Raw genomic sequence first — 225838 nt, 5'->3', positions numbered from 1 at the left:
GGCGGATCGAAGGCGGCGTGCTGCGCGCCCGCGCCGGCGGCTCGCTGGCCTATGTCGGCGAGCTTTCGCAGCGCGATCTCGGCGTGTGGGGCAACATGGCATTCCAGGCCTTGAAGGCGCTCGAGTATAAGAGCCTGACGATCGACATGAACGGGCCGCTGGCGGGCGACATGGTCACCGAGATCCGCTTCGCCGGCGTGAGCCAGGGCAAGGGCACCAAGTCCAATTTCCTGCTGCGCCGGCTGGCGAAATTGCCCTTCGTGTTCAACGTCCGGATCGCGGCGCCGTTCAAGCAACTGCTCGATTCGGTCCAGTCCTGGTACGATCCCAACCGGCTGATCGAGCGCAACCTGCCGGCCTTGCTGCAGGAACAGGAAGCCCAGGGGGCTGCCGCACCGGTTCAGCCCCCCGAAAGCCAGAAGCTGCGATGAAAGGAGCCGCAATGAGGTTGAATCGAAACTTGGGGCTTTGGCCCATGCTGCCGGCGATGCTGGCCGGCGGCTGCGTCAACGTCACCGCGCCCGACAAGCCGATCGTCATCAACCTCAACATATCGATCACGCAGGAAGTGGTGTATCGTCTCGACAACAAGGCGAAGACACTGATCCAGGAAAACCCGGGAATATTCTGATGCGCTCCAAGACCCTTTTCGTTGCCGCGGCGCTGGCCGCCCTCGTCACCACGCCCGCGCTCGCCCAGCGCGACCCAGCCTATTCGGCGGCGCGCGCTGCCGGCCAGGTCGGCGAGCAGCCCGATGGCTATCTCGGCGTGGTCGGTGCCGGCACGCCCGCGCTCCAGGCGCTGGTCAACAACATCAACATCCAGCGCAAGAAGCAATATACCGCGCAGGCTGCGAGCGGCTCGACCGTCGAGCAGATGGCGTTCGTCACCGGCTGCAACCTGGTCCTGCGCACCCAGCCAGGCGAGAAATACCAGGCGCCCGACGGCCGCTGGCTGACCCGCGGCGCCGACGCCCCGGTGCGCGACCCGCGCTGCTTGTGAGATCGTCATCCCGGCGAAAGCCGGGATGACGGAGTGTCAGTGCGCCGCCCCCATCGCCACTGCGCGTGTCGGCCGCGGGGTCAGCCAGATGATCATCGCGGCGAAGAAGAACACCACCGCCGAGATCAGGAAGATATGCGTGGTCGCCACCGCCATCGCTTCCTTGTCGACCAGTTGTGCGATCACCCCGCGGATCTGATCGAGCGAGAAGCCCTGCGCGCTCAGCGCGTCGCTGGTCGCCTGGGTGTTCATGCTCGACACGATCTCGCTGCGCGCCACCCGGCTGCTATTGTCCCACAGGGTCGCCGAGATCGACGTGCCGATCGCCCCGGCCATCGTGCGCAGGAAGCTCATCACCCCTGCCGCGGCGGCAGTCTCATCGGGCTCGACCGCACCGAGCGCCAGCGTGGTCAGCGGGATGAAGAAGAAAGGCATGCCGAAGCCCTGGAGCAATTGCGGGAAAGCGAGCGTCCAGAAATCGGCGCCGCTGTTCCAGTGCACGCGCAGCAGCGAGGTCATGCCGAGCCACAGGATGCCGAAGCACACCAGCGCGCGGGGATCGAATTTGGTCGATAGCTTGGCGACGATCGGCGACATGATCACCGCCGCCACCCCGGTGAACGCCGTCGCATAGCCGGCATAGGTCGCGGTGTAGCCCATGCTGGTCTGCAGCCATTGCGGGATGATCACTGCCGAGGCGAAGAAGGTCGCAAACGCAAACGAGAGGCTCGCCACCGCCACGCTGAACCCGCGATGCCGGAACACCCGCAGATCGACGATCGGCTGGTCCTCGGTCAGCTCCCAGGCGAGGAAGACGAGCAGCCCCACCGCGGCGATCACCGCCAGCGCGATGATCGTCGGGTCGGCGAACCAGTCATGCTCGCGGCCCAGATCGAGCATGATCTGGAGCGCGCCGATCCACAGCAGCATCAGCGCGAGGCCGATCCCGTCGATCCGCATCTTCTCGGTCCTGGTCTCCGAAGAGCCAAGCAGGCGGAATGCGCCGAACGCGCACAAGGCGGCGACGGGAATGTTGATGAAGAAGATCCAGTGCCACGACCACGAATCGCTGATCGTGCCGCCCAGGATCGGGCCGAGGATCGGCGCCGTGACCGTGGTCATTGCCCATACGCCCATCGCCTGGGCACGCTGCTCGGGCTTGAAGATGCGCATCAGCAGGGTCTGGCTGAGCGGCATCAGTGGTCCGCCGCACAGGCCCTGGCCGATCCGGCATGCGACGAGCATGCCGAGCGAGGTCGATAGACCGCACAACACCGAGAAGATGCCGAACCCGATCATCCCGAAGGTGAAGGTGCGCACCGTTCCGAACCGCCCGGCGAGCCAGCCGGTCAGCGGGACGCACACCGCCTCGGCGACGGCATAGGAGGTGATGATCCACGTCCCCTGGCTGCCCGAGATGCCCAGGCTGCCGGCGATGTGCGGCACCGAGACGTTGGCGATCGTGGTGTCGAGCACCACCATGAAGTTGGTGAGCGCGAGCACTGCGCCCGCCAGGATCAGCCGGAACCCGGTGAGGGGCGCCGCCTCTTCTTTGGCGTTCATGACGAACGGTCCTTACTTGGCGGAGACGTCGATCTCGGCGTCCATGGAGAGACCGACCCGCAAGGGGTGCGCTTTCAACTCACGCGGATCGAGCGCGACGCGGACGGGGAGGCGCTGGACCACCTTGATCCAGTTACCGGTGGCGTTCTGCGCCGGGATCAGTGCGAACGCGCCGCCCGTGCCGCCCGAAAGCCCGACGACCTTGCCGTGATATTCGACGCCGCCGCCATACAGGTCCGACGTCAGCGTCACCGGCTGGCCGATCTGGACGCGATCGAGCTGGCCTTCCTTGAAATTGGCATCGACATAGAGCGCATCGACCGGGACGATCAGCATCAGCGCGGTCCCCGGCGCGACGCGCTGGCCGACCTGGACGTTGCGCCGGGTGATCACGCCGTCGATCGGCGCCCGGATCAGCGTGCGGTCGAGCTCGAGCTTCGCCTGCGCGACCTTGGCCTGCGCCGCGAGCACTTCAGGGGCGTTGGCGGCGGTGGTGCCGCTGATCAGCGCGTTGTTCGCCGCCAGCTCGCCGCTTGCCGCACCCTTGGTCGAGCTCGCCTGCGCCACCCCCGCGCGCGCGAGTTCGAGCGCGGCCCTGGCCGACGCGAAGGCGGTACCTGCCGAGGAAAGTTCCTCGCCCGACACCGCGCCATTGGGGGCGAGGCGCTGGCGCCGGGCGAGATCGACGCGTGCCTTTTCGTAATCCGCCTGGGCGGAGACGAGCTGGGCACGGGCACGCGCGATATCTGCGTTGCGGGCATCGACCTGCGCGGCGAGCGCCGCGCTGGTCGCCGAAGTCTGGCCGTACTGGCGGCGCGCCTTGGCAAGGTCGGCCTCGGCCTGGGCGAGCGCGATCCGCGCGTCGCTGTCGTCCAATTGGACGAGTACATCGCCCTTCTTGACCGCTTGCGTGTCCGAGACCGCGACGCGCAGCACCTGCGCGGCAATCATCGGGGTGACGCTCGCGGTGTCCGCGCCGACATAGGCATTGTCGGTGCCAACATAGTGGCTGCCGACCAGCGCGTACCAGCCGCCATAGCCGGCACCGGCCAGCAGCACTGCGCCGGCGATCCCGGTGAGCAGCTTTTTGCGCAGCGTGGGCTTCTTGGCGGTGGCTTCCTCAGTGTGGAAGTCGCGGCCTACGGGATCGGCATCAGCCATTATGAGCGTCCTTGCGTGCGGCACCGGCCGCCTGAGTGTTGGAAAAGCCTCCGCCGAGCGCGCGGACCAATTGGACGTCGAGCGTGAACGCCCGCGCCTCGAGATCGACGACGATCTGGCGGTTCTGCAGCACCCTCTCCTCGGCGGTCAGAACATCCAGGAAGGTCGACAGGCCGCCTTGGTAGCGTTGCCTGGCGATTCCATAGGCGGCTTCCGAATCGGCCAGCGCCTGGCGGCTTTCCGAAAGCCGGGTTCCCAGCGCGCGCTGGCTGGTCACCGCATCGGCGACTTCGCGGAACGCCGTGGCGACGGTGCCGTCATAATTGGCGACCGCCTCGTCATAGCCGGCGCGCGCGCCCTTATACTGGCCGGCGAGCGCGCCGCCGCGGAAGATCGGCAGGCTGATCGCCGGGCCGGCCTGGCCGAAGGTCGATCCGCTGTCGAACAGGTTCGAAAGCCCGAGCGACTGGAAGCCGATCAGCGCGCTGAGGTTGATCGAGGGGTAGAAGTCGGCGCGCGCCACCTTGATCCGGCTCGCGGCGGCTTCGACGCGGGCGCGGGCGGCGGCGATGTCGGGGCGGCGGCCGATCAGGTCGGTGGTCACCCCGGCGGGAAGCGATCGCGCTTCGGTCGGGTTGGCGGGAAGGGTTATCCTCAGCCCGCGGTCCGGCCCCTTGCCGAGCAGGGCGGCGATGCGGTTGCGGGTCAGCCCGATCGCCTCGTCGGTCGCGGCGAGGTTGGCGCGGGCAAGTGGCACCGCAGCATCGGCCTGCTTCGATTCGGCGCGGGTATCGAGCCCGGCATCGACGCGGTCGGCGACGAGCTTCTGCGTCTGGGTACGCAGGCTGAGCGCATTCTCCTGCACCCGGCGCTCCGCTGCAAGACGCGCGAGATCGGCATAGGCGCCCGCAATATTGGTCGAGAGGACGAGCCGCGACTGTTCGAGCTCGATCCGCGCGGCCTCGGCGTCCGAGGTTGCGGCGGCAAGCGCGGCGCGGTTCTTGCCCCAGAGGTCGAGGTCGAAGCTCAGGCTCGCGGCGACGCGGCCGCTGTCGTTCCAGCCTTGCGGCACGAACGCGGCGGGGATGCCGTTGTTATAGCTCTGCTTGGCCTCGGTCGCGCTCGCTTCGATCCCGACCGAGGGGAGGCGGGCGGCGCCGGCCTGCTGGGCATAGCCCTGCGCCGCGCGCAGCCGTGCGGCGGCGGCGGCAAGGTCGGGCGAATCGGTCAGGCCTTCCTCGATCAGCGCGGTGAGCTGGGCATCGCCATACTCGGCCCACCAATTGGCGGCGGGCCAGTTCGCGGCCGTGGTCGCGGAAGCGAGCGTCTGGCTGGCGGCATAGCTATCGCCGGCGCGGATTTCGGGGCGCGCACCGAGTTGCGGCACGGGCGCGCAGGCGGCGAGAAAGGCGGGAAGGGCGATGCTTGCGACGAGCAGCGACCGAGTGAAGGAGCGAGTCATGATTTAAATACCGTACTGGAGGGTACGGCAGCGCAGATGGTCCCGCCATGCCGGCTTGTCAATAGAAAATCGTACCCTATAGTACGGTTATGGAAACTCTAACGGAAAAGGCTCCGGGCAAGCGCGAGGCGCGCAAGGAAGAGCGCCGCCTGGCGATTCTCGAAGTCGCCAAGCGCTCCTTCCTCGACAACGGCTATTCGGCGACGTCGATGTCGGCGATCTCGGCCGAACTGGGTGGGTCGAAGGGTACGCTGTGGAGTTACTTCCCGTCGAAGGAAGAGCTGTTCGCCGCGGTGCTTGATCACGCCACCGCCGATTATCGCCGGCAGATGGCGAGCGTGCTCCAGCCGACCGACGATCCCTACACGACGCTGCTCACTTTCTGCCGCAGCTTCCTCACCAAGATCACGTCACCGGATGGCCTCCGGCTGCACCGGCTGATCGCCGCCGAATCGGGGCGCTTTCCCGAGATCGCCGAGATCTTTTTCCGCCGCGCGCCGCAGCCGACCCAGCAGCTGCTCGCCGATTTCTTCGCCGCCGAGATGGCGTCGGGGCATATGCGCAAGGATGAGCCGCTCGCCGCGGCGCGCGCGCTCGCCGGGCTGTGCCTGGGGGGGCTTCACCAGCGCGTATTGTGGGGCAAGGAAGCGGCGACGCCCGAGCGGATCGACGCCGAGGCGCGCTATGCCGCCGACATCTTCGCGCGCGCCTTCGAGATCAACCGCGGTGGCGCGGCTGCTGCGGACCGAAATTGAGCCGTCGCGTCACGTTATAGTCGAGCACCGCCATCACGAAGTAGGCGGCGAACTGCTTGACCCGTGTCCACAGCCCCGTGCGGGCCTTGTAGATCGCCGGGGTCACCAACTCCGAATCGGCGATCTCGTGCTCGACAAAGCTGCGGACATGCGCCGCGAACGCACGATCCTCGATCCGCAACATCAGCTCAAGGTTGAGATACAGGCTGCGGATGTCGAAATTGGCCGATCCGATATGGACGACATCGTCGATGACGAAGAGCTTCATGTGAAGCTTGGTCGGCTGATACTCGTAGATCTGCACTTGCTTCCGCAGCAGCCCCGCATAGGTGAAATGCGCCGCCCATAAGGATGCGGTGTGGTCGACCTTCGAGGGCAGCACCAGCCGCACCCGCCCGCGCTTTCCCGCTTTGTCTAGCCGCCGCAGCATCGCCGGGTTGGGCGCGAAATAGGACGTGATCAGGTCGATCGATTGGGCAAGCTGCATCTCGCGCTTGACGACGCGGGCCCAGGGCGAGAGCTGGCGCATCGGCCCGCCGAGCAGCCAGCGCGTCTTGCCCTCGGGCTCGCTCCATTCGCGCAGCAGCCGCGCCAGCGCGCGCAGCGAGGCACGCGGCCGTTTCGCCCAGCGCGACAGCGCGTCGAAATAGCCGACCAGCCGTGCCGCCGCCGGCCCCTCGACGAGCAATCCCAGGTCGCGCCACGCATCCTGCTCGGGCGTTCCGAAATAGCTGTCCTCGATGTTGAACCCGCCGATGATCACCCGCTCCTCATCAGCGAGCGCAAGCTTCTGGTGGTTGCGCAGCAGATAGCGGCGCCCCCAGCGCGGTACGAAGCGGCACACATCGACGCCAGCCTCGCGCAGCGGGTCGAAAAAGCGATGCGCGGCGGCATGCTCGCTGCCCAGGCCATCGACGATCAGGTAGACCTTCACGCCGCGCCGTGCCGCGTCGATCAGCGCCGCGCGCACCGCGGCACCCGCGGCGTCGTCGACATAGATATAATACAGCACACGCAGCGAACGCTTCGCCCCGCGTATGAGTCCGAGCAGCGCGTCCATCCGCTCAGGGCCATCGGGCAGCATCGTCAGCCGGCTGCCGTCGACGGTGAAGGGCTGCGACCAGCGATCCATGCCGGGGTCATGGGCCGCCCCGGCGCCTGCGGCAAGGGCGGTGGTCTCCAATGCTCGCATGCGTCGCGCGATCCTGACAAGCCGTTCGTCCCTTGAACTCGCGGGTTGCGCGCAGGTTGCCTGGCACGGCGCGGGCGGCGTTTTTCTTGACAATCCTTGGGGTGCTGCCTATCTGCCGCCCCTCTCCCGAATTCCCATTTTCAAGGAAGCGTAGATGGCGCGCGTCACAGTCGAGGATTGCGTCGACAAGATCCCGAACCGGTTCGACCTGGTCCTGTTCGCAGCGCAGCGCGCACGGCAGATCTCGGGCGGTGCCGAGCTGATGCTCGACCGCGACCGTGACAAGAATCCGGTCGTCGCGCTGCGCGAGATCGCCGAGGAGATGGTTCGCCCGAATCACCTCGAAGAAGCGGTGGTCTCGAGCCTGCAGCGCGTCCAGATCGACGACGAGGAAGCCCCGGACGAGGTCGGCTCGCTGGCCCAGTCGGCCGAGGCGCTGCGCCTCACCGCGGCGGCCCCGCCCCGCAACCAGAATCTGGGCGCCGACTACGAAGGCTGAGCCTTCGCAGCGACCCGAGCGTAAGGCGGCCCCGGAGCGATCCGGGGCCGTTTTTCATTCGGGGGTAGGTTCGCGCCGGCCCTTGAACCCTTGCGCCACCACGAACCACTCGACCGAGCCCTTGCGGCTGGACGGCGGCTTGGCGTGCTTCACCGTCGCGAAGTTGCGCTTCATCTCGGCGACGAGCGCCGAATCGGCACCGCCGGCGAACACCTTCGAAACGAACGTCCCGCCAGGCTGTATCACCTGGACCGCGAAATCGAGCGCCGCCTCGACCAGGCCCATCGTGCGCAGCGCATCGGTCTGCGGGTGGCCGACGGTATTGGCCGCCATGTCGGAGACGATTAGGTCGGGCGCGCCGCCCAGCGCCTCGATCAGCCGGTCGGGCGCGGCATCGTCCATGAAGTCCATCTGCAGGATCGTCGCGCCGTCGATCGGATCGACCGGCAGCAGATCGATCCCGACCACCACGGCCTTGGGCAGCCGCTTGCGCACCACCTGCGTCCAGCCGCCCGGGGCCAGCCCCAGGTCGATGACGCGCTTCGAACCCTTGAGAAAATCGAACTTCTCGTCGAGCTCGATCAGCTTGTATGCGGCGCGGCTGCGATAGCCCTCGGCCTTGGCGCGCTTGACATAGGGGTCGTTGAGCTGGCGTTCGAGCCAGCGCGTCGATTGCGCGGTGCGGCTGCGCGCCGTCTTGACGCGGGTATGCCCGCGTGCGCCGCCTCGGCTCACAATCTTTCTCCATTCATCAATCGTCTGAGGATGCCCTCGCGAATGCCGCGATCGGCGATGCCGAGCCGTTCGGCCGGCCAAAGGTCCAGGATCGTCTCGAGGATCGCGCAGCCCGCGACGACCAGGTCGGCGCGCTCGGCGCCGATGCATGGCACCTGCGAGCGCTCGGCCATGCTCATGGTCGAGATTCGCTGGCTGACGTCGCGCATCGCCGCCGACGGGACGATCAGCCCGTCGACCACCGAGCGGTCATAGGTCGGCAGCCCGAGATGCACGCTGGCGAGCGTGGTGACGGTGCCCGAAGTGCCGAGCAGCCGCGGCGTGCCCTTGGGGGTGCGCAGCCGCGATACGAACGGTGCGAAGCTCTCCGATACGCGTGCGCGCATATCGGCATAGACCGCCGCGCCCTGCGCCGATCCGTCGGCGAGCCCCGCCGCCTCGGTGAGCGAGACGACGCCCCAGGGCGCGCTGTGCCAGTCGAGGATGCGCGGCACTGCGGCACGCGAATCGACCAGGACGAGCTCGGTCGATCCTCCGCCGATGTCGAACACCAACGCAGGTCCGTCGCCGGGCTCGAGCAGTGCGTGGCAGCCGAGCACGGCGAGCCGCGCCTCTTCCTCGGCAGTGATGATGTCGAGCGCGATGCCGGTCTCGTGATAGACGCGCTCGATGAACGCGGCGCCGTTCGAGGCTTGGCGGCACGCCTCGGTCGCAACCGAGCGGGCGAGCGCGACGTTACGGCGCTTGAGCTTGTCGGCGCAGATGCGCAGCGCCGCGATCGTCCGCTCGATCGCGGCATCCGAAAGCTGGCCCGTCGTCGCGAGACCCTCGCCCAGCCGGACGATCCGCGAAAAGGCGTCGATGACGGTGAAGCTGCTGCCCTGCGGCCGCGCGATCAGCAGCCGGCAATTGTTGGTGCCGAGGTCTAGCGCGGCGAAATGGCGCGATTCGGGCCAGCGGGCACGCATCGCCCGCTCGGGCGGCGCCTTGGGGATCGGTTGGGCGGAACCACTGTTCCGGCCACGGGGCACTCTGGCTGGGCCATCCCCCATCGCTTGTACTCGCTTATGTTCTGTTCCGTCTCGGCCACCTGCAGCCGTCCGGTGCTTGGGCGCGAGGCTAGCGCAGGCGGAGGGGCGGGGCAAGGCGCGGGCGAAAAGCCGCGTTGACAGCACTGGAATGTCGTCCTATCTCGCCGCCCCTGTTGCCCCGTCGTCTAAAGGTAAGACTACGGACTCTGACTCCGTCAATTGAGGTTCGAATCCTCACGGGGCATCCAGGTTTCCTTCGATTTCGAAGATCGGTCGCCGCGTGCGATCGCGCCGTCGATCGCGCGAATGCGAGCTCTCATCCATCGCAGCACGCAAAGCGACCGGCGACGAATCGCATGATTCGCCGCCGGTCGCTCGGGGGTATTCGAGAGGGGTGCCGGAGGGACGGGGTACGGAACGCCCCTCCGGCGTCAGACGTCGTTTAGAACGACGCCCAATCGTCGCCGCCGGCGCTGGCCATCGCCGCGACGGGCAATGCCTTGACCGGCGAGACATAGCCGTTCGACTTGGCCGGCGCTGCGGCGGTCCGGGCCGGGGCGCTGGTGCGCGCGACCGGACGGGCGTTGCCGCCGACATCGAACTTCGACGCCTGCTCGCTGAGAGCGACGACTTCGCTCGACAGGTTGCGCGCGGCAGCCGAGGTCTGCTCGACCATCGCGGCGTTCTGCTGGGTCGACTGGTCCATCGTGCCGATCGCGACGCTGATCTCGGTGATCGCGGTCGACTGCGCCTGGTTGTCGCTCGCCATCTGACCGAGCAGCGTATGGACCTCGCCCACGTCGCCCGAGATGTCGGCAAGCGCGACATCGACCTTCTGGACCATCTCCACCGCCGAGACGATGTCGGTCTGCGTCGCGGTGAGCTGGTCGCGAGCCCGTGCGGCTTCTTCTTCCGAGCGCATCGCGAGCGCCGAGACGAGGTCGGCGACGACGGCGAAGCCGCGGCCCGCTTCACCCGCCCGCCCGGCTTCGACCGCCGCGTTCATCGCAAGAACGCGCGTCTGGAACGCGATCTTGTCGAGACCTTCGATCACGCTGTCGATGCCCTTGGCGCCGTCGGCGACCCGGCTCATCGCCTGGACTGCCTCGTCGGCGATCTTGCGACCGCCCGAGACCGTGGCGATGGCGCCATCGGCGCGCTCGACGGTGCGGCCGGCCGAGGCGGCAGTGGCCTTGAGGCGGCCGTCCATCTGGGTGACGGCTGCCGAGGTCTCTTCGAGGCTCGCGGCATTGGCTTCGGTGCGGCGCGCCAGATCCTCGGAGGCCTGGGCGATTTCGCCCGAGCCGGTGCGGATCGCGATCGTGCTTTCCATCACCGTGCCGATCAGCGTGCGCAGTTCGGCGACGGCGGCATTGAAGTTGGTCTTGACCGATTCATAGGCTGGCGAGAATGCCTCGTCGATCGAGATGGTCAGGTCGCCCTGCGCCAGCTTGCTGAGGTTCGACTCGAGCGTCGTGACCACGCGCTGCTGCTCGGCATCCGAGATTTTCTTGGCTGCGTCGGCCTTTTCCTTCTCGACCGCTGCTTCGCGGAACACCAGCACGGTCTTGGCCATGCTGCCCACTTCGTCGCGGCGCTCGGTGCCCTCGACCTCGACGCGGTTGTTGCCCGCGGCGAGCTTGGCCATCGTCTCCTGCAGGTTCTTGATCGGGCCGGTGATGCCGATCCGCGAGACGACCAGCGCCGTGGCGATCGCCCCGATCAGGCCGAGGACGCTGACCGCAAGCAGCGTCCACGCCGTCGCGGCAGACTGTTCGGAAAGCGTCTTGGCGAGTGCCGAGGCTTTATCGGTACGCCCCTTGTTGAGCTTCTGAAGCTTGGTGGCGAGTGCATCGATCTCACCATCGACCTTTTCCAGGATCACCCGTGCCGCATCGTTATCATTCACAAAGCCCTTTTTCGCGGCGTCGGCGGTCTGGGCATGGATGCTCGCAACGGCGACGCGAAGTTCGGCGGTCTCTTCGGCAGCGCTGCTATCGAGCGCGTTCACTTCGTCGAGCAGCGTCTCGGCCGACTTGAACGCCGTCTCCACGCCCTCCATCGAGGTGCGGCCGACCGACGAACCGCCCGGATATACCAGGACGCGATAGCCGTTGAGCCCCATCTCGACGGCCAGGCGATTGAGGCGGGCATAGCGCGTGGTCACCGGCAGCTTGCTGTCGACGACCTCCGAATAGCTCGCCGACGTGTTGCGCAGCGCGACCGAACTGGCGATGGCGATGCCGAGCGTGACCAGCCCGAGCAGCCCTAGCAGCCCGAGGAATTTGCTGGAGATGGAGATCCGACCGAGAATCCGTTGCATTGTTTCGACCCTATGTTTCCGAAGAAAGCCCGGCTCTTCCCTGAAAGGTCGGGGCTTTCCGGATTCATAGGCCAATGGGGTCATTAACGGCGCTTTGACTCGAAAATTGTTTCCGTGAACGTCAATGTCAACAACGTTACCAGTCGGTTCAGTATATTCGAATGACGTTACGGAATCTGCGCCTCAGCGATCAACTTGGCGGCCTCGTCGCTGGCCCAATTTGTGTCTCCGAGTTTCCGCCATATTTCTGCGCCGACCGCGTCATAGAGGATCGTCGTCGGCAGGTTGACGCCCATCCGCGTGCTGAACGTGACATCGCTATCGATATTGGGTTGGAGCTTCTGGAACTTCGCTGCTGCGAAGAACGGTGCCACCTTTGCCGGATCGAAATCCTGGCTGATCGTCACAACCTGGAGCTTTTCGCCCTCGCGCACGGCCAGCGCATCGAGCGTCGGCATTTCCTTGACGCACGGCGCACACCAGGTCGCCCACAGGTTGAGCAGCACCGGCTTGCCGCGGAAATCGGCGAGCGTGCGTTTCTTGCCCGCGCCATCGGCGAACGGGAAGGCCGGCGCGGCCTCGCCCTTATGGCTGCGATCGAGCTTGTCGATCGGCTTGGCTGGCGCCTCGAGCGCGACATTCGCGCCCTCGGCTTGCCGCTGGGGTTGGGATTGCCTATCGCAGCCGCCGGTCAGGCTCGCTGCAAGAAGGAGAAGCGCAATCGCTGGGCGCAAGGATAGCTCCAATGCCATGTGGGGTGGGCGCTTCGCTGAAGGGCCCTCTGCAGTCATGCGGGAGATAAACGCCTCGATTCCCTTCGACAAGCGGATGTGGCGGCAGGATCTGCTCGGATCGAAGGCGCATGTCGAAATGCTCGGGCGCCAGGGGATCGTTTCCGAAGAGGATGCCGCGCGGATCGGCGAGGGGCTCGATGCCGTTGCCGTCGAGTTCGAGGAACAGGGCGTCCCCGACGATCTTGCGCTCGAGGATATCCACATGCTCGCAGAGGCGCGGCTGGCCGATCGGATCGGGCCGTCCGCAGGCCGGCTCCACACCGCGCGCTCGCGCAACGACCAGGTCGCGACCGACTTCCGCCTCTGGGTGCGCGACGCGATCGACCAGGCCGAGGCGGCGCTGGCCGGGCTCCAGGACGCGCTGCTCGCGCGTGCCGAAGAACATGCCGAGAGCGTCATGCCCGGCTTCACCCATCTCCAGAGCGCCCAGCCGGTGACGCTCGGCCATCACCTGATGGCCTATTTCGAGATGTTCGCGCGCGATCGCTCACGCTTCACCGACGCCCGCGCCCGGATGAACCTCTGCCCGCTCGGCTCGGCGGCGCTCGCCGGCACCGGTTTCCCGCTCGACCGCGACGCCACCGCGCAAGCGCTCGGCTTCGACGGCCCGACGCGCAACTCGCTCGATTCGGTCTCCGATCGCGACTTTGCGATCGAATATCTCACCGCCGCGGCGCAGTGCAGCCTGCATCTGAGCCGGCTGGCCGAGGAGTTCGTGATCTGGGCAAGCCAGCCCTTCGGCTTCGTCAGCCTTTCCGACCAATGGTCGACCGGCAGCTCGATCATGCCGCAGAAGCGCAACCCCGACGCCGCCGAGCTGGTCCGCGGCCATGCCGGGCGGATCACCGGTGCTTTGGTGAGCCTGATGATCACGATGAAGGGCCTGCCGCTCGCTTATTCGAAGGACATGCAGGACGACAAGCCGCCGGTGTTCGAGGCGCATGACCTGCTCGGCCTGTGCATCGCAGCGATGACCGGGATGGTCGAAAGCGCGACCTTCCGCACCGATCGCATGCGCGGCCTCGCCGAATCTGGGTTCGCCACTGCGACCGACCTTGCCGACTGGCTGGTGCGCGAGGCGGGCATCCCGTTTCGCGAGGCGCACCATATAACCGGGCGTGCCGTCGCGGCGGCCGAGGCGCAGGGTGGCCGGCTCGATCAGCTATCGCTCGATGCACTGAAGGAAATCGACGCGCGGATCGATGATCGCGTATATGGCGTGCTCAGCGTCGATGCGTCGGTCAACAGCCGCACCAGCTTCGGCGGCACTGCGCCGGTGCGGGTTCGCGCGGCGATCGCTGCGGCCCGTCAGGGTCGCGAGGAGGAAGGACGATGAAGCGCGAGCTGTTGCTGCTCACCGCGTTGCTGGCGCTGGCCGGCTGCGGCGCGCGCGAAGGTCTCAAACCGGCGGAAGGCGCGTCGCTGCCCCCCGCGCCCTATGGCGCGACTACGACGCCGACGCCCGAGGATCTGCTCAAACCGCCGGTGGCCACGCGCCCCGCGCGCAGCGACGACCTCATCGAGAGCTCGGACAAACGGCGGACCGACCCGTTCGATCTGCCGCCTCCCAACTGACGGAATATCATGGATCATTTCACTCTGATCGACGGCGAACTGCATGTCGAGAACGTCCCGCTCGCCCGCATCGCCGAGGCGGTGGGCACCCCCGTTTACGCATACTCCGCCGCGACCTTCCAGCGCCATGCCCGCGCCTTCCGCGACGGGCTCGCCGGGATCGAGCGCAAGCATTTGGCCTTCGCGGTCAAGGCCAATCCCAACCTCGCGGTGCTACGGCTGCTCGCCAATGAAGGCTATGGCGCCGATGTCGTTTCGGGCGGCGAGCTCGCCCGCGCGCTCGCCGCGGGGATGGCGGCGAAGGACATCGTCTTCTCGGGTGTCGGCAAGACCCGCGCCGAGCTCGAACAGGCACTCGACGCCGGGATCGGCCAGTTCAACCTCGAGCTCGAGGAAGAAGGCGTCGTCCTGTCGCAGCTCGCCGCCGCCCGCGGCCAGCGCGCCCCCGCGACCTTGCGCGTCAACCCGGACGTCGATGCCGGTACCCACGAGAAGATCTCGACTGGCCGCGCCGAGAACAAGTTCGGCCTGCCGATCGACGAGGCGCCGGCGATCTTCGATCGGCTCGCGCCGCTGCCCGGGCTAGATTTGCGCGGCGTCGCCGTCCATATCGGCAGCCAGCTCCAGAGCCTTGCCCCGCTCGAGCGCGCGTTCGAGCGTGTCGGCAAGCTCGTCGTCGATCTCCGCGCCGCGGGCCACACCATCACCCATGTCGATCTCGGCGGCGGTCTCGGCGTGCGCTACCGCGACGGCGATAACCCGCCGTCGCCCGCCGAATTCGGCGCGATGGTCGAGCGCGTCACGCGCGGCTGGGACGTCGAGCTGATGTTCGAGCCAGGCCGGGTGATCTCGGCCAATTCGGGGGTGCTGCTCACCGAAGTGCTGTGGGTCAAGCCTGGCCCGCTCAATCCCTGGGTGATCGTCGATGCCGCGATGAACGATCTCGCGCGCGTCGCGATGTACGACGCGTGGCACGATGTCGAAGCGGTGCGGCCCAATGGCGAGAAGTTCACGGCCAATGTCGCCGGGCCGGTCTGCGAGAGCAGCGACGTCTTCGCCAAGGGGCGCGAGATCGACATGGTCAAGTCCGGCGACCTCGCGATCCTGCGCAGTGCCGGCGCGTACGGTGCGACGATGGCGAGCACCTATAACAGCCGTCCGCTGGTCCCCGAAGTGCTCGTCTCGGATGACAAGTTCGAAGTCGTCGCCGGCCGCATCTCGGCCGAGGCGATCATGGCCGAAGAACATGTCCCGGACTGGCTGAAGTGACTCTCGCCGCCCTGCCGATCTTCGTGAAGCTGGCAGGGCGGCCGGTTATCCTGGTCGGCATCGGCGAAGCGGCGGAGGCCAAGCGCCGCCTGCTCGAACGCGCCGGGGCGCTGGTGGTGGACGAGGCAGGCGACGCCAGCCTCGCGATCGTCGCCAGCGCGGACCCCGAGCCGATCGTCGCGCGGCTGCGGGACCGCGGCGTGCTGGTCAACACCGTCGATCGCGCGGATCTTTGCGACTTCACGCTGCCGGCAATCGTCGATCGCGATCCGGTGCTGGTCGCGATCGGCACCGGCGGCGTCTCGGCGGGGCTCGCCGCCGCGCTCCGCCAGCGGCTCGAGGCCGTGCTGCCCGCGTCGCTCGGAGGACTGGCGCGCGCACTCCAGGCCGCGAAGCCGGCGATGCGCGTCCGCTGGCCGGAACTGGGCGACCGCCGCCGCGCGATCGGCGCCGCGCTGGCCGGACCGCTCGATCCGCTGTCCGACCAGCCCGACGATGCGGTCGAGCGCTGGCTCGCCGATGCTGCGGCGCCGACGGCCTCCCTGCTGCATTTTGCCTTGGCCTCGCCGGACCCCGACGATCTCACCCTGCGGCAGGCGCGCGCGCTTGCGCAGGCCGACTGCGTCTATCATCACCCGAGCGTGCCCGAAGCCATCCTCGATCGCGCCCGCGCCGATGCCGTCCGCATCGCCTGCAGCCAGGCGCCTGCCGATCGCAGCGGCGGCTTGGCGGTCTGGCTGGAGATGGACGGATGAGCGGCTTCGCCTATGTCGTTCGTGACGGAAAAGTTGAATCGCCGCCGCTCAAGCAGGCGCTCGGGCTGCGTGCCGACCTCGTCTGGATCCATCTCACCACCAATGACGAGCGCGCCAAGGCGTGGCTGGACGGCGAGGCGGGGCTGTCGCCTTATGTCATCGAGGCGCTGACTGCCGCCGAGACGCGCCCGCGCTGCGATTCGGTGGGCGAGGGCGCGGTGATCAACCTGCGCGGGCTCTCGTCCGAGGCGCTTGCCGCGTCCGATCCGCTCGCCTCGATCCGCATGTATGCGCTGGGCGGGTGCGTCTTCTCGGTGACGCGCAAGGCGCTGAACGCGCTCCATCCGGTGCGCGCGCAGGTGGAGGCCGGCGCGATTCTCGATCCCGGCGACCTGATCGCCGCGCTCGCCCAGGCGATCACCGAGGAACTCGATCCGATGGTCGCCGAGCTCGGCGACTCGCTCGACGATTGCGAAGAGCATATCGCCAGCCGCTCGGCGTTCGAGCTGCGCCACAGCGTCAACCGCACGCGCAGCCAGGCGATTGGCTGTCGACGCTTCCTCAACCCCCAGCGCGCCGCGCTCGAGAAGCTCGCGGCGATGCCGGGGGAGTGGCTCCGCGAGGATGACCGGCTCCATCTTTCCGCCGCTGCCGATCGCGCGGCGCGCATGGCCGAGGAGCTGGAGAGCATCCGCGAGCGCGCCGCGCTCACCCATGAGACGCTCACCGATCTGCGCGCCGAGCAGATCGACCAGCGCTCGCTGATCATCGCAGTCGTCGCGATGGTGTTCCTCCCGCTGACCTTCGTCACCGGGTTGCTCGGCATGAACGTCGCCGGCATCCCCTTCGCGCACGAGCCCTGGGCGTTCTGGGGCGTAGTCTGGTTCTGCGTGGTGATCGCGGTGGTGATCGCCGCCTATTTCATCCGGCGGCACTGGTTCCAGCGCTAGCTATTCGTTCGTTTCGGGCGAAGTCGAGAAACGGTGATATCGGGAACGGCTTCTCGATTGCGCTGGAAGCGAACGGACAATTCTCAGGCAGCGTTGCGCTGGATCGCCAGTTCGTCGTGCAGCTGGCGGATCGAGCTCAGCAAGCGGGTGCGGTCGATATGCGCGGCGGCAAGCTCGGCCTTGGCCTCGCCCAGTTCGATCGCGCGCGCGGCGATCCGGGCGTCGAGCGCGAAGTTCGAGCGCTTGAGCTCCTCGATCCGGCCGGCACGCGCCAATATCCGATCGAGCCGGGCGGCGAGGACGTCGAAGGAGGTGGACTTGTCGATCCAGTCATCGACGCCCGCGGCAAAGGCTTCTACGGCGTCGGCGTCGGCACTGATCATCACCATCGGCAGGTCGGCGGTGTCGCGTGAACCACGGATCTCGGCGACCAAGTGCATCGCGGAGGACTGCGGCGCCAGCGCGTCGAGCAGCACCAGGTCGAACCCGCGCGCGGACACCAGCTCGAGCGCCTGGCACGCCCCATCGGCGAGCACCACCAGATAGTGGAGATTGCCGAGCCGCTGCGCGATCGCGTTCAGGCTCTCGCGGTTGCTGCCCGCCGCCAGGACGGTGCGTACCGCCTTGCGCCGTGCGCCGACAATCGATTGGGCCGAAGCCTGTATCATTCGTGTTCAAAACCCCCCGGCCTGAAGGGGCATCACTACCGCAAAAGCCCTCACGAAAGCGTTAAGCGCACCAAATCACCTGTGGAGGAAATCGAAGATCTGGCCGACCATGACGTCCATCTGCGGGCGGCATTTGTCGATTGCGTCGCCGGGTTCGGCGGTGTTGATCGCAAGGCCCATCGGCGTCGGCCAGCCGCGCAACGAATGGGTGATCGTGCGCAGCGCCTGCAAGGTCGATACCGCCGCCTGCCAGCCCGCCGCAGTCGCTATCAGCCCCACCGGCAGCCCGTCGAGATAGACGCGCTCGTCGCCGCGCAGCTGCTCGACATAGTCGAGCGCGGTCTTGACCAGCCCCGATAGCGTGCCGTGATAGCCTGGCGATCCGACGATCACGGCATCGGCGCTGCGCAGCGCCTCGAGATAGCGGCCGATCGTCGGATTGCCCTCGGCATTGCCCGGCTCGTAATGCGGAAAGGCGATCGCGTCGCCGGTCAGCAACGTGGTGCGCGCGCCACGCGCCGCGGCGATCTCCAGCGCGCGGGCAAGAAGCCGTCCGGTCGCCGATTCCGCTCGCAGGGTGCCGCCCAGGGCGACGATATGGGGTGCGCTCATGTCGGCCCAGCTAGCGCAATGCCGCGATCCGCGCCAGCATCGGCGGATAGCTATCGGCGCTCGATAGTTGGACGTGCAAGGAGATGCCGATGCTCGAACATGTTCCCCATTGGCTCGGCAGCGCGCTCAAGGGCGCGCGAGCCGGCACGGACAAGCTGGCGATCGCCCAGCCGGGGCTGGGCGCGTTCGCCGCGTTGCGGCTGGCAAGCCCGGCCTTCGCCAACGGCGCGCGGCTGCCCGAGCGCTTCACTGCCGATGGCGAGGGTGTCTCGCCACCCTTGTTCTGGACCGAAATTCCAGAAGGCACCGAGCGGCTCGCGCTGATCGTGGAGGATCCCGACGCGCCGGCGCCGCAGCCTCTGGTCCATGCGGTGGTCTGGGATCTCCCGCCGGACGACGGCGACCTCAAGGAAGGTGCGATCCGCGCCGACGGCGCGGGCCAAAGCGACGGCCGCGATGTTGGTCGCAACAGCTTCTTCGGCGAAGGCTGGCTGCCGCCCGATCCTCCCACCGGCCACGGCCCGCACCATTATGCCTTCCAGCTATTCGCATTGGGGCCGGGCCCCGATGTGGGCGACACGCCGGGTCGCGGCGCGATCCTCAAGGCGATGCGCGGACGCGTCCTGGCGGCGGGGCTGCTTACCGGCACCTATTCGCGCGGCGAGGAGGCGCCGGTGGGGCCGGTCGGTGTGGGTGCGCCGGCTTAGCTTATTCCCCTCCCTGCAAGGGAGGGGTCAGGGGTGGGTTTAGCGTCGGGCGGGGCTCGATGCCCTGCTCGGCGCTTCGCTGCTTGGCGATGAGTCTTTATTAGGCGCGCAGACGCGCGCACCCACCCCCAGCCCCTCCCTTGGAGGGAGGGGAGAGGCTGACGCTCAGCCGTTGACGATCGTCCCGCCATTCGGGTGGAGCACCTGGCCCGACATGTAGCTCGAATCCTCGCAGGCGAGGAACAGGAAGCACGGCGCCACTTCGTTGGGCTGGCCGGGCCGGCCCATCGGAGTGGTCTCGCCGAAGTTCTCGAGCTTCTCGGGGCTCGCGCCGCCCATCGGGTTGAGGGGAGTCCAGATCGGCCCGGGCGCGACGGCGTTGACGCGGATGCCCTCGCCGATCAGGTTCTCGGAGAGGCTGCGCGTGAAGGCGGTGATCGCGCCCTTGGTGCTCGAATAGTCGAGCAGTTCCTTCGAGCCCTGGTACATCGTCACCGAGGTGCAGTTCACGATCGCCGCGCCCTTCTTCAGGTGCGGGCGCGCCGCCTGGGTCAGGAAGAACATCCCGAAGATGTTGGTCTGGAAGGTGCGCTTGAGCTGCTGCTCGGTGATGTCGGTGATGTCCTTGTCGGGATGCTGCTCGCCGGCATTGTTGACGAGTATGTCGATCCGCCCGAACTTTGCGATCACCTGGGCGATCGCGTCGTCGCAGAACGCCTTGTCGCCGATGTCGCCGGCGATGGTCAGTGCGTCGCGGCCCTCCTGGCGGACGATGTCGGCAGTCATCGCGGCATCGTCATGCTCGCACAGATACAGGATCGCGACATGCGCGCCCTCGCGGGCATAGAGTGCAGCGATGGCGCGACCGATGCCGCTGTCGGCGCCGGTGATCACCGCCACCTTGTCTTGCAATCGGCCGGAGCCGGGGTGGCGCGGCTCCCAATCGGGCTTGGGTTCGAGGGCGCTCTCGTGTCCGGGCAGCGCGTCCTCATGGATCATGTCGATCGTGTCGGTATCGCTCATCGGCTTGGCTCCAGAAGGGGAGGGTTTGCCGAGAGAACCGGTGCGGAACGCCGGAAGTTCCGTGGGTTAGCCGCCTCGTGGGGCGGCCCGGGCAGGGTTCAGGCGAAGAGCGCCGAACCCTGCGTTGCGGTGCCGAGGATCATCGTTGCGGTGAGGCCGAACGAGACCAGGCCGAGCATCAGATTGCGTACCATCGTGATCGTGTCCTTCTGCTGGTGCGAGATCATGCGATCGGCAGGATCGGCGTCGAATAGACGACGAAGGCAGCGGTGCAGAGGACGGCACCGACGAGAGCGACAGCGTGGTGGAGCGAAGCGAGGCGAGCGGTCATTGGTCTATTCCCTGGTTGCTTCGGCTGCCGGACCACCCGGCTGCCGATGCCAACATTATAGCAGGGACTGTGCCAAGTTCGGTAAGTGCTTGATAACCTTACACGTGACCATTCGGCCTCGATACAAGTTGGGAAATTGCACGCCGCTCGTTGGCGTAAATCACCAACTGAAAGCGGACATCATCCGTCCGTTTCCGGACATTCGACATGCAGCCGGTTCCGGCCCGCGGTCTTGGCCGAATAGAGCAGGCGGTCGGCGCGGTGGAACACGGTCGACAGGCCATCCCCGGGGTTGGCGCCGGCGAGCCCGGCCGAGAACGTGATCTCGCCCAAGGGCGCGTCGCTTTCGCGGAGCTTGTAGCGCTTGGTCGCGACCCGGATGCGCGCCGTGTCGAGCGTCGCGCGCGCGCTCTCGATATCGACGCCGGTGAACAGCACGGCGAATTCCTCGCCGCCATAGCGGGTGACAAGATGGCCGGCGCAGGTCTGGCTAAGCGCCTCGGCGATCGCCTTGAGCACGCGGTCGCCCACGGCGTGGCCGAAACGGTCGTTGACCGACTTGAAGTGATCGACGTCGCACACCGCAAGGCAGACGGTCTCGCCCACTTCCGCCTGCGCGGCATAGGCTTCTTCAAGCGCGCGGCGGTTGGGCAGGTCGGTGAGCGGGTCGCGGCGGGCATTGTCGCGCGCTTCCTCGAGCTCGCGGCGCAGGTCGCTTGCCTCGCGCGTCGCCGATTCGAGTCGTGACTCGGCGCTGCGCACGCGATCGAGCATCGCGGTGGTAAGCCGCGCGACTTCGTCGATCGCGGGCGCGCCCGAGTCGTTCGAGCGCGAGATCGCCTCGGCGCTGGCGGCGAGGTCGCGGCCGAAGCCCTCGGTCTCGGCGCGCATCGCGGTCACCATGTCCTGGAAGCCCTCGACCTGCATCTGGGTGCGGGCGGCGAGGCCCTCGTTCCGCTCCTTCGCGGCCTGGTTCGCCGGGCTCGGCTGGATTTCGCAGCCCAACGTCTCGATGTCGCGCTGGGTCAGCCGCACGCCGCCATCGGTGAGCGCATAGACTGCGCGCGCCAGTGGCCCGTCCGGATTGGCGAGCAGATGATAGGCGAAGGCATAGTTGCCCGGATCGGCGTCGAGACGCTGATCGACCAGGAAGTCGCCAATTCGCTCGTAAAGGCGGCGCGACGAATCGCTCGTCTCTGCCGCCCGGACGGCCTTTGCGCCGGCCATAGGCTCAAACCCCTGCATCACAAGTTGCGGACAATTCTTGCGGTCCCGCCCGCATATTTTCCTGACCGGGGTCTAACGGCGAACTGCTAAAATAGGGTGAGCGAAATCTTTCCCAAGAATGAAGCCCCGCCTCCGGATCAGCCCCGCTTGCCCTTGAGCTTGCGCACGGCATCCAGCGTCATGCGAATATGGTCGCCGGGGTTCATGTCGGTATGCGCGAAGACGATCTTGCCGCCAGGCGCGATGACATAGCTGGTGCGGCTGGTGATCGTCGTCGCGGTGCCGTCGGGCTTCCTGAGCAGCACGTCATAGCCCTTGACCACTGCCGGGCTCGCCGCGGCGACGGCGAACTTGCCGGCGCAATGCTCGCTCGAAAAGGCGACGAGCTTGTCGACATTGCCGGCGGTCATCCCGATCACCGTGGCGCCGGCCTTGGTGAAATCGGGCAGGGCCGCGGCGAAGGCGGCGGCTTCGGCATTGCACCCGCCGGTGAACGCGGCGGGGAAGAAATAGAGGACGACGGGCCCTTTTCTGAGCGCCGCCTTGAGGCTGACCTTGATCGGCTTGCCGGCCATCGCGCCATCAGCATCGATGGCGGGCGCCACCGCGCCGGGGGCGAGCTCTGCGCCGGCGGGTACCGACAGCGGCAGGAGCAGGGCGGCGAGGAGAAGCTTGGTCCGCATGGCATCACACTCCTAAAGGGCCGGTCTATCGCGTCAGCGCGATGCCGATCCGTGCATGGGTATCGTTCATCCGGTAATCGTCAAGCGCTTCGCCATAGCCGGTAAAGGCCTGGCCGAAGAGATAGAAACCGATGCCGCCGCCGATTCTTGCCAGCGGGTAGGAAGCGAACAACTCGGCGCCGCCCTTGCGCGTCTCGAAATTGCCGCGGCCGGTGAGCGAGAGCTTGAGGCCGTCCTTCTGCTGGATCGCGGCAGTGAGCGACGCGTAGCCGAGATATTCCTTCACATCTGGGGCAGTGCCGAACTTGCCGACGTAGAACCAGGCCTGAGGCGCGACATCGAGTCGCCAGTCGCCGCCCAGGTCGAAGCTCTTCTCGACGCGGCCGAAGATGCGATTGACGTCGATCGAACCAGTCATGCCGCGACCGTTCGAATCATGCCGCCAGCCAAGCGCGACCTTGCTGGTCTCGTCGAGCGGCACATCGGCATAGACTTCGGGGCTGTAGATGGTCGAGCGGAACGGCCCCGAGGGCTCGGCCAGCGCCCAGAACATCGTCTGGGTGTAGGCGAAGCGGAGATTGCCGAGCTTGAGCGGCGCGTCCTCGGCAAAGGGGCGGAAGGCGAAGCTCATCTGGAGCTTGCCGCCGGCATCGCCGGTGCCGAACACGCCGTAGATCGGCTCGTGCGGCTCGAAGCGATCGACGAACGCCGAGGAGGAGCCGGTCGAGCTCTGCACCACGGTTTCCTCGGCGGGGATCACCGCCGGCGGATGCCGCTCGGACGGTGGAACCGCCGCATGCGCGACGCTGACCGGCACGTAGCGCGCCTTGGCGAAGCCGCCCGGTGCGATCACCGGGGTAGGGCCGGGAACCCGCTCGAGCACGAGGCGGGTGCCGTCGATCGCGGTGACTTCGATCTGGCGCGGGCCGGCGTCCTCGAGCGGGGCGGCCCCCTCGTTGACCAGGAAGACCTCGACGCCGCGCAGCGCCTCGACTTCCGAAGCGGGCTGGGCCGGAACCGCGCGCAGCTGCGCCGCGGCCGGCGTCGCGATCGATAGGCCCAGGAGAAACGGGATGAGGCGCATGGGCGGAACGGTTGCCAGCGCTTTGTGACCTTGGCGAGTCAAAATCGGGCGGGTAGGGCCGGGGGCATGCCCGTTTCCCAAACCGATATCGCGCTCGCCGAGCGCCTTGCCGATGCCGCCGGCGCGGCGATCCGTCCCTATTTCCGTGGCCGTCACGGCGTCGAGACCAAGGACGACCAGTCGCCGGTGACGCTCGCCGATCGCGCCGCCGAAGAGGCGATGCGCAAGCTGATCGTCGCGGAGCGGTCGATGGACGGCATTATCGGCGAGGAATTCGGCGTCCGCGAGGGGACGAGCGGCCGGCAATGGGTGCTCGATCCGATCGACGGTACCCGTGCGTTCATCGCCGGCCGGCCGATCTTCGGGACGCTGATCGCGCTGCTGGAGGACGGCTGGCCGGTGCTCGGCATCCTCGACCAGCCGATCACCGGCGAGCGCTGGCTGGGCGTGGCGGGGCGCACTACGGTGTTCAACGGAAAGCCGGCCGAGGCGCGGCGCTGCCGCGAGCTGAAGGACGCGATCCTCGGGACGACATCGCCCGCGTTGTTCACCGACGACCAGCTTCATGCCTTCGAGCATCTCGACGCCGCAGTGATGAGCACGGTTCTGGGCGGCGACTGCTATAATTACGGCTGCGTCGCCAGCGGCTGGATGGACGTGGTCGTCGAGGCGGGATTGAAGCTCCACGACTTCGCCGCTCTGGTGCCGATCGTCGAAGGCGCGGGCGGGCGGATGTGCGACTGGCAGGGCGACCCGCTCCACGCCGGAAGCAACGGCGAAGTCATCGCCGCGGGGGATCCGGCGCGAATCGAGGAGATATTGGAGCATCTCGCCTGCCGCGGGCACTGAGGGCGAGTCGCGCCGGTTGCGGCATAACTTCGCACTTTGCGCACTTTTTCATTCCGAAAATTGCGCGCTCGTGAAACAATATTGCGATCGGGATCTGGGAGAGATTCACGGTGGAAAGAGCAGCGCGATCAGCCTCGCACGGCAAATCCTACATTGAAAGCGCTTGATCGATCGACGCTGGCCGGCATGGCCTGAGCGAGGCGCGCGCAGCCTCAGAAGATCCCCAGGAACTTCTTGCGCTGGTCCTTGCGCTCGTCCTTCGAGCGCTTGCCGTCCTCGGACTTGGCGGTGGTGCCCTTGCCGACATCGTCGCGGGGCTTGCCCTTGTCGGTGCGCTGGGCGCGGGCCGAGGCGCCGGCAAGGACCGGGCCGCAATCGGCCGCCTTGGCATCGCCGACATCGACGAACGCGATGATCGCGGCGAGCGGGCTCGCGACGAGGCCGAGGCCGAGGCCGGCGCCCGCGCGGCTGAGCAGCTCGGGGGTGACGACGTTGATGCTCGGCTTGGCGAAATAACCGCCGATGCCGACCGGCGACTGGCCGGCGAACAGGCTGAACTTCTTGCTGTCGGCGCGGAAGGCGAGGTCGATGCTCTCATTCTTGAAGCTGAACCCGCCGCGGCCGAGCATCACGTTCTTCTGGGTGTCGATCAGGATCGGATCGGCGGCGGCGATGCCATTGCGCACGCTGAATCCGATCAGCCCGCAATTGATCTGCACCGGCTCCTTCAATTTCTTCTCGAACATCTTCTGGACGAACGTGCCGAGATCGAGCTCGGAAAGCTGGATGTTGCGCGTCCAGAAGCTGCCCTTGGGCAGGATCACGGCGATGCGGCCATTCGAGGTGGCGAGCGAATCGTGCACGCTGTTGCCGGTCCCGGTCATCTGGACGCGGGCCTTCAAGGTGCCGGTGGTGCCCGATTGCTCGACGCCGAAGCCGGCGAGCAGCACGCCCATCGGCGTCGGCGACAGGCGGATGTCATATTCGGTGAAGACCGGATCCCGGCGTGCGTTGATGCTGATCGCCGAATGGACCGTGCCGCGCGCGAGGCTGAAGTTGAGCGGGTCCAGCTTGAGCAGCCGATCCTCGAGATCGAGCCCGAGCTTGATGTTCGAGACCGGCAGCTTCTCGGCGCGGACGGTGCGCACGGTCCAGTCAACCTTGGCGTCGAAATTCTTGAGCGCATCGATCCGCAGCTTGGCATCGGGGAGGATGCGCGGGCGCCCCGCGGCCTGGCTCACCACGGCGCCGGCCGCTGCAGCCTGGGGGCTGTAGCCGATGAACGGACCGGCATCGACGATGTCGAGCGTCCGCGTTGCGAGATTGGCGGTGAGCAGCAGCCGCGGCTCCTTCAATGCCACGGTAAAGCGGCCCGAAAGGTCGCTGGCGCCAAAGCGGCCGCGCAGGTTGGTGAAGCGCCACTCGTCGCCATGCTTGGTCACGTTCGAACGCAGGCGATAGGTGCGCGTATCGGGCACCGCGATCCCGGCGACTGCGAAGACGTCGGCGAGGTTCTGGCCGCGCGCATCCATGTTGAGATCCGCGCCTTCGATCTCGGTCGCGCCGGGCAAGGTGCCCGCGACGTCGATCTTAGTGCGGACCCCCTCGACATGGAGCTTCAGCTGGTTCTGCCCACCCGCGACGGTGGCGTTGGGGCTGAGCAGCTCGCCGGCCATCGCGAATCGCGTGCCACGCGCGGTACCGTTGCCGTCGAAGCGGATGCTCGAGGCGAACCGGGTGTCGCGCGCCTCGACGGTATGGATGCGGATGCCGGCCTCAATCTGCATCCGCGGATCGACATAGCGTACGAGCGTACCCTGAACGAGCGCACGGCGGATGACCGGCAGTTCGAGGGGATCGCCCTTTTCCTGCGACTCGTTGAACGTCCAGGTGTTGCGCTTGCCGGCCTTGTCCCATTGCAGATCGACATGGCCGTCCTCGAGCCCGAGCCAGTTGATCCGGCGGTTGCCGGTGATCAGGCTCCAGGTCGAGATTCGCGTATCGATCTTCCTGGCCGAGAAAAAATTGCCGCGGCCGGCCCATTCGGGATTGGAAATCGTCAGCCCTTCGGCGAGGAACTTGACGTTGAACGGCGCGAAATAGAGCTGGAAGTCCCCCGCGACCCTGACCTCGCGGTTGGTCTGCGCGGCGACGATCCTCTCGAACGTCGGCTTGAGGAACCGGCCCTTGGTGACGAACAGTACCGTCCAGGCGAGGATGAGGAGCCCGAGGATCGTGGTTACGACAGCGATGGCGCTGGCAAGGGGAGTGCCGAGCGCGCGGGCGGGCTTCGCGGGCGCCTTGTCGGGTGGGGATGCCGCTTCGGCAGCTTCTAGCGGTGCTTCCCGATCTGCCATGGCAACACAAACCCTGTGGACCCTGAGGGTTCCGACTCAGGTTGCATTGTGCCGCGCCTGGAGCTATGCGCCCCGCTTTCCTCGAACGTCAGGAACACGCCCGGCCATCAAGGGCTGCCGCGGCTGTTCGCACGTTCGAGTTTGTAAGGAGACCGAAATGCCCAAGCTCAAGACCAAGAGCGGCGTCAAAAAGCGCTTCAAGCTCACCGCCACCGGCAAGGTGAAGCACGGAGTCGCCGGCAAGCGCCACCGCCTGATTTCGCACAACGCGAAGTACATCCGCCAGAACCGCGGCACCTCCGTGCTCGCCGACGCCGATACCGCCCGCGTTATCGCGTGGGCGCCGTACGGCCTGAAGTAAGGGAGGCCCTGGAAAATGGCACGAGTTAAGCGTGGTGTAACCACCAAGGCCAAGCACAAGAACATTCTTGAGCAGGCGAAGGGCTATCGCGGCCGTCGCAAGAACACGATCCGCATCGCGCGCCAGGCCGTCGAGAAGGCCGGCCAGTACGCGTATCGCGACCGCAAGGTTAAGAAGCGCACGTTCCGCGGCCTGTGGATCCAGCGCATCAACGCCGGCGTCCGCGCCGAAGGCCTGACCTATTCGCAGTTCATGCACGGGCTCAAGCTCGCCGGCATCGAGCTCGACCGCAAGGTCCTGGCCGACATCGCGATGCACGAAGGCGAGGCGTTTAGCGCCATCGTCGCGCAGGCGAAGGCGGCACTGCCCCAGGCCGCCTGAAGCGACCTGTAGCGTGAGAAATCGGGGCGTCGGTGGCAACACCGGCGCCCTTTTTCTTTTCTTCCTTCATCCCGGCGAAAGCCGGGATCTCGTGCGGCAATCGAGGCCTATGCGGCCTGAGATCCCGGCTTTCGCCGGGATGACGAAATGGGAGTAGCGGAATGGCACTGCACACCTGGTGGCTCTACGTCACCGCCGTGTTCCTGATCGCGGGGACGCCGGGCCCGAACATGCTGCATGTGATGGTGCAGAGCATCCACCACGGCCCGCGCCGGGCGATCTTCTCGATGGCCGGGCTGATGAGCGCGGTGCTGCTGTGCCTGCTCGCTTCCGCCGCCGGGCTCGGCGCGCTGCTCAAGGCGTCACCTTCGCTGTACGATGTGTTGCGCTACGCCGGCGCTGCGTATCTGATCTGGCTGGGGATCAAGGCGTGGCGCGCGCCCGTGGGCAAGGCGGCGGCCGATCCGCATACGCGGCGTTCGGCCGGCGCGCTGTTCGGCACCGGGCTCGCCACCGGCCTCTCCAATCCCAAGCTGATCATCTTCGCCGCCGCGCTGTTCCCGCAATTCCTCGACACCAGCCGGCCGTTCTGGGCCCAGCTGGGCATCCTGGTGGCGAGCTTCGTGGTGATCGAGGGTTTCTGGTACGGCGTCTATGCGCTGGGCGGGCGCTCGCTCGCCGCATGGCTGGCGCCTGCCAACCGCCGGAAGCTGTTCAACCGCGGCACCGGCGTGATGTTCATCGGCTTCGGCGGCGCGCTGCTGGGAAGCCGCGTGTAGCTGGTTGCTGCGCCTGGCGAAGCAGGCGCACGGGGCTTGACCTGAGGCCACGACTGCGGTTCGAGCCTCCTCGCACTTTGAACGGAATTCCATGACCACCGATCTCGAACAATTGCGCAGCGACCTGCTCGCCTCGATCGACGCCGCGGCGGGGCTCGACGCGCTCGAGGCGCTGCGCGTCCATGCGCTCGGCAAGCAGGGCGCGATCACCGGGCTGCTCAAGACGCTGGGCGGGATGAGTCCCGAGGAACGCCAGGAACAGGGCCCGCGCATCCACGGGCTGCGCGAGGCGGTGACCGCGGCGCTGGCTGAGCGCAAGGCGTCGCTCGAGCGGCTGGCGCTCGACGCGCGGCTGGCGAGCGAGACGCTCGACATGACCCTGCCGGTCGATGGCGTCGCGCCGGGCAGCGTGCATCCGGTTGCCCAGGTGATGGACGAACTGGCGGAGATCTTCGCCGATCTCGGCTTCGCGGTCGCCACCGGTCCCGAGATCGAGGACGACTGGCACAATTTCACCGCGCTCAACATTCCGGAGACGCATCCGGCGCGCGCGATGCACGACACCTTCTATCTGGCTGGCGAGCATGAGAAGCCGATGGTGCTGCGCACGCACACCTCGCCGGTGCAGATCCGCGCGATGAAGGCGGCCGGCGGTAACCAGCCGATTCGAATCATCGCGCCCGGGCGCACCTATCGTTCGGACTCGGATGCGACGCACACCCCGATGTTCCACCAGGTCGAAGGGCTGGTGATCGACAAGGGCATCACCCTCGGCCACCTCAAATGGACGCTCGAGACCTTCCTCAAGGCGTTCTTCGAGCGCGACGACATCGTGCTGCGGCTGCGGCCGAGCTATTTCCCGTTCACCGAGCCGAGCGCCGAAGTCGATGTCGGCTTCTCGGTGGTGGGCGGCAAGCGCGTCATCGGCGGCTCCGAAGGCTGGATGGAAGTGCTGGGCAGCGGCATGGTCCACCGCAAGGTGATCGAGGCCGGCGGCTACGATCCCGATCAGTGGCAGGGCTTCGCCTTCGGTTGCGGGATCGATCGGCTGGCGATGCTCAAATACGGAATGGATGACTTGCGTGCGTTCTTCGACGGCGATGCCCGCTGGCTCAAGCATTACGGCTTCTCGGCATTCGAAATGCCCACGCTGAGCGGGGGAGTGGGCGCATGAAGTTCACGCTCAACTGGCTCAAGGCGCATCTCGATACCGACGCTTCGGTTGCAGCGATCGAGGCTGGACTCACGCGCATCGGACTCGAAGTCGAGGGCGTCGAGAATCCGGGCGAGAAGCTTGCCGGGTTCCGCGTCGCCAAGGTGCTCACCGCCGAGCGGCATCCGCAGGCGGACAAGCTCCAGGTGCTCACCGTCGATACCGGCGAGAGCGATCCGCTCACCGTCGTGTGCGGCGCACCCAATGCGCGCGCTGGCCTGGTCGGCGTGCTCGGGCTCCCCGGCGCGGTGGTCCCGGTCAACGGTATGCAGCTCAAGGTCGCCGCGGTGCGCGGAGTCGAATCGAACGGCATGATGTGCTCGACGCGCGAATTGGAGCTCGGCGAGGATCATGACGGCATCATCGAGCTGCCCGGCGACGCGCCGGTCGGCACCGCCTTCGCCGACTATGCCGATCTCAACGACCCGGTGTTCGACGTCTCGATCACCCCCAACCGCCAGGACTGCATGGGCGTGCGCGGCATCGCGCGCGATCTCGCCGCGGCTGGCCTCGGCGCGCTCAAGCCGCTGGCGATCGACCCGGTGCCCACCAGCGGCGCCGGGCCCGACGTGCGGATCGAGGCACCCGAGGGCTGCCCGGCCTATTTCGGCCAGACCGTCAGCGGCGTGACCAACGGCGCGTCGCCCGAGTGGATGCAGCGCCGCCTCAAGGCGATCGGCCAGCGCCCGATCTCGGCGCTCGTCGACATCACCAACTATGTGATGATCGATCTCGGCCGCCCGCTGCACGTCTATGACAAGGCCAAGCTGTCGGGCGCACTGGTCGTGCGCAAGGCAAAGCCCGGCGAGCAGATGCTCGCGCTCAACGAGAAAACCTACACGCTCGACGAGACCGTCACCGTGATCGCCGACGATACCGGCGTCCACGATATCGGCGGGATCATGGGCGGCGAGGATACCGGCGTGTCCGAGACGACGACCGACGTCGTGATCGAATGCGCGTTCTTCGATCCCGAGGCTATCGCCCGCACCGGCCAGAAGCTCAATCTGACCAGCGACGCGCGCGCGCGCTTCGAGCGCGGGGTCGATCCGGCGTTCCTGGAGGACGGCATCGCGATCGCGGCGCGCTACGTCGTCGACCTTTGCGGCGGCAGCGCCAGCGAAGTCACCCGTGCCGGGACGGTCCCGCAGGTTGGCATCACCACGGCCTATGATCCTGCGCTCGCCGAAACGCTGGGCGGGCTCGCGATCCCGGTCGAGCGGCAGAAGCAAATCCTCGAAAGCCTTGGCTTCACCGTAGAGGCGCTCGATGCCAATGGCGATCCGACCGATCTTTCGCGCTTCGAAGACCTGCGGGTCACTGCGCCGAGCTGGCGTCGCGACGTGGACGGTCCGGCCGATCTGGTCGAGGAAGTCATCCGCATCGAAGGCATCGACAACGTCCCCTCGACTCCGCTCGATCGCGCACCCGGCGTCGCCGTGCCGACCGCGACACCGGAGCAGAAGCTGGAACGCCGCCTGCGCCGCACCGCCGCGGCGCGCGGCCTGCACGAAGCGGTGACCTGGAGCTTCATTTCCGAGGCCGAGGCTGCGCCGTTCGGTGGCGGGGCCTGGATCCTCGCCAACCCGATCAGCGAGGACATGAAGGTCATGCGGCCTTCGCTGCTCCCTGGGCTGCTTGCCGCGGCCGAGCGCAACCTCAAGCGCGGCGCCAGCGGCGTCCGCCTGTTCGAGATCGGCCGGCGCTATTTGGCCGACAAGGAACGGCTGACGCTCGGCGTGGTGCTCGCGGGCGACCGCGCGCCGCGCGGCTGGCAAAGCGGCAAGGGCCAGCGCTTCGGCGCGTTCGACGCCAAGGCCGAGGCGCTGGCGCTGCTCGAAGCCGCCGGCGCGCCGGTTGCCAACTTGCAGGTCATGGGGGAAGCGGGCGAGGTCTATCATCCCGGCCAGTCGGCGACGCTGCGCCTCGGGCCCAAGACCGTGCTGGCGGCGTTCGGTATGGTCCATCCCGGCGTGCTCAAGGCGTTCGACCTCGACGGCGAGGTCGCCGCGGTGGAAATCTATCTCGACGCGCTTCCCGCCAAGCGCGGGGCGGGCTTCATGCGCCCGGTATACACGCCCCCGGCGCTCCAGGCAGTGACGCGCGACTTCGCCTTCCTCGTGCCGGCGGACCTTGCAGCGGGGGACCTTGTCCGCGCGGTGAAGGGGGCCGACAAGGGCGTGATCGTCGATGCGCGGCTGTTCGACGTCTTCACCGGCACCGGCGTGCCCGAGGGGCAGAAGTCGCTGGCAGTGGAAGTCACGCTCCAGCCCGGCGAGAAGAGCTTTACCGATGCGGAGTTGAAGGCGGTCGCCGACAAGGTCGTCGCGGCTGCGGGCAAGCTCGGCGCGAACCTGCGGGGCTAGCCCTCCGTCACCCCGGCCCCTTCGACTGCCTGCAGGACAGGCTTGTGCCGGGGTCCACCAAGCGGCAAGGGCTGAACTCGAGGCTCCTGCTTCTCGCGTGAGGCTCGGTGGCCCCGGAACGAGTCCGGGGTGACGTTGGAGGATTGGCATGCCCACCGCACTCATCACCGGCGTGACCGCAGGCATCGGCGAGGCGGCGGCGCGCGCATTCGTCGGTGCGGGCTGGAAGGTGATCGGCACCGGGCGGCGCGCCGATCGGCTGGCGGCGCTGAAGGACGAACTCGGCGAGGCGCTTCACACGCTGGAATTCGACATCCGCGACGAAGCGGCGCGCGACGCCGCGCTCGATGGTCTGCCCGAGGCGTTTCGCGACATCGACTTGCTGATCAACAATGCCGGGCTCGCGCTGGGGCTCGAGCCGGCGCAGGCGGCAAAGCTGTCCAACTGGACCACGATGATCGACACCAACATCGCCTCGCTGGTTTCGATTACCCACAAGCTCCTGCCCGCGCTGGTCGCGCGCAAGGGTGCGATCATCAACCTGTCGTCGGTGGCGGCGAACTATCCCTATCCCGGCGGCAATGTGTACGGCGCGACCAAGGCGTTCGTCCGCCAGTTCAGCCTCAATCTCCGGTCGGATCTGATCGGCTCCGGGGTGCGCGTCTGCTCGATCGAGCCTGGGATGGTCGAGACCGAGTTCACGCTGGTGCGCACCGGCAGCCGGGAAACCTCGGACCAGCTCTATGGAGGGGTGAACCCGATGACCGCCGAGGACATCGCCGCGACGATGCTGTGGGTCGCGCAGCAGCCGCCGCACCTCAACATCAATGCGCTCGAGCTGATGCCGGTCAACCAGGCCTGGTCGCCCTTCCTCGTCCATCGCGAGGGTTGATCTCAGCGGGTCGCAGGGATCCAGTCGCCGACCAGCGCGACGAGCGCGTCCGCCTTGGCTTCGAGATCGGCAAGGTCCCGTATGGCCACGACCCCGCGATCGGGCGAAGGCCAGCACGCCGTACCACCGGCATCTGCGAAGGCGAAGCCGGCGAGATCGTGCGGTTTCGCGCCTCGATGGAGGATCACGCGCATCCCGCCTTTCGGTGCATAGTTGAGTGTCACTCGGTCGCCGAAGCTCGGAGCGTTCCACTTGATGCGCTCCTCCAGTCCCGGCGCCGCGGCATGGAGTAGCGCGCGCAGCCGATCGGTGAGCGCCCGCTTTTCAGGCGGCAGTGCGGCGAGGAATGTCTCGACTTCGACGTGCATTGATCGGTTGTCCAGGTGGCGGCGGCGCCATATCGCATGCTGACGCAACGCAGGAAACGCTATGATCGAAATTGCATCGGACCGGCTGACGGCGGCGATCAACCCGTTTGGCGCCGAGCTGTCGAGCCTTCGCGACGGCAAGGGGTGCGAGCTGATGACCGATGCCGATCCCGCCTTCTGGGCCGGACGGGCACCGTTGCTGTTTCCGATCGTCGGGCGGCTGGTCGACGACAAATATCGAGTCGACGGCAACGAATATCCGCTGCCGCAGCACGGCTTAGCGCGGCGCCAGACGTTCGATCTGGTCGAGCAGGCGCCCGACCGCGCGGTATTCCGGCTCACCGACAACGAGGCGACGCGCGCCGTCTATCCCTTCGCCTTCGCGCTCGATGCGGCGTTCACGGTGGCCGGCGCGACGCTGGCGATGGACATCACCGTCACCAACACCGGCGACCGCGACATGCCGGCGAGCTTTGGCTTCCACCCAGCCTTCGCCTGGCCGCTGCCCTATGGCCGGGCGCGCGCCGACCACCGCATCGTCTTCGAAAGGCCTGAGCCCGCCGAACTGTCGGCGATCGTAAGGGGCGGCTGGATCGCGCCCGAGGGTTGGCCGAGCCCGCTCGATGGTCGCGAGCTCAAGCTTACCGATGCCCTGTTTGAACGCGACGCGCTGGTCTGGGATAGCCTGGAAAGCCAATCGCTACGCTATGACGGCGGCGAGGGGCCGGGGCTCGAGATCGGCTTTGTCGGCATGCCCAGGCTCGGCATCTGGACCAAGCCTGGCGCACGCTATGTCTGCATCGAGCCGTGGCACGGCATCGCCGACCCGATCGGCTTTACCGGCGAGATCTGGGACAAGCCCGGCATCCTCCGCTTCGCACCGGGCGAGACGCGGACCTTCGGCATGCAGGTGACGCTGGCGGGTTGAACGTGGCGGCGATCGGCGCGATATTGCGTATATGGCGACGGTGATCCAACTCGACCCCGCGCTCGACGAAGCCGTGCAGGAATTGATCCGCGGCGGTGATTTCGATTCGCCGATCCAAGTCTTGCGCGAAGCGATGCGGGTGTTCCAACAAAAGCGTCTCGACGCCGCGCTCGACGCCGGCATTGCACAAATCGATGCCGGCCTGGGAATCCCGCTCGAAGAGGCTCGCGCAGAGCTAAGCGACCGTTACAGGAACTGGCCGCCGAGGGAGGCGTGAAGGTGATCCTGGCGCCGCTGTCGATCAGCGATCTCCGGGCAATAGGCGATCATATCGCGCTTTCGGATCCGGTTCGGGCCGCCACCTTCATCGAAGAGCTTTTCGACGCGGCGCTGGACCTCGCGCAAATGCCAAACCGCTTTCCGCTCGTGGAGGGACGGCGCGACATGCGGCACCGAACCGTCGGCAAGTATCTGATTTTCTATCGCGTAGATGCTGCAAGCGTGGATGTTGCGCGGATCCTCCACGGTGCGCGCGATTACCACTCGCTGCTGGATATCGCGCCCGGCGCCGACTAGAGCGCCGCGATGCCTTCCGATCACACCAACGACCGCCGGACCTTCGCGATCATCTCGCACCCCGACGCCGGCAAGACGACGCTGACCGAGAAGCTGCTGCTGTTCGGCGGCGCGATCCACTTGGCCGGCGAGGTCAAGGCGCGCGGCGCCGCGCGGCGTGCGCGATCGGACTGGATGAAGATCGAGCAGCAGCGCGGCATCTCGGTCACGTCGAGCGTGATGACCTTCGAGCGCGAGGGGATCACGTTCAACCTGCTCGACACGCCGGGCCACGAAGACTTCAGCGAGGATACGTACCGTACGCTGACCGCGGTCGACTCCGCCGTGATGGTGATCGACGTCGCCAAGGGCATCGAGAGCCAGACGCGAAAGCTGTTCGAGGTCTGCCGCCTGCGCAACGTGCCGATCATCACCTTCGTCAACAAGGTCGATCGCGAAGGCCGCGAGGTGTTCGACATCCTCGACGAAGTCGCCAACCTGCTCGCGCTCGACGTAACGCCGATGACCTGGCCGGTTGGCATGGGCGGACGGTTCGAAGGCATTTACGACCTCGCCACCAAGCGCCTGCTGCTTCCCGAGGGCAATAGCCGCGAATTCCAGGGCAAGGTGATCCAGACGTCCGGGCTCGACGATCCGCAGCTCGACGAAATCCTGAGCGCCGACACTCTCGCCAAGCTGCGCGAAGACGTCGAGCTTGCCGGAGTCGGCTATCCCGAATTCGATCCCGTCGCCTATCGCAACGGCGACCTGACCCCCGTCTATTTCGGCTCGGCGCTCAAGGAATTCGGCGTCGATTCGCTGATCGAGGCGCTCGCCAGCTTCGCCCCGCCGCCGCGCGCGCAGCCTGCCGAGCCCGCGCCGGTCGAGCCTACGCACGACGAAGTCACCGGCTTCGTGTTCAAGGTCCAGGCCAACATGGACCCCAACCACCGCGATCGCATCGCGTTCATGCGGCTGTGCTCGGGCACCTTCAAGCGCGGCATGAAGCTCACGCCGTCGGGTCATGGCAAGCCGATCGCGATCCACTCGCCGATCCTGTTCTTCGCGCGCGAACGCGAGCTGGCGGACGAAGCCTATCCCGGCGACATCATCGGCATCCCCAACCACGGCACGCTGCGCGTCGGCGACACGCTGAGCGAGCGCGCCGATGTGCGCTTCACCGGGCTGCCCAATTTCGCCCCCGAAATCCTGCGCCGCGTCCAGCTCAAGGACCCGACCAAGACCAAGCAGCTGCGGAAAGCGCTCGACGACATGGCCGAGGAGGGGGTGACTCAGGTCTTCTATCCCGAGATCGGATCGAACTGGATCATCGGCGTGGTCGGCCAGCTCCAGCTCGAAGTGCTGCTCAGCCGGCTCGACGCCGAATACAAGGTCGCCGCCGGGCTCGAGCCCGCGCCGTTCGAGACTGCGCGTTGGGTCTCGGCGGAGAATCCCAAGGACCTCGAGGAGTTCATAGCGCTCAACCGCGGCGCGATGGCCAAGGACCGCGACGGCAACCCGGTGTTCCTCGCCAAGTCGGCCTGGGAAGTCGGGTATATCGCCGATCGCTATTCGAAGGTGAAGTTCGCCGCGACGCGCGAGCGGTGATCGCGTAGGCAGGCGACGTTCCTTTGTGGAGGTGCCGATGCTGCTGTTCCTAGTCCTCCAAGCCTCGCCGATCCCGAAAATGCCGGAATTGCCGACGTGTAGCTTCGAGCAGTCTGCGAAGTTGGTTGAGCGCAAGACCGATCTTCCAGGCGATGTCAGCGCGGAGGTCGAGCGGCAGTTCGGCTTCACCAAGGGTATCGCGGAGGCAGGAGACTATTTCGAATCGACCGACAATATCCGTTTCTCGGATGCGCCCCGCGCCCGGTTCCTGCGCGCCTACAGCGTTGGCAAGACGTGGCTGATCTGGTTCGAGAAAGGTGGCAGCATGGCATCTGGCCCGCGTCTCATCGCGCTCGCGCCGCCTTCGGCCGGCGGCAGCGGCCCGGGCGAGATCTCCGCAGTCCCCAACAGTTATTTCGCAGGCAATCTGTGCGCCGCCTCCCGAGCCTTTCTGGCGGGCGTGCGCGGCGTATCCCAAGGAGGCTAGTCCACCCAGCCGCGCTTCAAAAACCGGCTCGCCAGCGCCATCAGCGCACCTGCGACGACATACAGGCACAGCCCCGCAGCGATCGCATAGCGCAGCGCCTCGTCGCCATAGGCCGGGGTCAGCGCCTTGGAGAGCGAGCCGATTGCCCAGCTGCCCAGCCCCAGCCCGATCAGATTGTTGATCAGCAGGAAGCTCGCCGAGGCGGTCGCGCGCATATGCGCGGGGACGAGGTGCTGGACCGCGGTGAGCACCGGGCCGAGCCAGACATAGACCAGCGCCTGGGGCAGCAGGAACAAAGCGAATGCCATCGGCCAGCTGCTCGACAGCACCCCGGCGATGAACAGCGGCGTCCCCGCGACATAGCAGATCGCCGGCGCCAGCGCGTACCAGCGGCGGTCACGCGCGCCCAGCCGGTCGCCGAGCCAGCCGCCGAGCAATATGCCAGCGACGCCGCCGCTGAGCAGCAGCGCGCCGAAGAACTGGCCGGTCTCGATCAGGCTCAGCCCGAAGCTGCGCTGCATCAGGCTCGGCAGCCAGAAGGCCACCCCGTATCCGCACATCGATCCCGCCGCGGCGCCGAACGCCATCAGCCAGAAGGCCGGCTTGGCGGCGAGGATGCCGAACACCCGCGCCACTGGCACCTGGTCCACCGCTGCGGCGGGGCGCGGGCGATCCTTGACGACCAGCTTGAAGATCGGCGCGATCACCACGCCGGCAAGGCCGACGACGATGAACGCCGTCCGCCACTCGACATTCTGCGCGATATAGCCGCCGAGCAGCACGCCGCCCGCGGCGCCGAGCGGGATGCCGAGCGAATAGATCGAGAGCGCCTGGGCGCGCCGCTCGGGCGGGAAATAGTCCGAGATCAGCGCATAGCTCGGCGCGACCCCGCCAGCCTCGCCGACCCCGACGCCCAGCCGGAACAGGAACATCTGCGTGAAATTCTGCGCCAGCCCGCACAAGGCAGTGAACCCGCTCCACACGCCCAGCGAGACAGTGATTACCCACGTCCGGCTGGTCCGGTCGGCGAGCAGCGCCAGCGGAATCGCCAGCGTCGAATAGAGCGCGGCAAAGGCGAGCCCGCCGAGCATGCCGAGCTGCGCGTCGTCGAGGCCGAGGTCCTTCTTCACCGGCTGGGCGAGGATGCTCAGGATCTGCCGGTCGAGGAAGTTGAAGGTATAGACCAGCAGCAGCATCGCGAGGACGATGCCGCGATAGCGGCGGCTGGGGAGGACGGCGTCGGGCATCGGTTTCCCCTAGAAGCAAACGAGCCGGACGTCATGCGACGCCCGGCTCGGGAATACGGATCGCCGGATCAGAACCGGACTTCGACCGTGCCGGTCACGGTGCGCGGCGGGCCGTAATAGCCGATGATCGAATTGCCGGTGAGCGCCCCGGGGAAATTGTACCCGCCGACGCGGTAGCGCTCGTCGGTCAAATTGCGCGCGGCGACGCCGACGCGGTAGCGCCCGTCGCCCGAGGTCCAGTTGAGCGCGGCATCGACGAGGAAATAGCCGTCCTGGTCGAGCGCCGGGGTCGGGATCTCGAACATGTTGTAGTCGCTGCGCAGCGACACCGCGGGGGTGAGCGCGATACTGCCGCCGGCGAGATCGGCCGACCAGGTCGCCGAGGCGTTGACGGTGAACTTGGGCGTGTTCTGGAACACGCGCTGGTCCGCCACGTCGACCGGGGTGGTCCCGCCGCCGATGAAGGTCAGGAACTCCTTATAGTCGGCATGGGTGTAGCCGAACGAGGCGGTCGCCGAGAAATGGCGCGAAGGCACCGCGCGCAGCTCGAGCTCCATGCCGTAGATGTCGGCCTTGCCGGCATTATCGACGAAGCTGGCGATGCCGCTGGGTAGCGCCGGCACCTGGATCGTGACCTGCTGATCCTTGTAGTTCGAATAGAAGCCGGCGAGGTTGACGAAGAGCGTCCGGTCGAGGAACGCGCCCTTCATCCCCAGCTCCCAGCTGTCGATCGTCTCGGGTTCGTAGCCATCGACCGTCGTCGGGGTGAACACCGCGTCGCCGCGCATGTCGAACCCGCCCGATTTGAAGCCCTTGCCATAGCTCGCATAGAAATTGAGGTCGGCGTTCGGCTGGTAGCTCAGGCTCACTCGCGGGGTGAATTTCTCGAAGCTGCGGCTGTTGGTATAGTCGGTGCGGATCAGCCCGGGCACAGCCGCGGCATTGCCGAACACCGGGCTGCGGATGCCGGTATAGTTGCGGCGGAAGACGGTGCCGGTCTTGTCGTCCTTGGTATAGCGCGCGCCGACCGAGATCTTGAACTGCTCGGTCAGGTCGAAGCTGACGTCGCCGAACGCGGCATAGCTCTTGGTGAAGACCGTGCCCGAAGTCAGCGTAGTGAGGTTGGCGAGCCCGACGACGGTATCGAACGCCCCGCTTGCCCGGCCATTGAGGTAGAAGAGGCCCGCGACGCCCTGAACGCGGTCTCCTTCGTACAGCAGCTGGAGCTCCTGGGTGAACTGGCGGTCGTCATACACCGCAGGTACGTCGAGCGTCGGCAGCGCGGTATTGTCGAAGTCGATCAGCGTGTCGGTATGGCCCTCGCGCCAAGCGCTGATCGTCTTGAAGGTGAGCGAATCGGTCAGCCCGATCTCGCCGGTCGCGGAGATGCCCTTGGTCTCGACGCGGTTGTCGTCGCCGATGCCTGCCCGCGTGTCGTAGACGCTGTCGGTCGGTGCATAGCGCGGGTCGGCGCCGTTGGAGAGCAGCCGGGTGCCGTGGCGCGGACGCGACTTGTCGAGAATGCGGTCGCCGGAGACGCGGAAGAAGATGTTGTCGCTCGGCGTCAACTCGGCCGAGAGCCGTGCGGCGATGACGTCCTTGTCGTAATGCTCGGCGCCGGTGGTCAGGTTCTCGCCGAAGCCGTCGCGCTTGTAACGCGCGACTGCGCCGCCGACCGCGAAGATGTCGCCGATCGGCACGGTGAGCTGGCCGACCAGGTCGAGCTGGTTGTAGGAGCCATAGGACGCGCGCGCGACCCCGCGGAATTCGTTGCCGAGCCGCTTGGTCACGTACTTGACCGCGCCGCCGATCGTGTTGCGGCCATAGAGCGTGCCCTGCGGCCCACGCAGCACTTCGACGCGCTCGACGTCGAAGATGTCGAGCACCGCGCCCTGCGGTCGGGCGACATAGACGTCGTCGAGATACAGCGCGACGCCGGGCTCGAAGCCCCACAGCGGATCCTGCTGGCCGACGCCGCGGCTGAACGCGATCAGGGTGGAATTGGAGCCGCGCGCGATCTGGAGCGTGAGGTTGGGGGTCTTGTCCTGCAGCGCAGTGATGTCCGCCGCGCCGCTGCGCGCGAGTGCGTCGCCCGAGATCACCGACATCGAGATCGGCACGTCGATCAGGCTTTCCTCGCGGCGGCGCGCGGTGACGACGATCTCGCCATTGTCCTGCGCCGTCTCCTCGGTCGGCACGGCATCGACGACGCTTTGGTCCTGGGCGAAGGCAGGCAGCGCGGAGAGCGCGAAAAACGCGGCTCCGGCCTGGAGAATCGTGCGGGCAGACGGAATCAGGCGTGACATGGTCATTTTCCTCCCCAGAATCGACCCGTCTCGTGGCGCGGGTTGTAAGCGGTTGCCGGACGCTATACTGAAACCTGAACCGGGTTTCAACTTGGAAGAATGGGGGGCGGGGGCATGAGCGAGGCAGCGAGTGCGGGAAAGGAGCCGCGCACCGCGCGCGGCCGCAAGACGCTGCGCGCGATCCTCGACGCGGCGGCCGAGGAATTCGGCGAGAAGGGCTTCCATGAGGGCTCGATCAGCGGGATCACCCGGCGGGCGGGCGTCGCGCTGGGCAGCTTCTACACCTATTTCGATTCGAAGGACGCGGTGTTCCGCGCGCTGGTCCGCGACATGTCCGATCAGGTGCGCGAGCATGTCGCGCCCGCGCTCAAGGACGCGCCGGGCCAGATCGCCGCGGAGCAGGCGGCGTTGCTCGCGTTCATTCGCTTCGCGCGCACCCACAAGGAAATCTACCGGATCATCGACGAGGCCGAATTCGTCGACCCCGAGAGCTTCCGCGCGCATTACGCCACCACTGCCGATCGCATCGCCAGGCGCCTGCGCGCCGCCGCCGATCGCGGCGAAGTGCGCAGCGACGTAAGCGAGGTCCATGCCTGGGCGATCATGGGCATGAACGTGTTCCTCGGGCTGCGCTACAGCGTGTGGGACGAGGATGCCGCTCCCGAGGCGATCGCCGAGACGGTAGCGGCGATGCTGGCGCGGGGGATCGGGGCGGTGGATTGATACTGTCGGGCCAAGCCACAGCTAAGGCCTCCGGGCCGCCAAAGTAAAACAGCTTCCAGCGCCGGCCTGGCGCATGCAATCGATTGAAGTTCATCGGCGCTGCTGTAGCTCATTCGCGTGCGGAGGGAGATGTCGCGCGATTGGACGAGAGGATTGACGTTTTTCTGTGGCGTAGTCTTCGTTCTGGGCGTGGCCGTAAGTGCCATCTTCTTCCCCGAACCGACCTCGTACCAATATACCGTCTTCCGGATCATTCTCGCGCTCGCCGCGGCGGGCTTCGCATCCTTTCTTCCGGGGTTCCTGCATGTTCGGCTGAATACCGGCATTCGGGCGGGCGGTGCGCTGGCGGCATTCGTGATCGTCTATTTCTTCGCTCCCGCGGCTTTAACTGCGCCGGACCACCGGTCGGACGCGGCGCGACAGGCCGACTTTGCCTATTCCGCCATATTCGGCCCCGAGCCCGGATCGACGGCTCCGCCCGTGAGGGGAGCAAAGATACAGATCGGCAGCCTCACCGACGCAATAACCGGGCACGACAGCGCGCAGCTCGTTCAGAGTGAATCGCTCAAGCTGCTCGTGCCGTTCTACATCGGCACCCGGTGCCCTCGCCCGCTATTCGCTTCCGCGGTCATCGTGGACACGCTGTCTCCCTATTTGAGCCAGCCAGTGGAGATATTCATATTCAACGTTGGCGTGCCAGCTCCATCGCGATTCGGTAGTGGTGATCTGGCGAACGGCGAAAACGCCGATGTCTCGGAAATGCGGCGGCAGATCATGCGCGTGCTGAACGCGACTAAGGGAGCTACTTCTTGCCGAGCTTGCCCTGTAGCGCGGCGGCAAGCGGGCTCAGCGGCCCGGCATCTTCCTCGCTGATCACCCCGGCCGCCTTGAGCAACTCGGCCGCCCTGGGGCTGCGCGGAAACGGATCGAGGGCGAGCGCCAGGGTCTCCGCCGCGGCCTCGCCGAGATCGAGCGCGCTGCCGGTGTAGAAGACGGTGTCCATGTCCTCCTCGGCGAGCTCGACTTCGTCATGGCTTTCGGTTTCGTTGGGTTCGGGGAGGAATCGGATCGCGAAGTCATCGTCGATCGTCGCGGGCAGCAAATCGCCGGTGACCCCGCACGACTGGGTCACCGCCGCCGAAAGCCGGCCCTTCGCGAATACGCTGATCGCGTCGCGGCGCAGCGTGAAGCGCGCGGTCAGGCGGTCGATGCCGACGAGTTCGAAGCGGCGGGCAAGCGCAGCGCGCTCCTCGCTTGAGGCTTCAACTTCGACTTCGGTGTCGCCCGTGCCGATCTGGTCGAGCCGGTGCGGGCGGGGGAATTCGGGGGTCATTGCGGCAGCTCCCCGGCAAGGATCGTAGGCGTCGGCGTCGCGGCGAGCCGGTCGCGCAGCGCGCGCAGCTCGGTCTCGACATGCGCCAGCCCCGCGTCCGATGGCGCGTTGCCGCGATAGAGGTTGCGGACCAGCGCGTCGCGCAGCCCGTCGCCCGCCAGCCCTTCGCGATAGGCGCCGAGCCGTCCGCCGATCATTCCCATCATCTTGCCCATATGCTTGCCTACGACGATGTCGCCCACGCCGAGCTCGCGCAGCTGGCCGTCCATGTCGTCGATGAAGCACTCGGCAAGCGCGGTGCTCGGCGCGTTGGCCTCGGGCTCACCCTCGAGTCGCAGCAGCATGAACGCGAGCACCGCCGCGATCATGTCGAACCGGCCGTCGATCGTGTCGGGGACGTCGCCCTGCGCATACCAATGCGGGGCGCGGCCGGTGGCGACGATCGCGGCATAGAGCTGCGGCGCGGTGCCGCGATCGGGGGCGCCGAACAGGCGCTTGAGCAGTCCCATTGGTGATCTTCGTCCGTGTGAAAGCAGGGCGCGACCTTGTTTGGCCGCATTTTGCCGCATATTGAGGCGAATGGCGCGCGATGCAATGTGCGCCGGTGCTGGTTGCCCTGGAGATCTCGATGCCCTTCCCCGTTCGCCTGGCCGGTTGCGCCGCGCTCCTCGTTGCCCTGGGCAGCACCGCATGCTCGCCGATCAAGACGCACCAGGGCTATGTGATCGATCAGGAGCTGGTCAATTCGGTCCAGCCCGGCGTGGATACGCGCGATTCGGTGATGCAGACGCTCGGCCGTCCGACGCTGACCAGCCAGTTCAACCAGGGCGAATGGTATTATGTGTCGCGCGACAGCCGCAACTACGGCTTCAGCGATCCCAAGGTGCGTGAGCAGACCACGATTCGCGTACGCTTCGACGCGGCGGGCAACGTCGCGGCCGTCGACAAGATGGACAAGGAACTGATCGCCTCGGTCGACACCTATGGCAAGACCACGCCGACGCTCGGTCGCAAGCGCAGCTTCTTCAGCGACCTGTTCGGCAATATCGGCACGGTGGGCGCGCCGGGCGCGGGCGCTCCAGGCGGCGGCGCCGGCCAGTAAGCTTTCTGCTGGCTGACGAGCGCATTCCCGCGCGGTTCAGCGAATTCCGTCCAGAAGAACAGGGTGCCGGCGTTGGCCGGCCCTGTGAGTCTGGAGGAATCCAATGAAGAAGATCATCACCGCAGCCCTGCTCGCCGCCGTCGCGATGCCCGCGGTCGCGCTGCCGACCGCAGCGAGCGCGCAGTCGAACCGCGAGCTGCGCCGCGACCGCCAGGATATCCGCGAGGAACGCCGCGAGCTCAATCGCGCCTATCGCAGCGGCGACCCCCGCCGCATTCGCGAGGAGCGACGCGACGTGCGCGAGGCGCATCGCGAGTATCGCGAGGACCTGCGGGACCGCGACCGCCGCTGGGGCGATAATGACTGGCGCGACTATCGCGGCCGCAACCGCGCGATCTACTCCCGTGGCAACTGGCGTGCACCGTTCGGCTATACCCGCTTTCGCAGCGGCGTGCGGATCGCCCCCAGCTATTGGGGCTCGCGCTACGTGATCGCCGATCCTTGGCGCTATCGCCTGCCGCCGGCCGGCCGCTACCAGCGCTGGGTGCGTCACTATGACGACATGCTGTTGGTCGATACGCGCCGCGGCTTCGTGGTCCGCGTGATCCCCGGCTTCTACTGGTAAAGTCCCGGCCCCGGGGGCGGCAATGCCGCCCCCGGGGTTCGGCCGCGCCGATGCGGCGACGCGGCCGGTGCCCAAGGACACCAGTCCCGAAAGGGTAGGACCGCGCGAATGAACGCGCGGAAAAGCATTTCGCTCCCGTAGCGAAATCCGATTTTCAGCGGACGGTGAACAGGATCTGATCGACCACCTCGCCGCCCAGATCGACGAGCTTGAGCCGATGCTGGCCGCGCCGTGGCTCGAGCAACGGGCGCGAATCGGCGGTGCCGAGATCCTCGCGGTCGAGCAGCAGACGGTGCCCCGCCACTTGCCCGGCGACCGACACGGCGAGCCGCTGGCGATCGAGCGGAATATCGGGGTCGAGCGCATAGACGCTGCCCGCCACCGGATTGACGATGCGCGGGCGCCGCGCGGCTGCGGGCGCGGCGGCGACCTGGGTCAACGCGGTGCCCTTCATGAAATACTCGCGCCTCGGCTGCTCGATCCCTTCGGCGAAGCGGATTTGCCGGGCTTCGATCCCAGCGGGTGCCGGCAGCGCGCGCGACGGCGCACCGGCGTGCAACGCCATCATGACGTCGCGCCATACCGGCGCCGCGCCGCTGGTCCCCGATACCGCGCGCATCGGATCGCCTTCGAGATTGCCGACCCAGACACCGACGGTGAAGCGATCGGTGAAGCCGATGCACCAATTGTCGCGCATCGCCTTCGAGGTGCCGGTCTTGGCCGCGGCCCAGAAGGGCAGGCGCAGCGCCGAATCGACGCCGAAGGTGCCGGCGCGGGCATTGGGATCGGCGAGCATGTCGGCAGTGATCCAGGCGGCCTCGGGCGCAGTGATCTGGCGAGGCTTTTCGCGTGGGCTCTGGTCGGTCAGTCGCAGCGGCGACCAGCGGCCGCTTTGGGCCAGGCTACGGAACGCTGCGACCTGTTCGAGCAAGGTGACTTCGGCAGAGCCGAGCGCGAGCGAATAGCCGTAATATTGACCGTCCTCGACCAGCCCGCGATACCCCGTGTCCCATAGCCGATCCCGGAACGCATCGACTCCGGTGAGCAGCAGGGTGCGCACGGCGGGGACATTGAGCGACCCGGCGAGCGCGATGCGCGCGGAAACCGGGCCCTTGAACGCGCGGTCGTAATTCTGCGGGACGTAGAGGCCCGAGGCGGTGTCGAGCTGGACCGGCGAATCGTCGAGGATCGACGCGGCGGTGAGATAGCCCTTCTCGATCGCCTGGGCGTAGAGGAACGGCTTGAGCGTCGATCCGGCCTGGCGATAGGACGATGCGCCATCGACTGCAGGCGCGGTGCTCTCGCCGCCGATCCCGCCGACATAAGCGAGCACGTCGCCGCTGGCATTATCGACCACCACCACCGCGCCGTCGCGTGCGCGCGTGCCGCCGAGGCCCTGGAGCTGGCGGCGTAGCGCTGTGATCGCCACCGATTGGATGCGCAGGTCGAGCGTCGAGGTGATCTTCGCGCCGGGTTCGGTGAGGAGCTTCGCGGAGAGATGCGGCGCGAGCCCTGGATCGAGCGCGAGGCTGCGCGCCGGGCCGAGCATCGACGCGGCAGCGCCGGCGAAGCGGCTGCAATCCGTGTCGCGGCCGAGCGCGCAGGCGCGGCGGGCGACTTCGGTCGATCCTGCGCCGGGATTGGGAAGCAAGGCGGCGAGCAGTAGCGCATCGTCGCGGGTGAGCGTCGCCGGGGTCTTGCCGAACAATCCGAGCGCGGCGGCGGCGATTCCCTGCGCCTCGCCGCGGAAGCCGGCGAGGTTGAGATAGGCCTCGAGGATCTGGTCCTTGCTCCATTCGGCCTCGAGCGCGCGGGCGGCGCGCATCTGGCGGAATTTGTCCCAGGTGCCGCGACGGCCCGGCGTGGCGAGATCGGGGGCGAGATAGGCGGCGACCTGCATCGACAGCGTCGAGGCGCCGCGGGCGCGCTTGCCCTCGATCCGGTCGCGCAGCGCGCCGGCGAGCGACCACCAGTCCACGCCGTTGTGCTTGGGGAAACGCTTGTCCTCGGCGGCGACCAGGGTGTCGCGCGTGATTTGCGAGACATCGGCGAGCTTCACCCAGCCGAGGCGGCGGGCGTGGTAATCGATGCGGCTGCTGTCGATCAGCCGGCCGTTGCGATCATAGAGCCACGCCTCGGAGGGTTTCCAGTTGGCGACCACCGACGCGTAGCCGGGCAGCGGTGGTGGGCGGGTTATCCAAGCGAGGGTGACATAGCTGGTGATGAGCAGCGTCGCGGCGGCGAGCACGACGCGCATCGGCGTGAAGATGCCGCGCCAGCCGTGTTCGCGATACGATTCGGCCTGGCGTCGTGCCCAGGCGGCGAACGCTTCGGGGAAGCGATCGATTCGAGCGATCAGGGCGCCGAGCTGCTGCCTCATACCCGGTCATCCCGGCGGAAGCCGGGATCTCGTGCGGCTCTCGTCCCGCAATCGCCTGAGATCCCGGCTTTCGCCGGGATGGCGGGAAGGGTCACCGCTCTGCCACCGTCATCACCTGGTTCGGCAGCTGCGCGCGGATTTCGGGCGAGTACATCGCCTCCACCCGCGTCGCCGGCAGGCTGAACTTGCCCGCCGCGTTGAGCCGCATCACGTAGGAGATGGTGAAGCTGCCGCGCGGCACCCAGCCATAATATGCCCGCCACGAGCCCTGGCCGCGCTCGATCCAGTTGGGCGAAACCCCTTCCGCGGTGCCCGCCTGAGCGTTGAGCATCTCGGACTGGCCGCCGAGGCTGCCGATCACGGTTGCGCCGGTGGGCACCGGATCGTTGATCACCACCCAGTTGCGCTCGGCCGAGGCCTCGACACTGATCGTCACCTTGATCACGTCGCCGCGGGTGTAGCGCCCCGGAGTCATGCCCTGCACCACGCTGACCTGCTTGGTCATCTTGTACCCCGCCATCAGCGGCTGGGTGAGCGGCACCGCCGCCTTGACCCGGACGAACGCCCAGGGCCCGGCGCCGCCGGCCTGGCGCAGCACCAACGGCGTGGTCGCCGCGGGCAACGGCAGGCTGAAGCTGCGCTGCGGCTCCATCAGCGGCCAGGGCCGGCTGACGCTCGCGGTGCCGAGGCTCGCGGTGGTCACGCCGGCAATCGCCTCGGCGGGATAAGCGGCCATGAATTTCCGGGCCGCGATCGTCCCCCAGGCGTTGCCGGTGGTGGTGCCCCAATGGCCGCGCTGCTGGCGCATCGCCACGCCGACCATCATCTTGGCGCTATCGTCCTGCCAGCCCGGGCGGCCGAGCGTGACCAGCACCGCCTTGATCGCGGCCTCGTCGTCCGACGACATCAGCCACCACGGCATGTTGCCCTTGTCGCTCAAGTCGATCCGCGTGCCTTCGTATACCAGGCGGGTGCGCAGCACCTTCTCGCCATCGGCGCGGAGCTGCGCGCCATTGGCAAGGCCAGGGACCTTGGCAAGCGCGGCGAGATAGTCGGTAAGCGACGAGGTCGGCATCTCGGCGGGCGTGATGCCGAGCTGGCCGAGCATCGCGCCCGTTGCCGCGCCCTGACGCGCGAGTGCCGCGAAGGCGGCGATCCGCTGGAGCCGGACGTCGCCATAATCCTCGCGGCGCAGACGACCGTCCAGGATCGCCTTCATCGCGTCGATCGCCTTGGCGCGCGGGCCATCGGGAAGCGGCAGCCCAGCCTCGGCGGTGACCGACAGCAGATAGGCGGTCAGCGCCTCCGAGCCCGCCCATTCGCCGGGGAAGTAGCGGAACAAGCCGTCGCTATCCTGATAGGCAGGCAGCTCGCCGGCGATGCCGTTCCACATGCCCATGTCGCCGAGCGCAATCGCGCGCGAGCTGCGCTGCTCGAGACAGCCATAAGGATAGGCCGCCATATAATCGCGCACGCCCTGGAGCGGCGGCGCGAGCGTGTCGGCGAGGCTGATATCGACCATCCCGAAGCCGGGCAGCGCGCCCGCGGGCGGCGCGATCGAGAAGCTGGTGCCTTCGCCGACGCGGGCGAGGCTCGCCGCCCAGACTTCGACCGGCACCGCAGGGATCACGTCCTGCGCCACGGTGACGCGATCGACTGCCTTGCCGTCGGCCGACTTGGCCGAGACCGTCCAGCTCAGCTTGCCGGCCTGGGGCGGGGCAGTGAGGTTCCAGGTGACCGGCGCGGCGCCGCCCGCCGGGATCTCGACGGTCAGCGGCTTGCCCTGCGCGACCGCGGGGTTGAGCGCGACGGTGGCGGTGACCTTCATCGGCTTGTCCGAACCGTTGCGCAGCGTGAACATCGCCCCGACCGTGTCGCCGGTGCGCACCACCTGCGGGACGCCGGGATAGATGCTGAGATCCTGCTGGGTGCGGACGCTCGCCTCGCCGGTGCCGAACAGTTGCGCGCCGTTGGTGGCGATCGCGACCAGCTTGAACGAGGTGAGCGCGTCCGAGAGCGGCACCTGCACCTTGGCGCGGCCGTTGCGATCGAGCGGGACCTTGCCCTTCCACAGCAAGACCGGCTGGAAATTCTCACGGTTGAGCCCCGAGAGATCGCCGCCGCCGCCGCCACCGGCCTCGACGGCTTTCTTGCCGTAATGGCGCTTGCCGACGACCTGGGTCTGCGCGGTCGAGGTCAGCACCGAGATCGGGCGGTCGCCCATCATCGCAGTGAGCACGTCCCAGCTCTCGTTGGGAGCGAGCTGGAGCAACGCTTCGTCGACTGCGGCGAAGGCGACATCGGCTTCGCGAGCCGGCGAGCCGTCGGGATTCTTGACCTGCACCTCGACATTGGCGGTGTCGCGCGCGGCATAGGTCGCCTTCTCGGCCTTGACCGCGACGCCGAGGCGGTGGCCTTCCCAGCCGACCTTCACCTTGGCGATGCCCATGCGATAGGCGGGCTTGGCGAGATCGACCGTCGCGGTCGGCTTGCCGCCGTCCTGCGAGAAGGGCAGGCCCCAATCGCGCGCGAGATTCGATCGCCAGTTGGCGAAGCCCGAGACGCGGCCACGCACCGCCATCACCGAGACATAGACGTCGGGCGCATAGGCGGCCGGCATCGGCACTTCGATCACCGGATCCTTGCCCGACAGGCCGACGACGAAGCTGGAGAGCACGCCTTCGCGCTCGACGGTGACCAATGCGGTCGCCTCGCGGAACGGCATGCGGACTTGGAACTTGGCGGTCTCGCCGGCCTTGTATTCCATCTGCTCGGGGATGACGTCCATGCGGTCGCCATTGTCGCCGCCGAACCACCAATCGTCGTCGCCGACCAGCCAGGTCGATCGCGTCGCGCGCGCGACATTGCCGTTGGCGTCCTTGGTCGTCGCGACGGCATAGACTTCGCCCGACACGCCCGGATCGAGCTGGCACGTCGCGAGCCCCTGCGCGTCGGTCGTCGCCGAGCAGGTCGCGCCCAGCTTGGTGGTCTTCATCTGGTTGTCGTACGCGTAGAAGCCGCCGATCAGCCGCCGCCGCGCGGTGAGGATCTCGCGGCTGTAGAGCTCGACGGATATGGCCTGGTTGGCGAGCGGCTTGCCCGAGGTGTCGAGTGCGACGAAGCGCAGGCGCAGACCGTCCTGCTTCATCAGCCAGCCATCGGTCTTGATGCCGAGCTGGACGGCCGACGTGTAGATCGGGATGCGGCGCGAGGCGGTCAGGATCTCGCCATTGGCGTCCTGATAATCCATCTCGATCTGCATGTTGGTCGATTGGTCGAGGCTCGCGGGCACTTCGATCGACGTTCGCGCGGTGCCGTCGCCGCCCAGCGTGACGGGCAGCGTCTGGGTCGGCGGGAGCGGAGTCGATTCCTCGTCGGTCTCGCTGTCGCCGTTAAGCGGCTTGACGCCTTCGCTGAGCGCACGGCCGCCGAAGCTGTAGCTCTCATAGCCGCTCGGCGTGGTGACGCCTTCGAACCAGCCGACGCGCAACTCGACCGGCAGATTGCCCGCGCCGCCGCCCGAGAGATAGCCGACGAACAAGTCGAGTGGCAGCGTGCTCGGGCGCACCGCGGCTTCCTTGGGTCCGGCGACCGACGCCTTCATCGTCGGGAGCTTGTACTCGTCGATCTTGAACGACTGGCTGGTATAGGTGACCTGCTCGCGCTCGTTCTCGGTCGTTACGACGCGGATGTCGTAATCGCCCATCTTGGCGCCCTGCGGCGCGATCCATTCGGTCTCGCCGATGCCGTTGGCGTCGATCGTCAGCGGCAGATCGTATTTGGTGTCCGATCCGCGATGCGACAGCCGCAGCGTGCCGGTGAAGGCAGGCGAATGGCCGAAGCCGGTGGCGATCGGCTGACGGACGATGTGCTTCATGTGGATCGTCTCGCCCTGGCGGACGAGCGCGCGATCGAACACGGTGTGGAAGACCTGCTCCTGCTTCTGCCAGCCATAAGGCAGGTCGAAGTCGTATGGGCGGATGCCCTGGCCCCATTGGGTGAGCGTGAAGCTGAAATCGTCGGCTTTCCGGGCCGAGACCATTAGCGGCGAGGCATTGCCGTTCTCGCAGCTCGAATAGGTTTCGGGTTCGGGCAAGCCGGCGGGGACACCGAGCCGGCCCGAGGCATCGGTGGTGCCCTTGGCGAGCAATTGGCCGGTGCAGCTGTCGGTGATGCGGACTTCGGCGCTGCCGACGCCCTTGCCGCTGTCGAGCGCGGTGACCCAGACCAGCGACTGGTCGCGGCCCCATTTGAAATGGACGCTCATATTGGTGACGAGTGCGCCGGTGGCGACATAGCGCGGCGCGTTGCGGCCGAGCAGCGCGTTGCCGAGCCGCGGGCTGGCGAGCTCGACGACGTAGAATCCGGGCTTGGTCAGCGGGATGCCGACGACTTCGAATTCCTTGCCTTTGCCGGGCAGGCCGACGCTGAACGGCTTGCCGGTAGCTTGGGTGAGCAAGGGCTTGGCGCCGGTCTGGTTGATCCGGACGGTCTCCTCGCCGCGCTTGATCTCGTCGCTCTTGGTCTCCGCCGCATCGTCGATCGCGCGGAGCCATTTGGCGACTTCGCCGTCGCCGCCCTCGACCTTGAGGCTCTGCCCACCGACCGCCATCTGCTTGCCGCCGAGCTGCTCCTCGACGTTGCGGACGGTGACCGGGAGCACGCCGCCCTCGGCGAGTTCGAGAATGCCGAAGTCCGCCGCGAACTTCACCAGCGGGGGCGCTTCGTCGAAGCGCACGTCGAGCGGGAAGCGCTCGCCATTGGAGAGCTTCCGCCCGCTCTCGTCGGCAAGGTTGGCGGGGAGGCTGAGCTTGGCGGTGACCGCGGCGGGCAGTGGCGCCTTGAACTTGATGTCGGCGATCGTCGCCTTGCGCTTCTCCTCATCGGAAAAGACCGGGGTCAATGCCTTGCCATCGGGCAAGGTGATGCGGATCGCCTCGGCCTGCGCGCGCGGGATCGGCGCGGAGAAGCGGACATAGGCGTCCTGCACCGGGCTGCAGCCGGCCTGGGCATTGACCCGCGAGCATTCGAAGCGTGCCGTGAAGGGCTTCCGCACGGTGAAGTCGAAGCGCTGGTCGGTGCCGGCGACGCGGCCCGAGGCGCTGGCGATGTTCGCACCCCAGACCAGCGAGACGTCGCGGCCGGGCGGCAGGGGGCGGCGGCACTTGAGCGCCACGACGCTCGCGGTCGCCTTGGCGCGATTGGCCTCGGCGGCGGGGAGCGCCTGGGGCAGGCCGGCTTCCTCGAGGAAGCTCTGCACCGACCATTGATCGGTGCCCAGGCCGGCGAGCAGTTTGCCCGGCACGTCGGCCGGCAGCACGTCGACCGGGATCTTCTCGCCGATGCCGTCGACCGCGCAATAGGCATTGGCGCCGACCGAGGCGCGATCCGGCGCGAGGTTGGCGGCGACGAGAAAGGTCTGGTCCTCCTCGATCTCGCGGCCATAGCGGCTGGGCAGCACGGCGCGCGCGATCGGGCCGCCGCTGTCGACGGTGAACTTAGTCTGGCCGGTCAGCGCATAACCGGCGAGCGACTTCAGCTTGTCCTTGAGGGTGAAGGTGCAGGTGACGCCGCCGGGGAGCGGGCTGGCGAATTCGTGGACGAAGGTCTGCTGGTCGACCCAGCGGCCCTCGCCGCCGACCGGGCATTCGACATTGAACGGGGCGGCTGCGCGCGGATCGCCCAGGGGGACCATCGGCTGGTTGAAGCGCGCGGTGAAGCGCTCGATCGCGCCGCCGCCCATGCCGGGGGTGGCCATCTCGACCTGGGGGCTGTTGTCGCTCATCGCAAGCGTGGCGCCGAGCGGCGCGGCGACGAGCGCCAGAATACCGAGCCGGACAGCGAGCTTCATGGCACCAAATTCCCCCAAAAGGCGCGGACACCCTAGCGGCGGCGGGGACTCAGGCCAACGCCGAATTAGCTAGCTCCGAAACGGACTGAATCGAATGAATCCGTTTTTGTTCATCTTGAATGTTCATTGAACAAACTTGAGGATGATGCATCCGAATCGGGGGTTTCGTGGTGATGCGACAGTCATGCTGATCACCGCGATAGATGTGGTTGCCCGTGAATCGACGTTGTTCGCGGCATTATGGTTCCTGATAGGCGGTATCGACGATCTTCTAGTCGACATCATCTACATCGCGCGCCGGATTAGCATTGGGTTGCGCGGATCGTCGCCCCTGCCGTCTGCGGTGTCGTCCGTTCCGCCGGGCCGCATCGTGGTGTTCGTCGCTGCCTGGCAGGAGGCGGGCGTGATAGGACGCATGCTACGTGCCGCGCTCACCCGGTTCGAGCATGACGATTACCATATCTATGTCGGCACCTATCCCAACGATCCCGCGACGATCTCCGCAGTGGCAGAGGTGGCGGAAAAGGATGCGCGCATCCGGCTGGTGATCGGCGGCGTGCCGGGGCCGACGACCAAGGCCGATTGCCTCAACGCGCTGTGGCGTGCGCTGCTGCGCGACGAGGCGGCAGAGGGCTTCGCGACGCTCGGGGTGGCGCTCCATGACGCCGAGGACATCGTCCATCCGCTCGAGCTGCAGGTCTATGCGCGCTGGCTGCAGGCGTGCGCTACGGTCCAGCTGCCGGTTATCCCGTTGCCGCATCCCCAATCGCGCTTCGTCGCGGGCCACTATTGCGACGAGTTTGCCGAGGCGCATGCCAAGACTTTGGTCGTTCGCCAGGCGCTCGGCGCGGGGCTGCCGCTCGCCGGGGTGGGCTGTGCGATCCGCCGCGACATGCTGGGCCGGATTGCCGACGCGCGTGGCGGATCGCCGTTCGATGCGACGAGCCTGACCGAGGATTATGAGCTTGGGCTGACGATCGGCGCGATGGGCGGCCGCGTCTGCCTAGCCCGCATTCCCGAAGCGCCGGGCGGGCCGCCGATCGCGGTGCGCGCCTATTTCCCCGACACGCTGCCGGCGGCGGTGCGACAGAAGGGGCGCTGGCTGACCGGCATCGCGCTCGCCGGCTGGGACCGTACCGGCTGGCGCGCGGCGCTCCATCCCGCTGACCATTGGATGCGGATGCGTGATCGCCGCGTGACGCTTGCGCTGCCGGTGCTGGCGATCGCTTATGCCACGCTGCTGCTGTGGAGCATGTCGCTGCTGGTCCATGGCGTTATCGGATCGCCGCCGCCGGTGCTCGACTCGCTGATGCGCGGATTGCTCTGGGCGAATTTCGCGCTGGTTGGCTGGCGGCTGCTGGTGCGCGCCGCGTTCGTCTACCGTGCCTATGGCGTGGAAGAGGCGTGCTGGTCGGCCCCGCGCGTGCTGGTCGGCAATTACATCGCCTTGTTCGCCGCACGGCGGGCGATCGGGCTGTATGTCCGGATGCTGCTGGGCGCGGCGCCACGCTGGGACAAGACCGACCACCAGTTTCCCGACCTGCCGGAGCAGGCTGCGCAGTGACGGGGCGGGGGCGGCCGATCCGCTTCCTCGCCTTTGTGGCGGTCGGCTGGATCGGCGTCCGGGTTATGCTGCTCTGGCCACAGGCGGGATCGTTGACCGAGGCGATCCGGCAAGGGGTGCCGCTGGCAACGCGCGCCTTTCCCAGCGCGGTCGCGGCTCCCGTACAGGTCCATCCCGTGCCGGCGGTACAGGCGGTTCGCGCGATGCCGATCCTGCCGCTGGCGACGGTGCGGCCGGTGCGGCCAGGCCTGCCGCGGGTCGATCCCGAGCGCGTCCAGATGGCGCTGCTCGCGCTTGTCCAATACGGCACCCCCGCGATCCTCGGCGCTGTCCCGGGCGCGCCGCTGCCGGTCGCCGCACAGCCTGATCGCCTCCTGCCCTCGCCGTCGCGCTGGTCGGCGAGCGCATGGCTGGTGGCGCGCGCGGGCACCGGGCTCGGCGCCGCGCCGGGGGGTAGCCAGCTCGGCGGCGGGCAGGCGGGCGTGCGCGTCGCCTATATGCTATTTCCCGAGCAGCGCATTGCCGCAATCGGCCGGGTGACGGCGCCGTTGCGGGGCAGAGGCGCCGAAGCCTCGCTCGGGATCGAATGGCAGCCGGGCCGTGCGCCGCTACGCCTAGTCGCCGAGCACCGCTTCGGGCTCGACGGGACCAAAGGCGGCCCCGGCATCGGTGCGATCACCGGGTTTGACGGCGCGGTCGCGCGCGGCTTTCGTCTCGAATCCTATGGCCAGGCCGGCCTGCTGCGGCGCGCGCGTACGGAACCCTATGCCGATGGCGCGGTTCGCATCACCCGCGCGGTCGCGGGACGCCTCGCGCTCGGCGCCGGCGCCTGGGGGGCGGTCCAGCGCGACGCCGCGCGGCTCGATATCGGCCCCTCCGCCACGCTCGCGCTGCCGGTCGGCGGGCAGAATGTGCGGCTGGCGCTCGACTGGCGCCAGCGCGTCGCGGGCGATGCGCGGCCCGGATCCGGCCTCGCGCTGACCTTGGGGAGCGATTTCTAGCGCCCGGGCTTTTGCACCGCGGCGCAAACGCGGTATCGCGTTCTCCCAATGGATCTCTACCTCCCCATCGCCAATCTCTCGGTCAACGCGCTGGTGATCGTGGCATTGGGGTTCGGCGTGGGGCTGCTCTCCGGGATGTTCGGGGTGGGCGGCGGCTTCCTGACCACGCCCTTGCTCATCTTCTACGGCATCCCGCCCACCGTCGCCGCCGCTTCCGCCGCGAGCCAGGTGACCGGCGCCAGCGTCTCGGGGGTGTTCGCGCATTTCCGCCGCGGCGGGGTGGATGTGCATATGGGGCTGGTGATGGTCGCCGGCGGGGTGATCGGCAGCATTGCGGGGGCGGGGCTGTTCACCCTGCTCCAGGCGAGCGGCATCATCGATACGGTGATTGCGATCCTCTATGTCGTGATGCTCGGATCGATCGGCGGGCTGATGCTCCACGAATCGGTGACTGCGGTGCGGATCGGCCGCGGCGCGGTGCCGCCGCGCGCGCGGAAGCGCCGCCACCATCCGCTGGTCGCGATGCTTCCGCTGCGCTGGCGCTTCTACCGTTCGGGGCTCTACATCTCGCCGCTCGCGCCGTTGATCCTCGGCTTCTTCACCGGCATATTGACCGTGCTGCTCGGCGTCGGCGGCGGGTTCATCCTGATCCCGGCGATGCTCTATCTGCTCGGCATGGGAACGTCGGTGGTGGTCGGCACCTCGCTGTTCCAGATCCTGTTCGTCACCGCGACCGCGACGATGGTCCACGCCACCACAACCAAGGCCGTCGACATCGTTCTCGCCGCGCTGCTGCTGCTCGGCTCGGTGATGGGTGCGCAGATCGGCGCGCGGTTCGCGCAGAAGGTGAAGCCCGAATATCTGCGGCTGGTGCTCGCGCTGATGGTGCTCGGCGTCGCCGCGCGGATGCTGCTCGGGCTCGCCTGGCGGCCCGACGAAATCTACTCGGTCGAGTTGCTGTGAAGAGGGCGGCGGCTGCGCTGCTGGTGCTGATGGCGCCGCTGGTGATGGGCCAGGCCAAGCCGGTGCTCGTCCCCGACGTCTCGCAGCGCAATATCGAGATCGCCTATTCGTTCACCGGCGCCGAGCTGTTGCTGTTCGGCGCGATCCTCTACCCGCGCGGTCGCGCGCCCGATCCCGAGGATGGCCCGGTCGACATCGTCGTGGTGGTCAAGGGGCCTACGCAAGCCGTGCTGGTCCGCGAGAAGGAGAAGCTCGCCGGGATCTGGGTCAACGCCGAATCGATGCGCTACCGCTCGGCGCCGAGCTTCTACGCGGTCGCCTCGTCGCGGCCGATCCGCCGTATCGTCGACGAGCGCACCCGCGCGATCTACGAGCTCGGGGTCGACAGCCTCCAGCTCTCGCCGGCCTCGGGCGCGGTGCCCGAGGTTCAGGGGCGCTTCGATCGCGGGCTGGTCGCGCTGCGCACCCGCACGGGGCTGTTCTACGAGGATTCCAACGCCGTCGAGATCACCGGCGGCGTGCTCTACCGGGCCCGCGTCAATATCCCGGCGCGCGTGCCGGTGGGGCGCTTCACGGCCGAGACCTTCCTGATTCAGAACGGCCGCGTGCTCGCCGCCGCGGTGCGCCCGATCGATATCCGCAAATCGGGCTTCGAGCGTTTCGTCGCGACCAGTGCCGAGCGTTACTCGATCACTTACGGGCTGGTCGCGGTGGCACTGTCGGTGCTGCTCGGCTGGGGCGCGGGCGCGATCTGGCGGCGTTTCTAGGGCGCGTCCCGGGGTCGCAACGTCACGTAATATTTACCGTCTTGCAGATACACCGGCCGCATAGACGGGGAGCATCCGATGGAAGGTCAGTTCGGCGCGCGTGGATTCGACAACGCGGCGCCCATTTCGTCGGGCGAAGGCATCGCGCCGCGCAGCCCGGTCCGTGCGATCGGCGCGGTGCTCGAGATCGCCGGCTCGTCGAGCCAGGTCGTGTTCGATCCCGGCGAACTCGAGATGCTCTCCACGAGCAGCGATGTCGCGATCGCCAATGCCGGCACCGTCGGAAGCCAGGTCAAGATGCGCGTCGGCGGCACCTGGCTGATCGCCAATGTCCGTTCGCTGCGGCTCGACGCCGGCGGAAACCGCATCCTCGCCCAGGTCGATTTCCTCGGCGAGGGCGATGAGGAAAAGCTCACCGGCAAGCTCTGGAAATTCCGCCGCGGCGTCACGCGCTACCCAACCCCGGGTATCGAGGTGTTCCCGGTCTCGACGTCGGACTTGAAGCAGATCTACGCCGCCGACGATCGCGCGCATATCGAGATCGGCAACGTCTATCCGACCAAGGACATTCGCGCCGCGCTCTATATCGATTCGATGCTCGGCAAGCATTTCGCGCTGCTTGGCTCGACCGGCACCGGCAAGTCGACCGCCGCGGCGCTGATCCTCCATCGGATCTGCGAGCTCGCGCCGCAGGGACATATCGTGATGATCGATCCGCACGGCGAATATGCCAGTGCGTTCAAGAATATCGGCGCGCTCTACGACGTCTCGAACCTGCAGATGCCGTACTGGCTGATGAACTTCGAGGAGCATTGCGAGGTCTTCCTCACCACCCAGGGCTCGGCACGGCAGGTGGACGCGGACATCCTCGCCAAGTGCCTGCTGCTCGCCAAGGGCAAGAACCGGCTGGCGCAAGAGATCGGCAAGCTCACCGTCGATGCACCGGTCCCCTATCTGCTCTCGGACCTGACCCAGATCCTCCAGCTCGAAATGGGCAAGATGGACAAGGCGACCGACACGGCGCCCTATCTCCGCCTGCGCAGCAAGATCGACGAGATCAAGGGCGATCCGCGCTACGCGTTCATGTTCTCAGGCATGCTCGTCGCCGATTCGATGGCGGCGTTCCTCGCCCGCGTCTTCCGCCTGCCGGGCGGCGGCAAGCCCATTTCGATCATCGATGTCTCGGGTGTGCCGAGCGAAATCACGTCGGTCGTCGTCGCGGTGCTCAGCCGCATGGTGTTCGATTTCGCGATCTGGTCGCGGGGCGAGGCCAAGCGCCCGGTGTTGCTCGTCTGCGAAGAGGCGCACCGCTACGTCCCCAACGAGCGCAACGCCGATGGCTCTTCGGTCGGCCGCATCCTCAGCCGGATCGCCAAGGAAGGCCGCAAATATGGCGTGTCGCTCGGGCTGATCACCCAGCGCCCGTCGGACCTGGCCGAAGGCGTGCTGTCGCAATGCGGCACGATCCTGTCGATGCGCCTCAACAACGAGCGCGACCAGGCCTTCGTCAAGGCGGCGATGCCCGAAGGCGCGCGTGGCTTCCTCGATTCGATCCCGGCGCTTCGTAATCGCGAGTGCATCGCGGTCGGCGAAGGTGTCGCGACGCCCGTCCGCCTGCTGTTCGACGGGCTGGAGGACAGCAAGCGCCCGGCCTCCGACGACCCGCTCTTCTCCGAACTGTGGCGCGAGACCGGCGGCGAGGAGCTGATGCTCGAGCGCACGATCAAGCGCTGGCGCTCGCAGGGGAAGTAGGCGAGGCCTAGCCAGCGGCGGCGAGGCGATCGAGCCAGGCCTGTGCCTGCTTGGGTTCGCCTGGGGCTTGCGGGCTCGGCTTGCCGCGTGACGCCAGGAATTGCTGCTGGAGTTCGAACGGCGGAAGACCGAGTTGCGCGCGTGCCGCGTCGATTTCGTCACCGATCTCGCCAAGCTTTTCGAGGATCGGCGCGATGGCCGCTCGCGTCGTCCGATCGCCGCGATGGTCGAACAGGCCCCATTTCCCAGCGGCGGCTACGCGCAATGCGCCGGTCAGTTCGGCGAGATATGCCGCTTCGAGTTCGAGGCGGCGCGCGTCCAGGCGCTCGAGACGGTCTGCTTTTGCCATGCTGCGACGCTAGCCACGTCGCTTCGCGCGTCAATCGTCGCGTGGTTCGGCGAGATCCGGGAAAAGCGCTTCGATGGCCTTCTGCAGATCTTCGGTGCCGGGAAGCAGGCCGTATTGGTCGAGCAGGCGCTTCACCAGCGCGGCGCGGTGCGGGCCGATGCCCGGCATCGCCTCGATCCTGGGTAGGTCAGGGTCGCCGAGCCTGTCCGCCAGATCGCCGAGCGTGCGATAACCCGCCGAGGTCAGCTGCTTGCGCAGCCCCGCGGGCAGGGCCGAATGGCCGATCGGGCGGTCGCGATCGGTGGCGTCGGGCATGGTGCGCAATAGCCGCGTATTGCCGGCCTTCTCGCGCGACAGCGTCTTGCGGATAAGCCCCAGCTGGGACGGGCTGAGCCCGAGCCGGCGCTTGATCTGGCGATAGGTCTGGCCCGACGCGCGCAGCGTGCGCGCCTCTTCGAGATTGAAGGTGGCCAGTTGCGACCGGCTCAGCACAAGCGGGTCAGTCCTCGTCCTTCTCCGCGCCGCGACCGACGGGGACCGAGAGGAGCTGGCTCAGCTTCGAGCGGAACGCGCCGAGGTCGCTGCCGGTCAATTGGCGCATCGACGTGAACGACACCGAGCGAGGGTTCACCGCAGTGCCGTTCTTGTAGAGCTCGTAATGCAAGTGCGGGCCGGTCGACATGCCGGTGCTGCCCACCGCGCCGATCACCTGGCCTTTTCGAACGCTCTGGCCGCCGCGCACGACGATGCGACTGAGATGGCCATAGCCGGTGCCGAAGCCGCTGCCGTGGCTGAGCTTGATGAAATTGCCGTAGCCCGAGCTGCGCCCGGCGAACTGGACGACGCCGTCGGTCGCGGCATAGACCGGCGCGCCCCAGGGTGCGGCGATGTCGACGCCCTTGTGCATGCGGGTATAGCCGAGGATCGGGTGGCGGCGCATGCCGAAGCTCGACGAGAAGCGGCCCGCGGCGGGCATCGCCATCATCCCGGTCTTGCTGCCCTTGCCGAGCCCGTCGAACCACTCGACCTTGCCGTTGGATTCCCACGGCATCATCTGGAGTTTCTCGTCGCAGCCGCTGACGCCGGCATAGAGCAGATTGCCGAGCTGGACTTCGCCGGTGGCGGCGCGAGCCTGCTTGACGATGATGTCGAATTTGCAGTCCGAATCGAGCCGCGACACCGACATGCGGGTCGCCAGGGTGCGGATATAGCTTTCGACCGCCTTGGCCGGAGCGCCGGCGGCGCGTGCCGAGCGATAGAGGCTCGATCCGATCGCACCCTGAACGCGCAGCGGCGTGTGGTCGATCGCGATCGGGATCTGCTTGAGCGAGAGCTGGTCGCCGCTGCGCGCGACTTCGAGCTTGAGGTCGAAACGCGCGCGGAACGCCATGTTCTGGAGCGGCCGCGGCTGGGCCTTGTCGGTGCGGCGGCCGAGCGTGATGTCGAGCATCGTGCCCGGCTGGATGTCATCGAATGCCACGGCCTTGGTGACCAGCGCGCCGACCTGTTCGGCATCGACCGCGCCGACGCCCGAGCGGCGCAGCACCGCAAGCAGTGCGTCGCCCGAGGCGAGCTTGGCATCGAGGCTGATGATCGGGCGTTCGGGCGTGTCGGTAAGCGGCGCCACCAGGCGGGTCGCGGCGACGCGGTATCCGGTGGCGCCGCCCTTGGCGAGCGGGGCGATCGCCTGGGCGTGCGCGGCGTCCCACTCGGCGCCGGTGAGTGCGGGCGCGACGGTGCCGTAGATCGGGGTTTCGAAGCCCGGGGTCATCAGGAAGGTGACGGCGCACAGGCCAAGACAGGTGGCGACGCCGCGATACCAGGTCAGCGAGCCGATCCTCGCACCGAGATCGGGCGCAAGATCGAGGTCGGCAAAGACGCGGCGTTTGAGCTTGGTGCTGAGCGCGGTCCCGGGCGTCGACACGAAGGCGGGCGACACGCTGGCGCCACCGCCGAAATCCAGCCCATGATCATTACGCAGGAACAAGGCGCGATGCCCCCCGAAAGCCTCGTCGTCAAATGTGCCGAAACCCCCGGCCACACCCGAATCATTGTGGAGGCGAGCAGTTAAAGTCAAATTAAGCAGCCCCGTCCGTTCCCTCTCGTGCGGCGACCCGTGCCGGTGCCAAGATAAAGGGAGTTTATGGTTGGAATTCGCTTATAATCCAACATGGTTAAGGGAGTTCTGCAATCAGGGGGTGTTGCTTAAGGGCTGACTCGGAACGATGTTGTCCAGTGACATGAGCCAGTTTGCGCGTTCGCCGGTCACCGCAGTGCTCGGCCCTACCAATACCGGCAAGACCCATCTCGCGGTCGAGCGGATGTGCGGCCATGCCAGCGGCATGATCGGCTTCCCGCTGCGGCTGCTGGCGCGCGAGGTCTATGACCGCGTGGTTCGGATCAAGGGCGTCGAGAATGTCGGCCTGATCACCGGCGAGGAGAAAATCCTCCCGCCCAAGGCCAAGTGGCTGCTGTGTACTGCCGAGAGCATGCCGTTGGAGCGCGAGGTCGCTTTTGTCGCGCTCGACGAGGCGCAATTGGGCGCCGATCCCGAGCGCGGGCACGTGTTCACCGATCGGCTGCTGCGCGCGCGCGGCTTTGCCGAGACGATGATCCTGGGGTCGGATTCATTGAAGCCGATGCTCAAGGCGCTGGTCCCCGATGCCGAGATCATCGGGCGGCCGCGCTTCTCGACGCTGAGCTATGCCGGCGCGAAGAAGCTCTCGCGGCTGCCGCGGCGCTCGGCGATCGTCGCGTTCAGCGCCGAGGAAGTCTATGCCGTGGCCGAGGCGCTGCGGCGGTTGCGCGGGGGCGCGGCGGTGGTGATGGGGGCGCTCTCCCCGCGCACCCGCAACGCGCAGGTGGCGATGTTCCAGGCCGGCGAAGTCGACTATCTCGTCGCGACCGATGCGATCGGCATGGGATTGAACATGGACGTCAACCATGTCGCCTTCGCCTCGCTCTCCAAGTTCGACGGGCGGCGCCAGCGCCGGCTGACCATTGCCGAGATGGCGCAGATCGCCGGCCGCGCCGGGCGGCACCAGAAGGACGGGACGTTCGGCACGCTGCACGAGGAGGGCCCCGGAGCCTTCACCCTGGAAGAAGTCCTTGCGCTCGAGACGCACCAGGTGCCGCGGCTGGAGCGGCTCTATTGGCGCGAGGGCGGGCCCGATTTCGCCAGCCTGGATGCGCTGATTGCCAGTCTCGAGGCCAAGCCGCACCATGAGGTGCTTCGCGCCGCGCCCCAGGCGACCGACCTTGCCGTGCTCAAGCGGCTGGCCGACGAGGATTGGGTGCGTTCGCGGGTGCGGTCGCCGCGGATGGTCGCGCGGCTGTGGGCGGCGTGCGGGCTGCCCGATTTCCGCAAGCTCGGCGTCGATCCGCATGCGCGTTTCGTCGGGCGATTGTTCGGGCATTTGTCCGAGGGTAACGGCCATGTTCCCCACCAATGGTTCGCCGATGAGATCGCGCGGCTCGACAATATGGGCGGCGATGTCGAAACCTTGGCAGGCCGGATCGCGGCGGCGCGGAGCTGGGCCTATATCGCCCACCGCGCCGATTGGCTGCAGGATCCGATCCACTGGGCCGAGCGCACGCGCGCCATCGAGGAGAAGCTGTCCGACGCGCTCCACGCCAGCCTGACCCAGCGCTTCGTCGACAAGCGGACGACGGTGCTGCTGCGCCAGATCGGCGCCGACGCCTCGAACCTGCCGGTGACGATCGGGCCCGAGGGCGAAGTCAGCGTCGAGGAGCACCCGCTCGGGCGGCTCGAAGGCTTCCGCTTCACCGTACAGGCGGAGGCACGCGCCGACGACAAGAGGATGTTGCTGGCGGCGGCGGAGAAGCGGCTGGCGGGGGAATTCCGCGCTCGCGGCGAAGCGTTGATCAACGCGGCTGATAACGAACTGACTATTGTTCCCCGGCGGAGGCCGGGGTCCAGCCTTGAAAGTAGCAACGCTGAGTCCGGGCCCCGGCCTTCGCCGGGGAACAATAGGATAGAATGGCGTGGCGCCCAGATCGCTACGCTTCAGGCCGGGGTAAATCTGGTTCGACCCAAGATCATACTGGATCGGGCGCTCGATGTGCTCGATCCGTTAGCGCGCAGCGCCGTGCTTGCGCGGCTCGAGGCGTGGTTTTCGGCGCAGGTCGCGCGCCATCTCCCCGCGCTTGGCAAGCTCGATGCCGCAACCCGCGACCTCGACGCCGGTGGCCCGCTGCGGGCGCTCGCCAATGCGCTGCTCGACGCCGGCGGATTGCTGCCGCGCCGCGCCGCCGCCGCACTGGTCGAGGGACTCGATCCCGACGCGCGGAAGCGGCTGCGCGCGATTGGAGTCACGATCGGCACGCTCGACCTGTTCGCACCTTCGCTGCTCAAGCCGGTCGCGGCGCGCTGGCGGCGCGAGTTGATGGGGCTGGCCGAGGCGCCGCTAGAGGGCGCGACGGTTTTGCCGCGCAGCGCGCCGGGCGCCGATCTCGTCCACGGCTTCCGTCCGCTCGGGAGCCAGGCGGTGCGCGTCGACCTGGTCGAGCGGATCGCGCGTGCGGCGCACGATGCGCGGCAGGGACGGAAGCCCTTCGCTCCCGATCCGGCGCTGGCGACGTCGATCGGCCTGACGCCCGAGACACTGGCGCGGCTGATGGCGCAACTCGGCTTCAAGACTGCCAAGACGCGCGAGGGCGAGGCCGCGCGTTGGATCTGGCAGGGGCTCACCCCGGCCGCCAAGCCCAAGGCGGCACCGACCGACAACGCCTTTGCCGTGCTCGCGGGGCTGCGCAGTGGCTGACGCGAGCGTCCGGCTCGACCGCTTCCTGTGGTTCGCGCGACTGGCCAAGACGCGCAGCGCCGCGCAGGCGATCGCCGAGAAGGGCACGCTCCGGCTCGACGGCCGGCGGATCGAGCGCTCGGCAGCACCGGTGCGCGTCGGATCGATCATCGTCTTCCCGCTCTACGGCAAGGTCGTCGCGCTCCGTGTCGAGGCGCTGCCCAAACGCCGCGGGCCCCCCGCCGAGGCAGCGGAGCTTTATACGCGGCTAGAAACCCAAGCCCCCAGAAACGTTGACGTTGCAGAATCCGGGGCATAGCAGGGGCGCAACTTCGTTACCTGCCGCTCGAGGGAGCCGACCTGCCATGACCTATGTCGTCACCGACGCCTGCATCCGGTGCAAGTACATGGATTGCGTCGAGGTGTGTCCGGTCGACTGTTTCTATGAGGGCGAGAACATGCTCGTCATCAATCCCAGCGAATGCATCGATTGCGGCGTGTGCGAGCCCGAATGCCCGGCCGAGGCGATCCTGCCCGATACCGAGAATGGGCTCGAAAAGTGGCTCGAACTCAATCGCACCTATTCGGAGCAATGGCCCAACATTACCCAGAAGGGCGATGCGCCGGCCGACGCCGATGCGATGAAGGGCGAGGAAGGCAAGTTCGAGAAGTATTTCTCGCCCGAGCCCGGCACCGGCAACTGATCCGCGCCGCGCCGCGGAGACCGGCTTGGCAGAATCTTTGCCGCAGTGCACATAAATGCGCTGCACCGATGACGTGCGGCTGGTAATTTTATTGCAACCGTGTTAAACGGATCGCGACGGGGGCGATGAATCGCCCTTCCGCCCGGAGAAGCATAGGTTGTTGTCCCGAACCGCCAGCCCGGCGCAGAATGCGCCCGGGTCGACGCCGCAATCGTTCGGGGCCGGTTATTCACGGAAAGGTCTCTAGCACATGGCTGCCAAGGCGCTGTCCTTCGATGTCGGCGATTATGTCGTTTACCCCAAGCACGGCGTGGGCCGTGTGATCGAGCTGCAGAAACAGGAAATTGCGGGCATGCAGCTCGAGCTCTACGTGCTGCGCTTCGAAAAGGAGAAGATGACTCTCCGCGTGCCCACCAACAAGGCCGAGAGCGTCGGCATGCGCAAGCTGTCGAGCGACAAGACGCTCAAGGAAGCGCTCGAGACGCTCAAGGGCAAGCCCAAGGTAAAGCGCACCATGTGGTCGCGCCGCGCGCAGGAATATGAGGCGAAGATCAATTCGGGCGACCTCGTGTCGATCGCCGAAGTGGTCCGCGACCTGTTCCGCGCCGACGACCAGCCCGAGCAGAGCTATTCCGAGCGCCAGATCTTCGAAGCGGCTGCATCGCGCCTCGCGCGCGAACTCGCCGCGATGGAAGAGGTCGACGAGCCGACCGCGCTCGAGAAGATCCTCGACATCCTGCGCAAGGCTGCGGCGATCTGGAACAAGGACAAGGTTCCCGCCTGATCGGGCGAACGAACCGCTGGACGGCGAAGGGGCGTGTGGGCAACCGCCGCCCCTTTTCCTTGTCCGGCTTCTAGTGTATTGTGTATGCAATACACAGTTTGGGAGAAGGGAATGCGTATGCTGCTAATGATCGCGTTGCTGCCGCTGGCGGCATGCCAGTCGAACTGGGAGAAGCAGGGCGAGGCCGCGCAGGCGAGCGGGACCGGCTCGACGCGCAGCTTTGCGGCGAGCGGATTCACCGGCGTCGAGCTGCGCGGATCGGACGATGTCGACGTCACGACGGGCAAGAGCTTCGCAGTGACCGCCGAGGGCGATTCGAAGGTGCTGGACCTGCTAGACATCCGCGTGATCGACGGCACGCTGCGCGTCGGGCGCAAGGATTCGAAAGATGGCTGGTTCGGCAAGGATCGCGGCGCGCGCGTCCATGTCGTGATGCCACGGCTGACTGCCGCGGCAGTGGGCGGGTCGGGCAACATGACCGTTGACCGGGCAGAAGGCGATTTCGATGGCGCGGTCTCGGGCTCGGGCAATCTCCGCGTCGCCGAGCTGCGCGGCAACGCGACCGAATTGTCGGTCGCCGGCTCGGGCGACCTCGATATCGCCGGCAGCGCATCGAAATTGTCGGCGTCTGTCGCCGGTTCGGGCAATATCAACGCCCGCAAGCTCACGGCGTCTAGCGCCGACGTTTCGATTGCGGGATCCGGCAATGTCCTGGGTACGGTGAAGGGTCCGGCATCGGTGTCGATCGTCGGTTCGGGCGATGCCGATTTGGGCGGCGGCGCCAATTGCACGGTAAACAAGGTCGGCTCGGGCGAGGCGCACTGCGGCTAAGCGGCGACCGGAAAGCGTAGCAGCCGGTCTTCGAGGGCAACCAGTGCTTCCGCGCCGCGGCCGACGGCGCGTACGATCTCCGAGTGATGTGCGTCGAGCCCGCCGGTCAGTGCGCCGAAGGCGGGGAGGATCAGCTTGGTCGCGGTGGCGACAAAGCAGCGCCGCGCCACCTGGCGTCCGCGCAGGTTGATCCGCAGCTTGGGATGGAAATGGCCCGAGAGTTCGGGACGGGTTTCTTCGGGCTCGGCTTCGTGGCGAAGCACGAGCCCGTCGACCTCGGCTTCCTCGACGATTGTGCCGCCGCAATGGTCGACCAGCAGCGAATCGTGGTTGCCGGTGATCCAGTGCCAGTCGAGCCGCGTGGTGAGGCCGGTCAGCATCGCGCGCGCGTCGGCGGGCAGGCGTTCACAGCCCGCCGAATCGTGGAAGCTGTCGCCCAGGCACCAGAGCTCGGCTGCTGTTGTGCGATCGACCAGCGCCGACAGTGCGGCGAGCGTCGCCAGCGAATCATAGGGCGGCAGCATCTGGCCCTTGCTCGCGAACCAGCTGCCCTTCTCGAAATGCAGGTCGGCGACAAGCAGCGCGCGCCGGGCGGGCCAGTAAAGCGCGCCCTCGGCGAGCGCCTGGAAGTCGTGACCGCCGAACGAAAGGGGAACCATGCTCCTGCCTATCCGGCTTGGAGCAGGCCCCTGTCAACTCCGCAAACGCTTCAGGCGGCTGCGGTTTCGGCGCTCTGGGCTGGCGCCATCTCGCCCAACTTGCCCAAAATGCGTACCCAGGAACGGATGCCCTTGTGGAAGCTGTTGAGATCGTATTTCTCGTTGGGCGAGTGGATGTTGTCGTCGTTGAGCGCGAAGCCGACCATCACGCTGTCCATGCCGAGGATCGAGCGGATCGAATTGACTACCGGGATCGATCCGCCGCTGGCGAGTAGCGCCGACTTGCCCCATTCGGCGTCGAGCGCGGCACGCGTCGCGGCGAGCGGCGGGCTGTCGCTCGCCAGGCTGATCGCCTTCGATCCCCCGCGGACGTTGAACTCGGCCGAACAGTCCGCGGGCAGGCGTGAGCGGACATGGTCCTCGAACGCCGCCCAGACCTGGTCGGGATCCTGGCCTCCGACGAGGCGGAAGCTGATCTTAGCATGCGCCTCGGCGGGAATCACGGTCTTGAAGCCTTCGCCGATATAGCCACCCCAGATGCCGTTGATCTCCGCAGTTGGCCGCGCCCAGCTCTGCTCGAGCACGCCGACGCCCTTCTCGCCTGCGGGAACGCTGAGCCCAATATCGCCGAGGAACTGCTTCGAATCGAAATTGAGCGCGTTCCAGCTTGCCTGGACGTCGTCGCTCAAGGGATGCACGTTGTCATAGAAGCCGGCCAGCGTGACATGGCCATCGGCATCCTTGAGGTCGGCGAGGATGTTCGTCAGCACCTGGATCGGATTGCGCGCCGGGCCGCCATAGATCCCCGAATGGAGATCGCGCGATGGGCCACGCACGGTGACCTGGCCGCCGGCCATGCCGCGCAGGCCGATGGTCAGACCCGGCGTCGCGGTATCCCACATCGAGGTGTCGCAGATCAGCGCGAATTCGGCGCGGAGTTCGTCGGCATTGGCGTGGAGAAAAGGCTCGAGGCTCTCCGACCCCGATTCCTCTTCGCCTTCGAACAAGATGGTGACGCGGACGGGAAGCCGGCCCTCGACGTCCTTCCACGCGCGGCATGCCTCGATGAAGGTGCGCAGCTGGCCCTTGTCATCCGACGCGCCGCGGCCGACGATCGCCTTGCTTCCGTCGGCGCGGGTCTCGAGCACCGGGTCGAAAGGGTCGCGCTTCCACAATTCGAGCGGATCGACCGGCTGGACGTCGTAATGGCCATAGAAGAGGACATGTGGTCCTTCGCCATCGTGATGCGCGACGACCATCGGGTGCCCCGGCGTCGGCGCGACACGGGCCTCGAAGCCGAGCGCGACGAGCTCGTCGGTGAGCACCTGCGCGGCGGCAAGGCACTGCTCGGCATATGCCGGATCGGTCGAGATCGAGGGCACGCGCATCAGCGCGAACAGGCGGTCAAGGCTGTCGTCGAGATGGGCATCGACATAGGCGAGCGCATTTGCGGAGTCGGTCATGGCGGTGGAGCTACGCCCGGACGCCCGGCGGGGCAAGGGAGCGGCCGGCGTCGATCCACACGGGAGCACAACAGATTTGCTAACAAAGTCTTATTAGAAATTAACCGATTATTAAATATTTAACTATAGGTTTATGGAAAATGATATTTGTTTCACTCTTGATTATATCTCTATAATAGAAGAGTGTGTCTTATAAGAAACGAATGTTGACCAACATTCAAATCTGCGGATGGGTAACGGCTTACAGTGACTCAAATGGCCCCAGTTCTGCCTATCGCGGCATCCAGTAGCTTCGGCGTCGCTGAGGCGATGGCTGAAAGAACCACGAGGCAGTCCGCAAACATCTTAAGGTCCGATCTTCGTGCCGGCCGGTAAGGACTCACTCGTCGGGCTGCTACGCGATTGCGAGGCACGGCTCGTTGAGAGCCGGCGCACGGTGGACGACGCCCTGAATCTGGTGCGGCGCGCCTCCGAGGCCGCGCTGGGGGAGGCGCCGACAAGCGGCCAATCCCCGGCATTGCAGGCAGTGCTCGACTCGCATCGCGACGAACTGGTCGGCCTTGTCCTTTCCGCGCTTGAGCAGGGCGGCGGCCGGACGCGCGAGGCGCGCGCCGACTATTTCAACTCGCTCGTCTATCGCGAGGAGGAGAACCAGTATCGCGTCGGCCGGCGTCAGGTCGGACTTACCGAATCGGAGAAGCGCGTGCTCGACCTGCTTTGGCAGGCGATGCCGCAGCCGGTGTCGCGCCGCCAGCTCCACCAGGCGCTCTATGCCGATGGCGAGCAGGCGACTATCGGGATTATCGACGTGTTCGTTTCCAATTTGCGGCAGAAGCTCAAGCTTGCAAGCGGCGGGCGTGATTTCATCCAGTCGGTGCGCGGGCAGGGCTGGGCGCTCAAACCCGAATATTGTCGCAACCGCGCGGCGCCGGGCGAAGAGGCCGGGGAGGCCGGGCGCCAGCGCGCCTGAGGTTCAGGCCTGGCTGCCGCCTACGACGCGAAGCTGCGCCCGCGCCTTGTCGCTGCGGTCCGCCCGGGCGAGGCCATCGGCATAGCTGCGGATGCGGTCGCCCAGCGCGGCGGCGACGTCCGGGTGGCGTTGGAGCGGGCTGGCGGCGATGTCGCCCAAGGCGTGGAGCCGGCGCGCGGCGGCGTCGGCATCGATCAGCCCGAGATTGACGAGGTCGATATAGATCGACGAAGCGAGCAGCGCCTGCGCCTCGATCAGCGTATCGACGACCTCCGTGAGATCCTTCGGTTGGACGGGCGTTTCCATGCGCCCAAAATAGAGGCCGTTCCGGAATCCGCGCAACGGCTTCCGGAACGGCGACAGGTTCAATCCGGGACAGTCGGGCCCGGCCCGGCCTATGGCTAGATGGTTTCGAGGTTGAATTCGAGACGGTCGGTGTCGAAGCCGGCGGCGCCGGGCTCGGCAAAGACTTCACGGTCGCGGATGCGCGGCCCCTGGGCCTGGCTGATCACCGCGCGGCCCGAGCCGTCGAGTACGACGCGCTCTTCGCCCACCGCGACGACGGCGCCCTTCATCGAGCCCGGCGCATAGTTGACCACCAGCGCATAGCCGCGCGGTGAATTGCAGAACTCGCGCAGCGCTCCCAGGCGATAGCCCGCGCCCGCCTGGCTGATCGCGCTTTGATGGCTGACATTGCACACCACCGGCACGGTCAGGCGAATGTTCAAGGTGCCCGTGGCGACGTTTTCGGCGCCCGCGGCGGATCCGCACAACAGCAGAAGCACGGCAGAGAACTTGGGGAGAGATCTGATCGGCATCGTAACACCCGTTGCTGCTGGATCAGGCCTGATCTCACGTCCCATTGAAAATATGATTGATACGCAGAGTTAATGATCTAAGAATGTATCAACGCCGGGCGAAAAGAGGCCGTTCCAAAATGGCCCGCTGCCTGCGGTGAAGCGTTGATGCGACTCGACGAGCTGCCGAGTCGCTCCAGGCGATTCGGCCGGAAGCGGTCGACTCCGCCTGTTACCGGGTATTTCCTTACAAAAAATTTAAGAGATAACCGGTTGTTTACGTTCCGTAAATTTGCGGATGTGCGCTTCCGGGACGGATTAACTCTTTAAATCCATCGACTCGTCGCAGGTTAAGACCCTATTAAAGGTTTAATCGGTGAGGGGAGTTGAGGGTATGTGCTCCGGGGGGAGCCGCCCGCACCGTCCGCAAAACGAATCGTTGCGCACCTATGGTGCGCGCCGAATCGGTATGTCGGACGCTGCGGCGGAGTATAGAGCGGGGGGCGCGCCGCAGGGCGCACATTTCCAGGCATCTCAGGACAGCGCCGCCGCCCGGGCCTCGGTCTCGGCGCGCGTTCGCCTCGCTGTGGCCGGTGCCGCGCTGCTGCTCGGCGGTGCGCTTGCCGCGCCTGCCGCCGCGCAGGAAATCTCCAATGTGAAGTCGGTCGACATCGCCGTGCAGGGTAGCATTGCCCAGCGCTGCCAGATGGGTTCGATGCCCACGGCTGACTTCGGCGATCTGACTCGTCCGGGCAAGGCTGCAGCGGTGAAAGTGGCGCTCGACTGCAACGTGCCGTTCAAGATGCAGATCAAGGCGCAGAACGGCGCGCTTGCCCATTCCGAAATGCCGAACGGCTCGGGCCCCTATGCGGGTTCGATTCCTTACGTCCTCGACGTCGAGCTGCCGGTCCGCCGCCCGACCACCGAGATGATATCCAAGATTTTCGAGGGGCGTTCGCTCACCGGCGGGCAAACCATCTCGAGTGCGGATGGCATTGCGATGGACGGGCTGCTGCTGCGGCTCAGTCTTGGCAGTGTCACCAAAGAGGCTGGCCTGCTTGCCGGTCAGTACGGGGAAGTAATCGAGATAACTATCGCTCCCAACTGAAATAAATAATAACGACTACCCAAGTAAAGGGTCGCAATCCGGTTGATACTGGACCCGTTCAGTATTGATCGAAACTTGCCATTGCTGTTCCGACGTTGGAATAATGGTGGTTAATGCAAACAGATAATTGTTGAATGTTTGCCAATACTTGTTAAACGTCAACTATCGGCGATCGACTCGGCAACAACGTCGGGAGGCGCCGAAACCAAGTGGGGAATTGCACATGAAGAAGCTTCTCTCGGCAGCCGCTGTTGCGCTGCTCTCGACCGCTGGCGTCGCTCAGGCTGACGACATCGCCTTCTCGGGTCAGACGCCGGGCATCATCGGCGGCACAACGAGCCACTCGACGACCCTCGGCTACGCCGTTGGCCTCGTCCTCAGCGGCGGCGTCGGTTACAGCCAGTGGGGCCTGAACGACGGCAACTCGCAGGCCGCGTCGCCGACCGTCACCAACACCTGGCTGATCAAGGGTTCGGTGAGCAAGGACTGCTCCTACTATGGCGGCAGCAGCACCGCGCACACGCTCGACTTCGGCACGATTGGCGTGAACACGAACTCGAACACCAACGTCAACAGCGCGTTCGACATGATGTCGTCGGCCAGCGCCGTCGTGAACTCGACCACCGCGGGCTGCAACTTCAACAACACCGTCACGCTGAAGAAGAACCAGCTCGGCCTCGTCAATGCGGCTGCTGGCGGCTATGACTCGGACGAGTTCCAGGCGAACATCCCGTACTCGGCCACCGCGACCTTCGAAGCGACCACCAACACCTCGGCCGGTGCTTCGGGCTCGACCCAGAACGTCGTTGCCGCTGCAGGCGACGCGCAGAAGGTCTGGACCGGCGGTGCATGGCGCTCGGACATGACGCTGACCATCCTGGCGCCCGCGCCCAGCAAGGCGCTGGTCGCCGGCAACTACTCGGACACGCTGACCGTCGAGCTCAAGGCTCTCTGATCCAGCGGTCCGGCAGTATGCCTGACTAAAGGAAGGGGGAGGAGACAATCCTCCCCCTTTCGAGTATTGCGTATCGATTCGCCCGTATTTCGGGCGAAGCATTAGGGGTGGGGGCCTCGCCAGTGTTCAGCAAGTTCCAGCGGACCGCTATCGGTTCGGCCATCGTCGCGACCGCGCTCGTCGTGGGCGGCGTCTCGGTTTATGCGATGCGCGTCTCGCCGATGATCGTCGAGATGACCACCACGGGGAGCGACGCTGTCGCGCGCGTGGAAGTGCAGAACCTCAATGCCGGCCGCCTGCCGTTCGAGACGCGGATCACGCGCCTCAACTTCGACGAGAGCGGTGTCCCGACCGAAACCCCGGCTGATGCCGATTTCATCGTCTTCCCGCCGCAGGGCATGCTCCCCCAGGGCGCGCGCCAGGTCGTGCGCCTGCAATGGGTGGGCGCCGCCGATATTCCGACCTCGCAGGCTTATTATCTCTCGGTCAACCAGCTCCCCGTGCCCGTCGATCCGGGCGCCGGCGCGCAATCGGCGCAGGTGCAGGTGGTTTATCACATGAAGGCGCTGGTCGTTGTCGCCCCGCCCGGCGCCAAGCCCAATGTCGAGACGACCTCGGTCAAGACGATCGACTATCAGCCGCCCGCGGCGAAACAGGGCGATCCGTTGCCGCCCAAGGTGCCCGGCGTCGAAGTCACGATGAAGAATAGCGGTCGGCGCCACGCGATGATGTCGGCGCTGAAATGGGGCTTCGAGGGCAAGGGCACCGACGGCAAGCCGCTGCGGATCCTGGTCAGCCAGGAAGAGCTCAGCCGCGTCGTCGGCAGCGGGTACATCCAGGGCGGGGGGGGCGTGCGCACCTTCCAGCTGCCGCTCGCCCGCGCGTTCGGGCCCGGCCCGATCACCGTCAAGTTCCTGCAGTGAGCCGCAGCCGGCTGCTCGGCGCCACGGCGTGGTTCTGCCTGACCAGCGGAACCGCCGCGGCGCAGGTTTCCGTGCCGCTGCCGCGCACGCAGCCAGCGCCCGCGCCGCAGACGACCGTCCCGCTGCCCAGCCCGTCGCCGACCCCGCCGCAGCAATCGGGCTCGGTGCCGCTGCCCGGCGGCGCCAAGCCCGACATCGACGCACTGCCCATGGTCGGCCAGACCGGCACGGCGGGGCTGCCGATCGGCAAGCATGGCCGGCCCGACATCAACCCCTATGACCGCGACATGGACCTCACCGTGCCGCTGCTGTTCAAGCAGCGCTCGCTGGGCGACATGCCGATCCGGCTGACCTTCGACGATCGGCTGCTCGTCGAGCGCAAGCCGTTCGAGACGCTGATCGCGGGGCTGCTCAACGAGGAGGCGCGCGCGCAGTTGCTCGCCGCGTCGCCGGGCAAGGACCGGATCGAATCGGACGATCTGAAGCCGCTGGGCATCTCGTTCGAATATGATCCGTCGAGCCTGGCGGTGGTGGTGCTGACGATCGATCCGTCGCGGCGCTCGCTCCAGCAGCTGTTCGCACCGCCCACGCCCGGCGACGAGACAATCGACCTGCAACCTGCGGACTTCTCCGCCTTCCTCAACATCAACGCCTTCTATGCGCATGCCTGGCGCGGCGGTAACAACGGCCCGCCCTCGGTCGCGCTCAACACGGCGCTGCGCTATGGGGGTGTCGTGCTCGAAGCCGATGGCCAGTTCGGCACGCAGGGCTTCGCCGGCGATAGCTATCGCTTCGACCGCAACTATGCGCGCTTCGTCTATGACGAGCCGACCGCGTATCGGCGCTGGTATCTCGGCGACCTCACGCCCGAGGTTCGCGGCCAGCAGGGTTTCGTCCAGATGGGCGGCGTCGGCGTCAGCCGTCAGCGCCAGCGCTTCGATCCGTATCGCTCGTCGGTGCTACAGGGCAACCGCCAGCTGGTGCTCCAGCGCGACGCGAGCGTGCGCATCCTGCGCAACGGCGTGCTGTATCGCGAGCTGCGGCTCGATGCGGGATCGTACGACTTCAGCTCGCTGCCGCTGCTTGCGGGCAGCAACGACGTCCAGATCGAAGTTCGCGACAATTCGGGCGCGATCCAGTCGATCAACTACAGCCAGTATCTCGATCCGATCGACCTGGTACCCGGCGACTTCGAATATGCCGCCTATATCGGCCCGACGAGCAACAATTTCGGCCGCTCGCCGGTGTATAACGGCCCGGTCGCCTTCTCGGGTTTCTTCCGCAAGGCGTTTGTCGATGCGCCGGCGATCGGCATCGGCGTGCAGGCGAGCGCGCGCGTCCAGACGCTAACCGGCCAGACCCAGTTCGTGCTCGGCGGCGGTTCGCGGCTGCTGCTGGACGGCGGCGTCAGCAATTCGCGCGACGTCGGCAAGGGTTTTTCGGGGGGCGTCGGGTTCGACCAGCTGATCGATCGCGGCGGACTCGTCGATTCGGCAAGCATCCGCGCGGACTATCTGTCGCGGCATTATGCTTATCTGTCCTCGCCACTTGCGGACAATAGCAGCTCGTTCTCGGTCAACGGCCAATATACGCGACAGATCAGCCAGCGCTTCTCGGCGCTGATCAGCGCGAGCTACCTCAAGAGCCGCAACCGCAACGACAGCTACCGCATCGGCGCGTCGGGCAATTATTATTTCGACCGCCGCTTCAGCGTCCGCGCCGGGGTCGAATATTCGAAGTTCGACAGCGCGATAGGCCGCGGCCGCGGCCTCGGCTTCAACATCGCCCTGGTCTACCAGCCCAATTTCCGCGACCGCTTCGAAGCACGGCACGAGAGCAGCACCGACAACAGCTCGCTCTCCTATCTCCACGCTTCGTCGAATCAGATCGGCAGCATCGGCTATGGCGCGGTCGCAACGCGCGACGACCGCACCGTCGCAGGGCAGGGCTTCGTCGATTATATCGCCAATCGCTTCGACGCGACGGTGACGCATGCCAGCTATGGTCCGAACATCGGCCGGATCGGCGAGGTCAACGTCTCGTCGGTGCGCGTCGGCACGTCGATCGCGTTTGCAGACGGCGTGGTCGGCGTGGGCCGCCGCGTCAACGACAGCTTCGCCTTGCTCTACCCGCACAAGAACCTGAAGGGCCACAGCGTCGTTGCCGGCCAGTCGCTGGTCAGCAACGACTATATGAGCAAGAGCGGCACGTTCGGTGCGGCGGTCAACGGCTATCTCAATAGCTACGTCAACCAGCCGATCCAGTACGACGTCGAGAATCCGCCGCTCGGCTACGATACCGGGCCCGGCGTCGCGCGCGTCAATCCGCGCTATCACAGCGGCTACACGCTCAGGGTCGGCACCGACGCGTTCGTGAGTGCCGCCGGCGTGCTAACCTTCCCCGACGGCTCGCCGGTATCGCTGGCGGGCGGGCGGGTGATCGCCAAGGACGGCAAGGACAAGGAACCCTTGCCCTTCTTCACCAATTCGGTCGGGCGGTTCGCGATCCAGAACCTGCGCCCGGCAGTCGATTACCGCGTCGAGCTTGGTGCGGGGCCGACGGCGTTCGAGTTCAAGGTCCCCGCGGACACGACTGGTCTCGTCGATCTTAAGACTATAAAGCTAAAGCCGGCGAATTGAGGTGATTATGAAGACCCTGATTTCGGCCACATTGGCATTCGCCGCGGCACTGGCTTCCGCCGCACCCGCCTGGGCGCAGGCCTCTCTCGCGGCGCGCAGTGATTGCGCGCTGCGGATCGACAGCGCCGCGACCAACTGGATCATCCAGGGCTACGACCCGTTCGCGACTACCGCGCCGATCGGCACGTTCGATGTGATGTTCCATAACGAGGGCGGCGCGGCGTGCGCGTTCGATCCGATCTTCGTGGTCGATCAGGAAGCGTTCGGCCTGACGCAGGCGGGGCGCACCGGCCGCGTCACCTACACGCTGCTCGACCAGTTCTCGAACAGCAATGCCACGCCGGTTTCGGGGCGCACCATCGCGCGGTTTACGCAGCGGCCGGTCGTCGTCCAGCCGCGCGGCCAGCAGCTCGTCCGCTTCCAGTTTAGCGCCGACGAGGATGGGCTGATCGCCGACGGGCTCTACACGCAGCGCGTTACGCTGATTGCGCAGGAAAAGGGCCGCAGCGACGCGCTTGCCATGCGGTCGTTCGTGCTCGGGGTGAACGTGCTGCCCTCGGCGGTGCTCGGGCTTTCGGGCCAGTATCGCCGCAACGGCGGCCAGGCGCTGGTCGATCTGGGCGAGCTGAGCGAAGGCGTCGCGCGCGTGCCGCTCAACGTCACCGTCGCGAGCACCCGCGCCTATCGGCTCGAATTCGTGTCGAAGAACAATGGCCTACTCAAGATGGCCAATACCGACTGGAGCGTGCCGTATCAGCTGATGGTCGGCGAAAGCACGCTCTCGCTCGCCTCGACGGCCAAATACACTTCGACCGGCAAGGATCCGACCCGCGAAACGCTGCCGATGCGCTTCATGATCGGCAGCGTCGCGGGCAAGCGCGCCGGGTTGTACAGCGACCTAATCACCGTATCGATCGCGCCGCGATGATGCCGTGATCCCTACCGCACGCCGCGGCTCCGGCCGCAACGTGCGCGGTTCGTAAAGCGAGCGCTGCCCAGCTTCCAGGTCGCGCCCGTCAAGACAGTATCGACTAGCTGCCGCGTCATCTCCCCCCGGATGACCCAACGCGGCAGCGCGGGCGCTCTCCTTGCCGCACGCAGTGAGAGCGCCCGCTACCCTAGGGGCAGCAGGTTAACGCGCGATTGACGATGTTGGCGGGCGGCCGGGCCACGCGGCTCAGCGCAGCGGCTTGCCGCTGTCTTTCCACTTGTCGAGGATCTGCGAGTCCGTGTCGGCCGCGGCATAGGCGGCGACCGGTGCGCCGCTCTGGACATAGGCCGGCTGGATCGCCTCGCGCACCGTGACGGGTTGGGGCGCCGGCAGTGCGGGCGCGGCCGCCGCGACTACGGGAGGCGCGGCACTGGCGTGCGGCGCAGGCACGGGCTCGCCGCCGAGATAGGCCTGGCGAAACGCCGCGCCCATCCCCCACCAGCCCTTCCAGCGGTGAAAAAAGTGCGCGCCATAGACGCCGGTCATCACCAGGCTGCGGTTCCACGACGGCGTGACGGCATAGGTGTGGTAATGCGTCGCCATGCCGACCGGCGCAAACACACTGCCGGCGAGCGCCGCTTCCGCGACGCGTGCCGCGCGCGCCCACGCGGTGCGCGAGGGCACCCGCGCCATCGCGCCGTCGCACGCGAAGCTGAACTGGCAGCCGCGCTTCTCCGACCCCTGGAACACCACGCCGCACACCGTCGCCGGGAACGCCGGGTGGCGCACGCGATTGAGTACCACCTGCGCGACGGCGCGCTGGCCGTCATCGGGCTCGCTAGCCGCCTCGTAAAAGATCGCCGTGGTCAGGCACTGGAGCGCGCGGGCATGATCGAGGCTGGAGCCGGCAAGCCGGAACGGCGCGGCGGGCTGGATCGACGAGTCGATAACGGCATTGGCGGGCACCGGCGTCTCGGGCAGCGCGATCGTGCCGGTGGTGCCTGCCGACACCGCCGCTTCGTCGGAGATTGCAGTGTAGAAGGCGGCACCAGGAAAATGATCGTCGGCCTCGTAGCCGCTGACGGCGGGCTTTTCGGCGTCGATCGCGCCATCCGAGTTCAGGGCGTGCGCCGAGAAACCCGCGCCGACCAGCGATGCGATCGCCGCCGCCGCCAGTCCGCGTGCCTGTACTCGAGTGAACCGCCGCCAGAACAAGTGCGCTGCCCCCGGGAGCCATGACGACTCCGAACGGCAGCCCATATATCGCAAAACCTTAAGCGATGCGCTCACCGATTCCGAGCAGTCCCGCGACGGAACACAAGATGGTTAAGTCAAACCTTCTCGGCCGCGCCACGATAGCGTGCGCGAAAGTCGTCGGCGAACGCAGTCAGCCTACTCTCGCCGATCGCACCGCGCAGATCGGCCATGAGCTGCTGGTAGAACCAGAGATTATGCTCCGTCATCAGCATCGCGCCGAGAATCTCGCCGGCGCGGACGAGGTGGTGGATATAGGCGCGGCTCCAGCCGGTGCAGGTCGGGCAGGCGCAGGCTGGATCGAGCGGGCCTTCGTCCTCGGCGAACCTGGCGTTGCGGATGTTGATCGGGCCTTGCCGCGTGAACGCCTGGCCGGTGCGCCCGCTGCGGGTGGGCAGCACGCAATCGAACATGTCTACCCCGCGCTCGACCGCGCCGACGATGTCGTCGGGCTTGCCCACGCCCATCAGGTAGCGCGGCTTGGCGGCGTCGAGCTGGCCCGGCGCATAGTCGAGCACGCCGAACATCGCCTCCTGGCCCTCGCCGACTGCCAGGCCGCCGATCGCGTAGCCGTCAAATCCGATGTCGAGCAGCGCGTCGGCCGAGGATTTCCGCAAGCCTTCATCGAGCGCGCCCTGCTGGATACCGAACAATGCGTTGTTCGCGGCATGCTCGCCGCCCGAATCGAAGCCGTCGCGGCTGCGCTTGGCCCAGCGCATCGATCGCTCCATCGCCGCGGCCTGGACCTCGCGGGTCGAGGTGGTGGGGACGAGCTCGTCGAACGCCATCACGATGTTCGAGCCCAATAGCCGCTGGATCTCCATCGAGCGCTCCGGGCTGAGCATGTGGCGGGTGCCGTCGAGGTGCGACTTGAAGACGATGCCTTCCTCGCTGCGCTTGGTCAGCTCGGACAGGCTCATCACCTGGTATCCGCCCGAATCGGTGAGGATCGGCCGGTCCCAGCCCATGAATTTGTGCAGTCCGCCAAGCTTGTGCACACGCTCGGCGGTGGGGCGGAGCATCAGGTGATAGGTGTTGCCGAGCAGGATGTCGGCGCCCGAGGCGCGGACGTCCTGCGGTTTGACGGCCTTGACCGTCGCGGCGGTACCGACGGGCATGAACGCTGGGGTGCGGATCTCGCCACGCTGCATCGCGATCGTGCCCTGGCGCGCCTTGCCATCGGTGGCATGGATGGTGAACTGGAAACGGGACATGGGCGTTGCCCTTGGCGCGTTGAAGCGGAAGTGTCCATTCTCGCGCTCCCAGAGGGAGAGGGAATAAGGAACCATGCCCAACGAAACCACCGACAAGCTCCGCGAAATGGCTGCGCATCGCGGGCTCCGGCTGATCGGCTCGCGGCGGCGCAAGCTGGGCGGGGACTTTGGCAAATATGGGCTCAACGATGCGCAGGGCGGGCCGGTGTTCGGTATCGAGAAGGGCGGCCTCATCGCCTCCGCCGAGGAGATCGAGGACTATCTGCGCGGCATGACGAGCAGCGCCTGGAGCAAGTCCGCGGGATCGGCCGAGCCGCGGTCCAGGCCAAAGGCGAAGCCGGAGCCGAAAGCCAAACCCAAGCCGCGCTTCAAGGTGAAGGTCGCCAACCTGCTTGCCAAGCTGCCGGCGGCAAAGCGCGCCGAGGCGTTCTCCGAACTGCTCGCGCGCCCCGGCATCCGCATCGAGCGGATCGTCTCTCGCGGGCAGGCGACGCCGGAAGAAACGCCGATGGTCCAGGAGCAGGACGAATGGGTGTTGCTGCTCGAAGGTGCGGCGGGGCTGCGGATCGAGGATTCCGTCGAAGTGACGTTAGGCGCGGGCGATCACGTCTGGATCGCGCGCGGCCAGAAGCATTGGGTGACCTGGAGCGCGAAGGATCGTGCGACCGTGTGGCTGGCGGTTCACCTCGACTAGCCGCGATGTGCCGCGACGTAATCCAGGATGTCCTGCGGCTCGCGAAACGTCGCGTCGGGGCCGAGCGCGATCAGCACCGCCTCGCTGGCATAGCCCCACAGCACCGAGCCCGCGCGCATGCCGACTTCGCGCGCGGCGTCGATGTCGCGCGTCTCGTCGCCGATTGCCAGCGTCGCCGCGGCGGGAATGCCCATCTTCTTGAGCACCCGGCGGAACTTGGGCGCCTTGCCGAACAGCGACGAGCCGCAGGCGTAGAAATCGATTCGGGCAGCATGCTGCGGCCCCAGGATGCGACGCGCATTGGTTTCGGAGTTCGACGTGACCAGCGCGATCTTCATGCCCATGTCGGAAAGCTGCTCGAGCAGGTCCGGCGTGCCTGGAAACAGCTCGATCTGGTGCGCGTTGCGGCCGACGAGCTTCCGGAGATAGCGCGCGATCAGCGGCATCTTCCAGCGGGAGATGCCGAGGAAGTCGATGACCTCCCGCGAGCTACGGTGGCGCAGCATCTCGACTTCGCCAGGCTGGACCGTGCGGAAGCGGAATTTCCGCGCGAGCTCGTCGACCACCGAGAGGAACCAGTCGCCGCTGTCCGACAAGGTGCCGTCGAAGTCGAAGATCACCAGCCGGATCTGCACGGTCTCAGACATGGGCGTGGCCGTGCATCCGGCATTCGGCGCCTTCGCCGAGCTCGATCTGGACGGTGGCGTGATCGATGCGAAAGTCGTGCGCGAGGCGATGCTGGAGATCGCGCAGGAACGCGTCGCCCGGATGGCCGCCGGGCATCACCAGGTGCGCGGTCAGCGCGGCCTCGGTGGTGCTCATCGGCCAGATATGAAGATCGTGGACGCGTGCCACGCCCGGCAGGGTCGCCAGCGTGCTGCGCACCGCATCGGCATCGATTCCCTCGGGGACGGCCTGGAGCACCATCACCAGCGATTCGCGCGCGAGGCCCCAGGTGCTCCACAGGATGACCGCGACGATCACCAGGCTGATCGCGGGATCGATCCATTCGGAGCCGGTCCACAGGATCAGCGCGCCGCCGATCACCACCCCGGCCGAGACAGCGGCGTCGGCCGCCATGTGGAGATAGGCGCCGCGGATGTTGATGTCGTGCTTGCGCCCGCGCGCGAACAGCAAGGCGGTCGACAGGTTGACGACGATGCCAGCGGCCGCGACGAGCATCACCGTGCCGCCTTCGATCGCGGGTGGATCGGAGAAGCGTCCGACCGCTTCCCAGGCGATCGCGCCGACCGCGACGAGCAGCAGCACCGAATTGGTCAGTGCGGCGAGGATCGAGCTGCTGCGCAAGCCATAGGTGAAGCGCTTCGACGCGGGGCGCTTGCCGAGCTCGACCGCGGCCCAGGCGACGAGCAGCCCCAGCACGTCGGACAAATTGTGCCCGGCATCGGCGAGCAGCGCGATCGAATCGGTCAGGAACCCCGCAGCGCCCTCGACGACCACGAAGCCGATGTTGAGCGCGGTGCCGATCGCGAAGGCGCGGCCGAAATCGGCCGGCGCGTGATCGTGGTGATGGTGGTCGTGATGCGCGGCCATTCCCCGAGTCTTAGCCGGGGCGTCGTGGGAAATGCTAGGGCGCGCGTGCGAAGGAGGCGCTTGCCATCGTCAGGGTTCCCGCGGCAGGGGTTCGGCGATGGAGCGCGCGCCCGAACGCATGACCTTTCCGCCGGACGGCACCAGCCGTTGGGCGGGCATGGCCGATCTGGTGCTGGTCTCCCCCGGCGATCGGCACGAAGTGACGCTGCTTTATGTCGGCGAGCCGCCGCATGGCGACAGCTATCACTGCGCGGAGATCGATGGGGCGCCGCTTCCCGGATGGGTCTGGGGCGGCAACTTCGCCTTTACGCCGGATGGAACGCACCTCGCGTGCAGTTGGATGGCGGTGCGCTTCGAGCGCCGGACGATCGTCATCGACTTGGCCGGGCGCTGCTATTGCGTGCTACCGCGCGTTTTCGTCGATTTCGAGTTCCGTGGGCCGGACCTCATCGGCTGCGGCAGCGCCGCGGGCCTGGAGCACCGGTTTGCGGGCAGCGAACGCTGGAAGCGCTTCTGAGCGTCAGCGTTTGCGCCGACCGTCGTTCGGCGGTCGAGGCGCCTGGGGGCGGACGGTGACGAGCTCGCTGCGGACGATCACGCCGTCCTTGTCCTTGTCGAACCGTGCGAACAGCAGGTCGAAGCGCGCCGCGAGTTCGTCGAAGCTGATGCGATTGTCGCCGTCGCGATCGGTCTCGAACGGCGAAGGCAAGGTGTTGCGGTCGCCCATCCAGCGTTCGGACCAGTCCGAAAAGGCGATATAGCCGAGCGAGCCGGTTCGCCGCGTGTCGATGGCGTCGAAGCTGCGGCGCAATCCCGCATCGAACTCGACCCGGGTCACCCGGGCGTCGCCGTCGGCGTCGAACGCGGCGATCATCATTGCCACGGGCTCGACGATCATCGTCGCGGGCGGCTGGTCGGGCGCCGCGGGGCGTGCGGTCACCACGATCGGTGGCGGGGTCTCCTGCGCGACGGCGGGGGTCGCGAACAGGGCCGCGAGCAGCAGGGCGGGGCGCATCGGATATCCTTGTGGCTGGAGGCGGGCATTCGATAGCCCCTTTCTATGGCCGATCGCGTAGCGATGTACCACTGCGCCCGCGGCGTCAGCCGGGGCCGGGCGTCCGCTCCGCAAACCAGGCGAGGAAGCTGTCGAGCATCGTCGAATGGGTGCGGCTGCCATTGTAGATCAGGTGGATCGGCCAGGCGGCAGCGGGATCGATCGCGACCGGTACGACGCCCCCGGCGCAATTGTGGATCATCCCGATATCGGCAAGGCCGATGCCGATGCCGTGGCGGACCAGCTCGACCAGCGTCCGCTGCGTGGACACCTCGTGCACCAGCGCCGGCTTCGCGCCACAGCGCGCGAGCATCGCATCGGTGGTGACGCGGATATGGTTGGGGCGGGTGAGCTGGATGAAGCACTCGCCGTGCAGGTCGGCGAAATCGACGAGAGCGTGGCCGGCGAGCCGATGCCCTGCAGGCACCGCGAGCGCCAGTCGGCTCTCGCCGATCGGCAATATGTGGAGCCCAGTTCCCATCATCGGCGGCCCGACGATCACCCCCACGTCCGATCCGCCGGTCTCGATGTCGAAATAGACGAAGTCGTGCGTCGCCATCTTGATCGCGACGGCGACCCGAGGCCGCTCGCGCAGATAGTCGCCCAGCAACGCAGGCAACTCGCACTCGGCAAGAAACGGAACGGTGATCGCCCGCAAGGTTCCCGGTGGCCCGGTACGCATTTCGGCGATGACCTTGCCGATGCTTCGGAGCCCCGCCCAGTTGCGATTGACCACGTCCAGCAGCTGCTCGCCGGCCGGAGTCAGCGCCATGCCATAGCGGCCGCGATCGAATAGCGCGAAGCCGCACGCCTTCTCGAACATGCCGATCGCGCGCGTGACGTTGGGCTGGGTGGTGTTGAGCCGCTGCGCCGCGCGCGTCGCCGATCCGGTTGCGGCTACGGCGCGGAAGATCTCGAGCGTACGCGCGTCCGGTTGAGCCATACGATCTGCTGATGGAAGGCTCGAAGAACGGTATTTCTGCTTAATGCCGTCGAGGCGTTAATAATAGATTCGATAAAACATGGTCGACCGTAATCATATCGCATGCCTGGGCAGGTATGCGCATAGATAAACTGCGTTAAAAATAAATCGATATTGGATGTAGATCGGAGAAAACTATGAATATAGCCGGGATGATAATGGCTTGGGGCGGCCAGAAGAACAACACGCCCGCGGGGTGGCATGAATGCAACGGTGCCCTTCTATCCACCTCGCAATATCCGGCGCTCTATGCGGCGATCGGCGAGTCCTTTGGCGCCTCGCCGCCGGACGGACAGTTCTATTTGCCCGATCTGCGCGGCCAGTTCGTGCGTGGCGTCGACGACGGCGCGGCGACCGATCCCGATACGAGCGCGCGGCACGACATGCAGAACCCAAACATTCCCTATTCGGGGGTCGGATCGGTCCAGCCCTGCGCCCTGCAGACGCATAGCCACGGCTATTCCCAGGTCGTGTCCAGCAGCTCGGGCAGTATCGACGATGCCAAGGCCTATGGGTTCCAGACCTCGCAGACCTCGGGCACCAGCGGTGCGACGACCAGCCAGCACGAGACCCGCCCGATCAATGCCGCGCTGTATTATATCATCAATCTGGGGACTGCAGGCTACGCCCCGATCGCCGTCGCGCGTATCGGGGCGGCGGCGCTACGGCAGCAGCAGCGACGCATCCCCGTAAGAGTAGAACCTGTAGTCGTTCTCAATGGCATGCGCATAGGCCGCTTGCATCCGGTCGAGCCCCATCAGCGCCGATACCAGCATGAACAGCGTCGAGCGCGGCAAATGAAAGTTGGTGACCAGCCCGTCCACGCCCTTGAAGCGATAGCCAGGCGTGATGAAGATCGCGGTGTCGCCTTCGAACGGGCGGATCACATCGTCCTCGCCCGTGGCGCTCTCGATCAGGCGCAGGCTGGTGGTGCCCACCGCGATCACGCGTCCGCCGGCCGCCCGGACGGCGTTGAGCCGGTCGGCCGTAGCCTGGTCGATGCGGCCCCATTCGGCGTGCATCCTGTGGTCTGCCGTGTCCTCGGCCTTGACCGGCAGGAAGGTACCCGCGCCGACATGCAGCGTCAGCGTGGTGTGGCCGATACCGGCGGCGTCGATCGCCGTGAGCAACTCGGGGGTGAAATGCAGCGCAGCCGTGGGCGCCGCCACCGCACCGGGTTCGCTGGCGAACATGGTCTGGTAGTCGTCGGCGTCCCGCGCGTCGGTTGGGCGCTTCGAGGCAATGTAAGGCGGCAGCGGCATCCGGCCGCAACGTGTCAGCAATAGCTCGACCGGTTCGTTGCCGGCGAAGTCGAGCGCGAAGCTGCCGTCCTCGGCGCGGTCCGACGCGGTCGCGGTTACACCTTCTCCGAAATCGATGTCGTCGCCTTCGCGCAGCCGCTTGGCGTTGCGGATGAAGGCGCGCCAGCGGCGCGGTCCCTCGCGCTTGTGGAGCGTCGCGCCGATCCTGGCCTCACCCCGGACGCCTTCGAGCTGCGCAGGAATGACGCGGGTGTCGTTGAAGACGAGCAGGTCGCCCTTGCGCAGCAACGACGGCAGCTCGCCCACGCAGGCGTCACGCGTCTCTACGCCGTCCAGCACAAGCAGCCGGGCGGAGTCGCGCGGTACCGCCGGTCGAAGCGCGATCCGCTCGGCCGGCAGCTCGAAATCGAAAAGGTCGACCTTCACTTATTGCGGCAGCGTGACCCGGGTCTCGCCTTCCGGCAATGCCGGTGCCGTGACCGGTGCGGGCTGGAAAGGCGGCGGGTTGTCGGCGGCGATATAGGCATGGACGATCTTGGTCGGGTTCGCCGGCGGTTCGCCGCGCTCGATCTTGTCGACCCATTGCATGCCTTCGGAGACCCGGCCGAATACGGTATAGTCGTGATCGAAGCCGAGCCGCGGGCCGAACATGATGAAGAACTGGCTGTTGGCGCTGTCCTCGGCCGCCTTGCGCTGCTCGGGCGTGGCGGTTGCCGGCGCGCCCTTGCGCGCGGCGGAAACCGCGCCGCGGACGTGCGGCAGGTTGTTGAACTCGGCGGGAACGTCGGGAAGGTCCGAATCGCCGCCGCCAGTGCCGGTGGGATCGCCGCCCTGCGCCATGTTTTCGGGGCCGTCGATCACGCGGTGGAAGATGATTCCGTCATAGAATTTGCGGCGGGTGAGCGTCTTGATCTGCGCGACCATCTTGGGCGCGACGTCGGGACGCAGTCGGATCGCGACGCGGCCGCCGCTCGACAAATCGAGAATCCAGGTATTTTCGGGATCCGCGGCGACGCTGGTGGCCACTGCGGCCTTGGGATCGGCACCGACGCCCTTGAACGTCTCGATCTCGGGCTTGGCGGGCGGACCGCCGCCTCCGAGCTGCGCCGCGGCGGGTACAGCGAACAACAGGGTGGCACCAGCGGCCAGGGCGGCAACGAAACGCATCAACATCCTCACTCGGATTCTTCTTGTCGGCAAAGGGTCTAGAGCAAAGCTGTGGCGGCGAAAAGGCAGCGTCTCAGCTACCCTTGCGGCCGATCTGCTCGACGCGGGCGACCACATCGGCCTCGACTTCGGGGCTGACAAACTTGCGGATCGCGCCGCCATAGAGCGCGATTTCCTTGACCAGGCGGCTTGCGATCGGCTGGAGCGACACATCGGCCATCAGAAATACGGTTTCGATACGATGGTTGAGCTGCTGGTTCATCCCCGCCATCTGATATTCGTACTCGAAATCGGCGACGGCGCGCAGCCCGCGGACGATCATGCTCGCGCCCTCGCGCTCGGCGAAATCCATCAGCAGCGAATCGAAGCTGACGACATGGATTTCGCCGTCGATCCCCGCAGTCTCGCGCTTCACCATCTCCATCCGCTCGTCGATGCTGAACATCGGCGACTTGGAGGGGTTGGTGGTCACCCCGATCACCAGCCGGTCGACCAGCTTCGCGCCGCGGCGGATGATGTCCATATGGCCACGGGTGATGGGATCGAACGTCCCCGGATAGACGCCGGTACGGGTGGTCATCGGTCCCTCTCGAGCGTGTAGCGGGCGATATCGCGGAGCAGATCGGCCTCGGCGCCATAGGGCTTGAGGTGTGCGATCGCCTGGTCGACGAGCAGGCGGGCCTGCTCGCGGGCGCGATCGAGGCCGAGCAAGGTAAGGAAAGTCTCCTTGCCCGCCGCCTCGTCCTTGCGGAGCTTCTTGCCGGCCAATTCCTCGTCGCCCTCGGCATCGAGGATGTCGTCGGCGATCTGGAAGGCGAGCCCGACGTCGCGGGCATAGCCGCGCAGCCCGGTACGTCCCTCCACGGGCACGCGGCCCAGGATCGCGCCGCTTTCGACTGCGCAGGAGATCAATGCGCCGGTCTTCATCGCCTGGAGCCGCGTGACCGTCGGCAAATCGAAGCTCGCTTTCTCCGCCGCCAAGTCCATCATCTGGCCGCCGGCCATCCCCGCCGGGCCCGAGGCATGCGCGAGCGCGCCGACCAGTTCGATGCGGACGAACGGATCGGGATGCGTGTGCTCCGAGGCGAGCAGCTCGAAGGCGAGCGCGTGGAGGCAGTCGCCCGCCAAGATCGCCGTCGCCTCGTCGAATGCCTTGTGCACCGTGGGCTTGCCCCGGCGCATGTCGTCATCGTCCATCGCCGGCAGGTCGTCGTGGATCAGTGAATAGACATGGATGCATTCGAGCGCGGTCGCGACGCGCGCCATCGCGCCGCGATCGACGCCGAACAGCCCCGCGGTACCGAACACGAGCAGCGGCCGCAGCCGCTTGCCGCCGCCGATCGTGGCGTGGCGCATCGCGCAATACAGGCCCTGGCGGGGATCGTCGGGGACCGCGAGCAGCAGGTCGAACTGGCGGTCGATCTCGATGGCGACCTGCCGGAGCGCCGCCTGGAGCGTGAGGGACGCATCAGCCATGCGCGCCACTCGCTCAGCCGGCCGCGAAGGGGGCGGTGCCGGCGGCGCGGCCCTGCGCATCGGTGCGGATCGCCTCGATGCGCGATTGCGCTGCGTCGAGCCGGGCGGCGCATTGGCGGCGAAGCTGGTCGCCCCGCTCATAGAGGTCGATCGCCTCCTGAAGCTGCGCGTCGCCGCTTTCGAGCCGCGTGACGATGCGCTCGAGCTCCTTGAGGGCTTCCTCGAACGAGAGTTCGGAAATCTGCGCTTCGTCTGCCATGGCGCACGCTATGCGGCAGGGCGGGAGGGGATTGCAACCGCCGAGGCGCGTCACATGTTGGGGCTGCGTTTCGAGGAGATCCCATGTTCACCAGCATCAATCCCGCGACCGGCGAGGCCGGCGAGACCTTCCAGGAGCTCGATGCCGACGGCGTGGAACTGGCGCTGTGTCGCGCGCAGACCTGCTTCCAGTCGTGGCGTACTGCGTCGCTCGACCAGCGGACCCAACTACTGGGCGCGATCGCCGACCAGTGGGAGGCCAACAAGCAGCACCTTGCCGAGATGGCGGTCAAGGAGATGGGCAAGACGATCACCAGCGCCATCGCCGAGGTCGAGAAATGCATCTCCGGGTTCCGACATTACGCCGAGCATGGGCCTTCCTATCTGGCGCCGACTGAAGTCGAGACTCCGGGCGGCCACGCAGTTGCACGTTGGCTGCCGATGGGGCCGGTACTCGCGGTGATGCCGTGGAATTTCCCGTACTGGCAGGTGGTGCGCTTCCTCGCGCCGACGATCATGGCGGGCAATGTCGCGCTGTTGAAGCACGCGTCGAGCGTGCAGGGCTGCGCCGCGCTGATGCAGCAGCTGGCGAGCGCGGCGGGGGCGCCCGACGGGCTGTTCCAAAATCTGGCGATCAAGTCCGACAAGGTCTCCGACATCATTGCCGACAAGCGCGTGGTGGCAGTGACGCTGACCGGCAGCGAAGGCGCGGGCGCCAAGGTCGCGCAAGCGGCGGGCAGGGCGCTCAAGAAGGTCGTGCTCGAACTCGGCGGATCGGACCCGCTGATCGTGATGCCCTCGGCCGATCTCGATTTGGCGGCGAAGACCGCGGTGACCGCGCGCGTCCAGAATGCCGGGCAGAGCTGCATCTGCGCGAAAAGGATAATCGTCCACGCCGAGGTGTACGATGCATTTCTCGAGAAATTCTCCGCGGGCATGAAGGCGGTCAAGATCGGTGATCCGATGGATGCGGACACAGGGATGGGGCCGCTGTCGAGCGACGCCCAGCGCGAGACCGTGCTCGAACAGGTCGAGCGCGCCAAGTCGGCGGGTGCGGAGCTTCTGTTCGGCGCCGAAAAGATCGAGCGCGAAGGCGCATGGATGACGCCGGGCGTGCTGGTCGGGCTCGATCCCGAGAGCGATGTCGCCAAGGAGGAAATCTTCGGGCCGGTGGCGGCGGTCTACCGGGTTGATGACATCGACGCGGCGATCGCGCTGGCGAACGACGTTCCCTATGGGCTGGGCTCGGCGGTGTGGACGCAGGACGAGGCCGAGATCGAGCGGTTCGCGCGCGACATCGAATCGGGGATGACCGCGGTGAATGCATTGCTCGCCTCGACGCCTGAGGCGCCGTTCGGCGGCGTAAAGCTTTCCGGGCACGGCCGCGAACTGGGTCCGTGGGGGATGCACGAATTTATGAACCTGAAGGCGGTGATGTACGGCGCAGGCAAGGCGGGGGATTGATTGTCCCTCCCCCGGGCGCGAGCCTGTGGAAGGAATTTTAGGCCGCCATCACTTCGGCGATCAGGTCCTTGCGGCTCAGCTTGCCGATCATCGTCTTGGGCAGGCTTTCGCGGACGACGACCTGGCTGACGCGTTCGTGCTTGCCGAGCTGGGCGTTGAGCCAGACGCTGAGATCGGGCCCCGACACCGGATCGGTGTCTTCGTCGAGCACGACATAAGCGTGGGGCAACTCGCCATGATAGGGATCGGGCAGGCCGATCACTAGCGCCTCTTTCACTGCCGGGTGGCGATAGAGCACCGATTCGATCTGGCTCGGGAACACCTTGAAGCCGCCGACCGCGATCATGTCCTTGAGGCGGTCGACGATGCGGATAAAGCCGTCCTCGTCGATCGTGCCAACATCACCGGTGCGCAGCCAGTGCCCCTCGCCATCGACTTCGACGAAGATCTGCGCGTCGGCGTCGGGGCGGTTCCAATAGCCCTGCATGATCTGCGGGCCCGAGACGACGATCTCGCCGGGCTCGCCCGGCGGCGGCGGGCGGCTCGGGTCTTCCTTGTCGACCAGGCGGACGCGCGTGCCGGCGAGCGGCTGGCCGATCGTGCCAGGCTTGTTGAGCCCGACATAAGGGTTGGCCGAGACCACGCCCGAGCTTTCCGACAGGCCATAGCCTTCGAGCACTCGGGCGCCGGTGACGCGCTCCCATTCCTCCTTGAGCTGTGCGGAAAGCGGTGCGCCGCCCGAGATGCAGAATTTGAGCGAGCTGAAATCGTCGGGCTTCATGTCGGGCGCGTCGAGCAGCGCCTGGTACATGGTGGGGACGCCGGGGAGCGATCTCGGCCGCGTTCGGCGGAGCGTCTCGAGCGCCTGCTTGGCATTGAACCGCGGCAGCATAGCGATCTCGCCGCCGGTCAGCACGGTGCGGTTGAGCACGCAGGTATTGGCGAAGACGTGGAAGAAGGGGAGGACGCCGAGGATGCTGTCCTTGGCCGTCGCCATGTCGGGGTCGAGTCGCGCGACTTGCCGCGCGTTGGCCGAAAGGTTCTGGTGCGTGAGCACCGCGCCTTTGGGCGTGCCCGTGGTGCCGCCGGTATATTGGATGAGGGCGATGTCGCGGTTGGGGTCGAGTTCGAGCGGCTCGCATTCGCCCTGGTTGGCGATGAGCTGCGAGAAGGCCAGGATGCGTGGGTCCTCGGGGCGCGGAGTGACTTCGCTGCCGCGGAACCAGCGATAGAAGAGCGACTTGGCCGGAGGCAGCGCACCGGCGACCGAACCGACCACCAGACGCTCGAGCCCGCTCTGCTCGAGCACCTTGAGCGCGGTCGGCAGCAGTGCCGAGGCGGAGAGGGTGAAGAGCAGCTTCGTCCCCGAATCCTCGACCTGCGCGGCGAGCTCCTCGACCGAATAGAGCGGCGAGAAATTGACCACCGTCCCGCCGAGCTTGAGGATGCCGTAATAAGCGGCGACATAATGCGGCACGTTGGGCAGGAAGAGCCCGATCCGGTCGCCAGGGCCATAGCCGAGTGCCTTGAGCCCGCAGGCGACGCGATTGGCGCCGTCGAGCGTCTCGCCATAGCTGTACTTGCGGCCCATGAAGTCGAGGAAGCAGGCGTCGGGGTGGGCGCTGGCGCTGGCCTCGAACAGCGCGACCATCGTGGTCGGCGGAAATTCATCGTCCCAATTGCCGGGATGATGGAATGCGGTACGCCAGATCTGCTCGGGATCAGTCATTGACATTGGTGTAAGCAAGCCTCGCCTGCGGTCAATAGCCCAGCCGCTTGCTCCAGGTAACCAGGAGCGAGACCGAGCCGAGGCCGAGATCGACGATCGCCTGCATCTTCTGCGGAGCAAGATCGTCGGGGCGGTGGGCGAGGACGCGGATGTCGGCGCGATGATCGGGTGAAGCGAGCACGAGCAGGCCCAGCATCGCCACGGCGGCGATCGGCAGGATACGGCTACGCTTGACCATTTCGGGTTCCTCTCGGCTGCGAGCATAGGCCGGGGCCCGCGGCCCCGCAAGGCTCAGGCGGCGTGGCGGAGGCCGCTGCGGACGCGGTCGCGCCCCGCCGACTTGGCGTCGAACAGCGCCGAATCGGCGGCCCGGTACAGCGCCTTCCAATCGACCTCGCTGACGAGCAGCCCGCGACACGCGCCGATGCTCGCAGTGACATGGACATCGAACGGCATGCGCAACTGGCGGAGCTTGGCGAGCACGGTCTCGGGCTCGATCGGCTGCTCGGCCGGAGTGAGGATGGCGAATTCCTCGCCGCCGATCCGTGCCACCAGCGTGCCGGCGGGGAGCGAGGTTCGCAGCATCCGCGCGAAGATGCGCAGCACTTCGTCGCCGCCATCGTGTCCGAGCGTCTCGTTGACCGACTTGAAGTGATCCAGATCGACGATGAGCAATTGCTGCTCGCCGCTACGCCCGATCGCCTGCTGGAGAAAGGCGCGGCGATTGAGCAGCCCGGTGAGCGGATCGGTGTCGGCAAGGCGGCGCATCATTACTTCGCGCTCGATCGCGTCGTCGCGCTCGTCGCGCAGCAGCTTGATGCGATAGGCGACCGCCAGTGACGAGACCACGGCCTCGACCATCATCGCGAGGATCGTCGAGTTGTCGATCCAGAAGCTCCAGGGGATGAGGTGGAGATTGGAGAGCGCGCGTATCGCCGCGGTGAGCACCGGCGCGCCCCAGGCGATCGAGAACAGCCAGAGATAGTTGCTCCGCAGCCGCCAGGCGCGCCACAGCATCGGCACCACGGCGATCGACAGCCCCACGAACGAGCAGGTGAAGGCGAGATCGACCCAGCGGATCGCGAAGGGCGCCGTGCAGAAATAGAACAGCCCGACGCCGCTCATCGCGATGCTGACCAGCGTGGCGTAGCGGCCGAGCCAGCCGGCGAAGACGCGTGGCTCGAAGAAGCTGCGCGCGAAGACCAACGCGGCGGTGCCGGTCATGCCGAGCAGAAGGAAATTGGTGCGCAGCCGGGTGTTGTTGGCGATGTCCGGCCACGCCCAGGCGAGTGCTCCGGACGAGGAGAAGGTATAAGCGAGCAGCAGCGCGACCATCAGGCAATAATAAAGCTGGAAGCGATGTCGCAGCGCGCCCCACAAAGCGAGATTGTAGATGATCAGCGCGATCGCGAGTCCCCCGAACCCCGCGTAGAGGGCGGACATCGCCAGATTGGCGTGCTCGCTCTGCGCGGCGGTGGAGAGACGGGCGCCGACCAGGACCCCGCGCAGGTTCGAGGCGCCTTCGACGTGCCAGAGCAGGCGCACGACCCTGGCGCGGGCGGGGGGAATCCGCATCTCGGCGATCGCGCCGAGCTGGATCAGCGGCGTGATGCCGCGCGCGTCGGTCGACTGCCTCGCGACGGTGCCGTCGGCATAGAGGACGTGGAGCGTCACGCGTTGCTGCCACAGGCTGGCGAAGCGCACGTTGAGCGGCATCCGCCCGCGCGAGCGCTCGCCGATATCGTGGGAAATCACCCAGAAATCGCCTGCGCCGAGCTTGTGCTGCGCGGTGGTGCAATCAAAGCGGCCGGGCTCGTTGATGAGCCGGGCGGGGTCCATCGCGCCATTGTCGGGCAGCACGCACACCGACAGCGGCCGGCCGGCGACGCCGGTCTGCGCCTGTGCGGGCGCACCGCACAGCATCGCGACGCCCCCCGCCAGCGCCAGCAAAATCCGAATAAGTCCCCCGACCATGACCAACAGCTACGCCCGCATCCCCAACAACCCGTAAAGATCGGCGAAGCGTTTGATTTCGAAGCTGCCCTCGCTAAGGCGGGCGAAAATCGGGAAGCACAGAATGCAGGACGCAGCGGCGGTCACCACCGCCCGCCACGACAGCGCCAGCCAGGCGCGCCTCGAATCGGTGGATATCGTGCGCGGCTTCGCGCTGATGGCGCTGTTCCTCGTCCACATGATCGAGAGCTACGAGCTCTACTGGGCCGACCCCAGGAGCGGGCCGATCTCCGACACGGTGTACCTGTTGTTCATGGGCAAGAGCTTTTCGCTGCTGGCGCTGTGTTTCGGGTTCAGCTTTTTCATATTGATGGACCGCGCGGCGCGGCGGGGGGTGGATTTCACCGGGCGATTCGCGTGGCGGCTCGCCGTCTTGTTCGCGATCGGGTTCGGGCATGCGATGATCTATCGCGGCGATATTATCCAGTTGCTCGCGCTGATGGGGTTCGTGCTGCTCGGCTTCCACCGGGTGCGCAGCAACGCCGTGCTGATCGGCGTCGCGGCCTTGTGCTTCGCCAATCCGGTGCTGCTCGTCCAGCTCGCCGCGGCGATGCAGGGGGCGGACTGGGCGAACCAGCCGCCCAACCAATATGTCGACCCGGCGATGGCGGTGTACCTTTCGGGCACCTTCCCCGAATATCTTCGCGCCAATCTCTGGGAGGGGCAGCTGCCCAAATGGTGGTTCATGGTCGAATCGGGGCGGATGACCCAGATCCTCGGCCTGTACCTCGTCGGGATGGTGCTCGGGCGGATCGGCTTCTTCGGGCGGCTGGGCGACTTCGCCAAGGCGCGGTGGATCGCGCTGGCCGGTGCCGCGGCGAGCGCGCTGGGCCTCCATTGGCTGCGCGACCCGTTCAAGGCGTGGTTCGCGGCGCAGCGCTTCGGCGCCGAGGCCGAGCGGCACCTGTCCTACCTCCTCAACAGCTGGTTCGAGCTGGCGGGGACCGCGATGTGGCTGCTGGTGCTGCTCGCGCTGTTCGAGAGCCCGGCGCGCGCGCTGCTGCGCCCGCTCGCCGGCGTCGGGCGGACGACGCTGACGCTCTACATCCTCCAGTCGCTGGTGTTCGTGCCGGTCTTCTACGGCTTTGGCCTGGGCATGCATGACGATTGGAGCCAGGCCGTGCGGCTGTGGGTGGGGCTGGGCGCGATCGCCGCGCAGCTCGTGCTCGCACAGCTGTGGCTGCGACACTTCCGCTACGGCCCGGTCGAATGGGTGTGGCGCGCGCTGACCTATTGGCGGCGCGATGTGCCGTTCAAGGGCGCGGCAAGCGGCTGATCAAGGCACACCCGGAGTCGCGCCGGTGGGCTTGCCCGGCGCGGCCCGGGCCATCAATATGTTCATGTCGACCCAGCCGATCAGCACGGTCTTGGAGGCGAACCAGGGTTTTTCCGAAGCGCCGGGCGCTACGCGCAGGTCGTTGACGCAGACCAGGATCGACTTGCTCGTCGAGGTGATGTCGCCGCCGTCGATCGTATGCCACCGCTCCCATTTCTCGTCCGGATTGCCCGGCGTGCTGGGCGCGGGCTCCCATCGATCGAACACGGCGATGTGCTTGAACGCGCCCTTGCCGAGCGTGACACTGGTCTCCTTCTTGACGCCGTAGCTCTGGGCGGCGCCGGCGCCGAGCAGGACATATTCGCCGCGCTTGGGATGGATGGCCAGCGGCGTCGGGGGGCGGATGATCATGTCATCCTGTTTGTCGAGTTCGGCGAGCTTGCCCGTGCGCTTGGCGATCATGGCTTCGGTCTTCGTTTTCTGCCCGTCTATCTGGTCGATCATGTGCCGGAGCTGGGTGACCAACTGGCCCTGACCGGCCAGCCTCTGCCGCGTGCCCAGCAGCGCGTTCCGCTTGCGCAGCAGCTCCAGACGCTTCGCCTTGACCTGCGCGTCGAGTTCCTTGGCGCGATCCTTGTCGCCGCTTGCCGACGCCGCGTCGCGCGCCTCGATTAGCGTCGCCAATTCGGTCTCGAGTTGCCCCGCCTCGCCCTCCAGTTGGGTCTTTTCCGACTCGAGCCGCGCCTGCTCCGCCAGCGCCTTGACCTGGCGCGTCTTCGGACCGTCGATCGTCTTGTGGAAGCGATTCTGCGAGTCTTCGAGCGACGCCCGATTGAGCTTGATTTGCGCGTTGTACGCATCGATCTCGGCCTGGAGCTGGTATTCGGCGTCCAGGATCCGCTTGGTGTCGGACAGAAGGCGCGAGGCACCCTGAGACTCCTTGACCGTTCGGCCCAGCTTTTTCGATCGCGCGGTGATCGCATCGCCATAGGTCTGGCCCGCGAACTCGACGCAGGTGGTGTAGTTCGCCATCGGCGCGATGCTCCGGGTCCGCGTCTCCTCCTTGCCGTCGACCTTGACCTTGTACTCCTGAGTATAGCCTTTCCGAATCTTCTCGATTTCCTCCTGGGACATGATCGTCGTCTTGGCCGTGTCGCGCCCGCGGGCGGCGTCGATGACGGCCTTGCGCATCCAGTCGCCCTCGGTGACCAGCGTCTCCTCTTCCTCCTTCGGGGCCTCGCTCGCCGCGGGTGCCGCCTGCCGCTGGATCGCGACACCACCGCTTCCTGCCGCGCCGCTTCCTGCCGACGATGGCGCGGAAAGCAGGCCCCCCGCCGGCCGGCCGGCGACGACCGCGTCCGCCACGGCATCGGCCTGCTGCTCATAGCCATCGCCGGCGCGGCCCATGCCGCCGTTGAGCGACACCCCGCGGCGCTGCTGCACGACATGGGCGAGCTCGTGCGCGAGCAGCCGCATGCCTTCGGGCGACCCCGGGCGATATTCGCCGCGGCCGAACACGATGTTTTGGCCCACCGTATAGGCGCGCGCGCCGACCGCGCGTGCCGCGTCCGCGGCCTGGGCATCGGCGTGCACGCGCACCGCGCCGAAATCCTGCTGCAGCCGCTGCTCGAGCAGCGCGCGGGAGCCGGGGTCGAGCGCGTGGCCCGGGGAGCGCAGGATGTCGAGCGCCATGGGCAGGGCAGCGCGGGGCGGAACGCCGCCATCGGCCCGCTTCATCTGCAATGCGGGCCCGCGCGTTTCGGGATGCCGCGCGCGCGCCTCGCGCGGTACGGCGGACCGGGATGCCTGCGGTTTCTCGGCCAAGGTCCGCATGCCAGTTTCCTCTTCTTGCGATCGAAAGCAGACACGGGGAGCGCGCGATCTTCCCGCCAATTCCCCGCGCTGTCGAGCCCCCTCCCCGGGGGGCCACCTGCGAGGGGAGACGGCGGCAGGGGATAAAACCGGACAGAGCGTGCGATAATAACCAGATGGGATAAAAGCGCTTGACATCGTCACGCTGATATGGCACTAGTTAGGCACGCTGAAGAATTGCGAGTCGGGGGCTTCGGGCTCCTTGGACGGGTCGGGCACCGCGAGGTGCGCCGGCCCTTTGCTTTTCGGGAGAAGATCATGGCGGGCAAGACGATCACGCGCCGCAAGGGCGGCGGGGTGCAGGTGCGCGCGAGCAGGAGCCGTTGGACCGCCGCGAACCGCGCGCGCTTCCTCGCCAAGCTGGCGGAGACGCTCAACGTCACGGCGGCGTGCCGGGCGGTGGGGCTCTGCGATCGCGGGGCGTACAAGCTGCGGAAGCGGGACCCCGGCTTCGCCGAGGCATGGGAAACGACGATCGCAGATGCCTATGCGCGGGTGGAGATGCTGCTGCTCGAGCGGGCGCTGGGCGGCGCGCCGGAAGGGACTGCCGCGGCGACGGGGGATACGCGGCACCTGGAGACGCTGAGCGAGCGCGCGCTGCTGACGCTGCTCAACCAGCATCGCCAGAGCGTGCGCGACATCCGCAATGCGGCGGAGAAGGCGGCGGAGCGATCGGCGGGGCGGACCATGCTGGACGAGGAGATCGGCGCGCGGGAAGGCCTGATGGCGACGCTCGACGAGATCGCCGCGCGGCTCGACGCCGCCGAGCGGGTCGGCGAGCGGGCCGGCGAGCATGGCGACGGAGGCGGGGGCGATGCGCAATGACCCGGCCACCGCGCATCTTTCGCGTGCCGAGCAGGCGTCGCGCTCGCCCGCGTGGCGGGCATGGCTCGCCGGCATCGACGACACGACCGCATTCCGGCTGACCAAGGCGTGGCACTGGTGGCGGCGGCCCGACCAGGCGCCGCCGACGGGCGACTGGCGCACCTGGCTGGTGATGGCCGGACGCGGCTTCGGCAAGACGCGGATGGGCGCCGAATGGGTGCGCGAGGCAGCCGAGCGCAACTATCAGCTGCGCATCGCCTTGGTCGGCGCGACCGAGGACGATGTCCGCCGTGTGATGATCGAAGGCGAGAGCGGGCTGCTGGCGATCGCGCCGGAACGAACGCGGCCGCATTGGGAGCCCTCGAAAGGCAAGCTGACCTGGCCCAACGGCGCGCAGGCCGAAGTGTTCGCCGCGAGCGAGCCCGAGCGGCTGCGCGGGCCGCAGCACCACCTCGCCTGGGCCGACGAGATCGGCAAATGGCGCGATGGCGAGACGACCTGGGACAATCTGATGATGACGCTGCGCGCGGGCAGGCCGCGGGTAGTGGCGACGACGACGCCGCGCGTCGTGCCGCTGGTGCGCCGGCTGGCCGCCGATCCGCGCGTGGCGAAGACGCGCGGCGCGACGCGCGCCAATGGCACCAACCTGGCGGACAGCTTCCTCGATGCGATGCGGGTCTATCGCGGGACACGGCTGGGGCGGCAGGAGCTGGACGGCGAGCTGATCGAGGATGTCGCCGGCGCGCTGTGGACGCGCGGGCTGATGGAGACGGTGCGCGTCGATGCGGCGCCCGAACGCACGCGCGTGGTGGTGGGAGTCGATCCGCCGGCGAGCGCGGGGGGCGATGCCTGCGGGATCGTGGCGGTGGCGCTGGGGCGCGACGGCAGGGGCTATGTGCTCGAGGATGCGACGGTCTCGGGGGTGTCGCCCGAGGGCTGGGCGCGCGCGGTGGCGGCGTGCGCGGCGCGGCACGGGGCGGACAGGGTGGTGGCCGAGAAAAACCAGGGTGGCGAGATGGTGGCGAGCGTGCTGCGCGGCGCCGACAGCGGCCTGCCGGTGAAGCTCGTCCACGCCTCGCGCGGCAAGAGCGCGCGCGCCGAGCCGGTGGCGATGCTCTATGAGGCGAGCAAGGTGCGCCATGTCGGCGCCTGGCCCGCGCTGGAGGACGAATTATGCGGGCTGCAGGCGGGCGGCGGCTATGCGGGGCCGGGACGCTCGCCGGATCGCGCGGACGCGCTGGTATGGGCGCTGACCGAGCTGATGCTGGTGCGGCGCGCGGAGGTGCGGATCACGGTGTTTTGAGGGGAACGCGATCGAGGTTCGGGATTGGCAGCCAACCTATCCTCTCTCTTTGATAGCGTAACTTGGAGAGGGGTAGAAGCGGAGCGGAGCTCCGCGCGGCTTCTTCGAAGCCGCACCCCCTCACCCAGCTCCGACTAAGCCTCTGCTTCGCAGAGACTAAGTCTGCGCAACCCTCTCCCCCTTGCAGGGGGCGAGGGAAGATTTGTCGAGACGGTTAGCGCAGGCAGGTGGCGGCATCGTCGCGCTTGACGCGGACGACGAGGCCGAGGCTGTCGAGCCGGGCGAGGGTGCCGCGTTCGGTGCCGCCCTTCTGGACGACCAGCGCGGGGGACGGGAGCAGGAGGAAATCCTCGCGATGTCCGGCCCCGGCGGGGCGCTCAGACGAGGGCCCGTCGGGCCGCGGGGGTGCAAGGCTGGCCAGCATCCTGGCCAGTCGACGTACGGAACACATTGAACGACCCTCCCCGGACTTCGCGCCGTGGTTACGCAAAGATTAATGCCGCGCCGCAGCAGGCGTTCCGGACGCTTCGTAGTTAACGGGACGAGCCGTTTGTCGCGGCGGGGGAATGGATCGCGATCGATGCTTGTGCGGCGGCGGCGCAGCGCGGATAGGACGCCATGGTCCCGCGCGAATTGATCGATGTTGCAGAAGTCCCCGGCGGCGATCCGCTGCGGCTGTTCCGGCGGGGGGACGACTTCATGATCGTGCTCGACCGCAACGAGCTGATGAACAGCCGGATGAGCGGGTCCGAAGAGGCGCTTGCCGAGATGACGATCGACCGGCTGCGCGTGCAGGCGCCGCATCTGCTGATCGGCGGGTACGGAATGGGGTTCACGCTACGCGCGGCGCTGAAGCGATTGGATCGCGATGCGCGGGTGACGGTGAGCGAGCTGGTGCCCAAGATCATCGACTGGGCGAAGGGGCCGATGGTGGCGCTGGCGGCGGGGTGCCTGGAGGACCGGCGCGTCGAGGTTGTGTTCGAGGATGTCGGGGCGATGATCCGGCATGCGCGCGGCGGCTATGACGCGATCCTGCTCGATGTCGACAATGGGCCCGACGGGCTGACCCGGCCGGGCAATGACGGGCTCTATTCGGAGCGCGGGCTGGCGGCGGCGCGCGCGGCATTGCGGCCCGGCGGGGTGCTGGCGGTGTGGTCGGCGGCGCCCGACGCCCGGTTCGTGCGGCGGATGAAGGAGGCGGACTTCCTGGTCGAGGAAGTCGGCGTCAAGGCGCGGTCGAACGGCAAGGGACCGCGGCATGTGATCTGGTTCGGGACACGGCGGTAGGCGGATTCGAGCGCTTCCCCTGAAGGGGAGGAGCTTCAGCTCTCAGGAGACCAGCATGAAATGGTTCGGACGGAAGTCGTCCGGGCGCGGTGAGCCGCGTCCGGCGCTGGCGCGTGGCGGCGGCGTCTCGTGGGTCGGCGAATGGCCGCGCAGCTACGAGGCGCAGGTGCGCGAGGGCTATTGCAACAATCCGGTGGCGCAGCGCGCGGTCAAGCTGGTGAGCGAGGGAGTGGGCTCGGCGCCGATCGTGGCGAATGACCCGGCACTGGCGGCGCTGGCGGGCGCGCGGCAAGGCGGGCAGCCGCTGACCGAGACGGTGGCGGCGCAGCTGCTGCTCCACGGCAATGCCTATGTCCAGATATTGTGCGACAGCGCCGGGGCGGTGCGCGGGCTGTTCGCGCTGCGGCCCGAGCGCGTGAGTGTCGAGGCCGATGCGGCGGGCTGGCCGGTGGCGTATCGCTATCGGGTGGGCGACCATGCCAGCACGCTCGCGGCGGAGGACGCCGGCGGGCGGCCGGCGGTGGTGCATATCCGGTCGTTCAATCCGGTCGACGACCATTATGGGCTGGGCTGCCTGGGCGCGGCCTCGGGGGCGATCGCGATCCACAATGCCGCGACGCGCTGGAACAAGGCGCTGCTCGACAATGCGGCGCGGCCCTCGGGCGCGTTGGTCTATGAGCCCGGCGACGGCGGGGCGCTGAGCCCGGACCAGTTCGCCCGGGTGCGGGCCGAGCTCGAGGCGGGGTTCGCCGGGGCGGCGAATGCCGGGCGGCCGATGCTGCTCGAGGGCGGGCTCCGATGGCAGGCGATGAGCATGACGCCCGCCGACATGGATTTCATCGGGCTGAAGGCGACCGCGGCGCGCGAGATCGCGCTCGCCTTCGGGGTGCCGCCGATGCTGATGGGGCTGCCGGGGGATGCGGCGTTCGCGAACTATCGCGAGGCCAATCGCGCGCTGTGGCGGCTGGCGATCCTGCCGATCGCCGACACGATCCTGGCCGGGCTGGCGCAGGCGCTGGCGGGCTGGTTCGCCGACGCGTCGCTGGCGGTGGACGTCAACAAGGTGGCGGCGCTGGCCGAGGATCGCGAGCGGCTGTGGCGCCAGGTGGGCGCGGCGGGCTTCCTCAGCGACGAAGAGAAAAGGGCTATGGTCGGACTGTCGTGACCCTGAGCATGCAGGTGCGGCGGGCGTCGTCCCAGGTGCCACCGGCGTCGAGGCATTGGTCGATCAAAAGATAGTCCGACCACCATAGCCACGCGAGCAGCGCGGCCAAGGCGACCAGCAGCAGAACGAGCAGGGGAAAGAGCCAGCGGGGCATCATTTCCGCCTAGGCCGGGAACGGCGGCCGGGCAATCGGGAGAGTAGCATGCGTAACGAAACAGTGCTCGCGCAGTTGATCGAGCAGGCGAAGGAAGACGGCGCCGACCTGGCGACGCTGCGGGCGATCGCGGAAGAGGCGGGCGAGGCGAGTGCACAGCGCGCGCTGGCGCGGCTGGGACTGGAGGATGTCGGCGCGGCGAAGGACATGGCCGAGCTGCGCGAGCTGCTGGGGGCGTGGCGCGACGCCAAGCGCTCGGCATTGAAGGCGGCATTCTCCTGGGCGGGGCGGATGGTCGCGGCGTTGGTGCTGGTCGGGCTGGCGGTGAAACTGGGGTTTCCCGGGTGGCTCAAATGACGCGGTTTGCGGGCTATGCCGCGGTGTTCGACGTGCCCGATCGCGGCGGCGACGTGGTGCGGCGCGGGGCGTTCGGGCGGGCCGCGCCGGTGCCGCTGCTGTGGCAGCATGGAGGCGCGCCGGTAGGGACGATCGAGGCGATCGGCGAGGACAGACGCGGGCTGCGGGTGATCGGCCGGGTCGCGGCGCCCGAGCTGGCCGAGGCAGTGGCGCGCGGGGCAGTGACCGGGCTGTCGTTCGGCTATCGCGTGACCGCGGCGCGCGGCGGGGCGCGGCGCGAGATCACCGGGCTCGAGCTGGTCGAGGTCAGCCTGGTGACGCGCCCGATGCAGCCGCTGGCGCGGGTGCATGCGGTCGCGCCGAGCGGATGAGCAGCCAGGCGCCCGCGACGATCATCGGCACGCACAAGGTCTGGCCCATCGTCAGGCCCCAGGACAGGTGCTCGAGGCCCTTGTCGGGCTGGCGGGTGAGCTCGAGGAAGAAGCGCGCGGTGCCGTAGAGCAGGAAGCCGGTGCCGGCGAGGCGGCCGGGGCGGTTGCGCGCGTCGGTGCGCCAGAACATCCAGAGCAGGACGAGCATCATCAGCCCGCCCTCGAGCGCGGCTTCGTAGAGCTGGCTGGGGTGGCGGGGGACGCCGTCGCCGCTGCCGGGGAAAACCATCGCCCAGGGGAGGTTGGAGGGCCGGCCGTAAAGCTCGCCGTTCACGAAATTGGCGAGGCGGACGAGGATCAGACCGAACGGTGCGGCACAGGCGAGATAGTCGAGCACGCGGATGAGGTTGAGGCGGTGGACGCGGGCGAACAGTGCGATTGCGACCAGCACGCCGATCAGCCCGCCATGGAACGACATGCCGCCGTTCCACAGCTGGAGCACCTTCCACGGCTGGAGCCAGATCGAGGGCTGGTAGAACAGGCAATAGCCGAGCCGCCCGCCGACGATGACGCCGAGGCCGACATAGGTGAGTGCGTCATCGACCTGGGGCTTGGTCATCGGCGCATTGGGCTGTGCGACGAGGCGGCGGAGATACCACCAGCCGAGGCCGAGCATCGCGAGATAGCTCAGCGCATACCATTTGAGCTGGAAGAAGCCGAGGTCGAGCGCGACCGGCGACAGGCCGAGATCGGCGAAGTGGATCGGATTGGCGGGCATGGAGAGCCAAATAGCAGGGCAGGAGCAAAAGTAACCGAGGTTTCGCATGCCCGACTCAGCGGCCGCCGCGGGGGTCACCGCTCGCAAACCATCGCAGCAAGTTGCGAGAGTCGGGGTATGACTGCCGATGACGCGCGTTATGTGCCCCCGTCCGGGTTCTTACAGGATCTTCTTCGTCGCGACCTGCCGCTGTCCGGTGGGCCGGCGGAGGATTGGAGGGCTGCGAAACTGATCTCGCTGACTCGGGATGCCGATGCGGCCAATCGCGACTGGGCGCTATGCCTGTTGCAGCAATCCGAGCTCGACACGCCGGAGGTTCGCGCGGCGCTCATAGCGGGGATGGACGATCCGCATCACGAGGCGAGCCTGGAAGCGCTGATCGGCGTGGCCATCCGCGACCGGATGGCGGCTCTGCCGCGCGTCGCGGCGCTGCTCGAAAGCGAGTGGGTCAATTCGATGGTTCTGGAGGCTGCCGCTATCGTGGCGGATGCGTCGCTGTTGCCGGCGCTGGAGGCGATTGCTGCCGAACTCGGCATGGACGAGGACGATACGTTCGACAACGCGCTGCGGGAAGCGTTGGAGTGCTGCGCGAGCGGTGTTCCCCCGGAATGGCGAATGCTCGACTAGCTCCGGCTCGTAATCGCCGCGCTTCGGCCAGTCGAAGTCATCTGACGAATGGAATTTTGCAGCCCGGCGGGTGTCCCGTCCGGGCTTTTTCGCGTGGACGGGAGACGGACATGGATGACGTGAACATGGATGCGCTCGAGGCGAGCTTCGAGGCGGTGCAGGCGGCCGGGCTGCCGCCGGTGCGGCCGGTGCTGGCGGGCGGACGGCCGCTGGGGAGCGCGGCGTTCGAAGGGTTCCTGCGTGCCGGCAGCGGCGGGGTCGAGATGAAGGCGATGTCGGGGACGAGCGACGCCGCGGGCGGCTATGCGGTGCCCGAGGAGATCGACAGCCTGATCGATTCGACGCTGAAGGCAGTGTCGCCGATCCGGGCGATCGCCAATGTCGTCAAGGTCGGGTCGAGCGGGTATCGGAAGCTGGTGACCAGCGGCGGGATCGCCTCGGGCTGGGCGGCGGAGACCGCGGCGCGCGCCGAAACGGCGACGCCGGTGTTCAACGAAGTCGCGCCGCCGAGCGGCGACCTCTACGCCAACCCGGCGGCAAGCCAGGCGATGCTCGACGATGCGGCGTTCGACGTCGAGCAATGGCTGGCGCAGGAAATCGCGCGCGAGTTCGCCGCCGCGGAAGGCTCGGCGTTCGTCAACGGCAACGGCACCAACAAGCCCAAGGGCTTCCTCGCCTCGCCGACCGCGGCGACCGGGGACGGCGCGCGCGCGTTCGGGACGGTGCAGTACCTGGCGAGTGGCGCGGCGGGGGCGTTCGCGGCAAACCCCGAGGAGAAACTGATCGACCTGGTCCAGAGTCTCCGCGCGCCGTATCGCCAGGGGGCGAGTTGGGTGATGAATTCGGCCACGCTGGCGCGGATCCGGAAGTTCAAGACGGTCGACGGGGCGTTCCTGTGGCAGCCTTCGCTGAGCATCGGCCAGCCGGCGACCTTGCTCGGCTATCCGGTGGTCGAGGCCGAGGACATGCCCGACATCGCCGCGAACAGCCTGTCGATCGCCTTCGGCAACTTCAAGGCGGGGTATCTGATCGCCGAGCGCGGCGAGACGCAGATCCTGCGCGATCCGTACAGCAACAAGCCGTTCGTGCATTTCTACGCGACGGCGCTGCTCGACCTGGTTGTGCAGGGCGCCGTCGTCGCTGCCGGTATCGACACCCCGCCGGCCAGTCCCACGCTGGGAGCATGCTGGATCGTCGGTGCAGCGCCGAGCGGCACTTGGGCCGGGCACGCGCACGCGATTGCGGGATGGACAAGCGCGGGCTGGATTTTCGTGTCTCCGCACGAGGGCATGTCTGTTTGGCGCGACGAGAATTCGGGATCGGCACGCTTCTCCGGGGGCGAATGGCGGCTCGGCGAGGTCCATGGGAAAGTTTTTGTCGAGGGCGATCAAGTGGTTGGCGCTCGCGGTGAATCGATCGTGGAACCGACGGGTGGCATGACGGTTGATGCCGAAGCGCGGGCGGCGATCGTTTCGGTGCTGGAAGCAATGCGTACCCATGGTTTGATCGGCAACGGCTGAACCTGTGACGTTCCTGCAACAGTCCTTGGTTTTGTGCGCTTGCGCAGAAACTTTCGTTTCGGTAGTGAGTTTGTCGCTGTCCGTAGTGACAACTTTGAAAGGGGATTAATATGCGGAAGCTTGCCGTAACTCTGGCACTTGCGACGACCGCGCTCAGCACGCCCGCTCTTGCACGCGACGATGCGTGGTATGTGGGTGTCGAGGGCGGCGCCATGCTCGTCGAAGACATCGACTGGGATGTCGGTGCGACCATCGACAGCACCACCGTCGACCACAAGGCCGGCTATGACGTCGGCGGGACCGTCGGCTACGACCTGGGTGCAGTCCGCCTTGAAGCCGAAGTCGGCTATCGCGCGGCCAGCGTGACCGGTCTGCGTTCGACCACCACCTTCCCGGCCGTGAATGCAGCCGGCGGGACCGTGTTCGCACCGGCTGGCACCTATGACGGCGCCGGCGGCCGCACTTCGGCACTGAGCTTCATGGTCAATGCGCTGTGGGACTTCGGTGATGACGACGGCGTCCAGGGCTTCGTCGGCCCGGGCCTCGGTGTTGCTCGCGTCAAGAGCCGCCTCGCGCTCAACGGCAACGGCGACGGTTTGAACGATTCGGACACCGTCGTCGCCTGGCAGGCGATCGCGGGTATCCGCGCGCCGATCTCGGACAACATCGACGTGTCGCTGAAGTATCGCTTCTTCAACGCGCCGGGCGTCGAGCTCGTCGATATCGGCGGTCGTCAGTGGTATGGCCGTTTCCGTTCGCACAGCATCATGGGCGGCCTGGTGTTCAACTTCGGTGCGCCCGAGCCTGAGCCCGTCCCGGCTCCGGAACCCGCTCCGGCACCGGTCTATACGCCCGAGCCCGCACCGACTCCGGTTCCCGAAGTCGTGCGTTGCACCCCTGGACCGTACATCGTGTTCTTCGACTGGGATAAGTCGGACATCACGCCGGAGGCTGCGAGCATCCTCGACAACGCCGTCAACAACTACACCAACTGCGGCAACGCGCAGGTCATGCTTGCCGGCCACGCCGATAAGTCGGGCTCGGCGAGCTACAACGTTGGCCTGTCGCAGCGTCGCGCTGACTCGGTGAAGAGCTATCTCACAGGCAAGGGCATCTCGGACGGTGTCATCTCGACCGAAGCGTTCGGCGAAAGCCGCCCGCGCGTCGAGACCGCCGATGGCGTCCGCGAGCTCCAGAACCGTCGCGTGGAGATCATGTACGGCCCGGGTTCGGGTCAGTAAGCCACGCAGGTTTTTCGGAACCGCAACGAACAAGGGGAGGTCGGGAAACCGGCCTCCCTTTTCCTTTGTGGACTGTCCGCGGTGTTCTGTGGAAGCTGGCGATGACGGCCGGCCGGATTAGCTTGTATCTCGCCGCCGCCTTGGCGACACTCTATCTATCGATGTTGCTGGCGCTGTTCCTCCTGCAGCGTTCGCTGCTGTTCCCGGCGCCGTGCGATGCGAGCGCGGCACCGCTGGCGGGTTTTTCGGCGGTGCAACTCGACACCGAAGATGGCCTTCGCCTCGCGGCTGCCTGGCGGGCCGGTTCGGGTGCGCGACCCACCATCCTGTCCTTCCACGGAAATGGGGACAGCCTAACTGGCGCCGAGGCCGCGACGCGGGCGATCACCCAGGCCGGTTATGGCGTACTGCTGGTCGAGTATCGCGGATATGCGGGAAATCCGGGTGGCCCCAGCGAGCAGGGCCCGTATCGTGACGGGCGCGCAGCGCTGGCGTGGTTGGAGGGTCGCGGAGTCGTTTCGCGCTGCGTCGTCTTAATCGGCAATCCGCTTGGATCGGGTGTGGCGACCGAAATCGCGGCAGGCGCGTCAGTTGCCGGATTGGTGCTGGTATCGGGGTTCACGAGCATGCCCGATGTCGTGGCGCCACCCTACCCTTGCCCGCCCGTGCGGATGCTGCTGCGCGATAGTTTCGACAATCGTACCAAGATCGCTCGGGCAACGATCCCCGACTCTCCTCTCCGCGGCACCGCGACCGGCTAATCCCGCGCGGCAAAGCATCATGCTCGCGAGAACCGCGCGAAACGCGAGGCTGATGTTGGTGCCCGGGGCAGGACACGACCTCGCATATTCGCCGCAGGCGCAGGCGATGATCGTCCGCTGGCTGTCGCAGGCGAACCGCAAGTGCTTCGCGGATCAGGCGGGCGGGGCCGCGTCGAGCGCGGCGGAGAGCCAGTCGGTGATGGCCGCGTCCCCGAGCGCTTCGACGCGGCGGAGTTCGACCATCAGGCCGAGTTCGGGATAGGTTGCGCGGGTGCGGTCGCCTGGCTCCTTCAGCGGCGCGACGACCAGGCGGCGGTTGACCTTGGCGCGATAGTGCATGCGCGCGGTGTTTTCCTGGCCGACATAACACCCCTTGCTGAAGCTGACACCGTTCAGCTCGGCGGCGTTAGCCTCTAGCCAGAGGGTCTTGTCCTGGCCCAGCTCGGCAGCGCCTTCGGTGACGCCGAGATTGAGGCGGTGGTGTAGCCAGCCCATCGCCGATTCGCCCTCGGCCGGGCCGAGCCAGCGGCGACCGAGCGCGGCGAGGCGCGGATCAGGAACGCCCCGGTCGCCGGTGGGACACCAGTGAACGGCGCCATCGACCGGCTCAATCGCGATCGGGCGGCGGAGGCGATAAATCGCGAGGCGGCGGGCAAGGGCCTCGCGCTGCTCGACCTCGCAATCGACCAGGATCGCGTCGCCGTCTGCCCAGAGGACGAAATCGAACAGGACCTTTCCCTGTGGGGTGAGCAAGGCGGCCCAGCGCGGCGTATCGGGCGTGACCGCTGCCATGTCGTGGGTGACCAGACCCTGGAGGAAGCCGCGGACATCCTCACCGGCGATGCGGAGGAGCGCGCGCTCGGGGAGGCGGGTTGCGGGGGTGGTGTCGGCCATGGCGAACAGGTAGGGGGCGGGCAGGCAAGACGAAAGAGGCAGTGATGACCGTCGATCTCAAGCTTACCGGTGGCCGTGTGCATTTGCCCGGCGGCCCGGCGCAAGTGGATGTCGGAGTGCGCGACGGGCGGATCGTGGCGATCGGCACCGTGGGCGATGCCGGCGAGACGGTGGACTGCACCGGACTCGACGTGCTGCCTGGGGTGATCGACAGCCAGGTCCATTTCCGCGAGCCTGGGCTCGAGGCCAAGGAAGATCTCGAGAGCGGCAGCCGCGCGGCGGTGCTCGGCGGCGTGACTGCCGTATTCGAGATGCCCAACACCAAGCCCAATACCGACAGCGCCGAGGCGATCGAAGACAAGCTGGCGCGCGCCAAGGGGCGGATGTGGTGCGACCACGCTTTCTATGTCGGCGCGACAAATCACAATGCCGCGGCCCTCGCCGAGCTCGAGCGGCTGCCGGGGACGGCGGGGGTCAAGATCTTCATGGGCGCGTCGACCGGCGACCTGCTGGTCTCGGACGATGCCAATCTGGCGCGGGTGCTCGCTTCGGGGCATCGCCGGGTGGCGATCCATGCCGAGGACGAGGACCGGATGAACGCGCGGGCGGACGCGCGCGTGGCGGGCGATCCGTCGTCGCATCCGGTGTGGCGCGACGATGAGAGCGCGATCCTGGCGACGCGGCGCATCCTGCGATTGGCGCGAGAGGCCAAGCGGCGGATCCATGTGCTCCACGTCACCACGCCGGCCGAACTCGAATTGCTCGGACAGCACAAGGACATCGCGACGTGCGAAGTCACGCCCCAGCACCTGACGCTGGCGGGCGAGGACGCCTATCCGCGGCTGGGCACCTATGCGCAGATGAACCCGCCGATCCGGTCGGGCGCGCACCGCGACGGGCTGTGGGAATGGCTGCGCCAGGGCGTACCCGACGTGCTGGGATCGGATCATGCGCCGCACACCCGCGAAGAAAAGGCCAGAGAGTATCCGGCGAGCCCGAGCGGCATGCCCGGCGTGCAGACGCTGCTGCCGCTGATGCTCAACCATGTCGCCGAGGGGCGGCTGACGCTCCAGCGGCTGATCGACCTGACCAGCGCGGGGCCGCATCGGATCTTCGGGATCGCCGGCAAGGGCCGCGTAGCCGTGGGGTATGATGCCGACTTTACGGTGGTCGATCTCAAGGCGCGTTGGACGATCAAGGACGAATGGCTCGCCTCGCGCTGCGGTTGGTCGCCGTTTACGGGCATGACGCTGACAGGCAAGCCGCTGGGGACAATCATCCGCGGCAATCGGGTGATGTGGGACGGGCAGCTTGCCGAGGCGGCGATCGGCGCGCCGGTCCGTTTCGAGTCGGTGGACTTCGGCTAAGGCGCGTGCATCCCTGACGCTGCGCCGCACGTTGCTATGCCGGGTTCGGCAAATGGCGGTTGCGGCAATGGACTATGGAGGATCGACGCGAGGGCAGCGGGCCAGGGGGGCCGCCGTTGCGGCGGGGCTGACCGCGGCGCTCGGCTATGCGCTGGTGCTGGGCCTTGCCCTCAGCCGGGGCGCTCCCCCCGATGAAGCGCTCACGACCTTCGACGTCGGGCCCGAGCCGCCCCCGCCGCCGCGCGAAAAGCTCCAGGAGCATCGAGTGCCTAGCAGCCGGCCCGAAGGCGCAGCCTCGCCGCCCAATATCCGCTCCGAGCCCACCGAAATGGTCGCGCCGATCCCGGTCATTCCCCTGCCGGTTCCGAACCCGGTGATCGCGGCGCCGGTCGCGGGGACGGGCAGCGATCCATCCGCGGGGAGTGCAGACGTACTTGGGCCCGGAACGGGTGCCGGCGGCGAGGGCGACGGGCGCGGTAGCGGTGGCGAGGGGGACGGCAGCGGCGATGGCGGGGCGGAGACACCGCCGCGCTGGGTGCGGGGAGGGCTGAAGGATTCGGACTATCCGGACGGCGCGGCGGAGGCCGGGATCGGCGGCACCGTAGGGGTGCGATATCTGGTGTGGACCGATGGTCGAGTGCGCGACTGCGAAATCACGCGATCGAGCGGCAGCGCTGAGCTGGATGCGACGACGTGCCGGTTGATCGAGGCGCGCTTCCGCTTCCGGCCGTCGCGCGATGCGCGGGGGAGGCCGGTGCCCGCGACGATCGTCGAGAACCATAGCTGGATGATCCGCGCCGAGCCTGCCGAAGCGGCACCCCCGCGGAGGCGTCGCGCTCGCTAGCCCTAATCGCATCGAGCTGGATCGCAATTCGCAATTCCTCGCGCCGCCAGGCATTTCTCGATGCCGGTGCCTGCACAGCCGCTGCAGCGCGATGCACACAAAAGCTTTCTGCATCGATTCATCAGCAGGGCTTTCGAGGCGGAGTAGTTTTCTCGGTTAAATATGCCTTGATTTAAAGGGATTTCGTTGCGGCCGGCAATGAGGCTTGCGCATCCCGCAAACCGACCATATGCGCGATGATATATTGTCACGCGAATCTATATGGGGGTCGTTTTGAAGAACCTATCCGTGCGAACCGGGCTGATGCTCGGCCTGCCCCTGCTTGCCATGCCCGCGCTCGCACAGACCGCCGACAGCGACGCCGCGCACCGCTCCGACATCGTCGTTACCGGCATCCGCGAGGATGACAGCTATGCGCCAGAAAAGGCCGCGGTCGCCGGCAAGACCCCGGCGGCGCTGATCGAAGTCCCGCAGTCGATCAGCGTGGTCACGCGCGCGCAGATCGAGGACCGCAACCTCTTCACCATCGGCGAGGCGCTCCAGCAGGTGACCGGCGTCACGGTGATGCCGTTCGACGGCACCAATCCCGATTACCGCGCGCGCGGCTTCGTGCTCGATTACGCCTATGACGGTGTGCCCTCGACCTTCTCGTCGGGCGTGCCCGAGTTCGACCTGGTGATCTACGAACGGCTCGAAGTGCAGCGTGGGCCGACGGGTCTGTTCCGCGGGTCTGGTTCGCCCGGCGGCACGATCAACCTGATCCGCAAGCGCGGACAAGACCGGTTCGCGGCCTCCACGGCGTTCTCGGCGGGGTCGTGGAACAACTATCGCGGCGAATTCGACATCGGCGGGCCGGTCGATGCGGCCGGGCGGCTGCGGCTGCGCGCGGTTGGCGCGCTGCACGACCGTGATTTCTTCCAGGCCAAGTCGCACACGCGCAAGCTCACGGCCTATAGCGCGCTCGACTTCGATCTGACCTCGACGACGACGATCGGGGCGTCGCTCAGCTATCAGGACACCAAGGCCAATACGCCGATGAACGGCCAGCCGGCCTATGGCCTGCACGCCAATGGGACGCGGCATCCGCTGACCGACCAGTTCCTCGATCTTCCGCGCGATTTCCAGCATCTGCCCAGCAGCAATCGCTTCACCGAGACCACGACCGAATATGCGGGCGAGGTGAAGCAGCAGATCGGCGACTGGTCGGTGGTCGTGCGCGCGCTCCATCGCGATATCCCGCGCGCCTGGGAAGACGCGTTCATCCAGCCCGGCACCGGGGTCGATCCCGACACGCTGACCGCCCATTACGTGAACCGTCGCAGCCGCGGCGTGAACGGCAAGACCGCAGTCGATACCTACGCCACTGGGCCCTTCACGCTGTTCGGGCGCGAGCACGAGCTGGCGGTCGGCTATAGCTGGGACAACCGGACGACCTCGTTCCTCGCGCGCAGCCAGACTTCGGTCGGCCGCTATTCGATCCTCAACCCCGATGCGATCCCGCTCGCGCCGGCGATCTACACCTCGGGCAGCGAGACCGACCTGCAGCAGAGCGGCTTCCACGCCCAGCTTCGGCTGCGACCCTTCGATGGACTCACCGTCGTCGCGGGGGGGCGGATCAGCGACTATACTAATAAGACGCGGGGGATCGCGCCCTCGCCGGTCACCGATTTCGTCGATGGCGCCCGCGCGCGCGGGCAATTCACCCCGAGCATCGGCGCGGTGCTGCATCTGGCCGAGAACGTCACGCTCTACGGCAGCTATTCGGATATCTTCAATCCCCAGACAGCGCTACGCGCCGACGGCACGGTGCTCGATCCGCGCGTGGGCAACCAATATGAGGCCGGGCTCAAGGGCCGCTTCCTGGGGGGCAAGCTCAACGCCAGCGCCGCGGTGTTCCGCAGCAAGGACGAGAACCGCGCGCTCCAGGACACCGCCAATCCCGGCTTCTTCGTCCAGGCCGGCGTGGTCAAGGTCGAAGGTTTGGAGTTGGAAGTCACCGGCAATCCCATCGCCGGGCTAGACCTGGTCGCGAGCTACACCAATGTGAAAACGCAGTTCGAGGTCGGCACTGCGGCGCAGACCGGCGCGGTCTTCGACCTCAACACGCCGCGCCACCAGTATAAATTCTATGCGCGCTACGAACCGGCGGTGCTCGGCGGCGCGTTTGCGGCGGTCAGCGTCAACGGACAGAGCAGCGTGGTGGCCGGCGGCGTGCCCGGCGTCCGCGAGCAGGCGCCGTTCGCGGTGGCCGGTGCGCTGCTCGGCTGGCGGTTCAGCCCCAATGTCTGGGCGTTCGTCAGCGCGAACAACGTGTTCGACAAGGTCTATTTCCAGCGCGTCGGATCGATCAACACGTACAATTTCTACGGCGAGCCGCGGAATTTCCTGCTGACGCTGCGGGCGAACTACTGATGGCCGGGCTCCTGCCCGTCATTGCGGGGCAGCAATGGCGGCTGCTGGTGCGCGACCGCCGGCTCGCGGTGCTGGGGGCGGCATTGCTGCTCGCGCTCGCCGCCGCGGCGATCGCCGCCGCCGCGCTCCACGGCGCGCGCGAAGGCGAACGTCGCCTCGCCCAGGCCGAGGAGGCGCGCGTCTGGGCGGCGCAGGGGCCCGCCCACCCGCACGGCGCCGCGCATTTCGGGCGCTATCTGTTCAAGCCGGTATCGCCGCTGGCGACGATCGACCCGGGGCTGCTGCCCCAGCTCGGTACGTCGCTCAAGCTCGAGGCGCACGCCAACAATCCGGCGCGCAGCCGGGCGATCGACGGCGGCACCGCGCTCGATCGCTTCAGCGGGCTGAGCCCGGCGACGATGCTCCAAATGCTCGCGCCCCTGCTCGTCATCCTGTCGGGCTTCGCCGCCTTTTCGGGCGAGCGCGCGCGCGGACTGCTGCGCCAGGAGCTTGCCGCGGGCGTTGCGCCCACCGCACTGATGGCGGGGCGGCTGGCGGGGCTCGGCGCCACCGTCGCGCTGCTCCCGCTGGTGGCGGGCGTCGCCGGGTCGGCGTCGCTGTGGCTCGCCGGGGGCGCTGCGGCGGATTTCGTTGCCTTGCTGTGGATGCTGCTCGGCTACGGCCTGTATCTCTTCGCCTTCGCCGCGCTGACGCTCGCCGCCTCGGCGGCGTTCGCGTCGGCGCGGACCGCGCTCGTCGTGCTGCTCGGCTTCTGGGCGATGGCGACGCTGTTCGTGCCGCGGATCGCGCCCTCGGCGGCCGAGGCGCTCGCGCCGACGCTGTCGGGACCGGCGTTCGAGGCCGCGGTAACCAAGGCCGTGCTCGAAGGCCCGAGCGGGCACGATCCACGCGACGCCCGGCTCGAACGGCTGCGTCAGGACACGATGAAGCGCTATGGCGTGACGCGGATCGAGGACCTGCCGGTCGATTTCAACGGCGTGTCGCTGTTCCACGGCGAGGCTTTGTCGACCCAGATCTATCGCCGCGAATTCGCCGCGCTCTATGACGGATACGAAAGCCAAGCCGCGATCCAGCGCGGCTTTGCGTTGCTCTCGCCCTTCCAGGCGATCCGGCCCTGGTCGGCGGCGCTGGCGCAGAGCGACCAGCACGCGCATCGCCGCTTCCTCGAACAGGCCGACGGCTTCCGCTACGCGCTGGTCCAGACGCTCAACCGCGCGATCATCCACCGCCCGAAGGACGGCAGCGAAGGCCTGTACCTTGCCGATGTCGCCGCGATCACGCGCGACGCCAAGTTCGCCCCGGCCGCACCGCAGATGCACGAGGCGCTCGACCGGCACTGGATCGACCTGGCGATCCTCGCGCTCTGGTCGGGCTTTGCCACCTTGCTCGCTTTCGCGGCCGCGCGCCGCCTTGGAAAGGCCAGCGCATGACCATCGCCCAACTCGAAGGGATCCGCGCCTGGCGCGATCCGGTGCTGCGCATCGCGTTGGTGCTGTTCGCTTTGCTCGCCTGCTATGCCGCCTTCACCGGTGCGCGTTGGGCGGAGTCGCGCGAGAGCGCGGTGCACCAGGCGGTCGCCGAGGCCGCCGAGATCACGGCCAAGCGGCGCGAGAGTTTCGCAGCGACGCTGGCCAAAGGCGAACAGCCCAATTTCGGGCTGATCTACGCAACCGCGCTGCCGTTCCGCGCCGGTCTGCCGGGCGCGCCGCTCGCCGCGGTCTCGGCGGGACAGGCCGAGGGGTATCCGGCCGCCGCCAGCATCGCGCCGTTCCTCGATCCGTACACGATCTTCGACGCGCATATGGCGGGGCTGGAGAGCCCGTCGGTGCTTGCCGCGGGGCGGTTCGACCTCGCCTTCGTGATCGTCGTGCTCCTGCCGCTGCTGCTGATCGCCGCGACATACGACTTCTGGTCGCGCGACGTCGAGAATGGCAGCGCGCGGTTCCAGCTCGCCCAGCCGGTAACGCCGGGGCAGCTGATTCTTGCGCGCGCGGTCGTCCGCGGCGGCTCGCTGCTGGTGGGAGCCGTGCTGATCGCAGTCGCCGCGCTTCTGCTGACCGGCGCGCGCGATGCCGGCGACCTGGCGCGCTTCGCCGCAGTGGTGCTGGCGTACGGGGCGTTCTGGATCGCGCTCACCAGCCTGATCAACCTGGTCGTCCGCGCCTCGACCACTGCGGCGCTGGCGAGCGGCACGGCATGGCTCGCGATCGTCGTGCTGCTTCCCGGCGCGATCGCCGCGGCGGCGGACCTATCGGCACCGCCGCCATCGGACATGGCGTACACCAACGCGATCCGCACCGCCGGGCTCGAAGTCCGCGCCGCCAACGCCGCCGCCGCGCGCGTCGCCGCGACGGGCGAGCCGCGCAACCTCTACCCCGCATCGCTCTGGCACAGCCGCGGCGAGATCGCCCAGCGAGACGCGCGGCTCGGCCCGATCCACCGCGCCCATGCCGGCCAACGGGATGCGCATCGCGGGCTGGCGGAGGGGCTGCGTTTCCTGTCTCCGGCGGTGATCGCGCAGGACGCGCTCGACCGGATCGCCGGCACCGACGCTACGCGAGCCATCGCCTTCCAGGATCAGGCACGTCAATTCGCCGGCGCGGCGCGGCGGCTCGCCTTCGACTGGATGGACAGCGGTCGTCTGATGACCCTCGCCGACTATGACGGCGGGCTGCCGCGCTTCGCCTTTGCCGAGCCGTCCCGTGCGGCGCCCCTGGCGGCAGACCTGATCGCGCTGCTCCTGCTCACCACCCTGCTGCTCACGCTCGCCGCGCTTCGCCTTCGCGGCGGCGCCGCCAAGCTGCTCTGAGGAAATATCATGCTCGAAGCCGTTGCCCTCACCAAGGATTTCGGAACCTATCGCGCGCTCGATGCGCTCGAACTGCGCGTCGCGCCCGGCGAGATCGTCTGCCTGCTCGGCGCCAATGGCGCGGGCAAGACGACGACGATCAACCTGTTCCTCGGCTTCCTCGAACCGAGTTCAGGGGAGGCGCGCGTCGACGGCGTCGACGTCCGCAGAGATCGCACCGGCACCAAGCGCAAACTGCTGTACGTGCCCGAGCAGATCGCATTGTTCGGCGAGCTGAGCGGGCTCGAGAACCTCGCTTATTTCGCCGCGCTGTCGGGGATCGAGGATCGCTCGCCTGGGCATCTGCGCCAGTGCCTGGCCCAGGCGGGGCTCGCCGAGGCGGCGATGGACCGCCGCGCATCGGGCTATTCGAAGGGGATGCGCCAGAAGGTCGGGATCGCGCTCGCGATCGCCAAGCAGGCACGCGCGCTGCTGCTCGACGAGCCGACTTCGGGCCTCGATCCGCAGGCCTCGGCCGAATTCCACGCGCTGGTCGTGCGCCAGCGCAATGCCGGCGCGGCGGTGCTGATGGTGACGCACGACCTGTTCCGTGCCCGCGAAGTCGGCACGCGGATCGGGCTGATGCGCGAGGGCCGGCTGCGGCGGATGATCGACGCGGCGGACATCACCGCGGTCGAACTGGAGAGCCTCTATTTGGAGGAGATGGGCCGCGCCGCCTAGCTGCCGGGTGCGCCAACCCTACCGGGCTTTCCCTAAGGGAATTCCCCTAGCGCCCGAGGGTCGCGCGCCGAACCCTCTATAATCTTCAGGCAAAGGGTCTGGAGATTGAAGATGGCGCTGCTCGCGCGAATGAATATTGGTAAGCGCATTCTGACGATCGGCGCGGCGTCGCTGCTCGGGCTGCTGCTTGTGCTCGGCCTGTCGGTCAGTCGGCTCGATAGCGCGCTCAACCAGAGCTTCAACGACCGCACCAAGCAGACGCTCGACGTTGCCTACAGCCAGTTCGAACGCTTCGAGGCCGAGGAAAAGGCCGGCCGGATGACTCGCGAGCAGGCCCAGGACGCCGCCAAGGAGGCGATCCGCTCGATGCGCTTCGGCAAGGACGATTACTTCTTCATCCTCGACAACGACCACAACATGATCATGCATCCGGTCAAGCCGGAGAAGGTGGGCAAGAACGTCGCCGACGATACCGACGCCGATGGCAAGCTCCATTATCGCGAGATGATCCAGCGCGCGACCACCGACGGCGCCGGCTTCGTATCGTATAATTTCAAGCTGCCCGACGGTTCGGGCGCAAAGCCGAAGGTTTCCTATGTTCGCGGCTTCAAGCCGTGGCGCTGGGTGATCGCGACCGGGGTGTACAATTCGGAGATCCAGGCGGCGGTCAACGACGCGGCGATGCGTCTGGGCGCGGTCGTGCTGTTCGTGCTGCTCGGGCTCGCCGCGCTGATCCTGGTGATCAGCCGCTCGATCACTGCGCCGCTGGGCCGGATCACCACCCGGATGCGCAGCCTTGCCGAGGGCGATACGCGCGCCGAAATCCCCGGTGCCGAGCGCCGCGACGAGATCGGCCAGATGGCCGGCGCGCTCCAGATCTTCCGCGACAATGCGATCGCGAAGGATGCTGCCGAGGCCGCCAAGGCGCAGTCCGATGCCGACCAGGCCGCGATCGTCAGCTTGCTCAGCGAGCGGCTCGAGGCGTTGTCGCAGGGCGACCTGACCGGCACGATCACCAATGCGGTGCCCGCCACCTACGAATCGCTGCGCGGCAACTTCAACACCGCGCTCGGCAACCTGCGCGAGCTGATCGCGGCGCTGGCGAACGCCTCGCACAGCATCGAGAGCGGATCGAGCGAGATCGCCGCGGCTTCGGACGACCTTGCCCGCCGCACCGAGAGCAACGCCGCGAGCCTCGAGGAAACCTCGGCCGCGCTGTCGCAGATGAACGCCCGGTTGAAGTCGGGCACCGAGATGGCCGACCAGACCGTCGGCCACGCGCAGCAGGCGATCGGCATCGTCGGCACCGGCCGCGCCACCGCCGAGGAAGCCACCGCCGCGATGGACCGCGTTTCGGGCAGCGCGCAGGGCATCGACGACGTCATCGAGGGTCTCGACAAGATCGCCTTCCAGACGCGCGTGCTCGCGATGAACGCCGCGGTCGAGGCCGGCCGCGCCGGTGAGGCCGGCCGTGGCTTCGCGGTGGTCGCCGACCTGGTCTCGGCGCTTGCAATGCGTGCCGAGGAAGAGGCCAAGCGCGCACGCGAGCAGCTTTCGACCACCCAGACCGAGATCCGCACCGCAGTGAGCGCGGTGCAGAAGGTCGACGCCGCGCTTGCCGAAATCACCGGCAGCGTCGAGCAGGTTCACCAGTTCGTCGAGACGATGGCCAACGACAATCGTGCCCAGTCGGCGACGATCGGCGAGATCGCCACCGCGGTGAACGTGATGGACCAGTCGACCCAGCAGAACGCCGCGATGGTCGAGCAGACCTCGGCAGCCGCGCGCAACCTCGCGAGCGAGGTCACGGCGCTCACGCACCAGTCGGCTCGCTTCAACGTCGGCACCGCGCCAGCCAAGCGCGCCGCGCCCGCCACGGCACCGGCACCGGCACCGGCACCGCAGCGCACGCGCGCCGCGTCCAGCCCGGCCCAGGCCGAGTGGGCGAGCTTCTAACCACCGTACCACCGCGCCCCGACCAGGGACGGAGCGCTCCTCAACCCCAACCCGCAGGACCGGACGCGCCGTTCTCGGCGCGCACCGTGCCTGTTGTCCTCAAACTGGAAGAACAATGTTCCGTCCCGACATTCGTCTCGCCCTCGGCACCTCGCTGCTGGCGCTTACTGCCGTTCCCGCCGCCGCCCAGACGCTGACACCGGTTTCGACCGGTCTCGCGCCGCTGAACGACGAACTCCGCGTCGTCGCGGCCTATACCGGTCCGAGCGATCCGCGCGCCAAGCAGGACCTGCCGCCGCCGCGTCCCGGCGTCCCGCCCAGCGAAGCTGCACAGGAGCGCGCGCCCGCCAACCCCGCCTCGCGCACCTATCCGCGACAGGCCGATGGTCACGGCGTCAAGCTCGGCGGCTACAACATGTCGCGCTGGGCCGAGGACTGGCGGATCATGCGCGATCCCAAGAAGCGCGACGATTTCCTCGACCGGCTGAAGTACCTGCCGATCGACGATAGCGGCGACATCTATCTGACGCTGTCGGGCGAAATCCGCCTGCGCTCGGACTATTATTCGAATCCCGGCATGGTCGATTCGGAATATCGCCGCGAGGACAAGATCCGCCTGGTCGGCGGCGCCGATCTGCATGTCGGCCCGCTGCGCTTCTATGGCGAGCTCGTCCATGGCGGCCTCGCTGGCCACAATTACGGCACCCCGACCGCCAAGTTCCGCAACGACCTGATCACCCAGCAGGCCTTTGTCGAGGCCGGGGAGACGGTCGGCCCGGTGACGCTCGGCGTGCGCTATGGCCGCCAGGAATTCACCGACGGCTCGTCGCACCTCGTCCAGCAGAAGGACAATCTCTCGGTCCGCACCGTCGAGCAGGGCGTGCGCGGCTGGGCCCAGCTCGCCAATGTGCGCGTCGACCTGTTCGACTTCGAGCACGTCAAGATCGGCACAGAAGGGCTGAGCGACGACATCTCCGATCCCGCGACGCGCTTTTCGGGCGTCACTGCCGGCGTCGTGCTGGCTGACGACAAGACCCACAAGCTCTTCCTCGATCCCTTCGTCTGGCGCGAGCGCAACGACAAGCAGCGCTGGGGCAGCGTCACTGCGCGCGAAATCCGCAATTATTACGGTGCGCGCCTGTGGGGCAGTTACGACGCCCTGACGCTCGACTGGACGGTCGTGCACCAGGGCGGCGACTTCAACGGACGCCCGATCGACGCGTGGGGCGCCTTCATCGCGCAGACCTATGTCCTCGACAAGAAGGGCTGGATGCCCAAGATCGGCGTGCACTTCGATTACGGCAGTGGCGGCGGCAGCTACGGCACCGGCACCATCCACAACGCCCGGCCGGTCACTGCGGGCAGCGTCGCCTACAGCTATCAGGCTGCGCTGCTCACGACCAACCTGTTCCAGGCCTCGCCCAACTTCACGGTTTCGCCGATCAAGACCCTCGACGTCACCATCGAGTATCAGCGCAGCTGGCGCCCGAACGAGAACGACGCGATCTACCGCGGCGCGGGCACTGCCTATGCCGGCACGCAACTGCTCGACGGCCACCATACCGCCGACACGGTGCACCTCCAGGCGAGCTGGAAGATCACGCCGCGGCTCTCGCTGACCGGACGCTGGGAATATTTCGCCGCCGGTGAGGTACTCCAGACGGCTGGCTTCTCCGACTCGCATTATTTCGGCAGCTGGCTCAACTACCGCTTCTGATTTGATGCCACCTCCCCCGCTCGGGCGAGCGGGGGAGGTGCTGATTTCGCTGCCTTCCAAACCAGCAACAAAATATCTTGATACCTTATATCATCTCCGTTACCGCAGCGCAGCACGTTCCTTAGTTCGGGATATCCCATGCTGCGTACCCTGTTGCTCGCATCCGCCACGTTGATCGCCTTCCCGGCATACGCCAACGACACTGCCCCCAATCCCGCCGCGCCCGCGCCAGTCGCGCAGGATCACGACCAGCCCAACCAGGAAATCGTCGTTACCGGCACGCGCGCCCGCGCCACGGCCGACGTACTCGGCGGCACCGCGATCCTCGCCTCCGAGGAACTGACTCGCGAGCTGCGTCCGACGATCGGCGAGACGCTTGCGCGGCAGCCTGGCGTATCAGCGACTTCGTTCGGTCCCAATGCCTCGCGTCCGGTGCTGCGCGGCTTCACCGGCGATCGCGCGCGGCTGCTGATCGACGGCGTCGGCAGCATCGACGTGTCGAACACCTCGGCCGATCACGCGGCGATCATCAACCCGCTCACTGCCGATCGCATCGAAGTGCTGCGGGGCCCATCTGCACTGCTGTTCAGCCCGTCGTCGATCGGCGGCGTAGTCAACGTGATCGACAGCCGCATCCCGCGCCACTTGCCCGAGAGCCCGCTCCATGCCGACGGCATCGCCAGCTATGGCAGCGCAGCCGACGAGCGCTCGGTCTCGGGCGCGGTCGACGTGCCCGTCGCGGGCAAGCTCGTCGTCCATGCCGATGGCAGCTACACCAAGACCGGCGACCTGCGCAGCGGCGGCTATGTCCTCACGCCCGCGTTGCGCGCCCAGGCCGCAGCCAGCGCCGAGCCCGAGATCCAGGAACTCGCCGACCTCAAGGGCGAAGTGCCCAACACCGCGGCGCGCACCTGGGACATTGCCGGTGGCGCGGCGATCGTCGACGATCGCGGCAGCCTAGGCTTCTCGGTGTCGCGCTATGACAGCCTCTATGGGGTTCCGATCCGCTATTCGCTCGATCCGTCGATCGAGGCCGAGGCGGTCCGCCTCCACGCCAAGCAGACGCGCTTCGACGTCCACGGCGACATCCTCACGGAAATCGTCGGCATCCATCAGATACGCATGCGCCTTGCCGCGGCAGATTATCGCCACAGCGAGATCGAGGACACCGGCGAAGTCGGCACCACCTTCTACAGCCAGGGACTCGAGGGCCGGCTCGAGCTGGTCCAGGAAACGCACGGACAATGGGAAGGCGTCACCGGCGGGCAGTTCTCGACGCGCAACACCCGCATCGTCGGCGAGGAGAAATTCCTACCGCGCACCGAGAGCAACCAATACGGCCTGTTCACGCTCCAGTCGCTCGACTTCGGGGCGCTCAAGGCCGAGGCGGCGTTGCGCTACGAGCATAACGACCTGCATGCGCAGGCCGACGCCGATATCGGCAATCCGCAATACGACCGCAGCTTCGACAGCGTCTCGGCCTCGCTCGGCGCGAGCTATGCGCTTGCCGAGCATCTGCGCTTCGGCGTCAACGTCTCACGCAGCGAGCGCGCGCCGACGCAGGAGGAACTGTTCGCCAACGGCCCGCACGCGGGCACCCAGGCGTTCGAAGTCGGCAACCCCGATTTCACGACCGAAAAGGCCTGGGGGATCGAAGGCACGCTCAAGGGCTCGGGCGATGGCTGGAGCCTGTCGGCCGCGGCGCATTACAGCTGGTTCACCGACTATATCTACGATGCCCCCACCGGCGCGATCGAAGACGATTTGCCGGTATTCCAGTACAACCAGGCCGATGCCCGCTATTACGGCTTCGAGGTCCAGGGCTCGGCGCGCCTGGCGCAACTGGGCGGCTTCGCGATCAACGCCGACGCGCTTGCCGACTACGTCCATGCCGAGCTGGTCGACGAGGGCCCGGTCCCGCGCATCCCGCCGCTCCGCCTGATGGGCGGGCTCGAAGCGCAGTCGGATGCGATCACCGCTCGCGCCGAAGTCGAGCACAGCTTCAAGCAGGATCGCGTCACCGATTTCGAGACGCCGACCAGCGGCTTCACTTTGGTCAACGCGTCGATCGCCTGGAAGCCGTTCGGCGCGGGCTCGAACACGAGCCTGTTGCTTTCGGCGAACAACATCTTCGACGTCGAGGCACGCCGGCACACCAGCGTGCTCAAGGACTATGCCCCACTCGCGGGCCGCGATTTCCGCGCGACGCTGCGCGTGCAACTCTAACGCGATTGGGCCATTGGGGGATGGATGGAACGTCCGTCCCCCGACACGATCGTCGCGCTCCGCGACGAGAGCCGCGCCTCGCGCCGCATCCCCTGGCCAATCGTCGTCCTCGCCGCGATGGCGATTCTGCTCGGCCTGGTCTGGTTCGGCCATGAGATCCGGGAGGGCGAGGCCGCCGAGTTCGACCGTGCGATCATCCTCGCGCTGCGCGTCCCCGGCCATCCCGAACTGCCGATCGGCCCACACTGGCTGCCTTCCGCGGTGCGCGACATCACTGCGCTCGGCAGTTCGACGGTGCTGACTCTCGTCGTCATCGTCACTGCCAGCTTCCTCGCGCTGCGCGGCCGCTTCCGCCAGGCGCTGCTCGTTATCGGCGCGACGGCGCTCGGCGGGCTCGCGGTAACGGTGATCAAGGTGCTGATCGCCCGCGCCCGCCCCGACATCGTCCAGCAACTGATGGACGAGGCCTCGCACAGCTTCCCCAGCGGCCACGCCGCCAACAGCGCGATCGTCTACCTCACGCTGGCGACGCTGCTCTTCCCCGTGGTGCGCGACTGGCGGATGCGCGGCTTCGTGCTGGCGGTGGCGATGCTGCTGGTCGGGCTGATCGGGGTGAGCCGCATCTATCTCGGCGTCCACTGGCCCAGCGACGTCCTAGCCGGCTGGGCGTTCGGCAGCTGCTGGGCGCTGCTGTGGTGGGGGCTGGAGTTGCGTATCTTCGCGCGAAACCAACCGCCGACTAGTCCGGCCGGCGCGCGCCGTGTTTTACCGTCAGGATCATGACATCCTCTCCGGCGACAGGATATCGAATTACATAGGGCGGCACAGACGGCAGCTCACGCCGTTTATGCGAGCCGGGACGACCGCGGTTGGGAAAAGCTTCGAGGCTATCTCCAGCGGCTACCAATGTGTTGACTATGCGCGTGCTGCAACAGGATCGAACTGCCTAATATAGCTCTGGATTAGGTCGAGATCCCGCAGCGCCTGCGGGCTCCAGATTACTCGAGCCATTCACGTGGCATTGGAGTCTCTTCCGGGTCTCGAGTTTCCTTGCCCACGCGCGAACCTTGTCATGCGGAACCCCGCGCCCAGCTACAATCTCGGCGTCAGCCTGCGCATCGCGCAGCGCGTCCCATTCGTCCTCGGTCATGCCGGGGGCGGAAGCAGCGGGTGGCGCGGCGCGACGTTCACCTGCCCGATATAGCAGGCATCGGCGGCGGCGTCAGCCCTGGCGCTCGGCCAGCGAGCGTTCCCACGCCAGCGCGTCCTTGACGATGCCTTCGAGATCGTCGTGCTTGGGTCGCCATGGCAGCGTGCTCAGGATCTTGCTGTTGTCCGCCACCAGCGCGTCGGGATCGCCGGCACGACGGCCTTCGAGCTTCCGCTCGATCGTCCGGTTGGTCACCCGATCGACCGCGTCGAGCACCTGGAGCACCGAAAAGCCCCGGCCATAGCCCGCGTTCATCGTGTGGCTCTCCTGCGGCCGTGCAATCAGCAGGTCGAGCGCGTCGACATGCGCCGCGGCGAGATCGGTGACGTGGATGTAATCGCGCACCCCGGTGCCGTCCTCGGTGGCGAAGTCGGTTCCAAACACCGACACCGACGATCGCTTGCCCGTCGCCGCCTCGGCAGCAATTTTGATCAGGTGCGTCGCCCCTGCGGTCGACTGGCCCGAGCGGCCCTGCGGATCGGCGCCGGCGACGTTGAAATAGCGCAAGGCCGCGTAATTGATCGGATGCGCCGCGGCGACGTCGCGCAGCATGAACTCGGTCATCAGCTTGGACATGCCATAGGGGTTGATCGGCACCTTGGGGCTGTCCTCGGACACAGGCACCTTCTCCGGGATGCCGTAGGTTGCCGCGGTCGATGAGAAGATGAAATGCTTCACCCCCGACGCCACCGCGCTCTCGATCAGCGAGCGGCTCGCAACGGTGTTGTTGCGGTAATATCTGAGCGGGTCGCTCACCGACTCCGGCACCACCACCGATCCTGCGAAATGCATTACCGCGATGACGCCTTCGTCGCGCATCGTCGCGCGGATCCTGGCCTCGTCCTCGATATTGGCGACGACCAGCTTGGCGCGCTTGTCGACGGCCCAGTCGAACCCGGTGACGAGGTTGTCGACCACGACGACCTTCCACCCCGCGTCGAGCAGCGCGAGCACCGCGTGGCTGCCGATATAGCCCGCACCGCCCGTCACCAGCACTGTACCGTCGCGCATTCGGATCTCCTTTGTCGCGCCTCGCCTAGAGGGGCGATTGCGCTGCGCCAACCCCCACCTATCTTGGGCGCGACAAGGAGAATGAAATGACAGTCGAAACCGCGACGCTCGCCGGCGGATGCTTCTGGTGCACCGAGGCGGTGTTCAACGACGTGATTGGAGTCAGCAAGGTCGAGAGCGGCTATATCGGCGGCAACGTGCCCAACCCGACCTACAAGCAGGTCTGCGGCGGCGACACCGGCCATGCCGAGGCGATCCGGGTGACCTACGAGACCGATCAGATCAGCACCGCCGAGCTGTTCGACATCTTCCTCGCGACGCACGACCCGACCCAGCTCAATCGCCAGGGCAACGATGTCGGCACGCAGTATCGCTCGGCGTTCTTTCCGCATTCGGACGAACAGAAGGCCGAGGCCGAAGCCGCGATCGCGCGCGCATCGGCGGATTGGCCGGCACCGATCGTCACCACGATCGAGCCCCTGTCGGACTGGTATCCGGCGGAAGACTATCATCAGGAATATTGGCAGGGCGAAGGCCAGCGGAACCCGTATTGCCTCGCAGTGATCCCGCCCAAGCTGCGGAAGCTCCGGAAAAGCTTCGCGGCGAAGGCCAAGGAAGGGGCGGCGGCCTGACCTTTTCCCCTCCCTGCAAGGGAGGGGTCAGGGGTGGGTTAGAAAAGGTCGGGCTCGATGCCCGGCCTTTTCTTTACTCCCTGCAACTCGTTGGGCTCGCTTCGCTCGCACCCACCCCCAGCCCCTCCCTTGCAGGGAGGGGAGCTCAGCGCGGAAATGCCGCCCGCTTGAGCCGGTCGTTGATCGCAACGCCAATGCCCGTCTCGGGCACCGGCGCCACCGCGATCGCCACCGCTTCCGACGCATCCGCGCGGTGCAGCGCATCGAACAGGTTCGCCGCGGCTTCGACCAGGTCGCCGCGAATCGACAGCGTATCGTCGCCCGGCACTGCGCCGAAGCCGATCAGCCATTCGCCGTCCTGCCGGATCGTCGCATGCAGGCGCAGCGGCTTGCCAGGCGCATAATGGCTGTCGAGCTGACCGGGCGCAGTGATCCCCTCCTTGTTCCCCGGCGAAGGCCGGGGCCCAGTCTCGGGCTGCATCGTGACTGTTCCCCGGCCTTCGCCGGGGAACAGGTCGGCCCAAGTCAACGGGCCAGGCCGAAGGATTTCTCGGCCACGTACGATCGTCGACTCGATCCCCGCAGACGTCGGTCCGTCGTCGATCACCAGCGGGATCCGCCCCGCCAGGCTCGCCGCGACATGCGCCGCCCGGGTCGGAGAGATGCCTCCGCTGGCATTGGCCGAAGGTGCCGCCAGTGGCACGCCGCTCGCATCGAGCAGCGCCTGCATCGCGCGGTGATCGGGCACGCGGATCGCGATCGTCTCCAGCCCCGCGGTCACCAGCGACGAAATCCCCGCCTCGCGTCTTACCGGCAGCACCAGCGTCAGCGGCCCCGGCCAGAAGCGCTCCGCCAGCCGCCGCGCGGCATCGTCGAACACCGCGATGATCTCTGCCGCCTCGAGATCGGGGACATGCACGATCAGCGGGTTGAAGCTCGGCCGCCCTTTGGCCTGGTAGATCCGCGCGACGGCCTGCGAATCGGTTGCGTCGGCGGCGAGTCCATACACCGTCTCAGTGGGCACCGCGACGCAATCACCGCTCCGAATCAGCGCGGCGGCTTCGGCGATGGCGGCCTCGCCGTAGGGTAAGATGCGGGGATTTGTCGGGCTCACGCGAGGGGGGCTATAGCGCAGGAAACAGGACGACAAGAGAGGCATCATGTTCACCCCCGCCACCGCCGAGCAGCGCTTCGTGCTGGAGCATATCGTCCGCCTCGCGGAAATCAGCCCCGAGGCGGGCGAGATGATGGACCCGGTGCTCGAAGGTGCGGGAGAATTCGCCGCGGGCGAATGGGCACCCCTCGAACGGCTGGGCGATACCGAGGGCCCCAAATGGACCGAGGATGGCGTCAGGATGCCCGCGGGCTACGCCGAGGCGTACAAGGCCTATGTCGAGGGCGGCTGGGGCACGATCGGATCCCCCGAGGCCTTTGGCGGGCAGGGCCTTCCGGTCAGCCTGTCGATCGCCGTGCTCGAGACGCTCGGCACCGCCAATATGGGGTTTGCGCTCGCGCCAATCCTCACCGTCGGCGCGATCGAGGCGCTGGCGCATCACGGCACGCCCGAGCAGCAGGCGCTGTATCTCCCCAAGCTCGCGACCGGCGAGTGGACCGGTACGATGAACCTCACCGAGCCGCAGGCGGGCAGCGATGTCGGCGCGCTCAAGTCCAAGGCCGAGCCGGTCGGCGACGGCACGTACCGGATCAAGGGCACTAAGATCTTCATCAGCTTCGGCGACCACGACATGGCCGACAACATCGTCCACCTCGTCCTCGCGCGCACGCCAGACGCACCCGCGGGCACCAAGGGGCTTTCGCTGTTCCTCGTCCCCAAGGTCCGGGCCGACGGGACCTTCAACGACGTCCGCGTCGTCTCGATCGAGCACAAGATGGGGCTCCACGCCTCGCCGACCTGCGTGCTGAGCTTCGGCGATCACGACGATTGCATCGGCGAGCTGATCGGCGGCGAAATGGGCGGCATCCGCGCGATGTTCACGATGATGAACAATGCGCGATTGAATGTCGGCCTCCAGGGCGTCCAGGTCGCGGAGCGCGCCACCCAGCGCGCAGTCGGCTATGCCCGCGAACGCGTCCAGGGCGTTCGCGCCGGCGCACCTGCCGCAATCGTCGAGCATCCCGACGTCCGCCGCATGCTGCTGCGCATGAAGGCGCAGACTCAGGCGGCGCGCGCATTGGTCTATTACGCCTTTGGCCAGCTCGACCGCGGCCATGCCGGCGACGCCGCGGCCAACGCGCGAGTCGAGCTGCTCACCCCACTCGCCAAGGCGCACGGTACCGATCTCGGCAACGAAGTCGCGTCGCTCGGCGTCCAAGTCCACGGCGGGATGGGCTATATCGAGGAGACCGGCGCCGCCCAGCATTTCCGCGACGCGCGCATCACGCCGATCTACGAAGGCACCAACGGCATCCAGGCCGCCGATCTGGTCGGGCGGAAGCTGAGCATGGACAATGGCGGCACGCTGTTCGGCCTGCTCTCGGAAATGCGCGGCGACGCCGAGGATGGCGAACTGCTCCGGCTGATCGATGCATGCGAGGAAGTCGGGCGCACCCTGCTGTCGGCAGAGACCGACGACCGCCTCGCCGCGAGCTACCCATTCCTGACGATGCTCTCGGTCGCGGTATGCGGCTGGCTGATGGAGGAAAGCGGCCGCATCGCCGCCCGAAGCGAAGTCGATCCGACGTTCCTCAAGATGAAGGCAGCGGCGACGCGCTTCTATGTCGAGCAGATCGTTCCGGAGGCGATGGGGTTGAAGGCGGCTGCGATGGCCAAGGCGGATGTGCTGTACGCGATCGATGCCGAGGCGTTCGCCGCCTGACCCACCACCGTCACTCCGGCACTTCGGCCGGGGTGACGGTAGGTTGCTGGGTATGCCCACTGCGCCGCCACAACCCGCGCAGCATCCGCCCGGCGAGCGCCGGCAGTCCGGGCCGCACGAACAGCCAGTCGCGGATCACCGGGCCGCGGTCGGCGCCGATCACCTGCTTGTAGCCGCTGTCCCCCGCGCCCCAGTCGACCGTCGAAATGCCGTCTGCGATCCCGCGCACCAGGTTACGATAATAGAGCAGTTTGCCCGGCGAGTGCTTCGCGAACGCCGGATCATAGCTGTTGGCGATCGCATATTTCAGTGATCCCGCATTGAGATCGAACGAGAATGCAGCAGGCTTGCCGTCCACGCGCAGCACCGCCGCCCACATCATTTCCGCCACCACCGGATCGGCGGTCGCAGCACGCCAGAAGCCGCCATGCCCCTCGGGCGTGAACTTGGCGTCCGAGCCATCGGTTCTAGCCGCGATCCAGCTTTTCCGCTCGATCTCGGCGAGCGCATCGAACGCGTCTGAATCCCAATCGCCTCCCGACACGAAGGCCCAGTCGAGTGCGCCATGCGAACCCAGATGCTTCTCATGAAACCGGTTCTTCCGCAGCGTCGAGTTGCGCGGCCAGGTCCCCTCGGCCTGAAGCGCGGCCATATCGAGCAGGAAGCTGTCGGCGACGAAGCGGTCCAGCACCACCCAGCCCCGCGCCTCGGCAGCCGCCTTGAGCAATTCGAGCCCCGGATCCCCGTCGCAGATGGGGCCCAGGCGCAGCGCATTCGCTGTCTCGGCAAGCCGCGCGAGCAATGCTTCGCCGACCTCGACTCCGGCATCTTCGCGCACCGGGAAGCTGCGGAACGGCCAATAGCATCCCGGAACGCTCGCCAGCCCGAGCCAGCCCGGCCCCCTCGCCACGATCGGCAGCGCTGCCACCGGTTCGCTTTCTCGTGCGACCGTAATCGTCCACGCCGCACCCCCATAGGCCTGAAGCGCGGCGGCGAACCAGCCGTAGCGCAGGAAGCGGTGGGTCGGCGCCGCGCGCGCGGCAACGGCGTCGATGCTCGCGGCCAGCCCGTCGACGCATTCGGCGGCGAGCAGGGGCGTCAGGCGCGGAAACGCGTCGAGCGGCATCGGCTTGGTCATCCCGGCGATCCTAGGCCGCATCGGTTACCAAGCCGTGAGCCGCTTGCGTAGCGGCTTCACGCGGGCGCACGACCGCGCCATAGTCGCCGCGATGATCCCAGGCCCCTATCTCTCGACCGTCGCCGACACGATCCAGAGCGCCATCGCGCCGGTCTTCCTGCTCGCCGGCATCGGCGCGATCCTCAACGTGATGGTCGGGCGCCTCGCGCGAATCGTCGATCGCGCGCGCAGCCTCGAGGAGATCCACCCGCGCTCGACCGGGCCCGAGCATGACCGCCACGTCTGGGAACTCCGCCTCATCGACAAGCGTATCTCGGTGATCAACCAGGCGATCTTCCTGTGCGTCTCCAGCGCGCTCGCCACGTGCTTCGTCGTCGCTTTGATGTTCGTGTCGCGGCTGTTCGGGCTGCATGTCGGCGCGATCGTCGCGATTGCCTTCGTCATCTCGATGCTGCTGCTGATGGCGGGCCTGATCTATTTCCTGATCGAAGTGCGCATGTCGCTGGGTGCGATCCATGTCCGCAAGGAACTGCTCGAGCTCGAGGGCAAGTGAGCCCCGGCGCCGAGAAGCGCCTGCTCCAGGGCGTGATGGCGGTCACCCTGCTGCTGCCGCTCACCGCCGCTATCGCCGGCGTGACCGGGGGCCCGCGCTTTCTTGGCCATCCGCCCGTCGTCCCGACCGATCTCGACAGCCATTTCCGCTACATATCGGGGCTGTTCCTCGGCATGCTGCTGCTGTTCGCGTCGTGCATCCCTGGGATCGAGCGCAAGGGCTCGCGGCTGCGGCTGCTCGCATTCCTGGTCGTGATCGGCGGCGCGTTCCGGCTGCTGTCGCTCGGGCTTGTCGGCATGCCGTCGCTGGGCCACCGTATCGGGCTCGGCATCGAGCTGATCGAAGTGCCGCTGATCGTGCTGTGGCAGATGCGCGTGGCGCGGCGGTTTGCGGCAACTGCCACCTGAACCTGCCGAACGCTCTTATCTGTGCTCCGGCCTTCGCCGGAGCACAGGGAAGCAGCGCGTAAGCCGCGCCTATCGCAGCTTCCGCGGCCCGAGATCGGCGGGCGCGCTCGGCAGGTAGCGCGGCGCCACCCGTGCACGGGTCGCCTGTTCATAGGCGTACCCCGCCTGAAGCAGCAGCCCGTCGGCATAGGCGGTCCCGATGAACGACAATCCGGCGGGCAGCCCATCGACCAGCCCCATCGGCACGGTCAAATGCGGATAGCCCGACACCGCCGGCAACTGGCTCGCCGAAGGTCCGACGAACTGGTCGCCATGCGCCGGATCGCTGAGCCACGGCGTGCCATAGGTCGGCGTGACCAGCAGCCGCACATCGCCCGCCTTGAGCATCGCATCGATCCCCTCGGGCCCGGCAAGCCGCTGCGACTTGGCCCGCGCGCCGAGATATTCGGCATCCCTGGTCCCGCGGGTCTTCTGCGCACGCTCGAAACTCTCCTGTCCGAAGAACGGCATCTCCAATGCCTTGTTGGCCTCGTTGAACGCGATCACGTCCGCCAGATTGCGCACCTTAGCCCGGGTGGTCGCCAGATAGGTGGCAAGGTCGTCCTTCAATTCGGTGTAGAGTACCTCGCCCTCGGCATCGCCCAGTCCCTTGAGTTCTGGCTGCTTGACCTCGACCAGCACCGCCCCCGCGGCGCGCAGCTCGTCGAGCGCCCTGTCGAAGCGTGCGGCAAGGTCGCTAGCCATCTCGGGCTTCCACCAGCCGATGCGCATTCCCTTGAGCCCGTCCACCGACAGGCCGGCGGCGTAATCGCGACGATATTTGTCGGCGCTCTTGGTCGCCGCATCCTTGGGATCGCTCCCGATCATCGCCGAGAAGAGGATCGCCACGTCGCGGACGCTGCGCCCCATCGGCCCTGGCGTGTCCTGGCTATGGCTGATCGGCACGACATAGGTGCGGCTCACCAGCCCGAGCGTCGGCTTCAAGCCGACCAGCCCGTTCATCGCCGCGGGACACACCACCGAACCATCCGTCTCGGTTCCCACCGCCACCGCGGCGAGGCTCGCCGCCACTGCCGCGCCCGATCCGCTCGACGATCCGCACGCGGTGCGATCGAGTGCATAGGGATTCTTCACCAGCCCGCCGACCGCGCTCCATCCGCTCATCGAATTGTCCGAGCGGATGTTGGCCCATTCGCTCAGATTGGTCTTGCCCAGGATCACCGCGCCCGCCCCGCGCAGCTGCGCCACCACCGGCGCGTCGCGCTTCGGCCAGTTGTCGGCGAGCGCCAGGCTGCCCGCGGTGGTCGGCAGCTCGCGCGTCTCGATATTGTCCTTGATCAGCACCGGCACCCCGTCGAGCGGCCCCTTGAGCCTGCCCGCCTTGCGCCGCGCGTCGCTCGCCCGCGCCTGGTCGAGCGCGTCGGGCGACACCGCGATCACCGAGCGCAGCGTCGGCCCGTTGCGATCGAGCATCTTGATCCGCTCGATATACAATTCGGTGATTCCCGCGCTGGTTTGCGCATCCGTCGCTATCATCGCCTGGAGTTCGTCGATAGACTTTTCCTGAAACGCCGCGACCGAGGACGGCAGCTCGCCGATCGCGATATCCTGTCCCGCTGCCGGCGCGCTCGCCGTCAGGGCCATGGCGAGCAACCCGATTCGCATTACCCATCCCCCAAATACCGGCATCGAACCTAACCCGTGCCGGCCGCGAAACACTACCTATAGTGTCCACCGATTCCTCCCCCGGAAAATTTTTTCGGTTCGCGCTGTGTTCTCTTGCCTTTCGGGGAGGCGAGGATTGACCATGCGTCGCGGCGTGTGGCCGCCTTTGGGCCGTCTGCGAACCGAGTCATTTTAGCGACGAACCGTTTGGTTGATGACGCATTTAACCCCTTGTGCCCGGACTCGGTTTGGCACAATCTGTAGTGGTTGCACTGAGGGGCAAGCTCAAGCACTGGTAGAACCTGTGCCGCATTACCATATGCGGAGGGGCGCTGCTGTGCCTGGGTTTCGGCGCGATGGACATCTTTTGTTCTCGCGCAAAGCCGCACCCGTGGTACCATCGGTACCCTGCCCCCGAGTCGAACATCTTGGCCCTCCAGGGGCGCGTGCTGAGTCAGATACAGGGGTCCGAAGCCATGGAATTCAGGGACACGGAAAACAGCGTGAACGATACCGTTGCCGAAGCCACAATTGCCGCCGAGACCAAGGCGAAGCCGCGCAAGGACCAGGACACGCGCGCCGTTGCGCCGCCGCTCTACACGCTCGAAGTCGATCACTCGCGTGACGCACTGCTTACCGATTTCGGCAAGGAGACGCTGCGCGACCGCTATCTGCTTCCCGGCGAGAATTATCAGGATCTCTTCGTCCGCGTCGCCTCGGCCTATGCCGACGATGCCGCGCACGCCCAGCGCATCTACGATTACATCTCGAAGCTGTGGTTCATGCCCGCCACGCCGGTCCTGTCGAACGGGGGCACCGGTCGCGGCCTGCCGATCTCGTGCTTCCTCAATTCGGTGCCCGACAGCCTGGGCGGCATCGTCGACACCTGGAACGAGAATGTCTGGCTCGCCTCGCGCGGCGGCGGCATCGGCACCTATTGGGGCAGTGTCCGCGGCATCGGCGAGCCGGTCGGCCTCAACGGCAAGACCAGCGGCATCATCCCCTTTGTCCGCGTGATGGATTCGCTCACTCTCGCGATCAGCCAGGGTTCGCTCCGCCGCGGCTCGGCCGCCTGCTACCTCGACATCTCGCACCCCGAGATCGAGGAGTTCCTCGAGATCCGCAAGCCCAGCGGCGATTTCAACCGCAAGGCGCTCAACCTCCACCACGGCGTGCTTATTCCCGACGCGTTCATGGAAGCGGTGCGCGACGGTGCCGAATGGACGCTGCGCAGCCCCAAGGACCAGAGCGAAAGGGGCAAGGTCGACGCCCGCGCGCTGTTCCAGAAGCTGGTCGAGACTCGTCTCGCCACCGGCGAGCCGTACATCGTGTTCGCCGATCACGTGAATTCGAACATGCCCAAGCATCACCGCGATCTCGGTCTCAAGGTCTCGACTTCGAATCTGTGCAGTGAGATCACGCTGCCGACGGGCAAGGACCATCTCGGCAACGAGCGTACCGCGGTGTGCTGTCTCTCGTCGCTCAACCTGGAGAATTGGGACGAGTGGAAGGACGAGAAGGGTTTCGTCGAGGACGTGATGCGTTTCCTCGACAATGTCCTGACCGACTATATCGAGCGCGCCGAGCCCGGCATGGAAAAGGCTGCCTATTCGGCGAGCCGCGAGCGCAGCGTCGGCCTCGGCGTGATGGGCTTCCACTCCTTCCTCCAGGCACGCGGCCTCGCTTTCGAAGGCGCGATGGCGAAGTCGTGGAACCTGCGCATGTTCAAGCAGATCAAGCGCCAGGTCGATGAAGCCTCGATGCAGCTCGCGGTCGAGCGCGGGCCGTGCCCCGACGCCGCCGACATGGGGGTGATGGAGCGCTTCAGCTGCAAGATGGCGATCGCGCCGACCGCGTCGATCTCGATCATCTGCGGCGGCACCAGCGCGTGCATCGAGCCGATCCCGGCCAACATCTACACCCACAAGACGCTGTCGGGCTCGTTCTCGGTCAAGAATCCCTATCTCGAAAAGCTGCTCATCGAGAAGAGCAAGAACAGCGACGCGGTGTGGAATTCGATCCTTGAGATGGGCGGCAGCGTCCAGCATCTCGACTTCCTCAGCCAGGAAGAGAAGGACGCGTACAAGACCAGCTTCGAGATCGACCAGCGCTGGATCCTCGAGCTCGCCGGCGACCGCGCACCCTATATCGACCAGGCGCAGTCCTTGAACCTGTTCATCCCGGCCGATGTCGAGAAGTGGGACCTGCTGATGCTCCACTTCCGCGCCTGGGAACTCGGCATCAAGTCGCTTTATTATCTCCGCTCGAAGAGCGTCCAGCGTGCAGGTTTCGCCGGCGGGGTGGAAGCCGACAACACGATCGCCGCGCCCAAGTTCGAGGTGGAGTCGCGCGATTACGACGAATGCCTGGCGTGCCAGTGAGGTGGCTGGGGTAGGTCGCCCGGAGAATCCCAAATCTCCCTCTCCCACAAGGGGAGAGGGATTTGTGACTCCAATCTCCCTCTCTCCTTGTGGGAGAGGGAAGGGCCCCGCGCGCGAAGCGCGTGGGAAGGGTGAGGGGGAGTCGGGGTCTGTTAGACCCTCAGCCCTCGGACTCTTCCTCCTCGAACAGCACGGCATTCGCGGCAGCGGCGCTCAGGCGTACCTGGTCGCCCTCGACGTCGGCGACCAGCCCGAGCGAGATGTAGTGATGGTGCCCGGCATGCGCGCCCTCCGCACCCTCGATCTCGGCGCCGCTGTCCTTCTTGGTCAACTTGATGCGGTCGCCCTCGACATGGTCGACCGTGCCGACATGGACGCCGTCGGCGCCGATGACTTCCATATGTTCCTTGATTGCACTTGCGTCGGCCATGCTGGTTCTCCTCTGGCAGGTTCGGGCGTCCAACGCGCACCGCACGCAAACGATGCAGCACCGCGGGCGCGCTGTCATCCATACCAACGGAGTGTTGCATGACGAAGATCCGCACCGCGATCGCGCTCGCCGCGCTGACCCTGCTCGCCGCCTGCGCGACCCAGGTGTCGAGCGGCGTCGCGCCCCAGGCGCCGGGCTTCCTGTGGGGCTTGTGGCACGGCTTCATCTTCCCCGTCGCCTGGTTCCTCAGCTTGGTGATGCCCGACGTCGCGGTCTACGCGGTGCCCAACAATGGCGGCTGGTATGATTTCGGCTATTTCCTTGGCATCGTCGTGTTCGGCGTCGGCGCCAATCGCGGCAAGAAGGTCGTCTATCGCGACCGGGTGATTCGCGAGAAGCGTACCACGGTGATCGACCACCAGTGACGCGGAGCCTCGCCTTGATGGCCGGACTGGCCGGCACCGCAGGGGCGCTGGGGCTGACGACGCTGCTGCGTCCGTCGCTGACCCGCACTGCGCTGCGCCTGCCCGACACGCTAGCGACCGGCTACGCGCTGCGCATCTCCGGGATGATGCTCTTCGCCCTCGGCCTGTTCCTCGGCGGCTTCGCGGTGGTGTTCGTTACTACAGGAGGAATCATATGAGGTCGCGGCAATCGCTGACGCTGGCCGGATCGCTCGCCGCTTGCGCATTCGCAGCCTCGCCGTCACAGGCCAGCGATCCCTATCCGGCCTTCATTGTCGGCAAGGTGGTCGATATCACCTCGACCACCGCCGGCCTGATGGTCCGAATGGACGATAATCGCGTCCCGACACTCTGCGGCACGCCGTCGGTCGGCTGGATGCTGGTCCCGCAATCCAGCTCGGCGATGATCAGCGTGTTCCTGACCGAATGGGCCGCCAGCAAGAAGAATTTCACGATCTACATCGACTCGGCCGTCGGCACTTCTTGCATCGTCAACCAGATCAATCCGATCGAATCCTGAATCCTTTCCCCTATCCAGATTGTTGTTGGAGCAGTTCCATGTCCCTTCTCGAAGCGCGTAAGACCTACAAGCCGTTCGAATATCCCTGGGCCTATGAGTTCTGGAAGCGCCAGCAGCAGCTCCACTGGCTGCCCGAGGAAGTGCCGCTCGGCGAGGATTGCCGCGATTGGGCGCAGAAGCTCTCGGACCACGAGCGCAACCTGCTCACCCAGATCTTCCGCTTCTTCACCCAGGCCGACGTGGAAGTGCAGGATTGCTACCACGAGAAATACGGCCGCGTGTTCAAGCCCACCGAGATCAAGATGATGCTCGCCGCCTTCTCCAACATGGAGACAGTGCACATCGCCGCTTATTCGCACCTGCTCGACACGATCGGCATGCCCGAGAGCGAGTATGGCATGTTCCTCGAATATAGCGAGATGAAGGACAAGCACGACTATCTCGGCACCTTCGGCGTCGACAATGACGAGGACATCGCAAAGACGCTCGCGATGTTCGGCGGGTTCACCGAGGGGCTCCAGCTCTTCGCCAGCTTCGCGATGCTGATGAACTTCCCGCGCTTCAACAAGATGAAGGGCATGGGCCAGATCGTCACCTGGTCGGTCCGCGACGAGACGCTCCATTGCGAGGGCATCATCAAGCTGTTCCACACCTTCGTGAAGGAGCGCGACTGCCTGACCAAGTCGGTCACCTCGGACATCATGGACATGTGCCAGACGACGGTGCGGCTGGAGGACGCGTTCATCGATCTCGCCTTCGAGCAGGGTCCCGTCAGCGGAATGACGCCCAAGGAGATCAAGAAGTACATCCGCTACATTGCCGACTGGCGGCTGGGCCAGCTCGGCATGAAGCCGATCTACATGATCGACGAGCACCCCCTCCCGTGGCTCTCGCCACTGCTGAACGGTGTCGAGCACGCCAATTTCTTCGAGCAACGCGCGACCGAATATTCGAAGGGCGCGACTCGCGGGCAGTGGAACGACGTGTGGGATTCGTTCGACAAGCGGCAGAAGGCCAAGGCCGTCCCCGCAGCGAACGAGGACGCGAGCGAGGGCGGGGATATGTTCTCGAAGGCGGGGATTGCGGCGGAGTGACGGACATCGGCTAGGCGCGCCATCCCCAACCCGCCACCCCGGCCTTGCGCCGGGTGTGAATTCGCATTCGAAGCGCGACGGGTTGGGGACGGACGGCGTGCGCGGTTGTGCCGCCTTCGGCCGCCGCGGCGTAGTTACACCGCCGCGGCGTAGTTACACCGCCGCGGCGGCCTCAGAACGTACTTATCTAAGAGCGTTGCCGGGTGCGCTGAATCGATGCCGTCCGATCCGGCAGCCAGTGCGTACCGTAAAACTGAGCCACCGCTAGGCGCCCACTCCACCGGTCAGCCGAACCCGGCGCGATCCCGAAGATCGTCATGCGTTCATTATGCCCGGACGGGACCAAACGACCGACATCGGCACTTCCTGCCTGTCAGCTTTCAGGGAAAAATCGCGAGAGCGTGCGAAAGTTGCTCGGTGCGGCGCATGAAGTGGTGAGCTGACTCCGGGCCGATCCACCAGCAGACCGCCTAGTATTCCTCCTGAAAGTTGTGCCGAATCCCGGCGACGCTTGGGATCGCCCATATTTGGGCTGCAGCCAGGATAACTCCCGTCGACTTTTCCCAAGCGGGAGATCATCACCCTATGCGAAACCACAATCACCCTGGATTTCGCGCGTTCCGCCCGTGATGGCACCGCAGCTAGCGGAAGGTTCGGGCCGCGATGCAGAATGCAGGTCAGAGTTCCTTGATCAGGCGGATTGCGGCGCGAGGACGCCACGGCTCGTTCGTCTGACGCAGCGCGCCGATGCCGACTTGAATGTTCAACCCCTCCTTCAGCGCCTGGTGGACTTGCGGCATCAACAGCGTGCGGTCCTCGCCGCCACGGCTGTGATTGACCTCCAGACCGAGCGTGGTGGAATGGGAGAGGTCGTAGAAGCTCGATTGATTGAGGATCAGCTTGCTGCGGCCGGTCCCGCCGAACGTGACGTCGCCGATGCCGGCCATGGCGATCATGCTCCAGCGCGCGTCGAAGCGATAGCCGAGCAGATAGACCAGAGTGTTCTCCCACCGCGCCGAGGCGCGATTGTAGAGGCCGAGATATTGTACGCCGTGGACCGCGCGCCCGCGGTCAAAGGTGCCGAACGTGCCTTGCAGGCCGAGCTTGTAGTCGGTGACGCGCGCGCCTTCGAAGGGCAGCTCGAGCTCGACGGCAAAGCCATCCGCGACCGCATATTCGATTTCCGGCGCCCATTCGACCTTGCGGTGCGGGCCTGACAGGCTTTGTTCGGCCAGCGCGTTGACCTCGAGCTCGCCTTGCCGCGCGCCAAGCGGCCTGACCATGTCGAAGACCATCGGCTCGGGGATGCTGGGCGCCTGCTGGGCGCTGGCAGCCAAGGGCAGCCCGGCCAGCATCGGTGCGGCACAAGCGAAGGCAATCGGGGAAAAACGCATGGATGCTCCGTGGAGTTTGGCCGACACTGCTGGGAGCGTGCATGGCCCGAGGGTGGCGTGGGCGATGCGGTTCGCGAGCTTACAGCGAGCTCACATGCCGGGCGCCGGCGCGATGCGCGGCGCTCCGTCGCGGCTTTCCGCGCCGCCGAGCAACTCGAGATACGTTTCCCACACTTGGTGCGACGCGCTGTCCCAGTCATAGGCAGCACTCGCCTCCCGCGCACGCACGCGCATCCGCGCGCGCAGATCCAGGGACGCTGCGAGGCGAGCGATCGCCGCTATGGCAGCGTCGAGATCGCCCGCTGGGTAGAGCAGCCCGGCCCCCTGGCCCAGCAGCGCGCTGCCGCTGGGCACGTCCACGCCGACCGTCGGCACGCCGGCCGCCATCGCCTCCAGTGTCACATTGCCGAATGCCTCGGTCGTGCTGGGATTGAAGAAGATGTCGGCGCTGGCAACCGCCTCGCCGAGCGGCTCGTCCATCAGATGCCCGGTGAAACGCGCGCTTGGCAAGCGTCGCTCGAACCAGGTCCGCGCCGGCCCTTCGCCGACCACTACGGGCTGGATCCGCGTGCCGGCCGCGGCGAGCCGGTCGCACACCTCGGCAAACTCGGCCAGGCCCTTCTCGCGCACCAATCGACCGAAGAACATCAGCGCGACGCGATCCTTCGCGATGCCGTTGCGCAAGCGCCAGCTGTTGGACCGGCGGACCGGGTCGAACAGCGTGCGATCCACGCCCCGGCTCCACAACCCGATCTTGTCCGCCAGCCCGGCTTCGACAAACTCGCGCGCAATCGCCCGGGTCGGCACCAGCACGCGATCGCTCCGAGCATAGAAACGGGACAAATGCCGCTCGAGCGTAGGCCGCAGAAAGCGGGCGCCGTAGAAATCGGCATATTTCTCGAAGCGGGTGTGGAGGCTGGCTACGATCGGCACGCCCAGCGTGCGCGCCAGCCGCTGGGCAGCGCTTCCGGTCCAGTCGGGCGCAGAGACGTGAACGAGGTGGGGCCGGAACGATCGGATGTCGCGTCGGATCGACGGTGGCAGGCCCAGTCCCAGGCGGTACTCGCCGCGTCCCGGCAGCGCGACCGACGGCACCGAGACGAGCGTTCCCTGGGGCGCGAAGGCAGGCTGGTCCGACGTCGGCGAATAGACGCGGACGCTCGCACCTTGCCGCTCCAGATACTCGACCAGACGGTTGAGCGCCTGATTTGCGCCATCGCGAACATAATTGTAGTTGCCCGAAAAGAGCGCGATCCGCAGCGGCTCTTCGAAACGAGACAGGGGGTGCGCGGCGACTGCGCGCTGGGCGGCCTGGTACATGCTCTATCCGATTATGGGTCGTCGGTACGTTGCGCCGACGGTGGTCGCGAAGAGCTAGTTCGGCACCCTTACATGGGCCTTACAGGGCCGGGGACGCAGGGGATCGCAATGAGATTGCTGGTCGTGGAGGACAATGCCGAGCTGGTCGCGATGCTGCGTCGGTTGCTCGAGCAATCCGGCTTCGCGATGGATCACGCGGGCGGGGTGGAGGACGCACTGCTGATGCTGCGCACCGGCGACTATGCAGCGATCGTGCTCGACCTCGGTTTGCCCGACGACTCCGGGCTGTCGGTCGTGCGGGAACTGCGCGCGCGAGGCGACGGGACGCCGGTAATCGCGCTGACCGCGCGCGGGGCGGTCACGGACAGGGTCGCCGGCCTTGCCGCGGGCGCCGATGATTACCTGACCAAGCCCTTTGCGCCCGAAGAGCTCGTCGCGCGACTGCAAGCGCTGCTGCGTCGCGCGGGAGCCATCGTGGATCGCGTCCTCCAGTGCGGGAACGTCCGGTTCGATCCCGCGACCCGCGATGTAGAGATCGCCGGGGCAGCGACGCTGCTGTCGGCGCGCGAACTTGAGCTGCTCGATCTGCTGGTGCGCCGGCACGGCCGCGTCGTGCCCAAGCCAACGGTCGAGAGCCAGCTGTTCGGCATCGACGACGACCTCGGCTCGAACGCCGTCGAGGTCTATGTCCACCGGCTGCGCCGCCGCCTGGCGAGTGCAGGCGCTACCGCCGAGATCGTCACCGTACGCGGCGTGGGCTATATGCTGACGGCGCGGGGGGCGTGACCTGGCGGCTATCGTCGCTGCTATCGCGCATCTTGTGGTGGCATGGCATCGCGTTGCTGTTCACCGCCTTGGTGGTGTCGGCCAGCGTCTATCTGCTGCTCGATTCGACCGCCGACCGATTCCAGCGCCAGACGCTTCGAGCCCATGCCGAAAGCGCGCGCGGCGCCCTGAGGGTCGACGAGCAGGAGCAGATCCGCTTTGCGCCGCCGCGCCCCACGCCGCACATTCTTTCGGTTCTGGTGGTCGATGCGAGCGGCCGGCAATTGGGCAGCATGGGCCCGCCGTCGCCGGTGCCGGCCAGGCTGATCCCGCGCCGCGCCGAGCCGGCCTACTTCACGCGTAGCTCGCGTTCGGCGATCTTCTCGGGCTACAGCATGCCCGCGCAGCGCAAGGGGCAGCGTCTCTGGATCATCGCGATCCAGAACCTCGAACATCCTGATTACATCGTTGACGATGTGTTGCGGCAATTCTTCACCTACGCGCTGCTCATTGTCGGACCGCTATTGCTGCTGCTGTTGGCGGTGGACGCCTGGATCGTCCGCCGCGCGCTGCGGCCGGTGCGCGATGCCTCGGCGCTGGTCCGCAACCTCAATGCGCAGCAGCTCGACATCCGTGTTCCCGAAGCGCGCCTTCCTTCCGAAGTCCGGCCCCTGGCAACTGCCGTGAACGCAGCGCTCGACCGGGTGGTCGATTCCTACCGGACCCAGCGTGATTTCACTGCCGACGCCGCGCACGAGCTGCGCACGCCGATCGCGCTGGTGCGGATGCGGATCGAGGCCGTGAAGGACGAAGCGCTCCGCGCCGAGCTCAAGCGCGACATCGATCAACTCGGGCGGACGGTGGGACAACTGCTCGAAATCGCCGAGCTGGACGGCGCGCTGCCGGCGCTGGACGAAGCGGTAGACTTGCGGGCCATGGCGGTCTCGGCCGTTTCGGCCATCGCGCCGCTGGTGTTCGCACGGCGGCAGAGTATCGCGCTGACCGGCACGGATGCTCCGGTCATCGTGCAGGGCAGCGCCGAGATGATCGCCCGCGCACTCAACGGCCTTGTCGAGAACGCCGTGGTCCACACGCCTGAAGGGACATCGATCGAAGTGCGCGTCGAGGACAGTGGGATGCTTGGCGTTTCCGACGACGGGCCAGGCATCGCAGAGAGCGAGCGGGAACTCGTCTTCCAACGTTTCTGGCGAAGCGAGCGAAGTTCGTCGGACGGCTCGGGCCTCGGGCTCGCGATCGTGTCGCGCATTGCCGAGGCACATGGCGCAACGCTGTCGCTCCGCACCAGGCCTGGACAGACTCTCTTCGCGTTGCACTTTCCGACCCTGCCAGGTCGCACCGACAGCGTGCGCGGATAGCATCAGCGATTTGGAACCGCTGCCGGAAGCGGCGAATAGTCGGTTAGCGTCATGAACACGCTATCGACCTTGGCCACCAGCTTGCCGTCAGCTTCCGACCGGCTGGCCACCGCTCGCCATTCCGGATCGGCGCTAAATGCCTTCCAGCTCGCGTCCCTCGCCTCCCGGCTGGGATAGGCCAGTATATAGATCACGCGCCCATCGGGCGCTTCTTCCTTCGGCTGCTCGTTCCAATAGGCCACATTGCGCATGCCGTGCTTTTCGAAAAGCCTGAGCGTGTGCTCCCGAAACCGATCATTGAGCGCGGCCAGCTTGCCGGGCGCCGGATAATAGGTGCGGAGTTCATAGATGGCGGTATGGGGATCCAGCGCCGTGGACTGCGCGAGTGCTGGTGGCGCCAACAGCGCGAGCGTCAGGCAGGCGAAAGGTGTAGTGCGCATGCGGACCTCCGGTGACTTCGTCTCGCTGGCATTGGCTCAAGCCACCCGCGATCGAGCGGCCGACCACGAAACGATCGGGCCGGCATGACCAAGACGCAGCCACCAAGCCAAGCGACGTATCGCAGTATCGCTCGCTCAGTCAGCAAATGCGAGCCCGGTGACGAGGCGGAGCTATCGTCCAGCAACCTTATTGGGCTGGTTTGCTTACGCGAACGAATTCCGCCTTCAATGCCCCTCCATCAGGCCGGGTGAAGGTCTCGAACATTCTGTCGCCGCGCACGATAAGGCTGAGCTCTCGCGTCCCGCGCACGCTGCCGACCCAGTTGGGAAAAGTCGCTCCTTCAACTCGATTGCCGGTAAAGCGGCCGCTCTTGTCCACCGTGTAGGTGCCGAAGAAGCCGATACTGCTACTCATGGCCCGCTGGTTCTCAGCGTCTGTCCCCTCCCCTCGCTTGTCCGATGCGAAGCGCGGGGTGTCGGCATCGGTCAGGACTTCGACGAAGCGCATATCCGACGTGAACACCAGCATGCCGGCGGGGCGCGCGCCATAAGGACGGTGTACCTCCCCATTCTCTTCGAGTGTCGCGGAAACCATTTGCCAGGTACCTAGAACCTCGTTCGCCGGGGGACCTTCGACTTCTGCTTGCAGGACGCCCGCGCTGAGCGCGAGAGCGGCTGCGATCGCGGGGACCGCCAACCGCCTCATGCTTGATCTGCCGCATAGGCGACGTCTCGCTGGGCCTTTAACTCCTCAAGGCGCCGCAAGAGTTCGCGCTCGATATTGTCATAAGCGGCACTCCCCAGAGCAACGCGACGTGCTGGCTTCACCGCATCGCCGGCAGCGATCATCGCATCGGCGGTGCGTTCGACGTCACCCTTGATAACGAAGTTGCCTTCGGCGATGGCGCGGCGGACGTCGCCTGCCGGCGTGCCGTGGTAGATGGGGTCTTCCGCCGCGCGATCGAGGGCGGCACCGAAGCCGGTCCCGGTCGGTCCGGGCTCGATGAGGGTGAATTCGATGCCGAACGGCGCGACCTCCTGAGCGACCGCTTCCACGAAGCCTTCGATTCCCCATTTCGTCGCATGGTAGAGGCTGAAATTCGGATAGGCGACTTGTCCGCCCTCAGAGGATACCTGCAGGATGCGGCCGCCGCCCTGGGTCCGCAAATGCGGAAGTGCCGCCCGGATAAGCTGAATGGATGCAGTCAGATTGGTGGCGATTTGCCGGTCGATCTGTGCGTCGGAAAGCTCCTCTGCCGCGCCCAAGAGGCCGTAGCCGGCATTGCTGACGACGACATCGATCCGGCGGCTCGCGAATGCGCGATCGACCTGTTGCCGCAACGAAAGGGTATCGGTCAGTTCCAGCTCGATGATCTCTAGGCGGTCGCCATGGCGCTGCACCAGGTCCCGCATGGCATCGGGACGGCGGGCCGTCGCGTGGACCAAATCGCCCCGTCCGAGCAGTTTGCGCGTCATCGAAAGGCCAAGACCCGAGGACGCTCCGGTGATGAACCAAGACTTCATGATCGACTCCTTCGACGCAGGAGTTAGGAGCGTCCCGAAGATATGATAAGCGTCACCAATCAGCATGGGCTGGTGAAGGATCCGCACCAATGATGGACGTGAGCTTGCCGGAGCTGAGGGCATTCGTCCTCGTCGCGCAGCAGCGCAGTTTCCGTCGTGCCGCGGATTTGGCGGGAGTCTCGCGTTCGTCGCTAAGCCATGCGCTACGAGGACTGGAGCGCCGCCTCGGCACTCGTCTTCTTCACCGCACCACCCGCAGCGTCGCGCTGACGGAAGCGGGAGACCGGTTGCTGGCTCGGCTGGCGCCGATGTTGCGCGATATGGACGACATGCTCGGTGCCGTGAGTGGCGAGGGATCTGCGGTCGGTGGCGTGCTCCGCATCAATGCCAATGAGGGTGGCGCCCGATGGCTCCTGCACAACGCGGTTCCCGGCTTCCTCCGGCAGTATCCGCGTGTGTCGCTGGAACTCCTCACCGACGGCAAGCTGATCGACATCATCGCCGAGGGTTTCGACGCGGGCGTGCGACTTCGGGAAGCTGTCCCTCAGGACATGGTTGCCGTGCCTTTCGGCGGGGACACGCGATTCATCGCGGTGGCCGCACCGGCTTATATCACGGAACGTGGATCGCCAGAGACGCCTCACGATCTCCAAGGACATCGGTGCATTCGGCAGCGCTTGCCGAGCGGCAAGGCCTATCGCTGGGAGTTCGCCCGCGATGGCCAGGAACTGGCGATCGACGTGCCAGGCGATGTCACCCTCGACAATAACACGCTGATGGTCGAAGCCGCGATCGGCGGCTTGGGCGTTGCGTTCGTCCCGGAGGCGTATGCTCGTCCAGCACTAGACGAGGAACGGCTGATGACCGTTCTCGACGATTGGTCACCCCCTGGCCCTGGTCTATGCCTGTACTACTCCCGCAACAGGCATCTTCCTGCGACCCTTCGTGCGTTTATCGAAGTGGTGCGATCGACAGACCGGACCGTGGCCTCCCCCGTTTGCAGCTAGCCGGCCTGACCCGCCATCCCCTCCGAAATCCGCCGGTTCGCTACCAGCATTACGATTCCCGTCGCCATCCCCGCAGCCGGTGCGATCATCAGGCCCAGGCCGAGGCCATTGCCCATCCCCGCTGCGGTCGCGCCGTCGCTGATCAGCCCGATCAGCACCGGCCCCAGCGCCGGTCCCAGAAGCCCCGATCCGATCAGCACCAGTCCCGACGCCATCGCTTCCTTGCCGGTGCCCGCCACCAGATGTGCCGCGCCGAATGCCCAGGGCAGCAGAAAGGAAAAGGACAGCATGAACGGCACCAGCAGCGCGATCGCCAGCTCCGGTCCGGGGGCGAGCAGCGCCGGCACCGCGACGATGCTCGCCCCGATGAACAGCCATGCGGGTGGGCCCAGCACCCGTCCGCTGCCCGACCTCACCGCCTGGTCGAACCCGGCACCGCCGGCCAGCGTGCCGATGATGCCCATAAGCCCCTGCAACAGCCCGAAGCTCAACCCTACCTCGCTGGCGCTCAGGCCGTGGGTTCGCATCAGGAACGGCGCGGCAAAGGCATAGAAGGGGGCGCCCGCGAACCCGACCACGACCGACCCGACAAAGATCCAGCGGAACCCAGGATTGCCCAGCAGCTTTGCGCTCGCCCGCAGGAACGGCTCCCCCGCCTCGCCGGTGCGGACTAGCGGCCGGGTGGGCCGAACCATTGCCATCGCCAGCAGCGCGATCAGCCCGCCCGTCAACCCTGCACCCATCAGTGCTCCGCGCCATCCGATCGTGTCGTTCAGCGCGCCGCCCCCGGCAAAGCCGATCATCGTGCCCAGCGGGATGCCCATTGCGAAGAGCCCGATCGCGCGCCCGCGCCGCTCGGCCGGGATCTGCCGCGCGATGATCGCATGCGCCGATGGCGTCGCCCCGGCCTCGCCCAGCGCCACGCCGAACCGCGTGATCGCCAGGAATATGAAGCCCGTCGCCGCCCCGCCCAGCGCGGTCATCGCGCTCCACAACAGCATGCACGCCACCATCACGACCTTGGGCGATCCGCGATCCGCCGCTCGCGCCAGCGGCAGCGACATCAGCGCATAGCAGACTGCAAAGGCCAGCCCGGTGACCAGCCCCAGCTCGGTGTCGCTCAGGCCGAGCTCCTCGCGGATCGACTCGGCCAGGATGAACGGCAGGATGCGGTCGATCTGCGAGAACATGCTTACCAGCAGCAACGTGCCGAGCAGCGCCCGCCCGGCACCCCGCGCCCCCGGGTCGATGCCACGCGCCAACGCGGGCGCCGCCAAGCCGCTCACTGCGCCAGCACCATGGCGTTCGGCTCGAACCGCACGCCCGCCAGCTGCTGCGATACCTCCCACAGCCGCGACGCGACGCTCCCGTCCAGCGCCTGGCGCGGAATCCGCGCCTCGGCCGGATAGCCGCGGGTCTCGCTCAACCGGTCAGGCCCATAATAGCCGCCGCCTTTCGCCAGCGGAGATGTCGCCGCGAACAAGCTAGGCAGCGCCCCCTGCCACGATGGCTGGAACAGGAAGGGCAGGCGGCGGCGGACCCAGCCGTTGAAGCTGTCGCGGCCCGAGCCGTTGAGGATCAGGTCGGTGCGGGTGACTCCCGGATGCGCACCGATGCTCTCGATGCCCCACGCCCCAGCCAAGCTGCGCCGTTGCAATTCGAACGCAAACATCAGGCAGGCCAGCTTCGACTGGGCATAGACCGGAAAGGCGCGATAGCTTTTCCGAGCATCCAGGTCGTCGAAATCGATCGCGCCACTGCGCGCGGCGACGCTCGACAGCGTCACCACGCGCGACCGGCTGCCAGCCCGTAACAGCGGGAGCAGCCCCGCGGTCAGCGCGAAATGACCCAGATAATTGGTCCCGAACTGCAGCTCGAAGCCGTCGCTCGTCTCCCGCCGCTCCGGCGGCGCCATGACCCCGGCGTTGTTCACAAGCAGGTCCAGCCGCGCATGCTTCCGCCCGATACGCTCGCTGAACGCCGCTACAGAAGCCAGGCGGGCTAGGTCGACTTCCTCGTACGACACCGTGCCGGCCACGCCTTTACCCATGATTCGTGCCAGTGCCTCCGCGCCCTTTCGCGGGTTGCGGCCGGCCAGGATCACCTCCGCCCCCTGTCGCGCAAGCACAAGCGCGGTTTCGTATCCCAGCCCACCCGTACCTGTGACGATCGCGAGCTTGCCTTGCTGCGACCCGATCTCCGCTTCGGTCCATCGACTCATGACATTGCCTTTCCAATGATTTGCACCTAGTGTAAAAATATAACTACATTGAGTGCAATATTGCATCAAGGGCAAAAATGACACGCGCCAAGATTGAGTCCGTGCCGGCGGAGGGACTGAGGGAGCGCAAGCGGCGCGAGACTGCCAAGCGGATCAAGGAAGCCGGAATCCGACTGTTCGTCGAGCGCGGCTACGACGCGACGACGATCGACGACATCGCCGCGGCGGCAGACATCTCTCGCCGGACGTTCTTTCATTATTATCAGTCCAAGGACGACATTCTGCTCAGCATGCAGAACGCGCTTGGCGACATCCTTTCGGCCCAGCTCGTCGACGAGCCGGTCGCGAAGAAGCCGCTGCACGCCGTTCGCGACGCCGCAATCCGGGTCGCCGAGCCGGTGCCGGCCGACGAGTTGCTGAAGCTTGACCGGCTGATGCGATCCAGCGAGGCGGTACAGGCGCGCAAGGTCGCCAGCTATGTCCGTCACGAGGAAACGCTGTTTGCGGCCCTGTGCGAAAAATGGCCCGAACCCGATCGCGAAACCGCGCTTAGAATGATCGCCATGGTGTCGATCGGCGCCGTCCGTTTGTCGCTCGACACGCTGAATCGCGAGGATGGCAAGCGCTCGTTGGCGGATATCTTGGCGGAGGAGTTTCGGGCCTTGGAGGGGCAGCTCTAGAAACCCGATTGCCGAAGTGACGCTCGTGATTGCCGCGCGCGGCAATCACCGTCCATGCGCGTGGCTGCATTCCGGATGGAGTATGCAAGCGGTCAATGACTGAATGGGAGCGCAAAGCGGAACTGCTTACCGCAAGTTCCCGGCCAGGAAGTCGACAAAGGCTCGCACGCGAGCTGGAGTGGCCACGCCACCCACGAAGACTGCGTGGATTTGCTCCACATCGCCTGGATTGTATTCTTCCAGGAGCGGGACAAGAAGCCCTTCCGCGAGTTCGGTCGCGACGCTGAACACCCCGACCCTGGCAATGCCGACGCCACCCGCCGCGAGCTGGCCCAACGTCTCGCCGTTGTTTGCCTCGATACTGCCGCTCACGGAGAGGGCGAAATCCCTACCATCCCGGCGGAATGGCCAGACGGGCTCGGCACGCCGGAAATTGAAGTTCAGGCAGTTGTGCCTGTGCAGGTCTTCGGGAACTTGGGGCGTGCCTGCCCGCTCGAGATACGCAGGTGAGGCGACAATGACGCGGCCCGTCTCGCCGAGCTTTCGTGCCGTGAGGCTGCTATCGGCCAGCGGCCCGAAGCGAACCGCTACGTCCGCTTGTCCCCCTGCCACATTGACCAGCGTGTCCGTCAGCGCGATATCGACCGTGATGTGCGGGTACAGCTCGGTGAATAGACCGAGCAGCGGCACTACGCAGAGTCTGCCATGCGACAACGCCGCGCTGATGCGCAACCGGCCACGCGGCGCACCCTGATCGGAGATCTGCTGCTCGGCGTCATCGAGATCAGCAAGGATTCGGCGGGCTGCGTGAAGATAGGTCTGGCCCTCGGCAGTGAGGACCAGGGAACGTGTCGATCGCAGCAGCAACCGCACCCCGAGGCGGGACTCGATTCGGTCAACCGCCCGGCTCACCGCCGAGGGACTGAGTTCGAACAGACGCCCCGCTGCTGAAAAGCTTCCCTCACTCACTATTCCGGCAAATAGCGCGAGCTCGCGGGCACGATCGGCTCCACTTGCCAGCTTTGCGTCCATCGCAAAAATCCTTCGCCTTGCTCACTACTAGTCGGCGAACCCTGGCGCCCGCATCTATGCGCCAACATAGCAGCACGAGGAAGCGAGATGGAATATACCCGCATACGCCGTACCGGCAGCAGCAGGGCGTTGCTCGGCTCAATCCGCCACTCGTCTGAGGAGTCGGGCCATGAAGCTTAATCTCGGGCTGCTTGCTCTTGCCATCGGCGCCTTTGGCATTGGCGTCACCGAGTTCGCGCCGATGGGTCTGTTGCCCGTCATCGCTGACGATCTTGGCGTCTCAATCCCCTCCGCCGGATTGCTGATCAGCGCCTATGCTCTCGGCGTGATGATCGGCGCACCGCTCATGACATTGACGACCAGTCGGATACCACGTCGCACGCTGCTGATCGTGCTCGCCGGCATCTTTACGCTCGGCAACCTCATCGCCGCCGTTTCCGGCAGCTACGGCATGTTGCTCGCTGCCCGAATCCTCACTTCGTTCAATCATGGCGCCTTCTTTGGGGTGGGCTCCCTGGTGGCGGCCAGCCTGGTCGCCCCGGATAAGCGGGCCGGTGCAGTCGCGGCGATGTTCATGGGCCTGACCATCGCCAACGTCGTCGGCGTGCCACTCGCCACCTGGGCGGGCGAGCATCTCGGGTGGCGGGCCTCCTTCGCGGGGATCACTGCGCTGGGCATCGTCACAATGGCCGCGCTGCGCCTCACGCTGCCACGCTTGCCTGCGCCTAGGGGCGGAAGTGCACAGGCAGAATTGCGGGTTTTGGCGAGGCCGCCGGTGCTCGCCGCCCTGATGCTCACCGTGGTCGGTTCCAGCGCGATGTTCACAGTGTTTACCTACATCACGCCAATCCTTCGCGAAGCAACTCACGCTTCGCTTGGTTTCGTCACTGCGATGCTGGTGCTTTACGGGCTCGGACTGACGGCTGGTAATTGGCTGGGCGGTCGCTTCGCTGACCGTTCGGTGGATCGAACGCTGATCGTCACGCTTGCGTCGCTCACGACGATCCTCGTCGCATTCGCTTGGGCGATGCCCTTCGCCGGCCCAAGTGCGGTGCTAATCTTCCTCTGGGGTGTGGCGAGTTTCGCCTTGGTGCCGCCATTGCAGGTCGGGGTGATGTCAGCGGCAAGCGATGCACCCAACCTCGCCTCGGCGGTCAACATCGGGGCTTTCAACTTGGGCAATGCCATCGGGGCGGCACTAGGGGGTGGCGTGATCGCCGCGGGGCTTGGCTATCCTGCTGTAGCGATCGCGGGGGCCAGCACCTCGCTTATCGGATTGCTTGCTGTCTTGATTGCAGCCCGTCGTCGCGACGGCGATGCCGAACGACAGCTGTGCGGAGCATAGTGGAAGACCTCTAAAGGTCGCCAAGGTGCGCATCGGCACGGTGGCTAAGCGATGTGGAGTGAATGCGGCTGAGACTTAGAAGCTGCCAATGCACAAACGGCTCGGTACTGGCCATTGACGTGAGCTTGTAGAATGCCGCCGCTGTCGACAAACGTGCTTCCTGAGACTGCACCTTTAAGTGCCCACGGAACGGCCCTCCCGCGGCTACGGTCACCGCAAGGCTGCCCGGAGGCCACGGTCAGATTGTCCCGACACACGGCTGCAAAGGGATGGTGGGTCCGATGGGATTCGAACCCATGACCTCTCGATTAAAAGTCGCTTGCTCTACCGACTGAGCTACGGACCCACGCTGCCGCCCCTAAGCGCAAGGCCCATTCGGGTCAACCACGGGGAACCCTTTCGCGGCTGCGTTGCTTGAGTCGCGGTGCGGATCGCGACCTACAATGTCAACGGCGTCAATGGCCGGCTGCCGGTGCTGCTGCGCTGGCTCGCCGAGACCGTGCCCGACGTGGTGTGCCTCCAGGAACTCAAGGCTCCGCAAGAGAAGTTTCCCGAGGCCGCGATCCACAACGCGGGATACGGCGCGATCTGGCACGGGCAGAAGAGCTGGAACGGCGTCGCGATCCTCGCGCGCGGGTGCATGCCCGTAGAGACGCGGCGCGGGCTGCCCGGCGACCCCGACGATAGCCAAAGCCGCTATCTCGAGGCCGCGGTGACCGGCGTGCTGGTCGGCGGGCTGTATCTGCCCAACGGCAATCCGCGGCCGGGGCCCAAGTTCGACTACAAGCTGCGCTGGTTCGATCGGCTGGTCGAGCATGCCGCGGGCTTGGTCGGCATGGATGCGCCGGTGGTGATCGCCGGCGACTACAACGTGATGCCCACCGACCGCGACGTGTACAAGCCCGAGCGTTGGCGCGACGACGCGCTGTTCGCGCCCGAAGTGCGCGCGGCCTATTTCCGGATGCTCGACCAGGGCTGGACCGATGCGCTGCGCGCGCTGCACCCTGACGAGACGATTTACACCTTCTGGGACTATTTCCGGAACGCCTATGCGCGCAATGCCGGGCTGCGGATCGACCACCTGTTGCTCAACGCGCGCGCGTCGAAGGCGCTAAAGGCGGCGGAGGTCGACGCCCATGTCCGCGGCTGGGAGAAGACCAGCGATCACGCGCCGGTGTGGATCGAGCTCGACCTTTGAAATACCCGGTCACACCCGACGGCCGCTATTTCGTCGTGCGCGATCGGCTGTGGCGGATGGCCGATCCCGCGCTCGAAGCCGATGCGAAGGCCCGACTGGTTTCCGAGCTCATGGCGGCGCGGCGCGACGTTGGTTCGGCGCTTCGGGCCGACGATGCAGCGGCCGAGAAAGCCGCCCGCGCCCGAGTCGATGCTGCCAAGCATGCGCTCGGTGAGCGTGGGACGCCGTGGTGGGACGATGGCGCGCCGGACTTCAACCGCCACATGGTCCGCAACACGCCCTACGCCGATTGGTATCAGACGCGCAGGTAGCGGAAGTACCACACATTAAGTGCTAATATCGATTATGCGATTGAGGAAAATACATAAAATGGGCCTTTTATCGTCGATTTCTAAAGGAAGTAATCACCGGGTAATCACCATTTTTTACGAGCCGGCGGCAGCTCTCACCTTGAATGGCAGCTACGCGCCCTACTCTCGGTCGTTTAAGCTCCGCCGCCGATCGCCCGAAAGCGGACCTCTGATAAGCTTACTCGACATGGCTGCAATTGAGACGAAGGGGACTGACCGGAATCAGGGGAGCAATTGCGCTAAGCTGCCGTTCGGAGCGGCAGTGCTCGCAAATAAGGACGAGCAGCTGTCGACCACATCCGGACGCTTCGATCAGCACCATGAATATCTTCTTCTGACATAAACTTGCCGAAGGCTGGATAACGATCCGATGCCGGCGCGAAGAAATCTCGACGAACGCGAGCAAGATCTACTGCGCTTGCGGCTTGCGGCACCAACACCAAAGAGCATCATAGCACTGTTCGGAATCGACGGTGCCGCTATAAGGCAGACGATGTTTGGGGAGCATTACGATCTCAGTCGCCGGTTTCGTCCGGCTACCAAGGAAGGGGACGAGGACCGGCCGTTCCGGGGACTGTTCGGCGACGACCTGAAAGGCACGCCGGCGTGGGCGGAACTGCTGGAGAAGCGCCGCACCATCGTCCTCGCCGAGGCGGGCAGCGGCAAGTCCAGCGAGTTCGACTATCAATGTTCCGCCCTGCGCCAGGCGAACAAGTTTGCGTTCAAGGCGACTGTGCGCGACGTCGCGGACGCCGGCCTCGAGGCGTCGCTCGTTCCGACCGACCGCGCTCGATTTGCGGAATGGCGGGCAGACCCGGACGCGCCTTGCTGGCTGTTCGTGGACTCGGTCGACGAAGCCAAGGACCAAGGACATCATTTCGACGCCGCCTGTCGGAAGCTGGCCGATGCAATCGCCGGGCTGGAGGAGCGCGTTCATCTCTACATCTCGAGCCGCTATACCGATTGGGATAAGACGGCTGATCGCATCTCGGTCGAGAAATGGCTCTCGCTGCCCGAGCCGCCCCCTCCGCCGACCGATGTCGCGGACGAGGTTCGCGCGACACTGCAGAACCGGGACAAAAGTCCGCCAAGAGTGCGCGAAGAGATCGGTGTCCTGGTCATGGAGCCGCTCAGCCGCTGGCAGGTCGAGCGCTTCGCGCGTGCCTCAGGCATCGAGACGATCGATGCTCTCCTGGCTGCCGTTGATCATGGCAGCCTCTGGGAATTCGCGGCGCGGCCGATGGACCTCGGTTGGATGGTGGAGTTCTGGCGCGATCATAAGCGGCTCGGCTCGCTTCGGGAGATGATCGAGGCTAGCCTAAAGGCGAGACTGCTCGATCCCGATCCGCTTCGCCGCAAGCGCGATCCGCTCGATCTCGCCAAGGGCGCTCACGCCCTCGACCGGATTGGAGCAGCATTTTTGCTGTGCGGGCGCGATTCCGTGCGGGTTCCTGCCGCCGGCCTGGACCTGTCGCCTCCTGAGCGCTCGATGCCGATCGAGGAGATCCTGCCGGACTGGCCGGACGGCGAACGGCTTCTGCTGCTGGGGCGCCCGGTCTTTGATCCGGCGACGCTAGGCCGGGCGCGGCTGCACAACGACAATGAGGCGACGCTGCGATGCTATTTGCTGGCGCGCTGGCTGGGACGGCTTCTCGCTGAGGGGTGTCCCGTGGCGGTGGTGCGAGATCTCCTGTTCGCCGACACCTATGGCTATCGGCTGGTTCGGCCGGAGATGGTCGAGGTGTCGGCATGGCTGGCCGGAGAGAATGATGCGATCGCCGACTCACTCATCGCTCGGTCGCCCTATAATCTTCTGCGCTATGGGGATCCGGGGTCGTTGCCGATACCGATGCGGGTCAAGGCATTTGCGGCGGCGCTCGCGCAGGTCGAGACGATCGATCCGCAGAAGCTCTGGTTCGGCGAGCAAGGGCTTCGCCGGTTCGCCGATCCCGGTCTCGACGACCATATCGCGGGTTGGTGGGAGATTGCCAAAGGCGATGAGGAAGCGCGGCACCTGCTGCTGCGCCTCGTCGATTTCGGCGGCCAGAAAGGCGGTCTCCCCGTGGTGCGCCAGGTTGCCTACGACCGCAGCACCGACGAGATCACGCAGCTGCTCGCGGGCCGGGCTCTTCTGAAGCTCGGCGAGAAGGCAGATCGCACCGCCTATGCACGGCACGTTGCGGAGCATGGGTCCGATCTCTCACGCTCGATCATTCTCCACGCCCTGCACGCGCTGTTCCCGGAAGAGATCGATGTTGAGGCATTTTTCGCGTTGATCGACAAGGCCAGGGTCACGGGCGAGGACGACATTGCAACCATACTGCCACTGGGCAGTGAGCTGCCGGCGGGCTTGACGCGCCGGGAAGACTTGCACCGTTTCCTGACCGAAGTCGTCGCTCGGTCCGGCGCTTTCAGCGGCGACACGGTCGACGACGAGAAGCCGTTTCGCGAGGCCTTCTCGCAGATGGCAGCCAGCGCGGCGCTTCGTCTCCTCGACTATCATCCGGCGGACATTCCCGATGTCGTCACGGATCTCTTCCTACTGCTGCACGAATCGCACCGTCGGATCGGGTCCGAGGCAAGCTTCAAGACGCTAGGCGAGGCATTTGGTGCATCGCCCGGGCGGCGCCGCACGTCGCTCTGGCGGTCGATCGTGCGACTACGCACGCATCCCTATGCGCGTGACAATGGCGAGCTCAACATCTGGTTCGTCCAGCATCTCGGATGGCCGGTGCTGCTGAGTCTCGCCGACATCGACTGGCTCCTCCTCGATGTGCGCGAGCGAACCGACCGGCAGGATCGGCTGACGGCGCTTCGCGCGGCGCATACCCTCTGGCGGCAGTTTGGGGGCACCGACGGGGACATGCAGCGCATCGTCGACGCCGTCGCCGACGATGCGGAGCTCTCGGCCCAGCTTGCGGCCTGGCGGTCGCCGCCGCCTGAGACGCCCGAGATGGTCGAGCGGATGGCTGGGTTCGAGGCGGCGCGGAAGCGCAATGAAGACCAAGCTGAAGCGCGCGACCAGAGCTGGGTCGAGCTCATCAACACACTCCGTGACGATCCGAACTTCTTCGACAGCTTGTCGCCTCAGACCGACGAGACCGTAGACTCGCGTCTCTATCATCTCTGGCAGTTCCTCTCCTGGCGGACCCAGTCCCGCTCGCGCTACTCGATCGACAGCCTCGATGTGGTCGAGCCGGTGTTCGGGCCGGAGATGACAAGACGCTTCGGCGAGGCTTTGATGGCGTTCGCCTATAAGCGCACTCCGGTCGGAACCGTCGAAGAGGCCGCCCAGCGCCGCACGGTTACGAGCTTCGACATCATGGCATTGACCGGCATGTCGCTGGCGGCAGCCACGGTCCCCAACTGGGCGGAGCAGCTCGATCCGACCCGCGCCGCCCAGGCGGCGCGGCTGGCCGTGATCGAGCTCAACGGCTTTCCTGACTATCTCGTACCTCTTAGCCAGGCGTATCCCGAGGCCGTGCGCTCGGTGTTGTGGCGGGCGTCGCGCGCGCAGCTCGACCGGCTCGATGAGGTGGACCACGGGATGCTCGACCGGCTGGAATATGCCGATGTCATGCTTGCCCGGCTGCTGGTTCCGGACCTGATCGATTATCTGCGCGACCATGGCGGTCTGGCTGCCGTGGCGCTCGAGAAGATCGTCTCGGTGCTGATCCGGGCGCAGCCTTTCCCGTCCCAGGGGTTGGCGGAGCTGGCTGAAGCGCGCGCGACGGCGGCGACCGACCCCGTGGTCGCAGCCTATTATCTGCTGCTTCTCTTCGCACGGGAGGGCGATCGCGCTGTCGACCGGCTGCGCGAGAAAATGAGCACGCTCGACGGTCAGGAGCAGGCCGCCTTGTGCTGCACCTTGTTGCCGCGGCTGTTCGGTGGCCGGTTCGATCGCACCGTAGCACCGCCACTGCCTCTTTCCGCCGAGCGGCTCGAGCAATTGCTCATCATCGCGTTCGAGGGTGTCCGGCCCGCGGACGACGTCGTGCGCGCGAACGGCAAGGTCTATTCGCCGGGATTGCGCGATGAGGCGCAGGACGCGCGGCATATGATCTTCGACAGGCTGCTGAAGACGCCCGGCGAAGCCACGCAGGCCGCGATCCGGCGCATGGCGGAGATCCCCGATTTTCCGATCGAACCCAAGCATTTGCGCATCCATGCCGAGCGGCATGCCGAAGTGAATTCGGAGCTGGTCGCCTGGCTGCCGTCCGACGTGGTGGTGTTCGAGAAGAGTTTCGATCGCGCGCCGCGCACGACGGAAGATCTGCAGCTGATAGCGCGGCGCAGGCTCGAGGCGATCGAGCATGATCTTCTTCACGGCAAGTTCGCGCAGGGCGATACGCTGCAGGGACTGGCCGACGAGAATGCGGTCCAGCGATGGGTCGCGACCCAGCTCGAGGAGCGGCGCAAGGAAGCCTATACGGTACAGCGCGAGACCCATTTCGCGGATGAAAAGGAACCCGACATCACGCTGACGAGCCGGCATGGCGGTGTCGACTTGCCGGTCGAGATCAAGGTGGCGGATGGCCTCTCGGTCAAGCAGCTGGAAGCGGCGCTCGAAGTTCAACTTTGCGGTCAGTATCTGCGCCACGAGACGACGCGTCACGGCATCCTGCTCCTCGTCCACCAGCAGCCGCGCCCGGGCGGCTGGGAAATCGCGCCGAGCGACCCACTCGTCCCCTTCTCCGTCGTCATGGACCATCTTCATTCGCGCGCACGGGCAACGCGCGAAAGCGCCGCGACCGGTCCGCAACCGATTGTGTGCACGATCGACGTCTCGGGGGTGGTGCCGCTCAAGGACAAGCGCGCGGCCGCGCGCGCCAAACGCAAGTTGAGCACAGCGAAGACCAGAACATCGATCAAGGCACCGTCCAAACGACGCACGGAAGCGGCCCGCCAGGAAGCGACCCATCCCGGTTGTTCGCCAGATCCGCGTCGCAGTTCGACATCGGCGAAGCCCTGTCGGCGTGGCGGAACCCTGCTGGCGGGTGACCGCGTCTAGCAAGCATCTTCGGGTCCAGCGTCTGGTGGCTCAGGCACGCCGTCATCTGGCGGCGGGACCGGCCCCCTGGCTGGCCGGCTGACATGGGGCAGCAGGTCGCGCCAGACTTGCGGCGGCACCGGCAGGCGATGTGCGCGGCAAGCGGTCAGCACGATCGGCCAATGGCCGAGCTTCACCGCCGTGAGCTGGTCATAATGCTTGTTGGTCTTCGCCTCGGCGAGGATGAAATCGAGCGCGTCGCGCGTGCCCTCGGTCACTGGAATGCCGGCTAGCGCCGCCCCGTGGCTGTCGCGGTTGAGATAAAGATTGTCCTCACTGTCCTCATCGGGAAACCAGGTCTGGAACGTGCAATGTGCAAGGGCGTCCTCGCTGAACTTTGCGATCTCGTCGAACAGCGTCTGCTCGCCTCTGGCCGCCGACCAGATCGCCAGTAGCGGATAGAGGATGCTGCCCTCGGTCGATTGGGTGCGATACTCGTCGTTGCGCTCGGACGGATGATCGACCAGATCCCAATAGGAGCGGCTGGTGATCGGGTAGCGGCCATGCGCTTTGAACGCGAACATCGAGTGCTTGGCGAGTCCCTCGGCCCATTGATCGATCGCGCCATGCGCGCCGGGACGGCTGGCGAGCAGGGTGAAGGCGAGACCGATGTCGATCGCCTGCCAGTCGCCGATCGGCGAGAGCAGCGCGCGATTGTTGCTGACGATCGCCATCATCGCCTCGATCAGCCGGTCGATCTGGTTGACGGTCGCTCGGGTGGTGTCGCTGGTGAGGGCCGGGAGCGTGTTGAGATAGTCGTTGGTGAGAACAACGGGGCCGCTCGCCGGCGACAATTGCCAGACCAGCCACAGCCCGCGCAGCGCCAGCCGGCCGACGAGATCGAACAGCTTGAGGTTGATGTCGAGCGCGGCGTGGCTTTCGACCGCGGTCGAGATCGCGTGACGGATCTCGGCCGTCGGCAGGATCTTGTCCTCGAACAGCGCGTCCCAGATCGTGAAATGGAGCTCGGCCAGTTCATTGAGGACGAGGCTGGCGGCCTCGCCAGCTTTCGAGGTCCTTGCGATGTCGGTCTTCAGCAGCTGCCATACCTCGAGCAACGCCAGTTCGCTGGCCCGGTACGGCGCCTCGACATTCTCGGCCTCGCGCGCCCAGACAAACATGATCCACAGGCAGATGTTGATCAGCCGCGCCTGGCTGAGCCGGGCTGCGGGCGTCGTGCCGGGCTGGTCGGCGAGTGCGCGCAGCAGTTTCTGGAAATGGTCGAGCGCGATGTCGGGCTCCTCAACCATCGCCACGGCCTTGCGCAAATGACTGCGTTGCGGTGCTGGCAGCAACTCCTCGCGCAAGATGCCGTCGAGAATGACCTGCGCCAGCCGATCGCCGTTCCACTCCTCGAAGCTGATCTTGGGCGTGGTGTTGCGGGTCATATAACCCGTCACCTCGGCGCGGACCTGCTCGTCGATCGCACCGCCGAAGGTCAGGCAAATCGCGATCGGGAGGCTCGCATATTCGGGCGGGATGCGGCTCGCGACATAATGATCGAGGATTTCGTCGAGCGACGGTCTGAGACTTTGCGGGCTCGCCGTATTCCATTCGTTGCGGTCGAGGTCGCCCGACTTGACCGAGAACAGATGCACGCGCCGGATGCCGTCCTGGCCGGGGCCGACCGCGGCGACATCGACGCCGTATTGGCGCGTGCCACGCGCTGGCCGCGAATAGACCGTGAAGCCCAGTTCGGTCAGTAGGTCGGGCAGAACCGCGTCGAGTTCGTCGCGCTCCTTCAGCGACGCCAGATATTCCCGGATGACGAGTTTCATGGCGCGGTTTTCATCGCGCGAAACACGCGCAGCATATAGTCGAGGTCGAACGGCTCGAGGATGTCGAGGCGCGGCGATTCGATGCTGTGGCTGAAGCTGTGCATCTTCATCTCGCTGCGCTGCTGCTTGCCGCCCATTCCCTTGAAATAGCTGATCGAGCGCGTGCCGTAGAGCAGCACCTGCCGCGTCGCGAGCGACGCGAGGATCGAGGTTTTCTCCGATGCCTTATAGGCCTGGCGCATGGACTCATGCTGGCGGTGGTTCTCGATCAGCCGTTCGCGCTCGGACGGGCGCAGCTCCTTGATCCGGCCGGGTGCGCGCAGCCCCTCGATATAGGCCTCAAGCCGCGTGACGAGATCGTTGAGGATGGCTTGTGATGGATGACCCGGAGCCTTGGCCTGTTCGGCGATCCAGTCGCCGACCGACCCGGAAAAGTTTATCAGCAAAGGATCGAACAGCAGTTCGGCGATCGTTCGCTGCGCAGCGTCGCCGGCGCCATCGAGCATGCCGACCACCAGCGACGCGGCGGTGACCGGATGGACAAACAACCAGCCGATCGCCCTGTGGGCAAGCAGGAGCCGCTTGGGGTCGTCGAGGCTTGCGGCTGCGGAGCGGGGATCGAGGATGAGCGGCGCATCGCCATGATGGTCGCCGATCAGGGCCATCGTCGCGCGGCCGAGATTGGGGTCGCACGCCAGCAGCCAGCCCATGATGGTTCTAGCCAGCTGGTCGGGCGGAAGCTGTAACAGGCTGTAATTGACGCTGCCGAGCGGGGCGAGCGAGGTCAATTCCTCATGGGCGGAAATGAGTGGCGTGATCAGTGCCAGCGCTTCGTCTAGACGGTTCTTGCCCGCCAATTTGCCGGCCGCTGCACCAATGTTGCGGATCGTGCCGAGATTGCCGATCGGCACCTTGTGCATGATCGAGGTGATGGGTTTGACAATCTCGGGCGGCAGCTCATCGGCGTGAAACATCAGCTCGCTTGAAAGCTGGTGAATCGCATGGTCACCCGCGCGGACGATATTGGCCTCGATCAGCGCGGCGGCATCGGCATGGGCATCGGGATGCGCCTTGGCGATCTCGCAGATCGCGGTGAGAATATGGCCGAGGCTGTTATCGTCGGCGCTGGGGGCATTGGCAGTGAGCGCGTTTATAGCTTGAGCTCGGCGTTCGGGATCGTTGACATCGAAGGTGCCCATTGCCTTGGCTGCAGCCGACCGCGCCGGACCGGCATTCCCGCCGACATAGAGGATCGCGCGGTCGAGCGCCGCATCGGCCTCGGTCTTGGCCAGCGCCTGCAGCGCCAGGAAAATATAGACACTGTCGTCGCCATCCTCCGGGTTGATCGTCTCGAGTGTGTCGCGGGCGCGGCTGCCCTGTTCGGCCCAACTGCGATAGGCGCCATTGGGCATCCCCGAGGCGAGATCCTCGCCAGCCCGATTGGACAGCGCCTTCACCGCAGCCAGCATGTCCATAATGCTGGCATCCAGCGTCGGGATCAGCTCGGTATAGACATGCATCACCGTGAAGAAGTCGTGCTGGTTGATCGGCGACGTCGCGATCTGGCGCGCGGGTTCGAGCACGTCGATCGTGCCGTCATCATGGAGTGTGGTCAGGGTCGCGCGGAACGCTTTCCCCAGTTCGTCCGTCGGATGACGGCGCAGCCGTTCGACAAACAGTTCGGGCAGCGTGCCCGCATCCGCTGCTGCGATGATGTCGTCCCGGTCGCTCAATCGTCCCCCATCGGCGGCCGCCTGGGTCAGGCCGCGGTCCTTACATAGACGAAGGTTGGCGCAAGTTCATCCATTCGGCGCGGGCAATACACCCGCTCTGGACCGGTCCCTCTTTGCCGGTATAGCGGTTCCACTGGGGTCCGTCGCTAGACGATACCGTCGAGCAATGGGCCGTCGGGTTGATAGTTCGGCCGCTGGAAAGCGGCGATCAGCCAGTCGAGGACAGGATCATCCAGCAAGCCGGCAATGAATACCGAGCGCCAGTTATTCCTGCTGCCATGCGTATCGTCCTGACGGTCAAGCTCGAGCGTCAGAATGTCTTCGAGATCCTGGCGGTTCGCAGGCGGATTGCGAAGTTCGGCCGCCGCGAGGCTCGGGCGTCGCAGCACGCCCATCCAGCTCGTCTTGAGATAGCGCATGATCGAAGTGCGCTCGACGATGTTGGCCATGTGGAACCGCACCGCCGTGTAGTTGAGATCATGCGGATCGAGCAGCGGCCGTAGCGTGATTCTGGGGACAGAGCCGGGCTCGTCGAACCGCGCGACGAACAGCCGCTCGCCCAGGATGTCGTCATAATAGGGATGGAGAATGCGCTCGCCCGGATTGGGTCCGGTGAGGAGCGTGCTGCGCTTGCTGTTGCATTTGCAGGCTGGCACGAGATTGCGACCGAAGATCGCGAAAGCCGGAAAATCGGTCTTGGGCAGCAAATGGTCGAGCGTGCCGCTGTGGAACGATCCGCACATCGGGCAGCAATTGGCGTCGCTCTCGGCGCGCATGCGGTTGATGTGCGGCAGCTCGTTGGACGGGCTGGCGTAAAGCGACTTAAGTTGTGCTTTGATGTGGTCGGGCAGCGCCACGTTGAGGATGGCGTGGGCGTTGCCGCTGGCAGCGACATATTGGAGATAGCCGGCCTTGAGCGCGGGGATTTCGGCCGCGAAATCCGGATAGGATTTAAGGCGCGTGTTGAGGCCGAGCGCATCGAGCGCACCGGCATCGTCGAAATCCTCGGATGGATCCAGCCGATTCATTGTCCGTCGGCCTCGCGATCGGTGCCTTCGACGCGCGCGCGAATCTCGCCGAGCAGGTCGAGCGACACCCGGTCCTTATAGGTCTCGAACATCGTCTCCCACGATGCTGTCTGCGCTATGATCTTGTTCTCGACGTCGAGCGCCAGCCGCGAGGGTTGATCCTCGCCGAATACAAAATAGGAGATCGCGCCGACATCGGCGCCGAAGGTCTTGAGCGTCGGCGTCTCCGCCCTGATCGCACGGTCTTCACCCGACCGCAGCACCGTGACCTGTTCCTCGACCGCCTCGCGCACGAAATAGACCGAATGGGTCGCGAGGATCGCCGCCGACCCGGTCTGCGCGAGCAGCCCATCGAGCAGCGCGACGAACTGGCTGATGAAATTGGGATGGAGATGCGTCTCGGGCTCGTCGAACAGTAGCAGCGTGCCGTTCTCGATATAAAGACCGGCAAGTGCCGCAAACCGAAGGAAACTGAGCTCGCCGCTGCTCAAGGGATAGGTCCGGCCGTCGATCATCCGGACCGGTTCCGAGCGGATATTGATCGACGCATAGCGCCGAACCGTCTCCTGCTCGGCGCCGCGATTGAGGCCGTAAACCGGGACCGGGCCGCGCTCACCGCTCTTGGTGCGCAGCACCAGCTCCCGGAACCCGTCGATCGCGGTGATGGCCTTCAGGAAGATGTCATAGCGGCTGGTGCCGCCGATGCCCTCGATGCTGCGCGCGAGCTGGACGATGAGATCGCTGGTCGTCTGGCGCGAGCGCCCGCTCACCATCGAAAAGCGCCGATACCAGACCCGCGCGCGCTTGCGCCGGTCGCTCGGGAGCACCGAGGTGATGGTCGCCGACGGGTAGAATCCCAGGATGCGGTTGAACAGCGGCCGATCGCCGCGAATGTCGGTCAGCTTCGGCTTGCCGGCGAGTGCGGCATCGACGATCTGCGCCAGTGTCTGGCTTTTTCCGACGCCATTCTTGCCGATCACGATCGCGAAGCGCTGCGGCAGCACAGCGTCGCCATCGGCGAAGCGGAAGGTAAGGTCATGGTCGTTGGGCCGGCCGGCGAGCCGAAATTTGATGTGGAGCCCGTCGGAAATCCGGTCGAGTTCCTCATATTCCACACCGCGCAGGATCGGCGCCGCATTCTTCCAGGTGAAATAGGGCTCGCTGTGTCGCAGGAAGGCGTTGAGGAAGACCTGGCTCTCGCGCGCCGCGCGCAGCCAGGGTCGGTTGACCGGCCGGTCGTCGGCCTCGACGATGTCGTTCATCGCACGCAGTGCGAGCCGCGCTTCCTCCGGGCCGAGATTACTGACGATCCGGCGATAGCTCGCCATATCGGGCAGCATCGTGAAGTAAACAGGGAGTTGGTCGGCCGGCACGGGCACGTCGGGGTTCTGGTCGACGGCGTCATGCAGGTGCAGCGTGTCGCTTCTGCCCCCCTGTTTCTCGACGAAGCCGAAGAAGCCGCGCAAGGTCAGACGCTCGTGCGAGAATGGGCTGTCACTGCGCGGTTGAACGGCGATCTCAACGAGGATGCGCTCGCCGAAATTATTCCAGCTGTCCGAACTTGGCGCGATTGTGATCGTGCCGGGTTCGCTTTGGCGCGCCATCGCGCGTTCGGTGACGAACTGCACGCGGTAATCCTGTGATGGGTTCTCTGCCACCATACCCCCTGATGCCGATCGATTGCCTTGCGATTCTGCCTGACGTAGTCGGATACTATTGAGTGTGACGCGGTCGAAAGCATTATGTGTCTAAAGGGACTCCGCGGCGGTACTGAGGTGCAGAGATTCCCTCGGTTCTATACCTCGCGCCGCGGCCAGCACTTCGGTCTTGTCGACAAGTGGCTGGCGCAGCTATCGGCCAGCTTTACTCGTTCAATGAGCCAAGGTTGCCTAACCCGAGAATGTCGGCTCGGTTCGGAAGCCGACTTTTGGCAAACTGGGCGGGAATGACGGGTTTGTCGGCGGCAGCTGACCGAACCATTGTCTCGTCCAAATGTCAGCTTCCTCAACTTCAGCGCTAGAACCGGACAGGCAGAATGCGGCCCATAAGCAGACGGATAGCGCAAGGGTTTCGTCAGGGCGGCTCCGACGTCGCCCGAAGCCGCCGTTCTACGTTGCGTTGACGATGGACTGCAGCTCGGCGATGCTCTCCACGACATCATCGAAGCGCGGCGCGTCTCCGAATATCATGCCGGACATTGCCGCATAGTCGCGGCGCAGATCGCCGTACATGTCGCCCTCCGGCACCAGCACGAAGCTCGGGGGCTGGGCGGAGGCGAGATCGAAGTCCGGCCGATTGAAGAACATCCGCGCATGCGCAACGCAGTCGGCACCGAGTGCAGGGTTCGCGAGCGCGTGCTTGCCGGTCTCAGACAGCATGAGCTGGTGCAGATCGTAATAATGGCGCGAGATGCGATGGCCGCCTCCCTTTAGAACGCCCCTGATCTCAAACCAGCGCCTGAGCCCGTGCAGGATCACCACCTTGTCCCAGAAGGTCCGGTCGGCATCGACGATGGTGACATTGGGGATGATGAGGTCGACATCGGGCACGTCCTCGGCGAGATAGGGCGTGACGGTGCGCATGGAATTGGGGTCGAGGGCAGACTTGGCCCCTGACTCAATCCTCACCCGCTTGTCGACATAAGCGTCGCGTCCGGTCGCGGTCGGATAGGTCAGTAGCAGAGTCTGGCTATCCTGCTTGTCGAGTTCGACGCGGAGCCGACCGGCCGTGATCCCATTGCGCTGTGAGGTCTCGGTGGCGACCTGCGACAGCTGCTCGAGTAGGGGGCCGCTGATATGCGCCTGGCAGGCAGCACGGATCGCGTCGAGCGCCGTCTGGCGCTTCTTGCCGGACATGGCTTGCAGCTGTTCGACGGAATAGCCTTCGCCGAGATCGTCGCGGAAGACGGTGACGTCGATGTCCTCGGAAAAGCGCCGGATCAGGCCGAACCCCTTGGACAGCGAGGTGCCGCCTTTGAACAGGAGGCGCGGGCCCGGCGGCAGGCCGTTGAAGAGCGCATCGAGCGTCCAGCAGACCCAGAAGTCCTTCTCGACGTTCTGGGGTGTCGTGCCGAGGCGCTGGGCCGTGGTGGTGAAGAGGCCGGCCTGCGTCTCGTCGTCGGACGCGAGGACCAGATCGTAGTTCTGGTTCATAACGGATCCTCGGCGAGCATCGGGCGCAGCAGGTCCTGCATCCAGGTGGGCAACGTCGCGATTCCGTCGGCCAGATCGGCGCGAAGCGTTGCGGCGTTCGGTCCGGTGCGCAGCAGGTCATCGATGCGCGCGTGCAGGGTCGCGCGATCGTCGGGATCGCCGAGCGTGTCGCGGAGCCAATGGAGCGCCTGGACCAGCCGCATCGCTGGCCGGCCTGCCCAATAGAGCTTGCTTGCCGCCGTCGGCTTGAAGGTGATGCTCATATTGCCGAGCTCGATCGCCTTCAGCCGCGCATCGGTGTGGACGACGATCCTGGACGGTACGGCATTGGTAAGGCCGAGGTCGTTCGCCGCGGTCATGCCATCGACCAACACGCGGATCTGGTCGCGCCGGGCGACAGCGTCGATCACCTGCCGGGGATCGGCAGGGTTGGGCTTCTTCGTGAGGGCGTTTCGGGTCGGCTTGTCGTAGAGACCCCGATCGATCCGACGCAGCAGGTCGTCTGCGATCAAGCGCTGCAACGCCTTGTCGACGGCATCGCGCGAGCCGAGGTCGAGGAAATCAGCCGGCGTCCAGACCGCTCCGCGGGGAGCGGCCGCAGTTCGGTCCTCGATCTGGGCGCGCAGGGAAGGTAGATCAGCCATGTCCGAAAAATGCCTACAAATTTCGGACATAGCAAGGGGTGCAAACAGCGTCCCGGGGAACAGCCCCTAATCCGTTACTGCCTATCAATAGCAGCTATTGACAACGCGCCCGAATTATAGAAGCAAATACAAAGCTTCACAAAGCCGCCGCCTTGAGAAGTTGAGCGGACGCGTGGTTTAGACGAACCGGGCATGTGGTGTGTTGGGCCACCCTTGCAAGTGATGGTGGTCACCATGGCAAGGCTGATGCTGGCGGAAACCTTTGAAACAATAGTGCAGAGCGCGGTCGCGCTGCCCGACCTCTTCGATGCCCTCTCTGAAAGCGCCGAAGCCATGGGCTTCCGCTATTTCGCGCTAACCCACCATGTCGATTTCGCCACTGCCCCCGATCTTGGTATCCGCCTTCACAACTATCCGGGACACTGGGAAGAGTGGTTCGACGAAAGAGCGTTGGGCCGCTTCGACCCGATTCATCGCGCCAGCCATGTCGCGAATATCGGCTTCTCCTGGTCCAACGTGCCGCAGATGATTCAGCTCACCCACGGCGATCAGGAAGTCCTGCGCCAGGCCCGGCGCTTCGGGATCGGCGATGGATTCACTGTCCCCGCCCATGTTCCCGGTGAGTATAATGGGTCCTGTTCTTTTGCCGTCGCCGACGACGGACCGCTCCCGCACGAGCACATGCTGGTCGCGCAACTGGTAGGCGGCCTCGCCTTTGAGGCCGCCAGGCGCATTGCCCAGCCGCGGCGCGCACCACAGCCGACAATGCCGATGACCGATCGGCAGCGCGATTGCGTGCTTTGGGCGGCACGCGGCAAGACCGACTGGGAGATATCGCGCATCCTCGGCGTCAGCCATGAGACTGTGATCCAGCATCTCAAGCATGCGCGCGAACGCTATGGCGTGCAGAAGCGCGCGCACCTGGCGGTGATGGCATTGTTCGACGGCACTATCTGCTTCTCGGACATCTTCATCCACTAGGAGCCCCGCCGCTACCCCCATTTCTTGGTATATCGCGCTGACGGCGGACTGCGGATGCTCGTCCCTCAACCAGATGGGATGAGGAACGATGATCTCCCTGATCGATACGACCAAGCAAGCGGCGTGCGACGCCGCGATGCGGAACATGTTCGCAGCTCGCAAGGAGGTGTTCGTCGATCTGCTCGGCTGGGACGTGCCGGTGCTCGACGGCCGCTTCGAGCTCGATCACCTGGACAATGAGCACGCCCGCTACCTGATCCTGGCCGACAGCAGCCATGCCCATTTGGGCTCTGCGCGCCTTCTTCCAACGACACGCCCGCACCTTTTGGACCACCTGTTTCCGGAGCTGTGCGCAGGTCCTGTTCCGCGCGGCCCGGCCACGTACGAGATCACCCGATTCTGCCTCGACCGCAGCCTTGCCGCGCCTCGACGCCGCGAGGTGCGCAACCGGCTCGTGACCGCGCTGGTGGAGTTCGCGCTGGCGAATGGAATCCGCACCTATACCGGCGTCGCCGAACTCCCATGGCTGCGGCAGATACTGGATTTCGGTTGGGACGCGACTCAGCTCGGCGAGCCGCTGCCGACTGACGGCAGACTTCTCGGCGCGATACGGATCGACATCACCACCGAGACCGAGGCGCGCCTGAGAGCCACCGGAATCTGGCTGCCCACCGATCAGATGGCTTCGACCGCGGCCCAGCCCGCGCACGCATAGGAGGCCTTGATGCTCGCTACCGCTCCCCAATCTCCCAACACGACCGCTGGCGCGCACCAGCTGGTTACCGAGGGCTGGTGCATACTCCGCGGGCTGATGCCCGAGACGATCATGGATGCACTCTCCGGCGACCTGCGCCCGGTGTTCGAAGCGACGCCGTTCTGCACCGGGGACTTCTATGGTGGCCGGACCAAGCGGTTCGGCAGCCTGCTCAAACGATCGCGCCATGCGGCGACATTGATCCAGTGCCCGGAGATCCTCGCAATCGTCGAGGACGCGCTCCTGCCGTGGTGCGACACGATCCAGCTCAACCTAGCACAGGCGATCGCGCTCCACCCGGGCGCGCCGGCCCAGTTCCCGCACCGGGATCAGGACATGTGGCAGGGCATCAAGGGCGAGGTGGAATATCTCGTCAACGTGATGTGGCCTCTGACGCCCTTCACCCAGGAGAATGGCGCCACATTGATCTATCCTGGAAGCCACGGTCCCGAAGCGCTCCGCGCGGACTGGCGCGGCGGCGCGATCAGTGCGGAATGCCGACCGGGAGATGCGATCGTCTTCCTCGGCTCGACCCTGCATGGCGCCGGCGCGAACCGGAGCACCGACGTGCGGGCCGCTGTGGTCGTCAGCTATTGCCTCGGCTGGCTCAAGCCGTACGAGAATCAATGGCTCGCCTATCCGCCCGCGGTCGCTCGAGCCTTTGCTCCGGAGCTTGCCGGGCTCATCGGCTATCGCCAGCACCGGCCCAATCTCGGCAATTATGAAGGTGTATGCCCTTCGGTGCTGCTGCAGGACGCGGTGCCGGCGCATCTCGGCGCCGTGGACGCCTTACGGCCCGAGCAGGTCGAGGCGGTCGCACAGCATCGCCGCGAGCAGGAACGATGAGCCCAACTCAGGCGATGGAGCGCAGCTATGCGGCGCTCAAGCAACTGCTCCGTGACGGTGCCTTCGCGCCCGGACATCGCATGGAAGCCAACCGCCTCGCCGAGGAGCTCGGCGTGAGCATGACACCCGTTCGGGACGCGCTGAACCGCCTCGCCGGCGAGCAACTTGTCGAAGCAAGCAGCGGCGAGGGCTTCCACGTGCCGCGTACCGGCGAAGCCGAACTGCGTGACCTCTACGAATGGAATTCGGCGCTCGCGGTCATGGCGGCGAGCACTGCCCGCATCAAACCGGCCGCCGGCGCGGTAGAGGAGGTGATGGGTGCGGATACCTTGGCCGAAGCGACCGCTGCCTGCTTCGTCCTGCTCGCCGCGTCTTCGCCGAACGCCGAGCTTCGAACAGCCGTGGCGCGCGCGAGCGATCGGCTCCATCCGTTCCGCATCGCGGAGTCGCAGGTGCTGGAGCCTGTACTGGGCGAGCTGGAAGAGCTGCTCGATCCTTCGCCGCGCAGGCCCGCGGCCATCCGCCGTTACCATGTCGCGCGGATGCGCGCAGCCGGCGAGCTGCTGCGAGCGCGCTCCGGATTATAATCGGATTATAAAATTCTTATAATCGGCTGCCTGGCCGATCTTTCCGTGGTCGCGATTCGAGCGACGCAACACGGAGAATGACCATGGAACGCACCAACGAAGACGCAGTCGAACTGATCGACCTGGGCGCGGCGAGCGTCGAGACCCAGGGTGCCGATTTCGGCAAGATCGACGGCGTTCAGCTCCAGCAGCTGCCCGGACTCTCGGACAACTGAGCGGACCCGCCGGCGCGGCAGGTGCCGCGCCGGCGAAGCTGCGCATCCCAAAGATGCTCTGGACCCTGCTTCCCCATCTGACCGCGTGCTTCGTCGGCGAGGGCGTCATGCTGCTCGACTTGCGCCAGGATCGGTACTTCCGCTTGCCCGCTTCGCTCGGCAGTACGGCCCGCCAATGGTTGGAGGAGCCGTCCGATGCCCCGCCGCAGGCATTGCTCGACCTGCTCGAGCGACAAGGCGTCGTGCGCGCAGGCGACCCGCCCCTGAGCGCCCTCGCGACACAGATCGAGATACCCGAAATGCTGGAGGCTCCGGCGACGCCGGATGCGTTTGGCACCGGGGAAGGCTTGCGTATCGCCGCCGCGGTCGGTTCCGCCTGGATCGAGCTCAAGACGCGCCGGCTACAGTCCGTTGTCCTCGCGCGACGGCGTTGGCGGACGGCCCAACCGAAACTCGGTGATGCCGTCACACGCGAGCGTCTGGCCGGATATCATCGCGCTCGAAGGCTGGTGCCCGTCGCGAAGAATTGCCTGATGGATTCGCTCGCGCTCGACCTCTGGCTCGGCGGGTCAGATCTCGGCCGCCATCTCGTGTTCGGTGTGACGCTCGAACCTTTTCTCGCGCATTGCTGGCTTCAGAGCCCGACGATGATCCTGAACGACAACTATGATCATGTCCGGCGCTACACGCCGATCCTGCGGGTATGAACGTCGCGCCCTATGTCGCGCTCATTGGCGGGTCGGGCGCAGTGGATACGAGCCGGCTCTCCGGCGTGACCGAACGCCTCAGGGCCATGGGATTCGCCCTGCTCCTCGACACGCCCGGGGTGCGGTTTCTCGGCCGAGCGTCGGCACCGCATTTCCTGCCGCAACCGCCGGGCCGCATCTTCTGGGGATCGGTGTTCGACCGGCGCAGCGCCGGCTTTGCACTGCGCGCCGGCGACGCCGAACTTCTCGCGCCGCTGAGCCGGTTCGTGACGCAGTTTTGGGGCGGCTATCTGGCGCTGCGTGAGATCGAGGGAAGGGTTGAGCTGTTCCGCGATCCTTCCGGCATGATCCCGGTCTACCTCGCCTCGCTGGGCACGATGCATGTCGTCACCTCGATGCCGGCGCTGTTGTTCGAGCTCGAACTGCTGGAGCCCGAGATCGACTGGACCATCGTCGCACAGGCGCTTGCCTTTCGCGACCTCCGGCCGGCGCGGACCGCGCTCAGGGGGATAAGCGAGCTCCTCCCCGGAATGAGTCTGACGTTCGAGAGGGACAGGCTCGATACCGCGCAAATCTGGTCGCCATGGACGCTCGCAACACCGGATCGGGAATTGGCGAGCTTCGAGGTCGCGGCGAAGCAGGTCCGCGAGACGATTCTGCAGGTGTCGAGATCCTGGGCAGGCACGACACGGCATCCCCTTGTGGAGCTCTCCGGCGGCCTGGATTCGTCGATCGTGGCCGCCGGACTGGCGGCCGCCGGCGCCGATCCGCTGTGCGTGACCTTCATTCCTTCAGCCGGTGATTCCGATGAAAGGATATACGCCCAAGCCGTGACCGATCATCTCGGTGTCCGTCTCGAACAGGTGGCGCTGGTCCCGGACATTGTTGATGTGACGCGCACCGATGCTGCGTGGCTGCCGCGCCCGTGCGCGCGTAATTTCGCCCAGGCGCTCGACCGGCCCCTGCAGCAGGCCGCGCGGGAGCATGGCGCCGACATGTTCTTCAGCGGCGGCGGCGGCGATAACATCTTCTGCCACTTGCAATCCACTCTGGCGGTAATCGACCTGATCAAGCGCAAGGGTCTTGGCCGGACCGCCGCGAGAGCGATCCTGGACGTGGCCGAAGTCGCAGACGTCACCTTTTGGGAAGCGCTGCGCAACACCGCACGGCGCCGGTTCGAAACCCCGCAGTCCCGCCCACGGCCGTGGGTGAACCGCTTCCTCAACAATGCCGCCACCGCCGAGTTGCCCTGGCCGGCCGACAACGCCTGGCTCGACGCGGCGAGCGATGCGCTACCGGGCAAGCGGCGGCATGTCTGGTCTCTCGTCAGCGTGCTCAATCATCTGGAGGGGTTCGGCCGGCAGCAGCTCGCGCCGATCTGCTCGCCACTTTTGTCGCAGCCCGTGGTCGAAACATGCCTCCGCATCCCGACCTGGCTCTGGTTTGAGCATGGCCGCAACCGTTCAGTCGCGCGGGAAGCATTTGCGGGAATGCTGCCGGCGACCGTGATCGGCCGGCGGACCAAGGCCGCGTTCGACAGCCTTGGGGCGCAGATCATCCGCCGGAACGCGACCGAGCTACGCGCGATGCTGCTCGACGGAGTTCTGGTGAGACAGGGGATCGCAGACCCGGAGACGATCGATCGCGCCTTCCGGGGCGACATCGCGGACGGTGAGGTCGTCGCCGAACTCCTGGGGATCGCCGATGTCGAGGCATGGGCGAGTGGCTGGGCATCCTGGTCGCGCGGTCAACTCCGGCTGAGTGCCTGACGCATTTCCGTCCAGCGTGTCACCTCCACCTCGAGGCCAGGCAAGTCGGTGACGCCGCGCAGCCAGAAGTCGAACCAGCCGACCGAGCGTCTGTAAATGGCGGCACGATGCGCCGGATGCGCCTTGACGTGATTCTCGTCGGGGAAGACGTACATGTCGACCGCCCCGCCATGCTGTTCGAGCGCCGACACCGTCTCGAGCGACCAGCGATATTCGGCGTCCGGTATCTGGATCAGCAAAGGCGTGCGCAGGTTGGACGCGTTTGCCGCCAGCGACATCGGCTTCCAGAAGGCGGAACCATCGTCTCCCTGGCGCGGATAGCCCCAGGCGAGCACCGCATCGCGGTAAGCCGGGCCCGTGGTGAAGAGACTGCTCGGCTCGTCACAGCATGTGCTGATCGCCGCCGCCTTGAACCGCCTCAAGCTGTTGAGCGCAAATTGCGTGGTAGTGGCGCCGTCGCTCATGCCGGTTATCCCGAGGCGGCCGGGATCGACGGTCCCCGTCGCTATTGCCGCATCTACGCCCCGATCGAGCGCCGAGACGATGGCCCGCCGCTCGGCCCAATCCTTGATGTTGATCCGCTGCAGAGCGTTGAGGTCGGTGGCTCGCTCGGTCGCCGGCAGAGCAGCGGGTCGCTGGAAGCTGAGCACTGCGAACCCGTGCTGTGCGAGCAGGAAGATCGGGTACTCGTCCCCTGTGCCGCCGCGCAGGAAACCGCGACTGACATATTGGACGAGGATCAGCGGATGGCGCTGGCCGGAACGATGCGATGGTGGAAGCACGAGATCGCCGTAAGTCCGCATGCCCAGCGCATTGGCCCAGCCAAGGCGCCGGACGGCGCCGAGGGCCAGGCTCGCCGTCTCGGGATTGGGATCGAACAGCAGTGTCTCCGCGCCGCTCTCGGGATCGATGGCAACCAGTCGGCGGGGCTCGTTCGCTGCCTCGCGCGCGCACAGCAGGGCCTTCCGCCACAGCGTGCAGCCCGTCAGCGCACGGTCCGTCGTGACGTGCAACCGGGGCGTCGTCTCCATGCCGGGACGCCAGAGGTACAGGCGTAACTGTCCGCGATCTTCGGGCCCGCCGCCGCGCAGGATCAGCAGCTCGTCAGGCTCGCGCCACCAGATGCCCGCGACTCGGCGCGCGCAAATCGCCTCGGGACAGGCGACTTTTCCTTGCCGAGTGGCAACATGGAGCCGCGCAGGCGCGAAGACCAGGCGCGGGTCGTCCGGCGCCGACCATGCGCGGCGGCCGCCGGCTCCGGGGGCGAACAACGCGCTTCCCGCCGGCCGGTCCGCCGCACGATTTCGCAGCTGTGCAGACTCCTCGGACGACACCGACCGAAGCCGGCCGTTCGCGGTGTCGAGCAGAAGAACCGTCTCGGGCAAGGGTGCGCGGGGGCGGGGACGGGCCTCGGACAGCGTCCAGAAGCGGGCATCGAAATGATAGCCGTCGCGGCCCTCCCGGTCGATGGCAGCTTCCGCAGCCGGTAGTGCGGGGCGGGTCCCGATCAGCAATGTGGTCCCGTCCGCGGCCCATTCGAGCGAACGCGCATCGCTCTTGAGCGAGGTTACGGCGCTCGCCCGCCCGGCCAGATCGGCGCGCCAGACCTGGGTCACGCCATGGTCGCGCCGCAAATAATAGATGGCACGTCCGTCGCGCGACCAGAGCGGGGCGAGGACGAGCGGAACCCCGCTCTCGATCGCGGTCATGCCGCGGATATCGTTGGTCGCGGGAATGAAAGACCCGCCGACATCAAGCAGGCGCATGGCTCCGGTGCCGTCGAGGGGTACGAGCGCGATGCCGAAGCAATAGCTGTCGCTCGCGATGTCGGCGCGGCGGATGGCGAGGGCGGCGGCACGCCCGTCGGGCGACACCGAGAAAGCCGGCCGCGCGCCCGGTGCATTGTCGGCCGGACCGAAATCCCGCAGTTCGATCAGGTCGCGCGCCGTCACTGGCCGTTTACCTGTTGCCGCCCCCAAAGGAGGCGGCAACAGGCGCTCCCGGCACGTCGCGGGCGTTGCGTGCGCCACCGAGATCGTGCCGAGGAGCAGGGCGACGACCGCTGCCGCTCCAGGCGCGGTCACCATTGTTTGGTGACCTGGAGAGCGACGAAGCGGCCGAGGGGATTCGCATTCTCGGCGTCGAAGCCAGCGGTGTAGGTGCCTACCAGATAGGTGACGTAGGGCGGGTCGGCGTCGAGCAGATTGGTGGCGCTCAGGGCGACGCGTAGTCCCTTGAAGATGCCGCTCTCATCCGTGAACCGGTAGCCCAGATTGAGGTCGAAAGTCGTCCAGGCCTGGACCTTCTGCGGGGTCGCCGTCGTGCGATTGAGATAGCCGTCCGCATGATTGACGAAGAGCGCGGCATCGAACCCGCCTGCGCTCCAGGTGACCCGCGCCCGGCCCCGCAGATCGACCGGGTTGCCCACCGTATCAACGACGTCGATCGGCGCGGCAGTGGCCGTCAGCGCCTGACGGATGTGGAAGATATAGGTGCCGACGGCGCCAAGCTCGGCACGCCCGCCCCCGAGGCCGAAGGAATAGGCCAGGTCGACGTCGATGCCGGACTGCCGGACCGACGAAAGATTCTGCAGCCGGGCATCGGCTTCGGCGACGAACGGCGCAGTCTGCGGGATGCCGAAGATGTCGATATAGTAAGGCGAGGCATAAATCTCGGCGATGCGGGCGGGGGAGGGGTTCGGGCTCAGGATAGGGTCGTAGACGTTGCGGTTGATCAGGAAGTTGGCGAGGTTCGCCACGGGCGAAGCGATGCGGTCGCGGTAATCGACATCGAACCAGGTCACGCCGGCCCGGAATCCCGGCAGGAAGGCGGGTTTCAAATCAAGGCCCAGCGTCCAGCTCGTCGCGCGTTCCGGGCGCAGGTCAGGGTCGTTACCGCGAATGACCAGCAGATTGGACGTGCCCGTCGGCGATAACGGATCGGCCGCAGGCCATGCGAAGTAGCCGATCGAGGTTGGATCCTGCCGTAGCTCGTTGAAGAGCGGCGCGCGGAACGAGGTCCCATAGCTGCCGCGCACCGTCAGGCCGCGCAGGCTTTCCCAGGTGAAGCCGAGCTTGGGATTCTGCGTGCCGCCGAAGTCGGAATAATGCTCGGCCCGGATCGCAGCGGAGAGATCAAGCCGGCGGAAGCCGGGGATGGTGAGGCCTTCGCCGAACACCGGCAGGAGCAGCTCGGCATAAGCGGCGCTGACCTTGCGTGCGCCCGGATAGGGCACAGGTGCGGCCACTGACGGGGTGAGCGTCGAGGTATAGAAGATGGTCTCACCGGCACGGTAGCGCTCTTGCCTGTACTCCGCCCCGACGGCGAGGCGGGCCGCACCTGCCGGCAGGCCGATCAGCGGCCCATCGGCGCGCAACGTCGCCGACCAGCTTTCGCCATAATAACGGCTCTTGGTATAGCCGCGCACCGACTCGATCGTCGTCGGGTTGGTATTCGGGCCGTCCCCGAGCAGATTATAGGCTGTCGCAGGGTTGGTGTCGGCGAGCGCCAGTGCCAGACGCGCGGTGTTGACGCGATTGATCTGGTCGTAGTTCTCGACCTGCTTCCCCCAGTTTCCATGGACGTCGATGCGCCACGCGCCCAGCCGGGCCTCGAGGCCAGCGGTGGCGCCATAGGCCTGTACCTGCCCGCGCGAGCGCTCGGGACCGAGGTCGCGTACGAAACTGTAATTGACGCCGATCGGTTGGCGCGTGCCGACCGGGTCGACGTAAAAGGGGTTGCTCACCGGCACGGTGCGACGCGCGTCGCCGCTAGGCTGGACCGCCACGTCGAAGTTGCGCCATGTCACCAGACTGTTTGCATAGAAGCGCAGCGCCGGACCAAGGTCCTGGCTCAGCGATGCGAACACGGAATGGCGCCGCTGGTCTGGCAGCAGGTCGGTGCCGAGCCAGCGGTCGCCGCGATTGAGGGTGCCTGCGGCGAGGCTCGCCGGCGTGAGCCCGATACCGTTTTGGCCCGCGGGGATCGCATAGCCCTGCCCGCCGGCGAAGATCGTGCCGGGATTGGCGTAATTGCCCCTGCGGTCAGGGCCGCCCAGTACCCGCAGATCTTCGGTGGCGTAGGGCCTATCCGCTGCGAGCAGATTGTCCCGCTTGTAGAATTCATAGGCAAGAACGAGGCCGCCTGAAGCCCACTGCGTGCCGAGAAGCTGGCTGAACTGATATTCCTGTGCGTCGCCGTCGGCGGTGCCGATCCGAAAGCTGGACTCCGCGCCGTGGAAGTTCAATCGCGTGATCACGTTGACGACCCCGGCCACGGCGTCCGATCCGTAGATCGCTGATGATCCGTCGGGCACGATCTCGACCCGTTGGATGATCGAGGCGGGGATAACCGACAGATCGGAAAAGGTCCCACCCGCACCGGCCAGTGGCGGCCGGTCCCCGTTGATGAGCAGGAGCGTCGAGTTCTGGCCGAGCCCGCGCAGGTTCACGCCGGCTCCGCGCGAGGCGTTCCCGTTGCCCGCAGCGCTGATCAGGCCGCTGGTATTCTCGTTGGCACCGCCCGCGAAGTTCTGCGGGATCGACTGGACGATCTGCTGGGTCGTGGCGAAGCCGGCTTGATCGATGGCCGCGCGATCGATCGTCACCAGTGGCGATCCTACCGGACCACGGCCGCGGATGCGGGAACCGGTGACGACGATGTCGCCGCCGTCGTCCGCATCTTGGTCCGGCGCGTCGGATCGCTGGATTACCAGCGTATTGCCGACGATGATCGCGCGAAGACCCGTGCCACCGAGCAGCGCGGCGAGCGCCGCATCGGCCGAATAGCGGCCCCGGAGCGCCGGCGCCCGGCGGTTCCTGACGAGGTCGTCGGCGACGATGATCTGCCTGCCGGACCTGAGCGCGACCTGCGTGATGGCGGTGCCAAGATCCTGCGCCACGATATCATAGTCGCGCGCGCCGTCCTGCTGCGCGCGCGCGGCCGACGTGGCGAACATTGCCACGCTACAAAGAAGCACAACCCCGATTTTCTTTCGCATTCTGTCCCTCCCGGGTCCGCGCACAGAGCGCGGACATCAGGGCGGGACGGGGCAGGACGGACTTACCCCCCCCTCCAATGCGGAAAAAATCGACTAGGGTCGGACGAGCGTCAGATTGCCGTCGGCGTCGCGCTGGACTCGAAGCTTGAGGGCTGCAGCAAGGCTTGCCGCAAGTTGATCCACGGGAAGCGGACGGAAGGCTCCGGTGACCTTGATCGCGCCGAGTGACGGCTCGCCGAGCGCAATGCCGCGCGAAGCGTAGCGATTGGTTTCCTCAAGCACCGCCGACAAGGGCGCGCCGTGGAAAACCAGCATTCCCGATACCCATTGGTCGCTCCCCTTCTCGGCCGGCCCGGCGGGTGCAAGGGGCTCGCCGCTCGCGGCGAAGCGCACAGCCTGTCCGGGCTGGATGCGCAGTCCCGCCTTTGCATCCAGGCCTTCCGTCTGCCGCCGGACCTCCAGAGCGTCCCGCAGCGACGCGACCGAAAGCCCGGCCGGTGCTGCCTGGACGTCGAAATTCCCCTGCGGAGCCGAGACAATCTTCCCGCCCGCCTCGACGAGGAACGCGCGTGCGGGCTCGGGCCGGATGTCGAAACGCGCACGACCGCGCTGCAGCCTGACCTTGCGGACCTTGTCGTCGAACGCGACCTCAACCCGCGTGTCGGTGTCGAGCGTTACCGACGACCCGTCAGGCAGCTTCACCGTGCGGATCTCGCCGACCGAGGTCGCGTGCGCCACGGATACGAGGGAGAGGTTCGGGTTGCGTCCGGGCTGGAGGGTCACGAACAGCGCGATGACGATCATCGCGGCGGCAGCGAGCGCGAGACGAGGCGCGGTGGCCCAGGCGAGCGGGCGCGGCTGCGGCTTGAGTGACCGGTCCCGACCGACCGCGGTGGCGCCCAGGCCTTCCGCCAGTGTCCAGGTCCGCTCGAGCGCGGCATATTCGGCGGCGTTTCGCGCGTCCGCCGCGCGCCAGCGTTCGAACTCGGCGCGCGACGCCTCCGCATGGGGCCCGTGCATGCGCCCCCACCAGCGTGTGGCTTCCTCGCGCGCGTCCTCGCCGCCCGGCATCAGGCATCCTGCTCCATGAAGCGCGTCAGCTGCCCGATCGTCTTCGACATGATCTTCTCGACGCGTTTCACGCTCAACCCCGTCTTCTCCGCGATTTCGAGATAGGTCATGCCATCAAGACGGTGGGCGAGGAAGATATCCCTCGACCGCGGCTTGAGACGAATCATGGCTGTCTCGAGCCGGCGCAGACTATCGCGCGCTTCCAGGCGGCCAAGCTCATCAATGTCCGAAATGGCGTGCTCCACATCGGCATCGGGCGCCATGTGCCGGAACTCGGCGGATCGCACCCGGTCCTTGAGCAGGTTGCGGCCGATCTGGCGCAGATAGCTTGCGGGCCTCGCGATCGAGGCCGGACCGTCCTCGGCGCGGGCAAGCCGCAGAAAGGCTTCCTGTGCGAGGTCTTCGGCTTCGTGCGCCGATGCACGGTTGCGCGCGAAGAAGCGGATCAGCGACGAACGCTCGCTGCGGTACAGCCGGTCGATATCGACCGCGTCCGGCTCGGCGGCACGAAGCGCGGCCAACGGAAACGTCGCCGGCCCCTTCACCCTTGGCCTCTGCCAATATCGTCCGCCCGCGCCGCGCGTGCCATGATCCGTCTCCCGATCGAGACGGCTCCGGCGAAGCCGGGTGTTGAGAACACGTAGGGTTTACATGCGCCGACGCCTTTAGCTGCGAAGCCTGGACATGCGCGTCGGCCACCCGGCGGTCGGCCAGTGAACAGAATACCCTACGAGGTTCTCACGCCTCGGTGCCGATGTCACGGCACGGACAAAGGTTAGGCTGGCAACACCTTGCCTGGCAAGCAGCTACCTTCGAAGTCAAACCACTGCGGTGCAATCCAGACGCCCTGACAGGTCGACGCGGCCAACGAGGTAAACCAAACGCATCGGTAAAACGCGATACGTCTTGCGGCCCCAAATCACATCGGCTAATCCCGATGCATGGACCAGGACAGCGCCATCGAAATCCTCGCCGCTCTTGCGCATCCCACGCGGCTGTCGACTTTCCGCCTGCTGGTACGGCACGAGCCCAACGGCCTTTCGACGGGGGAGCTCGCCGACGCGCTGGCGCTGTCGCAGAGCACCTTTTCCACCCATCTCGCCGTGCTTGCCAAGGCGGGCCTCGTTCAGTCCGACAAGCAGGGTCGCCACTTCATCCAGCGGGTGCGCATCGACGCGCTGCGGGACCTGATGACCTTTCTGGCCAAGGACTGCTGCCAGGGCCGCGCGGAGCTTTGCGAGCCGCTTGTCGCCGAACTCACCACCTGCTGCTGAGGCTCAAATGACCGCTGACATCATCATCTATCACAATCCCGAGTGCGGGACGTCGCGCAACACGCTGGCGATGATCCGCAACGCCGGCATCGAGCCGCACGTCGTCGAGTATCTGAAGACGCCGCCGGCCCGCGCGCAGCTCGTGCAGCTGATCGAGCGCGCCGGGATCACGCCGCGCGCGCTGCTTCGCGAGAAGGGCACGCCCTATGGCGAGCTCGGCCTGGCCGACGAGACCCTGAGCGACGACGGTCTGATCGACGCGATGATGGCGCATCCGATCCTGATCAACCGGCCGCTCGTCGTGACCCCGCTAGGCGTGAAGCTTTGCCGCCCCTCCGAAGCGGTCCTCGACATCCTGCCGCAACCGCAGCAGGGCGCGTTCTCCAAGGAAGATGGCGAGCAGGTCGTCGACGCCAGCGGCGAGCGGCTGGTCTGAGGTGGCGACTCTCGCAACCGCTACGCCGCGCCCGGCCATGAGCCTGTTCGAGCGCTATCTCAGCCTGTTTGTCGCGCTGTGCATCGTGATCGGCATCGCGCTCGGTCACGTCCTGCCCGGCGCGTTCGCGGCGATCGCGGCGGCGGAGGTCGCTCGCGTCAACCTCGTCGTGGCGGCGCTTATCTGGCTGATGATCATCCCGATGCTCCTGAAGATCGACTTCGGCGCGCTCGGTTCGGTGCGGCAGCACTGGAAAGGAGTGGGCGTTACCCTCTTCGTGAACTGGGCAGTGAAGCCGTTCTCGATGGCGCTTCTCGGCACGGTGTTCATCGGCTGGCTCTTCGCGCCGCTGCTGCCCGAAGGACAGGCGTCCAGCTACATCGCCGGCCTGATCCTGCTCGCCGCCGCCCCGTGCACCGCCATGGTGTTCGTGTGGTCGAACCTTTGCGACGGCGAGCCGACCTACACGCTCAGCCAGGTCGCGCTGAACGATCTGCTCATGATCTTCCTGTTCGCGCCGCTCGTCGCCCTGTTGCTCGGCGTCGCATCGGTGACCGTCCCCTGGGACACGCTGCTCCTGTCCGTCGTGCTCTACATCGTCGTTCCCGTGATCGTCGCCCAGCTCGTCCGGGCGGCGGTGCTCGCCTCGGGCGGTCAGCTGGCGCTCGATCGGCTGCTCGGCAGGCTGGGTCCCGCCTCGCTGGTCGCGCTCCTCGCCACGCTCATCCTGCTGTTCGGCTTCCAGGGCGAGCAGATCGTCCGCCAGCCGCTGGTCATCGCATTGCTGGCGGTGCCGATCCTGATCCAGGTCTATTTCAACGCGGGCATCGCCTATTGGCTGTCGCGGCGTTTCGGCGTCGCCTGGTGCGTCGCCGCCCCCGCCGCGCTGATCGGCGCGTCGAACTTCTTCGAACTGGCAGTCGCTGCGGCGATCTCGCTGTTCGGCCTCCACTCGGGCGCCGCGCTCGCGACCGTGGTCGGCGTCCTCGTCGAAGTGCCGGTCATGCTCTCGGTCGTCGCGATCGTGAAGCGTACGCGCCCGTGGTACGAAGCCGCATGACTCCGCTGGCCTATATTGGCGCTGCGCTCGCCGAGATCGCCGGCTGCTTCGCCTTCTGGGCATGGCTGCGGCTGGGACATTCGCCATGGTGGGTCGTGCCCGGCATAATGTCGCTTGCACTATTCGCCTGGATGCTGACGCTGGTGGACAGCGAGGCAGCCGGCCGCGCCTATGCGGCCTATGGCGGCGTCTATATTTGCGCCTCGCTGGGATGGTTATGGGCGATCGAAGGCCTGCGGCCCGACCGCTGGGACGTGGCCGGTGCCGCAATTTGCCTCCTTGGGGCCGGCATCATCCTGTTCGGGCCGAGAGCGGCATGAGGCGCCTCCGCTCACTGGTCGATCCAGACCATATGCCGGCGCTCGATCCGGCGTTCGTGCACAAGCGCCTGGGCCTCGGACTTGGCGACGATCAGCCGCCGCCGCGGATCCTGCTGCTCTACGGATCGCTTCGGCAGCGCTCCTTCTCGCGACTTGCGGTCGAAGAGGCGGCGCGATTGCTCCAGCTTTTCGGTGCCGAGACGCGCATCTTCGATCCAGGCGACCTGCCGCTCCCGGACCAGGTGCAGGGTGACGACCATCCCGCCGTCCACGAACTGCGCGAGCATGCATTGTGGTCCGAAGGCCAGGTCTGGTGCAGCCCGGAGCGGCACGGCCAGATCACGGGCATTATGAAGGCGCAGGTCGATCACCTGCCGCTCGAGATGAAGGGCATGCGCCCGACCCAGGGTCGCACGCTCGCGGTGATGCAGGTGTCGGGCGGATCGCAATCGTTCAACGCCGTCAACACGCTGCGCCTGCTCGGCCGCTGGATGCGGATGTTCACGATCCCGAACCAGTCGTCGGTCGCGATGGCCTACAAGGAGTTCGATGAAGCGGGCCGGATGAAGCCCTCCAGCTATTACGATCGCATCGTCGACGTGATGGAGGAGCTGGTTCGCTTCACCATCCTGATGCGTCCGCATCGCGAACAGCTGGTCGACCGTTATTCGGAGCGAAAGGCTGGGAACAAGCCGACGCATGACGTTGAGGATCACTCGGCAATCGCCATCCGTCCCGACGCGCGGCTGCAATCCGCCGGCCGGAATGTCGCCTCACCCGCTGAATAACTCGCCCATGGTCACGACGCCTGCGGCACCAAGGCAAACGAGCGAGGGGAGCGCGGTCAGCGCCATGCCCAGCGCGCGCGATCCCGCGCCACCTGCATATCCGCGGTAGAAAAGCACGCGGCCGACCGGAAATAGAATCGCAGAGGCGATCAACAGCGCGAGGACGGCTCCGCCCGCAACAGAGGCCAGCACGAGCTGCGCACATATGCCGACAAATGCCTGCTCGAGGGTGTTCTGCAGAAACGCCACCTTGACCGCGAGCTGCGGGCTTGGCGGACCTGCCGCCGCGCCTGCGATGTCGGCCGCCGAGTGATACCTGCCGCTGGACACGAGCTGGATAGCGACGAGAACGCACAGCAGATGGGGGACGCTGGTCTGAATGGCGAGCGCCAGCCTAGGCGCGATCTCGACGGGCAGTTCGATCAGGCGCGGCAACAGCAGCAGCGATACCCCGCAGACCGCCATCGTCAGGCCGAACGCCAGCACGGCTTCCCGCCGCACCAGCCGTTGCTCCACCTCTACGTCCATTCCTGCTCCTGTGTCAGGCGGGCCGCTTGGCTCCCAATAGCATGATCGTGCCCGTCACCGTGTGCACGCGGTCGATCTCGCAAACGTCGACAAAGCCCGCGTCACGGATAAGGTCCGGCAAGATGCCGTCGGCATTCGGCTGGGTGTCGGCGACGCCGTCGAGCCGCTGGATGGTTGCTCGGAATAGCAGCCGCATCAAGCCGCGCTGGCGTCCATAATCTGCGATGAGGAGCCGCCCGCCAGGCCGCAGGACCTGGAAGAGCGCAGCAAAGGCGCGCGCCTTCTCCACGACCGGCATCTGGTGGAAAACGAGGCTGGACACGGCCGCGTCGGCAGTGCCGGCTTCGAGGTCGGCGGCGAAGCCTTGGCGCCATTCCACCCCGACGCGCGCCGCTTCGGCCTTGGCGCGGGCGATCGCCAGCGCTTCCTCGTCCGGATCGATGCCGATGATGCGCACCTCGGGCTGGGCCGCTTTCAGCATCACGGCGAAGGTGCCGGTGCCGCAGCCGAAATCGACGATCGTCTCGCCCGCCACGGGTGTGGTCGCCTGCAGAAGCGCGCTTCGCCACCGCCGCTCGCGCGTCCAGATGCGGATTGCGCGATCATAGTCCTGGGTGTCACCGGTTCCGAGCGGCGGCGTATAGTTCTGTTCGCCCACCTTATCCTCCTCGTGCGAGTCGGCCGGATTGTGCACCCTGCAGTGACTAGAGGGTCAAGTCGCCTCGGCCGGACCGAGCGCTTCGATGATTCGGCAGGTCGAGATTGACCCCTGCGAGCACTGGCCGATCAGGTCGTCGAGTTCGCGGCGCAGCGCGCGCAGGTCGGCGATCTTGCGGTCGATCTCGGCGAGATGCTCGCGCGCCACGGCATCGACCGCGCCGCAGGATCGGTCGCGCTCGTCCGAGAGTGCCAGGAGCGCGCGCACCTGGTCGAGCGTGAAACCGAGGTCGCGCGCCCGGCGGACGAACGAAAGCCGCGCCAAATGTGGTTGGCCATAGTCGCGATAATTGCCTTCGGTCCTCGCCGGTGCCGCAAGCAATCCGATCTTCTCATAGAAGCGGATCGTCTCGACCTTGGTCGCGGTCGATCGTGCGAGTTCGCCAATCTGCATTGCCAGCCCTTGACCCTAGAGTTGCTACAGGGTGCATATAGCCTTCCACATCGAGTCGTTCGAGGTGGAAATGGCCTGCAACAGCTGTGCGTCGGCAAAGCCCGACGCTAACAATAGTCCGAGCTGGCGGCGTGCGCTGTGGATCGCGCTTGCCGTCAATGCCGCGATGTTCGTGGCAGAGATGGCCGCTGGCGTGGCGGGCGGCTCCAAGGCGCTCCAGGCGGACGCGCTCGACTTTCTTGGCGATGCCGCGAACTATGCGATCAGCCTCGGTGTCGCCGGAATGGTGCTCGCGTGGCGCGCGCGCGCGGCGCTGCTCAAGGGCGCGACGCTGGCGATCCTCGGTATCTATGTGCTGGCGAGCAGCCTGTGGGCGGTCTGGCACGGGCGCACCCCCGACGCCGAGATGATGGGCCTAGTCGGCGTGGCTGCGCTGGTCGCGAACGCCGGCGTCGCCCTGATGCTCTACCGCTTCCGCTCAGGCGACGCGAACATGCGGTCGGTCTGGATCTGCTCGCGCAACGACGCGATCGGCAATGTCGCGGTCGTGCTCGCCGCGGCAGGCGTGTTCGGGACCGGCACCGCCTGGCCCGACCTGATCGTCGCAGCCATCATGGCGCTTCTCGGCATCTCGGGCGGCGTTCAGATCATCCGCCAGGCCAGACGCGAACTCGCCGGCGAGCGCGGCGCCCGCGACAACCGGCTGGCCGGAGCGGCATGATGCGCAAGTCTGCCGCCGATTCGAACCTTCACGGCCTCGCCGACGCCGAACTCGAGCGTCATCGCTGGGCCGCCTCGGTCGGCGATGTCGGCAGCGCCTGGTGGGCACTGGAGCGGGCGCATATCGTCTCCCAGTCCGACCTGCTCCTGCATCTGAGGGTCCATGTGATCATGCTGGTTTATGCGCTCCGCACGGCGGACCTGCGCGAGGCCGGCGGTCAGCTGCTGCGGCTGGCTCTCGCACCGCTGGGCACGCTCAGCGGCCGAACCCCTATCGGCAATAGCGGCCGTGCGCGCGTAGATCCGTTCGCGCCGATGCCGATTCCCGGCGATTTGCGGCGCGCGCTCGAGGAGGCTGGCGGATGAGCGAGGTTCGGAAGCTGACAGGCGGTGCTGGTGCTGCTATCGCGCGGACCGTGCATCGGCTCCTGAGCCTTCTCGTCGGAATGGCGCTTCTTCTCTCGGTGGGGATGGCGCCGCTCGCGCATGCGAGCGAGCAGCTCTGTCTGCCGGGCAACGTGGCAGCCGCGGCGCTTGCCGGTCATGTCGACGGCGACGCGGACCAGGCACCGGACACGGAGAGGGGCGTTCCGCACCACCATGGCGGCTGCCATGGTCACCACTTCGCCGACCCCGTTGGCAGCTCCGAGGCCGAGGCTCCTTCGGTTCTGCCGGCACGCTTCTTCGCGATTCGGTCGACGCTCCTGACTGCTGCACCCCTGGATCGGTCGCTGAGGCCGCCGATCGCCTGACGCCGATCATCGCCCGCGCGACACAGCGCGCGGCTTGTTCGTCATCGTCAGGAGCAATCCAATGTATCGTGTCATCGCGGCCGTCCTGGCCGCAGCGGCCTGCACGCAACCCGTGCAGGCGCAGACCAGTCCGCCACCCGCTGCCGAGCCGACGGGCGAGACCCTCACGCTCGACCGGGCGCTCGAGCTCGCCGGTGCCACGGCGCCCGGGGTCGAGGCAGCAACCGCCGGCGTGCGCGCCGCCGAGGCCCAGCGCCGGGCGGCCGGACTGCGCCCGAACCCGTCAATCAACGTGGAAGCCGAGAACGTCATCGGCACCGGGCCCTATAGCGGCCTCAGCTCGGCCGAAACGACGGTCGGCATGTCCTTGCCGCTTGAGCTCGGCGGCAAGCGCTCGGCGCGGATCGGTGTGGCGGACGCCCAGACCGCCCGTGCCCGGCTGGAAGTGATTACCGCCCAGGCCGACCTTCGGTTGAAGGTCACGCAGGCGTTCGTCGAGGCGGCAGCGGCCGAGCGGCGGCTCGGGGTTGCCCGCGATCAGCGCGACATCGCGAACGAGGGCCTGCGCGGTGCCCGGGTGCGGGTGCGGGCCGGGCGCGCTTCTCCGCTCGAGGAGCAGCGCGCCGACGTCCAGCGCATCAACGCCGAAACCGCGCTCGAACAGGCAGAGCGCGCCACCACGCTCGCCCGCGGGAACCTTGCACGCTTGATCGGCCGGGAACCTGGCCAGCTGGGCCTGCCATGGTTCGAGCGAACCGATGGGGTCGGGCCGAGAATGCCGAAGAGCGCCGACGGCACCCTCGCGCTCGCGCTTGCCCAGGCCGATATCGCCACGGCGGACGCGCAGGTGCGCCTCGCGCGCAGTCAGCGCGTCCCGGACCTGACGCTCAGTGCGGGCGCGCGGCGGCTCGAGGCGACCAATGATGTCGCGGCAGTGTTCGGGGTGAGCGTACCGCTGCCCCTGTTCAACAACGGCCGCGCAAATCTCGATGCGGCGCGCGCGCAGCGCGATCAGGCAGAGGCGCTGCGACGCGGCGCGGTTCTTGATGCCCAGCAGGCGATCGCGTCCGCCGAGACCGAAGTCGCCAACGCCGAAGCCAACGCGCGAACCGCTGCGGGGCCGGCGCTCGCCGCCGCGCAGGAGGCGGCACGCATCGCCCGGATCGGCTATCGCGAAGGCAAGTTCGGCCAGCTCGACCTGCTTGAGGCTGAGCGCACGCTTGCCCAGACCCGCGCCGCGGCAATCGACGCGCTCGCTGCCTATCACGATGCACAGGCCCGCCTGGAGCGGCTCACCGCCCGCGTGCCCTCAATCACGGAAGATCGCCCATGAAGATGTCCATGCTGCGGGCGATCGCGCCCGCCACCCTTGCTTTCACGCTTGTCGCTTGCGGTGGCGGGAGCGCGCCTGCGGGGAATGAAGCAGCCGAGCATGCCGAGGAAGAAGGGCATGCAGAAGAAGGCGTCGTCACGCTCAGCCAGCAGCAAATCGCGGAGGCGGGTATTGAGGTCGTTCGGCCGACCGTCGGTGGCGTCGCCGGCGCGATCGAAGTCAGCGCGACCATCGAGGGCGATCCCCAGGGCGTGCAGGTAGCATCCGCAGCGATCGGTGGCCGCCTGGTCTCGCTGACGAGGAATCTCGGACAGTCGGTGTCCAGGGGCGACGTGCTCGCGGTGATCGAGAGCCGCGAGGCGGCGACGCTGCGAGGCGACATCGAGGCGGCTCGGGCGCGGCTTGCGCTGGCACAATCGAACCTGCGCCGCGAGCAGCGCCTGTTCGCCGAGCGCGTTTCGCCCGAGCAGGACCTGATCGCCGCGCGTACGGCTGCAACCGAGGCCAACATCGCGCTGCGCCAGGCCCAGCAGCAACTTGCCGCCACGGGCGGCGGCGGCGGCGCCCTCAACCGGATCACGGTGCGAGCGCCGATCTCCGGGCAAGTGGTCGCCCGGTCGGCAACGCTTGGGCAAACCGTCACGGCGGACGCGGAGCTGTTCCGCATCGCCAACCTCTCGACGGTGAGCATTGCGATGTCGCTGCTTCCGGCGGACGCCGGGCGCGTGCGGCCCGGCTCGCGCGTCGAGGTGACGGCTCCCGGTCGGCGGCAGGAAGGGCGCGTCACGTTCGTCTCGCCAATCCTCGACGAGACCACCCGCCTCGTGTCGGTGATCGCCACGCTCGACAATGGTGCGAACGACTGGCGGGTCGGCGAGACGGTGAGCGCTTCGATCATCGTGCCGGCGGGCGGCGACACCACGGTCGCGGTGCCTTCGGCCGCAGTCCAGATGATCGAGGACAAGCCGCATGTGTTCGTGCGGACGCCCACCGGCTTCAAGGCGGTGCCGGTCACGCTCGGACGGCGCAACGGCGGCCAGGTGGTCGTCACCGCGGGGTTAAACGGTACCGAGCAGATCGCCTCGACCAATTCCTTCACCCTCAAGGCAGAGCTCGGCAAGGGCGAAGCCGAGCATGAGGACTGATCCATGATCGCCCGCATCGTCACCTTCTCGGTGGAGCGGCGCTGGTTCGTCCTGCTTCTCACCGCCGCCCTCGCCATCGCCGGCATGTTCGCGCTCCAGCGACTGCCGATCGATGCCGTCCCCGACATCACCAACAATCAGGTCCAGATCAACATCGTCGCGCCCGCGCTCTCGCCCGATCAGGTCGAGAAGCAGGTCGCCTTTACGATCGAGACCGCGCTCGCCGGTATTCCCGGCCTCGAATATACGCGTTCGCTCAGTCGCAACGGCTTCGCCCAGGTGACCGCCGTGTTCGACGAGGGCACCGATATCTATTTCGCCCGCCAGCAGGTCTCGGAACGGCTGCGCACCGCGGAGGAGGATCTCCCCGAAGGCGTGAACCCTGAAATGGGGCCGATCGCTACGGGCCTCGGCGACATCTTCATGTGGACGGTCGAGTATCGCGAGCTCGACAAAGTAAATCACAAGAGCGGCGAGCCCGGCCTGCAGCCGGACGGCAGCTATATCACGCCCGAGGGTGACCATCTGGTCAGCGAAGCCGACAAGGCGACCTATCTGCGCACGGTCCAGGACTGGATCGTCGCGCCGCAGCTCAAGGGCGCCGACGGCCTTGCCGGGATCGACTCGCTCGGCGGCTACACCAAGGAATATCTCGTCGTTCCCGATGTCCAGCGTATGGCGGCGATGAAGATCACGCTGCAGGACCTCGCCACCGCGCTCGAGCGCAACAACACGAGCACGGGCGCCGGCATCGTCAATCGCAACGGCGAGGGGCTGTCTGTGCGTGCGGACGGCCGAATCCGCACCGCGGACGAACTCGCCCGCACCGTGATCGCCACGCGCGAGGGCGTGGCGATCGTGCTGAGCCAGGTGGCGGGTGTGCGCACCGGCCAAGGCCTGCGCATGGGCTCGGCATCGGAGAACGGGCGCGAGGTGGTGGTCGGTACCGCGGTCATGCGGATCGGCGAGAACAGCCGCACCGTCTCGACCGGCGTGTCGAAGCGATTGGATGAGATCGGACCGTCGCTGCCGGTGGACGTGGTGGTGAAGCCGGTGCTCAACCGCACCGACCTGGTCAACTCGACTATCGCGACCGTCGCCCGCAACCTCGCCGAGGGCGCGCTGCTGGTGATCGTCGTGCTGTTCGCGCTGCTCGGCAACTTCCGCGCCGCGCTGATCGCGGCGATGGTCATCCCCATCACCATGCTGCTCACCAGCATCGGCATGCTCCAGGCGGGCGTCTCTGCGAACCTGATGAGTCTCGGCGCACTCGACTTCGGCCTCATCGTGGATGGCGCGGTGATCATTGTCGAGAATTCCCTGCGACGCATTTCCGAGGCGCAGCATGGCCGGGAGGATGCGCTGCCGCTCAAGGAGCGGCTGGCCATCGTGGCTGCTTCGTCGCGCGAGATGATCCGTCCCTCGGTCTATGGCCAGGCGATCATCATCCTCGTCTATGCGCCGCTGCTCACCTTCACCGGCGTCGAGGGCAAGATGTTCGAGCCGATGGCGCTGACGGTGATCATCGCGCTGATCTTCGCCTTCATCCTGTCCCTGACCTTCGTGCCCGCCGCGATCGCGATCTGGTTGAGCAAGCGGGTGGAGGAGAAGGAGGGGCGCATCGTCAGCTGGCTGCGCCGTCGCTACGAGCCCGGCCTCGACACGGCGATGCGTCGCCCGAGCGCCACCCTGGGCGTCGCGGTCGGCGCGCTGGCGCTGGCCGGCGTCGCCTTCACCACGCTCGGCCAGGAGTTCCTGCCGCAGCTGGATGAAGGCAATGTGCTGGTTCAGGCGATCCGCGTGCCCGGCACCTCGGTCGACCAGAGCCAGGCGATGCAGTCGCATGTCGAGCGGGCGATCACCAAAGAACCCGAAGTGCAGTTCGCTTTCTCGCGCACCGGCACCTCGGAAATCGCTTCGGATCCGATGCCACCCAGCATCAGCGACACCTTCGTGATCCTGAAGCCGAGGGAGCAGTGGCCGGACCCGAACCTGGAGAAGGCAGAATTCGTCGAGCGCCTGGAGAAGCGGCTCGCGAGGCTGCCGGGCAACAATTACGAGATCACCCAGCCGATCCAGATGCGCTTCAACGAGCTCATCGCGGGCGTGCGGGGCGATGTCGCCGTGAAGGTTTTCGGCGACGACTTCGCCCAAATGAATGCGACTGCCGAAGCGATCGCGAGCGCCTTACGCAAAACCGCAGGGGCGACGGACGTGCGCGTCGAGCAGACCGAAGGCCTGCCGATGCTGGACATCCGCCCAAACCGCACCGCCATGTCGCGCGTCGGCGTGACGGCGGGCGATGTACAGGACACGGTCGCGGCGGCGATCGGCGGCCGCGAGGCCGGCATGATCTTCGAGGGCGACCGGCGCTTCCCCGTCGTCATTCGCCTGCCGGAAGCCGCTCGATCGGACCTCACGGCGATTGCGCAGGTGCCGGTACCGACCGCCGAGGGGGGGTTTGTGCCGCTTTCGACCGTGGCCGACATTAACATCGTCGATGGTCCCAATCAGATCAGCCGCGAGAACGGCAAGCGCCGCGTGGTGGTGCAGGCCAATGTGCGCGGCCGGGACGTCGCCGGTGTCGTCGCCGACGCGCAGACGGCGATCGGCACACAGGTGAAGATGCCGCCGGGCACCTATCTCGAATGGGGCGGCCAGTTCGAGAATCTGGCATCGGCCCGCGACCGCCTGATGATCGTCGTGCCGATCTGCTTCGTGGTGATCATGCTTCTGCTCTACGGTGCGCTCGGTTCGGTGCGCGACGCGCTGATCGTGTTCACCGGCGTGCCGCTGGCGTTGGTGGGCGGCGTGCTGGCGCTGTGGCTGCGGGGCATGCCCTTCTCCATCTCGGCGGCCGTGGGCTTCATCGCACTGTCCGGCGTCGCGGTGCTCAACGGCCTCGTCATGGTCTCGGCGATCCAGGACCTGATCGCGCGCGGCCGCGATCGAGCGGTCGCGGCGCGGGAGGGTGCGCTGGCGCGCCTTCGCCCGGTCGCGATGACCGCGCTGGTGGCATCGCTCGGTTTCGTGCCGATGGCGCTCGGCCATGGCGCGGGCGCCGAGGTCCAGAAGCCGTTGGCGACGGTGGTGATCGGCGGGCTGATCTCGGCCACGCTGCTGACGCTGTTCGTGTTGCCGACGCTCTACGCGCGCTTCGGCAGGCGCGAGATGCCGGCTCCGAGCGAGGGCGCGGAGGTCGTGGCATGAGCGAGGAACGGCTGTCGCTCGACACCGCGGACAAGCGTCGCACGCTGTGGATCGTGCTGGCGCTGAACGTCGCGCTGGCGGCGGGATTCGGCATCACGGGAGCGCTGGGCGATTCTAGCGCCCTCATTGCCAATGGCCTCGACAATGCGTCCGATGCGCTGGTCTATGTCATTAGCCTCCTCGCGCTCACGCGCCCGGACCATTGGAAGCGCGCCGCGGCGCGCGTCTCCGGCGTGCTGCTGCTGGTCTTCGCGGCAGGCGTGCTGGTCGACGCGGTGCGGCGCTTCCTGACGGGGAGCGAGCCGCTGGGCCCGGCGATGATCACGATGGCGCTGATCGGCGCTGTGGTGAACGGCATCTGCCTGTGGCTGCTGAAGCGGCTGGAGGAGCCGGACGTAAACCTGCGCGCGGCGACGACCTTCAGCTTCAACGACTTCGTCTCCAATGGCGGAATCGTAGTGGCTGGCGGCGTCGTGCTCTGGACCGGGCAGAACTGGCCCGATCTCGTTGTCGGCGTGGCGGTGGCGGCGATTGCGATCAAGGGTGGAATCGAAATCCTGAGGGATGCCGCCGATGAGGCGCGCGATGCCGGATGAGCAGGGCAAGCCAACGCAACGCAGGCCGTCCCGGGCGTGGTCTGCCGAGGACGATGCTTCGCTGCGGGCTGGGATAGCGGCGAAACAGCAGACGCCCGATATCGCCCGGGCCTTGGGGCGGACGGTCGATGCGGTGCGGGGGCGCGCCCAGGTGTTGGGGCTTAGGCTAACCTCGCGCCTTCGGCCGTGGCGCGTGTACCCAGGGAGCGACTGAGCGAAGCGACTGGAGTCGCCACGGGACCCTCACGCCTCCGAAGACCCTGCGACTCCACCATTTCTTGGAATTGTCAGCGCTTCGACTCGCCGTCACGCTTGACCGACAGCACCCCCCGATGCCGGGGCAAGACGGAACAGGGATGCGCCATGATCGAGGTCCACCTCCTGCGCTATGCGCTGGCGGCGGCCGATAGCGGCAGCTTCAGCCGTGCGGCCGAGCAGTTTCGCGTGAAGCAGTCGACGCTGAGCAAGCGCGTCCGCCATCTCGAGCTTCGTATCGGGGTCCCGCTGTTTACGCGCTCGACCCAGGGTGTCGCGCCTACGCCGAGCGGGATCCAGTTCCTCGCCCGGGCCCGCTCGATCGTTGGCGAACTCGACATGCTTTCGACCGATGTCATGGCGCTCGCCAGCGGCGAGCGTGGCAGGCTGCGCATCGGCTTCCACGGCACCCTGGCGGCCGGCGATCTGCGAGCGACGATCGAGGACTTCCGGCGCGAGGCCCCGGATGTCGAGCTTGAGGCAATTGAGGCGGGCCGCGATCAACTCCTCGATGGCCTGGACCGGGGTCGTCTCGATCTGGCGGTGGTGGCCGGCGAAGGGGCTGGAGGGCAAGCGCTGTGCCTGTGGAGCGAGCCGCTGGCGGTGGGCCTGAGCCTCCAGCACCGGCTGCTCGAGCGCGACCGACTATACTGGACCGATCTCCGGGAGATGACCTTCCTCGTGACCCGGGCCGATCCCGGCGATCTGATCGCAGCGATGATCGCGGCACGTCTCGCGGGGCCTTGCCACGCGCCGCGAATCGTCGCCCAGGCGGTGAGCCGCGACAATCTGCACAGCCTCATCACCCGGGACCGGGTCTCGGTAACGGCCGGCGCCGGGTCGATGACAGACGAGGGCGTGGCATTTCGCGAGGTCCATGATGCGTTCGGTCCGACGCGGCTCAGCCAGACCCTCCATTGGCGCGAGGAGAACGAGAACCCCGCGCTCGCGCGCTTCCTGGCGCTGGCGGCGAGACGATATGGCCGGGCACCGCCCGAGCGCCCTGTTCGGCACTAGAACGGCAGCGGGCCGAGTTCATCCTCCGGCCCCCAGCTGTCTTCTTGCTTTGGCGAAGCCGCGGTCGGTGGCCATGAACTGGACAAGCATCGGCACGATCAGCTTGGCGGGGCCGCTGGACGCTTGACCAGTGGCCTGGGCGTGGGCTTCAGCATAGGCGCTGAGATCGCGATAGACATCGGCGGGTATGTCGAGCGTGACCTTCACCGGCTTGTCGTCGGCGATCGGTCCGAGCTTCAGCGTCATTTCGCACCTCCTTCGCCCGGTGCCAGCACAAGATCGCGGGTGACGATCACGCGTAGCTGGAAGCCAGCCCGCACCGTCAATGTCGGCTGCACGTTCATCTGTCGACGGACGAGATCCTGGCCAGTGCGGCCGATCGAGTCAGACGTGCCTTCGCGCAGCGCGCGCACCAGCGAGTCCTCGTCATCGCTGCCAACCTCGGTTCCGACGCTGAGCAATGTCGAGATCAAGGCGGCGCGGAACAGTCCGCCCCAATGCTGGTCGACGCGGTCCTGCAGACCCGAATAGCCCGAGGCATCGGTGCCGGGCAGCCGGTCGAGCTGGACCGATCGACCGTCGGGCAGGATGAGCCGATCCCAGGCGAGCAGGACGCGGTTCTGCCCGAATGAGATCTGCGAGTCATATTCGCCGATCAGGCGGCTGCCCTGCGGGATCAGCAAATGCCGGCCGGCCACGCTGTCATAGACATTCTGCGTCACCTGGGCGGTAATAATCCCCGGCAGGTCGGAGCGGATGCCGGTGATGAGCGCGGCCGGGATCACGCTGCCTGCCTGGACGATGTAAGGCGAAGCGGCAGGAACGAGCCGATGGCTGCTCTCGGCCGGATGCTCGTTGCGTGCCGTCACGAAATCGCGCTTCGCGGGCTGACCGCTCGCCGGCCCTTGGCGCTCGACCACTTGCGACGGCGCGGCCGCGCTGCCCGTTCCCTGCGCCGGCAGCGCCGCGGGCGACCCGGGAGGAGTCTGTGGCGCCGCGCTCTCGCTTCCGATGAACATTTTGCTGGTCCGGGCCGCGTCTCGCTCCTGGCGGATGCGATCGCGCGCGGCCTGCGCCTCATCGGGCGGTCCGCCCGGCTGGGTTTGCTGGCCGTTCGGTGGGGGCGGCACATCGACGCCGCGCTGCTGGGCCGAGAGGATCGGTTTGCCGAGGTCGCCCGGAAGTGGTGGCCCGAGCCTGGGCACCTGCGAATAGTCCTTGGGCGCGCCGGCAAGCGCATCGCTGGCCGCCCGGTTGTCGGTCTCGTAGAGCTCGTTCGGTGCCTTGGGCGCGGTTGGTTGCAGCGCGTAGATCAGCGCCCCGCCAATGCCGGCGGTGACCACCAAACCCGCGACCGCCAGCGTCTTGCGCGAGAGCCGCATCACGCGGGGCGGGTCTCCGCGCAGCCGCAGCGCGGCAGCACCGATCGGCTGCGCCTGGGGAAGCTCGCTCATTTCGCCCTCTCGCCCGGAAGGGCACCTTCGCGCAGCACGCGCACACGCTTCTGCGACTTGCCGCCACCCAGCCGCAGCTCGGCCGCTCCGAACAACCGATCGACGATGAGGTAACGGCCGCGCATCCGGTAGTTGACCAGCTCGCCGGCGCCCTTCGCGCCTGCGACGAACAGCGGCGGGAGCTCGCTTTGGCCGATGCTTGTCGGGAGCTCGATGAAGACCTGGCGGCCATCGTCGAAGGCACGAACCGGGCGCCACGCCGTGCGGTCGCCATCGATCCGGTAGCTAAAGTTGAGCGACTCAAGGTTGACACCAGGCACCGGCGGCGGCGCCGCGGCCTCACGGTTCCGCGCGGCAAGCGCGATCAGCGCATCCTGCGGATAGGTCCAGGAGACCGAGGCCATATAGGTGTCCGGGGTCGAGCGCAGTTCGAGGTGATAGGTGCGCCGGTCGGTGTTGATGACCAGGTTGGTGGAGAGACCCGGCCGGGTCGGCTTAACCAGGATATGCACGCGCTGCGCCGGACCTGAGCCGCTCAGCGTGTCACCCATGATCCAGCGCACGGTGTCGCCGGCGGCAACGGGGCCGACAAGCTGTTCGCCTTCCTGCAGCGCAATGTCGGTGACCTGACCCGGCGCGGTGTAGAGCTGGTAAAGCGCGCCTTCGGCCCATGGATATTGCTGGATCGCATTGAGGAAGCCGTCGCGCGCAGGTTGCATGCGGGCGGCGTCATTGGCGCTGCCGATCCGGGCCTTGGGATCGGCAGTCTCTGACACGCCGGCGGTCCTGATCGGCTTAAGCTGGCCGGGCAGCGGCAGCGGTTCGGGGATGCGGACGATCTCGACCTTGCGCGGCTGCTCGGACTCCGGAATTGCAGGCACCAACGCCTCGGCTGCCTGCGGAGGCGTCTGCGCGCGCGAGGCCGCACAGCCGGCGAGCGGCAGCAGGCCGAGCATGAAGAGGGGCGGCACGACCGCCATACTTTTGCGGGTCATTGCGAAAGCTCCTTCGACCAGTTGAGAGCGGTGACGAACACGCCGAGCGGGTTCTTGCGCAGGGCGTCGGGGGTGCGCGGGCTCTGGATCGCGACGGTGACGATCGCGGACCAGCGCTCGGTGGCGGCGAGGCTGCCGTCCTGGTAGCGCCGCTCGGTCCAGGCGATGCGGAAGCTGTCGTCGGAGGCACGGATCACGCTCGACACGTCGATCGCCACCTGCAGCTTGCCGACCTGCGCGAACGGGTCGTTGTTACGCGCATAATCGTTGAGCGCGAGCGCTCCGCGTGCGGTCGTGAAGTCATATCCGCGCAGCCAGTTCTGGCGGAGCACGACAGGATCGGCAGGAATGCCGCGGACATTCTCGATGAAGCGCGCGAGGTGGAACGCGATCTGCGGGTCGCTCGGGCGATATGCCGCATCCGCCGGCGCGACCGCCTGGGCTTCGCCGAGCTTGTCAACCTGCACGACCCAGGGGGTGATCGTGCCGCGCGAAGCCTGCCAGATGATGCCGGAAGCCAGCAGGGTCGAAAGCCCGAGCGCGCCGAAGCAGGCAAAGCGCCAGTTGCGCGCCTGCACCCGCGCCGACCCGATGCGCTCGTCCCATGCCTGACCGGCGCGCTGATAGGGCGTCTGCGGCTCGGGGGTCGCGCCGTAGCGCACGGTCGATCGTCGAAACATGCGTGTCACTCCTTGTCGGTGATGCTGACGGAGGCGCCGGGTCCGCGGCTGTCGCCCCCGCGCAGCGTATGGGTTGCGACGCTGGCGCCGTGGACGATGGCCTGGTTGCGGCGCATCGCGCGTGCCCAGGCAGGCGGACCGCCAGCGGCAGCACTGGCAGGATCGGCGACCGGCTCCGGCGACGTGTCGGGCTGAGCGGATGACGTCTCGCCGTGCTGTGGGCTCGGATGCGCGACGGGAGCGTCGCCCATGTCGGATCCGGCCGGAGTTGAATCCGCGTGCGGCTCAGCGGCTGCCGTGCTGCCGACCGCAATCGGAGCAGAGGCGGTCTGGTCAGGTGCCGCTCCGCTCGAGGAACGACCGGCACCCGAGCCTGCGGATCCGGGCGAGGCCTGGTTCGAGCTGCCGCGGAGCGGGGATGGGGCACGCTCTGCCGCGGCGCGCCCGACGCTGCCGAGTCCGGCGGCAACACCGCCGAGCCCCGATTTGCCCTCGGCACCGACGCGATAGGCACTGGCGGCGGAGCCAACGGTGCGCGCGGTGCCGGCGAGAGCGCCACCGGCAGCGCTCAGCGCCGCGCCACCGGCGGCGGCGCCCGCTGCGACCACGCTGCCCGCTGCGAGCGCGGTGCCGGCCGCGGCGCCGGCTCCCAGCTGCGGGCCGCCCGATACGATGCCGCTGGCGATGCCCGGCCCAAAGATTCCGAGACCCAGCAGGCACAGTGCGCCGAGCACGATCGCCATGGCATCCTCGATTGTCGGCTGGGCATTGCCAACCGCGTCGGTGAACTCGGAGAAGAGGGTCGAGCCGATGCCGACGATGACGGCGAGCACCAGCACCTTGATGCCCGACGACACCACATGGCCGAGCACGCGCTCGGCCATGAAGGCGGTCTTACCGAAGAGCCCGAAGGGGATGAGCACGAAGCCGCACAGGACCGTCAGCTTGAATTCGACCAGCGTGACGAAGAGCTGCACGGCCAGCACGAAGAAGGCGAGCAGCACGACGACCCAGGCGAACAGCAGGACGACGATCTGGATGAAGTTTTCGAAGAAGCTGATGTAGCCCATCAGGCCCGAGATGGATTCGAGTATGGGCCGGCCGGCATCGAGCCCAACTTGTGCGACGCGCCCGGGCTGGAGCAGCTCGGCGGCCGTGAAGCCGGTGCCCGAGGCCTTCAGCCCGAGGCCGGCGAAGCTCTCGAAGACGATCCGCGCCAGCGCGTTCCAGTTGCCGATGATATAGGCGAAGATGCCGACGAAGAGCGTCTTCTTGATCAGCCGGGCGATGATGTCGTCGCCCTCGCCGAGCGTCCAGAACAGAGCGGCGAGCGTGACGTCGATGACGATCAAGGTCGTCGCGATGAACGCGACCTCGCCATGGAGCAGCCCGAACCCGGAATCGATGTAGCGGGTGAAGACCTCGAGGAAGCGGTCGATGACCCCGGTGCCGCCCATGCTCAATGCTCCTGTAGCTGCGCAGCTGCCGGGCCCGTGTCGGGAGCCGGGATTGAAGATGGGACGATCTGGTTCGCGAGCGGCGATGAGGCGGGCTCGGCCGGCCGCGCGCGGTCGAGCCCGAGGAAGCGCCGGCGGTTCTCCGCCCAGGCGGCGAGGCAGTCGCGGTCGTTACCCGCGGCCTCGCCTGCCTGCTGGCATTGCCGCAGACGGGCTTCGAGCGGATCGGCCGGCGCCACAGTCTCTGGCCGGGACCGTGCGGTCTCGGTCGGCTGCGGCGATCCGCGTAGCGCCAGCGCGGCCATGGCGACCGCCAGGCCGAGACAGGCGAATGCGCCGATGCGCGCCGGGAGCCGGATGTTCATCGCCCGCGCGCCTCAGTCGTGGAACATCTTGGCCGGGGCCGACCGGTAGCCAGCCCCGGGCGCGAGAAATCGGCGCAATTGCTCGCGCGCCTGGTCCTGCGCGGCCGCGCGCTGCGCCGCCTCTAAGGACTGGGCCCGGCCCTGCGCGGCGACGAGCGCGGTCAGGTCGGCCAGCTGGCGCGCCTGGAGCGCGAGCAGCTGATTGCCGGCCTGCGCGGCCTGCAGCGCGCCCGAGGCCGACTGGCTCGAGCCGACCAGCCGGTCCATGACGCTGCGCGAGCCTTCGATATTGCCAACGACGCCAGCCTGGACCTTGAGCGCGTCCTCGAAGGCGGCGACGGTGTCTTCCCAGCGGGCGCGGGCATTGGCGATCAGCGCCTTGTCACTCGCCGACAGATTGTCCGCCCGGTAGCGGCCAGCGAACGCCTGGTCGATCGACTGGACCGAATAGGCGATGCGCTGGGCGTTGCTCAGCAACTGCTGGGTCTGCCGGACCTGGGACTGGAGTTCGGCGAGCGACGAGAAGGGCAGCGCCGCGAGATTCTTCGCGTCGTTGATCAGCCCTTCCGCCTCATTCTGCAGCGAGCGGATCTGATTGTTGATCTGCTGGAGCGTCCGCGCCGCCGTCAGCACATTCTGCGAATAGTTGCTGGGATCGTAGACGATGCCGCCGAGCTGGGCGTGCGCCGGGGCGGCGGCAAAGGCAATCAGCAGGGCCGAAGCGCCGGAAAGCGTAAGGCGGCGGAGGAGAGATAAACGCATGACAGTCACTCCTGGTTGATGAGGAAGAGAAGATCCGCGGCCCAGTCGAGGCCGCGGGCGCGCAGCCACGCAGGCGCGAAGCCGGCGCGGCCATGGGCCTCGACAAGTTCTGCGATGCGGCGCTGGTCGGTGCGCGACGAGGCCGCCGTGAAGGCGAGCGCGACTTCGCCTAGTCCCAGATCGAACAGGCGGTTGCCGCGGCGCGACTGACAATAATAGTCGCGCTTAGGCGTCGCCCGCGCGAGGATCTCGATCTGGCGCTCGTTCAACCCGAAGCGCCGGTAGATCGCGGCGATCTGCGGCTCGAAGGCGCGCTCATTGGGGAGGAAGATCCGCGTCGGGCAGCTCTCGACGATTGCCGGGGCAATGGCGGAGCTCTCGATATCGGCAAGGCTCTGGGTGGCGAACACCACGCTCGCATTCTTCTTGCGCAGCGTCTTGAGCCATTCGCGCAACTGGGCGGCGAATGCCGGACTATCGAGCACCAGCCAGCCTTCGTCGATGATGATCAGGGTCGGCGCGCCGTCGAGATGCGCCTCGATGCGGTGGAACAGATAGGAAAGCACGGCGGGCGCGGCGGCGCTGCCGACAAGGCCCTCGGTCTCGAACGCCTGGACTCGGGCTTGCCCGAGCTGCTCGGTCTCGGCGTCGAGCAGCTGGCCGTGCGGCCCGCCGACGCAATAGGGCCCGAGCGCCTGCTTGAGCGGCTGCGACTGGAGCAGCACCGACAGGCCGGTCAGGGTGCGTTCGGCGACCGGTGCCGACGCCAGCGAGCCGAGCGCCGCCCAGAGATGCTCCTTGGCCTGGGGATCGACGACGACACCTTCGGCGGCGAGGATCGCTGCCAGCCATTCGGCCGCCCAGCTTCGCTCGGCGAGGTCGTGGATCCGGGCGAGCGGCTGCAGCCGCACCCCCTCGGCTGCATCGTCCTCCCGCGAAGCGCCAAGGTCCTGCCAGTCGCCGCCCATGGCGAGCGCAGCGGCGCGGATCGAGCCGCCAAAGTCGAAGGCGAAGATCTGCGCATGCTCGTAGCGGCGGAACTGCATCGCCATCAGCGCGAGCAGCACCGACTTGCCGGTCCCGGTCGGCCCGACGATTAGCGTATGACCGACATCGCCGACATGGAGCGCGAAGCGGAAAGGCGTCGAGCCTTCGGTGCGCGCGAAGAAGAGCGGCGGCGCATCGAAATGCTCGTCGCGCGCCGGCCCTGCCCAGACGGCGGATAGCGGCACCATGTGCGCGAGGTTAAGCGTCGAGATGGGCGGCTGGCGGACATTGGCGTAGACATGCCCCGGCAGGCTCCCGAGCCATGCCTCGACCGCGTTCATGCCCTCGGCGATGACGGTGAAGTCGCGGCCCTGGATGACCTTCTCGACCAGCCGAAGCTTTTCGGCCGCGATCCCCGGGTCGGCGTCCCAGACGCTGACCGTGGCGGTCACATAAGCCTGCCCGACGAGATCGCTGCCGAGCTCCTGCAGGGCTAGATCGGCGTCGGCGGCCTTGTTGGCCGCGTCGCTGTCGACGAGCACCGAGGCCTCGTTGGTCATCACCTCCTTGAGGATCGCGGCGATCGACTTGCGCTTGGCGAACCATTGGCGGCGGATGCGCGCGAGCAACCTTGTCGCGTCGGTCTTGTCGAGCATGATCGCGCGGGTGACCCAGCGATAGGGAAAGGCGAGCCGGTTGAGGTCGTCGAGCAGCCCGGGAAAGGTCGCGCTCGGAAAGCCGATCACCGTCAGCGTCCGCAAATGCTGGCTTCCAAGGCGCGGCTCGAGGCCGCCGACCAGCGGCTGATCCGCCAGAAGCACGTCGAGGTGCATCGGCGTCTCGGGCACGCGCACCCGCTGGCGCCGGGTCGAGACGGTCGAATGGAGATAGGTGAGCGTCTCGGCATCATCGAGCCAGCGTGCCTCGGGCACGAACCCTTCGAGCAGCTGGAGGAGGCGCGCGCTGCGGTCGGCGAAGCCCGCGAGCAGCTCGCGCGTGTCGACACCCGAGCGGGACCGCCCCTCGTAGAGCCAGCCTTCGGCGCGCGCGGCGTCTTCGGCCGGCGGCATCCATTGCAGCGTGAGGAAATAGGCACTTTCGTAATGCACGCCTTCCTCGGCGAACTGCGCGCTGCGCTCGCGGTCGACCAGCGCCGAGGCCGGGTCGGGGAACGTGCTCGCGGGATAATCGTGCGCCGGCACGCGCTGCGCCTCAACGAAGATCGCCCAGCCCGAGCCGAGGCGGCGCAGTGCGCTGTTGAGCCGCCCCGCGGTCGCGACGAGTTCAGCGGGGGTCGCCGAATCGAGGTCGGGACCCCGGATTGCGGCGGTCCGCTGGAACGAGCCGTCTTTGTTGAGGACGATGCCGGGCGCGACCAGTGCCGCCTAGGGCAGGAAGTCGGCGAGCGCGGCGCCGCGCTGGCGATATTCGCGGAGCGACATCATCGCGGCCTCACGCGCGCAGCCAGGCGGGGTAGCGCATGTGGCGCCGTCCGACCTCGAGGAACTGTGCGTCGCGCCGTGCCGCCCAGACCGCGGCGGCATGGCCGACCGCCCAGAGGAGCAGCCCGACCACCCAGAGCCGTAAGCCGAGCCCGACCGCTCCGGCGAGCGTGCCGTTGACGATCGCGACCGAACGGGGAGCGCCGCCGAGCAGGATCTGCTCGGTCAGCGCGCGATGGACGGGCGCGAAATAGCCCGGAAGGGCCGCACCGGGATCGAGGGTCTCCATCAGACCAGCGCCCCGCCGCCGAAGCTGAAGAAGCTGAGGAAGAAGGAGCTGGCGGCAAAGGCGATGCTCAGCCCGAACACGATCTGGATGAGCCGGCGGAAGCCGCCCGAGGTCTCACCAAAGGCAAGCGTCAGGCCGGTGACGATGATGATGATCACCGCGATGATCTTGGCGACGGGGCCCTCGATGCTTTCGAGGATCGACTGGAGCGGGCTCTCCCAGGGCATGGACGAGCCCGAGGCGTGCGCCGGACCGGCGGCGAGCGCGAGGATCGCGCAGGTTGCGAAGGCTGCCGCGCGGACGCGGAGGGGGACAAGCGAGCCGTTCATTGGATTTCTCCGTTGCTGAGGGAGTGGAGTCGGTATTCGCCGGAGGCATCGAGACCTTCGACGCGGGCGAGTTCGGCGAGCCGGCGGCCGGTGCCGTCGCGGACCAGCACCGCGATCAGGCCGATGGTCTCGGCGATCAGCGGCCGGGGCACGGTGGTTACGGCTTCCTGGATCAGTTGCTCGAGGCGGCGGAGCGCGCCGAGAGCAGTGCCGGCGTGGATCGTCCCGAAGCCGCCGGGATGGCCGGTGCCCCAGGCCTTGAGCAGATCGAGCGCCTCGGCACCGCGAACCTCGCCGATTGGAATGCGGTCGGGCCGGAGCCGCAGCGAGGAGCGGACGAGGTCGGAGAGGGTGGCCACGCCATCCTTGGTCCGCATCGCGACGAGATTGGGCGCGGTGCACTGGAGCTCGCGCGTGTCCTCGATGAGCACGATGCGGTCGCTGGTCCCGGCGATCTCGGCGAGCAGCGCATTGGTGAGGGTGGTCTTGCCCGTGCCGGTGCCGCCGGCGACGAGGATATTCTCGCGGCCGGCTATCGCCTTGCGCAACGCCGCGCGCTGCAGGCGCGTGATGATGCCCGCTGCGACGTAATCGTCCAGCGTGAACACCGCGACGGCAGGTTTGCGGATCGCAAAGGTGGGGGCGGTGACGACCGGCGGCAACAGGCCCTCGAAGCGCTCGCCGGTCTCCGGCAGTTCGGCAGAGACGCGCGGTGCGCGGGCATGGACCTCGCTGCCGACATGATGCGCGACGAGGCGGATGATGCGTTCGCCGTCGGCTGCCGCGACGCCAATACCCGTGTCGGCCAGGCCGCTGCCCAAGCGATCGATCCAGAGCCGCCCGTCCGGATTGAGCATGATCTCAACGATTCCGGGATCGTCCAGCCAGGCCGCGATCGAGGACCCGAGCGCGGTCCGCAGCATCTTCGCGCCACGGCGGGAGGCCTCTGAACGGGACGGCGTTACGACCACGCGGATCACCCTGTTTGACGGCCGATGCGGCACTGCACCGGCGACAGGGGTGACTAAGGAGGCGCGAAAATCAGGATGCGCAACAGATACTTATCGTCGTAGAGCCATGGCGTAGAAGAAGAAGCCCGAGCGTAGATCGCGTGTTCGCGGAGGCTTTCCCGAACGGCCTTGGAAGCCCGATTGGTTCCGTCTGACCGGCGACTCGGACCACTCCCGGCCACGCGGCATTAGAATACGAACGGCGCGGAGGGGATGTTCGGGATTTGGAGGCGGTCGAGGATCGCGTCAGTGACGACGAGATTGATGCCGGTCGCGGTGAATGGATTGCCGGTTTCGTATATCTTGAAAAAAGCCTGGCGCAGCGCCGGATCACTGCGTCTTTGTCGCGGAAAGCCTGAGCGGACAAACCGCATGGCGCTGCCAGCGAGGAGGTCGGCGGCCTGAAGGCAGCTATCATCGGCAGAGGAGGCGAACCTCATCGTGACGTTACCGCGCAGCTGATAGTCGGCAAACGGCACGACCGGCATCGCGTTCTCAGCCGCAAGCTTCTCCAGCATCGCCTTTCCGTCGCTCAGCACCTTGTCATACTGGAGCTGGATGTCGTGAACGAGCGTGACCCCGTCCAAACCTTGCCGGCGCGACTGGTTGATGCGGCCATAGATATTGGTCAGGGACGAGAGGTTCGGCAGCATCCAGACCTTCTTCCCCGTGACGCTCAGGTCGGGGATCGGAAGAAATTTGCCGACTTTGGCGTCCCCGAGCCGGGCATGGTCGCGTGCATACATCGTGAGCACCTGCAGAGTGCGGGCGACATCCTCATCCGACTCATCCAGGGCATCCCACAGCAGAGTCAGGAGATTCGTCACGTCGCCGAGGGCCTCGGAGCGGCAGGCTCCGATATAGCCGAGCAGGATCGGTTCGAACTCGGATCTGCTCAGGAACTCGGCGAACAGGCTCCTGCTCTCCTGGTCAACATCATCCAGACTGTAGCGCCCGCAGAGCAGGTTATTGACGACGTGAATCGCGATGAAGAAGCGCTTCTCAACAATCTCCACAAAGATGGCGGCCTCATGGACCACGAGCCATTCCATTAGATCACAGGCGAAGGCCGGGAGCTTGGCGCCAAGCGAACTCGATTTGAGTTCACCGGCCCCGCACTGGTGCTTTTCGCGAAGGCGTTCGAGTTCGGCAGCGAGGGCGGATTCGTCGTCGATTCCGACACAGCCAAGCGCGAAAACCGGCTGCCCAGAGAAATCGAGCAAGTTGGCCGAGGCAAGATCTCCCCCATGGCCGCTCTCGTCGAGGAAATAGTGCTTCATGAACCCTCGCGAGAATCGCGCGAATAGACTGCCAGAACCCACCGTGAACCGCCATAGATGGCACGATGCGAATGAATGCCGCGAGGCTGATCTGACGTGACTGGCGAGAATGCAGACCTCAAGCAGATCAACGCGCGGCAGTTTGATCTCTTCGCGCTCTCGCTCGAGCGCGGTCCGAACTTCGGCGACCGGGAAATCTACGATGCCTACAAGACGGCGAAATCCGAGGCGGCAGGCGCGATTCTGATCGACCCTGCGACCTGGACCTTTTCGACCTTGACCCTGAGGCGGCGTGTGGACCACCGATGGGTGCGGACCGATGAGCGCGGCGGCTTCGCAAACCCGGACCTGGCCTTGGCCCATCTGCGGACAAGCTTTCGGATCGGGAAACCACCCGAGCCGCTTCCTTCCGGCGAGCGGAGGCGGCGCCCGCTATGCGAGATCGGTTCGGCCGGCGCCTCGCCTGAATTTGAGCTTCTGTCATCCACGCTGGATCATCTCCCCGCATTGATGGCGGTGGGCGAATGCTATCTGGCGTTGCCAAACCCGGACCCGAATTTCGTCAGCGACTTCCAGACGAACAACTTCGCCTCACGACTGTTCGAGCTCTACCTGCTGGCGTGCTTCCGGGAGCAGGGTATTCGGGTGCGGCAGGACCATGTGTCCCCGGACTTCGAGATCGAACTGGGCGGGGCCAATTGCTGGATCGAGGCCGTGACCGCCAATTCCGCCGAGCCGCGATCCGGTGGCATCGGTCCATGGGTGCACGCGCCGGAGGATCGGGACGAGCGATTGACGGGCGATACCGCCGAGCGCTTCGCCAAGACGCTCAGGGGGAAGCTCCAGCGCAACTATGAGCACATGGCGCACGTACGGGGCCAGCCATTCGCGATTGCCATCGCGGACTTCCACGAGTCCGGCTCAATGGTCTGGAGCCGCGAAGCGCTGCCAACCTATCTGTATGGCTTCAAGGCCTACGTGGAAGGCGAAGGTGCCGATCGCCGTGCCGCAGGCGCGTCGATTTCGCATCTGACAGGAAAGAACCGAATTCCGGCAGGCCTCTTTCGCGATCCGGCCAACGCCCATCTGTCGGGTGTGTTGTTCAGCAATGCCGCCACCCTGTCCAAGTTCAACCGGATGGGGTTTCTCGCCGGCTGGCAACCGCCCGGCCTCGACATGGTTCGGCAGGGGATCCTGTTCGATCGAACGCCCGGTGCGGTCGACGCGATCCCGTTCGCTTTGTCGATCTCCAGCCCAGACTATGAAGCGCTCTGGCCGTTTGGCGAAGCATGGTGTCAGGAACTCGAATTCTTTCACAATCCGCTCGCGAGCAATCCCATACCGTTCGACCTCATCCCCGGCGCGACCCATTGGTTCGAGCAGGACGGCGAGATCCAATGCAACACGATCTGGGAGAACACTGTTCTCGCGTCGGTGACGGACCTCGGCGCCAGCAAGCGCCGGTAGGTTTTTCAGTCGCGGCCTTCACCCGGAGGGGGTTCGACATCTTCTACGATCTCGTTCTTCAGCCTCGGCCCGAACTCCATGCGGCGATTGAGCGTCTCGACGAAGCGCTCCCAGCGCTCCTTGCCCATCGCCTGTGCCGCCGGAAGCGCGGTGTCCGGTAGCGGCGGATTGTTGACCAGCCAGAAGCGTATGAAGAGCGCCAGCGTCTCGTTGGTCAGCTCGACATGCCAGGCGAGCTTTTCCGCCTGGCGCGAGAGCCGGTCCAGCCGCCGGCTCAGCACGGCCTCGAGATGCTCGGCGCTGTCGCCCGACAGGAAGGAGGCAAGTGCGGTCTCGACCACCAGTGCCTGCGTGACACGTTTGCGCGCGGCATAGTCGGCCAACTCGGAAGACAGCGCCGGGGGCAGCCGAAAGGTGTGCTTGATGCGCAGGCCGGTCACAGCACGATCCCGTCGCCGGGGTCGAGCGACGCCTGTCGCGCGTTGCCCCGCATCCGATCCTGCAGACGCCGGGCAGCGGCGGCATCGTCGCTTGAGCCATCGTCAAACTCGAACTCCCCAGCCGGCGGCGGGGGGCGCGCGACGATCTCCTGCTCTTCCGGCAGTTCGGGTTCGCGGCGGATGCCGCCATTTGCCGGATCGCCGTCTTCGTCGACGCCACCAACTGGCGCGTGGGACCGGGCTGGTATCGGCAGGTTCGTCCAGTCATTCGCGCGCGGCTCCGATGCGGGCATGTCCTTCGGCGGATCCTGGATGCGCGAGGCAAGGCGCCGATCGCGATAATAGCGGACCTTTCGTGCGCGGATCGGATGCACGCCGGCGATCATCACGATCTCGTCGTCGGGCGGCAACTGCATGATCTCGCCCGGCGTGAGCAGCGCGCGAGCGGTTTCGGTGCGCGATACCATCAGGTGCCCGAGCCATGGCGAGAGGCGATGTCCGGCATAGTTCTTCATCGCGCGCATCTCGGTCGCGGTGCCGAGCGCGTCGGAGATACGCTTGGCGGTGCGCTCGTCATTGGTCGCGAAGCTCACGCGCACATGGCAATTGTCGAGGATCGCATTGTTGGCGCCGTAGGCCTTCTCGATCTGGTTGAGCGATTGGGCGATGAGGAAGGCCTTGAGACCGTAGCCGGCCATGAAGGCCAGCGCGGACTCGAAGAAGTCGAGACGGCCAAGCGCAGGAAATTCGTCGAGCATCAGCAGCACCCGGTGCCGCCTGGCAGCGGGACGCAGTTCCTCGGTCAGCCGCCGGCCGATCTGATTGAGTAGCAACCGGATTAGCGGCTTGGTCCGGCTGATGTCCGACGGCGGCACGACGAGGTACAAGGTGACCGGTTCCTCGGCATCGACCAGGTCGGCGATCCCCCAGCTCGACGCGCTCGTCACCTTGGCCACTACCGGATCGCGGTAGAGCCCCAGAAAGGACATGGCGGTCGACAGCACGCCGGAGCGCTCATTCTCCGATTTGTTGAGCAGCTCGCGCGCGGCCGAGGCGACGACCGGATGGACGCCGGCTTCGCCGAGATGCCGGGTCGACATCATCGCCGCCAGGGTTGCCTCGATCGGGCGCCGCGGATCGGAGAGGAAGGCGGCGACTCCCGCGAGCGTCTTGTCGGGCTCGGCATAGAGGACGTGGAGGATCGCGCCGACGAGCAGCGCGTGGCTGGTCTTTTCCCAGTGGTTGCGCCGCTCGAGCGACCCTTCCGGATCGACCAGCACATCGGCGACATTCTGCACGTCGCGGACCTCCCATTCGCCGCGGCGCACCTCGAGCAGCGGATTGTAGGCCGCCGAGGCGGCGTTGGTCGGGTCGAACAGCAAGACCTTGCCGACCCGCGCGCGGAAGCCGGCAGTCAGCGTCCAGTTCTCGCCTTTGATGTCATGGACAATCGCCGAGCCCGCCCAGGTCAGCAGCGACGGGATGACCAGGCCGACGCCCTTACCCGAGCGGGTCGGCGCGAAGCAGAGGATGTGCTCGGGACCATCGTGGCGGAGATAGTCGCCCCGCAACTCGCCGAGCACGACGCCGTCCTGCCCGAGCAGCCCCGCGGCAGCGACTTCACTCGGGCTTGCCCAGCGCGCCGATCCATAGGTCTCGGCCACTTTCAACTCGCGGGCGCGCCAGACCGACATGGCGATCGCGACCACCACTGCGGCGATCCCGCCCGAAGCGGCGATGAACGCGCCGCGGGTGAAGATCTCGGGCGCATAGGCATCGTAGCTGAACCACCACCAGAAAAAGGCCGGCGGCGGATAGAGGGGATAGTCGCGCACGAAGAACCAGGGTGGCCCGAGCGCTGCCTGATAGCCGAGCGCATGGGCCGTCCACTGGGTCGCGCCCCAGACCGTGCCGAGCACGATGAGCAGCACGATCGTCACCTGGCCCCAGAGGATCCGGGAGGATTGCATGGGGGCTCTCCTAAATGCCCAGGCCGCGGCTGCGGCCGATGGTCCAGTCCATGCCGCCGGGGGTCAGCGTGCCGGCGACCGTGCTCCCGAGCTGGCGATCGAGTGCCGGCCGCCAGGGCACGAGCTGGAAGCCGAGCCCGTCGTCGATCATCGCGAACCGGCCGGAGGCGAGTGTCACCCGCTCGCGATAGGTGCCGGCGATCCGCGATCCCGGCTGCGCCTCATGGGCGACGAGCCCGGTCCGCTCGGCGATGCGCGCCGCCGCTTCGCGCAGGTCTGCCGAGCGGAGGGTCTCGATGAGGTTGGGCGCGAGGACGATGCGCCCGGCCCGGCGGGTGGCGAGCCCCTGACCGATCAGATGCTCCTTGCGGGCGGCGATTGCGTCGCGAACCTCGCCGCCGAATCCCTGATCGGCGAGGCCGGACGGCCCGCCGAGCATTTGCCGGTCGAGCCAGGTGGCGCCGCGTGCCCGAACCTGTCGATCCAGCGGCAGATCGCTCCGCACCGCAAGCACCGATCGGTCGGCGCCGCGCGCGTCCCGCCATCGCCGCAGCTCGACGATCGCGCCAGGGCTCGCGTCGCCGGTCAGTTCGAGGTCGGCGAAGCGGAGATGATGGTGGCGGCCATCGATCCCGTCGACGATGGCATAAGCAGTGCCGGCGAGTTCGTCGTGCAGCCCGCGCGCGACAAGGCGGCCGACGACCGGCTCGGATGCGTGCGAACCGTGGATCGCCAGCCCGCTTTCCTGGATGGCGTGGCCGGCGTCGCGCATCGCGCGGTGGATCGTCCTGATGATGTCGCCACGATCACCGAGCTCGCGGAGGGTCTGTTCCAGCGCGGGCCTGAGGATCCAGCGCGCCGGACCGGCGGGCGTCGCCAGCCCGAGCCGCTCGAGCGTCTGCGCGCGGCCGGTCAGCAGCAGGTCGCGCCGGCCGGGCGCGGCAACTCCCTGGTGCCGCAGGTCGACCGCGCCATCGTGGTCGGCGCGTGCGACGAGACCGCGGTCGAGACTGGTCCATCGCTCGGCCTCGACCTCGCGCGCAAGCGACTGGTCGATCTCGCGCGCCGAGCGCGGACCCAGTTCGAGGGTGGCACGAGCCTCGGCGCGATCGCGGAGCCCGTGCGCTATGTAGCCGCGATCGATCACCAGATCGGCCCCGTCGGCCGCGACGCCGCGGACCAGGACATGGACATGCGGATTGTCGGTATTCCAATGATCGGCCGCGAGCCAGTCAAGACGCGTGCCGAGGTCACGCGCGGCGTCGTCCATCAGCTCGCGCGTGAACGCCCGAAGATCGGCGAGCTCGGCGCCATCTTCGGGCGAGACGATGAAGCGGAAGTGATGGCGGTCATCGCCGCAGCGTGTCGCAAACGCATTGCCGTCAGCCTGATCCGAACGCGCATCGAACAGCGAGGCGTCGCGCCCGTCGCGGGTGACGCCGTCGCGCTCGAGATAGGCGATGTGGCGGGCGAGCGGCGCGGCGCGGAAGCGGGCGCCGTGATGGCGCACGATCCGGGCCTTGATCACGACGCGCCGCGAAGCGGACGGGCGCCGCCCGGTCAGCGCCGCCGCACGACCGCGGCCAAGCCACCCAGTGCCGCAGCCGCCTCTCGGACTGCGCCGTGCGAAGCCGGCACGTGCTGCGGCGCGCCGGACCTGGGCCGCAAGGCTCTGCGCCCGGAGCTTGCCCGAGCCGCGGCTCCGGGGCTTGCCAGGCCGGACGCGGAACGAGTCATCGTCCCGGGTCACCAACCCGCTCCGCAGGTGGGAGCCAGCGCCGGATGTGTTGAAATCGTTGGGGAAATTCGGGAGAGCGACGGCAGGGCACCTACGGCGACGGCGCAAATTCGCCAATCGCCACAACCATTTGCCCGCCGACCGACGGCGGCGCTTTTATCTCGCCATCGCCTCTTTCCTTCCCAAGCCTGCCGATCCGCCCCGATCGGAGGACCCAGGCGCCAGGGCAATGACGCGCGAAGCCAGGTCATTGCCGAGCGCCGGTCCGGGCCACGAAGATCGCGTCCGCCGGCGATCGCGATGGTCGCGCTTCGCTCTTTTCATTCGGCGCGGCTGGCGGTGCTGATGGCGCGTGGCCCACGGGCTCGGACGCCGACTCGACACGCCCCACGAACAAGTCGCCGCGCATCCACGCATCGGGATCGGGTGCAACCGGCGATTGAACGGCCACGTCGCCGAGCGGCGCCGAGGACAGTCTGGCGACATAGGCGAGCGTCTCTGCCGGCAGCCGCCGCGCGCCCCGGAGATACGCTTCGTAGCGGCCGGGACCTGCATTATAGGCGGCAAGGAAGCCCGGATCGCCGTAGCGATCGAGCAGTTCGCGGAGATAAGCGGTGCCGGCGGTGATGTTGTCGCAAGGATCGAAAGGGTCGGCGCCCAGCGCATAGCGAAGGCGCAGTTCCGCCCAGGTGCCCGGCATCAATTGCATCAGCCCCATCGCGCCTTTGGGCGACACCGCGCGCACCATGAAGTTGCTTTCGGCGGCGATCACCGAGTGGATCAGGCCTTGGGAAATCGCGAAGCGGGCGGAGGCGCGCGCGATCGCATCGGCGAGCGTAATGGCCGGCCCGCAGTGCGCAGCGAGCGGCCGGGACTGCGCAGACGCGTCGCGTGCGAATCCGCCCGCGGCGACCGCGCAGGCGAGCGCGAATCCGCAGGCCAGCGTGCGCCGCATCACGCTTCGCTGCTGTCGCGGCGGCGCTGGGGGCGTTGCCAGAAGAGCAGATGCGGCTGTCCCTCGGTGCCCGGGCGGAAGAGATTGGCACGGATCGGACGCGGGAATTGCGGGTCGTCGATGACGACCGCAACATAGGCGCCGGCGCGTTCGCCGGTGCGCTTCCATGCCGCGCCGACCTCTGGTCCGTCGGCATCCTCGTCGGCATGCACCCGGTAGTCGGGCGCGTTCCTGCTCTCGCTCGGCGCCGCGGGAACGAGGGTCAATGCCACATCGATTCCAAGCGTCACCAGCCGCCCGGAAAAGCCGTCGCCGCGCACATGAAATTCACCGATCTTGATCATCTCGAAGGTCCTTTCGTCTCCGGATTGGGAGCGGGTTGCCCGCTGGTCCGCGCAGCTTCGGGCGCTTCGCCGGCGGTGCCGGGGAGCCACAAAGGCGTCAGGATCGCGGTGATCGAGCGGGCGGGAACCGGCCCGAAATAGCGCCCGTCGAAGCTGTCGGCGGATGCAGAATTAAGGAGCAGTACCTCGCCGCCCAGCAGCGTCCAGCAGCCGGACCAGACGGGCAAAGGGCGGCCGATCCGGTCCTGCGAGCGCGCCTCCGCGACCGGCGTCCCGTCGATCGAGACGCGCGCGCCGGATCGGCAGACCGTCTGTCCCGCCGTCGCCGCGACGTGCTTCAGCATGGGCACGCGGAGCGGCAAATAGCCCCGTTCCGCCATCAGCCGTGCGACCGCCGCGGGCGCATGCGCGGCGACAAGGTCGCCCCGGCGCATGCCGTCCGGCGAGCGCGCCGCGTAGAGCCCAATCGGCACGCTGGCGCTCGCATTCCAGACGAGTCGCGGCGCGGGACGGACCAGGGCCGGCGCGACGACGGCGCCAATGGCGCAATAGCCGGCGACGAGGATCGTGAAGCGTTTCATGCGCCGAGTTCCCGGCGCAGCAGCCAGGCGCGATGCCGGTCGCGCGAATAGGCGCGGGGGCGATGGCCGGCGATCAGGCGGTTGTGCGCATGGCGCCAATAATCGTGCGACACAGCGGCTGGATCGATGCCGAGATCCTCGACGGCATCGATCGTCGCGAGGCCGGCGCGCACGCGCGGCCAGCCGCCAAGATGCAGCAGCAACTCGCCGCCGGGGGTGACGCAGGGCAGCGTCGAATAGCCCTCGTCGGGACCGACGGCGCGCACGATGTCGAGCCGCGACAGCGTCGTGCCGTAATCGTTCGAAGCCCAGCGCACGAAGGCGAACACGCTGTTCGGCGCGAAGGTGAGCAGGCGGCGCCGACGATCCAGAACCTGGTCGAGGATCGGCGTTCCGAAGCGAATCCAGCGCTCGGTCGCCTGCTCGATCCAGGTCAGCTCGACCGTGGTTGTCCCCGTCGCGGGAGAGCGTTGTACCGGTGCGGGGACAACGCCGCGCGCAGCAGCAAGGCCGGAACCGCCGCTCATCGCCGCACCGCGCCTTTGCGCTCGAGCAAGGCGGGATCGATTGGCTTGGCCGGATGGACGGTTCCCACACCGCGATCCGAAGTCGAGCGGCGAACGCCCTGCTCGGCCCAGCTGACCAGATCCTCGACGGCATAGACGACCCGCGCGCCGAGCTTGCGGTAGACGGGGCCGGTGCCATAGCAGCGATGCTTCTCGAGCGTGCGCGCGGAGAGGCCGAGCAGCAGTGCGGCATCGGGTGTGCGCAGCAGTCGCTGGGCGGGTTCGGCGGTCATCGAGGCTCTCCGGGCGATGGCCCGGCAAGCGCGGCGGGCCCGTTCCAATCACGGGCCTGCAATGGCGGTCGCAGGCGGGGCCAAGGGAGCGGCCGAACCCGGTCCCCCGATTATGTCGCCCTCAGGGTTTGAGCAGGCCGCGATAGCCGCCGGCGGCGAGATGCCGGGCCTCGGCGAGCAGGCGCTGGACGCGCCGCCGCTCGCCTGTCGACTTCCATGCGGTCGCGTCGGTTCCCGCCAGCCAAGGATAGACGATCCCAGTGCCGATCTCGCGATTGCCGGCACCCGCGAGCGATGCGTCGAGGACGCGCAGGAGCAGCGCCAATCGCTGGCGCTGAAGCACGCTTGGGCGAAGCGCCGAGGCGGGCTCGGCAACCGCCAGGCCTGCGATCATCCGCCGTGCCGCATCGCACGCAGCGGCGCGAAGCGCATCGCCGAGCGGCGGCAGGAGGATCGCCAAGCGCGCGTCCGGCTCGGGCGCCAACAGGCGCAAACGATGACGCACGCCGTCGCGATCGACGACAATGTTGCGCGCATGGTCGTCGCCGAATTCCGCGCAGGGCCGCATATCAGGAAGCGGCGCGGCATCTGAAAGGTGCGGCGCCGGCGCGAGCGAGACGATTTGCGAGGCCGCCTCCGCGCGCCAGATCGCAGGGGCCGCGCGCGCCGAACGCGCGGGATCGAACAACGTGCAGAGGCCCCAGCGGCGCGCGTCGTCGCGCACTCCCGCATTCGCCCCCGCCGCGCCCAGCCGTGCCCAGCCGGCGCGATAGGCCGCATTCCGCCGCAGGAACTCCTGCGCGAAATCGGCGCGATCGTGCTTCGCGACGCCGGCGGATTGCGCCGGTAAAGGCGGGCAGATGGCGACGGTAAGCGCTCCGGACCGGGACAATTCCCGGCGCGAGGCTCGCCAACCGCGGGGCAGCCTCGAAGACCCGAACTCGCCGCACCCTTGCGCGCGCGAGGGGACAGCGGAGCCGATCGGACAGAGCATGCGAAAGGCGCCCCGCCGGTCGGCGGGGCGCCTTGGTTCGGATCAGTCGTTGCTGGCGCGGCGCGGGCGCGACCAGATCAGGCTGTGGGTGTCGCCGCCTTCGTCGGCGAAGAGGTTGGCGTAAATGGGAGCGGTGAAGCTGGGATCGTCGAGCTTGACCGCGAGATAGTCGCGCTGCTCGGCGGAGGTCTTGGCCCAGGCGGCGCCGATCTCCGCGCGGCCGACATAGACCCGGTGGGTGGGCGCATTCTCGTTCGGGCGATTGTCTTCCGGAACGATCCGGACGCCCTTGGCCTGGACGCTGAGAGTCACGATCGAGCCCTGGAATTCCTCGCCGACCTTCTTGAAGCTGCCGATGTTCGCCATGTTCCTATCCTTCGATTTCTCGAGCCGCCCGATGCGGTCTCGATGGCGTCGAACGGCCGGTTGCGATGCCGCCGCAGCGTCAGCCCGCAGCAAAGCGGAGGACTGCGAAGCGGAGTTTCTTGCCTCGCGAGGAATGGGCGCCAGCCCAGGGGAAGAAAGTTCGAAGGCAGCAGTTGCGGCAAGGCATTCGAGGCGCAGCCGTCATCCGGCCAGACCGCCATGTACCGAGACCCCGCGCGGCTCGGATCAAAGGACGGACCGGCGAAAGGATCAGCATGAAGGCAAAGAGGTGCTCAGGCGACCTGACCGATCAGCGCCATGCCGGGCACGCCGCATCCGGATATCGCCATGGGAGATGCGCTGCCTCATCGATCCCGGCACCGGACCCGGGACGCGGGCTACAACCGCCGAAAGCAGCGTCAACTTCGCGTCTGCCGATCCCTCAGCATCCGCTTCCCGGCACCGCCGCCCTAACGGGAAGCGGGAACCGGCCGCAGCTTGAACGCGCATGCATCCGGCAGAATCCCGACCCGAACCCGGTGCGCCGCCGATCGCGGAGCGCCGGGCGCGTCCGATCGGCGATGTTCACCGTCGCAGGCGGGCAGCCGCCGTGCAGCGCCCAACAAATAGGCACTCTCGCCGACGGCCGGCCGGCAGGGCGGCGTGCGCGCGGGCCTGTGGGCCAGCCGCCGACCTGACCCCCGGCCGTGCGAGTGTGCGACGCGGCAAACCAAGGCGCGCGACCTCTGGCGGCTCCGCAGGCGCCGCCAGTGTGCGCTCCAATGATCCCCGCGTTCCGCTTCATCATCAACGTTTAGCCGAGGTCGCCTGTGAGATTGCCAAGTGCGCTGCGCCGCGTGATGCCCGATCTGAGCTGAGAACCCGTGCTACCCGGGCCTATATTGGTCACATCCGCGCCGCCCGGTCACTTCATCATCCAAGAAGGCGGACCCTCGCGGAGGCGCACGGCGGCGAAGCTGCTCCGCGCGCGATCAGCGCGCGAACGGATCATATTCGCGGACGATCGATGCAGGATCGCCATCATATTCCTCTGCCTCGGCGACGCCGAAATCGCGACCTTCGGTGCGGAATACCACGACGATCTTCATGAGCGTATGCGCGAGGTTCCAGGCGTTCTTCTGAGCGAGGATGAGCGGCATTTCGATGCTCCTGTCCGGGAGCGGGGACCGCCCCCGCTCGACAGGCGCCCGAAGTGTTCGGCGCACGGCCGCAATCACCGCGCAGGTGCAGCCAAGCGGCCGCACGCGAAGCGTAAGCGGACCCTTTACGGGTTGATGGCGTCAGGCCGCGGGCCGGACCAAGGAAGTGCCTCAAAGAGCGTGGGTGGATCTCGCGCAGGACGGCCCGAAGGATCAGCTAGGGCCGATGGGCTACTTTCGGACTGGCCGCTATTAGCGACATCGGAGGTTCGTCGACGCAGCCGCTCGAATTGAGAGGCTCCGTCGAAGCCGAACGCTGGTGTGCCCGATGAAGCGCTTAACCAATGCCGCGCGACACAGGACCAGCGCCTTCGCGTTGAAGGCGACCTACGCGTTATCATTTACCTACATAAATCTATGTGATATGGCACATAAAATCCTGTGAGCAGACGAGCATGCCGTACGCAGAATTTATGGCAGAGCTGTCGAAAATCGGCTTGAGCGTGCGAGCGTTCGCCGAGCTGATCGGGATGAATCCCAATTCGATCTCCAACTATGCGCGCACGGGCGAACTGCCCTCGCATCTGGCACTTATCGTTGTGCTGATGGTCGGTGTGAGCGAGCTCGGCGGAGACTTTCGGCAGGTGCTTTCGAAGGTGGCGCTGACGATGAAGAAGCCACGGGGCGGTGCGCGCCGGGGGCATTTCGGGGGCGATCGCCAGACCAGCATGGACTTGCGCCAGTGAGCTCCCCCGGTGGCCGGCCCGCGCTTGTCGACAATCTCCTGCCGTTCGGCGCGCAGGCCGACGATCTGCGCTTGTTCGACGCCGATGGACCTGGCTTGCTACCTTATGCGACGTTGCTCTCGGCGCGCGCGGCAGGTGATGACGTGCTGGCGAATATCGCGGCTGTTTACGAGTGGCAGGACGCCCCACTGATCTTCCTCATCGATGCCGACGACGTGGCAAATGACGAGCAATTGCATCGCATCCGGCGCCTCCTCGCCATGCGCGGCGATGCGCCCTATGTGGGCCTCGTCGGACCGGGCCAACTGCTCGTGTATCATCTGGCACTCGACAGCAAGGCGCCGGAACAAGCGCGTGTCGAACTCGACCCGTCCACGCAGGCCCGCGGCACCACCTTCGCGCAATTGGCCAATAAGCGTCCCGACGCCGAGCGGAAGAAGACCGATTGGATCTCTGACGTCGTCCTTAATCTTCTGACGGGCTCGATAGACACCCTGATTTCGAAGCACCGCATCGCGGATGAAGATGCGATTTCGTTGGTGGGACGGGCCCTGTTCACGCGCTTCATGGCGGATCGAGGTCTGTTGCCCTCGAGGATGGCAAGCGCAGCCGCCTCCCTTTTCGATGATGCCGACCGCGCCAAAGCTACATCGACTTGGCTCGACGACACGTTCAACGGCGACCTACTTCCGCTCAGCGAAGGTCTATTCGCACGCTTGGACAGGGCAAGCTGCCATGTGCTTGGTAACGTGCTGCGGCGAGCAAATGGCGATCAGTTGTTCCTCGGCTGGGAAGAGCGCTGGGACAATCTTGATTTCGCGCACATTCCCGTCGGCGTGCTCAGCCAAGCTTATGAGCTTTATCTGCGCAATCACGCTCCGGCACGGCAGCGCCGTCAAGGCGGCTTCTATACGCCGCGTCCAATCGCCGACCTGCTCGTGCGCGCCTCGTTTCGCGCGCTGAACCGGCAGGAGCCGGTGCGTGCGTCCCGAATCCTCGACCCGGCGGCCGGTGCTGGAGTCTTCCTGCTGACGGCTTTCCGAGAGCTGGTCGCAGCGCATTGGCGAATGACCGGCGTGCGCCCGGATACCGCGACGCTGCGCAATATCCTTTATCATCAAGTATGCGGGTTCGACATTGACGAGGCCGCGCTGCGGTTCGCGGAACTCGGACTGTATCTGATCTCGATTGAACTCGATCCCGATCCCCGCCCTGCAGAGAAACTCCGGTTTAAGGAGTTGCGCGGAACCGTGCTGCGGCTGCTCAACACGCATGAGGGGATCGGCGGAGACTTGGGCAGTTTAGGCCCCCTCGTCGGCAACGAACATAACAGCGCCTACGATCTCGTCGTGGGTAACCCCCCTTGGTCGAGCGGCACCGGCCTCCGCGATTGGAACCTCGTTACCACGACCGTCTCGCAGATCGCAAAATCGCGAGAGGTCATCGGGTCGGCCCCTGTCCCCAACGAAGTCCTCGATCTCCCGTTCGTCTGGCGGGCGATGGAATGGGCGAAGCCCGGTGGGCAGATTTCTTTCGCGCTTCACGCCCGCCTGCTCTTTCAGCAGGGTGATGGGATGGATGAGGCGCGGCTGGCGCTGTTTCAAGCACTTGATGTCACTTCGATCATTAATGGTACCGATTTGCGCCAGACGAAGGTCTGGCCAGAGATCGCGGCGCCTTTCTGCCTCCTGATCGCGACCAACCGCCTACCATCGTCGAGCGGGGGCTTCCGCCTCATCAGCCCGAGGGTGGAACGGTCGCTTAACGCCAGCGGCGTGATGAGGGTCGACGCCATTAATGCGGAAATCGTCTCCGTCCACGAGCTCGCCGAGACACCCGAGGTGCTGAAAATCCTGTTCCGCGGCAGCAAGGCCGACCTCGGTATTCTGCGGCGCATCCGCAGCCAGGGTCACAGGACGCTGGAGACATTCTGGCGCGAGACTTTCGGCCTCGTAGATGGTCGAAATCTGCGAGGAAGTGGCAATGGATACCAGCGGCTACGCCCGAGCAGTAGGCCGGTCCGCGGCGGCGACGGACTGCCTGGTTACGACGCCTCATCGCTTCACGGGCTGCCGGAAATAACAGCGGGCACGTTCACGCCGATTATGATCGACGCGCAGCAGCTCAAGCCGTTCTCGCATCAGCGGGTCCACCGGCTGCGCGCGCGCGAGCTGTTCAACGGCCCACTGGTTGTCGTCCACAAGTCTCCGCCGGTCAGCTCGGGGAGGATAGGCGTTGCCATCTCGACGACTGACGCGATCTTCAACGAGACCTTCTACGGCTATAGCCCGCCTGATTGCGCCGATGCGACGGAGCTCACCCACTATCTGGCGCTAGTGCTCGGTAGCCGGTTGGTGACCTGGTTCGCGCTAGTGACGAGCGGCGAATTCGGCTTTGAGCGAGAGGTCGTCGAGAAGGTCATCGTCGATCACGTGCCACTGCCTGAATATCGTGACCTTACGTCCACGCAGCGAGAAGAAGTCCGCGCTCTCTACACGGACCTGAGCGCGGGGCTGTGCAGCTGGGACGCGGTCGATGACTGGGTCGCCGAGCTTTACGGGCTGAGCGAGCGTGACCTCCAGGTGATCTCCGACACGCTCGAGTTCAACTTACCATTTTCGACGAACCGGCGCGAGGCCGAGCGGCCGCCATCGACCGATGAACAGTCACTCTTTTGCGACATCCTGCTCGGCGAATTACGTCCTTGGACCGACCGGTTCGGTACGTCGGTCCAAGTCCGCGCCGTGTCGCAGCCGGCGACATCCCCATGGCAGGCATTGGAAATCAGTGTCGGCGATGATCACGAAGAGTCCAGCATCGGCTGGGAGGGTCTGTTGCAGGTCGCCGATCACGCAGCGGCGACGGAGATACTCTTGAGGCAAACCTCGGGGCTGCGCATCGGGCGCCTTGCGCAGCGCCGCTATTGGAGCGTAACCCAGGCCAGACTGCTCGCCCAGCGGATCGGTTGGTCCCATCTCGACCTGCTGCAGGGCAGAGTCGAGGGATGAGCCAGGCGTTGCACGCACGGCCCGATCAGATTGACGCGCTGACGAGAGGCGTCACCTTGCCGCTCGCCGCGCTGCAAAGCGTACATCTCGAGATTATCGCCGAACGCCTGCGTATTGCCTTCGCGGCGGTGGCGACTCAGGCGCCGAAGACACTGACGTCCGGCAGCGAGGGGGAGGTCACGGCGCTCCTTCAAGCGAGACTCAACGCGATGATCGATGACGACCCTCTATGGGGGCAGCTGGTGCTGTGCGCGGCGCGTGGAGCCGAGACACCGAGCTATTCGGGAGGGAGAATCGAAAAGCGTCCCGATCTCTCGCTCTGGCTTACGAACCGGAACCGTAATTTCCCGCTAGTCGTAGAAGCAAAGATCATTGATGCACCGGCCAAAAAGACCATTGGTCTCTATTGTTCCAAGGGCCTCCAACGCTTCATTGACGGCGAATACGCTTGGGGCTGTGGCGAAGCGTTCATGCTTGCGTACGTTCGGGATGGAGCGACGACAACCGGAGTGTTGAGCCCGTTCCTGACCAAGGCGAAGAGCCTGAAAAAGCCGAAATACGCGATCGAAGACATGCCGCAGCCGATCGGCTCAAATGGTGCGGACCTTGCCAGATCTCGTCACACCCGGAACTTCGCCTATCTCGGTAGCACCACTGGCCCCGGCCCAATCGCGATCTGGCATCTCTGGCTGTCATGACCACAATGCCGACTTCTTCTCTACACGCGCCGCTTCATGCCGCCGCAGCGTGGCGGCGGCCACGTCAGTTGCGGCGCGGGTGGGCCAGCGCTAAGCGGTGCTGCATGTCAAGCGACCTACTCAATCCCGAAAAGGCACTCATCTTCCGGATCGTTCACAAAGATAATATCGGCAAGGTGCTGAGCGACGGCTGTCATTGCCGAAGCACGACCGATGGAGCCCGCTACGTTGAAATCGGCAATCAGGAACTAATTCACAAGCGAACGACGCGGAAGGTCCCTTGCGGCCCGGGCGGCACGCTCGCCGACTACGTACCGTTCTACTTCACGCCTTATTCGCCGATGTTGTACAACATCAAGACGGGATACGGTGTCCCTCAAAAGCCGCTGCGAGACATCGTCATCCTCGTTTCATCTCTGAGGACGCTGCGGAAGCAGAGCGTCGATTTCGTGTTCAGCGATCGACACGCATATCTGAAGACGGCGCAATTTTCCGACGACCTCGGTGATCTGGACTGGATTATCTGGCCTGTGTTGCAGGCACGAGATTTCAGGAAAGACGACATCGACAAATTCGAGAAATATCAGGCCGAGGCACTGGTCTACAAGCACGTGCCCGTGCATGCCCTTGTTGGCATAGTCTGCTATGATGCCGCCATGCGCGACTGGGTCGAGGAACTCGCAGCCGCTCGTCATGCCGATGTCAAAGTCCGCGCTCGGAACAGTTGGTACCTATGACAATCACCTTCACGCAAGGAAACCTCCTCGATGCCGAGGCTGAGGCGCTGGTCAACACCGTCAACACAGTTGGCGTGATGGGCAAGGGCGTCGCGCTTATGTTCAAAGAGGCATACCCGGAGAACTTCAAGGAGTATGAGGCTGCCGCGCGCGCCAAGAGCCTGCATGTCGGCAAAATGTTCGTAACTCGCCGCGACGCTTTTATCGGCCCGAAGTGGATCGTGAACTTCCCCACCAAGGCTCATTGGCGATATCCGTCACGGATCGAATGGATTGAGCAAGGGCTGGAAGACCTTCTCCAGTTCATTTCCGAGAATAAGGTCCGCTCGATCGCACTGCCGCCGCTCGGTGCCGGCAATGGTGGGCTCGACTGGAATGAGGTACGCGCGTTGATGGCCGAGAAGCTCGGCAAGCTCGATGCCGTGTCGGTGCTGATCTACGAGCCGACCCGGCAATATCAAAATGTCGCAAAGCGAAGCGGCGTCGAGAAATTGACGCCGGCGCGCGCGGCGATCGCGGAGCTGGTGCGGCGATACGCCATCTTGGGCATCGAATGCTCGCTGCTCGAAGTACAGAAGCTCGGATATTTCCTTGAGCGGTTCAGCGGCAAGCTTGGTCTGCCACCCTTCGAATTCGAGTTTGGGGCCAATCGCTACGGCCCCTACTCCGAGAAGATGCGTCATATGTTGAACGGGCTGGACGGAAGTTACCTGCACAGCGACAAGCGGCTGGCGGATGCGGGTCCGTTTGAAGCGATCCGGTTCGACGAAGCGCGCCGTGAGGCTGTCACCTTGTACATGAAGACGGAGGGGAAAACCCATTGGTCGGCTGTGCAAGCGACCTCCGACCTTATCGACGGGTTCGAGTCTCCACTAGGTATGGAGTTGCTCGCGACTGTCGACTGGCTCTGCCAGATGGGTGTCGAGGCGAATGTCGAACCGATCCGGGCTGCGCTGGCGAGCTGGCCAGGGGGCCAAGCATCGGCCGAGCGGAAGCTGAAGCTGTTCGACGACCGCATCATCGTGATCGCCATCGATGCTCTGAAGACGGCGGGCCTCGTCCACTAAATCCAGCAGGATTGCCGGAGCGTACTTGGCTCTTGATGCCACGCCGGGCGTTTCCCGCTCAATCGCGAGACTGACGACTTCCCGCTCTCACCGCGCTGGCCGGAGCTCAAGTACCGCATTCCCTTTTGTGGAAGCCATTCTGTTGTGACCGGAAAAATGGCAGGTTCTGGCCATCCTCATTTGGCTGCGGAATGACTGGGTTTAAGGCGCATAGCTGCCACGGTTCGCACTGGTAGAGGCAACGTCAGTGAGGATGCACATCGAACTTCAGCCCTTCGAGCCGCTCAATACAAAGGTGCTCAACGACATTTCGAAGCCGCGTCACTGCTGATGAAAGCGCATCCAAGTCGTCCACACCAATTTCGTAGCTTGGCGAGTAGCGGGCTTCGACATAGGCGCGCTTGAGGAGCTCAAATCGCCGACGATCAGCGCGGGTCTCCCGCGGCCACGGATCGATAAGTCTCGATTCCTTGTCCTCGGCGAGGGATCGAAGAAATTTGATATTATGAGAACGCGGGAAGTACAGCGTCCAAACCAATAGAAAGCACGCGTAGCTGGTTTCAGTTGCTTGATGAAGATTGAAGGCTGCCTTCTTACGCCAACTACCCACATCGCCTTTAGCGATCGCGACGGAAGCCAATTCGATCCACTCATCGACCGACGTAAGTTGTTCGTTGTAGTATCGAGACGCCATTGAATAGGCGTCCAAGGCGGTAAGAGGCTTAGGCGTTGCAAGCGCGTGGTTGGGGAGCTCGTACAGCACCACCCCATCCCGCACGATATCGACCCAGAAATACTCACCCCGCTGGAGCGCTTTGTTCACCTCGTCGAGCGTGTGGACGATGATATTGACGGGCCTCTGCACGGCGGGGTCGTGCTGGATCTTGTCCTCGGCGATGTACCAATAGCCAGCGACGTCAGTCAGGTCCTCGTGGCTGACGATCACGAGCAGGTCGAAGTCCGACTGATAGCCGTTCTCGGGCTCGTCGACCCAGTCGTCGCGCGCATAGCTGCCGAACAGAATGATCTTGAGGATCTTGCCGTTCTTCTTCCACGGCTGCGTGGAGGTCGAGATCGCGTTGGCGAACTCGTCCATCAGCGTCTGGCGCACGCGCGCCAGTTCGGCCTGCTGGGCTTCGGGGAGATGGTCGAGGTCGACACGCATGGTCAAAGCCTAGCGGGCGGCGCGGCCATGCTCAACGCGCCTGATCATAATCGGCCAAATGCCGGATCGCGCTTGCCATGCGGTCCTCGACCTGTTGCACGGTCAGGCAGAGCCTGTCGGCGATCTCGAGGTAATCGAGTGCGTCGAACCTGGCGAGTTCGAACACGCGGCGGTCCGCCTCGGGCATGCAGTCGAGGGCGCGGCGCAGGCGGATCAGCTCAGATGTCATGATCGATCTCCGTCTCTTGCCGGCCGGAAGCGGGCGGCAGGGACCAAGCCGGACCCGCGCCACGAGGCGGACCGCACCGGCGGGCCGGAACGAAGTGAAGGACGCGGCAGCATGCCGCGTTGCGGTCCGGCGGCGCGGGTCCAAAGGCTGGCCCGCCCGCTCACGCGCCGGGATCGGCGGCAGCGATCAGCGCCGTCGCCGGTCGATGACGGCGATGCCCGCTGCGCGCGCCTTGTCGAACAGATTGTCCTGGATGCCGCCACCGGGGAAGATGATGATGCCGCGCGGCATGATCGACAGCACCTTGTCGTTGCGCTTGAACGGCGCGGCAGCCCGGCTGTGCTTGGTGAAGTCCGGAGCGAAGGGGACTTGCGGGACATCGCGCTGCGCCGCCCAGAGGGCCGCGATGCGTTCGGCACCGGTACGCGACGCGCCGTGCAGCAGCACCATCTGCGGATTGCGGGCGTGGACCTCGTCGAGGATACGCCAGATCTCGTGATGGTCGTTGTAGTCGGCACCGCCGCTGACATAGATCCGCTCGCCCGGCGGAAGGAGCAACTGACTGTCGGTCCAGCGGCGGCCGTTCACGAATTCGCGGCTCTCGATCACTGCGGCGGTCATCGCACGGCGGTTGAGCATCGAGCCCGAGCGCGGCAGCCAGGCCTTGCGGAGATAGTGGCGGAACTGCTCGGCAAAGGCTTCGCGGAATGCTTCCATGGCATCGCGTCGTTCGATCATGGTGCGCCCTTCGGCGATCAACGTCTCGAGCTCGACCGACTTGACCTCGCTGCCGTCTTGCTCGCGCTGGAGGCGGCGCTGCGCGTGCTCGTTGGCGTCGAGCTCGCGCTCGATCCGCTCGCCCGCGCGGTGGAAGACGTTGGTGAACCCCCAGAGCAGGTCTTCCATGTCGGGCTCGAGCCTGGTGTCGGCGAGGCAGGCAACCATCGCGTCGAAGCTGTCGGCAGCGGCGGCCTCGACGAGGCGTCCTTCGGGCAAAGGCCGCGGATCGAGCTCGTCGTCAAAGGGCCTGCGTCCATAGAGTTCGAGCTCCTGGAGCATGTCTGCCAGCGGCGATTGCTCGGGCGCGTCGTTGGTTCGATCGAGGGTCATGGGTCGTCTCCGCTTGTCGACCGCGCACTCGCGGCCTTCACGGCGACACGAGGCGGCGGGCGGCGCGGGCGCGCACCTCCAGCGAAGCGTCCGGCGCCGCAGCGCCGGGGGGCCGGAGCGTAGCGGAGGACGGCGAAGCCCGGCTATTTTGGCTCACGATGCAAAGCGGGCGCTCAAGCCCGCGGCGGAAAATAGCCGAGCGCAGCCGTTGCGCGCCCGCGCCGCTTGCCGACCCGTCGCCCTCTCGGAAGGCCAATGCGCGGACTCCGGCTGCGAAGGCTGGCCTTGGCGGTGAGGTCGAGACGACTGCGCCGTCAAAGGAACGCGGCATAATCCTCGGTCCGCAACTGGGGACGCAGCCGTTCTGCGAGCTTCCCGGTTCCGGATGCGCACAGGTCGGCGTTGAAGTCGTCGAGCACTGACTCCAGCGGCAGGAGCTCGATGCCTGCCGCAGTGGCCCGCGTCACGAGCGTGCCAAAGGCAGCGCGGCCGGCGCCATCCTCCTCGCGTGCGACATAGAGACGGCGCAAAGGCGGGGGAAAGCGGATCGCGGCGAGGTGCGCGGCCGACAGGGCGGCGATCATAGGCAAGCGCGGCATCGCCATGCGCAGCGACAGGACGGTCTCGATGCCTTCGCCGGCGACCATGACCGGGCCCGCGGCACCAAAGCGGACACCATGCCCGAGTAACTTGCCCATGGCGCGGCGCGGGACCGCCACCCGCGCCTTGCCGCTGCCGCTGCTGTCGAGCCAGGTGCGATGGACGCCTATGATCACGCCGTCGACGTCGGTGACGGCAGCGATGAGCGCGGGCATGGCGGCAGGCGTGGATGCGACATCGTCGCGGTCGGGGCGGTACCAGCACGCGGCATGAAAGCGCAGCCACCGCTCGGTTCGAACGCCGGTGATACTTCGGGAGAACAGGTAGCGTTCGGCAAGCGTCGCTCCGATCGGGTGCGATGCCGCGAACAGCCGCCGGGCCGCTCGGGGCGAACCGATGGGCGCGGGCGCGTCATCGACAATTTCGGGAACCTCAGTCACGGGCATTGCGAGAAAGCGCCGCGCCTCGTCGAGCGTGTCGGCGAGCCGGCAATAGCCGCAGTTGAGCGCCAGCAGGTCGAGCAGGTCGCCATGCGCACCGGTCGCGGCGTCGGTCCATTTGCCGGCGGCGCCGCGGCCATGATCTGGACCCTTCAGGCGCACATAAAGGCTGCGCCCGGCCGAGCCCAGCGCGTCGCCCACGATCCAGTAGCGGCCCTCGCGACGACCGGCAGGGAGGTAGTGGCGGCACACGGCTTCGGCATTGCGCGCGAGCCGGCGCGAGAGATCCGACGCTGCCGACATCACTGGCCTCCCGGAAAAGAAAATGGGGCCCGCGCGGTGGCGGGCCCCGAGGTGGCAGTGCTTCATTCGGCGGCGATGGCGAACGGCGCATCCGCGTCCGGTTCCGCCGGATCGGCAGCGAGCAAGGTCGCATCCTCATTCGCCATGGCCGGTGCATCCGGCGCGTCGGGTTCGAGCGGTCCCGGCGTCCGCAGTGGCTCGGCGAGCCAGCCGCTGCCGTCGAGCACGGTCTCGGCCTCGCGCGCCATGTCCGGCTTTTTGAGGCCGCCGAGCCGCGCCGAGACCTCGGCACCCTTCGCCTCCTCGACCGCCGCGAGGATGCGCGCCTTGGTCACGCGGCCGAGATAATTGTCGACCCTTGCCGTCCAGCCGGCCGCCACAAGATCGAGCCCGGATGCCCGCGCCAGGACATGCGAATGGGCGATGCGGCCAGCGACCGTGCGCGCCGATACCCGATTCTCATTGTAGCGGCTGGTCGGCTCCCACACCGCATTGATGCCGAACGAGGCGCAATGCGCGAACAAGGCGGCCTGCTCATCGGCGCTGAAGCCTGCGAGCGTGTCCCAGAGCTGTTCGGGATCGTCGGGCAGCCGCTGGCCCCAAGCCTCGTGGCGCTTCGCGATCGCCTGCGCCGACAGGCTATCGCCGAGCCCGGGCGCATGGGTGCCGAGGCTCCCGCCGCGGACCGAGATCTCGACGCAGCTCTCGGTGCCGGCATAGCGGTAGAAGCCATCGAGCACGAGCGCGTGGAGCACGGCCGCGAACGCCACCCCCGGGCTGAGCGCGACGGCATTGCGCAGCGCCAGCGTGCGCCAGGTGGTGAGCTCGGTCACCAGCCGGTCGGGCAGCGGCTTGCCTGGGTCCTCCTGTTCTTCCTCGTCCTCGCTCGGGTCCGGAGCCGTCAGCTCGCCACATCCCATCGCTGCCTGATCGGCGTCGGCGCGCTCGGCCAAGGCATCCGGGTCCGGCACCTCGTCATCGACGATCTCGAGCCCGGGCTCGTCCTCGGGCCGGACATAGCCGCGGTCGATGTCGAGGCCGCCCAGCCGGTCGATGCTGATGAACACACCCGCGCGCGCCACCTCCTCAGGATCATAGGCGAGCGGCCGCTCCAGGATCGCGGCGATCTCCTCGTCAATCGCGGTCACGCGGGCGTCGATCTCGTCGGAGATCTCGGGCTTGCCTGACCAGTCGTTCTCGAGCTGCTCGGCTTCGCGGCGCAGCGCCTCGAGCCGGGCTTCCTGTTCGTCGGTGAGCGGCGGCTGCTCGCCTTCGAGCATGCGCATGCCGGCATCGGCGTCGTAGGGAAATTCGACCGCGACGGCGATCCACTTCCACCCCTCACCGGCGATGCGGTCCGCCTCGGCCTTTAGCTTTTCGTCAACAAGGGCGTCGAGCAGGGCGACGTCCTGGACCCAGCCGCCGTCATCGGCCTCGAATAGGTCCCGCAGCACATAGCCGCCGGCCGCCTGATAGGCGTCTAGACCGACGAAGCGGACGCGCTTGTCCGATGCGCGCACCGTTTCCTCGGTGAGTTTGTGGCGGATCATCCAGGGCTGCTTGTTGTGGCTCGACTGGAGCAACTCCCAGACCTGCTCCTGGCGCGCATGGTCCTCGGACACCGAGAAGGCCATGAGTTGCTCGAGCGTCATCCAATCCTCGGCATAGATGTCGTGGAGCCGCGGCGAGACCGAGGCGAGACGGAGGCGCTGCTTCACCACCGCGGGCGTGGTCATGAAGGTCGCGGCGATCGTCTCGACATCGCTGCCCTGGCCGGCGAGCTGCTGCATCGCGCGAAACTGGTCGAGCGGGTGGAGCGCTTCGCGGTGGGTGTTCTCGGCGAGCGAATCCTCCTCGGCCGAGATCTCGTCATCCTCGCGCACGATGCACGGCACCGGCGCCGTGCGCGACAGGCGCTTGGCCTTGACGAGTTGCTGCAGCGCCCGGAAGCGGCGGCCGCCCGCCGGCACCTCGAACTTGCCGGTCTCGGCGCCGGACTCGTCGCGCTGCGCGCGTACCGTCAGACTCTGGAGTAGCCCGCGCCGGGCGATGTCGGTGGCGAGCGCGTCGATCGAGACGCCCGCCTTCACGCGCCGGACATTGGACTGGCTGAGCACCAGCTGGTTGAAGGGAATGTCGCGCGAGGCACTGAGCGCGATTTTGGTCGGCTTGGTCATGGGTCTTCTCCATGACGGGCGGCCGGGAGCCTCTCTCTCGACCCTCAACCCGTCATGGCGACGGCGCAGCCCTCTCCCTTTGGGGAGGACCGCGCCGGACCCGCGGGCAGGGGTTGCGGATGTCAGGCGGCACCCGCGAGCAGCTTCGCCGCCTTGCCCTCGAGCTCGAGCCGGGCGTCCTGATGGGGCTTGTCGCGTGCGACCGCGGTGATGCCCTGGACGAAGTCGAAGATGGACGCGGGCGGATGGCCCTCCTCGTCGAGCACCGTGGCGATGATCCTGCCGGTCTCCGCTTTGGAGAAGCCGCGCTTGCGCAGGAAGTCCTGCCGGTCCTCGTCGCTGCGCGCGACCACCCGCTGGCGCGCGGCCATGATGCCCGACATGAAGGGCGCAGGCGAGGAGTCGGCGAAAGTCTCGAGCGCAGGTGCCGCCTCATGCGCGAAGCGGTTGGCGGCAAACTTCGAGTGGCGGATGCTGATCTCCTCGAAGCCCTCGGCGCCCCAGATGTTGCGGTTCATGCAGACCGCGCGCAGATAGAAGCTCGCCATGCCGAGCGTCTTCGAGCCGACCTCGCTGTTCCAGCAGTAGAAGCCGCGGAAATAGAGGTCGGGATCGCCGTTGGGCAGCTTGCCGGCTTCGATCGGATGCATGTCGTCGACGAGGAACAGGAAGACGTCGCGGTCGCTCGCATAGAGCGTGGTCGTGTCCTTCGTCACTTCGACGAACGGGTTATGGGTCATGGTCGCCCAATCGAGCATGCCCGGTACCTTCCAGCGCGTGTCGCCGGTGCCGTTGCCAGCGATCCGCATCACGGCCGCGACCAGCTCGTGATCCCAGATCCTGCCATAATCGGGACCGGTCACGGCGCGCAGCTCGGTGCGCCCGTCCTCGGTCTCGAGCGTCTTGATGAGCTCGCCGCGATGGGTCAGCAGGCCGTGCTGCAAGTTGATGCCGGAGAGCGGTGCGGGCAGCTGCCGCAGATAGCCGGACGGCGCGCCGACCAAGCCGCAGAGCTGGCCGAACGACCAATGGGTTGGCGCGACCGGAGCGTCACGGCCGGGGAGCAGAAGCGCCAGCCGCTCGGGATCGTCGCGGCTCGCCTCCACCCGAACCTGGCGGGTCTCCACGGTCCGGGTCGAGGCGCGCCGGGCCCGCGCCTCGACCGCCGCGTGAAGCTCGGTGAGCGACAGGAAGCGCTCGTCGTCGGGCCGCGAGAACCATTCGGACGAGACGCGGCCAATGCGTTGCCCGCGCGAGATGTCGACCTTGTACGAGCCGGAACGCGGTGGCGGCGCGGATGTGTGGTTGAGGACAGTTGCCATGGAGATTCTCCGCGACGGGCGCCGAGAGACTCTCTCTCGGCCCTGACCCGTCACGGCCGAACCGGCCGCACTCTCCCTCTCCGGGGGGCGTTGCGGGGCGGCGCCCCGCAGAAGGGGTACGACCAGACGCGGCTCGGCGTCAGGGGAAGGCCTTCCCCTTATATCTCACTCAGGCGCTACGCGAAGATTGCCGCGATGTATCCACCCCTCAGCCGGGGCGTCCGAACTGTAGTCGTACACCGCCACGCGCGCCCAATCGCCGCGGGCGTCACGCACCTCTACCCATTGATCCGGGTAGACAATTCTGATCACCAGACCCTGCCGTTCGGGCGCCGCCCGCAAATTGGCCCGGCCGTGAACATAGCGGATATGCTTGCGGTCGCCCACATCGCGCGCTGCTTCGAAATCGGCGCGAAGGCCTTTGATCTCCGCAACGGCTTCGACCATCTCCTTGTTGGGCTCGGCCTCCCCGCGCCACGGGATAAGGTCGGGATAAAGCGCCAGGATGGCGGCAACGGCCGCGATCAGGGAAACGACACCCGCCTTCTGCACTTCGGATCTGGCCCAGCCCGCTGCACCCCGGATCAGCCCGATAACTGTTTCGAGCAGCGCCAGGCGCTCCGCAGGCGACGCTTCGTCATCGTCCAAGGTCTCGATCGCATCGAGGACAGCATCGAACAAGGGAGCCTCGCGGCGTTCCGTGTCATACTCGTGAAGAAGGTCGGACGCCGCGCCTCGCGCGATCTCGCCTTCCAGAGCAAGCGAAGCGAGGGACTGATAGCCGGGCCGGTACATCGCCGCGGCTTCCCGCTCGAACTGCGACATCATCGACGATGCCGTAAGCCCCTGCGCCGCCGCCAGGACGGAACTGGAGATGCCGA

214 protein-coding genes, 2 tRNA genes and 3 pseudogenes (2 of these 219 running past the window's edge) are annotated in these 225838 nt (G+C 66.8%); 112 read left to right on the top strand and 107 right to left on the bottom strand.

Annotation, left to right across the window (positions count from 1 at the left end; all coding sequences use genetic code 11):
- The 3 genes in view from RZN05_RS15610 to RZN05_RS15600 are tightly spaced (at most 11 nt apart) and all read left to right on the top strand, a layout consistent with a single transcriptional unit that may run on beyond the window.
- A protein-coding gene (locus tag RZN05_RS15610) for a YdbH domain-containing protein (RefSeq protein ID WP_317227490.1) crosses the window boundary here: on the top strand, positions 1-431 show its 3' portion. The gene continues 2719 nt to the left of window position 1, outside the view; the window shows 431 of its 3150 coding nt (coding positions 2720-3150); the start codon falls outside the window, past its left edge; it ends in the stop codon at positions 429-431.
- An 11-nt stretch (positions 432-442) separates the two neighbouring features.
- On the top strand, positions 443-631 hold the full coding sequence (locus tag RZN05_RS15605) for a YnbE family lipoprotein (RefSeq protein WP_317227489.1): 189 nt from the start codon (positions 443-445) through the stop codon (positions 629-631).
- Positions 631-1002 carry a YdbL family protein gene (locus RZN05_RS15600; protein ID WP_317227488.1) on the top strand — a complete coding sequence of 124 codons (372 nt, stop codon included), beginning with the start codon at positions 631-633 and terminating at the stop codon, positions 1000-1002. The genes RZN05_RS15605 and RZN05_RS15600 overlap by 1 nt, the downstream gene beginning before the upstream one ends.
- Positions 1003-1038: 36 nt before the next feature.
- Here RZN05_RS15600 and RZN05_RS15595 read toward each other — a convergent pair whose 3' ends face one another.
- The 3 genes from RZN05_RS15595 to RZN05_RS15585 are packed head-to-tail and all read right to left on the bottom strand — an operon-like array spanning position 1039 to position 5188.
- Positions 1039-2565 carry a DHA2 family efflux MFS transporter permease subunit gene (locus tag RZN05_RS15595; protein ID WP_317227487.1) on the bottom strand — a complete coding sequence of 509 codons (1527 nt, stop codon included), beginning with the start codon at positions 2563-2565 and terminating at the stop codon, positions 1039-1041.
- Between the two features lie 12 nt (positions 2566-2577).
- Positions 2578-3726 (bottom strand): HlyD family secretion protein, encoded by a 1149-nt coding sequence (locus RZN05_RS15590; RefSeq protein ID WP_317227486.1) that lies wholly within the window; start codon positions 3724-3726, stop codon positions 2578-2580.
- The gene (locus tag RZN05_RS15585) at positions 3719-5188 is read right to left on the bottom strand and encodes an efflux transporter outer membrane subunit (protein WP_317227485.1); all 1470 of its coding nucleotides are present in this window, start codon (positions 5186-5188) and stop codon (positions 3719-3721) included. Before RZN05_RS15585 ends, RZN05_RS15590 begins: the two co-directional genes overlap by 8 nt.
- Before the next feature lie 89 nt (positions 5189-5277).
- Between RZN05_RS15585 and RZN05_RS15580 the strand changes: the two genes are divergently transcribed.
- Positions 5278-5943, top strand: coding sequence for a TetR/AcrR family transcriptional regulator (locus tag RZN05_RS15580; RefSeq protein WP_317227484.1), 666 nt, complete (start codon positions 5278-5280; stop codon positions 5941-5943).
- Here the strand turns inward: RZN05_RS15580 and RZN05_RS15575 are convergent.
- The gene (locus RZN05_RS15575; RefSeq protein WP_317227483.1) at positions 5906-7075 is read right to left on the bottom strand and encodes a phospholipase D-like domain-containing protein; all 1170 of its coding nucleotides are present in this window, start codon (positions 7073-7075) and stop codon (positions 5906-5908) included. The genes RZN05_RS15580 and RZN05_RS15575 overlap by 38 nt on opposite strands.
- A 214-nt stretch (positions 7076-7289) precedes the next feature.
- Between RZN05_RS15575 and rpoZ the strand changes: the two genes are divergently transcribed.
- Positions 7290-7634 carry a DNA-directed RNA polymerase subunit omega gene (gene rpoZ / locus RZN05_RS15570; protein ID WP_317227482.1) on the top strand — a complete coding sequence of 115 codons (345 nt, stop codon included), beginning with the start codon at positions 7290-7292 and terminating at the stop codon, positions 7632-7634.
- 54 nt (positions 7635-7688) lie between these two features.
- Here rpoZ and RZN05_RS15565 read toward each other — a convergent pair whose 3' ends face one another.
- Complete coding sequence (locus tag RZN05_RS15565) at positions 7689-8369, bottom strand: RlmE family RNA methyltransferase (protein ID WP_317227481.1); 681 nt, start codon at positions 8367-8369, stop codon at positions 7689-7691.
- A complete protein-coding gene (locus RZN05_RS15560) occupies positions 8366-9337 on the bottom strand; it encodes a Ppx/GppA phosphatase family protein (RefSeq protein ID WP_317227480.1) in 972 nt (323 codons plus the stop codon). The genes RZN05_RS15565 and RZN05_RS15560 overlap by 4 nt, the downstream gene beginning before the upstream one ends.
- A gap of 237 nt (positions 9338-9574) precedes the next feature.
- On the opposite strand from RZN05_RS15560, the gene RZN05_RS15555 reads away from it, so the two are divergent.
- Positions 9575-9648: transfer RNA gene (locus RZN05_RS15555), tRNA-Gln, on the top strand.
- A 194-nt stretch (positions 9649-9842) separates the two neighbouring features.
- Here the strand turns inward: RZN05_RS15555 and RZN05_RS15550 are convergent.
- Together RZN05_RS15550 and RZN05_RS15545 are read right to left on the bottom strand one after the other, a co-directional pair.
- Positions 9843-11723 carry a methyl-accepting chemotaxis protein gene (locus RZN05_RS15550; protein ID WP_317227479.1) on the bottom strand — a complete coding sequence of 627 codons (1881 nt, stop codon included), beginning with the start codon at positions 11721-11723 and terminating at the stop codon, positions 9843-9845.
- Between the two features lie 167 nt (positions 11724-11890).
- A complete protein-coding gene (locus tag RZN05_RS15545; RefSeq protein ID WP_317227478.1) occupies positions 11891-12457 on the bottom strand; it encodes a TlpA family protein disulfide reductase in 567 nt (188 codons plus the stop codon).
- Positions 12458-12473: 16 nt separating this feature from the next.
- Between RZN05_RS15545 and argH the strand changes: the two genes are divergently transcribed.
- From argH to RZN05_RS15520, 5 genes are read left to right on the top strand one after another with little or no spacing between them, the layout of a single operon-like run.
- A complete protein-coding gene (gene argH / locus RZN05_RS15540) occupies positions 12474-13853 on the top strand; it encodes an argininosuccinate lyase (RefSeq protein ID WP_317227477.1) in 1380 nt (459 codons plus the stop codon).
- On the top strand, positions 13850-14092 hold the full coding sequence (locus tag RZN05_RS15535) for a lipoprotein (RefSeq protein WP_317227476.1): 243 nt from the start codon (positions 13850-13852) through the stop codon (positions 14090-14092). Before argH ends, RZN05_RS15535 begins: the two co-directional genes overlap by 4 nt.
- Positions 14093-14101: 9 nt before the next feature.
- Complete coding sequence (lysA, locus tag RZN05_RS15530; RefSeq protein ID WP_317227475.1) at positions 14102-15361, top strand: diaminopimelate decarboxylase; 1260 nt, start codon at positions 14102-14104, stop codon at positions 15359-15361.
- Positions 15358-16116 (top strand): siroheme synthase, encoded by a 759-nt coding sequence (locus RZN05_RS15525; protein WP_317227474.1) that lies wholly within the window; start codon positions 15358-15360, stop codon positions 16114-16116. Before lysA ends, RZN05_RS15525 begins: the two co-directional genes overlap by 4 nt.
- Positions 16113-17066: a zinc transporter ZntB gene (locus tag RZN05_RS15520; protein WP_317227473.1), complete on the top strand. Its 954-nt coding sequence runs from the start codon at positions 16113-16115 to the stop codon at positions 17064-17066. The genes RZN05_RS15525 and RZN05_RS15520 overlap by 4 nt, the downstream gene beginning before the upstream one ends.
- A gap of 83 nt (positions 17067-17149) precedes the next feature.
- On the opposite strand, the gene RZN05_RS15515 is transcribed toward RZN05_RS15520, so the two are convergent.
- Complete coding sequence (locus RZN05_RS15515) at positions 17150-17734, bottom strand: response regulator (RefSeq protein ID WP_317227472.1); 585 nt, start codon at positions 17732-17734, stop codon at positions 17150-17152.
- Positions 17735-17809: 75 nt separating this feature from the next.
- Positions 17810-18346 carry an NADPH-dependent FMN reductase gene (locus RZN05_RS15510; RefSeq protein WP_317227471.1) on the bottom strand — a complete coding sequence of 179 codons (537 nt, stop codon included), beginning with the start codon at positions 18344-18346 and terminating at the stop codon, positions 17810-17812.
- An 89-nt stretch (positions 18347-18435) separates the two neighbouring features.
- Here RZN05_RS15510 and RZN05_RS15505 point away from each other — a divergent pair, with 89 nt between their 5' ends.
- Positions 18436-19053 carry a YbhB/YbcL family Raf kinase inhibitor-like protein gene (locus RZN05_RS15505; protein ID WP_317227470.1) on the top strand — a complete coding sequence of 206 codons (618 nt, stop codon included), beginning with the start codon at positions 18436-18438 and terminating at the stop codon, positions 19051-19053.
- Between the two features lie 165 nt (positions 19054-19218).
- On the opposite strand, the gene RZN05_RS15500 is transcribed toward RZN05_RS15505, so the two are convergent.
- The 5 genes from RZN05_RS15500 to RZN05_RS15480 all read right to left on the bottom strand — a co-directional run bounded on the left by RZN05_RS15500 (position 19219) and on the right by RZN05_RS15480 (position 23401).
- A complete protein-coding gene (locus tag RZN05_RS15500) occupies positions 19219-20076 on the bottom strand; it encodes an SDR family oxidoreductase (RefSeq protein WP_317227469.1) in 858 nt (285 codons plus the stop codon).
- A 98-nt stretch (positions 20077-20174) separates the two neighbouring features.
- Positions 20175-20303 carry a hypothetical protein gene (locus tag RZN05_RS15495; protein ID WP_317227468.1) on the bottom strand — a complete coding sequence of 43 codons (129 nt, stop codon included), beginning with the start codon at positions 20301-20303 and terminating at the stop codon, positions 20175-20177.
- A gap of 284 nt (positions 20304-20587) precedes the next feature.
- Positions 20588-21634 carry a GGDEF domain-containing protein gene (locus RZN05_RS15490; protein ID WP_317227467.1) on the bottom strand — a complete coding sequence of 349 codons (1047 nt, stop codon included), beginning with the start codon at positions 21632-21634 and terminating at the stop codon, positions 20588-20590.
- Between the two features lie 137 nt (positions 21635-21771).
- On the bottom strand, positions 21772-22317 hold the full coding sequence (locus tag RZN05_RS15485; RefSeq protein WP_317227466.1) for a redoxin domain-containing protein: 546 nt from the start codon (positions 22315-22317) through the stop codon (positions 21772-21774).
- A gap of 25 nt (positions 22318-22342) precedes the next feature.
- Entirely contained in the window at positions 22343-23401 is a 1059-nt protein-coding gene (locus RZN05_RS15480) for a phospholipase A (RefSeq protein WP_317227465.1), read from the bottom strand.
- Between the two features lie 66 nt (positions 23402-23467).
- Here RZN05_RS15480 and hisN point away from each other — a divergent pair, with 66 nt between their 5' ends.
- Positions 23468-24250 carry a histidinol-phosphatase gene (gene hisN / locus RZN05_RS15475; protein WP_317227464.1) on the top strand — a complete coding sequence of 261 codons (783 nt, stop codon included), beginning with the start codon at positions 23468-23470 and terminating at the stop codon, positions 24248-24250.
- Positions 24251-24462: 212 nt separating this feature from the next.
- On the opposite strand, the gene RZN05_RS15470 is transcribed toward hisN, so the two are convergent.
- Positions 24463-26607 carry an AsmA family protein gene (locus tag RZN05_RS15470; RefSeq protein ID WP_317227463.1) on the bottom strand — a complete coding sequence of 715 codons (2145 nt, stop codon included), beginning with the start codon at positions 26605-26607 and terminating at the stop codon, positions 24463-24465.
- Between the two features lie 157 nt (positions 26608-26764).
- Here RZN05_RS15470 and rpmI point away from each other — a divergent pair, with 157 nt between their 5' ends.
- From rpmI to RZN05_RS15440, 6 genes are all read left to right on the top strand, one after another.
- The gene (rpmI, locus tag RZN05_RS15465; RefSeq protein ID WP_056616276.1) at positions 26765-26968 is read left to right on the top strand and encodes a 50S ribosomal protein L35; all 204 of its coding nucleotides are present in this window, start codon (positions 26765-26767) and stop codon (positions 26966-26968) included.
- A 15-nt stretch (positions 26969-26983) separates the two neighbouring features.
- The gene (rplT, locus tag RZN05_RS15460; RefSeq protein ID WP_317227462.1) at positions 26984-27349 is read left to right on the top strand and encodes a 50S ribosomal protein L20; all 366 of its coding nucleotides are present in this window, start codon (positions 26984-26986) and stop codon (positions 27347-27349) included.
- A 161-nt stretch (positions 27350-27510) separates the two neighbouring features.
- The gene (locus RZN05_RS15455; protein ID WP_317227461.1) at positions 27511-28128 is read left to right on the top strand and encodes a LysE family translocator; all 618 of its coding nucleotides are present in this window, start codon (positions 27511-27513) and stop codon (positions 28126-28128) included.
- Positions 28129-28219: 91 nt separating this feature from the next.
- Positions 28220-29302, top strand: a complete 1083-nt coding sequence (pheS, locus tag RZN05_RS15450; RefSeq protein ID WP_317227460.1) for a phenylalanine--tRNA ligase subunit alpha — start codon at positions 28220-28222, stop codon at positions 29300-29302.
- Positions 29299-31707 (top strand): phenylalanine--tRNA ligase subunit beta, encoded by a 2409-nt coding sequence (gene pheT, locus RZN05_RS15445; protein WP_317227459.1) that lies wholly within the window; start codon positions 29299-29301, stop codon positions 31705-31707. The genes pheS and pheT overlap by 4 nt, the downstream gene beginning before the upstream one ends.
- Before the next feature lie 148 nt (positions 31708-31855).
- Positions 31856-32599 carry an SDR family NAD(P)-dependent oxidoreductase gene (locus tag RZN05_RS15440; RefSeq protein ID WP_317227458.1) on the top strand — a complete coding sequence of 248 codons (744 nt, stop codon included), beginning with the start codon at positions 31856-31858 and terminating at the stop codon, positions 32597-32599.
- Positions 32600-32601: 2 nt separating this feature from the next.
- Here the strand turns inward: RZN05_RS15440 and RZN05_RS15435 are convergent, their stop codons facing one another.
- Complete coding sequence (locus tag RZN05_RS15435) at positions 32602-32967, bottom strand: DUF1801 domain-containing protein (RefSeq protein ID WP_317227457.1); 366 nt, start codon at positions 32965-32967, stop codon at positions 32602-32604.
- A 61-nt stretch (positions 32968-33028) separates the two neighbouring features.
- Here RZN05_RS15435 and RZN05_RS15430 point away from each other — a divergent pair, with 61 nt between their 5' ends.
- Genes RZN05_RS15430 through RZN05_RS15410 form a run of 5 tightly spaced genes read left to right on the top strand, consistent with a single transcriptional unit; the run spans position 33029 to position 36545 of the window.
- The gene (locus RZN05_RS15430; RefSeq protein ID WP_317227456.1) at positions 33029-33895 is read left to right on the top strand and encodes an aldose 1-epimerase family protein; all 867 of its coding nucleotides are present in this window, start codon (positions 33029-33031) and stop codon (positions 33893-33895) included.
- Between the two features lie 31 nt (positions 33896-33926).
- Positions 33927-34172 (top strand): hypothetical protein, encoded by a 246-nt coding sequence (locus RZN05_RS15425; protein WP_317227455.1) that lies wholly within the window; start codon positions 33927-33929, stop codon positions 34170-34172.
- On the top strand, positions 34169-34471 hold the full coding sequence (locus RZN05_RS15420; protein ID WP_317227454.1) for a type II toxin-antitoxin system RelE/ParE family toxin: 303 nt from the start codon (positions 34169-34171) through the stop codon (positions 34469-34471). Before RZN05_RS15425 ends, RZN05_RS15420 begins: the two co-directional genes overlap by 4 nt.
- 9 nt (positions 34472-34480) lie before the next feature.
- Positions 34481-36058, top strand: coding sequence for a peptide chain release factor 3 (locus tag RZN05_RS15415; protein WP_317227453.1), 1578 nt, complete (start codon positions 34481-34483; stop codon positions 36056-36058).
- Positions 36059-36095: 37 nt separating this feature from the next.
- Positions 36096-36545 carry a hypothetical protein gene (locus tag RZN05_RS15410; RefSeq protein WP_317227452.1) on the top strand — a complete coding sequence of 150 codons (450 nt, stop codon included), beginning with the start codon at positions 36096-36098 and terminating at the stop codon, positions 36543-36545.
- On the opposite strand, the gene RZN05_RS15405 is transcribed toward RZN05_RS15410, so the two are convergent.
- Positions 36542-37792, bottom strand: coding sequence for a spinster family MFS transporter (locus RZN05_RS15405; RefSeq protein WP_317227451.1), 1251 nt, complete (start codon positions 37790-37792; stop codon positions 36542-36544). The two genes, RZN05_RS15410 and RZN05_RS15405, sit on opposite strands and share 4 nt — an antisense overlap.
- A gap of 68 nt (positions 37793-37860) precedes the next feature.
- Positions 37861-40098 (bottom strand): TonB-dependent receptor, encoded by a 2238-nt coding sequence (locus tag RZN05_RS15400; RefSeq protein ID WP_317227450.1) that lies wholly within the window; start codon positions 40096-40098, stop codon positions 37861-37863.
- A gap of 114 nt (positions 40099-40212) precedes the next feature.
- On the opposite strand from RZN05_RS15400, the gene RZN05_RS15395 reads away from it, so the two are divergent.
- Together RZN05_RS15395 and RZN05_RS15390 are read left to right on the top strand one after the other, a co-directional pair.
- On the top strand, positions 40213-40821 hold the full coding sequence (locus RZN05_RS15395; RefSeq protein ID WP_317227449.1) for a TetR/AcrR family transcriptional regulator: 609 nt from the start codon (positions 40213-40215) through the stop codon (positions 40819-40821).
- Between the two features lie 189 nt (positions 40822-41010).
- Positions 41011-41694, top strand: coding sequence for a hypothetical protein (locus tag RZN05_RS15390; RefSeq protein ID WP_317227448.1), 684 nt, complete (start codon positions 41011-41013; stop codon positions 41692-41694).
- Here the strand turns inward: RZN05_RS15390 and RZN05_RS15385 are convergent.
- Together RZN05_RS15385 and RZN05_RS15380 are read right to left on the bottom strand one after the other, a co-directional pair.
- Positions 41624-42154 carry a YceD family protein gene (locus RZN05_RS15385; RefSeq protein WP_317227447.1) on the bottom strand — a complete coding sequence of 177 codons (531 nt, stop codon included), beginning with the start codon at positions 42152-42154 and terminating at the stop codon, positions 41624-41626. The genes RZN05_RS15390 and RZN05_RS15385 overlap by 71 nt on opposite strands.
- Positions 42151-42663 (bottom strand): ubiquinol-cytochrome C chaperone family protein, encoded by a 513-nt coding sequence (locus RZN05_RS15380; protein ID WP_317227446.1) that lies wholly within the window; start codon positions 42661-42663, stop codon positions 42151-42153. The genes RZN05_RS15385 and RZN05_RS15380 overlap by 4 nt, the downstream gene beginning before the upstream one ends.
- Positions 42664-42782: 119 nt before the next feature.
- On the opposite strand from RZN05_RS15380, the gene RZN05_RS15375 reads away from it, so the two are divergent.
- Both RZN05_RS15375 and RZN05_RS15370 read left to right on the top strand, forming a co-directional pair.
- Positions 42783-43256 carry an outer membrane protein assembly factor BamE gene (locus RZN05_RS15375; protein WP_317227643.1) on the top strand — a complete coding sequence of 158 codons (474 nt, stop codon included), beginning with the start codon at positions 42783-42785 and terminating at the stop codon, positions 43254-43256.
- A 103-nt stretch (positions 43257-43359) separates the two neighbouring features.
- On the top strand, positions 43360-43881 hold the full coding sequence (locus tag RZN05_RS15370) for an RcnB family protein (protein ID WP_317227445.1): 522 nt from the start codon (positions 43360-43362) through the stop codon (positions 43879-43881).
- 154 nt (positions 43882-44035) lie between these two features.
- Here RZN05_RS15370 and pbpC read toward each other — a convergent pair whose 3' ends face one another.
- Positions 44036-46138: a penicillin-binding protein 1C gene (gene pbpC, locus RZN05_RS15365; RefSeq protein ID WP_317227642.1), complete on the bottom strand. Its 2103-nt coding sequence runs from the start codon at positions 46136-46138 to the stop codon at positions 44036-44038.
- A 214-nt stretch (positions 46139-46352) separates the two neighbouring features.
- Positions 46353-52112 (bottom strand): alpha-2-macroglobulin family protein, encoded by a 5760-nt coding sequence (locus RZN05_RS15360; protein ID WP_317227444.1) that lies wholly within the window; start codon positions 52110-52112, stop codon positions 46353-46355.
- A gap of 184 nt (positions 52113-52296) precedes the next feature.
- Here RZN05_RS15360 and RZN05_RS15355 point away from each other — a divergent pair, with 184 nt between their 5' ends.
- From RZN05_RS15355 to RZN05_RS15335, 5 genes are all read left to right on the top strand, one after another.
- Positions 52297-53676 (top strand): glycosyl transferase family protein, encoded by a 1380-nt coding sequence (locus tag RZN05_RS15355; protein ID WP_317227443.1) that lies wholly within the window; start codon positions 52297-52299, stop codon positions 53674-53676.
- On the top strand, positions 53673-54677 hold the full coding sequence (locus tag RZN05_RS15350; RefSeq protein WP_317227442.1) for a hypothetical protein: 1005 nt from the start codon (positions 53673-53675) through the stop codon (positions 54675-54677). The genes RZN05_RS15355 and RZN05_RS15350 overlap by 4 nt, the downstream gene beginning before the upstream one ends.
- A 48-nt stretch (positions 54678-54725) precedes the next feature.
- A complete protein-coding gene (locus tag RZN05_RS15345; RefSeq protein WP_317227441.1) occupies positions 54726-55640 on the top strand; it encodes a sulfite exporter TauE/SafE family protein in 915 nt (304 codons plus the stop codon).
- A 44-nt stretch (positions 55641-55684) separates the two neighbouring features.
- Positions 55685-56407 carry a TIGR02186 family protein gene (locus tag RZN05_RS15340; RefSeq protein WP_317227641.1) on the top strand — a complete coding sequence of 241 codons (723 nt, stop codon included), beginning with the start codon at positions 55685-55687 and terminating at the stop codon, positions 56405-56407.
- 78 nt (positions 56408-56485) lie between these two features.
- Positions 56486-58159, top strand: a complete 1674-nt coding sequence (locus RZN05_RS15335; RefSeq protein ID WP_317227440.1) for an ATP-binding protein — start codon at positions 56486-56488, stop codon at positions 58157-58159.
- Between the two features lie 7 nt (positions 58160-58166).
- Here the strand turns inward: RZN05_RS15335 and RZN05_RS15330 are convergent, their stop codons facing one another.
- From RZN05_RS15330 to RZN05_RS15320, 3 genes are read right to left on the bottom strand one after another with little or no spacing between them, the layout of a single operon-like run.
- Entirely contained in the window at positions 58167-58508 is a 342-nt protein-coding gene (locus RZN05_RS15330; protein WP_317227439.1) for a hypothetical protein, read from the bottom strand.
- A gap of 30 nt (positions 58509-58538) precedes the next feature.
- Complete coding sequence (locus RZN05_RS15325; RefSeq protein WP_317227438.1) at positions 58539-59000, bottom strand: hypothetical protein; 462 nt, start codon at positions 58998-59000, stop codon at positions 58539-58541.
- A gap of 7 nt (positions 59001-59007) precedes the next feature.
- Positions 59008-60495 carry a M23 family metallopeptidase gene (locus RZN05_RS15320; RefSeq protein WP_317227437.1) on the bottom strand — a complete coding sequence of 496 codons (1488 nt, stop codon included), beginning with the start codon at positions 60493-60495 and terminating at the stop codon, positions 59008-59010.
- A gap of 253 nt (positions 60496-60748) precedes the next feature.
- On the opposite strand from RZN05_RS15320, the gene RZN05_RS15315 reads away from it, so the two are divergent.
- From RZN05_RS15315 to RZN05_RS15295, 5 genes are all read left to right on the top strand, one after another.
- The gene (locus RZN05_RS15315; protein WP_317227436.1) at positions 60749-63292 is read left to right on the top strand and encodes a helicase-related protein; all 2544 of its coding nucleotides are present in this window, start codon (positions 60749-60751) and stop codon (positions 63290-63292) included.
- Complete coding sequence (locus RZN05_RS15310; protein WP_317227435.1) at positions 63285-63590, top strand: S4 domain-containing protein; 306 nt, start codon at positions 63285-63287, stop codon at positions 63588-63590. Before RZN05_RS15315 ends, RZN05_RS15310 begins: the two co-directional genes overlap by 8 nt.
- A gap of 46 nt (positions 63591-63636) precedes the next feature.
- Positions 63637-63975, top strand: a complete 339-nt coding sequence (gene fdxA / locus RZN05_RS15305) for a ferredoxin FdxA (RefSeq protein WP_317227434.1) — start codon at positions 63637-63639, stop codon at positions 63973-63975.
- A 250-nt stretch (positions 63976-64225) separates the two neighbouring features.
- On the top strand, positions 64226-64759 hold the full coding sequence (locus tag RZN05_RS15300) for a CarD family transcriptional regulator (RefSeq protein WP_317227433.1): 534 nt from the start codon (positions 64226-64228) through the stop codon (positions 64757-64759).
- A gap of 111 nt (positions 64760-64870) precedes the next feature.
- On the top strand, positions 64871-65590 hold the full coding sequence (locus RZN05_RS15295; RefSeq protein ID WP_317227432.1) for a head GIN domain-containing protein: 720 nt from the start codon (positions 64871-64873) through the stop codon (positions 65588-65590).
- Here the strand turns inward: RZN05_RS15295 and pdeM are convergent.
- Both pdeM and RZN05_RS15285 read right to left on the bottom strand, forming a co-directional pair.
- Positions 65587-66249, bottom strand: coding sequence for a ligase-associated DNA damage response endonuclease PdeM (gene pdeM / locus RZN05_RS15290; RefSeq protein WP_317227431.1), 663 nt, complete (start codon positions 66247-66249; stop codon positions 65587-65589). The genes RZN05_RS15295 and pdeM overlap by 4 nt on opposite strands.
- A gap of 50 nt (positions 66250-66299) precedes the next feature.
- Positions 66300-67712 carry a M20/M25/M40 family metallo-hydrolase gene (locus RZN05_RS15285; protein WP_317227430.1) on the bottom strand — a complete coding sequence of 471 codons (1413 nt, stop codon included), beginning with the start codon at positions 67710-67712 and terminating at the stop codon, positions 66300-66302.
- Positions 67713-68148: 436 nt separating this feature from the next.
- Here RZN05_RS15285 and RZN05_RS15280 point away from each other — a divergent pair, with 436 nt between their 5' ends.
- Entirely contained in the window at positions 68149-68682 is a 534-nt protein-coding gene (locus RZN05_RS15280; protein WP_317227429.1) for a helix-turn-helix domain-containing protein, read from the top strand.
- Between the two features lie 3 nt (positions 68683-68685).
- Here RZN05_RS15280 and RZN05_RS15275 read toward each other — a convergent pair whose 3' ends face one another.
- Both RZN05_RS15275 and RZN05_RS15270 read right to left on the bottom strand, forming a co-directional pair.
- A complete protein-coding gene (locus RZN05_RS15275) occupies positions 68686-68988 on the bottom strand; it encodes a hypothetical protein (RefSeq protein WP_317227428.1) in 303 nt (100 codons plus the stop codon).
- A 95-nt stretch (positions 68989-69083) separates the two neighbouring features.
- Positions 69084-69500: a hypothetical protein gene (locus tag RZN05_RS15270; protein WP_317227427.1), complete on the bottom strand. Its 417-nt coding sequence runs from the start codon at positions 69498-69500 to the stop codon at positions 69084-69086.
- A gap of 448 nt (positions 69501-69948) precedes the next feature.
- Between RZN05_RS15270 and RZN05_RS15265 the strand changes: the two genes are divergently transcribed.
- The 5 genes from RZN05_RS15265 (at position 69949) to RZN05_RS15245 (ending at position 76032) form a co-directional block, all read left to right on the top strand.
- The gene (locus tag RZN05_RS15265) at positions 69949-70587 is read left to right on the top strand and encodes a hypothetical protein (RefSeq protein WP_317227426.1); all 639 of its coding nucleotides are present in this window, start codon (positions 69949-69951) and stop codon (positions 70585-70587) included.
- A 223-nt stretch (positions 70588-70810) separates the two neighbouring features.
- Positions 70811-71542, top strand: coding sequence for a hypothetical protein (locus RZN05_RS15260; protein WP_317227425.1), 732 nt, complete (start codon positions 70811-70813; stop codon positions 71540-71542).
- Positions 71543-71664: 122 nt separating this feature from the next.
- The gene (locus RZN05_RS15255; protein ID WP_317227424.1) at positions 71665-72465 is read left to right on the top strand and encodes a fimbria/pilus periplasmic chaperone; all 801 of its coding nucleotides are present in this window, start codon (positions 71665-71667) and stop codon (positions 72463-72465) included.
- Positions 72462-75104 (top strand): fimbria/pilus outer membrane usher protein, encoded by a 2643-nt coding sequence (locus RZN05_RS15250; RefSeq protein WP_317227423.1) that lies wholly within the window; start codon positions 72462-72464, stop codon positions 75102-75104. Before RZN05_RS15255 ends, RZN05_RS15250 begins: the two co-directional genes overlap by 4 nt.
- 7 nt (positions 75105-75111) lie before the next feature.
- Positions 75112-76032, top strand: coding sequence for a hypothetical protein (locus tag RZN05_RS15245; protein WP_317227422.1), 921 nt, complete (start codon positions 75112-75114; stop codon positions 76030-76032).
- Between the two features lie 249 nt (positions 76033-76281).
- Here the strand turns inward: RZN05_RS15245 and RZN05_RS15240 are convergent, their stop codons facing one another.
- Positions 76282-77250, bottom strand: a complete 969-nt coding sequence (locus tag RZN05_RS15240) for a cell wall hydrolase (RefSeq protein WP_317227421.1) — start codon at positions 77248-77250, stop codon at positions 76282-76284.
- Positions 77251-77366: 116 nt separating this feature from the next.
- Positions 77367-78503, bottom strand: a complete 1137-nt coding sequence (tgt, locus tag RZN05_RS15235; RefSeq protein WP_317227420.1) for a tRNA guanosine(34) transglycosylase Tgt — start codon at positions 78501-78503, stop codon at positions 77367-77369.
- Positions 78504-78576: 73 nt separating this feature from the next.
- Between tgt and RZN05_RS15230 the strand changes: the two genes are divergently transcribed.
- Positions 78577-79197: a cupin domain-containing protein gene (locus RZN05_RS15230; RefSeq protein WP_317227419.1), complete on the top strand. Its 621-nt coding sequence runs from the start codon at positions 78577-78579 to the stop codon at positions 79195-79197.
- On the opposite strand, the gene RZN05_RS15225 is transcribed toward RZN05_RS15230, so the two are convergent.
- Complete coding sequence (locus RZN05_RS15225; RefSeq protein WP_317227418.1) at positions 79194-79844, bottom strand: HAD hydrolase-like protein; 651 nt, start codon at positions 79842-79844, stop codon at positions 79194-79196. The two genes, RZN05_RS15230 and RZN05_RS15225, sit on opposite strands and share 4 nt — an antisense overlap.
- Positions 79837-80751: a cation diffusion facilitator family transporter gene (locus tag RZN05_RS15220; protein ID WP_317227417.1), complete on the bottom strand. Its 915-nt coding sequence runs from the start codon at positions 80749-80751 to the stop codon at positions 79837-79839. The genes RZN05_RS15225 and RZN05_RS15220 overlap by 8 nt, the downstream gene beginning before the upstream one ends.
- 97 nt (positions 80752-80848) lie before the next feature.
- Between RZN05_RS15220 and RZN05_RS15215 the strand changes: the two genes are divergently transcribed.
- Positions 80849-81268 carry a hypothetical protein gene (locus RZN05_RS15215; RefSeq protein WP_317227416.1) on the top strand — a complete coding sequence of 140 codons (420 nt, stop codon included), beginning with the start codon at positions 80849-80851 and terminating at the stop codon, positions 81266-81268.
- Positions 81269-81271: 3 nt separating this feature from the next.
- Here RZN05_RS15215 and RZN05_RS15210 read toward each other — a convergent pair whose 3' ends face one another.
- Together RZN05_RS15210 and RZN05_RS15205 are read right to left on the bottom strand one after the other, a co-directional pair.
- Positions 81272-81766 carry an EF-hand domain-containing protein gene (locus RZN05_RS15210; RefSeq protein WP_317227415.1) on the bottom strand — a complete coding sequence of 165 codons (495 nt, stop codon included), beginning with the start codon at positions 81764-81766 and terminating at the stop codon, positions 81272-81274.
- Positions 81767-81851: 85 nt separating this feature from the next.
- Positions 81852-82748, bottom strand: coding sequence for a LysR family transcriptional regulator (locus RZN05_RS15205; protein ID WP_317227414.1), 897 nt, complete (start codon positions 82746-82748; stop codon positions 81852-81854).
- Between the two features lie 176 nt (positions 82749-82924).
- Between RZN05_RS15205 and RZN05_RS20690 the strand changes: the two are divergent.
- Positions 82925-83104 (top strand): annotated as a pseudogene (locus RZN05_RS20690) (phage tail protein); the annotation flags it as partial.
- Between the two features lie 345 nt (positions 83105-83449).
- Here the strand turns inward: RZN05_RS20690 and queA are convergent.
- From queA to RZN05_RS15180, 5 genes are all read right to left on the bottom strand, one after another.
- Entirely contained in the window at positions 83450-84475 is a 1026-nt protein-coding gene (gene queA, locus RZN05_RS15200) for a tRNA preQ1(34) S-adenosylmethionine ribosyltransferase-isomerase QueA (RefSeq protein WP_317227413.1), read from the bottom strand.
- Positions 84476-85216 carry a peptidylprolyl isomerase gene (locus RZN05_RS15195; protein ID WP_317227412.1) on the bottom strand — a complete coding sequence of 247 codons (741 nt, stop codon included), beginning with the start codon at positions 85214-85216 and terminating at the stop codon, positions 84476-84478. It lies immediately after the preceding gene.
- Positions 85217-85289: 73 nt separating this feature from the next.
- Positions 85290-85796, bottom strand: coding sequence for a pantetheine-phosphate adenylyltransferase (gene coaD / locus RZN05_RS15190; RefSeq protein WP_317227411.1), 507 nt, complete (start codon positions 85794-85796; stop codon positions 85290-85292).
- The gene (locus RZN05_RS15185; protein ID WP_317227410.1) at positions 85793-86692 is read right to left on the bottom strand and encodes a polyprenyl synthetase family protein; all 900 of its coding nucleotides are present in this window, start codon (positions 86690-86692) and stop codon (positions 85793-85795) included. Before RZN05_RS15185 ends, coaD begins: the two co-directional genes overlap by 4 nt.
- A gap of 13 nt (positions 86693-86705) precedes the next feature.
- Positions 86706-86951 (bottom strand): exodeoxyribonuclease VII small subunit, encoded by a 246-nt coding sequence (locus tag RZN05_RS15180; protein ID WP_317227409.1) that lies wholly within the window; start codon positions 86949-86951, stop codon positions 86706-86708.
- An 83-nt stretch (positions 86952-87034) separates the two neighbouring features.
- Between RZN05_RS15180 and RZN05_RS15175 the strand changes: the two genes are divergently transcribed.
- Positions 87035-88414, top strand: coding sequence for an NAD-dependent succinate-semialdehyde dehydrogenase (locus tag RZN05_RS15175; RefSeq protein ID WP_317227408.1), 1380 nt, complete (start codon positions 87035-87037; stop codon positions 88412-88414).
- A gap of 37 nt (positions 88415-88451) precedes the next feature.
- Here the strand turns inward: RZN05_RS15175 and RZN05_RS15170 are convergent, their stop codons facing one another.
- The 3 genes from RZN05_RS15170 to RZN05_RS15160 are packed head-to-tail and all read right to left on the bottom strand — an operon-like array spanning position 88452 to position 92117.
- Positions 88452-90143, bottom strand: a complete 1692-nt coding sequence (locus RZN05_RS15170; RefSeq protein ID WP_317227407.1) for an AMP-binding protein — start codon at positions 90141-90143, stop codon at positions 88452-88454.
- Positions 90144-90174: 31 nt separating this feature from the next.
- On the bottom strand, positions 90175-90381 hold the full coding sequence (locus tag RZN05_RS15165) for a hypothetical protein (RefSeq protein WP_317227406.1): 207 nt from the start codon (positions 90379-90381) through the stop codon (positions 90175-90177).
- A 53-nt stretch (positions 90382-90434) separates the two neighbouring features.
- Positions 90435-92117, bottom strand: coding sequence for a sensor domain-containing diguanylate cyclase (locus RZN05_RS15160; protein ID WP_317227405.1), 1683 nt, complete (start codon positions 92115-92117; stop codon positions 90435-90437).
- A 103-nt stretch (positions 92118-92220) separates the two neighbouring features.
- Between RZN05_RS15160 and RZN05_RS15155 the strand changes: the two genes are divergently transcribed.
- The gene (locus RZN05_RS15155; protein ID WP_317227404.1) at positions 92221-93432 is read left to right on the top strand and encodes a DUF418 domain-containing protein; all 1212 of its coding nucleotides are present in this window, start codon (positions 92221-92223) and stop codon (positions 93430-93432) included.
- On the opposite strand, the gene RZN05_RS15150 is transcribed toward RZN05_RS15155, so the two are convergent.
- Complete coding sequence (locus tag RZN05_RS15150) at positions 93433-95265, bottom strand: eCIS core domain-containing protein (protein WP_317227403.1); 1833 nt, start codon at positions 95263-95265, stop codon at positions 93433-93435.
- Between the two features lie 297 nt (positions 95266-95562).
- On the opposite strand from RZN05_RS15150, the gene RZN05_RS15145 reads away from it, so the two are divergent.
- Complete coding sequence (locus RZN05_RS15145) at positions 95563-96129, top strand: hypothetical protein (RefSeq protein ID WP_317227402.1); 567 nt, start codon at positions 95563-95565, stop codon at positions 96127-96129.
- Positions 96119-97432, top strand: coding sequence for a DNA-packaging protein (locus tag RZN05_RS15140; RefSeq protein WP_317227401.1), 1314 nt, complete (start codon positions 96119-96121; stop codon positions 97430-97432). The genes RZN05_RS15145 and RZN05_RS15140 overlap by 11 nt, the downstream gene beginning before the upstream one ends.
- Before the next feature lie 214 nt (positions 97433-97646).
- On the opposite strand, the gene RZN05_RS15135 is transcribed toward RZN05_RS15140, so the two are convergent.
- Positions 97647-97883: a hypothetical protein gene (locus RZN05_RS15135; protein ID WP_317227400.1), complete on the bottom strand. Its 237-nt coding sequence runs from the start codon at positions 97881-97883 to the stop codon at positions 97647-97649.
- A gap of 167 nt (positions 97884-98050) precedes the next feature.
- On the opposite strand from RZN05_RS15135, the gene RZN05_RS15130 reads away from it, so the two are divergent.
- Together RZN05_RS15130 and RZN05_RS15125 are read left to right on the top strand one after the other, a co-directional pair.
- The gene (locus tag RZN05_RS15130) at positions 98051-98719 is read left to right on the top strand and encodes a spermine/spermidine synthase domain-containing protein (protein ID WP_317227399.1); all 669 of its coding nucleotides are present in this window, start codon (positions 98051-98053) and stop codon (positions 98717-98719) included.
- A 55-nt stretch (positions 98720-98774) separates the two neighbouring features.
- Positions 98775-99884, top strand: a complete 1110-nt coding sequence (locus RZN05_RS15125) for a phage portal protein (protein ID WP_317227398.1) — start codon at positions 98775-98777, stop codon at positions 99882-99884.
- Here RZN05_RS15125 and RZN05_RS15120 read toward each other — a convergent pair.
- Complete coding sequence (locus RZN05_RS15120; RefSeq protein WP_317227397.1) at positions 99865-100038, bottom strand: hypothetical protein; 174 nt, start codon at positions 100036-100038, stop codon at positions 99865-99867. The two genes, RZN05_RS15125 and RZN05_RS15120, sit on opposite strands and share 20 nt — an antisense overlap.
- Before the next feature lie 48 nt (positions 100039-100086).
- On the opposite strand from RZN05_RS15120, the gene RZN05_RS15115 reads away from it, so the two are divergent.
- Positions 100087-100395 carry a DUF6127 family protein gene (locus RZN05_RS15115; protein ID WP_317227396.1) on the top strand — a complete coding sequence of 103 codons (309 nt, stop codon included), beginning with the start codon at positions 100087-100089 and terminating at the stop codon, positions 100393-100395.
- On the top strand, positions 100392-100766 hold the full coding sequence (locus RZN05_RS15110) for an HK97 family phage prohead protease (protein ID WP_317227395.1): 375 nt from the start codon (positions 100392-100394) through the stop codon (positions 100764-100766). The genes RZN05_RS15115 and RZN05_RS15110 overlap by 4 nt, the downstream gene beginning before the upstream one ends.
- Here RZN05_RS15110 and lgt read toward each other — a convergent pair.
- Positions 100702-101544, bottom strand: coding sequence for a prolipoprotein diacylglyceryl transferase (gene lgt, locus RZN05_RS15105; RefSeq protein WP_317227394.1), 843 nt, complete (start codon positions 101542-101544; stop codon positions 100702-100704). The genes RZN05_RS15110 and lgt overlap by 65 nt on opposite strands.
- A gap of 117 nt (positions 101545-101661) precedes the next feature.
- Here lgt and RZN05_RS15100 point away from each other — a divergent pair, with 117 nt between their 5' ends.
- The 4 genes from RZN05_RS15100 to RZN05_RS15085 all read left to right on the top strand — a co-directional run bounded on the left by RZN05_RS15100 (position 101662) and on the right by RZN05_RS15085 (position 105693).
- A complete protein-coding gene (locus tag RZN05_RS15100; RefSeq protein ID WP_317227393.1) occupies positions 101662-102171 on the top strand; it encodes a lyase in 510 nt (169 codons plus the stop codon).
- Between the two features lie 110 nt (positions 102172-102281).
- Positions 102282-103691, top strand: a complete 1410-nt coding sequence (locus RZN05_RS15095) for a phage major capsid protein (RefSeq protein ID WP_317227392.1) — start codon at positions 102282-102284, stop codon at positions 103689-103691.
- 110 nt (positions 103692-103801) lie between these two features.
- Positions 103802-104932, top strand: a complete 1131-nt coding sequence (locus tag RZN05_RS15090; RefSeq protein ID WP_317227391.1) for an OmpA family protein — start codon at positions 103802-103804, stop codon at positions 104930-104932.
- Between the two features lie 101 nt (positions 104933-105033).
- Positions 105034-105693 (top strand): alpha/beta hydrolase, encoded by a 660-nt coding sequence (locus RZN05_RS15085; protein WP_317227390.1) that lies wholly within the window; start codon positions 105034-105036, stop codon positions 105691-105693.
- 153 nt (positions 105694-105846) lie between these two features.
- On the opposite strand, the gene ygfZ is transcribed toward RZN05_RS15085, so the two are convergent.
- The gene (gene ygfZ, locus RZN05_RS15080; RefSeq protein ID WP_317227389.1) at positions 105847-106587 is read right to left on the bottom strand and encodes a CAF17-like 4Fe-4S cluster assembly/insertion protein YgfZ; all 741 of its coding nucleotides are present in this window, start codon (positions 106585-106587) and stop codon (positions 105847-105849) included.
- A 44-nt stretch (positions 106588-106631) separates the two neighbouring features.
- Here ygfZ and RZN05_RS15075 point away from each other — a divergent pair, with 44 nt between their 5' ends.
- From RZN05_RS15075 to RZN05_RS15030, 10 genes are all read left to right on the top strand, one after another.
- The gene (locus RZN05_RS15075; RefSeq protein ID WP_317227388.1) at positions 106632-107954 is read left to right on the top strand and encodes a dihydroorotase; all 1323 of its coding nucleotides are present in this window, start codon (positions 106632-106634) and stop codon (positions 107952-107954) included.
- A gap of 52 nt (positions 107955-108006) precedes the next feature.
- A complete protein-coding gene (locus RZN05_RS15070) occupies positions 108007-108798 on the top strand; it encodes an energy transducer TonB (protein WP_317227387.1) in 792 nt (263 codons plus the stop codon).
- 273 nt (positions 108799-109071) lie between these two features.
- Positions 109072-111210: a TonB-dependent siderophore receptor gene (locus RZN05_RS15065; protein ID WP_317227386.1), complete on the top strand. Its 2139-nt coding sequence runs from the start codon at positions 109072-109074 to the stop codon at positions 111208-111210.
- Complete coding sequence (locus tag RZN05_RS15060) at positions 111210-112640, top strand: DUF3526 domain-containing protein (protein ID WP_317227385.1); 1431 nt, start codon at positions 111210-111212, stop codon at positions 112638-112640. The genes RZN05_RS15065 and RZN05_RS15060 overlap by 1 nt, the downstream gene beginning before the upstream one ends.
- Positions 112637-114019, top strand: coding sequence for an ABC transporter permease subunit (locus RZN05_RS15055; RefSeq protein WP_317227384.1), 1383 nt, complete (start codon positions 112637-112639; stop codon positions 114017-114019). Before RZN05_RS15060 ends, RZN05_RS15055 begins: the two co-directional genes overlap by 4 nt.
- A gap of 9 nt (positions 114020-114028) precedes the next feature.
- Positions 114029-114739, top strand: coding sequence for an ABC transporter ATP-binding protein (locus RZN05_RS15050; RefSeq protein WP_317227383.1), 711 nt, complete (start codon positions 114029-114031; stop codon positions 114737-114739).
- 129 nt (positions 114740-114868) lie between these two features.
- On the top strand, positions 114869-116695 hold the full coding sequence (locus RZN05_RS15045) for a methyl-accepting chemotaxis protein (protein WP_317227382.1): 1827 nt from the start codon (positions 114869-114871) through the stop codon (positions 116693-116695).
- Positions 116696-116810: 115 nt separating this feature from the next.
- On the top strand, positions 116811-118412 hold the full coding sequence (locus RZN05_RS15040; RefSeq protein WP_317227381.1) for an alginate export family protein: 1602 nt from the start codon (positions 116811-116813) through the stop codon (positions 118410-118412).
- A 138-nt stretch (positions 118413-118550) separates the two neighbouring features.
- Positions 118551-120638, top strand: a complete 2088-nt coding sequence (locus RZN05_RS15035; RefSeq protein WP_317227380.1) for a TonB-dependent receptor — start codon at positions 118551-118553, stop codon at positions 120636-120638.
- Positions 120639-120662: 24 nt separating this feature from the next.
- On the top strand, positions 120663-121421 hold the full coding sequence (locus RZN05_RS15030) for a phosphatase PAP2 family protein (RefSeq protein ID WP_317227379.1): 759 nt from the start codon (positions 120663-120665) through the stop codon (positions 121419-121421).
- On the opposite strand, the pseudogene RZN05_RS20685 reads toward RZN05_RS15030, so the two are convergent.
- Both RZN05_RS20685 and galE read right to left on the bottom strand, forming a co-directional pair.
- A pseudogene (locus RZN05_RS20685) lies at positions 121378-121649 on the bottom strand (type II toxin-antitoxin system RelE/ParE family toxin). The gene RZN05_RS15030 and the pseudogene RZN05_RS20685 overlap by 44 nt on opposite strands.
- 211 nt (positions 121650-121860) lie before the next feature.
- Positions 121861-122859, bottom strand: a complete 999-nt coding sequence (galE, locus tag RZN05_RS15020; protein ID WP_317227377.1) for a UDP-glucose 4-epimerase GalE — start codon at positions 122857-122859, stop codon at positions 121861-121863.
- Positions 122860-122945: 86 nt separating this feature from the next.
- On the opposite strand from galE, the gene msrA reads away from it, so the two are divergent.
- On the top strand, positions 122946-123491 hold the full coding sequence (gene msrA / locus RZN05_RS15015) for a peptide-methionine (S)-S-oxide reductase MsrA (protein ID WP_317227376.1): 546 nt from the start codon (positions 122946-122948) through the stop codon (positions 123489-123491).
- Between the two features lie 145 nt (positions 123492-123636).
- On the opposite strand, the gene RZN05_RS15010 is transcribed toward msrA, so the two are convergent.
- On the bottom strand, positions 123637-124650 hold the full coding sequence (locus RZN05_RS15010) for an L-threonylcarbamoyladenylate synthase (RefSeq protein ID WP_394804828.1): 1014 nt from the start codon (positions 124648-124650) through the stop codon (positions 123637-123639).
- Position 124651: 1 nt separating this feature from the next.
- On the opposite strand from RZN05_RS15010, the gene RZN05_RS15005 reads away from it, so the two are divergent.
- Positions 124652-126328: an acyl-CoA dehydrogenase gene (locus tag RZN05_RS15005; protein WP_317227374.1), complete on the top strand. Its 1677-nt coding sequence runs from the start codon at positions 124652-124654 to the stop codon at positions 126326-126328.
- A 10-nt stretch (positions 126329-126338) separates the two neighbouring features.
- On the opposite strand, the gene RZN05_RS15000 is transcribed toward RZN05_RS15005, so the two are convergent.
- Complete coding sequence (locus RZN05_RS15000; RefSeq protein WP_317227373.1) at positions 126339-127466, bottom strand: GNAT family N-acetyltransferase; 1128 nt, start codon at positions 127464-127466, stop codon at positions 126339-126341.
- Positions 127467-127557: 91 nt separating this feature from the next.
- Here RZN05_RS15000 and RZN05_RS14995 point away from each other — a divergent pair, with 91 nt between their 5' ends.
- Positions 127558-128019, top strand: coding sequence for a DUF2721 domain-containing protein (locus RZN05_RS14995; protein ID WP_317227640.1), 462 nt, complete (start codon positions 127558-127560; stop codon positions 128017-128019).
- Complete coding sequence (locus RZN05_RS14990; RefSeq protein ID WP_317227372.1) at positions 128016-128426, top strand: DUF4345 domain-containing protein; 411 nt, start codon at positions 128016-128018, stop codon at positions 128424-128426. The genes RZN05_RS14995 and RZN05_RS14990 overlap by 4 nt, the downstream gene beginning before the upstream one ends.
- A gap of 69 nt (positions 128427-128495) precedes the next feature.
- Here RZN05_RS14990 and RZN05_RS14985 read toward each other — a convergent pair whose 3' ends face one another.
- The gene (locus RZN05_RS14985; protein ID WP_317227371.1) at positions 128496-130091 is read right to left on the bottom strand and encodes an amidase; all 1596 of its coding nucleotides are present in this window, start codon (positions 130089-130091) and stop codon (positions 128496-128498) included.
- Between the two features lie 476 nt (positions 130092-130567).
- On the opposite strand from RZN05_RS14985, the gene RZN05_RS14980 reads away from it, so the two are divergent.
- Complete coding sequence (locus RZN05_RS14980; protein ID WP_317227370.1) at positions 130568-132472, top strand: ribonucleoside-diphosphate reductase subunit alpha; 1905 nt, start codon at positions 130568-130570, stop codon at positions 132470-132472.
- 160 nt (positions 132473-132632) lie between these two features.
- Here RZN05_RS14980 and RZN05_RS14975 read toward each other — a convergent pair whose 3' ends face one another.
- Complete coding sequence (locus RZN05_RS14975) at positions 132633-132902, bottom strand: DUF2171 domain-containing protein (RefSeq protein ID WP_317227369.1); 270 nt, start codon at positions 132900-132902, stop codon at positions 132633-132635.
- 98 nt (positions 132903-133000) lie between these two features.
- Between RZN05_RS14975 and RZN05_RS14970 the strand changes: the two genes are divergently transcribed.
- From RZN05_RS14970 to RZN05_RS14955, 4 genes are read left to right on the top strand one after another with little or no spacing between them, the layout of a single operon-like run.
- Positions 133001-133327, top strand: a complete 327-nt coding sequence (locus RZN05_RS14970; protein ID WP_317227368.1) for a hypothetical protein — start codon at positions 133001-133003, stop codon at positions 133325-133327.
- A 17-nt stretch (positions 133328-133344) separates the two neighbouring features.
- Positions 133345-133545, top strand: coding sequence for a hypothetical protein (locus RZN05_RS14965; RefSeq protein WP_317227367.1), 201 nt, complete (start codon positions 133345-133347; stop codon positions 133543-133545).
- Positions 133542-133886 carry a hypothetical protein gene (locus RZN05_RS14960; protein ID WP_317227366.1) on the top strand — a complete coding sequence of 115 codons (345 nt, stop codon included), beginning with the start codon at positions 133542-133544 and terminating at the stop codon, positions 133884-133886. The genes RZN05_RS14965 and RZN05_RS14960 overlap by 4 nt, the downstream gene beginning before the upstream one ends.
- A gap of 38 nt (positions 133887-133924) precedes the next feature.
- Positions 133925-134980 (top strand): ribonucleotide-diphosphate reductase subunit beta, encoded by a 1056-nt coding sequence (locus RZN05_RS14955; RefSeq protein WP_317227365.1) that lies wholly within the window; start codon positions 133925-133927, stop codon positions 134978-134980.
- A 677-nt stretch (positions 134981-135657) separates the two neighbouring features.
- Here RZN05_RS14955 and RZN05_RS14950 read toward each other — a convergent pair.
- Positions 135658-136335 carry a hypothetical protein gene (locus RZN05_RS14950; RefSeq protein WP_317227364.1) on the bottom strand — a complete coding sequence of 226 codons (678 nt, stop codon included), beginning with the start codon at positions 136333-136335 and terminating at the stop codon, positions 135658-135660.
- Between the two features lie 129 nt (positions 136336-136464).
- Positions 136465-137694, bottom strand: coding sequence for a glycosyltransferase family 4 protein (locus tag RZN05_RS14945; protein WP_317227363.1), 1230 nt, complete (start codon positions 137692-137694; stop codon positions 136465-136467).
- Positions 137695-137802: 108 nt separating this feature from the next.
- On the opposite strand from RZN05_RS14945, the gene RZN05_RS14940 reads away from it, so the two are divergent.
- Positions 137803-138480 carry a response regulator transcription factor gene (locus RZN05_RS14940; RefSeq protein WP_317227362.1) on the top strand — a complete coding sequence of 226 codons (678 nt, stop codon included), beginning with the start codon at positions 137803-137805 and terminating at the stop codon, positions 138478-138480.
- Positions 138477-139835, top strand: coding sequence for a sensor histidine kinase (locus RZN05_RS14935; RefSeq protein ID WP_317227361.1), 1359 nt, complete (start codon positions 138477-138479; stop codon positions 139833-139835). Before RZN05_RS14940 ends, RZN05_RS14935 begins: the two co-directional genes overlap by 4 nt.
- A 2-nt stretch (positions 139836-139837) precedes the next feature.
- Here the strand turns inward: RZN05_RS14935 and RZN05_RS14930 are convergent, their stop codons facing one another.
- From RZN05_RS14930 to RZN05_RS14920, 3 genes are all read right to left on the bottom strand, one after another.
- Positions 139838-140275, bottom strand: coding sequence for an NIPSNAP family protein (locus RZN05_RS14930; RefSeq protein WP_317227360.1), 438 nt, complete (start codon positions 140273-140275; stop codon positions 139838-139840).
- 187 nt (positions 140276-140462) lie between these two features.
- A complete protein-coding gene (locus tag RZN05_RS14925; RefSeq protein WP_317227359.1) occupies positions 140463-140981 on the bottom strand; it encodes a lipocalin-like domain-containing protein in 519 nt (172 codons plus the stop codon).
- A complete protein-coding gene (locus tag RZN05_RS14920; protein ID WP_317227358.1) occupies positions 140978-141799 on the bottom strand; it encodes an SDR family oxidoreductase in 822 nt (273 codons plus the stop codon). The genes RZN05_RS14925 and RZN05_RS14920 overlap by 4 nt, the downstream gene beginning before the upstream one ends.
- An 89-nt stretch (positions 141800-141888) precedes the next feature.
- On the opposite strand from RZN05_RS14920, the gene RZN05_RS14915 reads away from it, so the two are divergent.
- Positions 141889-142806, top strand: coding sequence for a LysR family transcriptional regulator (locus RZN05_RS14915; protein ID WP_317227357.1), 918 nt, complete (start codon positions 141889-141891; stop codon positions 142804-142806).
- Here RZN05_RS14915 and RZN05_RS14910 read toward each other — a convergent pair.
- Positions 142803-144092 (bottom strand): MFS transporter, encoded by a 1290-nt coding sequence (locus RZN05_RS14910; protein ID WP_317227356.1) that lies wholly within the window; start codon positions 144090-144092, stop codon positions 142803-142805. The two genes, RZN05_RS14915 and RZN05_RS14910, sit on opposite strands and share 4 nt — an antisense overlap.
- Positions 144089-145027 (bottom strand): SDR family oxidoreductase, encoded by a 939-nt coding sequence (locus RZN05_RS14905; RefSeq protein ID WP_317227355.1) that lies wholly within the window; start codon positions 145025-145027, stop codon positions 144089-144091. Before RZN05_RS14905 ends, RZN05_RS14910 begins: the two co-directional genes overlap by 4 nt.
- 77 nt (positions 145028-145104) lie before the next feature.
- Between RZN05_RS14905 and RZN05_RS14900 the strand changes: the two genes are divergently transcribed.
- Positions 145105-145707: a TetR/AcrR family transcriptional regulator gene (locus RZN05_RS14900; RefSeq protein ID WP_317227354.1), complete on the top strand. Its 603-nt coding sequence runs from the start codon at positions 145105-145107 to the stop codon at positions 145705-145707.
- A 126-nt stretch (positions 145708-145833) separates the two neighbouring features.
- On the opposite strand, the gene RZN05_RS14895 is transcribed toward RZN05_RS14900, so the two are convergent.
- The gene (locus RZN05_RS14895) at positions 145834-146739 is read right to left on the bottom strand and encodes a LysR substrate-binding domain-containing protein (protein WP_317227353.1); all 906 of its coding nucleotides are present in this window, start codon (positions 146737-146739) and stop codon (positions 145834-145836) included.
- Between the two features lie 169 nt (positions 146740-146908).
- Between RZN05_RS14895 and RZN05_RS14890 the strand changes: the two genes are divergently transcribed.
- Positions 146909-148084, top strand: coding sequence for an MFS transporter (locus tag RZN05_RS14890; RefSeq protein ID WP_317227352.1), 1176 nt, complete (start codon positions 146909-146911; stop codon positions 148082-148084).
- A gap of 270 nt (positions 148085-148354) precedes the next feature.
- Here the strand turns inward: RZN05_RS14890 and RZN05_RS14885 are convergent.
- Positions 148355-148430, bottom strand: a tRNA-Lys gene (locus RZN05_RS14885).
- 78 nt (positions 148431-148508) lie between these two features.
- On the opposite strand from RZN05_RS14885, the gene xth reads away from it, so the two are divergent.
- From xth to RZN05_RS14870, 3 genes are all read left to right on the top strand, one after another.
- Positions 148509-149282: an exodeoxyribonuclease III gene (gene xth, locus RZN05_RS14880; protein ID WP_317227351.1), complete on the top strand. Its 774-nt coding sequence runs from the start codon at positions 148509-148511 to the stop codon at positions 149280-149282.
- Positions 149283-149338: 56 nt separating this feature from the next.
- The gene (locus tag RZN05_RS14875) at positions 149339-149593 is read left to right on the top strand and encodes a hypothetical protein (RefSeq protein WP_394804827.1); all 255 of its coding nucleotides are present in this window, start codon (positions 149339-149341) and stop codon (positions 149591-149593) included.
- A 409-nt stretch (positions 149594-150002) separates the two neighbouring features.
- Positions 150003-154643 (top strand): hypothetical protein, encoded by a 4641-nt coding sequence (locus tag RZN05_RS14870; protein WP_317227349.1) that lies wholly within the window; start codon positions 150003-150005, stop codon positions 154641-154643.
- Here RZN05_RS14870 and RZN05_RS14865 read toward each other — a convergent pair.
- From RZN05_RS14865 to RZN05_RS14840, 6 genes are all read right to left on the bottom strand, one after another.
- Entirely contained in the window at positions 154640-156460 is a 1821-nt protein-coding gene (locus RZN05_RS14865) for a hypothetical protein (RefSeq protein ID WP_317227348.1), read from the bottom strand. The genes RZN05_RS14870 and RZN05_RS14865 overlap by 4 nt on opposite strands.
- Entirely contained in the window at positions 156457-158193 is a 1737-nt protein-coding gene (locus RZN05_RS14860; RefSeq protein ID WP_317227347.1) for a hypothetical protein, read from the bottom strand. Before RZN05_RS14860 ends, RZN05_RS14865 begins: the two co-directional genes overlap by 4 nt.
- Positions 158194-158339: 146 nt before the next feature.
- Complete coding sequence (locus RZN05_RS14855) at positions 158340-159221, bottom strand: HNH endonuclease (protein WP_317227346.1); 882 nt, start codon at positions 159219-159221, stop codon at positions 158340-158342.
- Complete coding sequence (locus RZN05_RS14850; RefSeq protein WP_317227345.1) at positions 159218-160849, bottom strand: AAA family ATPase; 1632 nt, start codon at positions 160847-160849, stop codon at positions 159218-159220. Before RZN05_RS14850 ends, RZN05_RS14855 begins: the two co-directional genes overlap by 4 nt.
- Before the next feature lie 480 nt (positions 160850-161329).
- Complete coding sequence (locus tag RZN05_RS14845) at positions 161330-162373, bottom strand: nucleotidyl transferase AbiEii/AbiGii toxin family protein (protein WP_136943432.1); 1044 nt, start codon at positions 162371-162373, stop codon at positions 161330-161332.
- Positions 162370-163017 carry a DUF6088 family protein gene (locus RZN05_RS14840; protein ID WP_317227344.1) on the bottom strand — a complete coding sequence of 216 codons (648 nt, stop codon included), beginning with the start codon at positions 163015-163017 and terminating at the stop codon, positions 162370-162372. Before RZN05_RS14840 ends, RZN05_RS14845 begins: the two co-directional genes overlap by 4 nt.
- A gap of 222 nt (positions 163018-163239) precedes the next feature.
- On the opposite strand from RZN05_RS14840, the gene RZN05_RS14835 reads away from it, so the two are divergent.
- From RZN05_RS14835 to RZN05_RS14805, 7 genes are all read left to right on the top strand, one after another.
- A complete protein-coding gene (locus RZN05_RS14835; RefSeq protein ID WP_136943431.1) occupies positions 163240-163998 on the top strand; it encodes a LuxR family transcriptional regulator in 759 nt (252 codons plus the stop codon).
- A gap of 88 nt (positions 163999-164086) precedes the next feature.
- Positions 164087-164713, top strand: coding sequence for an acyl-homoserine-lactone synthase (locus RZN05_RS14830; RefSeq protein WP_136943430.1), 627 nt, complete (start codon positions 164087-164089; stop codon positions 164711-164713).
- A gap of 9 nt (positions 164714-164722) precedes the next feature.
- Positions 164723-165598, top strand: coding sequence for a phytanoyl-CoA dioxygenase family protein (locus RZN05_RS14825; RefSeq protein WP_317227343.1), 876 nt, complete (start codon positions 164723-164725; stop codon positions 165596-165598).
- Positions 165599-165612: 14 nt separating this feature from the next.
- Positions 165613-166185, top strand: coding sequence for a GntR family transcriptional regulator (locus RZN05_RS14820; protein ID WP_317227342.1), 573 nt, complete (start codon positions 165613-165615; stop codon positions 166183-166185).
- A gap of 83 nt (positions 166186-166268) precedes the next feature.
- On the top strand, positions 166269-166400 hold the full coding sequence (locus RZN05_RS14815; protein WP_136943427.1) for a benenodin family lasso peptide: 132 nt from the start codon (positions 166269-166271) through the stop codon (positions 166398-166400).
- Between the two features lie 53 nt (positions 166401-166453).
- A complete protein-coding gene (locus RZN05_RS14810) occupies positions 166454-167107 on the top strand; it encodes a lasso peptide biosynthesis B2 protein (RefSeq protein WP_317227341.1) in 654 nt (217 codons plus the stop codon).
- On the top strand, positions 167104-168876 hold the full coding sequence (locus tag RZN05_RS14805) for an asparagine synthase-related protein (RefSeq protein WP_317227340.1): 1773 nt from the start codon (positions 167104-167106) through the stop codon (positions 168874-168876). Before RZN05_RS14810 ends, RZN05_RS14805 begins: the two co-directional genes overlap by 4 nt.
- Here the strand turns inward: RZN05_RS14805 and RZN05_RS14800 are convergent.
- The 4 genes from RZN05_RS14800 to RZN05_RS14785 form a co-directional block, all read right to left on the bottom strand.
- Positions 168855-170828 (bottom strand): Atxe2 family lasso peptide isopeptidase, encoded by a 1974-nt coding sequence (locus RZN05_RS14800; RefSeq protein WP_317227339.1) that lies wholly within the window; start codon positions 170826-170828, stop codon positions 168855-168857. The genes RZN05_RS14805 and RZN05_RS14800 overlap by 22 nt on opposite strands.
- A gap of 128 nt (positions 170829-170956) precedes the next feature.
- Positions 170957-173833 (bottom strand): TonB-dependent receptor plug domain-containing protein, encoded by a 2877-nt coding sequence (locus tag RZN05_RS14795; RefSeq protein WP_317227639.1) that lies wholly within the window; start codon positions 173831-173833, stop codon positions 170957-170959.
- Between the two features lie 135 nt (positions 173834-173968).
- Positions 173969-174946, bottom strand: coding sequence for a FecR family protein (locus RZN05_RS14790; protein ID WP_317227338.1), 978 nt, complete (start codon positions 174944-174946; stop codon positions 173969-173971).
- Positions 174946-175491, bottom strand: a complete 546-nt coding sequence (locus tag RZN05_RS14785; protein WP_317227337.1) for an RNA polymerase sigma factor — start codon at positions 175489-175491, stop codon at positions 174946-174948. Before RZN05_RS14785 ends, RZN05_RS14790 begins: the two co-directional genes overlap by 1 nt.
- A gap of 396 nt (positions 175492-175887) precedes the next feature.
- On the opposite strand from RZN05_RS14785, the gene RZN05_RS14780 reads away from it, so the two are divergent.
- Genes RZN05_RS14780 through arsH form a run of 5 tightly spaced genes read left to right on the top strand, consistent with a single transcriptional unit; the run spans position 175888 to position 178824 of the window.
- Positions 175888-176220 carry an ArsR/SmtB family transcription factor gene (locus tag RZN05_RS14780; RefSeq protein ID WP_317227336.1) on the top strand — a complete coding sequence of 111 codons (333 nt, stop codon included), beginning with the start codon at positions 175888-175890 and terminating at the stop codon, positions 176218-176220.
- Positions 176221-176227: 7 nt separating this feature from the next.
- Positions 176228-176656 carry an arsenate reductase (glutaredoxin) gene (gene arsC / locus RZN05_RS14775; RefSeq protein WP_317227335.1) on the top strand — a complete coding sequence of 143 codons (429 nt, stop codon included), beginning with the start codon at positions 176228-176230 and terminating at the stop codon, positions 176654-176656.
- Positions 176657-176693: 37 nt separating this feature from the next.
- Positions 176694-177716: an ACR3 family arsenite efflux transporter gene (gene arsB / locus RZN05_RS14770; protein ID WP_317227334.1), complete on the top strand. Its 1023-nt coding sequence runs from the start codon at positions 176694-176696 to the stop codon at positions 177714-177716.
- Positions 177713-178036, top strand: a complete 324-nt coding sequence (locus RZN05_RS14765; RefSeq protein ID WP_317227333.1) for a YnfA family protein — start codon at positions 177713-177715, stop codon at positions 178034-178036. Before arsB ends, RZN05_RS14765 begins: the two co-directional genes overlap by 4 nt.
- Positions 178033-178824 (top strand): arsenical resistance protein ArsH, encoded by a 792-nt coding sequence (gene arsH / locus RZN05_RS14760; protein ID WP_317227332.1) that lies wholly within the window; start codon positions 178033-178035, stop codon positions 178822-178824. Before RZN05_RS14765 ends, arsH begins: the two co-directional genes overlap by 4 nt.
- Here the strand turns inward: arsH and RZN05_RS14755 are convergent.
- Genes RZN05_RS14755 through RZN05_RS14745 form a run of 3 tightly spaced genes read right to left on the bottom strand, consistent with a single transcriptional unit; the run spans position 178810 to position 180463 of the window.
- Complete coding sequence (locus RZN05_RS14755; protein ID WP_317227331.1) at positions 178810-179352, bottom strand: MAPEG family protein; 543 nt, start codon at positions 179350-179352, stop codon at positions 178810-178812. The two genes, arsH and RZN05_RS14755, sit on opposite strands and share 15 nt — an antisense overlap.
- 13 nt (positions 179353-179365) lie before the next feature.
- Positions 179366-180010, bottom strand: a complete 645-nt coding sequence (locus tag RZN05_RS14750; protein WP_317227330.1) for a class I SAM-dependent methyltransferase — start codon at positions 180008-180010, stop codon at positions 179366-179368.
- Positions 180011-180064: 54 nt separating this feature from the next.
- Entirely contained in the window at positions 180065-180463 is a 399-nt protein-coding gene (locus RZN05_RS14745; protein WP_317227329.1) for a MerR family transcriptional regulator, read from the bottom strand.
- Positions 180464-180533: 70 nt separating this feature from the next.
- Here RZN05_RS14745 and RZN05_RS14740 point away from each other — a divergent pair, with 70 nt between their 5' ends.
- From RZN05_RS14740 to RZN05_RS14705, 8 genes are all read left to right on the top strand, one after another.
- The gene (locus RZN05_RS14740) at positions 180534-181184 is read left to right on the top strand and encodes a cation transporter (RefSeq protein ID WP_317227638.1); all 651 of its coding nucleotides are present in this window, start codon (positions 180534-180536) and stop codon (positions 181182-181184) included.
- Positions 181181-181549: a DUF3703 domain-containing protein gene (locus RZN05_RS14735; RefSeq protein ID WP_317227328.1), complete on the top strand. Its 369-nt coding sequence runs from the start codon at positions 181181-181183 to the stop codon at positions 181547-181549. The genes RZN05_RS14740 and RZN05_RS14735 overlap by 4 nt, the downstream gene beginning before the upstream one ends.
- The gene (locus tag RZN05_RS14730; protein WP_317227327.1) at positions 181546-181935 is read left to right on the top strand and encodes a hypothetical protein; all 390 of its coding nucleotides are present in this window, start codon (positions 181546-181548) and stop codon (positions 181933-181935) included. Before RZN05_RS14735 ends, RZN05_RS14730 begins: the two co-directional genes overlap by 4 nt.
- Before the next feature lie 61 nt (positions 181936-181996).
- Positions 181997-183268 carry a TolC family protein gene (locus tag RZN05_RS14725; RefSeq protein WP_317227326.1) on the top strand — a complete coding sequence of 424 codons (1272 nt, stop codon included), beginning with the start codon at positions 181997-181999 and terminating at the stop codon, positions 183266-183268.
- Positions 183265-184413, top strand: a complete 1149-nt coding sequence (locus RZN05_RS14720; RefSeq protein WP_136943410.1) for an efflux RND transporter periplasmic adaptor subunit — start codon at positions 183265-183267, stop codon at positions 184411-184413. The genes RZN05_RS14725 and RZN05_RS14720 overlap by 4 nt, the downstream gene beginning before the upstream one ends.
- 3 nt (positions 184414-184416) lie before the next feature.
- Positions 184417-187623, top strand: coding sequence for an efflux RND transporter permease subunit (locus tag RZN05_RS14715; protein WP_317227325.1), 3207 nt, complete (start codon positions 184417-184419; stop codon positions 187621-187623).
- A complete protein-coding gene (locus RZN05_RS14710) occupies positions 187620-188219 on the top strand; it encodes a cation diffusion facilitator family transporter (RefSeq protein ID WP_136943408.1) in 600 nt (199 codons plus the stop codon). Before RZN05_RS14715 ends, RZN05_RS14710 begins: the two co-directional genes overlap by 4 nt.
- A 363-nt stretch (positions 188220-188582) precedes the next feature.
- On the top strand, positions 188583-189491 hold the full coding sequence (locus tag RZN05_RS14705) for a LysR family transcriptional regulator (protein WP_317227324.1): 909 nt from the start codon (positions 188583-188585) through the stop codon (positions 189489-189491).
- Positions 189492-189509: 18 nt separating this feature from the next.
- Here the strand turns inward: RZN05_RS14705 and RZN05_RS14700 are convergent, their stop codons facing one another.
- The 12 genes and pseudogenes from RZN05_RS14700 to RZN05_RS14645 all read right to left on the bottom strand — a co-directional run bounded on the left by RZN05_RS14700 (position 189510) and on the right by RZN05_RS14645 (position 200541).
- The gene (locus RZN05_RS14700) at positions 189510-189737 is read right to left on the bottom strand and encodes a DUF2274 domain-containing protein (protein WP_136943406.1); all 228 of its coding nucleotides are present in this window, start codon (positions 189735-189737) and stop codon (positions 189510-189512) included.
- Positions 189734-190945, bottom strand: coding sequence for a TrbI/VirB10 family protein (locus RZN05_RS14695; protein ID WP_136943405.1), 1212 nt, complete (start codon positions 190943-190945; stop codon positions 189734-189736). Before RZN05_RS14695 ends, RZN05_RS14700 begins: the two co-directional genes overlap by 4 nt.
- Positions 190942-191940, bottom strand: a complete 999-nt coding sequence (trbG, locus tag RZN05_RS14690) for a P-type conjugative transfer protein TrbG (RefSeq protein ID WP_136943404.1) — start codon at positions 191938-191940, stop codon at positions 190942-190944. Before trbG ends, RZN05_RS14695 begins: the two co-directional genes overlap by 4 nt.
- Positions 191937-192620, bottom strand: coding sequence for a conjugal transfer protein TrbF (gene trbF, locus RZN05_RS14685; RefSeq protein WP_136943403.1), 684 nt, complete (start codon positions 192618-192620; stop codon positions 191937-191939). Before trbF ends, trbG begins: the two co-directional genes overlap by 4 nt.
- A gap of 5 nt (positions 192621-192625) precedes the next feature.
- Entirely contained in the window at positions 192626-194077 is a 1452-nt protein-coding gene (gene trbL, locus RZN05_RS14680) for a P-type conjugative transfer protein TrbL (protein WP_136943402.1), read from the bottom strand.
- 2 nt (positions 194078-194079) lie between these two features.
- The gene (trbK-alt, locus tag RZN05_RS14675; protein WP_317227323.1) at positions 194080-194442 is read right to left on the bottom strand and encodes a putative entry exclusion protein TrbK-alt; all 363 of its coding nucleotides are present in this window, start codon (positions 194440-194442) and stop codon (positions 194080-194082) included.
- Positions 194443-194454: 12 nt separating this feature from the next.
- Positions 194455-195204: a P-type conjugative transfer protein TrbJ gene (gene trbJ, locus RZN05_RS14670; RefSeq protein WP_136943400.1), complete on the bottom strand. Its 750-nt coding sequence runs from the start codon at positions 195202-195204 to the stop codon at positions 194455-194457.
- Positions 195205-195209: 5 nt separating this feature from the next.
- Positions 195210-197636: pseudogene (gene trbE, locus RZN05_RS14665) on the bottom strand (conjugal transfer protein TrbE).
- Positions 197637-197643: 7 nt separating this feature from the next.
- The gene (locus RZN05_RS14660) at positions 197644-197922 is read right to left on the bottom strand and encodes a VirB3 family type IV secretion system protein (protein WP_136943398.1); all 279 of its coding nucleotides are present in this window, start codon (positions 197920-197922) and stop codon (positions 197644-197646) included.
- Positions 197922-198251, bottom strand: a complete 330-nt coding sequence (locus tag RZN05_RS14655) for a TrbC/VirB2 family protein (protein WP_136943397.1) — start codon at positions 198249-198251, stop codon at positions 197922-197924. The genes RZN05_RS14660 and RZN05_RS14655 overlap by 1 nt, the downstream gene beginning before the upstream one ends.
- The gene (trbB, locus tag RZN05_RS14650) at positions 198248-199174 is read right to left on the bottom strand and encodes a P-type conjugative transfer ATPase TrbB (protein WP_136944206.1); all 927 of its coding nucleotides are present in this window, start codon (positions 199172-199174) and stop codon (positions 198248-198250) included. Before trbB ends, RZN05_RS14655 begins: the two co-directional genes overlap by 4 nt.
- Before the next feature lie 275 nt (positions 199175-199449).
- A complete protein-coding gene (locus RZN05_RS14645; RefSeq protein WP_136943396.1) occupies positions 199450-200541 on the bottom strand; it encodes a DUF3800 domain-containing protein in 1092 nt (363 codons plus the stop codon).
- Between the two features lie 96 nt (positions 200542-200637).
- Here RZN05_RS14645 and RZN05_RS14640 point away from each other — a divergent pair, with 96 nt between their 5' ends.
- Positions 200638-202008 carry a hypothetical protein gene (locus RZN05_RS14640; RefSeq protein WP_136943395.1) on the top strand — a complete coding sequence of 457 codons (1371 nt, stop codon included), beginning with the start codon at positions 200638-200640 and terminating at the stop codon, positions 202006-202008.
- A 5-nt stretch (positions 202009-202013) separates the two neighbouring features.
- Here RZN05_RS14640 and RZN05_RS14635 read toward each other — a convergent pair whose 3' ends face one another.
- The 11 genes from RZN05_RS14635 to RZN05_RS14585 form a co-directional block, all read right to left on the bottom strand.
- Positions 202014-202448, bottom strand: a complete 435-nt coding sequence (locus tag RZN05_RS14635) for a CopG family transcriptional regulator (RefSeq protein ID WP_136943394.1) — start codon at positions 202446-202448, stop codon at positions 202014-202016.
- Positions 202445-204418 carry a conjugal transfer protein TraG gene (locus RZN05_RS14630; RefSeq protein ID WP_136943393.1) on the bottom strand — a complete coding sequence of 658 codons (1974 nt, stop codon included), beginning with the start codon at positions 204416-204418 and terminating at the stop codon, positions 202445-202447. The genes RZN05_RS14635 and RZN05_RS14630 overlap by 4 nt, the downstream gene beginning before the upstream one ends.
- A gap of 10 nt (positions 204419-204428) precedes the next feature.
- Positions 204429-206168: a relaxase/mobilization nuclease domain-containing protein gene (locus RZN05_RS14625; protein ID WP_317227322.1), complete on the bottom strand. Its 1740-nt coding sequence runs from the start codon at positions 206166-206168 to the stop codon at positions 204429-204431.
- A gap of 235 nt (positions 206169-206403) precedes the next feature.
- Complete coding sequence (locus RZN05_RS14620; protein WP_136943391.1) at positions 206404-207111, bottom strand: lytic transglycosylase domain-containing protein; 708 nt, start codon at positions 207109-207111, stop codon at positions 206404-206406.
- Positions 207111-207455, bottom strand: coding sequence for a DUF736 domain-containing protein (locus RZN05_RS14615; RefSeq protein WP_136943390.1), 345 nt, complete (start codon positions 207453-207455; stop codon positions 207111-207113). Before RZN05_RS14615 ends, RZN05_RS14620 begins: the two co-directional genes overlap by 1 nt.
- Positions 207452-208036, bottom strand: a complete 585-nt coding sequence (locus RZN05_RS14610; RefSeq protein WP_136943389.1) for a S26 family signal peptidase — start codon at positions 208034-208036, stop codon at positions 207452-207454. The genes RZN05_RS14615 and RZN05_RS14610 overlap by 4 nt, the downstream gene beginning before the upstream one ends.
- Positions 208033-208563, bottom strand: coding sequence for a DUF2840 domain-containing protein (locus RZN05_RS14605; RefSeq protein ID WP_136943388.1), 531 nt, complete (start codon positions 208561-208563; stop codon positions 208033-208035). Before RZN05_RS14605 ends, RZN05_RS14610 begins: the two co-directional genes overlap by 4 nt.
- The gene (locus RZN05_RS14600; RefSeq protein WP_136943387.1) at positions 208560-208835 is read right to left on the bottom strand and encodes a helix-turn-helix transcriptional regulator; all 276 of its coding nucleotides are present in this window, start codon (positions 208833-208835) and stop codon (positions 208560-208562) included. Before RZN05_RS14600 ends, RZN05_RS14605 begins: the two co-directional genes overlap by 4 nt.
- Before the next feature lie 121 nt (positions 208836-208956).
- Entirely contained in the window at positions 208957-209727 is a 771-nt protein-coding gene (locus tag RZN05_RS14595) for a DNA -binding domain-containing protein (protein ID WP_317227321.1), read from the bottom strand.
- 144 nt (positions 209728-209871) lie between these two features.
- Positions 209872-210195, bottom strand: a complete 324-nt coding sequence (locus RZN05_RS14590; protein WP_136943385.1) for a DUF736 domain-containing protein — start codon at positions 210193-210195, stop codon at positions 209872-209874.
- Between the two features lie 992 nt (positions 210196-211187).
- Positions 211188-211355, bottom strand: a complete 168-nt coding sequence (locus RZN05_RS14585; protein ID WP_169542600.1) for a hypothetical protein — start codon at positions 211353-211355, stop codon at positions 211188-211190.
- A gap of 473 nt (positions 211356-211828) precedes the next feature.
- Here RZN05_RS14585 and RZN05_RS14580 point away from each other — a divergent pair, with 473 nt between their 5' ends.
- The 5 genes from RZN05_RS14580 to darG all read left to right on the top strand — a co-directional run bounded on the left by RZN05_RS14580 (position 211829) and on the right by darG (position 217611).
- Complete coding sequence (locus RZN05_RS14580) at positions 211829-212101, top strand: XRE family transcriptional regulator (RefSeq protein ID WP_249276578.1); 273 nt, start codon at positions 211829-211831, stop codon at positions 212099-212101.
- On the top strand, positions 212098-215109 hold the full coding sequence (locus RZN05_RS14575) for an HsdM family class I SAM-dependent methyltransferase (protein ID WP_249276577.1): 3012 nt from the start codon (positions 212098-212100) through the stop codon (positions 215107-215109). Before RZN05_RS14580 ends, RZN05_RS14575 begins: the two co-directional genes overlap by 4 nt.
- Positions 215106-215807 carry a hypothetical protein gene (locus RZN05_RS14570; RefSeq protein ID WP_317227320.1) on the top strand — a complete coding sequence of 234 codons (702 nt, stop codon included), beginning with the start codon at positions 215106-215108 and terminating at the stop codon, positions 215805-215807. Before RZN05_RS14575 ends, RZN05_RS14570 begins: the two co-directional genes overlap by 4 nt.
- A 104-nt stretch (positions 215808-215911) precedes the next feature.
- Positions 215912-216544: a type II toxin-antitoxin system toxin DNA ADP-ribosyl transferase DarT gene (gene darT / locus RZN05_RS14565; protein ID WP_136943383.1), complete on the top strand. Its 633-nt coding sequence runs from the start codon at positions 215912-215914 to the stop codon at positions 216542-216544.
- A complete protein-coding gene (gene darG / locus RZN05_RS14560; protein WP_136943382.1) occupies positions 216541-217611 on the top strand; it encodes a type II toxin-antitoxin system antitoxin DNA ADP-ribosyl glycohydrolase DarG in 1071 nt (356 codons plus the stop codon). The genes darT and darG overlap by 4 nt, the downstream gene beginning before the upstream one ends.
- Before the next feature lie 244 nt (positions 217612-217855).
- Here darG and RZN05_RS14555 read toward each other — a convergent pair whose 3' ends face one another.
- The 7 genes from RZN05_RS14555 to RZN05_RS14525 form a co-directional block, all read right to left on the bottom strand.
- Positions 217856-218776 (bottom strand): HEPN domain-containing protein, encoded by a 921-nt coding sequence (locus RZN05_RS14555; protein WP_136943381.1) that lies wholly within the window; start codon positions 218774-218776, stop codon positions 217856-217858.
- A gap of 31 nt (positions 218777-218807) precedes the next feature.
- Positions 218808-219005, bottom strand: a complete 198-nt coding sequence (locus RZN05_RS14550; protein WP_317227319.1) for a sigma factor-like helix-turn-helix DNA-binding protein — start codon at positions 219003-219005, stop codon at positions 218808-218810.
- Positions 219006-219191: 186 nt separating this feature from the next.
- Positions 219192-220115 carry a DUF2493 domain-containing protein gene (locus tag RZN05_RS14545; protein ID WP_317227318.1) on the bottom strand — a complete coding sequence of 308 codons (924 nt, stop codon included), beginning with the start codon at positions 220113-220115 and terminating at the stop codon, positions 219192-219194.
- A 314-nt stretch (positions 220116-220429) separates the two neighbouring features.
- Positions 220430-221458, bottom strand: coding sequence for a DUF7146 domain-containing protein (locus tag RZN05_RS14540; protein WP_449619002.1), 1029 nt, complete (start codon positions 221456-221458; stop codon positions 220430-220432).
- Positions 221459-221520: 62 nt separating this feature from the next.
- The gene (locus RZN05_RS14535) at positions 221521-223635 is read right to left on the bottom strand and encodes a ParB/RepB/Spo0J family partition protein (RefSeq protein WP_317227316.1); all 2115 of its coding nucleotides are present in this window, start codon (positions 223633-223635) and stop codon (positions 221521-221523) included.
- 122 nt (positions 223636-223757) lie between these two features.
- On the bottom strand, positions 223758-224957 hold the full coding sequence (locus RZN05_RS14530) for a DUF932 domain-containing protein (RefSeq protein WP_317227315.1): 1200 nt from the start codon (positions 224955-224957) through the stop codon (positions 223758-223760).
- Positions 224958-225122: 165 nt separating this feature from the next.
- Positions 225123-225838, bottom strand: the end of a protein-coding gene (locus tag RZN05_RS14525) for an SH3 domain-containing protein (RefSeq protein ID WP_317227314.1). 778 nt of this gene lie beyond the right edge of the window; 716 of the gene's 1494 nt are visible here — the last part of the coding sequence; the start codon falls outside the window, past its right edge — the gene reads right to left on this strand; its stop codon occupies positions 225123-225125.

The sequence above is a fragment of the Sphingomonas sp. HF-S4 genome, assembly GCF_032911445.1.
GTDB lineage: Bacteria > Pseudomonadota > Alphaproteobacteria > Sphingomonadales > Sphingomonadaceae > Sphingomonas > Sphingomonas agrestis.
The sequence above is the reverse complement of the archived record's forward strand: the minus strand, read 5'-3'. Positions and strand labels throughout refer to the sequence as shown.

Coding starts and splice junctions, on each gene's coding strand:
- RZN05_RS15605 (WP_317227489.1), top strand. CDS start 443: ATGAGGTTGAATCGAAACTTGGGGCTTTGGCCCATGCTGCCGGCGATG.
- RZN05_RS15600 (WP_317227488.1), top strand. CDS start 631: ATGCGCTCCAAGACCCTTTTCGTTGCCGCGGCGCTGGCCGCCCTCGTC.
- RZN05_RS15595 (WP_317227487.1), bottom strand. CDS start 2,565: ATGAACGCCAAAGAAGAGGCGGCGCCCCTCACCGGGTTCCGGCTGATC.
- RZN05_RS15590 (WP_317227486.1), bottom strand. CDS start 3,726: ATGGCTGATGCCGATCCCGTAGGCCGCGACTTCCACACTGAGGAAGCC.
- RZN05_RS15585 (WP_317227485.1), bottom strand. CDS start 5,188: ATGACTCGCTCCTTCACTCGGTCGCTGCTCGTCGCAAGCATCGCCCTT.
- RZN05_RS15580 (WP_317227484.1), top strand. CDS start 5,278: ATGGAAACTCTAACGGAAAAGGCTCCGGGCAAGCGCGAGGCGCGCAAG.
- RZN05_RS15575 (WP_317227483.1), bottom strand. CDS start 7,075: ATGGATCGCTGGTCGCAGCCCTTCACCGTCGACGGCAGCCGGCTGACG.
- rpoZ (WP_317227482.1), top strand. CDS start 7,290: ATGGCGCGCGTCACAGTCGAGGATTGCGTCGACAAGATCCCGAACCGG.
- RZN05_RS15560 (WP_317227480.1), bottom strand. CDS start 9,337: ATGCGTGCCCGCTGGCCCGAATCGCGCCATTTCGCCGCGCTAGACCTC.
- RZN05_RS15550 (WP_317227479.1), bottom strand. CDS start 11,723: ATGCAACGGATTCTCGGTCGGATCTCCATCTCCAGCAAATTCCTCGGG.
- argH (WP_317227477.1), top strand. CDS start 12,474: ATGTGGGGTGGGCGCTTCGCTGAAGGGCCCTCTGCAGTCATGCGGGAG.
- RZN05_RS15535 (WP_317227476.1), top strand. CDS start 13,850: ATGAAGCGCGAGCTGTTGCTGCTCACCGCGTTGCTGGCGCTGGCCGGC.
- lysA (WP_317227475.1), top strand. CDS start 14,102: ATGGATCATTTCACTCTGATCGACGGCGAACTGCATGTCGAGAACGTC.
- RZN05_RS15520 (WP_317227473.1), top strand. CDS start 16,113: ATGAGCGGCTTCGCCTATGTCGTTCGTGACGGAAAAGTTGAATCGCCG.
- RZN05_RS15515 (WP_317227472.1), bottom strand. CDS start 17,734: ATGATACAGGCTTCGGCCCAATCGATTGTCGGCGCACGGCGCAAGGCG.
- RZN05_RS15510 (WP_317227471.1), bottom strand. CDS start 18,346: ATGAGCGCACCCCATATCGTCGCCCTGGGCGGCACCCTGCGAGCGGAA.
- RZN05_RS15505 (WP_317227470.1), top strand. CDS start 18,436: ATGCTCGAACATGTTCCCCATTGGCTCGGCAGCGCGCTCAAGGGCGCG.
- RZN05_RS15500 (WP_317227469.1), bottom strand. CDS start 20,076: ATGAGCGATACCGACACGATCGACATGATCCATGAGGACGCGCTGCCC.
- RZN05_RS15495 (WP_317227468.1), bottom strand. CDS start 20,303: ATGATCTCGCACCAGCAGAAGGACACGATCACGATGGTACGCAATCTG.
- RZN05_RS15490 (WP_317227467.1), bottom strand. CDS start 21,634: ATGGCCGGCGCAAAGGCCGTCCGGGCGGCAGAGACGAGCGATTCGTCG.
- RZN05_RS15485 (WP_317227466.1), bottom strand. CDS start 22,317: ATGCGGACCAAGCTTCTCCTCGCCGCCCTGCTCCTGCCGCTGTCGGTA.
- RZN05_RS15480 (WP_317227465.1), bottom strand. CDS start 23,401: ATGCGCCTCATCCCGTTTCTCCTGGGCCTATCGATCGCGACGCCGGCC.
- hisN (WP_317227464.1), top strand. CDS start 23,468: ATGCCCGTTTCCCAAACCGATATCGCGCTCGCCGAGCGCCTTGCCGAT.
- RZN05_RS15470 (WP_317227463.1), bottom strand. CDS start 26,607: ATGGCAGATCGGGAAGCACCGCTAGAAGCTGCCGAAGCGGCATCCCCA.
- rpmI (WP_056616276.1), top strand. CDS start 26,765: ATGCCCAAGCTCAAGACCAAGAGCGGCGTCAAAAAGCGCTTCAAGCTC.
- rplT (WP_317227462.1), top strand. CDS start 26,984: ATGGCACGAGTTAAGCGTGGTGTAACCACCAAGGCCAAGCACAAGAAC.
- RZN05_RS15455 (WP_317227461.1), top strand. CDS start 27,511: ATGGCACTGCACACCTGGTGGCTCTACGTCACCGCCGTGTTCCTGATC.
- pheS (WP_317227460.1), top strand. CDS start 28,220: ATGACCACCGATCTCGAACAATTGCGCAGCGACCTGCTCGCCTCGATC.
- pheT (WP_317227459.1), top strand. CDS start 29,299: ATGAAGTTCACGCTCAACTGGCTCAAGGCGCATCTCGATACCGACGCT.
- RZN05_RS15440 (WP_317227458.1), top strand. CDS start 31,856: ATGCCCACCGCACTCATCACCGGCGTGACCGCAGGCATCGGCGAGGCG.
- RZN05_RS15435 (WP_317227457.1), bottom strand. CDS start 32,967: ATGCACGTCGAAGTCGAGACATTCCTCGCCGCACTGCCGCCTGAAAAG.
- RZN05_RS15430 (WP_317227456.1), top strand. CDS start 33,029: ATGATCGAAATTGCATCGGACCGGCTGACGGCGGCGATCAACCCGTTT.
- RZN05_RS15425 (WP_317227455.1), top strand. CDS start 33,927: ATGGCGACGGTGATCCAACTCGACCCCGCGCTCGACGAAGCCGTGCAG.
- RZN05_RS15415 (WP_317227453.1), top strand. CDS start 34,481: ATGCCTTCCGATCACACCAACGACCGCCGGACCTTCGCGATCATCTCG.
- RZN05_RS15410 (WP_317227452.1), top strand. CDS start 36,096: ATGCTGCTGTTCCTAGTCCTCCAAGCCTCGCCGATCCCGAAAATGCCG.
- RZN05_RS15405 (WP_317227451.1), bottom strand. CDS start 37,792: ATGCCCGACGCCGTCCTCCCCAGCCGCCGCTATCGCGGCATCGTCCTC.
- RZN05_RS15400 (WP_317227450.1), bottom strand. CDS start 40,098: ATGTCACGCCTGATTCCGTCTGCCCGCACGATTCTCCAGGCCGGAGCC.
- RZN05_RS15395 (WP_317227449.1), top strand. CDS start 40,213: ATGAGCGAGGCAGCGAGTGCGGGAAAGGAGCCGCGCACCGCGCGCGGC.
- RZN05_RS15385 (WP_317227447.1), bottom strand. CDS start 42,154: ATGACCCCCGAATTCCCCCGCCCGCACCGGCTCGACCAGATCGGCACG.
- RZN05_RS15380 (WP_317227446.1), bottom strand. CDS start 42,663: ATGGGACTGCTCAAGCGCCTGTTCGGCGCCCCCGATCGCGGCACCGCG.
- RZN05_RS15375 (WP_317227643.1), top strand. CDS start 42,783: ATGCCCTTCCCCGTTCGCCTGGCCGGTTGCGCCGCGCTCCTCGTTGCC.
- RZN05_RS15370 (WP_317227445.1), top strand. CDS start 43,360: ATGAAGAAGATCATCACCGCAGCCCTGCTCGCCGCCGTCGCGATGCCC.
- pbpC (WP_317227642.1), bottom strand. CDS start 46,138: ATGCGCGTCGTGCTCGCCGCCGCGACGCTGCTCATCACCAGCTATGTC.
- RZN05_RS15360 (WP_317227444.1), bottom strand. CDS start 52,112: ATGAAGCTCGCTGTCCGGCTCGGTATTCTGGCGCTCGTCGCCGCGCCG.
- RZN05_RS15355 (WP_317227443.1), top strand. CDS start 52,297: ATGCTGATCACCGCGATAGATGTGGTTGCCCGTGAATCGACGTTGTTC.
- RZN05_RS15345 (WP_317227441.1), top strand. CDS start 54,726: ATGGATCTCTACCTCCCCATCGCCAATCTCTCGGTCAACGCGCTGGTG.
- RZN05_RS15340 (WP_317227641.1), top strand. CDS start 55,685: ATGGGCCAGGCCAAGCCGGTGCTCGTCCCCGACGTCTCGCAGCGCAAT.
- RZN05_RS15335 (WP_317227440.1), top strand. CDS start 56,486: ATGGAAGGTCAGTTCGGCGCGCGTGGATTCGACAACGCGGCGCCCATT.
- RZN05_RS15330 (WP_317227439.1), bottom strand. CDS start 58,508: ATGGCAAAAGCAGACCGTCTCGAGCGCCTGGACGCGCGCCGCCTCGAA.
- RZN05_RS15315 (WP_317227436.1), top strand. CDS start 60,749: ATGAGCCAGTTTGCGCGTTCGCCGGTCACCGCAGTGCTCGGCCCTACC.
- fdxA (WP_317227434.1), top strand. CDS start 63,637: ATGACCTATGTCGTCACCGACGCCTGCATCCGGTGCAAGTACATGGAT.
- RZN05_RS15300 (WP_317227433.1), top strand. CDS start 64,226: ATGGCTGCCAAGGCGCTGTCCTTCGATGTCGGCGATTATGTCGTTTAC.
- RZN05_RS15295 (WP_317227432.1), top strand. CDS start 64,871: ATGCGTATGCTGCTAATGATCGCGTTGCTGCCGCTGGCGGCATGCCAG.
- pdeM (WP_317227431.1), bottom strand. CDS start 66,249: ATGGTTCCCCTTTCGTTCGGCGGTCACGACTTCCAGGCGCTCGCCGAG.
- RZN05_RS15285 (WP_317227430.1), bottom strand. CDS start 67,712: ATGACCGACTCCGCAAATGCGCTCGCCTATGTCGATGCCCATCTCGAC.
- RZN05_RS15275 (WP_317227428.1), bottom strand. CDS start 68,988: ATGGAAACGCCCGTCCAACCGAAGGATCTCACGGAGGTCGTCGATACG.
- RZN05_RS15270 (WP_317227427.1), bottom strand. CDS start 69,500: ATGCCGATCAGATCTCTCCCCAAGTTCTCTGCCGTGCTTCTGCTGTTG.
- RZN05_RS15265 (WP_317227426.1), top strand. CDS start 69,949: ATGTCGGACGCTGCGGCGGAGTATAGAGCGGGGGGCGCGCCGCAGGGC.
- RZN05_RS15260 (WP_317227425.1), top strand. CDS start 70,811: ATGAAGAAGCTTCTCTCGGCAGCCGCTGTTGCGCTGCTCTCGACCGCT.
- RZN05_RS15245 (WP_317227422.1), top strand. CDS start 75,112: ATGAAGACCCTGATTTCGGCCACATTGGCATTCGCCGCGGCACTGGCT.
- tgt (WP_317227420.1), bottom strand. CDS start 78,503: ATGTCCCGTTTCCAGTTCACCATCCATGCCACCGATGGCAAGGCGCGC.
- RZN05_RS15230 (WP_317227419.1), top strand. CDS start 78,577: ATGCCCAACGAAACCACCGACAAGCTCCGCGAAATGGCTGCGCATCGC.
- RZN05_RS15225 (WP_317227418.1), bottom strand. CDS start 79,844: ATGTCTGAGACCGTGCAGATCCGGCTGGTGATCTTCGACTTCGACGGC.
- RZN05_RS15220 (WP_317227417.1), bottom strand. CDS start 80,751: ATGGCCGCGCATCACGACCACCATCACCACGATCACGCGCCGGCCGAT.
- RZN05_RS15215 (WP_317227416.1), top strand. CDS start 80,849: ATGGAGCGCGCGCCCGAACGCATGACCTTTCCGCCGGACGGCACCAGC.
- RZN05_RS15210 (WP_317227415.1), bottom strand. CDS start 81,766: ATGCGCCCCGCCCTGCTGCTCGCGGCCCTGTTCGCGACCCCCGCCGTC.
- RZN05_RS15205 (WP_317227414.1), bottom strand. CDS start 82,748: ATGGCTCAACCGGACGCGCGTACGCTCGAGATCTTCCGCGCCGTAGCC.
- RZN05_RS15195 (WP_317227412.1), bottom strand. CDS start 85,216: ATGCGTTTCGTTGCCGCCCTGGCCGCTGGTGCCACCCTGTTGTTCGCT.
- coaD (WP_317227411.1), bottom strand. CDS start 85,796: ATGACCACCCGTACCGGCGTCTATCCGGGGACGTTCGATCCCATCACC.
- RZN05_RS15185 (WP_317227410.1), bottom strand. CDS start 86,692: ATGGCTGATGCGTCCCTCACGCTCCAGGCGGCGCTCCGGCAGGTCGCC.
- RZN05_RS15180 (WP_317227409.1), bottom strand. CDS start 86,951: ATGGCAGACGAAGCGCAGATTTCCGAACTCTCGTTCGAGGAAGCCCTC.
- RZN05_RS15175 (WP_317227408.1), top strand. CDS start 87,035: ATGTTCACCAGCATCAATCCCGCGACCGGCGAGGCCGGCGAGACCTTC.
- RZN05_RS15170 (WP_317227407.1), bottom strand. CDS start 90,143: ATGACTGATCCCGAGCAGATCTGGCGTACCGCATTCCATCATCCCGGC.
- RZN05_RS15165 (WP_317227406.1), bottom strand. CDS start 90,381: ATGGTCAAGCGTAGCCGTATCCTGCCGATCGCCGCCGTGGCGATGCTG.
- RZN05_RS15160 (WP_317227405.1), bottom strand. CDS start 92,117: ATGGTCGGGGGACTTATTCGGATTTTGCTGGCGCTGGCGGGGGGCGTC.
- RZN05_RS15155 (WP_317227404.1), top strand. CDS start 92,221: ATGCAGGACGCAGCGGCGGTCACCACCGCCCGCCACGACAGCGCCAGC.
- RZN05_RS15150 (WP_317227403.1), bottom strand. CDS start 95,265: ATGCGGACCTTGGCCGAGAAACCGCAGGCATCCCGGTCCGCCGTACCG.
- RZN05_RS15145 (WP_317227402.1), top strand. CDS start 95,563: ATGGCGGGCAAGACGATCACGCGCCGCAAGGGCGGCGGGGTGCAGGTG.
- RZN05_RS15140 (WP_317227401.1), top strand. CDS start 96,119: ATGCGCAATGACCCGGCCACCGCGCATCTTTCGCGTGCCGAGCAGGCG.
- RZN05_RS15135 (WP_317227400.1), bottom strand. CDS start 97,883: ATGTGTTCCGTACGTCGACTGGCCAGGATGCTGGCCAGCCTTGCACCC.
- RZN05_RS15130 (WP_317227399.1), top strand. CDS start 98,051: ATGGTCCCGCGCGAATTGATCGATGTTGCAGAAGTCCCCGGCGGCGAT.
- RZN05_RS15125 (WP_317227398.1), top strand. CDS start 98,775: ATGAAATGGTTCGGACGGAAGTCGTCCGGGCGCGGTGAGCCGCGTCCG.
- RZN05_RS15120 (WP_317227397.1), bottom strand. CDS start 100,038: ATGCCCCGCTGGCTCTTTCCCCTGCTCGTTCTGCTGCTGGTCGCCTTG.
- RZN05_RS15115 (WP_317227396.1), top strand. CDS start 100,087: ATGCGTAACGAAACAGTGCTCGCGCAGTTGATCGAGCAGGCGAAGGAA.
- RZN05_RS15110 (WP_317227395.1), top strand. CDS start 100,392: ATGACGCGGTTTGCGGGCTATGCCGCGGTGTTCGACGTGCCCGATCGC.
- lgt (WP_317227394.1), bottom strand. CDS start 101,544: ATGCCCGCCAATCCGATCCACTTCGCCGATCTCGGCCTGTCGCCGGTC.
- RZN05_RS15100 (WP_317227393.1), top strand. CDS start 101,662: ATGACTGCCGATGACGCGCGTTATGTGCCCCCGTCCGGGTTCTTACAG.
- RZN05_RS15095 (WP_317227392.1), top strand. CDS start 102,282: ATGGATGACGTGAACATGGATGCGCTCGAGGCGAGCTTCGAGGCGGTG.
- RZN05_RS15090 (WP_317227391.1), top strand. CDS start 103,802: ATGCGGAAGCTTGCCGTAACTCTGGCACTTGCGACGACCGCGCTCAGC.
- RZN05_RS15085 (WP_317227390.1), top strand. CDS start 105,034: ATGACGGCCGGCCGGATTAGCTTGTATCTCGCCGCCGCCTTGGCGACA.
- ygfZ (WP_317227389.1), bottom strand. CDS start 106,587: ATGGCCGACACCACCCCCGCAACCCGCCTCCCCGAGCGCGCGCTCCTC.
- RZN05_RS15075 (WP_317227388.1), top strand. CDS start 106,632: ATGACCGTCGATCTCAAGCTTACCGGTGGCCGTGTGCATTTGCCCGGC.
- RZN05_RS15070 (WP_317227387.1), top strand. CDS start 108,007: ATGGCGGTTGCGGCAATGGACTATGGAGGATCGACGCGAGGGCAGCGG.
- RZN05_RS15060 (WP_317227385.1), top strand. CDS start 111,210: ATGGCCGGGCTCCTGCCCGTCATTGCGGGGCAGCAATGGCGGCTGCTG.
- RZN05_RS15055 (WP_317227384.1), top strand. CDS start 112,637: ATGACCATCGCCCAACTCGAAGGGATCCGCGCCTGGCGCGATCCGGTG.
- RZN05_RS15050 (WP_317227383.1), top strand. CDS start 114,029: ATGCTCGAAGCCGTTGCCCTCACCAAGGATTTCGGAACCTATCGCGCG.
- RZN05_RS15045 (WP_317227382.1), top strand. CDS start 114,869: ATGAATATTGGTAAGCGCATTCTGACGATCGGCGCGGCGTCGCTGCTC.
- RZN05_RS15040 (WP_317227381.1), top strand. CDS start 116,811: ATGTTCCGTCCCGACATTCGTCTCGCCCTCGGCACCTCGCTGCTGGCG.
- RZN05_RS15035 (WP_317227380.1), top strand. CDS start 118,551: ATGCTGCGTACCCTGTTGCTCGCATCCGCCACGTTGATCGCCTTCCCG.
- RZN05_RS15030 (WP_317227379.1), top strand. CDS start 120,663: ATGGAACGTCCGTCCCCCGACACGATCGTCGCGCTCCGCGACGAGAGC.
- galE (WP_317227377.1), bottom strand. CDS start 122,859: ATGCGCGACGGTACAGTGCTGGTGACGGGCGGTGCGGGCTATATCGGC.
- msrA (WP_317227376.1), top strand. CDS start 122,946: ATGACAGTCGAAACCGCGACGCTCGCCGGCGGATGCTTCTGGTGCACC.
- RZN05_RS15010 (WP_394804828.1), bottom strand. CDS start 124,650: ATGCCTCTCTTGTCGTCCTGTTTCCTGCGCTATAGCCCCCCTCGCGTG.
- RZN05_RS15005 (WP_317227374.1), top strand. CDS start 124,652: ATGTTCACCCCCGCCACCGCCGAGCAGCGCTTCGTGCTGGAGCATATC.
- RZN05_RS15000 (WP_317227373.1), bottom strand. CDS start 127,466: ATGACCAAGCCGATGCCGCTCGACGCGTTTCCGCGCCTGACGCCCCTG.
- RZN05_RS14995 (WP_317227640.1), top strand. CDS start 127,558: ATGATCCCAGGCCCCTATCTCTCGACCGTCGCCGACACGATCCAGAGC.
- RZN05_RS14985 (WP_317227371.1), bottom strand. CDS start 130,091: ATGCGAATCGGGTTGCTCGCCATGGCCCTGACGGCGAGCGCGCCGGCA.
- RZN05_RS14980 (WP_317227370.1), top strand. CDS start 130,568: ATGGAATTCAGGGACACGGAAAACAGCGTGAACGATACCGTTGCCGAA.
- RZN05_RS14975 (WP_317227369.1), bottom strand. CDS start 132,902: ATGGCCGACGCAAGTGCAATCAAGGAACATATGGAAGTCATCGGCGCC.
- RZN05_RS14970 (WP_317227368.1), top strand. CDS start 133,001: ATGACGAAGATCCGCACCGCGATCGCGCTCGCCGCGCTGACCCTGCTC.
- RZN05_RS14965 (WP_317227367.1), top strand. CDS start 133,345: ATGGCCGGACTGGCCGGCACCGCAGGGGCGCTGGGGCTGACGACGCTG.
- RZN05_RS14960 (WP_317227366.1), top strand. CDS start 133,542: ATGAGGTCGCGGCAATCGCTGACGCTGGCCGGATCGCTCGCCGCTTGC.
- RZN05_RS14955 (WP_317227365.1), top strand. CDS start 133,925: ATGTCCCTTCTCGAAGCGCGTAAGACCTACAAGCCGTTCGAATATCCC.
- RZN05_RS14950 (WP_317227364.1), bottom strand. CDS start 136,335: ATGCTGGCCGGGCTGCCCTTGGCTGCCAGCGCCCAGCAGGCGCCCAGC.
- RZN05_RS14945 (WP_317227363.1), bottom strand. CDS start 137,694: ATGTACCAGGCCGCCCAGCGCGCAGTCGCCGCGCACCCCCTGTCTCGT.
- RZN05_RS14940 (WP_317227362.1), top strand. CDS start 137,803: ATGAGATTGCTGGTCGTGGAGGACAATGCCGAGCTGGTCGCGATGCTG.
- RZN05_RS14930 (WP_317227360.1), bottom strand. CDS start 140,275: ATGCGCACTACACCTTTCGCCTGCCTGACGCTCGCGCTGTTGGCGCCA.
- RZN05_RS14925 (WP_317227359.1), bottom strand. CDS start 140,981: ATGAGGCGGTTGGCGGTCCCCGCGATCGCAGCCGCTCTCGCGCTCAGC.
- RZN05_RS14920 (WP_317227358.1), bottom strand. CDS start 141,799: ATGAAGTCTTGGTTCATCACCGGAGCGTCCTCGGGTCTTGGCCTTTCG.
- RZN05_RS14915 (WP_317227357.1), top strand. CDS start 141,889: ATGATGGACGTGAGCTTGCCGGAGCTGAGGGCATTCGTCCTCGTCGCG.
- RZN05_RS14905 (WP_317227355.1), bottom strand. CDS start 145,027: ATGAGTCGATGGACCGAAGCGGAGATCGGGTCGCAGCAAGGCAAGCTC.
- RZN05_RS14900 (WP_317227354.1), top strand. CDS start 145,105: ATGACACGCGCCAAGATTGAGTCCGTGCCGGCGGAGGGACTGAGGGAG.
- RZN05_RS14895 (WP_317227353.1), bottom strand. CDS start 146,739: ATGGACGCAAAGCTGGCAAGTGGAGCCGATCGTGCCCGCGAGCTCGCG.
- RZN05_RS14890 (WP_317227352.1), top strand. CDS start 146,909: ATGAAGCTTAATCTCGGGCTGCTTGCTCTTGCCATCGGCGCCTTTGGC.
- RZN05_RS14875 (WP_394804827.1), top strand. CDS start 149,339: ATGGCCGATCCCGCGCTCGAAGCCGATGCGAAGGCCCGACTGGTTTCC.
- RZN05_RS14870 (WP_317227349.1), top strand. CDS start 150,003: ATGCCGGCGCGAAGAAATCTCGACGAACGCGAGCAAGATCTACTGCGC.
- RZN05_RS14865 (WP_317227348.1), bottom strand. CDS start 156,460: ATGAAACTCGTCATCCGGGAATATCTGGCGTCGCTGAAGGAGCGCGAC.
- RZN05_RS14855 (WP_317227346.1), bottom strand. CDS start 159,221: ATGAATCGGCTGGATCCATCCGAGGATTTCGACGATGCCGGTGCGCTC.
- RZN05_RS14845 (WP_136943432.1), bottom strand. CDS start 162,373: ATGAACCAGAACTACGATCTGGTCCTCGCGTCCGACGACGAGACGCAG.
- RZN05_RS14840 (WP_317227344.1), bottom strand. CDS start 163,017: ATGGCTGATCTACCTTCCCTGCGCGCCCAGATCGAGGACCGAACTGCG.
- RZN05_RS14835 (WP_136943431.1), top strand. CDS start 163,240: ATGGTGGTCACCATGGCAAGGCTGATGCTGGCGGAAACCTTTGAAACA.
- RZN05_RS14830 (WP_136943430.1), top strand. CDS start 164,087: ATGATCTCCCTGATCGATACGACCAAGCAAGCGGCGTGCGACGCCGCG.
- RZN05_RS14825 (WP_317227343.1), top strand. CDS start 164,723: ATGCTCGCTACCGCTCCCCAATCTCCCAACACGACCGCTGGCGCGCAC.
- RZN05_RS14820 (WP_317227342.1), top strand. CDS start 165,613: ATGGAGCGCAGCTATGCGGCGCTCAAGCAACTGCTCCGTGACGGTGCC.
- RZN05_RS14815 (WP_136943427.1), top strand. CDS start 166,269: ATGGAACGCACCAACGAAGACGCAGTCGAACTGATCGACCTGGGCGCG.
- RZN05_RS14810 (WP_317227341.1), top strand. CDS start 166,454: ATGCTCTGGACCCTGCTTCCCCATCTGACCGCGTGCTTCGTCGGCGAG.
- RZN05_RS14805 (WP_317227340.1), top strand. CDS start 167,104: ATGAACGTCGCGCCCTATGTCGCGCTCATTGGCGGGTCGGGCGCAGTG.
- RZN05_RS14795 (WP_317227639.1), bottom strand. CDS start 173,833: ATGTTCGCCACGTCGGCCGCGCGCGCGCAGCAGGACGGCGCGCGCGAC.
- RZN05_RS14790 (WP_317227338.1), bottom strand. CDS start 174,946: ATGCCGGGCGGCGAGGACGCGCGCGAGGAAGCCACACGCTGGTGGGGG.
- RZN05_RS14780 (WP_317227336.1), top strand. CDS start 175,888: ATGGACCAGGACAGCGCCATCGAAATCCTCGCCGCTCTTGCGCATCCC.
- arsC (WP_317227335.1), top strand. CDS start 176,228: ATGACCGCTGACATCATCATCTATCACAATCCCGAGTGCGGGACGTCG.
- arsB (WP_317227334.1), top strand. CDS start 176,694: ATGAGCCTGTTCGAGCGCTATCTCAGCCTGTTTGTCGCGCTGTGCATC.
- RZN05_RS14765 (WP_317227333.1), top strand. CDS start 177,713: ATGACTCCGCTGGCCTATATTGGCGCTGCGCTCGCCGAGATCGCCGGC.
- arsH (WP_317227332.1), top strand. CDS start 178,033: ATGAGGCGCCTCCGCTCACTGGTCGATCCAGACCATATGCCGGCGCTC.
- RZN05_RS14755 (WP_317227331.1), bottom strand. CDS start 179,352: ATGGACGTAGAGGTGGAGCAACGGCTGGTGCGGCGGGAAGCCGTGCTG.
- RZN05_RS14745 (WP_317227329.1), bottom strand. CDS start 180,463: ATGCAGATTGGCGAACTCGCACGATCGACCGCGACCAAGGTCGAGACG.
- RZN05_RS14740 (WP_317227638.1), top strand. CDS start 180,534: ATGGCCTGCAACAGCTGTGCGTCGGCAAAGCCCGACGCTAACAATAGT.
- RZN05_RS14735 (WP_317227328.1), top strand. CDS start 181,181: ATGATGCGCAAGTCTGCCGCCGATTCGAACCTTCACGGCCTCGCCGAC.
- RZN05_RS14730 (WP_317227327.1), top strand. CDS start 181,546: ATGAGCGAGGTTCGGAAGCTGACAGGCGGTGCTGGTGCTGCTATCGCG.
- RZN05_RS14725 (WP_317227326.1), top strand. CDS start 181,997: ATGTATCGTGTCATCGCGGCCGTCCTGGCCGCAGCGGCCTGCACGCAA.
- RZN05_RS14720 (WP_136943410.1), top strand. CDS start 183,265: ATGAAGATGTCCATGCTGCGGGCGATCGCGCCCGCCACCCTTGCTTTC.
- RZN05_RS14715 (WP_317227325.1), top strand. CDS start 184,417: ATGATCGCCCGCATCGTCACCTTCTCGGTGGAGCGGCGCTGGTTCGTC.
- RZN05_RS14710 (WP_136943408.1), top strand. CDS start 187,620: ATGAGCGAGGAACGGCTGTCGCTCGACACCGCGGACAAGCGTCGCACG.
- RZN05_RS14705 (WP_317227324.1), top strand. CDS start 188,583: ATGATCGAGGTCCACCTCCTGCGCTATGCGCTGGCGGCGGCCGATAGC.
- RZN05_RS14700 (WP_136943406.1), bottom strand. CDS start 189,737: ATGACGCTGAAGCTCGGACCGATCGCCGACGACAAGCCGGTGAAGGTC.
- RZN05_RS14695 (WP_136943405.1), bottom strand. CDS start 190,945: ATGAGCGAGCTTCCCCAGGCGCAGCCGATCGGTGCTGCCGCGCTGCGG.
- trbG (WP_136943404.1), bottom strand. CDS start 191,940: ATGACCCGCAAAAGTATGGCGGTCGTGCCGCCCCTCTTCATGCTCGGC.
- trbF (WP_136943403.1), bottom strand. CDS start 192,620: ATGTTTCGACGATCGACCGTGCGCTACGGCGCGACCCCCGAGCCGCAG.
- trbL (WP_136943402.1), bottom strand. CDS start 194,077: ATGGGCGGCACCGGGGTCATCGACCGCTTCCTCGAGGTCTTCACCCGC.
- trbK-alt (WP_317227323.1), bottom strand. CDS start 194,442: ATGAACATCCGGCTCCCGGCGCGCATCGGCGCATTCGCCTGTCTCGGC.
- trbJ (WP_136943400.1), bottom strand. CDS start 195,204: ATGCGTTTATCTCTCCTCCGCCGCCTTACGCTTTCCGGCGCTTCGGCC.
- RZN05_RS14660 (WP_136943398.1), bottom strand. CDS start 197,922: ATGGAGACCCTCGATCCCGGTGCGGCCCTTCCGGGCTATTTCGCGCCC.
- RZN05_RS14655 (WP_136943397.1), bottom strand. CDS start 198,251: ATGAACGGCTCGCTTGTCCCCCTCCGCGTCCGCGCGGCAGCCTTCGCA.
- trbB (WP_136944206.1), bottom strand. CDS start 199,174: ATGCTGCGGACCGCGCTCGGGTCCTCGATCGCGGCCTGGCTGGACGAT.
- RZN05_RS14645 (WP_136943396.1), bottom strand. CDS start 200,541: ATGAAGCACTATTTCCTCGACGAGAGCGGCCATGGGGGAGATCTTGCC.
- RZN05_RS14630 (WP_136943393.1), bottom strand. CDS start 204,418: ATGCAATCCTCCCGGATCCTCTGGGGCCAGGTGACGATCGTGCTGCTC.
- RZN05_RS14620 (WP_136943391.1), bottom strand. CDS start 207,111: ATGCGGCGCACGCTGGCCTGCGGATTCGCGCTCGCCTGCGCGGTCGCC.
- RZN05_RS14615 (WP_136943390.1), bottom strand. CDS start 207,455: ATGATCAAGATCGGTGAATTTCATGTGCGCGGCGACGGCTTTTCCGGG.
- RZN05_RS14610 (WP_136943389.1), bottom strand. CDS start 208,036: ATGAAACGCTTCACGATCCTCGTCGCCGGCTATTGCGCCATTGGCGCC.
- RZN05_RS14605 (WP_136943388.1), bottom strand. CDS start 208,563: ATGAGCGGCGGTTCCGGCCTTGCTGCTGCGCGCGGCGTTGTCCCCGCA.
- RZN05_RS14600 (WP_136943387.1), bottom strand. CDS start 208,835: ATGACCGCCGAACCCGCCCAGCGACTGCTGCGCACACCCGATGCCGCA.
- RZN05_RS14590 (WP_136943385.1), bottom strand. CDS start 210,195: ATGGCGAACATCGGCAGCTTCAAGAAGGTCGGCGAGGAATTCCAGGGC.
- RZN05_RS14585 (WP_169542600.1), bottom strand. CDS start 211,355: ATGCCGCTCATCCTCGCTCAGAAGAACGCCTGGAACCTCGCGCATACG.
- RZN05_RS14580 (WP_249276578.1), top strand. CDS start 211,829: ATGGCAGAGCTGTCGAAAATCGGCTTGAGCGTGCGAGCGTTCGCCGAG.
- RZN05_RS14570 (WP_317227320.1), top strand. CDS start 215,106: ATGAGCCAGGCGTTGCACGCACGGCCCGATCAGATTGACGCGCTGACG.
- darT (WP_136943383.1), top strand. CDS start 215,912: ATGTCAAGCGACCTACTCAATCCCGAAAAGGCACTCATCTTCCGGATC.
- darG (WP_136943382.1), top strand. CDS start 216,541: ATGACAATCACCTTCACGCAAGGAAACCTCCTCGATGCCGAGGCTGAG.
- RZN05_RS14555 (WP_136943381.1), bottom strand. CDS start 218,776: ATGCGTGTCGACCTCGACCATCTCCCCGAAGCCCAGCAGGCCGAACTG.
- RZN05_RS14550 (WP_317227319.1), bottom strand. CDS start 219,005: ATGACATCTGAGCTGATCCGCCTGCGCCGCGCCCTCGACTGCATGCCC.
- RZN05_RS14545 (WP_317227318.1), bottom strand. CDS start 220,115: ATGACCCTCGATCGAACCAACGACGCGCCCGAGCAATCGCCGCTGGCA.
- RZN05_RS14540 (WP_449619002.1), bottom strand. CDS start 221,458: ATGTCGGCAGCGTCGGATCTCTCGCGCCGGCTCGCGCGCAATGCCGAA.
- RZN05_RS14535 (WP_317227316.1), bottom strand. CDS start 223,635: ATGACCAAGCCGACCAAAATCGCGCTCAGTGCCTCGCGCGACATTCCC.
- RZN05_RS14530 (WP_317227315.1), bottom strand. CDS start 224,957: ATGGCAACTGTCCTCAACCACACATCCGCGCCGCCACCGCGTTCCGGC.